Genomic DNA, 187566 nt, shown 5'->3' with positions numbered 1-187566 from the left:
TGACCCCTTGTTAATTTAACCAGGCTTCTATCAGTCTCAAAAATCCAAAAAGCCTATTTACAGCCAAATTGACTCGGGCCTTTTTAGTCAGCCCCACACTATTCGCAGGCCTCTGGCCGGTCTCGCATACCTGACCGGCCGGAGGCCTGCGAATAGGCGGCACGAAGCAGGAGCTCCGTGCCATTGTTATTTCGTGAGTGAAAAAGGAACCGCTTCCGGCTTCGTACCCCAGCTTTTGGACGGTTTGCCTGTCAGGTCAAACTGGACGCTTCCACCTTTTTGAATATCGGCATGTTCGAGGTAAGTCTTGTCGTACGCCTTACCATTCAACTTGGCGCTCTGGATGTACAGGTTGCTTTCGCTGCTGGCAGGAGCGTCGATCGTGAACTTCTTGCCATCTTCCATGGTCAGCGTAGCCTTTTTAAACAATGGCGAGCCAATCACATATTGCGTCGTGCCCGGCGTGACAGGGTAAAAGCCCAGGGAAGAAAATACGTACCACGCCGAGGTCTGACCGTTGTCCTCATCGCCGCAGTAACCATCCGGCGTCGCCTGGTAGAGTCGTTTCATGACCTGACGCGTCCAGTACTGTGCCTTGTTGGGTGCGCCCGCGTAGTTGTACAGGTAAATCATGTGCTGGATCGGCTGGTTGCCGTGTGCGTAGTTACCCATGTTCATGATCTGCATTTCGCGGATTTCGTGAATCGGGAAGCCGTAGTAGCTATCATCGAATACCGGCGGCAGTGTGAAAACCGTATCCAGTTTTTGGACAAATGCTTCGCGACCGCCCACGAGGTTGATCAACCCTTTCACGTCCTGGAATACCGACCATGTGTAGTGAATGCTGTTGCCTTCCGTAAATGCATCCCCCCATTTGAACGGATTGAATGGCGACTGGAACTTGCCATCTTTGTTCTTACCACGCATCCATTTCGTTTCCGGATCGAACAGGTTTTTGTAGTTCTGGCTCCTTTTTAGATACAAATCCACTTCCGATTGCGGCTTTTTAAGTTCTTTCGCCAATTGCGCGATACAGAAGTCGGCATAGGCATATTCCAGCGTACGGGCCGCATTTTCGTTGATTTTAACATCATAAGGCACATAGCCGAGCTCATGGTAATACTCATGACCGAAACGGCCTACCGAGCTTACCGGGCCTGCATTCTGCGTGTTTTTCAGAATAGCCTCATACAGTTTGTTGATGTCGTAGCCACGGATGCCTTTGATATACGAATCAGCAATAAGTGAAGCGGAGTTCGAGCCGATCATACAATCGCGGTGGCCGGGGCTGGCCCATTCGGGCAGGAAGCCGCTTTCGTCATATGCATTGGCAAGACCTTCCATAATGTGCGAGTTCAATGTCGGGTACATCAGCGTGAAGAATGGGAACACCGCGCGGAAAGTATCCCAAAAACCATTGTCCGTGAACATATAACCCGGACGCACCTCGCCATTGTAAGGGCTGTAATGCACCACTTTGTTGGCCTTGTCCATTTCATAGAACTTGCGTGGGAACAGCAATACGCGGTAGAGGCACGAATAGAAGGTGCGGATCTGATCGATATTGTCACCTTCCACTTTAATGCGTGAAAGTTCGGTATTCCATGCTTGTTCGCCTTTTGATTTGGTAGCATCGAAAGAATCGTTGCCCAACTCGCGTTGCAGGTTCAGTTCGGCTTGTTCAGGGCTGATAAACGACGAGGCAACCTTGATGCCCACCTGCTCGCCTCTTTTGGTTTTAAACCCAACCACGGCACCTACGTGCGCTGCGCTGATTTCCAGCGTGTCTTTCGCGAGTGTTTTGCCGTGGAATGCCGAAGAGAAAGTGAATGGTTTATCAAAAACCAACACAAAGTAGTTCTTGAAGTTGGCTGGCACGCCTCCGCTGTTTTTGGTAGTATAACCAATGATTTTGCGCTCCTTAGGCAGGACTTTTACATAAGAACCCCTGTCGAAGGCGTCAAGAAGCACGTAAGAAGTGTCGGCCTTCGGGAAGGTAATGCGGAACTGGGCAGCACGCTCGGTCGGCGCGATTTCCGTTGTAACGTCATAATCCGCCAGGTATACCTTATAGTAATGGGGCTTGACAGTTTCGGCTTTGTGCGAGAACCAGCTGGCGCGGCTTTCTTCGTCGATTTTCAGCTTACCGGTAATAGGCATGATCGCGAACTGGCCGTAATCGTTAATCCAGGGGCTGGGTTGGTGGGTCTGCTTGAAACCGCGGATCTTCTCGGCATCGTACATGTAAGCCCATCCATCGCCCATTTTGCCGGTTTGGGGCATCCAGAAGTTCATCCCCCAGGGCAGGGCAATCGCCGGATAGGTGTTACCGGCCGATAAACTGAACTTCGATTGCGTCCCCATCAGCGGGTTCACATAGTCGACCAGATTGGCAGTACCTTGCCCGTAGGATAATTGCAGCGAGGCAATAACGGTAAAAAGGCAGAACAGGAGTTTTTTCATGTTGGGGATAATTCTTTTTTATATTGGTTTCGGAATTATAAATGCAGGGACAAAAGTAATTGAAGGACAGAGAACAAAAAGTAAAGCCGTCAAAGATTTCCCAACGGCAGGTTTTCTGCCATTTTGTACCGGCATAATTCTTTTTAATGTTAGGTTTTGAATCCATCGTAATCAACATGACAGAACATCTTAACCGCCTTACACCGCGTCAGATCGTTTTCGAGCTCGACCAATATATCATCGGACAAAATGACGCAAAACGCAATGTGGCGATCGCACTGCGGAACCGGTGGAGGCGAATGAACAGTCCGGAGGACATTCAGCGGGAGATTATCCCGAACAATATATTAATGATAGGGGCCACGGGCGTGGGGAAAACCGAAATCGCCCGCAGGCTGGCCAAAATCGCCGATGCGCCATTTGTGAAAGTGGAGGCTTCCAAGTTTACGGAGGTTGGCTACGTGGGCCGCGATGTCGAAAGCATGGTCCGCGACCTTGTGGAGCAGGCGGTAGGCATGGTGCGGATGCAGAAGAAGGAAGAGGTGAAAATCAAGGCCGAACAGGCCGTGGAAGACATCATCCTCGATGCGTTGATCCCGCCGGTGCATGGTTCAGGGGCGGTGAAGCCGGTTCCCGAAAACGGTTCTGAGGAAATGCCCCAGAGCGATGCCGAACTCAACCAACGTACCCGCGAGCGTTTCCGCGAGAAAATCCGCAATGGGGAGCTCGATAGCCGGAAAATCGAAATTGAGGTCCAGCAAAATCAGGTGCCCAATGTGGGCATGATAGGCGGGGCCGTCGACGACGTATCAATGATGAATATCCAGGAAATGATCGGTAATATGATGCCGCGCCGGGGCAAAAAGCGTAAAGTAACCGTCGAGGAGGCGCGTAAACTGCTTTTGGACGAGGAAGCGTCAAAGCTGATCGATATGGACGAGGTGAAGCTCGAAGCCATTAAAAAGGCGGAGAACCTGGGCATTATATTTATCGATGAGATCGACAAAGTGGCATCCAGCCGTTCCGGAGGAAGCGGCCCCGACGTGAGCCGTGAGGGCGTGCAGCGCGATTTACTTCCGATCGTTGAGGGAAGTGCCGTAAATACCAAGCATGGCGTGATCCAGACGGACCATATTCTGTTCATCGCAGCCGGTGCTTTCCACGTTTCGAAGCCATCCGACCTTATTCCCGAGCTACAAGGCCGCTTTCCGATCCGTGTGGAGCTCAACAGCCTCACCGAAAGTGATTTTTACCAGATTCTGAAAGCGCCTAAAAACGCATTGACGAAGCAATACGCCGCCATGATGGAATCCGAGGGAGTAGAGCTGGAATTCGAAGACGGTGCATTACGGGAAATCGCCCGCATTGCATTTGAAGTAAACAGCGAAGTCGAAAACATCGGCGCCCGTCGTCTGCAAACCGTTATGAGCTCGCTTCTCAACGACTTTATGTTCGACATCCCTGACATTATCGGGGACGGCTCGCACATCGCGATTACTGCTGAAATGGTGCAGGAAAGGCTGTCAGCTCTCGTGAAGAACCGGGATCTTAGTCAGTATATTCTTTAAAAGGAGGAAAGGGAGGATGGAGGAAGGGGAGGATGGAGTTCAAGTGCTTCCATTGTCCCTTTCCTCCTTCCTCCCTTTCTTCCCTTTCCTCCCTTCTAATAAAACAACCACTCAAAAGCCTTTGGAAACTCCTGGCTCCATTGTTTTTCGGCGTGCTCGCCTTTGGCGTCTATGGAGGACTTAATTTTTACGCGGCTGTAACCGAAGCTTTGTGTTTCGAGCGTTTCTTGCAGCTTGGCTACGTTCGGGATCATTTGGGTGCCTTCCTTACCACCGGCATAAAGGTAAATGCGCGTCTCGAACGGCTCGAAGAAATGCACGGCGTCAAAATAGATCTTTTCGGAAATCCAAAGGGCCGGAGAAAAGACCATTACTTTCCCGAACGTTTGCGGAAACATCAGCGCTGCGTAAATGCTCAATAACCCGCCAACGGAACTGCCGCCAATGCCGGTGTTCAGCCGGTCGGATTTTGTGCGATATTTTTCGTCGATATGCGTTTTGAGCGGTCCGACTATGAATTGCATGAACTTGGCGCCGTGTCCTTTGCCGAGTTTGGCATTGTCGTATGGTGAAAGCTCCTGCACGCGATCCTCTTCACCATGGTCGACGGCAACGATGATCACGCCGGCTTTATGTTCTTTCGCGAGCTTTGCGAGGCTTTTGTCTATTTCCCAGTTACCATATTCCGAGCCGTCCCCAAACAGGTTCTGGCCGTCGGTCATATAAAGTACCGGATAACGCTGGTCGGGATTTTCGTAGTAATCGTGCGGGAGTAGCACACGTACACGACGCGTGCGGCTGAACTGCGTGATTTCAAATGCTTCCGAGACCGTTTCAACGAGGGGAGAAAGGTCTGTTTTAGCTGAAATGTCAGTCTGCCAGCGGATTACATTGTCCTTGACAAGTGTTTCGCCGGCTTTGATAACGCGGTTGCCATAAGGTCGGCCAGCCCGGTCGAGCTCCACCTGGTTCCAACCGCCGCGGGTGTATTTGTATTCGATCGGATCGGGCAGCTCTTCATCCTCCGCAAATTGGTAACGATAGTTCCCCGGGCTCACCATGGTCATTCGATAAGCTTCGAGGTCGGGGAGCCATTTGCAGAAATTGCCCGTGATAAAGACCGGACGGTTATCGAAAGGTACTGTGCTTAGTTCAATGGTAAGGGTGTCAACTTCTACTTGCATTCTACTCTTGTACTTTCATTGAGTCACTATGGGTTACGAGGGCACAAAAGTACTTATTTATCAGCTTTTTTAATATAATTAATGAATTCAAATGGAAAAAAATGACGCTCGTCAGGCTCGTGGAAGACTCTTTCGGTCTCTGCCCAGGCGTCGGGGTTTTCGATTTTGAAAAAAGTGTCGCCTTCAATTTCAGTATGTACCTTCGTCAGGTAAATATGGGTGGCTAAGTCTTGCGACTGTCTGTAAATCTCGCCGCCGCCTACGATGCAGGCTTCCTTGCCGTCGATTGCTTCCGCCTTTTTCAGCGCCTCATCCAGCGAATGCACAACTACCACACCTTCGAATGCGAAATCGGCATTCCTTGTGATTACAATAGAAGTACGTCCAGGCAGCGGCTTTCCGATCGACTCAAATGTTTTACGACCCATGATCATCGGGTGTCCTAACGTGAGTTGTTTGAATCGTTTCAGGTCGTCCGGCAACCGCCAGAGCAGCTGATTGTCCTTACCGATCGCGCCGTTTTCGGCGGCGGCTACTATGATTGAAATATGCATGCAGGTGGTAGATGTTTTTGCAAAGATGGTTGAAATGTGAACAACCAATGCCGCTAGGCATGTAATATTGGTAGCAAACCGGTGCTACACGGCGTTCGGGAAATGCCCTTGGGCATGTAACGTCAATGCATTGGCTTGGCTCTGTTGTTACATCCCTTACGGGATTTTCTAAACTCCGTTATGTCGATATTGCTACCAATGTTACGTCGCTAACGCGACTCAGCTTCTAAGATGATATTAATGTATTCGACTACCAATGCCGTTAGGCATATAACATTGGTAGTAAACCGGTGTTACACGGTGTTCAGGAAATGCCCCTGGGCATGTAACGTCAATGCATTGGCTTGGCCCTGTTGATACATCCCTTACGGGATTTTCTAAACTTTGTTATGTCGATATTGCTACCAATGTTACGTCGCTAACGCGACTTAGCTTCTATGATGATATTAATGTATTCGCCTACCAATACCGTTGGGCATATAACATTGGTAGTAAACCGGCGTCATACGGTGTTCAGAAAATGCCCTTGGGCATGTAACGGCAATGCATTGGCTCGTCACGGCTATTGCATCCCTGACGGGATTTTTGAGATTGACGCATTGCTAAGATGCTACCGATGTCACATCGCTGACGCGATTCGCGTTTTGTTGGCTGCTCGACGTGATTCGGCGTCTTTCAGGCTGCTGCGGCAACGATAAATTTTGCCGGTATCAAATGCCGTCAGGCATGTAACATAGGTAGCAAAAATGGTTGCCCTCCGTCTGGGAAATGCCCCTGGGCATGTAACGGCAATGCATGGGCCTGGCCCTGTTGATACATCCCTTAGGGGATTTTCTAAACTTCGTTATGTCGATATTGCTACCAATGTTACGTCGCTAACGCGACTTAGCCTCTATGATGATATTAATGTATTCGACTACCAATGCCGTTAGGCATATAACATTGGTAGTAAACCGGCGTCATACGGTGTTCAGAAAATGCCCTTGGGCATGTAACGTCAATGCATAGGCTTTTGGTTTGTTGTTGCATCCCTGACGGGATTTTGAAATTGACGCATTCTTGAGATCGCTACCGATACTATATCGCTGACGCGATTCGCGTTTTGTTGGCAGCTCGACGTGATTCTGTGTTTTCCAGGTTGCGGCAGCAACGATAAATTTTGCCGGTATCAAATGCCGTCAGGCATGTAATATAGGTAGCAAAAATGGTTGCCCACCGTTTGGGAAATGCCCCTGGGCATGTAACAACAATGCATTGCTTTGGCCGTGTTGTTGCATCCCTGACGGGATTTTTGAGGGCCGCACATTATTGTCCTGCTACCAATATTACATCGCTAACGCGATTTATTGCGGCGATTTAAAAATGTAGCGTTCATCATATACCACTTCAAACTCCTCCAAAAACGACCGGTACTCTTCCTGGAACGTCGATCTTCGATGATGCTCCTTTTGCGTTTGAATGTAACGAATCACATCCGGCACCTGCGATTTGGAATAAGAAAACACGCCATACCCAGCCTGCCATTCAAACCTACTGTCACAGAACCGGTTTGTATTGATCCATTGCGACGAATCGGCTTTCACATCCTGCATAAAGTCGCCAATTGACTGGGTAGTTCGAAACCCGACCAACATATGCACATGGTCATTCATACCGTTAATAGCAATCATCTTGTGTTGTCTGGCTTCGACGATTCCGGTAACGTACTTGTAAAGAGATGTTTCCCATGCAGCGCTAATCAGCGCTTGCCGGAACTTCGGGGCGAAAATAAAATGCAGGTGAACCTGCGAATAGGTGTTTGCCATGATATATAGTTGTGTGTAAAGTGTGCAAATGCAATACAGGCGTCTTAGAGCTTATGCCCCCTCAAAAAATCGCCAACGGTCATACGCTTCTTTCCCTCGATCTGCAATTCCTCAATGGCCAGCCAACCGTCGCCGGTTTTGAAATGCAGGTAGGACTTTCCGTCGGAACGGTATTCTCCCGGTTGCGCGTCGTGGCCTGATTCCGCCACTTTTGTTTTAAACACCTTGCACGAAAGCCCGTTCAGCGTCGTCCAGGCCGCTGGGTAAGGCGAAAGGCCTCGCACAAAGTTATGTATTTCAGCAGCTGGCCGGTTCCAGTCGATTTCGCAGGTTTCGCGGAAGATTTTCGGGGCGGCTTTGATGTCTTCGGGCTCCGATTGCGGCTCCTGTGGGTAATTGCCTTCCTCGATGGCGTGTACGGTTTTTACGACCAGGTTCGCGCCCTTGCGCATAAGGCGCTCGTACAAGGTGCCTGCGTTGTCTTCCGGAGAAATGGGCTCCTTGTCCTGGAAGATGATCTTGCCGGTGTCGATATCCTTTTCAATGAAGAATGTGGTAACGCCCGTTTCGGTTTCGCCATTTATAACTGCCCAATTGATGGGCGCTGCGCCGCGGTACTGAGGCAGGAGCGAGCTGTGCAGGTTGAATGTGCCTTTCGAAGGCATGCTCCACACGACTTCGGGGAGCATGCGGAACGCAACGACTACCTGTAAATCGGCGTTATAGGATTTGAGCTCTTCGAGAAATGCAGGGTTTTTCAATTTTTCAGGTTGTAAAACCGGGATTCCCTGCGATTCTGCGTATATTTTGACAGGTGATGCCGTTTGCTTTTGGCCCCTGCCCGCTGGCTTATCGGGAACCGTGATGACGGCCACAACATTAGAATTGCTTTCGACCAGACTTTGTAAACTTGGGACTGCAAATTCGGGCGTCCCCATAAAAATAATTCTCAGCGGATTTGACATATCGGATGGCGCTTTTGGATAAAAATGGTGCTACCATTCACAAATATTGTTAATTTTGTCGTTCTTAACAGAAAATTATGGTGAACACAAAATCATATATCAACCGAAAAGAAAAGGTCTTCTAGCCTTCTACGAGAGTTTTGTTAACTCTGTAGAGCGGTCTTTGAGCCGTTCTTTTTTTTTATGTAGAATTTCAAAAATTAAAAGACTTATAAACAAAATAAAGGTCATGGCTAAAATTTCATACTATACGGAAGAAGGACTTACCAAGCTGAGGAACGAGCTGAATGAGATGAAAACCAAAGGCCGCACGGAGATTGCACGACAAATTGCAGAAGCGCGGGACAAAGGTGATTTAAGTGAAAATGCAGAATACGACGCGGCGAAGGACGCGCAAGGTATGCACGAAATGAAAATCGCCAAACTGGAAGAAATCCTGTCGAATGCACGCGTGATCGACGAGTCGACGATGGATACCTCACAGGTTTCGGTGCTTTCCAAAGTGAAGATCAAAAACCGTAAGAATGGAATGGAAGTTACCTACACGTTGGTGTCGGAGGAAGAGGCGGACCTGAAGGCAGGCAAAATCTCCGTAGGCTCGCCGATCGGTAAGGGGCTTTTGGGTAAAAAAGTGGGAGAAACGACAGAAATCAAGGTTCCTGCCGGCATGATGGAGTTCGAAGTGCTCGATATCAGCCGTTTCAGCGGGGAGTAATCTTTGACAGATATAATAGGTTGGGTTGCGGAACAAGCTGTTTCGCAACCCAACTTTTTTGTGGAGATTTGTATTGACCGCCGACCGCTGACGACAGACGGCCGATCGCATATTATGAAGTATTCATGTGATCGGCCGTCGGCGGTCAGTGGTCGGCGGTCAGACATCAAAAACACCACAAACGCCCCTACACCACTATGCATATCAAAGGCTTTCTCCTCAATGTGCCGTCGCTCCGGGTCGACGGGATGGCGTTGTTTCCATTCATTTTGTCAAAGCGGAAGGCCCCTTCACAGGTCTTTCTCAATCACGAGCGCATTCATTTGAAGCAACAGCTTGAACTCGGGCTGGTTATCTTTTATGTGTGGTATGTGGTGGAATATTTAATCCGATATGTACAATTCAGAAAGCATTATTTAGCCTATCTTCATATTTCGTTTGAAAAGGAAGCTTACGCTCATGAGCACGATCTTGGCTATCTCAAAAAGCGCCGTTTCTGTGCCTGGTGGAAGTACCTTTGAGAATGCAGTTTTAGTCGTTATTTAAATTAAAAGTATGTCAGATCAGAGCATAGAGTTTCTTTATAAGTACCTGAACAATGCTTCGCCGACCGGCTTCGAATCGACTGGTCAGCAGATATGGCTCGACTATATCAAGCCATATATTGAAGAACAGATTATCGATGTGTACGGAACAGCCGTGGGCGTAATAGGCCCGGGCCAGGATTACAAGGTGGTGATCGAAGCGCATTCCGACGAGATTTCGTGGTTTGTGAACTACATTTCAGAGGATGGCTACATTCACGTGCGCCGCAATGGTGGCTCCGATGCGGCCATTGCTCCCTCGATGCGTGTGAACTTGCATACGGCCAAAGGAGTAGTGAAAGGTGTTTTCGGCTGGCCGGCGATCCATGTGCGTGACGTCGCCAAGGACCAGGTGCCCAAAGTGCACGAACTTTTCATCGATGTGGGCGCTGCCAAGAAGGACGAGGTGCTTGAAATGGGTATCCATGTTGGTACGGTAGTGACATTCGCCGACGGCCTCGATGAACTGAACGATAAATACTACCTCGGCCGCGCACTCGACAACCGCATGGGCGGGTACATGATCGCGGAGGTGGCGCGCATGCTGCACGAGAACAATGTGAAGCTGCCGTTTACATTATATGTGGTGAATGCAGTGCAGGAAGAAATCGGTTTGCGCGGTGCGGAAATGATCTCACGCCGGTTGAAGCCGGACCTGGCGATCTGTACCGACGTTACGCACGACACGCAGTCGCCGATGTACAACAAAAAAGAGCAGGGCGACCTGAAATGCGGCAGCGGACCGGTTATTTGCTACGGCCCGGCGGTACAGAACAATGTCCGCGACCTGCTGATCCGCGTTGCGGAGGAGAAAAAGATCCCCTTCCAGCGCCAGGCAGTAAGCCGCTCGACGGGCACCGATACGGATTCATTCGCCTATTCCACAGAAGGCATTGCTTCCGCATTGATCTCATTACCATTGAAATACATGCACACCACCGTGGAAATGGTTTCCAAAGAGGACGTGCAGAATGTAATACAACTGATGTACGACGTGCTGCTGTCACTGAAAGGCGACGAGGATTTCCGGTACATTAAGTAAGGCTTATGTCATCCTGAGCGGAGTCGAAGGATAAGTGCGATAACGTCATCGCATGGGGCTTCGACTTCGCTCAGCGTGACAAAAGCGCTCAGGATGACGTCTGCCACACACACCTTTCGTTAGCATACTTCATAACTTCATCAACTTACTGGAAAACAATGGATAACCGGGCACGCGGGCGCGGGGCTGCTATCAACACGCCCAACAAATTCTTCAAGCACGAAATCGAGTATACCTCCGAAGACTGGCAGCAGTGGGAAGATCCGGAGGTAAATCCCAAAACACAATTTATCGAAGAGGAGTCCAAGACGCTCATGAGCGTGTCGGATAGTCCTGACTTACCCAACTTTCACTCGATCAATCCTTACCGGGGCTGTGAGCATGGGTGCATTTACTGCTATGCCCGCAATTCGCACGAGTATTGGGGCTTTTCCGCAGGGCTGGATTTTGAAACCAAGATTGTGGTAAAAAAGAACGCACCTCAGTTGCTGGAAAAGCTCTTTAATTCCAAAAAATGGGTGCCGCACAATATTCACATTTCCGGCAATACGGATTGCTACCAGCCGGGGGAAAAAAAGTACCGCATTACCCGGCAGCTGCTGGAAATCTGTTTGCGGTACCGCAACCCGGTGAGCATTCTCACCAAGAATGCGCTGATACTGCGGGATATCGATGTGCTGGAAAAAATGGCCAAACTGAACCTCGTGCACGCGGCGCTCTCGATCACCTCACTGAATGAAGAGCTGCGAAGCGCATTGGAGCCAAGGACGGTTACAGGTAAGCGGCGTTTGCAAGTACTCAAAACATTAAGTGACGCCGGTATTCCGATGGGCGTCATGACCGCGCCGATTATCCCGGGACTGAATGACCAGGAAATACCTTCGCTCATACAGGCGATTGCCGAAAATGGAGCAATATGGTCGCATTACACGGTAGTGCGGCTGAATGGGGCGATTTCCACTTTATTTGACGAATGGATCCATCATCACTTTCCCGATCGGGCTGCCAAGGTTTTGAACCAGATCAAGGAATGCCACGGCGGAGCGGTGAACGATTCTCGTTTTGGGATCCGGATGGTAGGAGAGGGGAATTTCGCAGAGCATATCCGGCAATTGCATGATCATTCTTGCCGGAAATACCTTGCCGGTCGTGAACTACCGCCTTTGGATACTTCGCAGTTTATGCGGGCTGGGCAGATGAAGCTGTTTTAGGTTATTCTTTGCCACGAATACACGAATAAGCACGAATTCGTGTATTCATGGCAAAGAATAACCTATTTTAGTCCTCCTAATCCTAACCACATGAAAACATTAGCACTGGCCATAAGCCTCACCGCTGCATTAGCTGCGAACAGTAACTGCGTCAACTCAACATCTCAGAAAAGTCCGGCAATAGCGGATTCGCTCTCGGCAGCGCCCGAAGATCTCACAAAAGCCAAGGGCCCAGCCACCGGTGCAGACCAGGTTTCCAAATACCTTGACTATTTGAAAGGAAAGAAAATAGGCATTGTAGTTAACCAAACCACCATTATCGGCACAAAGCCGATTGTCGACAGCCTGGTGGCATTAGGCGTGAACATCGTCACCATCTTCGGTCCGGAGCACGGCTTTCGTGGAACGGCCAGCAATGGCGACAAAGTGAACGACAGCGTCGATCCGAAAACCGGTATCCCGGCCATTTCCCTTTACGGTAAGCTCAAAAAGCCCACCAAGGAGCAAATGGCGGCTATTGACCTGATGATTTTTGACATCCAGGACGTAGGCGCTCGCTTTTACACGTACATCAACACGCTCGGGCACGTGATGGAGGCATGCGCGGAGAATAACAAGGAAATGCTGATTCTCGACCGTCCCAACCCGAATGGCTTCCTCGTAGATGGCCCCGTGCTGGAAGATCACCTGCATTCAGGGATCGGGATGTACAAAATACCAGTTTCGCACGGCCTTACGATAGCTGAATTGGCTCAGATGATCAATGGCGAGGGCTGGCTTCCCAACAAAATGCAATGCAAATTGAAGATCATCAAAGTGGATAACTACACGCACGATACGCCTTACGTGCTGCCCGTAATGCCTTCACCCAACCTGAATACGCAGCAGTCGGTGATGCTTTATCCGCATATTTGTATGTTCGAAGGCACTATTCTGAGCCAGGGACGAGGAACCTATATGCCTTTCACCGTACTGGGTGCGCCGCTGCTGAAAGGTAAATACGACTTCACATTCACCCCTCACAGCATCAAAGGAATGAGCGAAACGCCGCTGCACCAGGATAAGGAATGCTACGGCCTCGATTTGCGAAAGTATGACCTGAAAGATGTTCGCAAAAGCGGCAAACTCCATCTGAAATGGCTCATCGAGCTCTATCAAGCATACCCCGAAAAGGAGAAGTTCTTCGACATGAGTCAAAGCAAGCAAATGGGGAACTTCGATAAGCTGGCCGGCACCGAAAACCTGAAAAAACAGATTATCGCAGGTACGTCCGAAGAAGAGATCCGTAAAAGCTGGGAGCCCGGCCTGGGCCAGTACAAGGACATGCGCAAGAAATACCTGATCTACCCCTGACGGCCACGGTCAATACCTGACCATTCCTGACAATACCTGACAATATCTGGCAATGCCTAACCGCAATGTAGTTATTTGATTATAAGCGGATTAAAACAAAACATCCCAGGGAAAATTCCCGGGGATGTTCAATTATTCTCAACGATATTTAATTAAAACTGATAGCGATTTAGTTTAGGTTTGGTATGGTAAATATGGTGTGCGTTTGAGAAACAAATGTGTGCATAATGCTCAGTATCATGCAAAGATGCTCAATCGACCGTAATTACGTTTTTTGGAGTGAAACAGATGCCTGGACCTCAGAAAAATTTTAAAATTTATTGAAGCCCAGGCCTTCCGTCGGGGTAAAGTATATATGTAATAATAGAAGAGGGTGTTTACGTGTTATAAAATTACTTCGCACGTAACTCCTCAGCAAATCAAAGTGGTGAAGTATAGCTTTTATGGGGTGTAGCCGGGGAAACCGTAAGTAACCGTTTTTCTAGTGGGTTGTACTAGTTATCAGGAGAAGGTCCTGATGCGGCTTAGCAGCTCCGTTCGGTTATCGTTCGTGATCGGGATCTCGATGTCGTTGATCATCACGTGTACGTAATCGATCGCTGTAATGGCGTTCAGGTTGATAATGAATGACTTATGTACCCTGAAAAAGTAGTTGCCGGGAAGCTGCTGAAGCATGTTTTTCAGCGTCTCACGGATAGTGTATTTCTTCTTGGTGGTATGTAGTTCAAGGTAGTTGTCATCGCTCCGGATGTATAGAATATCCGTCAGCATGATCTTGGTGAACATATGTTTTTCCTTGATGAACAGGGCGTCCTTGATCACCGTGGTATCCTCTTTCTCCTCCGAAGTAGTTTCACCTGCGAGTGCCGCCAGCCGGTAATTTTTCAGCGCCAGTTTCACAGCTGTGTAAACCGTGATCTTTTGAAAGGGTTTTTGCAAGAATGCATGAGGGGCGGCTTGCAATGCGGCATTCACCACAGCGATATCCTCATGAGCCGACAAAAAGAGAAAAGGAATCTTAAAATTCTCCCTGATGTAATGTGCCAGGTCTATTCCGGTTTGATAGCCGTTGAGGTTGATATCCAGTACAGCGAGGTGAAAAACCTTGCTGTGAAGCATTTCGGTGGCAGTCGTATAATCGGTAGCGATATCGTTTGCGTCGTAACCGAAACCATTCAGCAGAAATTGGAGATGTTTCGCAATGATAAAGTCGTCCTCAACGATTAGAATATTCATCTTTGGTATAAGTAGTCAGCCTTTGCCCGTCTTTAATGAGATTATAAAATGGGTTATGTTCGGAAGCCGCTGCGGTGAAGCCCACGGCGGGTATACAAATAATAGGATAATATACGAATTAATTGCAAAGAGAGATTGACCGGATTTGTCGAATTATCTTTCAGAAAAAACTTTCGAAGTAACCCCGCGTTAAAATAACGGCAAAATGTGCTATTGCACAAGCGGTTGCCATATTGTAGCAATAGTTTTACGTCGTTGCTTCCGATCCATCTGAATCTTTTTAATTTGATTTGTTTAAGTTAATATTTATATAATTATAATTCATTCATTTCCGGGTCTACAAGTTTTTTTGCCTTTCCTACATCCGCTTGGCACAGTCATGGCGTATATAAGCCCGAATGGTTGTTAACACCGCATTTGCCCTTCGTTAATAGTTGCTTGTAATCTGTCGGTTTTCTTCCGGCAGCGGCTCGCTTTTTTCCGGTATTTCGGTCCTGCTTTCCGGGCCGGGATTAACAAGGACGTCTTTACGCTTTCAGATCACATTCATTCCCGTTTCCGTATTTAAACTTTTACCTCATGCAAGTTTTTATGTTGGACTCTTGCAGGTTCAGGAGGATTCTTCTGTGCCTGTTGTTGCTGCCTTGTGCGCTGAGCAGCCTGGCTTCGAGCCACCGTGAAGCGCCGCTGATTTCCAATGATCCGCTCGCCGATAATACGGATTTGTACGCTTTCAAAAGCCCCGATGATCCCAATTCTATCACGATCATTGCCAATTACATCCCGTTCGAATCGCCTGAGGGTGGCCCAAACTATTTCAATTTCGGGCCGAATGTACGTTATGAGATCCATATCAAAAACCAGGCCGGAACGCCCGGAGACGACATCACGTATCGCTTCACGTTTTCAAGTACCAATGAAGACCCGACTACATTTTTCAATATCCGGTTGGGCAAGCAAAACCTCAAAACCACTTACAAATGTGAGAAAAGCACCGATGGCGGTATGACTTTCACCACCATTATTGCCAACGGCGTGGTGCCTCCGAACAACATCGGGCCGCGCTCCATCGAAGGAAAAACAGTCGGGCTCGAAGCGCCGGATTACAACTCGCTCGTGGAGAAAGCCATTGCAACGGCTTCGAGCGGGGAGAAGGTATTCTGTGGCCCGGTCGACGATCCGTTTTTCGTAGACCTTGCGGGTGCGTTCGATGCGGGCAATTTCCGGCCGGAAGGAAACACGACCAATGCCCCGAAAGATGGCCTGGCGCGCTTCAATGTGCACACCATCGCGTTGAAGATCCCGGTGAACCTGCTTCAAAAGGATGGTAAAAACGTGGCGCAGGCTGCGAATATCCTTGATCCCGACTACGTGATTGGTGTTTGGGCGTCGGCAAGCCGCCAGATGATCAAAACGCTTTACAATGGCGGTGACGTCGGTTATGACGGCAACTACGTGCAGGTTTCCCGCCTGGGCATGCCGCTGACAAACGAGGCGGTGATTCCGCTGGGTATGAAGGACAAATGGAACTCCGTAACGCCCTATGCAGGCCATGATCTCCAATTCGCGAAATACTTCACCAATCCCGAGCTGGCATTGTATATGGATGATTCGCAATTCGGAACGGCGGTACCTTCATTGAGTGCGCTGCGTATTCAGGCCAATGCGCTCGGTGCATTTGATTTTCGCAATGGTAAGCCAGGTTTGTATGGATTGAAAGGCGCCTCGGCATTGGCCGGTACCGCGCTGGACGATGCCGTGTTCGGTACCCTGCTGCTGCCGGACAATGCCAGCCCGAGGGCCGTGGACTTGCTGCCGATCTTTTACACCGGCGTGCCCAATCTGGCTCCGTACCAGCTCGCTACGGGTAAAAACAATAATCCGCTGGCCAAAGGGAAGCCGTTTATTCACAATTTCCTGCCTACGCTCGGGGATATGCTGCGCCTGAATATGGCAGTACCCGCTACGCCAAGGGACGATCCGAAGTTCAGCCACCTGGGCCTCGTGCAGGCAGCGGTGCTGGGTATTACCGATCCGGCCTACAATGCCAATTCCGATCTGCAATGGATTCCGAACATGGACGGCTTTCCGAACGGCCGCCGGCTGGAAGACGACGTGACGACGATCGAACTCCAAGCCGTATCCGGTGTGGTACTGGCTGCCGTGGGCTTGTTCTATGATGACGCTACGCCGCAGGCACCCGTTTCGCAGCAGCTGCTCAACGTTCTGACCTTCACTGCCGGACCAACGAAAAACGACGCTGCGCTGAAAGGTGCTTTCCCTTACCTGGCAAATCCTTGGAGAGGTTATGATTATCCCGAAAAAGCCCGTTTCTGATCCCACACTTTTAGCAAGAATGAACATGAAAAATCTTCTTAATCTGATCGGGCTACTGGCGATCATTTGCATGAGTGCCTCGGGGGCAATGGCCTCCTCGCACCGTGAAGCACCGCTGATTTCAACGGACCCTTTGGCCGATAACACCGATGTGTATGCATTCAAGAGTCCTGTTAACAAGGAAAATATAGTGCTCATCGCCAACTACATTCCTTTCGAACACCCCGCGGGTGGGCCCAACTGGTATTCGTTTGGCGAAAATATCCGATACGAAATCCACGTCGACAACAATGCGGCAACTCCCGGCGCGGACATCGTCTATCGCTTTACTTTCAAGAAAATGAATGAGGATCCGTCCACATTCTTTCTGATCCGGCTTGGCAAGGAAAACCTGAAAACGACTTACACTTGTGAAAGGAGCACCGACGGAGGACAAAGCTTCTCGACCATCGTTTCCAACGGCATTGTCCCTCCACCGAATATCGGCCCGCGCTCGATCAACAGCACGCCCGTAGGCCTTGGGTCGGAGTACAATGCGTTGGTGGATAAAGCCATTATGACAGCCAGCACAGGAGAGAAAATCTTTGCTGGTCCGGTGGACGACCCGTTTTTTGTAGATCTGGGCGGTATTTTCGATCTCGGTAACGTCCGGAAATCGGGCGCGCGGGATGGGGTGGCGAAGTTCAATTGCCATTCGATCGTGGTCGAGGTGCCGGTAGCTACACTGCAAAAGGGACACAAAACCGTGGCAGAAGCCAGCAATATCCTCGATCCTGACTATGTGATCGGTGTTTACGCTTCGTCGAGCCGTAAGAAAATCACAACACTTTACAACGGTGGAGACGTGGGTTACGACGGCGACTGGGTTCAGGTTTCGCGGCTAGGGATGCCGCTGACCAACGAAGCGGTGATTCCGGTTGGTATGAAAGACAAATGGAATGCGACATCACCTGCCAATGACTTGCAGTTTGCCAAATACTTCACCAATCCCGAACTGGCATTGTATATGGACGACTCCCAGTTTGGCGGAGCTGTGCCGGGCCTGGCCGCGTTGCGTATTCAAAGTAAATCGCTGGGTTCGTTCGATTTCCGCAACGGTAAAATGGGGCTTTATGGCCTGAAAGGCAATGCGGCACTCGACGGGACTGCCTTGTCGGAAGCGGCATTCGGAAGTGTGTTGCTACCTGACGCTACCAGTCCGCGTGCAGTGGATATCCTGCCTATTTTCTATACCGGTGTGCCTAATTTGCCCCCATACCAGCTGGCGACCGGAAAAGGAGGCAACCCGTTGGCCGCAGGGAAACCATTTATCCACAACTTCCTGCCCACGTTTGGCGACTGGCTCCGGCTGAACATGGCCGTGCCCGCAACGCCCCGCGACGATCCTAAATTCAGTTCGTTAGGGCTCGTTCAGGCTGCCGCGCTCGGTCTTACGGATCCGGCTTACAATGGGAACAAGGATCTGCAATGGATTCCGAATATGGACGGCTTCCCGAACGGCCGCCGCCTGGAAGACGACGTGACGACAATCGAATTGCAGGCAGTGGGCGGGGTAGTGCTGGCTGCCGTAGGCTTGTGGTACGACGATTTCGTGCCGGGAACATCCACAAGTCCCGTTACGCCGAACCTGGTCAATGTGCTGTCGTTTAATGCAGGTGTGACCAAAAACGACACGACGCTGAAATGGAACTTTCCGTACCTGCAAAATCCATGGCCCGGCTTCCGTGGCCCCGGTTACGAAGGACCGAAACCAGGCGGAACCGAGCCTCTGGCTGTGATGATCAAGAATTTCGATTGCCTTACCGGCGGGTTCCAGTTCGGGCATACTGGCGGCGTACCGGGCAATGAGGTCGAATACTCCTGTGCGGGTGTGGTCAATGGCGGATGGGGCCCTTCGGACAGCCGGGTAGTCGAATCGGAGCTTTTTAAGGATAATAACAGCAGCGGGGTGCTTTGGTTGAAAGCACGGTACGTCGGAGATCCGTCGTCGGAAGTTACCGCGAAGTTCGATTTCAGGGCTTACTGCGGCTCTAATTCCATGCGCCGGGCGGCGCCGGAAGCCGACGAATCTTCGGTTTCCCTGAGGGCGGTCGTAATGGGTAATCCAAGCAACAGCGAAGATGTTGTGATCGAAATCCGGGGAGCGGCGGGCAAAGCGGTACGGCTTGATTTGGCTAACAGCAAAGGCCAGGTGATCGGTCAGCAGCACATTGGTAAAGCAGTGGCGAACGAAAGGAGGGTGGTTAAACTCAATGGACAACCCGGTATTTACTACCTGCGCGTAATGACAGCTGACGACCGTTACACGGTAAAAATTCTCAGAAGATAATCCGGAATGCCGGGAGCGTCTGCTTCCGGCATTCAAATCCTTCCGCATTTAATTCGAAACTTTATGAAAACGGATCTTTTAATATTGGGTATAGCATTGGTGGTGATCACCGGGTGTGGCGAAAAAAAGCAAAATAATGATTACGCTGAAAAATCAGTCGCGTCAACACCGGTCGTTTCCACAGATATTCCCGCATTGTATGAACGCCAGGGTGAGCTCGCTTCCGCAGCCGAATGGCCGAAAACCAAAGAAAAGGTAAAAGAGCTGAAACAAAAGATCGCAGAGGATCCTGCCGACGTTAAGCCCCGGCTGCAAATAGCCGTCATTTATCTTTCCGAAGCCCGTATCACCGGCGAGCATCCTTATTACTATCCGGCGGTATTGAAAATACTCGACGATGTTTTGGCGATTGAGCCGCAAAATTTTGAAGCCACCACGTTCAAGGCTTCGGTGAAAATGTCGCAGCACCAGTTTGCGGAAGCGCGCGACCTCGCCGAACAAGCCCGGAAGATCAACCCGAGCAATGCATATGTGTACGGTGTGCTCGTGGATGCCAACGTGGAATTGGGCAATTATAGTGAAGCTGTGGCCATGTCGGATAAAATGCAGGAGCTGAAACCTTCGCTGGAAGCATATTCGCGGGCTTCATACCTCCGCGAAATTCATGGAAATTATCCCGGCGCCATTGCTGCTATGAAACTGGCGGTGGAGGCAGGATTGCCTGGTTCGGAGCCGCAATGCTGGGCAAAAAACACGCTCGGGCACCTTTATGAAACCACCGGCCAGTGGAAGCAGGCGGAAATCCAATACAGAGAAATCCTCGCCATGCGCCCGAGCTACGCATTTGCATTGCGCGGACTTGCGCAGGTACACAAGGCCGCTAAGCAATACGACGAGGCATTGGCCGATCTCGACAAAGCAGCCAAAGTAATGCCCGAATTTTCTTTTCATGAAGAAATGGCCGATATCTATGCATTGCAGGGTAATAAACAAGAGGCTGCCGATAAATACCGGGAAGTGGTGAAAATGTTGGATGAAGATGCCCGTTCGGGGCATTCTGTTGACCTGGAACTTTGTAAATTGTATACCAAAACCAATCAGTTGGATTCTGCTATTGCCTACGGTTTGAAGGAATATGCCCAAAGGCCGAACAACATCGACGTCAATCATGCATTGGCCGCAGCCTATTTCAAGCATCAGAATAATGACAAGGCTAAGCAGCATATAGAGGTGGCGTTACGTACTGGCAGCCGTGACCCCGAGTTGCTCCAAGTCGCCAGCGCCATTGCAGTTGCTACCGGAGATAAAGCGCAGGGAAACCGCTTGCTGGTGCAAGCCAGAAAAACTAATCCTAGATTTGTGCTCTGAAGCGCCAGTCAAGATCATTCGCAAACTTTGCTATGAAAAAATTTACACTCCTGTTTTCTTTTCTGATCGTCAGCCTGCGAGCGTTGGCCCACCTGGGAGGGATTTCGGGCGTGGTGTATGATCAGTCGACGCGACTGCCGCTCAAAGATGTGACAGTGCAGCTTTCGGGAACAGGAAAGGCTGCTATTACCAACGAATTGGGCCAATATCGGTTTGAAGACTTGGTGCCGGCGCGGTATAAGATTGAGCTATCGTACGTGAGCTTCCGTACGCAGATTATCGAAGTGACGGTGATTTCGGACGAGACGGCCTTTTTGAAAACGGAATTGACTTCTGCGAATGTAGAACTCAGCGAGGTGACGGTGTCCAGCCGGCGGGCCCACGACCAGCAGCTGATCAGCAACCTCGATATACGGCTACGCCCGATTACCAACTCGCAGGAAATCCTGCGCATCGTGCCGGGGCTGTTTATCGGGCAGCATGCCGGCGGAGGAAAAGCTGAACAGATATTCCTACGCGGTTTCGATATCGATCACGGCACCGACATCCGGCTGACGGTCGACGGCATGCCGGTGAATATGGTTTCGCATGCACACGGGCAGGGGTATGCGGACCTCCATTTTGTGATTCCTGAGTTGGTGAAGGGGGTTGACTTCAAAAAAGGGCCCTATACTACTGATAAAGGTAATTTCAGCACCGCAGGCTGGGCCGATTTCCGGACGAAAGATGCGCTCGAGAAATCGTTCGTAAAACTGGAAGCAGGGCAGTTCGATACGTATCGTGCCGTGGCCGGTATTGACCTGCTGGGACAAAAAGGCAGGGAGAAAAATCAGGCGGCCTATATAGCTTCGGAATACTCATTTACCAATTCCTATTTCGATAACCCGCAGAATTTCAACAGGCTGAATGTGACAGGTAAATACCACGGGCATATTACACCCAATACCAATCTGACATTGACAGGATCTACATTTTGGAGTAAATGGAACCACTCCGGGCAGATCCCGGACCGTGCGATCGAGTCGGGGCTGATCGGCTTTTACGGTTCCATCGATCCGACGGAGGGTGGAGAAACCAGCCGGACGAATTTCAATGCTCAGTTTGTGACGGTTACGCCGCGCAATTTTGTGATCAAAAACCAGGTGTTTTATAGCAACTATAATTTCGAGCTTTATTCCAATTTTACATTCTTCCTGGAAGATTCGCTGAATGGCGATCAGATCCGCCAGAAAGAGCGGCGCAATTTGTACGGGTACAATGGAAGCATTTCAAAAGAGTCCTTTGTTGGAAAAACAAACTGGGTAACCACGCTGGGCGTCCAGTACCGCCATGATCTGACGCGTGGAACAGAGCTTTCTCACACCAAAAACAGGACGGAAACACTCGAACAATACAAGCTCGGGAACATTAATGAGCTGAACGCGTCCATCTACCTGGACGAAGTAGTGCGTTTTACCGATCGTTTCTCTGTCAATGCAGGTGTTCGTTTGGATTATTTCCGGGATCAGTATCAAGACCTCCTTGCGCAGCCTCGTACGCGGCAACACGCCAGTGACGCCATCGTTTCGCCTAAACTCAACTTCTACTACACATTTAACCCAAACCTGCAACTCTACCTGAATACCGGAAAGGGCTTTCACTCGAACGACACCCGTGTGGTGGTACCGCAGGGCGGCAAGCAGATTTTACCCGGGGCATATGGCTCCGATTTGGGAGTGATTTTCAAACCACTCCCAAAAATGGTAGTCAATGCGGCCGCGTGGTATTTGTGGATGCAGCAGGAATTTGTGTACGTGGGCGATGCGGGCGTGGTGGAGCCTAGCGGAAAATCGCGCAGGCAGGGATTTGACCTGTCGGTGCGGTACCAGCTTACCAAGATGCTTTACGCCGATGCCGATTTTAATATCGCTAAGCCCAGAGCAGTGGGAGAAGTGGAAGGGGCGAGCTACCTGCCGTTGGCCCCTGTATTTACCTCAGCGGGCGGGCTATCCCTGCAAATGCCGAATGGCCTGAATGGCTCGCTCCGTTATCGCTACATCGCAAACCGTCCCGCCAACGAGGACAATTCGATTGTGGCGAAAGGCTATTTTGTGAGCGATATGCAGCTGAACTATACCAAAAGCCGGTATAGCGTAGGCCTTTCGGTGCAGAATTTGTTTAACACCAAATGGAAAGAGACCCAGTTCGCAACGGAAAGCCGCCTGAAAAATGAAGCCGAGCCCGTGGAAGAAATCCATTTCACACCGGGCACGCCGTTTTTCGCCAAGCTAGGCGTGACGCTCTTCTTCTGAGTGCTGCAACACTTCCAGTTTTTTGTGGCGACCCGTCAGACTGAAAATCACAGCCACAACCGCCAGCCCGCCGAAGAACCAGAGGCTGAGCTTCCAGTTGTAGTACACGATCGCAATCAGGCATAGTACGGAGATCACCAGTGCAATGGCCGGGAAATAGGGGAATGCGGGCACGAGGAAGGGTCTTTCAAGGTGCGGTTCTTTGTTTCTTAGTGCAAAAAGTGCCACCATGCTGATAATGTACATCACCACGGCGCCTAATGCGGCGAGGATGATGACCTGGTCGGTCGTGCCGAGCGACAATGCGACGCAACCCGCAATACCGCCCGCTACCAGCGCCCAATGCGGAGTCTGAAAACGCGCATTGACATTTCCCAGGAATGAAGGTAGGTAACCCTCCCGTGCGAGGGCGAAAATTTGCCGGGAATAGCCGATTACCGTGCCGTGAAAGGACGCGATGAGTCCAAAGAGGCCCAGGCTGGCAAACAATTGGGTGAGCCCGCTATCGCGCCCGAGTACAATGCCCAATGCTGCGGGCAGGGGATAGTCGATGTCGCTCAGCTGCTGCCACGGCGCGATACCACCGGTAAAAATCATCACCGCCAATGCCAGCACCACCAGTGTGAGGATGCCGTAAATGTAGCCCCGTGAAATGGTTCTTTTAGGGTCTTCTACTTCTTCGGCCACCATCGCCACGCCCTCAATGGCGAGGTAGAACCAGATGGCAAACGGCAGCGCGGCAAATACCCCCGCCCATCCGAAAGGCATCGGTTCTGAAACAAAGGTCTGGTAAGAGAAATGCGGGGCTACGATACCAATGTATATCAACAGCTCCACCACCGCTAGTAGCGTAACCACGAGCGAAAAAGTGGCTGATTCTTTGATTCCCAGTAGATTAATGACAATGAAAATGGCGTAGCACGCAAATGCCACTTCCAGCACTTGCAGGTTGGGGTAAAGGAAATGGGTATAACTCCCAAGTGCGAATGCAATGGCCGGGGGCGTTACGAGGAACTCGACAAGCGTGGCATAACCTGCTATAAGCCCACCCCACCAGCCAAATGCACGGTAGGCATAGGAAAACGGCCCGCCCGCTTGCGGAATGGAGGTCGTGAGTTCGGTAAAGCTGAAAATGAATGTCACGTACATGACCGTCACCACGAGCGTCGCGATCAGAAAGCCGATGGTACCCGATACGCCCCAGCCGTAATTCCAGCCAAAATATTCGCCGGAAATAACCAGGCCGACGGCAATGGCCCAGAGGTGGATCGGTTTGAGGACTTTTTTAAGCGCAGCGGTTTGTTCAGCAGACATGAAGGATAGGTTTGACTAATTGATGGCAGTACAATATAGTCTATAACTCTTCCAATGCCATTTGATACTACTGAAAAATTATCCCAGGCCGTATTTTGTTTTGTAAAACTACCTGGGTGCAGTACGAAGGTAGTCGCCGAGCTCGCGAACTTTGTCGGTATTGAGGTAATCGACGCCCAGGGCCATCATGGTTTTCCAGGAATTGATATTGTCGGGTGTTGCCCATATCCGGACTTTTTTGCCGAGATCGTGCACGTCGTTGATCATCTTCTGTATCTTCCTTTTGTCTTTTTCCAAAAGCGGCCCTTCGCCGTTCCATTTGGAATATTGCTGAAATGCCTGGCTGATGAGTCCCACGTGCGCCAGTTGCGCAGGCGTGTAGACTTTTTCCGGGCGACCATCGAAATAGATGAAGTTTGGATACTCCTCGAACCGGGAAGGGTCGGGTACATTACCGCTGACCACGACTTTGACACTGCCCGTCGGCGCAAAAATATGCTTGTGTGGTTCGAGTAATTTGATCAACGCCGCCAAGGTTGGTTCGCCTTCTGTTTTGAGGTCGATCAGCAGTTGCAGCGGTACATTATCCTGCGTATAAATGCGCCCGCTGTTTTGTTCCACTTTTTGAAGGATCGGAAGCAGGTATAAGGCGGTTAAAGTCCGGTTGGGACGAATATCTTTCAGGTTATGGGCTACGAAAAGTGAATCGTTGACGAGGAAAACATCTGCTTCCACCGAACCGAACTGCTGTTCATAGGCATCCTCAAACGGGCGCGCCCTTTCATAGTCATTGTGGGAATGTGCCTGCGCGGTGGAATAGGATTTAACGCTTTGGGCTGCAATGAATTGAATGGACAGGATGAGGCTGATGAAGTAAGTAGCGATTTTTTTCATGGGCAAATTGGTGGAACGGAGTAACGGGGATTAGTTCGATAACGCAATCATTCCCTGTTTGATTTCCCTGGCGAAGAATTTTCTACGGATTTTTTGGGATAAAAGGAACAAATTTTCAGCCGATGCCGGGATCGTTTTAGAATATCATTATTTTTAGCCCTGCTTATTACAAACTGATACCTGAAAAATAGCGCCTGCATGAGCCAGAATTCTCCTCTTTTCCGAAAAAAAACTGTCGACCAGATTCTGAAAGATGCCCATTCGGGAGGTGAGGGGGGCTTAGCCAAAGTGCTGGGCGTTCGCGACCTGGTGTCGCTCGGTATTGCGGCCATTGTAGGTGCAGGGATATTCAGTACCATCGGTCTGGCGAGCTACAACGGCGGCCCGGCGGTATCGTTGCTGTTTGTATTCACAGCTATTGCCTGCGTGTTTACGGCGCTTTCGTACGCGCAGTTTGCGAGTACGGTGCCGGTGTCCGGGAGCGCATACACGTATGCGTACGTGGCATTCGGCGAGCTGTTCGCGTGGATTATCGGCTGGGCGCTTATCCTCGAATATGCCGTTTCCAATATGGTAGTCGCCATTTCGTGGTCGGAGTACTTCGTGAGTATGCTCAAAGGCTTCGGTATTACGCTGCCCGGCTGGCTCACGATCAACGGCGAATCGGCGCGGGAGGCATTTCAAAAACTGCAAAGCGTAGGTGCAGCCCAACTGTCGGATTACGAGCGTTTTGCGGCATCGGCTTACGAGTCGGCCCCTACGATCGGCGACTTTCATATTCTGCTCAATCTGCCTGCCGGTTTGGTGACTTTGCTCATTACAGCATTGGTTTACATCGGGATACGTGAATCGAGAACGGCCAGCAATATCATGGTGGTGCTCAAAGTGGGCGTCGTGCTGCTGGTGATACTGGCAGGTGCATTTTATGTAAAACCTGAAAACTGGTCCCCATTTGCTCCCAATGGTGTGAAAGGCGTGCTTAGCGGGGTAGCGGCGGTATTCTTCGCGTTCATCGGTTTCGATTCTATTTCCACCACCGCCGAAGAGTGTCGCAACCCTCAGCAGGATATGCCGAAAGCGATGATTTACTGCCTGGTTATTTGTACCATTCTATATGTGCTCATTACGCTGGTACTCACCGGGATGGTGAACTATACTGAATTGAAAGTTAGCGATCCCCTGGCATTTGTATTTCAAAAGAATGGCCTGGATTTTATGGCGGGCGTTATTTCGGTAAGCTCTGTGATTGCGATCACGAGTGCGTTGCTCGTTTACCAACTGGGCCAGCCGAGGATCTGGATGACCATGAGCCGCGACGGTTTGCTTTGGAAACGTTTTGCTAAAATCCACCCGAAATACCAGACCCCGTCTTTCGCCACGATCGTAACCGGTTTTGTGGTAGGTATTCCCGCATTGTTCTTCAAAATGGATTTCTTCGTCGATCTGACGAGCGTAGGGACGTTCTTTGCATTCATACTCGTGTGCGGCGGCGTGCTTTACCTCGATCACAAAGGTATTTCGGCACGCTCCAAATTCCGCGTGCCTTATATCAATGGCAAATACCTGGTGGGAATCCTGTTTGCCGTTGCGATTGTGGGCCTGCTCACCTACGGAAAGAGTGTCATTGTTGAATGGCGGATGCTCAGCTTCGCTGAAATCATGGAGCACAAGCTGCTGACCATTATTTTCTGGATCACCTGGTGCACGCTTTCCATTTTGAGCTACCAGCATAACTTCTCGGCGCTTCCGGTGGCCGGAATCCTGACGAACCTATACCTGATGACCGAACTTGGTGCTTCCAACTGGCTGATTTTCGTCATCTGGCTGGCGATTGGGCTCGTTATTTATTTCAGCTACGGATATAAACAGAGCAAACTGGCACAAAAATAGGGAAGCTGTTTCCGGCCTCCCTTGATTGCATTGCCCTTAAACAGGTTATTTTTTCTCGATTTTCAGCTGTATCGAATACTTTTCCTTGGTTCGGGTGGAATCACCGAATTTCGGATAGGGATTCACCGCGGTGAGTACAAACTTGTATTTTTCGCCCGCAAATGTCTTCTCCAAAGAATCCGAACCCGTTTTCGCGTCGCAGGTACCAATACACATTTTGACGTGTTCTTTAACGCCTCCCTCGGTAGTCACTCCTGATAATAGCAGATCGACTACCGCCCGGCCTCCCCAAATACAAGTCAAACCCTCAGGGCAGCGGCTGTCTTCCACGTCAAAAAACGTCAGGGTAGCTGTCGGAACGCCATTTAATACGACGGTTTCTTTGTATTTGATGCCCTCATCTTTCTTGTCCACACCAGTGCTTTTACACGCCACCGCCATGGCGGCAAAAAGCACGAAAACATACTTTTTCATCGGGTTTTCATTTAGGTTTGTGAGAAGACGTCGGGTTGGGGGGAATGGTTGTAACGTTGGGGTTTTGACCGCTGACGATAGACCAATTAAGTCATGTGTAGTCAAGTGTAGTCAGGAATGGTCACTGAAATATAACACCGGACCACTACCGTCGCAAAAATGTAGTCGGCGGTCAGCGGTCGGCCGTCGGTCGTCAAGGGCCGCAGGCCCTAAAACACCAACGTAAACACCGTCCCTTTCCCCACCTGCGACTCAACGTTCAGTTGGCCGTTGTGTTGCTGCAAAATCTGGCGGGAAAGGCTTAGTCCGATGCCGGAGCCGGTTTTTTTGGTGGTGTAGAATGGAATGAAAATGTTCTCCAGTGCTTCGGGCTCGATACCGTCGCCATTGTCGGCGACTTCGATCATCACAGTGCCGTCGAGCTGGTAGGCCGAGAGCGTAATAAGCCGGTTGGTTTGGTGGGAGAATGCCTCGGATGCGTTTTTAATGAGGTTGATCAACACCTGCTGGATCTGGCTCGCGTCGGCTTTGACCGTGAGCGTTTCCGGTTTGACAGACAGTTTCCAAAGTACACCGGATTGCGTCAGATCGGTTTGAAGCAATTGTATTACCTCCTGCAAAAGCTCTGCCACTTCCAGGCTGGCGAATACCGGCTTAGGCAACGTCGTGAAATCGCGGTAGGCGTTTACGAACTGCATCATGCCTTTGCTGCGCTTTTCGAGCGTCGATAATGCTTCTTTCAAATCGTTTACGGCTTCCTGATCGTTCGTGGACTTCTCGATATCCTCGTTCACGATCAGTCGCATCGTGCCCACGAGCGACACGATGGGCGTCATGGAGTTCATGATCTCGTGCCGTAGCACACGCGTGAGGTTTTGCCAGGATTCGATTTCCTGCTGCTGCAACTCGGTCTGGATGTTTTGCAAAACCACAATCTTGACCCACATCCCGCGAAGCTGAATCGCGGCTGCCTGCAATGCGAGGGGCTGGTCGTTGGGCGTGCGGTAAAGGTCGCGGACGCCGGTGTCGAGGTCGGAGAGCAGTTCGTAAAGGCGCGGGTGCTTTTCTTTGAGTTCGATCAGCTGGTGCAGGCGGTAAATGCCCAGCATGCGCAGCGCCGCATTGTTGATCAGGTTCACCTGGCCGTTGGCGTCAAATGTAATGAGCCCCGTCCCGATATGCTGGACAATGGTATTGAGGTATTGCAAATTGGCCTCTTTCTCGGCCCGCGCCTGCCTGAATGCAAGCAATACTTCGTTGAATTGCTGGTTGAGCTCCTTGAACGTCCGGCCCATTTTATTGTCCGACCGGAAGTTGATCGTAAAATCCGAATACCGTACGGATTCGAGAAAATACGTCAGTTTACGGTTAACATTCGTGACGTACTGGTACAGCAGCGATCCCTGGATGAATATGAAAATGGTGCCGAGGATGTACACCAGCGTTTCGTTGGTATGCTTGGACGCCAGCCAGGCGAGGGCAATGACGCTCAGGACAATAATTATTATCCTGATCATAATCATAATACTGAAATGCCGGAGTCCGATCATGCGGGGTAAGCGGGATAGGGTCGAGGTTTAGTTTTCGATCACACTTTGCGGCACACCCGACATTTCGCGCAAAATGTATTTTTCGAGCGAAGGGATCTTGTAATGTGCCATATCAAATTTTTTATCTTCAAAAACTTCTGCGGCGGGTACCGAAATCGTGATCATACCCGCTGCGTGTGCAGCGCGCAAGCCCGCATGCGAATCTTCGAAGGCAATGCATTCTTCGGGCAAAACACCGAGTTTTTTAGCAGTGGTAAGGTACACCGCCGGGTGCGGTTTGGTGTGTTTTTCCAGCTCACCTGAATGCCAGGTGTCAAAATAGTCAATAATTTCCAGTCTTTTTAATACCCCTTCAATGAGCTCCATATGCGAGGCCGACGCGACAGCGAGTTTCAGGCCCTGTTTTTTTAATTCGCTGACGAGCGCAATGGCGCCGGGCATCGCCTCGGCATGGGCGAGAATATCGTGATGGGCCTTTTCCAGTATTTCAGTTTCAAGTTCTTCAAATGAAGGCGTGTTCCAGGGTTGGATCTGGTGACAGAAATCGAGGAAAAGCTTGATAGATAGTCCGGTAGTTTGCAGGCGAAGTGCTTCTGTAAGTTCAAAATTGACTTTTTGCATGACTGAACGCGCCGCTTCTGTCCACATCGGTTCGGAGTCGATGAGCAGGCCGTCCATGTCGAAAATTGCTGCTTTGATCATAATCAGGGAAGTGTGGGGATTTTTGATAACCACCCAAAACTACTACATTCGCTCGTGACCTGGAAGGAGTATCGGTTAAATGGGAGGAAAGGGAGAATGGAGGAAGGGGATAAAGGATTGTATTCTTTTCCCTACGCCGGTCGCCCTTTCCTCCTTTTCTCCCAAAAAACATAACGATGACTATTCAACTAGAAGGGAATCTGGAAAAACTGCGCGCCTCGGCGCCTTTGGTACATAATATTACCAATTTCGTTGTGATGAACTTCACCGCCAATGCATTGCTTGCGGTGGGCGCGTCGCCCGTGATGGCGCATGCGGTGGAAGAAGTCGAGGATATGGTTTCGATCGCCGGTGCACTGGTGATCAACATTGGTACGCTCTCGGCGCGCTGGGTGGAAGCGATGAAACTGGCGATGTGGAAAGCAGCCGAACTAGGCAAACCGATCATTCTCGACCCGGTAGGAGCCGGTGCGACGCCTTACCGCAACAGGGTGCTGACCGAGCTGCTCGAAACCGCCCCACCGACCATTATCCGGGGCAATGGGTCGGAGATACTCGCATTGGCAGGCGCCAGCATTCAAACGAAAGGCGTCGATAGCACTGCCGATTCGGTGGACAGCATTGGCGCCGCGCAGGCATTAAGTGCACGTTTCGGTTCGGTGGTGAGTGTCAGCGGGGCGGTGGATGTGATCGTGCATGGCAGCCGTACTGGTTGGGTTTCGAACGGCGTGCCGTTGATGACCAAAGTAACCGGGATGGGCTGCTCGGCGTCCGCTATCGCAGGTGCATTTGCGGCGATTTGCGGCGATCCGTTCGAAGCAGCGGTTTCGGCAGCGGCTACGATGGGCGTTTGCGGGGAACTGGCCTACCGTAATGCGAAGTTGCCCGGTTCGTTCCAGATTGCGTTTCTGGATAAATTAGCGGAAGTAAGCCCCGCGCATTTGGCAGAGTTGTGTAAAATCAAATTTGAATAATATTCAATCGCGTAGCGATGAAACATTGGTAGTGACATAATATGCTACCAATATTACATGCCTGACGGCATTTAAATGAATGTATGATGTTAAACCTCGAACTGTATTTAGTAACCGACGAAGCCGCGTGCCTGGGCCGCGACTTTTACTGGGTTGTGGAAGAGGCTGTGAAAGGAGGTGTCACCATGGTGCAGTTGCGGGAAAAATCGCTTTCTACCCGCGCATTTATCGATCGGGCGAAGCGTTTGAAAAGCCTTTTGGAAACTTATAATGTCCCTTTGATCATTAACGACCGGGTGGATGTAGCATTGGCTGTGGACGCGGACGGCGTGCATATCGGGCAGAGCGACATGCCTTTTCAAACAGCCTATCGACTGCTCGGCGAAGGTAAAATCATAGGATTATCGGCTGAAAAGCAATCCGATGTGCTCGAAGCAGCGCATTGGAACCTCTCGTACCTCGCCGTAAGCCCGCTTTTCGCGACGCCGACCAAAACCGACACCGAGCAGCCCTGGGAACTTAAAGGCTTGCAATGGGCGCGACAGGAAAGCAGGCATCCGCTGGTGGTAATCGGCGGGCTTCATACGGGCAACGCGCACGAGGCCGTACTGAACGGTGCGAACGGTATTGCCGTCGTATCGGCCATTTGCAGCGCCCCGTCGCCGAGAGAAGCGGCAAAGGAGCTCAAAAAGGCTATCCAGGATGCGATCCTGTGGCCAACCTCCAACAACACCTGACAAAACCTGACCAAACCTTTCAATAGCTGACCACCCCCGACCAACACCACCAACCACATTCCTATGAACCGTTATCCAACTGTATTGACCATCGCCGGATCCGATAGCGGAGGTGGCGCAGGCATCCAGGCCGACCTCAAAACGATCGCCGCGCTGGGAGCCTACGGAACATCCGCCATTACCGCGCTCACTGCTCAGAATACGCAGGGCGTGCGGGCGATTCATCCCGTGCCGCCGGCTTTTTTACAGGAACAGTTGGAAGCTGTTTTTGAGGATATTACCGTTGATGCTGTTAAAATCGGGATGGTGAATACTGCGGAGGTGGCGCACGTCATTGCGGACGCGCTGGATCGTTTTAAACCGTCGTTCGTGGTTTTCGACCCGGTAATGGTATCTACCAGTGGTTCGAAACTGATCCAGGACGAGACAGTTGCGGTGCTTTGGAAGGAGCTTTTTCCCCGGGCGGACCTCATTACGCCCAATCTGGATGAAGCAGAAATACTCATCGGCGGACAGATCCGCACAGCGGCAACGATGAAAGGTGCAGCGATTCAAATGGTTGAAAAAGGCTGCAAAGCGGTGCTGCTGAAAGGGGGTCACCTGGTGGCGCCGACGATTTATGATGTGCTGGCGCAAAGAGGGCAGGAGCCCTTGATCCTCGAATCGGATTACATCGAAAGCCGGAACGTCCATGGTACCGGCTGTACGTTGTCGTCGGCTATTGCTACTTACCTCGCCAAGGGCAATTCGCTGGCGGAGTCGATCATTTTCGCGAAGGAATACATCGCGGGCGCTATCAGGGAGGGTAAAGACGTCGTTACCGGTCACGGTCCGGGCCCGCTGAACCATTCATTTTCACCACTTTCCATGCAGATTTTATCATGAAATTCACCGACCTGCTCTGGGCCGAAGCGCTGCCGATATTTGAAGAAATACAGCAACATCCTTTCAACAAGGAACTGAAAGAGGGCACTTTACCGCTCGAAAAGTTTAAATTCTACATTTATCAGGATTCTCTTTACCTCGCCGATTTTGCCCGCGCACTGGCCGTAGCAGGTACCAAAGCCGGTAACAGCCACGAACTGCTCGATTTCCTCCAATTTGCGCAAAACGCCATTCTCGTAGAGCGCGCATTGCATTTGGGGTATTTCAAAGAATACGTCATCGACTACCAATCGGGTAAAGCGCCGGGCTGTTTTGCCTATACCAACTATTTGATGGCTACCAGCGCATTCGAATCCTACGAAGTTACAGTGGCCGCATTGCTTCCGTGCTTCTGGATTTACAAGCAAATCGGCGACTACATTTACGCTAATCAGGCCACTCCGAATCCCTATCAAAACTGGATTAATGCCTACGCAGGCAAAGATTTCGCGCATTCCGTACAGAAGGCGCTGGACATTTGTGACCAGTTGGCTGAGCGAGCGTCGGAAGCGACACGCAGGAAGATGATCGAGGCATATTTAACTGCTTCGAAACTGGAATATGTGTTTTGGGATAGTGCTTATCGGTTGGAGACCTGGGGCGTGTAGCGTAATTGACCGCCGACGGCTGACCGCTGACCGCCGACTGCTTGTCAGTGGAGATTCGTAAGAAAAAAATCAAGACGATATAATACATGCAATCGGCGGTCCATGGTCGGCCGTCGGCCGTCAAACCCCCAGGTTCAAAAATTTTCCCCATAACTTTTAGGGTACCCAACGGCTGAGTTGTCAGAATTACAAAACAACCAGCCATGAAAAAATTTATCTTGACCTTAATCGCCGGGGCCATGAGCGCCCTGGCCTTTGCCCAGCCTGCCCAGACGGTCAAAGGACGCGTCGTGGATGCGGAATCGCAACAACCGGTGATCGGCGCGAATGTGATCGTGACTTCCGTGACGCCTCTCATCGGCGGAGTGACAGATACCGAGGGAAATTTCCGGATTGAGAAAGTGCCTGTCGGTCGCCACTCGTTTAAAATTACCAGCATTGGCTATGATGATGCATTCGTGCAGGAAATCAATGTAGGCTCCGGGAAGGAAGTTGAATTTAATATCAAACTGACCGAATCGTTCCGTGCTCTGAATGAAGTGGTTGTGAAAGCGCAGAAAGAGAACGGTGCTCCTTTGAACGACATGGTGAGCGTAAGCGGCCGCTCATTTACCGTGGATCAGACGAAGCGTTTCGCTGCCTCCGTGAACGACCCGGCACGGATGGCCATGTCGTTTGCCGGTGTGGCAGCAACCGACGACGGTAGTAATCAGCTTATTATCAGAGGGAATAGTCCGAAAGGGATGCTGTGGCGCATGGAAGGCGTCGAGATTCCCAATCCGAACCACTTCGCACAGGAGGGCGCGAGCGGCGGCGGGATCAGCGCATTGAGCGCCAACGTACTCGGTAATTCCGATTTTCTCACCGGCGCATTTCCCGCCGAATATGGAAATGCAACATCGGGTGTTTTTGACCTTAAACTCAGAAAAGGTAACAATGAAAAACGCGAATACGCGATGCAGGCCGGTATTCTCGGGCTCGATTTCGCTGCCGAAGGGCCCATTGGCGCGAAGGGCGGCGCTTCTTATCTGGCCAATTACCGCTATTCTACTCTTTCCGTTCTTAATAAGATCGGCGTTAACCTTAACGGCGATGCTTCGATTGATTTTCAGGACGGCGCTTTTAAGATATATATTCCTTACGACGACAAGGTGGTGGTGAGTGTGTGGGGGCTAGGGGGCATGAGTACGTCAAAAGTTAACGACGACGATTGGAACGAAACCTTCAAGTCGAACCGCGGGATGGTAGGTGTGAATTACCTCCGCTATATCAATAGTAAATCCTATATGGAAAACATCGTTTCCTATTCAGCTACGAGCCAGACAGGGGATTTTTATGACAAAAACATCGATGCTACCTATCAACAGAAATTTGTAAACCAGGCACTTAGACTCTCCTCTTTATACAATTACAAACTCAACGCGCGCAACACGGTCCGGCTGGGTGTGATCATCAACCACCTGGATTTCAACCTGTATGACAAGGATAATGAAGACGGTCCTTATGAAATCAATGTGGATCGGAAAGGAAATACCCAGCTGTTTCAGGCCTATGCGCAATGGAAGTCGCGTTTAACACCTACCGTTACACTGAATGCAGGCTTGCACGGCATGTTGCTCGGGCTGAACAATCGATATTCGATCGAGCCGCGCGTGGGGGTAAGGTGGGCCGTCGCGCCACGCTCGACAGTTAGCTTGGGTGCCGGGTTACATAGCAAAACGGAGTCTATTTCTACTTACTTTGCCCAGGTAAAGGTGTCGGAAGATAAGACGGATCTGTTGAACAAGAACCTGAAACTGACCAAATCGGCGCATTGGGTGGCGGGATACGAGTTCAGGCCATCGGCGAGCTGGCGGGTACTTGCGGAAACGTATTACCAGCATCATTACAACATCCCGATCGGTCCGCCGAACACGACGACGCCCTATTTGCTCCATAACTCGCAGTTGAACGAAATCAGCGGTTTTGTAAGCGATTCCCTGACGAGCGATGGCAAGGGACGCAGTTATGGTTTGGAGCTCACGGTCGAAAAATCACTCACGGCCGGCATTTACCTCATGAGTACGACTTCTTTGTACCAATCCAAATACACCGGCCGCGACGGCATTGAACGCGACAGCCGCTTTAATGGCAAGTATGTACAGAACTTACTCGCGGGTAAGGAATGGCGGGTCGGTAAGAACAAAACCAACATTTTTGCTGCCAATATCAAGCTCCTCGCGGCCGGCGGCAACCGCACCACGCCAATTGACCTGGAAAAGTCAAGGGAAAAAGGCCGCACGGAACGCGATTGGTCACGAAGCTACTCGGAGCAGCTGCCCGCCTATTTTCGCTCCGACCTGCGGGTAAGTTATACCAAAAACAAAAGACGCACCACATCGACGATCTCGCTCGACATTCAGAATGTGACCAATCGCTTGAATGCATTGGATCGATACTACAATAAGAAAGAGGACCGGGTAAAGCTGATTACCCAGACAGGTATGCTGCCGATTCTGAATTATCGCCTGGAATTTTAATGCTGGGGCGGCGGGGACGCCTGGTGGTTGCGACCGCCGATTGCATTTTTGCTACGGTAGTGGTCAAGTATGGTCAGATGTTGTCATGCCTGGTCAAGTATTGTATTTCAATGACTATTCCTGACTACACATGACAACTTGGACTATGGTCAGTGGTCGGCGCTCGGAACCCTCCGCTTTATCAGTCTATCCTTGGAACGGTTGTTTTATATATCCGGATTCAAACCAAAATTTCAACAGATCTAAAAACAATCGTTATGGAAAAGGATTTTGAAGATAATCAGGCTATTAAGAAACTGAAATCGTTGGCGGAGGACATCCGGTTTTGCATGTACACGACTATTGAAGACGGCAAGATCGTGTCACGTCCGATGACAACGCTGGATATCGATGCGGAAGGGAATGTGTGGTTTTTTACCAGCCGCCATACCGAGCTGGTAAAAGATGCCCAGCATGGCGATGCCCGGCATGGGAATACGGTGACATTGATTTACGCAGATCCTAAAAGCAATACTTACTTAAGTGTGTCGGGTACGGCATCGATCGTGGAAAGCGAGCATCGTAAGGAGGAATTGTGGAACCTGATGTCGAAAGCCTGGTTTCCAGGCGGGAAAGACGATCCGGATCTCGCCGTGCTGAGGGTTACCACGCAAGAAGCCGCATATTGGGATAGTACTTCTTCCAAAATGGTCGTATTCTTCTCGATGCTGAAAGCGGTGATTACGGGTACCACACCTGACGGCGGCGATCATGGCAAATTGAATCTGGTGTAGATGTATATATTGAATGCAAAAGAGGCGGTCGGGAATCCCGATCGCCTCTCTGTTTTATAAAAGGCAAAAGCCTCTACTCTACACTTGCTTCCTCGTTCACATAGGCTTCTGCCAGTTCGGTGAGCTTATGGTCGGTTTCACCCTCCTGGTCAAGCGTTTGTTGCAGCATATCTGCGACGTCGTTATGGCCCAGTGTGCGGGCAATGTTGCGCAATGTGCCGTAGGACGCTATTTCGTAATGTTCCACTTTTTGTGCGGCCATAATAAGCCCGCAGTCGCGTACCATTGTGCCTTTATCGGTGCTCTCGAGGATTTCGTTCGCTTCTTCGATCAGTCCTTCCATCGCGGCACATTTCTTGGCTTGCGCTTTCTCGCCTATTCTTTCGAAAACCTGTTCCAGCCGGGCTGCATGTTCTTCCGTTTCGGTAGTATGCTGTTCAAACGCAGCTTTTAATTCTTCAGAGGTCGCATTTTTTGACATTTTAGTCAGCGCTTTCGCCAGGTTTTTCTCGGCCCAGTAAATGTCTTTCAGACCGTCTACAAACAATTCTTTCAGCTTTTCACTATCCTTTTCGGTGATTTGTTTGGCAGCAGTTTTACTTTTTGTCGCTTTCATGATTAAGTAGTTTTAATGGTCGTGGTATTGTTGAGATTCATGGCGGCTGTCGCCGATTTGTCGCACTCTTTTTAAAAATTCATACCAAAAGGGAAAACAGGCCGGCAGGAAAGCTTTGTATCCGGTTTGAAGAGTTTCCTACACATATACGTGTGGCGCGGGGGTGAAAGCGGCGGGAATACTTTTTGAGCACGTATTTTCATTAACCGACCGACACCTATGAACAGCAGAAGTGTATTTAAATGGATTTTGATCCTGGTATTGATCGCGGCAGCCGCATTTGCAGTCTGGTATTTTTTCAGAAAAAGTGATCCCGACCCGGTTTCAGGGTTGAAACCACGTGTGGAAATGAGTATAGCCCATATCAGTGAAATCACGGATAGTACCATTAAAATGGAACTTAAAACACTCGTCCACAATCCGCTTCCGGTGGGAATGCATTTGAAGGCGATGAATTATGTGGTCAAAATGAATGACCGGACGATCGTGGAGGACCATTACAGCAAACCTTTGGAAGTGAATGCGGCCGACAGCTCTTTGCTGACGTTACCAGCCAAAGTGAAAATCCGTAACCTGCGTTTGGAAGGTGACCAGGAGGCTGCCAAAGGTCAGGACAGTGCCGATTATCATTTCAAAACGATCCTGCATTTCGAAAAATCGTTTCTTGGAAAGGACTCGCTCGTGCTCGAAATGGACAAAAGACTGCCGCTGTATTGGCTGCCGATGGTCAAAATGGCGGGTTATGATTTTAAAAAGCTGGGTTTGAAAGAGTCGGATATCGTGGTGAAAGTGGAGGTGAGTAATATGAACCCCTTCTCGCTGGAATTTCAGGACCCGGTTTACGTAATGGATTTGGGTAAACAAAAACGCTTCGCGGAAGGGGCTGTGAAAGGCATTACGAAAGTGAAATCGAAAAGCAGGGATGTTTATGAAATCCCGTTGGAAGTGAGTTTAGGGAAAGTCATCAAAGCGGGTGCTCAGATAATCGGGAAAGGGAAGGAACTGCCTTTTTCGTTCTATTTCAAAAGTAAAATTAAATCGGAAAGTGAGGTGCTCGACGGCAGCGATATTAATCTGATCATGGATGGGGAATTGAAGGACTTGGAGGCGTTTCAGCGGAACCTGGAAAGGAAGGAGTAGTGTTTGGACCGCTGACCGCTATCGTCCCTCAATCCCTTCCAAACCATATCGCCATCTCATTCGCGCCGCGGTTGGCCCAGGCGTAGTAGGGGATTAAAGTAATGTTTTGTTCTTTGGATTTCAGTACATTAATGCCGCCCAGCATTTCTTTTTGGTAGGAGGGGGTGAATTCTTGCGTTCCCGATATTTTGATGCCAAGCGCCTTTCCGCCATTATCATGTCCTTCCGCACAGTAAAGTACAGGTCCGCGTTCGATAGCGACCTTGCCCTGGTTGCTTTTCAGCTTTTCGTTGGCGATTACTTTGCGTACGGGCATGTCCAGCACCAGTTCGATCATATCGCTTTTCTTCCAGTTTCTGTTCAGTTTCAAATATCCGTTTTCAATGGCGGCTTCCGTTTTTTTACCATTAATAGTCAGGATCACCGGTTTGGCCAGTTTGTCTTCATAAGTATACAAGTCGCCCGGGATAGCCTGGCCATTTGCCCAGCCCGGAATACGGATATGCAGCGGGAATGCGCTGTTTTTTTCGGGATCGACCTGAATGCGGATGTTCCCTTGCCATGGATACTGCGTCTGCTGGGTAATCTGAACCGCGGTGTTCGGAAGCGTGATATTCGCTTTGGTATCCCCGAAAAGGTTGATCACCAACGCATTGCCCTGGGTAGCGTACATGTACGCGGGCATGGAAGGAAGGAAACGCGAGACATTGGACGGGCAGCACGCGGTACCGAACCATTCGTGCCGCACCGCGCCGGAACCTTTATTGAAATCGTTTACACCGTTGGATGACATCGGGTTTACGTAAAAGAAGCTGTTGCCCTTCACGCCCATTCCGCCCAGAAAACCGTTGTAAAGCACACGTTCGAAAACGTCCATGTATTTTGCCTCGCCGGTGAGCAGGTACATTTTGTGGTTCCAGAGCATGTTGGCGATCGCGGCGCAGGTTTCCGCGTAGGCGTTGTCGTTAGGCAATATGTAGGGTTTGTCGAATGCTTCGCCATCCTCACGGGCGCCCATTCCGCCGGTAATGTATTGCTTTTTGAAAGTTGCGTCGTCCCAGATCGCGTGCACCGCGGCGTCATTTTTCGGGTCGGGTTGCAAGCTGAGCAGGTCGGCCACGCCCGTGTACAGGTATTGTGCGCGTACGGCGTGCCCTACGGCCTCCCGCTGGCGCACGAAGGGCACCTGATCCTGGAAATAGGCCGGGCCGAGCTTGTGTTCGTCAAGGAAAAGGGTGCGCTTGTCGGAGCGGCCGCGCATGTCGATGAAGAATTTGGAAAGATCGAGGTATTCTTTCTTGCCAGTGACGCGGTAAAGGCGTATCAACGCGAGTTCGGTTTCCTCATGGCCCGGTACCACCACCATTTGCCCGGGTTTAGGACCAATGGTTTTGACAAGATGATCCGCATTTTTGATCGCGATATTCAGCAAAGTCTTTTTACCGGTGGCTTCATAATGTGCTACGGCGGCTTCGTATAAATGGCCGACATTGTACAACTCATGGCTGCCATTCTCGAATGAATAGCGGTAAGGTCCCGCGATCCAGTCGTAGGAGCCGGTGGTATCCTTGTTAATGGTCCTGATGGTATACAGATAACCGTCGGGTTCCTGTGCGGCGGAGAAAAGTATGATCAGCGAGTCGAGGTAATGGTCCAGCTTCTGATCGTATTGGTTTTGAAGTACATAAGAAGCTCCCTCCACGATTTTGAAAACATCCGAATCATCGAAACGGGCGCCCTTGAACGTCCCCTTTTTCAAGCCGCCTGCCACTGCAAAATTGTCGAACCGGCCGCTTTCTTCGCATTGGTGCAGTGCGTGAGGCACAGTTACAGCCCGCGCGAGCTCGACGCGATCGTGCCAGAAACCATCGGTCGTTTTAACGTTTTTGAGCGATACCGGCTTGATGCCGCCGGTTTGGGCAAATGCGAAATGGGAGAAAAGAACGAGGATGAATATGGGAAGTGATTTGATCATCGGAAGTACAAAATTGGAACGTAGTTGAGCTTTGTATAGGATTTAACCCAAAAAACATGCCAAAATTGTCCTTCCGCGTGGTTTGCAGTGGCCTATAAACCGTATTTCTCCATCCTCCGGTAAAGCGCCGCGCGGCTGAGTCCCAGCTCACGGGCAGCGTCGGTGATGTTTCCGTTAAACCGTTTCAATGCTTTGATAATCATCGTTTTTTCCATGTCTTCCAGGTCGAAACCGGTGGCGGTAGCAGGCTGCCCGGCCGAACTTTTGAGGAAAAGATCATCAGGTTGCAAAGTTTTTTCCTGGGAAAGGATCACCGCGCGCTCTACGGCATGTTGCAGTTCGCGGATGTTGCCCGGCCAGTTGTACTGCTGCATTTTCTTCACCAACGCATTGCTGATGTCATTAACGGGACGGTTATACTTTTTGGCGTATTGTTTGAGGTAATAGTCGGCCAATGCGCTGATATCCTCGGGCCTGTCGCGCAACGGCGGCAGTTCGAGTTCGATGGTATTGATCCGGTAGAGCAAATCCTGGCGAAAGGTTTTGTCGGTTACCATCTTTTCGATGTTCATATTCGTCGCGCAAATGAGGCGGACGTCGAGCGCGATGGGCTTGTTGGAGCCCACGCGCGTTACTTTGCGTTCCTGAATGACGGTGAGCAGCTTGGCCTGCAAGGGTAATGTGAGGTTGCCGATCTCGTCGAGGAAAATGGTACCGCCTTTCGCTTCTTCGAATCGACCGGCCCGGTCTTCTTTTGCATCCGTAAATGCGCCTTTCACATGGCCGAATAGCTCGCTTTCAAAAAGTGTTTCGCTGATCGCGCCCAGATCCACGGCCACGAATGGCTTGTCGGCCCGTTTGGAATGCTGGTGAACATGCTTGGCCAGCTGCGTCTTACCAGTACCGTTCTCGCCCAGGATGATCACATTGGCGTCGGTCGAAGCTACACGTTCGGCAGTGACGAGTACTTGCCGCATACTATCACTGGTGGCGACAATGGTGTCGGCAGTGGCTTTATTATTTTTCTTATTGTCGTCTTTCTTTTCTTCGGGTACCGGCACCACTTTATCCTTACCACCTTCGAGCGCCGTACTGATGGTCGCCAGCAGCTTATCGTTTTCCCACGGTTTCAATACAAAATCAATGGCTCCCGACTTGATCGCACGGATCGCCATTTCAATATCGCCGTAAGCGGTGATCATGATCACTTTCGCGGCTGGATTGATGTCGAGGATGCGATCGAGCCAATGAAAACCTTCGCGCCCGCTGTTCACATCGCGGGTGAAGTTCATGTCGAGCAGGATCAGGTTATAATCTCCATTGGTAACGAGGAATGGCAGTTTTTGGGGGTTCTTCTCAATGTCGACTGCTTTGGCGTGCCGTTTCAGTAAAAGTTTGGCGGCACTGAGTACGTCAACATCGTCGTCGATAATCAGGATTTTGGCTTCTGATAGTAGCATGGCTGTTCTTTCTTGTGGTGCGCAGGCGGGTAAACACTGCCGGATAGGGACTTAACGCAATTGTTTGTCAAGATAAGGACGCAATTTGAAATATTATTTCCTAACAAGCTAAAATGTCACTATTTTACCTTTAAAAGGCAGCTCGAAAGGCTTGTCCGCGCCCGAACAAATTTGTCCGATAACGAACAATATTAGTGGTGTTCTGAATTTGAATACTATTGATTTTCAAACGATTAGATAGCGTTGCCTTCTTTGGCATAGTGATTGGATTAGTAAAGCCAAATACAAAAGCGAACTCAATCACTAGCATATAATGGAAGTTAAGACACCTAACTCGACAAGCACCAGTAACGGATTTTCCGGAGGATCAACAATGGACCGAGTCAAACCCAAGAAATTCTGGAATACCAAACGTATCAGCATCATCGGCGGTAGCGTATTACTGGCAGCATTCCTGATTTATCAGTTCTTTTTTGCGGATACCAGAAGCAAACTGAATGTGGAGCAAGATAAACTGACGATATCGACGGTCCAAAAAGGTAAATTCGACGAATTTATCGTAGTGACCGGGGTGGTTCAGCCACTGAAAACCATCCAGCTCGATGCGATCGTAGGTGGTTACGTTACTGAAAAGCTCATTGAAGGTGGTAACATGGTAAAACAAGGGGATGTGTTGCTCCGCCTGGAAAACCAGAACCTCAAACTGCAATTCCTGCAATCGGAAACGGAAGCCAGCCGATTGGTAAACGACCTTCAAAATACGCGTCAAAATTTGAAAGTGGCGCGCTTTACGCTCCAAAAGACATTAAGCGACCTCGATTTCCAACTCGATCAGGCAAAGGATGCGCACGATCGTAATGTGAAGCTTTATAAGGACAAAGTGATCCCGGAAGCCGATTATCTTAAAACGAAGCGTGACTACGAGAAACTGGTAAAACAGCGCGAAATCGAGATCGAATCGCAGAAATACCAGGAAGAAAACGCCAGAATGCAGATCTCGCAATTGGAAGGAACATTGGCCAGCACACAGAAAAACGTAGGACTGTGGCGTCAGACACTCGACAACCTCGTGGTGAAAGCACCGGTATCAGGTTTGCTATCGTCCATGAACATCGAGGTCGGTTCCAACATCAGTCAGGGACAAAATATCGGCCAGATCGACGATTTGAACGGTTTTAAAATGCGTGTCAGCGTGGATGAACACTATTTGTCACGGATTTTCGTAGGCCTGACGGGTTCCATGGAATTCAATGGAAAAGACTACGGCTTGAAGATCATCAAGATATATCCGGAGATATTGAGCGGACGTTTCGAAGTAGATATGAAGTTCGACAACGGCGCGCCGGAAATGGTTAAAAGAGGCCAGTCTGCCCCGATCCGTCTGCAACTCGGTCAGCCTTCGCAGGCCACATTGCTGCCGGTAGGCGGTTTCTTCTCCGAAACAGGTGGAAACTGGGTATATGTGGTTGCTGAAGGTGGCAAACGCGCCGCGAAACGCAAGATCACATTAGGCCGTAAAAACCCTGAATATTTCGAAGTTCTTGAAGGTTTGCAGCCCGGTGAGAAGGTCATTACCAGCTCATACGAGAACTTTGGAGATAACGAAGTACTGGAATTTTAATTAGGGAGGAAAGGGAGGATGGAGGAAAGGGAGGAAAGGGATGATGGAGGAAGGGGAGGAACGGTGAGTATGAGTGTGGTTAGAAGTTTGTTTCTCTTGTTTTGATCAGGTTTTGGATCATTGCAGATAGGAGGCGGCTTTTGGAGATTAGTTCTGTTCCTTTTTCCTCGGTTATCAGGCCTGTTCCCATGGCGATGTAAATTTGGGTTCTTAGTTCACCAGAAGATCCTTTTGCAATTCTTAAGAAACGTATAAACTCTTTGTTCGAATGACGCTCGAAACCCTCAGCAATATTAGATGGAACAGATACCGCGGCGCGGCACATCTGATCTTTGAAACTAAAATCACGGCAGGTGCCAAGCGTCTGATAAACATGGATGGATAAATTGATTCCATCCTGCCAAATTTTTAAATCTTCAAATTTTTCAACTTTTGACATAACTAACAGGATTGATGAAAGATAAGGGCAATAATAACCATTTTCCCCTTCCTCCTTCCTCCCTTTCCTCCAAGCCTTTAAAACAAAATGATCAAGATTAACAACATGCACAAGGTGTTTTCTACCGAAGAAGTAGAAACAACTGCCCTCAACGGCATCGACCTGGAAATTAAGGATGGCGAGTTTGTAGCCATCATGGGCCCATCCGGTTGCGGGAAATCGACCTTGCTGAACATTCTGGGATTGCTCGATAATCCGAGCGAGGGGTCGTATGAATTTTACGGCACGGAGGTAGCAAAAATGTCGGAGCGCCAGCGCGCACAGATCCGCAAGGGGAATATCGGTTTCGTGTTCCAGAGCTTTAACCTGATCGACGAGCTGACGGTGTATGAAAACGTGGAGCTGCCATTGCTGTACCTCAAAACACCTCCGGCAGAACGCAAGGAGAAAGTGGAGGCCGCGCTTACCCGCATGAACATGATGCACCGCCGCAACCACTTCCCGCAGCAGCTATCGGGTGGTCAGCAGCAGCGTACCGCCATTGCCCGCGCCGTGGTAGCTACTCCCAAGACAATACTGGCCGATGAGCCGACGGGTAACCTCGATTCCAAAAACGGAGAAGAGGTAATGAACCTGCTGAGCCAATTGAACGGAGCCGGAACGACAATCCTGATGGTAACGCACTCGCCTTACGATGCCGGCTTTGCACACCGGGTAGTGAACCTGTTCGACGGTAAAATCGTGACCGAGAAAATACATGTTTAGAAATCCTCCGGCTATTGACGACTAGCGCGGCTTCATAGCAGGAACATTTGATGAGGGGGTAAATGCCTCCTGGAATGCAGTGTGGGGCTCCTGTATGGTGCCAAAGCTAGTTTGAACAATATGCCAAATCTAACCATGAAAAAAATCCTAACCATCCTGTTGGCCGGCGTAAGTACGCTGGCCATTGCCCAGAAAAGGGCTCACCTGAGCAGAAGTATCGACGACGACGGCAAAAAGCTGTCGATTAAAGTATCCGGAACTTTGGACGGCAAAGAAGTTGATATCGACAAAACGTTCGATGTGGAGGGCATGAGCCAGGAGGATCGCGAGGCGTTGCGCGACAAGGTATTGTCTTCGATCGCCGAAGGAAATCTGGATTTGCCGGCTCCCAAAGGCGTTTGTAAGGAATCCGTGGCCGTAGCGACACGCCAGAAACACAAACCAAAGCCGCCGGTACCGCCCGCCGCACCTAAACCGTCGGCTGACGAATGGTCGGATGATGACGCCTCCGATGAAAGTCCGGAAAAAATGGTATTCTCTTCTAATGAAATGAATGCCGAAATGGTGTCGTCAGGGAAAGGGTTTATCAAAGAACCGGCTTCGAAACATCCGAAAGACTTCTCCAAGCATGTACGCTACAATTCCGAAACCGGCGAAATGTTTATCAAATACCGGTTCATGAAGGATGGCGACGAGTATATCTACGAAAAGACCGTGAATGCCGCCGAGAAATCGGAGAAAGAACGGCAGCGGATCATCGAAAATTTTGAAAGTGAAATGGGCCTGCCGGGAAACGGCATGGAAATGTAAAAGATTGAAGTAATGCTGAAAAACTATCTGAAAATTGCCTGGCGGAATCTGCGTAAACACAAGTTTTACACGTTTCTGAACATATTCGGTTTGTCGCTTGGGCTGGCAAGTTGCCTGCTCATTACGCTTTATGTGGTGGATGAGCTGAGTTATGACCGCTCGTTTGCGAACGCCGACCGTATTTACCGGATCAATGCAGATATCCGTTTCGGCGGTGCAGATATGGCGCTCGCTGTGGCGCCCGATCCTTTGGCATTCACATTAAAAAAGGATTACCCTCAGATCGAACAGGTGGTACGGCTGCGGGAGAATGGCAGTCAGCTGGTACGGCGTGCGGATGCGGCCGATAACTTGAAAGAGGATCATGTTTTCTACGCGGACTCGACATTCTTCAAGGTATTCTCGGTCCCCATGCTGCAAGGCGACCCGAATACCGCATTGAGCAACCCGCAAACCGTGGTGATTTCGGAAACGGACGCTAAAAAGTACTTCGGTGACGCCAACCCGATGGGCAAGGCTTTGAAGGTGGATAATAGTACGACGTATACAGTTACCGGTGTCATGCGCGACATTCCCGCACAGTCGCATATGCGTGACCTGAATATGCTGCTTTCCATGAGCTCGACTGACGAAAGTCGGCAAAATGCATGGGGTAGCCATAATTTCAATACCTATATCCTCTTTCGGGAGGGCGTAGATGCAAAACAGTTTGAGGCGAATTTTGAAACTGTTTTGCAGAAATACACTTCCAAGTGGATTAAGAGCTTCATGGGAGCGACGCTGGACGAAGTCCGGAAAACGGGCAATTACCTGGTTTATACGCTCATGCCGCTTACGGATATCCACTTGCATTCGGACCGCACGGCGGAGATTAATGCGAATGGCAATATCCAGTACGTGTATATTTTTGGAGTAGTAGCGATTTTCCTGCTTTCCATTGCCTGCGTCAACTTCATGAACCTCGCGACGGCACGCTCGGCCAATCGGGCGAAAGAAGTAGGGGTGCGCAAAGCATTAGGTTCGGAGCGATCGTCCCTGGTGAGTCAGTTTCTTACAGAATCGGTAATGCTGAGCTTCTTTTCGCTTGCACTCGCGATCCTCGTAGCCTATCTCGCACTGCCGTTGTTCAACAATCTGGCGAGCAAGCAAATCCAGTTTCCGATTACAAACGTGTGGTTTTGGTCGGTGTTGCTGCTTACGGGTGGCATAGTCGGCGTGATGGCCGGTAGCTATCCGGCATTCTTCCTGTCGGCATTTCAGCCGTTGAAAGTCCTGAAAAATACGATTGAGCTGGAAGGTAAAGGGAGTGGTTACCTGCGCAACGCATTGGTGGTATTCCAATTTGTGATTTCGGTGATGCTGATCGTCGGCACGGGTGTCATTTACCGGCAGCTCAACTACATTCAAACCAAGAAACTCGGCTTTAATAAGGATCAAATGCTGATCGTGAACGATGCCTATGCGCTGAACAATCAGGTAAAAGCATTCAAAGAGCAGGTTTTGGCACTTCCGAACGTGGAGAGCGCCACGGTTTCCAGCTTCCTGCCTACGCCTTCCTCTCGCACCGATCACACTTTTTTTCCGGTTGGGCAAATGCAGCAGGACAAGGGCCTTAATATGCAGAAGTGGTCGGTGGATTATGATTTTGTGAAAACAATGGGGCTGCAAATGGCCAGCGGACGTGCTTTCGACGAAGCATTTCCATCCGATTCTACGGGCATCGTCATCAACGAAGCCGCTGCGAAAGTGCTTGGCGAAGGAGATCCGATCGGTAAAAAGATATTCGGTTATGAAGATGCTGCATTGACGAAACGAGTTGACTATACGATTATCGGAGTGGTGAAAAACTTTCATTTTGAATCGCTGAGAAGAAATATCGGTGCATTGAGTCTGATTCTTTACAAGAGCTCAGGGTCGGTCGTGTTTCGCATGAAGGGTGGCGACGCCCCGCAAACCGTGGCGCAGGTGGAGGCATTGTGGAAGAAAATGGCGCCCGGTCAACCATTCAACTACCGGTTCATGGACCAGGATTTCGACAACGTTTACCGCAGCGAGCAGCGGGTAGGGCAGATATTCATCACCTTTGCCGCCATTTCGATTATCATTGGCTGCCTTGGGCTATTCGGGCTATCGGCATTCACCGCCGAGCGCCGCACGAAGGAAATCGGCGTCCGTAAAGTACTTGGCGCGAGTGTGGTCAACATCGTGGCCCTGCTATCCAAAGAATTTATTAAGTTGATCATTATCGCGATCGTCATTGGCAGCCCGATTGCCTGGTTTGGTATGAATCATTGGTTAAGTGATTTCGCCTACCACGTCGATCTCGCCTGGTGGATGTTTGCAGCTGCCGGGTTGCTGGCAATCGTGATTGCATTGCTTACGGTCAGTTTCCAAAGTGTCAAAGCTGCGTTGATGAACCCGGTGAGGTCGTTGAAGTCGGAGTAGGTTATTGAAGGTTGAGAAAGGGGTTGATGATGGTGAGTTTCCCTTCGACGAGTTGGTTGTGTTGCAAGTCCTCCGAGTACAGTGTGTTGCAACCGGCTGCTAGTGTAGAAGATATAATGATGCTGTCGAAAATCTGAAAATCATATTTTTTTAGAAGATAATACGAATGATCAAGGATTTCCTGATCAACTGAAATGATCTGACAGCGGTCGAAAACGAGGTTGCATTTGTACAGAATTTCCTGTTTTGGAAGTTTTAGCGCCCGTTTTGTAACATTAATGAATTCGGAGATAACCTGTGTGCTGATAATCGGATTGGAAGCGACAATACCTTCACTCACACGTCTTTTAGTATGATCATTTGCGTCGTACAGATATAGTAGAACATTGGTGTCAAGCGCAATATTAGTCGCCATAGTTATTCGCTTCGTCGCGGTCAAATTTGAAGTTCCTGAGGTCCACACGACTATCCTTGAAAATAGCCTCGATGGCTTCCATGCGTTGCTGCTTTTCAAGTTCGGATAGTATGCGGGGGGCTTTTACTTCGGAAGCAACAACTTCAATTTCCTTCCCGATCATCTCTTTGGGAAGCGTCAAAGTGAAGGTTGTACTCGTCGGGACAATTACTTTTTTCACTAGTTCCATTGCATTTGTATTTACAGACAATCAAATATATCCAATAACATATTGCACATCCTATTTATTCCACCACCAATGAACAAACGGTATGCTTAGAAATTATCTGAAAATCGCCTGGCGGAATTTGTTGAAAAACAAGATGTTCAGTTCGATTAACATCCTGGGGCTGGCGCTGGGGATGGCTTGCAGTTTGCTGATCATGCTGTGGGTGCAGGACGAGATTAAAATGGACCGCTTCCATGAAAACGATGCCCGGCTTTATTCGGTTATGGAAAACCAGCATTACTCTGGGGAGATCAACACTTTTGCGGCTACTCCCGGCATTCTGGCCGAGAATATCGTGAAGGATATTCCGGAGATCGAAAAAGCCAGCCAGGTGCTTTGGGAACAATCGCCTGTTTTGAAGGTCGGCAATGTGTATGACAATGAAAAGGGCCGCTATGTGCAGGGAGACTTCCTGACGATGTTTTCGTTTAAACTGAAACAAGGCGATGCCCGCACAGCCCTGAAGCGTCCCGACGGCATTGTAATTTCCCAAAAACTGGCCGACAAGTATTTCAAAGGACAAGACCCGATCGGAAAGGCTATGCGCGTCGATAACAAGGACGATGTGGTCGTTACCGGCGTACTGGAAGAGATCCCTCGCTATTCATCTATGAAATTTGATTTCATGATGAGCTACGACAGGTGGCAGAAAGGCGCGCCATGGTCGAAGGAATGGGGCAACAATGGCCCGCGCTGTGCGGTATTACTGGCTAAGAATGCGGATATCGACAAGGTAAATGCGAAGATCAAAGGTTATGTCAAAACCAAAAATAAGGACAGTAACGTCGACCTGTTCCTGATCAATTACGGGGAATCATACCTCTATTCGAACTGGGAAGCAGGCAAGCAGAATGGCGGACGTATCGACTACGTGCGGATGTTTACAATCGTGGCAATATTTATCCTGATTATCGCCTGTATCAACTTCATGAACCTCGCCACCGCCCGCTCGGTGAAACGCGCGAAAGAGGTTGGTTTGCGGAAGGTGGTGGGCGCTTACAAAACAAGCCTGATCGGGCAGTTTATGGGGGAATCGATCCTCATTACGCTGCTTGCGCTGGTGGTTGCGATAGCGATCGTGCTGGTATTGCTGCCGGGCTTCAACTCGCTGACCGAAAAGCAGCTTTCGCTCGATTTTCTGGATCCGGCTTTCCTGTTACTGCTTTTAGCGCTAACATTAATTACCGGTCTGGTCGCCGGCAGCTACCCCGCGTTGTTTATGTCGTCGCTGAACCCGGTTACGATTTTGAAGGGTGCATTGAAATTCAAGCCCAATGCTACCTACTTCCGGCAGGGACTGGTCGTGTTTCAGTTCGGATTGTCAATTCTGCTGATTCTCTCGATGATTGTCATTTACCGGCAAATTGATTTTATCCAGCATAAAAACCTTGGTTTCAGTCAGGAAAACCTGCTCTATATCCCCGATATTGAAAATACCATGAGTACTAACTTCGATGCATTCAAGCAGGCATTGGAGACTGAGCCGGGTATCAAGTCGGTAGCGCGGTCGCAGGCGAGTCCGCTCGCTTACGGAAGTTCTACGATGGGGGTGCGCTGGCCCGGAAAGGATACCACGAAGCAGCTGCTTTTCAATGTGAACCCGGTTGGTTTCAATTTTATAGAAACAATGGGGATCAAGCTCCTGGATGGCCGGGATTTCAGCCCTTCATTCGGGACCGATACTTCTAATTACCTGGTCAATGAAGCCGCCGCGAAGAAGATCGGCTATAAAGACCCGGTAGGTAAGGAACTGACGATGTGGGGTAAGAAAGGCAAGATTATCGGGTTGATGAAAGACTTTCACATCGGCTCGCTGCACGTGGCGATTGAGCCACTGATTATCAGTCTCCAACCTAAAAAAGAGGCATGGGGCTCAGGATTAGTGCGTGCGGAGGCAGGCAAGACGAAGCAAGCCATTGAAAGTCTGGAAAGGGTTTTCCGGCGCTATAATTCCGGTGTACCTTTCAAATACCATTTTGCGGACGAAGAATTCGGTAATCTCTACAAAGCCGAAATGGTTGTCGGCAAACTCTCTAATTACTTTGCATTCCTGGCCATTTTCATATCGTGCCTTGGCTTATTCGGTCTGGCTGCATTTACCGCCGAGCAGCGAACCAAGGAAATCGGGGTTCGGAAGGTTCTGGGCGCCAGTGTCTCCAACCTGGTAGGAATGCTGTCGGCCGACTTCCTGAAACTGGTGGGCATTGCGGCAATCATCGCATTCCCCGTTGCCTGGTATTTCCTGACGGGCTGGCTTGAAAAGTACGCCTTCCGGATCGAAATGGAGTGGTGGTATTTCGCCGTCGCGGGTGTGGCCGCCCTGTTGATCGCGCTATTCACGGTCAGCTTCCAGGCGATTAAAGCGGCACTGATGAACCCGGTGAAGTCGTTGAAATCTGAATAATAAGCGACCGCCGACGACCGACCACGGACCGCCGATAGCAGGTACGCATAAAACCGCAAAAGAAAAGATAGGCGGTCGGCCATCAATGGTCGGCGGTCGTTTAATCCGAAACAGCCATGCTAAAAAACTATTTCAAAATCGCCATCCGAAATCTCACGAGGAACAAGGTTTTCTCGGTGATCAATATTGCCGGCCTGTCGCTGGGGCTTACCTGCTGCATGCTGATTGTCCTGTACACGAAAGACGAAGTGAGTTTTGACCGCTTCCAGGCGAACAGGGACCAGCTGTACCGGGTGATGGTTACCAGCAAGGACGAGCATGAAACCCGAACTTTCGGGAGTACTAATGCCATTCACGGGCCGACTTTCAAGCAGGACATCCCCGATGTTAAAGAGATTATCCGTGCACAGACCAATTCCTTTGTGATTAAAAAGGGTAATGAGGTATTGAAGGAGGACGTGTTGTTTGCTGACGCCCCGTTTTTCTCGGTTTTCTCGATGCCGTTGCTCTCCGGCGATCCCAAAACGGTTCTGTCGGACATTCATTCGATCGTTCTGAGCGAAGATCTGGCCGAGAAATATTTTGGTACAAAAAATGCGGTAGGGCAGACAATGCAACTGAAAGTTGGAGATGAATTTGAACCCTTCATCGTATCCGGTGTGGCAAAGCGTTGTCCTCAGAACTCATCGATCCAGTTTGACGCCGTGTTGCCTTTTGCATATCAGGAAGCAAAGGGCTGGACGGATAGCGAGTGGATGGGTTTTTACATGAATACCTTCGTGCTGCTGCATGAAAAGGCTGATTATCATGCGGTAGTGAGTAAAATGAACCTGGTTTCGAAGAGCAAGGTAACGGCGGAAGCTAGTAATGGCAGGGAAATCAGGAGCGAGGTGGTGTTCAATTTGATGCCTTTCCTTGATATGCATTTGCAGAGCAACAATGGCGACCTGCGCAATGGCCTCGACCACGGTAGCAGCCCGATTTATTCCTACATTTTGTCGGGCATCGCCATTTTTATTTTGCTCATCGCCTGCATCAATTTTGTAAACCTCACGGTGGCGCGCTCGCTTAACCGCGCGAAGGAGATCGGGGTACGGAAAGTGGTGGGTGGTTTGCGAAAACAGCTGGTATACCAGTTTCTGGGCGAATCGTTTTTGCTTTCTTTTCTGGCATTTGCATTGGCTATTGCACTTACACAAATCGTGTTGCCGGTTTTTAATGAGTTGGCTAATAAGCAGCTCGCACTTTCATATCTGCTCGATACCGGGCTGGTATCGGGATATGTGGCATTGTTTTTCATGACTGGCTTTGTTGCGGGGGTGTATCCTGCGCTGGTATTGTCTGGTTTTAGCCCGGTGCAAACACTTTACAATCGCACGAAGCTTACGCAGAAGAATTACCTGACTAAGGGGCTCGTGGTTTTCCAGTTCGCATTGTCGGTTTGCCTGGTTATCGGGACTATCGTGATTTACGCTCAATTCAAATACCTGACTAACAAAGATCTGGGCTATAACGACGAGAATGTGGTAAGTTTCAGTCTGGGCCGCGGCGGGCCGGGCAAGGAAGTGATGGAGGTCGTTCAGAATGAACTGAAGGGAACTTCGGGCATTGCATCGGTAGCTGCTTTTAATGGGAATTATAATGGAACAATTGCGAAAATAGATAATCGGGAAATCGGGTTCGGCTACATTGGTGTAAGCGATGATTTCCTGAGCACATTGCAGATCCCTGTACTCAAAGGCCGGAATTTCTCTAAAAGCTTTTCCACTGATCCGGAGGAAGCCATTGTGGTCAATCAGGCATTTGTGAAGCGGGCGGGGCTTAAAAACCCGATCGGGCAGGAGGTGAACTTCGAGTGGAAGAACAAAAAGATGAAGATCATCGGTGTGATCCGAGATTACCATTATGCATCGTTGAAAGACACTATCGCCCCACTGGTATTGACTCAGGACCCCAATTATCGCATCGGTACCATTATCGCGAAATTGGATAGTAAGGACACCCCGGCGACGATCAAGGCCATTGAGAAAATTTTCAGGAGTCATATCAAAAACCTGCCTTTTGAATACAAATTCGAAGATGAGGCAAACCTGAAACGCTATGAATCGGAGGCTAAATGGAAGCAGATGATCACGCTCGCGGCGGTGTTGTCGATTTTTGTTTCCTGCATCGGTCTGTTCGGATTGGCGACATTCAATGCGGAGACCCGCGTGAAGGAAATCGGGATACGTAAAGTGCTGGGGGCATCGGTAGCGAGCATTACGGCGTTGCTTTCAATGGATTTTGTCAAACTCGTCATTATCTCCATCATCATCGCATTGCCGATTTCCTATTACGGCGCGAATTTGTGGTTGCAGGATTTCCCTTACCGAATCCCGATGTCGTGGACCTATTTTACCTGGGCGGCATTGCTGGCAGTCGCCGTCGCAGTTTTGACGGTGAGTTATCAAAGCATCCGGGCTGCTATGCTGAATCCGGTTAAGTCACTTAGAACGGAGTAAAGGAGGAGAGGGAAGAAAGGGCTCCCTCCATCCTCCCTCTAATTCCTTTTACTATGCTAAAAAACTACTTCAAAATCGCCTTCCGTTCGCTGTGGAAGAACCGGCTATTTACGGCGATCAATGTGCTGGGGCTTTCGCTGGGGTTGGCGAGCGCGGGCGTGCTGCTTCTTTTTATTCAGCGGGGCATCACTTTCGATGCTTTCCATAAGGATAATGACCAGATCTACTTTGTACAAACGGCCGATGTTTCGGGAAGGTACAATCAGACGGTCTACCCGATTCTGGAACAGATGGTCAAGTCATTCCCGGAAATCGAGACGGGCACGCATGTGCAGGGCTGGAATGACGTGTGGCTGAATCACAAAGGGAAGGATCTGCAAAGGCAGACGAAGTATGTCGATAGTACCTTTTTTGATGTTTTTTCTTTCAAACTGAAATATGGCAATGCAGCGACCGCATTGAAACGGAAACAATCCATCGTGTTGGGCAATCAGGCTGCGGAAGCATTATTTGGGGATGTTAACCCGGTAGGCGAAACCGTGACCGTGGAGGACAGCATGACTTTTACGATAACGGGTGTGCTCGAACCGGTTCCGGCGAATTCGTCTATTCAGTTCGAGGTGTTGCTTCCCGTTTCAAATCTCGAAGACAATAAGGGTTTTGCGTCGAATGCCGACTGGTACAACACCTTCGCTACGGTCTACCTCAAATTGCGTAAAGGCACAGACATGGGTAGGCTGGAGGCGAAATTTCCAGCCTTTGCAAAAACGCATTTTCATACGGACGGGCAGAAGCGGAATATCCATATAGCGCCGCTGGAAGAATACATTCATTATGAAAACCCCAACTTCCGCTGGATGATTTATGGTGCCATTACCATTGCTGTTTTCATTGTGTTGATTATCAGTATTAATATGGTTAACCTGAATGCCGCGATGTCGTTCACGCGCGCGAAGGAGGTGGCTGTGCGAAAGGTGACCGGCTCGACGCTTGGGCAGGTGCTGGCGCAGTTCTGGACTGAATCGGCGTTGGTACTGGCGGGTTCGCTGCTGATTGCCATGTTGTTTGGGGTGTTGTATCTCGTGCCTCAGTTCAATGAGTTCAGACAGGGCAGAATGCAGCTGGTCGTAAACTGGCAACAGGACTCAGCGACCTTCCTCATGCTGGTCGGGATTATCGGTATCATCGCGTTCGTAGCGGGGACGATCCCCGCAGCTTATCTTAACAAGCTCGATTTGCGGGACACATTGAAAGGAAAACTATCGGGCAGACCCGGATCGAGGAACTGGATGCAAGGAACGCTGATTGTCGTGCAATTGGTGATTGCCATTATTCTGGTGGTCGGAGCCATTGCGGTCCGTTGGCAGATCAACTTTATGCGGCAGGCCGATACGGGTTTCCAGGGAGACAAAGTGGTTGTGGTGTCGTCGGACCTGCAATACAAGGATGAGAATGCGGCTGTACAGCAATTTGTGCCTATTCTCAATGGATTGAAACAAAACGCGAAGGTCGAAAGTATCGCGATCTCAGGCATTGTCCCAACGCGCTATTGGAATAACTATAATGTGTATACGCCCGAAGGCGAGGATAGGAAAAACATCCGGCTTCGCCACGTTGGCACGAGTACCAACTACACCGGCACCTATGATATCCGGATGGTGGAAGGAAGGGATTTTTCGGAAGAACTCGACAGGAACGGCGAACAACACCCCGTGGTGATCAACGAGGCTGCCCGTAAGGCTTTCGGCTGGACCACGGCCGTTGGGAAGCGACTCCGCCAGGGTAACAATGCGGAGGTTTACACGGTGGTAGGTGTGATGAAAGACTTTAATTACGGTCCCTTGAAAGAGCGGATCGAGCCATTGCTGCACTGGTACGATGGTCCGCCAAGCCTGAACAGCTACCTTTCATTGAAGTTTACAGACATTTCGCAGGCAAAAAGCGTTTTGGCAGGACTCGAAACGGAAATGAAGAAAATACCGTCCAAACGTCCGTTCAAGTTTTTCTATATGCAGGAGGAGCTCGCCAGGCAGTACAACGACCTCGACGGGATTTGGAAAATGGTCAACTTTGTGACGCTCCTGGCGATTGTCATAGCCCTGGCCGGTATTTTTGGCCTTATATCGCTCGCAGCGAGCAAGCGTACCAAAGAGATCGGCATCCGTAAGGTGCTCGGCGCCAGCGTTCAGGGCATAGCTATGCTGCTTTCGCGTGATTTCATCATTTTGCTGGTGATTGCAACGCTGGTAGGATTGCCCCTGGCGTACACTTTTGTGGTCAAATACCTGGCTAGTTTTGAATATCATGTGCATCTGCCCTGGTATATATTCGTGCTCGTTGCAATGGCTGCATTGCTTCTCACGGTTCTGACGGTTGGGTTCCAGGGTATCAAAGCCGCATTGGCCGATCCGGTGAAGAGTTTAAGGAGTGAGTAAGGAATTGGAGCTATCTGGTTTGAGGATATTCGTTAACTTTAAGAAAAAATGGCTTATGGAACTGAATAGAATCACTTTTGATCCTAATGTCATGGGAGGGAAGCCTTGCATCAGAGGAATGAGGGTAACGGTTGGAACGATTGTGGGACTTATCGCGTCAGGCAGAAGTTTCGATGAAGTACTGGCTTTCTATCCATATCTTGAGACAGAAGATATCCGTGAAGCGCTGGCCTATGCAGCTTGGCGTGCGGATGAAATCGAAATTCCTTTCCAGGCTGCATGAGGATATTGATCGACATGAATCTGTCGCCCGTTTGGGTGCAGTACTTTACTGAAAATGCATTTGTGTCAAAGCATTGGTCTGAAATTGGCAAAGCTACTGATCCTGACAGGGTAATTTTCGAATATGCTAATCAAAATGGTTTTGTGGTGTTCACCCACGACCTTGATTTTGGTGCTATTCTTGCTGCGACGAATGCAAAGGCGCCCAGTGTTTTTCAGATTCGCAGCCAAAATTTGCTCCCCGAGGCCATCGGCCCAACCGTGTTGAAATGTTTACGCGACTACGCAGGCTTTTTGAATTCGGGATGTTTGATAACCCTATTTGACCAGAAATCGAAGATCAGGCTGTTACCACTGAATTAGTTTTATTTGACAATTTCGAACAAGAGTGTCCAGTTTCGGACACTCTTGTTGGTTTTTGATTAATGTAATTAATTGATTTTTAGATAATTAATTGCGTGTCGAGTGGTTGGCATAATTCTTCATTCCAAAAGAACCGGAATGCAATCCAACGACCTAGCCATGATCAAAAACTATCTGAAAATTGCTTGGAGGAACGTCTTGAAAAACAAGATGTTCTCCATTATCAATGTCTTCGGCCTGTCGGTCGGGATGACCTGTTGCATGCTCCTGCTGCTGTATATTCTGAGCGAGGTTTCGTTCGATAAGCATCAGGAGCATGTCAACGATTTGTACCTGGTCCGTTCTGAGAATGTGCAGCCGAATGGGGAGAAAATGGATAACCCCCGCGCACCCGCGCCTTATGCGCACGCGCTCAAAGCCGAGTATCCGGAAGTGATGCAGGTAACGCGCCTCTGGCAGAATTTTCTGGAAGATAAGGCATTGCTGACGGTGGAGCAGCCAGGGAAAGGCCCGCTCTCATTCTATGAAACCAAAGGTACACACGTCGATTCGACGTTTTTTGATGTTTTTACCTACCAATTCCTCGAAGGAGATCAGCGGACGGCGTTGGTTGATCCGCATTCGATTGTACTTTCCGACGCCCTCGCTCAAAAGCTTTTCGGTAACGAGCCTGCATTGAACCGTACGGTGAAAGTGGGCGGCAAGACGGGGCATAACGAGAATTTCAAGGTAACCGGCGTGTTTCGTGACGAAAGCGCCCGTTCTCATATCGATGCGCATTATTTTGTGTCATTCAAAGTGGGCTGGATAGGCGATTACCTGCGGCAGCCCGACCTCAATTTTACCAACAACAATATGTTTTATCATTACCTGCGCCTCCGGCCGGGTACCGATGGAGCGGCATTCGAGGCGAAATTGCCTGCATTCATCAACAAATATGCACGGAAAGACCTTAAAATCGCGGGATATGATAAAAAACTGGCCTTGCTCCCGGTCCGGGATATACACCTTTTCAACCAGATCGACCGCATTGTATCATCCACGACGAGTTCAACTTATCTGTACGTTCTGGCGAGCATAGCTATATTTACTTTGCTGATTGCCTGTATCAACTTCATGAACCTCGCCACCGCACGCTCCGCGAAACGAGCAGCCGAGGTGGGTATGCGTAAAGTGATGGGCGCGAACAAGGGGAGTCTGGTCGGCCAGTTCCTGGGCGAATCGATGGTGTTGACGTTCCTCGGTCTGGTGGTTGCTATGGCCCTTGTGGTATTGCTACTGCCATTCTTCAACCAGCTTGCCGACAAATCATTGGATGTGCATGAACTCCTGCAACCGAAAATTGTCGGTGGATTTGTGCTGCTCGCATTGATGACGGGTCTGTTGGCGGGAAGTTATCCGGCATTCTACTTGTCGGTGTTTAACCCGCTGGATGTGATTAAGGGGCGCTTTGTGAACTCGGTATCGGCTACCGCGCTGCGCCGGGGGCTGGTGGTTTTCCAGTTTGTGATTTCAATCGGACTGGTAGTTGCTACTATCGTTATTCAGGGACAGATCCGGTTTATGAAAGATCAGCCGCTGGGTTTCAACAAGGATCAGCAGATTGTGATCCCGTTCCGGAGCGAGGAGGCGCGACAAGCCTACACGGCATTAAAAAATGAACTTTTACAGGACAGCAGGATCACAGCCGCTTCCGGAACCGCCTATTATCCGGGTATTCTCAATCCCAGTGATATGTCGGTTTATTTGCCCGGGCAAACGGTGAATGACGACAACCTGATCAAAACGAACTGGGTAGCGCCGGATTTCATGGAAACAATGGGTTTCAAACCGGTAGTCGGTCGGATGTTTTCGAAAGAATTTCCGGCAGATACGAACTATAAAATTGTGGTCAACGAGGCGACGCTTCGTAAATTCAATGTACCGTTGAACAAAGCAGTAGGGCAGAAGTTCCTGTTCAATAACGGCGGAGATACGCCGGGCTCAGTCGAGGTGGTTGGTGTGGTAAAAGATTTCCATTTTCAGGATTTACACAAGGTTATCGAGCCCTATGCCTTTTTTCTGAATATGGATCCGAGCTATAATTATCTCATTGCCCATATCGCCGGAAAAGATGCCGCCGCCGCACTTCCATTTATCGAAAGCAAATGGAAGTCCCTCGTGCCCGACGAGCCCTTTGCATACACATTCCTGGACGAGGATTTTCAGAAAAACTACGCGGCCGATGCCCGTACTTCCAGGCTGGTTAATGCCTTCACGATCATTTCTATCCTGATTTCCTGCCTCGGGTTGTTCGGTTTAGCGGCGTTTGCTGCCCAGCAGCGTATCAAGGAAATAGGCGTACGAAAAGTGCTGGGAGCTTCGGTAGCAAACATCGTAGGACTGTTGTCCGGCGATTTCGTGAAGCTGGTAATCATCTCCATTGTCATAGCCACTCCGCTTACATGGTACCTTATGAACCGCTGGCTGGCTGATTTTGCCTATAAGATCAGCCTCCAATGGTGGATGTTTGCCGGAGCTGGTGCGTTGGCGGTGATTATCGCACTGCTTACCGTGAGTACCCAGGCCATCAAAGCCGCTGTAACGAATCCGGTGAAATCGTTGAAATCGGAATAAGGGGATGAATGGAGGAAAGGGAGAAAGGAGTTTTTCCATCCTCCCTTTCCTCCGTCCTCCCTTTCCTCCCTTAAAAACACCTTCTTATGTTCAAAAACTACATCAAAATCGCGCTGCGTAACCTTTGGAAGAGCAAGGGATATGCATTTATCAATATCGTGGGCCTGTCGGTGGCTTTTTGTGTGAGCGTTTTTTTGTTTCTGACGGCCTATTTCGCGCTGTCTTATGATGACTTTCACGCTGACAGGGACAGGATTTTCGAACCGTATTTTTTCTCTAATGATCCCGAGCGCGTGGATCGCACGGCGTCGATGCCCTTTCCGATCACGCCCGCATTGAAGGCCGAGTACCCCGAGATCGAAGCCGTGGCGAGGATCGTGAACGGTTCGGATGTGGTGGAATATAATGGCAAGTTCCTGGATAAGAATATCAAGTTCACAGAGCCCGATTTTTTCAAGATATTTTCCTTTCCTTTTAAGCAAGGCAGTGGGGAAACGGCTTTGAGCGACCTGAGCAGCATCGTGATCACCGAGCATATGGCTAAGGCTGTCTTCGGTGCAGAAAACCCGATGGGCAAGCGCATTCAACTGGGGTTGGAGGCAAACAAGAAGGAATATGTGGTGAGTGGAGTACTTGCGGATTTTCCTGATAATTCTTCCCTCCAATTCGATGCGTTTATACGCAGCGAGAATGTAGGCGGCTACCAGCACCAGAAGGACCAATGGGACGCATTTTCTCACAATATTTTCCTGAAACTAAAACCAGGCGTCGATAAGCTGGCATTTGAAAAGAAGCTGCAACCATTTACGGCTAAATACTTCGCCGAGACAATTACCAAACTCAAAAAGAAAGGAGCTAAACCGGACGAGCGGGGTGATCTCTATGCGTTACGCCTTCAAAAATTGGAGGATGTGCATTTCAACCGGGAGATTTCAGGTGGCAAGGAAGGGTCGCTGATTTATGCATTGATGGGTATCGGCATCTTCATTCTGTTGATCGCCTGCATTAACTTCATCAATCTGAACGTCGCGCGCTCGTTTATCCGCGCACGGGAGGTGGGCGTGCGCAAATCGCTGGGTGCATTGAAACAGCAGCTTTTCTTCCAAATCTGGGGTGAAGCAGGGGTTGTATGTTTCCTCGGCTTCCTGGCGGGCGTAGTACTCTCGATACTGCTGCTACCTGCATTTAATGCAACATTCAGGTCCAAACTGACCCTGGGATACATCTTCGAGCCCGACAAAATCGCCATGCTCGTCGGGCTGTTTTTGTTTGTTACCCTCGTCGCAGGCGGCTATCCTGCGTTGCAAATGTCGAAATTCAATGCAGTCGAGGTTTTAAAAGGAAAGGTATCGCTCAAAAAGCCGGGTATATTGCGCAATTCGCTGATCGTTGCACAGTTTGCACTTTCGAGTCTGCTGATCTGCTGTACCGTTATCGCGATGCAGCAGGTCGACCACCTTCGGAAGCAACCGTTGGGCTTTCAAAAGGAGGAGGTGATCAGTATTCCGGTGGGGAGCAAGGTTAATGGCCAGACTGCGCTGCGCAGGATGCGTAACCGCCTCGCCAATGATCCCAATATCGTAGGTATAACCGGTTCCGGTGTAAACCTGGGCGTGGGACATGACAGAAGTACCTCCCGCAGCTCCATTGGTTTTACTTTCAAAGAGCGTGAAGTACAGACCGACTGGCTGCACATTAGTTATGATTATCTCAAAACGCTCAATATCAAACTGATCGACGGACGGGAGTTTAATCCCGCCTATCCGACGGATTCGATGGGCAGGGTTATTATTACGGAAAGTATGGCGAAGGCTATCGGTGAAAAGGATCCGGTTGGCAAGTTCTTCCAGACCGATACTGCCGGAATCAAGCATCAGATTATCGGCGTCGTTCCTGACTTCAATTTGTATTCATCCAAGACAGACAAAAGGCCTATTACGATGTACCTGTCCCATACCGACGGCATCGGGTATATTTTGGTGCGTGTGACGCCGCAGGGCCTGGCATCGTCGATGGAGAAGCTCAAAAACATTTGGAAAGAAATTACGCCGGAGTCGGAATTTATCGGCTCGTTTCTGGATGAAAATACCAACAACTGGTACAAGGAAGAGGAACGGCTTTCGCAGATTTTCAGTCTGGCGTCCGCGGTTGCGGTGATATTGTCGTGCCTTGGGCTGTTCGCTGTCGCGTTGATTGTCATGGAGCAGCGCACGAAGGAAATCGGCGTGCGCAAGGTGCTTGGTGCGAGCGTCGCGAGCCTCGTGTTTGTGTTATCCAGGGATTTTGTAAAACTGGTGCTCATCGCGATCCTGATCGCTACACCTGCTGCCTGGTATTTCATGCAGCTCTGGCTGGACAACTATCCCTACCGCATCGAAATCAGCCCGCTCGTATTTGTAGCCGTCGGGTGCGCCGCAGTGCTTGTTGCCGTTGCGACCGTCAGTTTCCAAAGCATCAAAGCCGCGCTGATGAACCCGGTAAAGTCGCTGCGGAGCGAATAAATGCAGATTGATCGAATAAGTAAGGTGTTGGGACTAAGGTCTCAACACCTTATCTTTGTATTGATCACACCTGAATTTATGAAAGACTACGTGGCAAGCAAAACCGGATTGATGGAAAAGCGTCCGGCGAAAATGAATGTGGAAGAGTTACGTCAATGGAAGCGAGATTCCTATGAGCGGGCCAGAGCATATTTGTTTTCTATTGGGCAGCCTCTGGTCTATTACAACGCAGAAGGAAAGGCTGTCGCAGAGTACGAAGACGGCACGGTGATGCTCATTCAATGAATATTTACTTCATAGCCGGTCCCCCAGGTATTGGAAAGAGTACCTATGGGCGCGAACTTGTCCCCCGCCACATTCCAATTGTAGATCACGATCTTGCAGCTTATCAGTATAAGAAGAAAGGATTTGCGGATTACTCGGAGCTCGCTTCGCTTAAAGCCAACGAATTCATAGATTCTTGTATGAGTGACGGCCGGGACTTTGCCTTGGAGTTGAATCTTGGCTACGAATCACACTACGATTATGTCAAAAGCCTGGCTACATCTAGTAAGCGTATCAGGATTCACCTCATTCTGTTTTTTACCGACAATGTAGAGCTGTGTCTGTTGCGTGCCAAGGTCCGGCATCAAAACGGGGGACATTTGGTGGAGCCTCATGTAATCCGTACGATGTACCGAGATACTATCCCATCGTTTAAGAAACACAGCAAGCTGTTTACGGATGTGTCATTCATCTCGGTTACCGACCTGGATATCGAGGAAGTTACTCATAGGGATTTACCCAATTGGGTTTCTGCTAACAATCTAGTCCATTACGTTCGTAACTGAGGCAGCTTAATGCGAAATGCCTGATGTTCAATCGCGTACAGAAACTGTCCGAAAGTGGACGACTACGAAATTCTTTGGGTGGTTTAACCGATTGAAAATGAGTGGTTATTTTGAATGGTATAGGATTTAGTATGTTAATAACTCGCCTGAAACCAATCAACCTAGCCATGATCAAAAACTATCTAACGACCTCATTCAGAAACCTTCGCCGCAACTGGAATTTCACGCTGATCAACATTACGGGGCTTACATTGAGCCTGGCTTGCTGCCTGCTCATTTTCTTTACGGTGCGGTACGAACTGAGCTTTGACGGCCATCACAAGAATGCCGACAGGCTCTACCGATTGCTTAACCATAGTTTGGAGGACGGGGAAAAGGGTTTCAATGCGGGGATCCAGCTTCCGGCATTGGCGGCGCTGCGCAACGATTTTCCCGAAATCAGGAATCAGGTTACCTGTACATACGGATTGCGCGAGACGTTGATTACCGTTACCCAGGGATCGGAGAAAAAGAAGTTTTCGGATCCAGGCTACAATATTGCGTTCATTGGCCCGGAGTATTTCGGGATGTTCGATTACAAGTGGTTGAAAGGCTCGCCTTCGCAGGCGCTCAAAAACCCGGGCTCGGTGGTGTTGACGGAGGGGCAGGCTTTGCGATATTTCGGTAAAGCGGATCCGATTGGAAAGAGTATCCGTGTAAGGAACCAGATGGATTTCGTGGTGACAGGCATCGTGGCAGACCCGCCAGCCACCACTAATCTGCCGTTTACCACCATGCTTTCCTTTGCATCGTTGAAGGAGTTTGGAGCATTTACAAACTGGGACGATTGGGTTTCGACCTATGGCGGTGGTCAGGTGTACCTGATGTTACCCCAAAATGTGAGCGAAGCGCAGTTCGAGCAGCAGTTGTTGACATTCAACAAAAAATACAGGGAGCCGAAGGAGGATAAGCGGGTGAAATTCGTGCTACAACCGGTTAAGGATATTCATTTCGCAACAAAAACGGGCAATTATGCCAGCCGATCGATCAGCAAGGGGATGATTTGGGCCATGTCGCTGGTAGGCGTTTTTATCCTGATTACCGCCTGTGTGAACTTCGTCAACCTCGCTACCGCGCAGGCGTTGCGCCGCTCGCGCGAGGTAGGTGTGCGGAAGGTACTGGGGAGTACGCGAGGACAATTGTTGCGCCAGTACTTCTCTGAAACAGGGATTATAACTGTGTTTTCGGTGCTATTGGCATTGGTTTCGGCGCAGTTGCTGTTGCCTTACATTGCCAATATTCTCAATATTCAGACCCGCGACGTGGTGTTTTTTCAGGACCCGTCGATTTTGCTTTGCTGTGTCGTATTGACGGTTGCCACCACTTTCCTCGCCGGCTTTTATCCTGCGTTGGTGGTGTCGGGGTACCAGCCTATTTTAGCATTGAAGGGGAAAATGCGTACGGCTGGCGGTGGTCAATCCAATCTGCGTAAAGGTCTTATTGTACTTCAATTTTCGATTTCGCAGGTGATCCTGATCGGGACGCTGATCGCTTACAGCCAGATGCGGTATTTCAGTACGCTCGACCTGGGCTTTGAAAAGGACGAGATCGTAACCATCGCCATTCCCGATCAGGCGGAAGGCAAGCTGGAAGCATTGCGGGAGGAAGTCCGGGCGATACCGGGCGTCAAATCTGTCGCTTACAGTGCATTTACACCGATGTCGAGAAGCAACTGGCAAACCGGATTCAGATACGAAAACGATGCGGAGGACCTGGATTTTACCGTCGTAATGCGTCCGGCCGATACGGCCTATTTCAATACTTACGGACTGAAATTGGCGGCGGGAAGAATGTATTTGTCAGCGGATACAATTCGCGAGTATGTCGTGAACGAGGCCTTTGCCAAAAAGATGGGCTTTAAGAATCCGGAGGGCATTATCGGTAAGCGGTTGACGATCGGTGGGGGAGGTTCCAAACTTCCGGTTGTAGGCGTTGTGAAAAATTTCAATACCTACACGCTTCACCAGGAGATCATCCCGTGCGTGATGACCACCATGCGCAACAATTATCAAACATTAAGTGTAAAACTGGATAAAAATGCAGGTCTGGAACAGATCAACCGCATTGAAAAGCTTTGGGCGGCCGCTTTCCCGGATTATTTGTTTAAATACACATTCTACGATCAAACGCTCGATAGCTTCTACGAGAAAGAGGCCAAGTTCTTCTCACTCTTCAAAATTCTGAGTTTCATCGCGATTTTCATCGGGTGTCTCGGTTTGTACGGCGTGGTAGCATTCATGGCCGAGTCGCGTACGAAGGAGATGGGCATCCGGAAGGCCATTGGAGCATCGGCAATGAACATTTTCGGGTTGTTTTCAATCGATTTTATCAAGCTCGTCGTCATTGCCCTGGTGATTGCCTCGCCTATTGCCTGGTATTTTATGAATGAATGGTTGCAGGATTTCAGCTATAAGGTGAGCATCAGCTGGTGGCTTTTTATAGTGGCGGGGATTGCTGCGGTAGCGATCGCACTGGTAACGATCAGTTTCCAGAGTGTGAAGGCTGCAATGACAAACCCGGTGAAGGCATTAAGGAGTGAATAGTCAGGAGTTTGTACGTGCAACTAGCGGACAGGTTTTTACATCTTTCGCGAAATGCGTTCTAAACTCTCATTATATCTGACCCGGCCATGATCAAGAATTATCTGCTAATCGCGCTCCGTAACCTGCTCAAAAACAAAGTTTATTCCCTGATCAATATTGTCGGACTGGCGGTAGGTATCGCCGTCACGATGCTGATAGGGCTGTGGGTCTGGGACGAATTGTCCTTCAACAAGTACCACAAAAACTACGACCGTGTCGTGCAGGCATGGATTAGTCAGACTTTTAATGGCCAAACCGGGACCGGTACAGCGGTTTCGATCCCTTCGGTCACCGAAATGGCAACCAAATATCCGGCAGATTTCAAGCATACCGCACTGGCTTCCTGGAATTTCGGGCATTTGCTGGCGAATGGGGATAAGAAGATCAATAAAACGGGAATGTGGGCCCAGCCTTCGTTTCCCGAAATGCTGGGTCTGAAAATGGTCCGTGGCGACTATGACGCCTTGAAAAGTCCGGGTTCGGTAGTGATTTGCGAATCGCTGGCGAAAGCACTTTTCGGCAATGCGGACCCGCTGAACAAAGCGCTCAAACTCGATATTAAAAAGGATGTAAAAGTAACAGGCGTTTATGAGGACATTCCTTTCAATTCGAGCTTCAACGAGCTGTACCTGATCCTGCCGTGGAACGACTACCTGCAAGCCGAAGGCTGGGTAAAGGGTGCGCAGACGGAATGGGGTAACCATTCTTTCCAATGGTTTGCACAGGTGGCGGATCATGCCGAGATCGCAACGGTTTCGCGCAAAATCCGGGATGTGGAAATGCCGCACGCATTCTCCAAAACCGACAAGCCGCAATACATGCTCCACCCGATGAGCCGTTGGCACCTGTATTCCGATTTCAAAGATGGTCAGAATGTCGGCGGGCGCATTCAATTCGTGTGGCTGTTTGGTATTATCGGTGCATTTGTATTGCTTCTGGCTTGTATCAACTTCATGAACCTGAGTACGGCTAGGTCGGAGAAACGAGCCAAGGAAGTTGGCATCCGCAAATCGATCGGTTCGCTGAAAAGTCAGTTGGTATTCCAGTTTTTGAGCGAGTCGTTCCTGGTTGTCATGTTTGCGCTGGTACTCGCGATTCTCATTGTACTTATTTCGCTGCCGGCCTTCAACGATCTCGCCGGCAAGCATGTGAAGTTCCCGTTCTTGTACTGGCAGTTCTGGCTGTTGGTGATCTGCTTTGCGTTGTTTACCGGGCTGGTGGCAGGAAGTTACCCGGCATTCTACCTGTCTTCATTCAACCCGCTGTCGGTGTTGAAGGGCACATTCAAGGTCGGGAAATACTCGGCTGTACCTCGCAAAGTGATGGTCGTGTTGCAATTCACGGTGTCGATCACGCTCATTATCGGGACGATCATCGTGTTCCAGCAGATTCAGCATGCGAAAGACCGGCCGGTTGGTTATGATCGTCAAGGGCTATTGCAGATCAATATCTCTCCCAATTTGTGGGGCAAATACGACCCAATGCGTAATGACTTGCTGAAAACCGGCAGCGTATATGAAATGAGCGAATCGTCGAGCCCGACCACCGGCATTTATTCCAACCAGATCGGCTTCGAATGGGAGGGATTGGAGCCAGGCTCCGTTCCATTGTTCGGGACAATTGCCTGTACCCATGATTTTGGTAAAACGATTGGTTGGAAGATCATCGACGGCCGCGATTTTTCGAGGGATTTCTCAACGGATAGCGTCGGTTTTGTTCTCAACGAATCGGCCGTCAAGCTTACCGGGCTCAAAAACATCGTAGGCAAAACAATCCGTTACAATGGTAAGCCGCATCACGTGGTAGGGGTGATCAAGGATATGGTGATGCAGTCGCCGTACGAGCCGGCAGTGCCCACCATTTTTATGCTCAATTACGAATGGGCTAACCTGATTAATGTGAAGCTTACCCCGGGGGCGCCGGTTGACAAGGCTTTGAAGAAGGTCGAGGCTGTTTTTCGCAAGCACGATCCCGACTCACCATTTGAATTCAAGTTTGCCGACGAGGAGTACGACGCGAAATTCAGGGCTGAGGAACGGATAGGGAAGCTCGCGCGTGTATTTGCAGTGCTGGCGGTGTTTATTTCCTGCCTCGGGTTATTTGGACTGGCAGCCTACACAGCAGAGCAGCGTACCAAGGAAATCGGGATTCGTAAAGCGTTAGGGGCGAGCGTTGCACAGATGTGGGCAATGCTATCCAAGGAATTTGTATATCTGGTGGTGATCTCCTGCGTTATCGCCTCGCCTATCGCGCTTTACTTTCTGCACGATTGGCTGGATAAATATGAGTACCACATCCAGCTAAGCTGGGTCGTATTCGTCGTAGCGGCGCTGCTGGCCGTTGCGATCACGTTACTCACAGTGAGTTTCCAGGCGATCAAAGCAGCGCTGATGAATCCGGTTAAGTCGTTGCGGAGTGAATAAGTGAGTTTCTTTACCAGAGGACTTGCGCCGCCGGATACAGTGCAAATTTCGGGTCGTTTGATACAATGCTAAGGCGTTCTTGAATCGCTGTTGCAATTATCAAACGGTCGAAAGGATCGCGGTGTTCTTGGATGAATGGTAGACTTTGGTAGGCTTTCAGTTGGGGTGCATTTATGTCTATGGTCAATATACCGTTTTTCGAAGCTTGTGTAAAGGCTATATCGATCGGGTCCGCCAGCGAAAGTTTTCCAATTTTCGCCTTGATTGACATTTCAAACCAACTGATGGCATGTACATAGACGTCATTGCCTAAGTCCTCCATGAGAGATTTGGCCTTCCGTGAGAGTCTGGGGCTATCTTCGAGAAACCAAATCAGAGTGTGTGTGTCCAGTAATACTTTCATCTACATATATTCTTTCAAATCGTCCAGGGGTTCGTTGAAATCATCTGACATGTGAATTCTCCCCCTTAATGCTCCCGCCTGACGTTTTTTAAGCGGGCTTGCCACTTTTTCCGGGAATGTAACTGTGACTTCCGTACGCGAATGCACAGGTGGCGTCCCTATGAGCGTTACCTTTCCGTTTTCATAAATTCCTTTGATTATCGTTTCCATATTTTTTGAATTTGACCTTATCCAAATTTAAAAACAAAGGAAAGTTTTAGCAATTCTATCCAGCAGGCGGCGCCCCATTCGTCGATCGAAAACCAGCTATCATCTACCAGCAGTGACATTTCGCAGATTGTGTTTCCGGTGCGTTAAACTTAGGAGAGGAATGTGCCTCTAAAAGACATAAACAAACAATTTAACCACTGGAAACCATGAAAAAGATCATTTTCGCCATCGCTGCAATAGTTACTTTCACTGCTGGGAATTCTTTCGCTCAGCGATATAACAGACCCAATCCCGTCGTGATCGACGCCCGCGCCGACAATGCTGCTGAGGAGTTCAAGATCAATAAACTGGACGAGATCGTGAAGCTGAGCCGCAAGCAGGAAAACCAGATCAAAAAGATCGAAAACAAATACGATCGTTTGACCGGCAGAAGCCAGAGATACCATACCTACCAGAGCATGAAGAGACTGGAAGAAGAGAAGCAGAAAGAAATCCTGGCCGTGCTCACACCCGCACAACGCCAACGTTTGTTCGCTTATCAGCACCGTTTCGATAGCCGCTACAACCGCAGAGGATAGTCAATTGAAAATATAGCCATGAACGAGCGGCCGGATCTCAGGATCTGGCCGTTTTATTGATGAGCAACCACTTGTTTCGAAGGAAATAATCCAACATGATGAGGCTGGATAACCCGATAATCGTGAGTAAAACGGGTTGTGGAATGGCGGAGAATTTTTGAATGAAAACCTGATTCGACACCATCATGCCATTCACTCTGGCCCAAACCTCGGACTGCTCGTTGCCCGGCACAAAGAAGGAGGCGACAATCAGTGCTGCCCATGCTGCGGCGATCCAATACCATGCATACCGCGCAATTATCGGTTTCGGTTTAACGGCTGTTTGAGTGGCTTGAATTTGCGCGATAATGCTATTACTGAAAGCCTGGGATGGGGCTTCTATGGCATCGTGCTGTACCAGAGTACGGAATGCGGCTTCTTCGTGTACACGCTGCATGACCGCCCGCGTGAATCCGTCCGAAGGTGCGTCGGTACCTGCTTCGCCGATCAGTTTTTTGAAATGCGCTTCCTGTTTGTCGTCTTGCTGCTCCATAATTCCTGCATTATAACAAAAACTGCAATTCTTTGCCCAATACTTTCCGTGCCCGGAACAGTTTGATTTTCACGTTGCTGGTCGTGAGTCCGGTTATCTGTTCGATCTCTTCAATCGTGCTTTCATTCAGATAATACAAAGTGATCACCAATGCTTCGAGCTTCGGCAACCGGTTGATCGCGTCTTTCACAAACTGCTCACGCTCGCGCGCCTGCAAGACTTCGAAAGGCGGCGGGCTGTATGAATAATGGTAATTTTCTTCCAGATCGTCGTCAATACTTTGCAGCGCGAGCTTTGGTTGCTGCAATTTCGAGACGGCCGTTCGATATACGATTGTGTATAGCCAGGTGGAGAATTTAGATTTCCCTTCAAAACTGCTGATTTGCATGTAGGCTTTCACGAAGCTTTCCTGCGCCGCATCCTCGGCGTCCTGGGTATTGGACAGGATTTTTTTCGCAATGGTAAAAGCCATGTTTTGATACTTCTCGACCAGATAAGTATACGAAGCCAGGTTCCCCTGCTTTACGTTTTCAATATAAATCCGGTCGTCCTGGTTTTTCATGCATTTCATGGCTCGCGTGCCCATATGACCGCGTGGAAAGCATGCCGGTTACAATTTTTCGGTAAAATTCTTTTGTGTAAATTTTTTTCGCCCAAAACTGTAACCGGACATGCAGGACGGCTGTCCAATGGGTAACATTCGAAATTTAACCATCTTTTAGTCATGAATGCCGTACTTGTTTCTGTTGCAGCTTTTCTGGGCATCTTTGGAATTGTTTACGTGTTCCTGATGACGCGCCATCGCGAACGTATAGCGCTGATCGAGAAGGGCGCCGATGCTTCCATTTTTACGGATAAGAACCAGGCGTATTATCCTACGCTGAAATTCGGGATGCTTTTTGTGGGTATTGCACTCGGTATTTTGCTGGGTAACTGGCTGGACAAAACGTACGATTTCAGCAAAGGGGTAGCCTATCTTGCCATGATATTTCTCTTCGGGGGGCTTAGCCTGATCCTCAATTTTTTAATCGAAAGAAGTTTGAACAAAACCAGAATTAGCGAGTAGAGTCCAACGCTCGCCAATCAACCATGCTATTCCGCCGCTCATCACTTAATCCGAAAAATCAGGCCTAGTACCTTGCATCACAAAGTACCTTCCAATACATTTGTAATGTCAAATTTAGGTTAGTCTGTATGGGTGTGTCAATTGAGTATTGAAATGTAATTGATTGATACACTGATCACTGTCTGAAAGAGCCGAAAATCTCTTATCGGAATTCCTATGCCCGTTCCAAAATTTATTAGCCATGAAATTTTTCTCCATGAAAACATTATTCCAACTACTCATGTCGATCCTCATCCCGGGATTGATCTGCTGCCAGGACTCATTGGCACAAGTTGCCCCCACGCCAGGAACGCCTGCCGCAGGGGCGCCTGCCGCAGGGAGTATCAAAGGCGTTGTAGCTGACTCGGCAACCGGTAAGGTGCTGGATTTTATCACCGTTAACCTGATGAAAGATAAAACGACCGCGGTGAAGGCCGATTTTTCAAAGGCCGACGGTTCATTTGCATTTCAAAACCTGAAACCGATGAAGTATACGCTGGTGCTGGTTGGGGTAGGGTACAAAAACAGGACGATCGACGTGGATCTGACTGACAGCACGCGCCGGAGCGTCGATTTGGGGAATATCACGATCAGCCAGCAGGCCGTTGGGCTCAAAGAAGTGACGGTTACCGCGTTGAAACCGATTGTGAAACAGGAGGTCGACAGGATCAGTTACGACCTCGAAGCCGACCCCGAAAGCAAAGTATACAGTGTGCTCGAAATGATACGCAAGGTGCCGTACCTGTCGCTGGACGCCGAGGATAACATTTCCCTCAAAGGCAATACCGATTTCAAGATCCTGATCAACGGCAAGCCGTCGAGCATGGTCGAGCGGAGTTATAAGGATGTGCTGCGGAGTATGCCGGCATCGTCCATCGTGCGGATCGAGGTGATCACCACGCCGCCTGCGAAATATGATGCGGAAGGTCTGGCGGGAATTATCAACATCATTACCAACAAAAAAATCGATAACGGCTATAATGGAACGCTCAATATCAGTGAACGCTTCCCGACGGGCGGACCGGGAGTCGGTGGCTCGCTCTCGGCCCAGCTCGGGAAGATCGGAATGTCGCTGAACGCGGGGTTGAACCAATACAAAAACCCGGCTACCCAATCGATCACGAACCGCACGACCACGGGGGCCAATCCTACGGAGCTCGATCAGCGCGGCTGGACAGAGATAAATAACAAGAATGGCTACATCGGTTACGAGATCACGTATGAAGTGGACACGCTTAACTTGCTGAGTGCTCAGCTGAATGTAAATGGCGGCCGGAATCGTCAGAATGGCTATCAGGCGTCGCTGCTGAATGCGGGTGAGGAAATCCTTGAACGCTACAATGTCGGCAGCAATGCTTCTGATCGCGGGAATGGCCGGGATGCGGCAGTGAACTACCAGAAGGGTTTCAAATCTAATAAAAATCGCATGCTGACCTTTTCTTATCGCTATTATGGCTACGATAACAAGCAAAATGGCAATATCAGCATCTCCGATCGCATCAATTATACCCGCCCCGACTACCGGCAAGTCAACGACCAAAGCTTTTCGGAGCAGACATTCCAGGTCGATCTGGTTTACCCGGTCAAAAAGCTGAATATCGAAGCGGGTTTGAAAGGTATCATGCGTGACAACAAGAGTGATTTCCGGTATTTAGTTTTCGATCCGGAAACGCATTCCTATGACCTGGACGCGGCTATGAGCAACAAATACAACAACACGCAAAAGGTATTTGGCGCTTACAATACGTATCAGTATAATTTCAAAAACTGGGGCCTGAAGGCGGGCGCACGTGTAGAGCAGACGATCATCGACGCGGATTTTATCTCCACGGATTCGAAAGTGAAGCAGAATTACTTCAACTTCATCCCCTCGGTTTCGGTTAACCGAAAACTGAAAAATAATGCGGGAATCAACTTCGGATTCACCCAGCGCATTCAGCGGCCGGGCATCTGGCAACTCAATCCGTTCGTTGACCGGTCCAACCCGAGCTTCGAACGCACCGGTAACCCCGACCTGCGCCCAGCTTATGTGAACGATTTGCAACTGAGCTATAATAAGGCAAAGAAGGGTAATATCAATTTCGGTGTGGGTTACACGCATTTCAAGGACCTGATTTTCCAGATCGCCGTTTACAACCCTGAAACACAGATTACACGCACTTCTTATGGCAATACGGGCCGTGCACGGCTTATCAGCGGTAACCTGAATGCCAATTATCCAATTACGAAAAAGTGGAATTTCAGTACCAATCTCCGGATCGCGCATGGCAAAGTAACCGGCATGGTGAATGGAGTCGAGACGACCAACAGCGGGGTAATGTACCAGTTTTCTCTTTCAACAGGCTACAAGCTGCCGAAAGACTGGCGCGTGAATGCCAACCTGAACGCCAATGGGCCGGGCGTGAACCTGCAAGGCACTACCAATTCGATTCAAAGCACCTCATTCAGCGTGAGCAAGGACGTGGTGAAGGATAAACTGTCGCTTTCGGCAGCGGTGAGTAATCCTTTTACGAAATTCAGGAGATTCCACAACTCGACTTTCGGTCCCGATTTCGATCAGTTTACCGATCGTTGGAGTTATTTCCGATCATTCAATTTTAGCCTGAATTACAAGTTTGGGAAACTGAAAGATATTAAAAAGAACAAAAGAGGCATTCGCAACGACGACGTGCAGAATGGTGGTAACTGATAACAAACGCCGGGCCCGAAAAGCCCGGCGTTTGTCAATCTGCGAGGTATTGATGAGCGGGAACGACACGGGCTTTCATACCGTCTCGCTCAAATTCGTCGGCCTGGTTGAACGTTACCAGCGTCCCTTCCTTTAATCCGAAGTGGGCGATCGCTTCGAAAAGGCCTTTTAGTTCCCGATCTATATTGTCGTGATTGAGATCATAGCAAACCTGGATCACTTGCCGTACAGTGCCTTTCTCCGATACCACGAAGTCGCACTCGCTTTTTTCAGAGAAGTAATAGATTTCCTTATAGTTTCTTCTTAAATGCAGGAAAATCAGGTTTTCGAATACAGCTCCGAAATCATCGGTAAATGAACCTGAATTGGCATTCACCACGCCTGTATCGATCGCGTAGACCTTGCGCGGGTTGATGAGTTGCTTGCGCAGGGAGTAGCTGAATTTCGGTACGAAATGGAACAGGTAGGTGTATTCAAAATACGAAAGATAATCCATCATCGTGCTCGTAGAGCCCGCTTCAAACAACGTTTTCAGTCGGTTACCGGTAATCAGCCTGCCTACATTTGAAACGAGGTACAATGCAAGCCGTTGCAATGTCCGCACATCGCGCACGCCATAACGCACGGCAATATCGCGTATCAGAATGTCTTCGAACAAATGGTGCATGATCTCTTCCAGCCCTGATTTGACATATTCAGGGAAACCGCCCGCTGCCATATAGTCCCGCGTCCCATCGGCGGAAGGTGCAATGTTTCTGTAAGCGCAAAACTCGGTATACGAAAACGGGAAGAGTTCCTTCGTGATCTGGCGCCCGGTGAGTTTGGTGCCGAGTTCCCGGCTCAGCAGCGAGGCGTTGGAGCCTGTGATGATGATTTGGCAACCCTCGTCCAGCTTTTGCCGCACGTACGTTTCCCACCGTTCGACGATCTGGATTTCGTCAAAGAACAAAGCGGTTTGCCCCATGTCCTTCACGAGACTATCGAGGCGCACGAAATCGGAAGGTTCGAAATCGTATAGCCTTGTGTCTTCAAAGTTCAGGTAAAACGCATCCGGATGTTTTTCGCGTAGCAATTGATGCAGCAGGGTGCTTTTGCCGCAGCGCCTTACACCCGAAACGATGAGTGCGTGTGAGGTGATATCCGGCAGCTTGTTCAATGCGGTTCTGGTCAGCCCTAATTCAAGGACTGAGAGGTTAGCCTTTTGTGCTTCCGCAACACTCGCTATGGTGCTTTTTAATATCATCTCCTTCAAATATACAGTATTGTATCTTAATATCAAACAAAAGTGTTCATTACTAACGAACACTTTTGTTTGATAGTGATGGAATATAAGACTGGTGTCCGGTTTTGGACATTGATTTTATAGTAAATATCTGGAATTGAGTGTTTTATGTTTCTGGTACGGATTTGTTGACGTATTGATTTAGATAGCAAACAAACCTCGATTCATCGTTTCTATGCTCAAAAATTATCTCAAAATCGCCGCCCGAAACCTTTTTCGGCACAAAACGTACTCTCTGATCAACATCCTTGGGCTGGCTGCCGGGATATGCGTTTCTACCCTCATACTAATGTTTGTAGTTCATGAGCACAGTTATGACCGGTTTCATAGCAGGCATCAGGATATTTACCGCGTGTTGGGGGAGGTAAAAATGGCGGATAATGAATTCAAAATGAATAGTTTTGCGGCCAGTTTTGCCCCGGCACTGCTGGAAGGAATACCGAAGGTGGCGGATTACGTCAGGGTTTTACCGACGTATAGGAATGCCGCCATGGCAGACCCGGCGCGGAAAGACGAAGCGATCCTGGAAAAGAACATCATGTTTGCCGATCCGTCTTTTTTCAGTGTTTTTAGCTTCCCGCTGGAAAAAGGCAATGCCCGAGATGCATTGCAAAAGCCCTTTTCGATGGTAATTTCGGAGCGTGCGGCGGTGAAGTACTTTGGAAACACCAATGTGATCGGAAAGGCGCTGTTGTATGAAGGCAAGCACCTCATACAGATTACAGCCGTTGCTCAGGACCCGCCGTCCAATTCTTCGCTGGATTTTGATTTCGTCATTTCAAGCGGCACATATCCGAAGCTGGGCGAATCCAACCGTAAAAATTGGGAAAATGGCGGCGGGATATTTAACGTATACCTGCTTCTGAACGCCGGAGAATCAAAGGAGTTGGTAGCGCAAGGTATCAATCGCCTTGACGCATTGAAGGAAGGCCAAGTTGGACTGAAACCTCAATACACGCTCGAAAACCTCGCCGAAATGCATCTTGGCGGTGCATTCAATGACGGCGGTAACAGCAAGCTCATCCCGATTTTCGCGGTCGCTGCGATGGCGATTCTCATGCTGGCGCTTTTCAACTACATGAGCCTCACTACTGCCCGGGCTACGCAGCGTGCACGTGAGGTGGGCGTACGCAAGGTGGTTGGCGCTACGCGTGCCGGCCTGGGCCGTCAGTTTTACATGGAATCGGCCATGGTGTGTGCAGTAGCTTTTGTGCTGGGGCTCCTGATGGTCTTTTACCTGAGCCAGCCATTTTATGCGCTGCTGGGGCTTACCATCGATACTTCCTTTGTCGTATCTCCCTCCTTTTTGTCGTTCCTGATCGGTTTGCTTGCGCTGACAGCATTGGTGGCAGGAAGTTATCCGGCATTTGTGTTATCGGGTTTTGCACCGCTGGAGGTAATCAAAGGGCGGTTTTCGGGCAGTATCGGCGGGGTAGGAGTGCGGCGCGTTTTCATCGTTTTTCAATTTGCAGTTTCTATGGCGCTGATCGTTGCCAGCCTGATCGTGCGGGAGCAGCTGTCTTTTATGCAACGGAAAGAACTGGGACTCAATAAGGAACAAGTGCTGAGCATTCCCGTGGGACCATCCATGGCCGCGAACTACATTCCGTTCCGCAATGCGGTGCGGCAGCAGGCCGGTGTATCCAACGCCACATTTGCGAACGCCGGCCTTTTCAAAGGGTACAATATGTTTTTTATCCCTAACAAAATCACCAAAAAGGACATTTCGGTAGTGCAAATGGTGGTGGATGACCAGTTTGTGGAGACCTTAGGCCTTCAATGGAAAACATCGCCCACGGTAACCACGGGCCGTAATCAGACCTTGCTGAACGAGATGGCTATCACCGAACTGGGTATCAAAGGCGATCCGCTGGGGCAGGAGATAAGAGAAGGGCTGACTTTGGATGGGATTGTAAAGAATTTCGACTTTTCGAATGTGCAGCACGGCGGTAAGGCGATGATGCTGTCGGTGGCGGGCGATACCACCAATATGCTTCGCATGCAGGGCGCAACGCGCGGGATTATGTATGTACGAATGGACGGGCAAGCCGATATGATGGCCAATGTGAAAGCAATAGGACGTATTTTCAAAAAGTACGATCTGGAAAAGCCCTTCGAATATTACTTCCTCGACGATGCTTTCAATGAGACATTCAAAAACGAGATGCGGCTCTCGGGAATGTTTTCGGTGTTTACGGTGCTGGCCATTTTCATTGCCTGTATGGGGCTATTCGGGCTCATCACGTTTACTACCGAAACGCGAACGAAGGAAATTGGCATACGTAAAATATTGGGTGCTTCGGCTGCGGGTATTGTCGGAATGCTTTCGAAGGAATTTGTCGTGCTGGTGCTCGTTTCAGGGGTAATAGCGATGCCGGTCGCCTGGTACTTCATGTCGCATTGGTTGGAGGATTTTGCCTACCGGATCAGTATTCCATTATGGGTACATTTCCTGACGATCACGATGATGTTGTTCATCACGCTTCTGACAGTAGGACTTAAAGCCATCCATGCAGCGATGGCTAACCCCGCGGCGTCATTAAGGAATGACTAGGTAGTCACGCTAGATAGAATTGTTTTACAAAACGAAGAATATTTTGTAAAATTTGTAGTGTTTAGCTTTCCCTCATCCTTAGCCACCCATCACTATGAAAAAACGTCTGTCAGTTTTAGGTGCAGTCTTGTTGTCGCTGTTTTTGTTCAGCTATTCTTGTCAGGATCACCAGGTTCCCGGCGAGCCGCCCTTGCTGAGTACACACGAGTTGTTCTATGATTCTATCAATGGCAAATGCTCATTTACCACAGAATTGGAGGTGCTTAATATCGGCACCATTCCTGTAACCGAATATGGCGTGGTGTTCAGCGCGGTTGGAGGCGGCGACGGGCCTTTTACCGATACGCCGATGGTCGAAACCCATTCGAAAGTTATCTTTGACATGCCGTTCTCAACAGGGGTAAAAACCAAGGTGGGACCTCAGATTTGTACAAACAATAATTACTACCGAGCCTATGCCATTCTGAGCAATGGAACGGTGGTATATGCGCAGACGTTGCATTTTACCAATCTTTGATCTGTCGTACAGGTATCACGCCCGGCTGTTCGTTTTCGGACAGCCGGGTTTTTGTTTTATTGTATTATGTAGTTGATTATCAATTGATTTAATTTCTGGTATGCATTTAATGGATGTGGACATTGAAAGCCATATCTCACCTGACAGCCATGTTAAAAAACTATTTCAAAATCGCCTTCCGGAACTTGTGGAAGCATAAGGTATTTTCCTTTATCAACATTATGGGCCTGACCGTCGGGATGTCGGCCTGTTTGCTGATTTCGATGTATGTGAATTTCGAGCTGACTTATGATGCTTTCCACTCCAAATCGGACCGCATTTACCGGCTGGTGACGGACGTGATTACACCTTCCGAAACCATCAATGCAGGGATTACTTCATGGGCTTTCGGACCGACGATCAAACAGGACTTTCCCGAGGTGGAGGCCTATGCGCGCGTCAGCGGCGGAAGTTTCCTTGTCCGGAAAGGAGATATCAAATTTCAGGAAGAGTCCACCGTGTTTGCTGACTCATCTCTTTTCCGCGTCTTTGATTTTCCATTGCTCCAGGGTGATCCCGGGACGGCGCTCAAAGAGCCGCTGAGTATCGTATTCACGGAGAAGGCAGCTAAAAAATACTTCGGCGACGCCGATCCGGTCGGGCAGACGTTGCTGCTGTCGGGAGAGGGGCTTCCGGCCAAAGTAACCGGCGTGATGAAAGACCTGCCGGAGAATTCCCAGATCAAGGGCGATATGTTCGTCTCGATGACCACCATGACGCAGCGTTTCAACCGGGAGATCGACGAACAGTGGGGTAATTTCGGTGCGAAGACCTATCTGCTCCTGAAACCGGATGCCAATAGTAAGACACTGGAAAAGAAGCTCCCCGCATACCTCGAACGTCGAGCGGGCAAGCTCATGCGCGAGTCGAAAATGTCCTATAAACTTTTCCTTGAACCGCTGCTGGACGTGCATTTGAAGTCGGAGCGGGATGTAGATGAGAAAGGCAGCATGAGCAATGTCTATGTGTTTTCGGTAATAGCGGCATTTATCCTGCTGATCGCCTGCATCAACTTCGTGAACCTCACCACGGCGCGTTCGGCAGAGCGGGCCAAGGAAGTGGGCATTCGCAAGGTGGTGGGTGCCGGCAAAGGGCTGCTGGCAAGGCAGTTTGTGAGTGAATCGGTTTTGCTTTGTATGATCGCATTCGTGTTTTCGCTCGTTCTTTCCGCTGCATTGGTGCCGTTGTTTAATAACCTCGCCGGCAAGGTGATCGTCTCCGACATATTTGCCGATCCTTCGTTTCTGATTTATATGCTATTGGCGGCGGTTCTGATCGGTATTCTGGCTGGCATTTATCCGGCATTGGTATTATCGTCATTTGAGCCAGTCACGGTTTTGAAAGGACGTTTTTCAACGAGTTTCAAAGGTATTTTGTTGAGAAAAGGGCTTGTTACCGTTCAGTTTGCGATCTCGATTGCCCTCATCATCGCTACGATGATCGTGTATATTCAGATGAACTTCATGCGTAACCGCGATCTGGGTTTCAGCAAGGATCAAATGCTCGTGATTAACACCGAGGGTGATCCCAAACGCGAGGCTTTTAAAGAATCGCTGCGCGGGCTCACCGGTGTGAAATCCACGGCGGCATCGTCGAGTGTTCCGGGAAGCCCGAACCCAGGCGCATATTCTGAAATCGAGAACCGAAGTGGTGAGTTGCAGGTTGCCAACCTGGACCTCTATTTCGTGGATTTCGATTACATACGGCAATTTGGTCTGAAAATGGCGGCTGGCAGGCCATTTTCAAGGGAGTTCGGTACGGATACCACCCAGGCCATGGTTATCAACGAAGCGGCTGTGAAATTGCTGGGATATGCCAAACCCGACGATGCATTAGGTCGCCGGTTCAAGCAGTGGGGGCGTGAGGGTAAGATCGTGGGAGTGGTCAAAGACTTTCATTTCCGCTCTTTGCAAGAAAATATCAGGCCGCTCACCATGCGCATCGAACCAGGTGGGGCGAGTCTTATTTCGGTTCAAATTGAGGGGAACCGCTTGAAGGAAACGGTTGCGGCGGTAGAGCAGAAGTGGAAAGAAGCGATTCCCGGCAGGCCTTTCTCTTACTATTTTATGGACGAATTCTTCGACCGGCAATACCGCAGCGAGGAGCGTTTTGAGAAACTGTTTTTCAACTTTGCGATCCTGGCGATATTCATTTCCTGTCTCGGTTTGTTGGGGCTGGCATCATACAGCACGATGCAGCGCACCAAGGAAATAGGCGTGAGGAAGGTAATGGGTGCGTCCATCGCCAGCATTGTAGGCCTCCTTTCCATGGATTTCCTTAAACTGGTTATTATCGCATTTGTGGTGGCGTCGCCGATTGCCTATTTCGGAATGGACCGTTGGTTGGAAAACTTTGCCTACCGCACCAATATTTACTGGTGGGTGTTCGTGATAGCAGCGGCATTATCTACGGCCATTGCTTTCGTAACGGTCAGTTTCCAGAGCATCAGGGCCGCTGTTATGAACCCGGTGAAGAGCTTGCGCAGTGAATAGGCGATGTGATTAAGCCCGTTCCAAATCGAACGGGGCGTGTCCGATAGTGAACACCGCTGATTTGTTTTGTTTAAATATAAAAAATTGATTTTCAGGCAATTGTGATATTATTGGTGCCTGGTGCATAATTTGACTGTCGGAAAGGGAAATTCATCCGCAACCCTCGTAACCGGCGCAGTTATGATATCCAATTATCTGAAAATCGGCTTAAGGAGCCTTTGGAATAAAAAAGCTTTTTCCTCCATTAATATTTGCGGACTGGCTATTGGGTTAGCGACTTGCATGCTGATCCTCCTCTTCGTGCAGCACGAACTGAGCTACGACCGCTTCAACCAGAATGCAGGCCGTATTTTCAGGGTCACACTGCACGGCCGGATCGGCGGTAATGATATCAATATCGCTGGTGCGTCCGCTCCCGCCGGGCCCGCCCTCCTGCGCGACTATCCGGGCGTGGAGGCCTACACAAGGCTTAGCAGCAACGGTACTTTTCTGGTAAAAAACGGGGAAAAGCGATTCCTTGAAGAACGTGTCATTTTTACCGACTCCAACTTCTTCAATTTCTTTTCCATACCACTCTTGAAGGGCGATGCCAACAATGTACTGAAAGAGCCGAAGACACTGGTCCTGACCCGGTCCATGGCATTGAAATACTTTGGTAACCAGGATCCGATCGGGAAGAGCCTCGACATGGGCAATAGCGGTGCGTTCCGCGTGACGGGCGTCTGCGAGGATGTGCCTTCCAATTCGCATTTCCACTACAACTTTTTCGGATCGATGAAATCGGTCACGCTGGGGGACAAATGGTTGTCGAGCGGCGCGCATACCTATATTCTGCTGCATAAGGGCTATCCGGTGGAAAAGCTTTCGGCTCAGATGCCGCAAATGGTGCGGAAGTACATCGGCCCCGAAATCCAGGAATTCCTGGGCATGAGTTACGACGAATACCTGCGCAAAGGCGATAAGTTTGGTTTGGGTTTGCAGGCATTGACTGACATTCACCTCACTTCCAATCTCGAAAATGAGCTGGAAGGCAACAGTAACATTAAATACATCTACATATTCACGGCCATCGCGGCATTCATTCTCCTGATCGCCTGCATTAATTTTATGAACTTGTCGACCGCGGGCTCAGCCGGGCGGGCGAAGGAAGTGGGCGTCCGGAAAGTAATGGGCTCCGTGCGCCAGCAACTCATGGCGCAATTCCTGACCGAATCGGTTTTGGTGACATTTTTTGCGCTGCTGGTAGCATTGGTGCTCGTGGTGTTGCTGTTGCCGGGTTTCAACGACCTTGCCGGCAAGCGGTTCGATTTGCAATCTATTCTGAATGCAAGGATGATCGGATATGCCGTGGCAGGGTGTCTGATCGTGGGTTTTCTCGCCGGCAGTTATCCGGCATTTTTCCTGTCCGCATTCAGGCCCGTCGCGGTGCTGAAAGGGAGTATTCAGGCCGGTGTAAAGAGCGGCTGGCTACGGAATACCCTCGTAACCATTCAGTTTGTCGTTTCCATCGTGATGATCATCGGCACGATGATCGTTTACCAGCAGCTGCGTTTTATTCAGAACAAGAATGTAGGTTTTGACAAGGAACAGGTGCTGATCCTGCACGATACCCATTTGCTGGGAGATAAAGCCAGGACTTTCAAGGAGCAGGTGGGTAATCTCTCCGCCGTGAGCAGCGTGACTTTGGCAGGCTATCTGCCTGCGGGAAATTCCAACAATGGTACCGATGGTTTCCTTCCGGAAAATGCCGAGAATAACATTACTCCTTACCGTTTCACAACTTATCAGGTGGATCAGGACTACCTAAGAACCCTGGGTATCGGCCTCGTGAATGGCCGTAATTTTTCAAAATCCTTTGGCGGCGATAGTGCTTCCATACTGATCAACGAAGCGGCAGTGAAGCAATTTGGCTGGAAAGACCCGATCGGAAAGCGTATCAGAACCATTGGCAACGGCACGCCGGAAAGCAAGCGGTTTTACACGGTGGTGGGTGTTACCAAAGACTTTCACTTCCGCTCCATGCACGAGCGGATTGCTCCGCTGGTTATGTTCTATGGCGGCGACCAGTACCAAATGGCTGTCAAGATCAAAACGAACGACATTCCGGGCGTGCTCAAAGCACTGGAAAAGACCTGGAAGGCGACAACGGATAATCCGTTCGGCTATTCATTCCTCAACGAACGCTTTGATAACATGTACGAATCGGAGCAGCGGGTAGGAAAGCTGTTCGGGATATTTGCCGGGCTCGCCGTGGTGATTGCCTGCCTGGGGCTGTTCGGGCTGGCGGCTTTCACGACGATCCAGCGGACAAAGGAAATAGGCGTGCGTAAAGTGCTCGGGGCTTCGGTATTGAGCATCGTTTCACTGCTTTCCAGAGATTTTGTAAAACTGGTGGGCATTGCCATCCTCATAGCTTCGCCGCTGGCGTGGTACGGCATGAACGAGTGGCTATCGGACTTTGCCTACAAAGTCAGCATCGAATGGTGGGTATTCCTCGTTGCGGGTGTGCTGGCGGTAAGCGTCGCATTGCTGACGGTCAGTTTCCAGAGTATCAAAGCAGCGTTGGTGAATCCGGTAAAGAGTTTGAAAAGGGAGTAATGGAGGAAGGGGAGAATGGAGGAAAGGGAAGAATGGAGAATGTATGAGAATTCCCTTTCATCCCTTTCCTCCTTCCTCCCTCTCCTCCCCAAATAAATACATCATGCTCAAAAACTATCTCAAAATCATATTCCGCAACCTTTGGAAAAATAAGGGGTATTCGGCGATCAATATTGGCGGGCTGGCGATTGGTATGGGAGTGGCTATGCTGATCGGCTTGTGGATTTATGATGAACTTTCGTACAACCGCTATTTCAAAAATTATGACCGGATAGGGCAAATCCTGCAAAACAGGGTAGAGAATGGTGAAAAGAAAACCTGGTTTTCGTTGCCGGTACCCTTCATTGAGGAGTTGAAAACGCATTATGGCGGTCATTTCAAACGCATTATCGCTTCCACTCAAACGGGCGAAAACATCCTCACGGCCGGGGATACGAAACTGTCGCGCAATGGCCAGTTTGTCGATGCGGAAGCGCCCGAAATGTTTTCGCTCTGCATGCTCCGCGGCTCATGGTCGGCGTTGGAAGACCGCCAGGGTATTATCCTCTCGCAATCGACGGCCAGGGCGTTGTTCGGCGATGCCGATCCGATGAGCAGGATCGTGAAAGTTGATACCGATTTAAACCTGAAAGTGACGGGTATTTATGAGGATTTTCCGCAAAACACGAAGTTTAGCGACGTCCAGTTTATGGGCTCGTGGGACTATTTCCTCGAAAAAAACCGCTACATGCGCGACAAGAAGTGGGATAACCATGCCATTTGGGTATATACCGAACTGGCCGACAATACCGATTTCAAAACAGCCAGCGAGGCGATCCGCCTTTCCGAACTGAATGCGATCCGCAAAATGGATGATATGCGGGACGAAATTGCCACCCGGCCCGAAATGTGGGTGCATCCGATGAAAGACTGGCATCTCTACTCCGATTTCAGGAATGGCGCAGTGGGAGACGGACCCGTCAAATACGTTTGGATGGTCGGTCTGATTGGTTTTTTTGTGTTGCTGCTGGCCTGCATCAATTTCGTAAACCTGAGCACCGCGCGGTCGGAAAAGCGTGCACGGGAAGTGGGCGTGCGCAAAGCGATCGGTTCAATGCGCATGCAGCTGGTCGGGCAGTTTTTCAGTGAATCGCTTCTGGTGGTGCTGTTATCGTTCGTGGTGGCGTTTGTGGGCGTGGTAGTGTCGCTCCCGTGGTTCAATAACCTGGCTGCGAAGCAGATGGTTATTCCCTGGACGAATGCCTATTTCTGGGTTTGCAGCCTGGGCTTTGTGCTTCTTACATCGGTATTGGCGGGTGGCTATCCAGCCATTTACCTTACATCTGTCCAGCCGGTGAAGGTGCTCAAAGGCTCCACAGGCTCGTTGCGTACGCATTTTGGAGGCTTTGCCTACACGCCGCGGCAGCTGCTGGTGGTGTTGCAATTCACTATTTCCGTCACATTGATCATCTGCACCAGCATGGTTTACCGGCAAATCAAATTCGCCAGGGAACGGCCGGTAGGCTACTCGCGTGACGGGTTGCTGATGGTACCGATGAAAACGAATGATTTTTATGGGAAAACCGACATTATACGCGCCGAACTAATAAATACCGGTATGGTGGAGGAAGTAGCCGAATCGCAAAGCCCCATTACCGGTGTGTGGTCGTCCAACGATGGTTTCAGCTGGAAAGGAATGCCGGAGGGTTTTGTAGAAACATTTGCCACGCTGACCGTGTCGCCGGAATATGCCAAAACCGCCGGCTGGCAGTTCGTCGGTGGCCGCAACTTTTCGAAGGATTTCGCTTCCGATTCGTCGGGCTTCGTCATCAATGAATCGGCGGCGCGTTTGCTGGGCGTTTCCGACCCGGTCGGAATGGTGATTTCCTGGAAAAGCCCATGGATGACCGACAACATCCGCAAGCAGTTCACCGTCCTCGGAGTCGTGAAGGATATGGTCATGGAATCGCCGTTCGCACTCGTGAAACCGACCGTTTTCTTCCTGTTCGGTTCTCCTAACTGGATCAATATCAAACTGAGCGCGAAGGTAAGCCCGGCAGCGGCTTTGCCCGCTATTGAAAACGTGTTCAGGAAACTGGTACCGGCGGCGCCGTTCGAATACAAGTTTGCCAGCCAGGAGTACGACGCCAAATTCAGGACCGAAGAGCGGATCGGCAAGCTCGGCGGATTTTTCGCTGCGCTGGCAGTCCTGATCAGCTGCCTCGGATTGTTCGGGCTGGCCTCATTCACGGCCGAGCAGCGTACCAAGGAAATAGGCATCCGCAAAGTGCTGGGTGCGTCGGTAGCGGCATTGTGGGGCATGCTTTCCAAAGATTTTGTTTCGCTGGTGGCCGTTGCGAGCCTTATCGCCGTTCCGCTGGCCTGGTATTCCATGAGCGCGTGGCTGCAAAACTACCAATACCGTACCGAAATCAGCTGGGGGATATTTGCCCTCGCAGGCGCAGGGGCGCTCGTGCTCACGCTCGCGACGGTCAGTTATCATGCGATTAAAGCGGCGTTGACAAATCCTGTAACGAGTTTGAAAAGGGAGTAAGGGAGGAAGGGGAGGAAGGAGGAAAGGGAGAAAGGGGAAATCCATCCTCCCTTTCCTCCTTCCTCCCTCTCCTCCCGAAAAAATAGAAGTATGATCAACACATTTGCAAAATTCACATTTCGAAGCCTGGCAAAACATAAGGTTTATGCCGGTATCAACCTCGTTGGCCTGGCCGTGGGGATGGCCGGGGCGATTGTGCTGTTCCAGCTGGTGAAGTACCATCTCAGCGTGGACAGCTACCATGCCCATGCCGACAGGACCTATCGTGTGGTGGTGGATCTGCACCTGGAAGATGGCTCGGTGGAGCAGGAGCGGGGCTCGGCTTATGTTTTGCATGAAACGTTGAAAAAGGAATTCAGCTACGTCCGGGACGCCGCTTATCTCGCGCGCAAGGAGCTGACCATCCGGGTCGATCACCAGGGAACTTCGCGCAAGTTTCTGAAAAAGGAACATCTGGCTTTTACAAATCCCGATTTCTTCAAAATATTTGATTACAAATGGATTAGCGGAAGCGCTTCGGCCATGGGTGCTCCCAATCAGGTGGTCGTAACGGAACGGTATGCCCGGAAGTATTTCGGAAACGACAATGCCATGGGTAAGGTGATCCGTGCCAACAGCCGTGAAAACCTGGTAATTGCGGGCATTGTAGCCGATTACCCCGATCAAACCGATTTTAAGCAGGATATTTTCGTTTCACTCCCCACATTAAAAAAGATCGTTCCGGAGTATGGTTATGAAGACTGGGGTTGGATCGACGGCGGTCGCGAAACTTTTGTAACACTTCGTTCACCGGAGGATAAGGCTGCATTTGAAGCGCAGATGCCGGCATTCGCCAAGAAATATTATGGTGCCGACGGAAAGGTTTTTCACTACCATTTGCAGGATTTGCCGGACGTGCATTTCAATATCGCCTATGGCGGAAAAATCAAGTACAACACGATCATCGTGCTGGCGACAGTGGGCATATTGCTCATTCTCATCGCTTGTTTTAATTTCATTAATCTTTCGACGGCGCAGGCATTCAAGCGGAGCAAGGAAGTGGGGGTAAGAAAAGTACTGGGTGTTTCGCAAGCGCAGGTTTTCTGGCTTTTTATACAGGAAACGGCAGTGTTAACCTTCACCGCAGGCGCTATTTCCCTCGTACTCGCCTGGCTTTTTGCGCCGATGCTCAGCCAATGGCTGGGCTTGAATGTGCGCATCGATATCCTTAGAGATCCTCAGTTGCTGGACTTCTGCGCGGCATTGCTGCTGTTCGTGGTCACGCTGGCAGGCGTTTATCCCGCATTCGTAATTTCCAGGTTCAACCCGGTGAAGGCTATGAAGGGGTTGTTGAAGGAAAATAACCGGAGTTTTTTTTCGGTCAGAAAAGGGCTCGTTGTGACACAATTCAGCATTTCATTCGTCTTGATCGCAGTATCGACGCTGATCATCCTGCAATCCGAATTCCTGAAAAACAAGGACCTCGGAATGGATAAGGATTTGATCCTGCATCTCAATTTGCCCGAAACTGAAACCAGCAAGCTGACGGCCCTGCGTAACGAGCTGTCGGCATTGCCCGAAGTGACCGACCTGTCGTTTTTCAGAAGTGCCCCATCGGTTCAGACCAGCGGAGGCGGAACGATCAAATTCGAGAACCGCGACTGGGAGAAATTTGTAGCGCGGTCGAGAGCCGCGGATGATCATTTTGTAAAAACATACGGACTAAAACTCGTCGCGGGCCGGGTTCCGGTGCATTCGGATACACTCAGTGAGTTGCTGATCAACCGAAAAATGGTGCGGGCATTAGGATTGAAGTCACCCGAAGCCGCATTGGACCGTCGCCTGCATGTAGGCGACGCGGGCAAAACCGGGACCATTGTGGGGGTATTATCCGATTTCAATAATGGTGACCTATATACCGGCATCGAACCGACGATTGTATTTGCGGATCAGTCGCGCTATCGCTGGGCGGGGGTAAAGCTGAACCACGTGAATGCGTCGACCATCAACCGGATCGGTGCTGTCTGGCAGAAACAGTTTCCCGAAAACGTATTTGAATACAGTTTCTATGACGAAGAGATCGCGAAGTTTTACCAGCGTGAAGAACTCGCGACCAGGCTGACGACCACTTTTGCATTGCTGTCGGTGTGCCTGTCGTGCCTCGGGTTGTTCGGCCTGGCCATTTTCGCCATCGAGCAGCGGACCAAGGAGATAGGCGTGCGGAAAGTGCTCGGCGCATCCGTAGCGGGTATTACGGCTATGCTTTCGATGGATTTTCTGAAACTGGTGCTCGTCGCGATTGTGATCGCCAGCCCTGTCGCTTGGTATTTCATGCACCGCTGGTTGCAGGATTTCGCCTACCGGATCGATATCCACTGGGGAATTTTCGCCTGGGCAGGTTTTCTCGCAGCCGGTATTGCCTTGCTGACGGTTGGTTTTCAGAGTGTGAGGGCAGCGTTGGTGAATCCGGTGAAGAGTTTGAAAAGTGAGTGAGGGTCGGTGAATGACCGCCGACGGCCGACCACTGACGGCTGATCAAATAACCGGTGGAACTTGGAATGCTGACTATTTCGAATGTGCAGGACGCAAGATCAACAAGTAATAACAACATGACAGCAATCGGCGGGCGGCGGTCGGCCGTCCGCGGTCAAAATAAGCACCGATGCTCAAAAACTATCTAAAAATCGCATGGCGTAGCCTGGTCAAGGATCGGCAATTTACGCTGCTCAATCTGCTGGGCCTTTCCACCGGGCTGGCTTGTACATTGCTAATCTACCTCTGGGTAGTCGACGAGCTCCGCGTAGACAAGCACAATGCCAAGGACGCGCATTTGTATCAGGTCATGGTGAACCAGCCGCAGGAGGATGGTATCAAGACGGGCGAACATACACCGGGCTTGCTGGCTGATGCATTGAAAGCGGAAATGCCGGAGGTGGAGCTGGCAACGACGGTGGTGCCCGCGGAATGGTTTTCGAACAAGGGCGTGGTTTCGATTGGAGAAACCCAATTGAAGGCCGGTGGTCAGTTTGTCAGCCGCGATTATTTTGATGTATTCACCTGCCCGTTCACGCAGGGGGATGCCGGCGCACTGACGGGCGACAAGAATACGCTTGCGCTGTCGGAGGAAATGGCTGAAAAGCTTTTTGGTACTCGGCAGAATGTGGTTGGAAAGACTGTCAAATGGGACGATGGGCAGTTCAGCGGGCTTTACCGGGTAGGTGGTGTGTTCAAAAGCAATCCACGTAATGCGAGTAATCAATTCGATATTCTTTTCAATTTCGAGCAGTTTAAAGCGCGGCGGCCGGGAATGGAAAACTGGGGCAACAGCGATCCGAATACATTTGTGATCCTCAAAAGCGGCACAGACGTGGCGTCGTTCAACGAGAAGATCCGTCATTTTCTCAAAACCAAAAACAAGGACATCGATTTTCAGCTTTTCGCGATCCGCTATTCCGACAAGTACCTCCACGGCCAATTCGAAAATGGGGTGCAGACGGGCGGACGTATTACGTACGTGAGGCTGTTTTCAGTGATAGCGGTATTCATTCTGGTGATCGCCTGCATTAATTTCATGAATCTCTCCACAGCCAAGGCTTCGGGCCGGATGAAGGAAGTGGGGATTAAGAAAGTGGTGGGGGCATTGCGGAGCTCGCTGGTGATGCAGCATTTGAGCGAATCGCTGATGCTCACTTTCGTATCCTTGGTCGTCGCGGTGGGTGTGGTGATGCTCCTGTTGCCGGAATTCAATAACATTACCGGTAAGCAGATTACCCTTTCGCCCGACCCGACGCTGATTTCAGCGGCATTGCTCATTACGCTTATTACCGGCCTATTGGCGGGCAGCTATCCCGCATTATATCTGTCGGGTTTCGATCCCGTTTCCGTTTTGAAAGGAAAATTGAAGAATACCGCCGGGGAATTACTGGTTCGACGGGGGCTGGTCGTGTTCCAGTTTGCGGTGTCGGTGATTTTCATCGTTTCGGTGATCGTCGTGTATCGGCAAATCCAGTTTATCCAGAACCGTAACCTGGGCTACAATCGCGACCACATTATTCATTTTGAAATACCACTCGAAATGGATTCGCTGAAATTGAAAGCGGCGGAGGGATTTTTGGGTGAGGTGAAAAATATTCCCGGCGTCGTGAATGCTTCGAGCTATTACCACAACCTCACCGGCAAGCACGGTGCAATCTCCGGTTTCGAATGGCCGGGTAAGCCCGCAGGGACGGATATTGAGTTCTCGAACCTGGAAGTGGGTTATAATTTCATGGAAACAGTGGGTATGACGCTCCGCGAAGGCCGGTTTTTCTCCCAAAATCAGAATGCGCGCAATGAAATCATATTCAATGAGTCGGCGATTAAAAGCATGGGACTCAAAGATCCCGTCGGCACGACGGTGAAATTCTGGGGGATGGAGCGGCAGATCGTCGGCGTAGTGAAGGATTTCAATTTCGAATCATTGTATGAGCCCGTGAAACCCTGTTTTTTCCAGATGTACCCCATTATGCCGAATGTAATGGTGAAAATTCAAAGCGGCGCCGAGGAGCAAACGATTGCCCGCCTGCGCAAGCTTTTCCAGGATCATCACAAGGGGCTGGTGTTCGATTACCAGTTTCTGGATGAAAACTACAAGGCATTGTACGCCTCAGAGCGGCGGGTAGGGGTGCTATCACGCTATTTTGCCGGGCTGGCAATTGTGATTTCGTGCCTCGGGCTTTTCGGATTGGCGGCATTCACGGCCCAGCGCAGGCAGAAGGAAATCGGTATACGCAAAGTAGTGGGGGCGTCGGTAAGCAATGTGGTGCTGATGCTTTCAATGGATTTTGTCAAACTCCTGGCGATCGCATTACTCATTGCTTTCCCGGTGGTAGGCTGGGTAATGTACAAATGGCTGGCCAATTTCGCTTTCCGTATTGACCTCGATGCCGGAATTTTCCTATTCGCTGCCGCCGGCCTCGCGCTCGTGACGCTCGCTACGGTAGGTTTCCAGGCAGTAAGGGCGGCTTTGGTGAATCCTGTGACAAGTTTGAAAAGGGAGTAAAGGAGGAAGGGGAGGAAGGAGGAAAGGGAAATTGGGGTACTTCCTCCCCTTTCTCCTTCCTCCTATTCCTCCCATAAATAAGAAACGATCATGTTCAGAAACTATCTCAAAATCGCATTCCGTAACCTCGTCAAAAGCAAGGGTTATTCTGCTATCAATATCGGGGGGCTGGCTGTGGGAATGGCCGTGGCTATACTGATCGGCCTTTGGGTTTACGACGAGTTCGCATTTAACCGCTATCACGCTAATTACGATCGCATTGCGAAGGTGGTGGAGCGGGGCGTTTTCGAAGGAAAGACTTACGACGGCGGTGAGCATACCTCGTATCCGCTTGGGCAATATCTTCAGGAACATCACAAAGACGATTTCGAATATGTGGTCCAGTCGTCCTGGACAGACCAACATATTTTGGCCTATAAGGACAATAAGTTTACCAAAAGCGGCGCGTATATGAGCGCCGGGGCACCGCACTTGTTCACGCTGCAAATGCGAAGAGGCTCGCGCGACGGCCTCAAAGAACGCAATTCAATCCTGATCTCGGAATCGGTCGCGGAGGCATTGTTTGGGAAGGAAAACCCGATGGACAAGCTTATCAAGCTGGACAACCAGTTCGATATGAAGGTGACGGGCGTTTACGAGAACCTGCCGTACAATACGGAATTTCGTGAATTGACTTTCGTCGCGCCCTGGGACCTGTATGTAGTGACACAGAATTGGGTGCGCGATGCGCGGGATAAGGAGCAATGGAATAACAACTCTTGGCAACTGCTGACCCTGATCCGCCCCAATTCGACTTTCGAAGGGGTTACCGAGCGAATCAGGAACATCAAAATGGAACACACACCAGAAGCCCGATTCCTGAAACCACAAAATTACCTGCTGCCGATGTCGAAATGGCATTTGTACGGCACATGGGACGATGCCGGGCAGGCCGACGGGCGTATTCGCTACGTATGGCTTTTTGCGATCATCGGGGCGTTTGTATTGCTGCTGGCGTCCATCAATTTTATGAATCTCAGCACGGCGCGTTCCGAAAAACGTGCGAAAGAGGTTGGTATACGGAAGGCGATCGGGTCGATCAGAGGGCAGCTGATCAACCAGTTTTTCAGCGAATCGTTCATGGTGGTCTTTCTGGCATTTGTGCTCGCGATCCTGATCGTGGTGTTCGTATTGCCGTCGTTCAACGAAATTGCCGACAAACGGATCGCGTTCCCGTGGAGCAACGGCTACTTCTGGGCGGCTGGATTTGCATTCTGTTTCCTGACGGGACTCTTGTCGGGCAGTTATCCGGCATTGTACCTGTCGTCGTTTCAGCCGGTGAAGGTCTTGAAAGGGACATTCAACGCGGGCCGGTTTGCCGCAATGCCCCGTAAAGTGTTGGTGGTATTGCAGTTTACGGTATCCGTAACGCTGATCATCGGCACCGCTATTGTTTACAAACAGATCCAATACGCGAAGGACCGGCCGGTTGGCTACGATCGGAACGGACTCATCACCGTCGAAATGAATACGCCCGAACTGTACAGCCAGTACAACCGGCTTCGAGCGGCATTGCAGGAAACCGGTGCGGTAGAGGAAATGGCAACCTCCTCGTCGCCATCCACATTCCTGGGCTCCAACAATGGCGGTTTCAGCTGGCCGGGTAAGGATCCCAACTTGCATGATAACTTTGGTACGATTGGAGTCTCTCATGATTTTGGAAAAGCCGTCGGCTGGCAATTTATCGGCGGCCGCGATTTCTCCCGCCAGTTCTCTACCGATTCTTTGGGGATGGTCATGAATGAATCTGCGATGAAATACATGGGTTTCCAGCAACCATCGGATATTGTAGGCCAAATGGTGAAATGGGGCAATAACCCTTACAAAGTAGTTGGGGTGATCCGTGATATGGTGATGGGCTCACCGTTCAGCCCGGTACGTCCGACGTTATTTATGGTGAACTACGGATGGGCGAATTTCATCAGCGTTAAACTCAAACCGGGGCTTCCGTTAAGGCAATCGCTGGCGAAGGTAGCAGCGGTTTTTAGGGAAGTAAATCCCGGCGCGCCCTTCGATTACAAATTCACCGATCAGGAATATGCATTGAAATTCGCGGCCGAAGAACGCATTGCCACACTGGCCACGATGTTTGCCGGGCTGGCGATATTTATCAGTTGTCTCGGATTGTTCGGCCTTGCATCATTCACCGCCGAGCAGCGGACGAAAGAAATTGGTGTGCGAAAAGTGCTGGGTGCTTCGGTATCCAACCTTTGGGCATTGCTGTCCCGCGAATTTGTGCTGCTGGTTATCATTTCCTTCCTGATTTCGGCGCCCACGGCATGGTATTTCCTGAACGACTGGCTCAAAAAATATGATTACCGTACCGAAATCCCATGGTGGATTTTCGCCGCGGCCGGTGGCGGTGCCCTGCTGGTCACGCTCGCTACGGTAAGTTACCAGGCAATCAGGGCGGCACTGCTGGATCCTGTGAAATCGTTACGGTCGGAGTGAGAAGGAAGGAGGAAAGGGAGGATGGAGGAAAGGGAGGAGGTTTTCTTTTTCTTTCCTCCATCCTCCCCTTCCTCCCTTCTCCCTTTCCTCCCAATTTTAAAAGCCAATGTTAAAAAACTACCTGAAAATCGCCTTTCGTAATCTCTTGAACAACAAGGGATATACTGCTATTAATGTATTCGGACTGGGGCTGGGGCTGGCGACCTGCCTGCTGATTGTGCTGTATGTTTCCGATGAGTTGAGTTTTGATCAACACCATCGGTCGGCCGACCGGCTTTTCCGCATTGCGATGGAATCCCGGAATGAAAAATGGGCGGGAACACCCGGGCCGGTGGCGGCGGGGCTTCACTCGGATTTTCCGGAAGTGGAATCGGTAGCGCGCGTGCTGAAATTTTCGGGTATCGACCGTATGCTGCTCGAAAACCGCAATGGCGGGCAAACCACGCGGTTCTATGAAAACAATGGCTACTACGCCGATTCGACGCTGTTCGATGTATTGACTTACGATTTTAAATATGGGAATGCCCGACAGGCACTCAGTAAGCCTAATACGCTGATACTTTCCGAGCAGGTGGCCGAGAAGTTGTTCGGGGATGTCGATCCGGTGGGTAAGGTGATCCGCGTCGGGCTGACTTTCGGTGATTTTGACTATACCGTCACGGGTGTTTACCGGAACAACCAGAAGTCGCACATCGATGCCCGTTTCATTTTATCCATGCAGAATGGCGATATGGGTAGCTGGGTTGCGGGGCAGAACAACTGGGCGATGAACAACATTTTTCATACCTATGTGAAACTCCGTGAAGGTACCGACCCGGCGGCATTTGAATCCAAACTGACCCCGTTCCTGAACCGGCATGGCGCTGCGGACCTGAAAGCAGTGGGCATTTCCAAGGAGTTGTTCATTCAGCCGGTAACCGATATTTATCTGAAATCCGATATCGGGAACGAGATTGCCCCGAACGGAAGCATGACTTACCTGTATATTTTCGGCTCCATCGCCGTATTCCTGCTGCTCATTGCCTGCATCAATTTCATGAACCTCAGCACCGCGCGCTCCGAAAAGCGTGCGAAGGAGGTGGGCGTGCGGAAAGTAATGGGGGCAGTCAGGAATTCGCTGGTGTATCAATTCCTCGGTGAATCGATGATGCTGGCCGTCATGGGCCTTGCCGTTGCGGTGCTGGTGGTGCAGCTGCTTTTGCCGTATTTCAACAATCTGACCGGTAAAACCCTCGACATGTTTGTTCATCCGGCATTTTTGTACTGGATGGCGGGGATTACCCTGTTCACAGGGCTTGTTGCCGGGCTTTATCCGGCCTTTTATTTGTCGTCGTTCAGGCCGGTGAGCGTGCTCAAAGGCCGGCTCGCAAATGTCGCTTCGGCCGTGCTGCTGCGGAAAGGACTCGTCGTATTTCAGTTTACGGTATCCATTATCCTCATTCTGGGAGCAATCGTAATCGGGCAGCAATTGTCTTTTCTTCAAAACCAGAACCTGGGTTTTGACAAGGAGCAGAAACTCGTAGTGCCGTTCAGAAATGAGAAAGCGACGGCCCATTACAACGCATTCAGGGAGGAAGTGCTGCGCATTCCTGGTGTGGAGACTGCAACCAGCGGATCGGTGTATCCTGGTATTGAGAACATTGAAGACCTGCTTTTTTATGCGGAAAATAAAACTGTGCATGACGCCGTCGACATTCATTTCGCAACCGTAGGCGACGATTATGTCGAAACGCTGGGTCTGAAAATGGCTGCCGGGCGTTCCTTCACGAAAGCATTCAGCGGCGATTCCAGCAGCATAATCCTGAACGAAACAGCCGTCCGGGAAATGGGTTACGACCAGGCTTCGGCGATCGGTAAAAATGTGTTTTTCGAGCTGGGAGGTAAACGCCGGAGTTTGCAGGTAGTGGGTGTGGTGAAGGATTTCAACTTCCGCAGCCTGCACGAAGGAATCAAGCCGTATGCGCTTACTACCAGCATTACCGACAAGTACCAGTATTTTATTGCCAATGTAAAAACCCGGGACTACGCCGGTGTGCTGGCATCGGTGGGAGCGGCGTGGAGGAAGCTGAACCCAGACATTCCTTTTGCTTACTCCTTCCTCGACCAGGATTTTCAGAAAAATTACGAGAAAGAGCGTCGTACGGGAAGCATTGTGCTGTATTTCACCTGCATTGCCGTGGTAATCGCCTGTCTGGGCTTGTTTGGGCTCGCGGCATTCTCCGCGGAGCGGCGAACGAAGGAAATAGGGGTGAGGAAAGTGTTGGGCGCGTCGGTGGGCAGCATTGTCCGAATGCTTTCGGGTGAGTTTCTCTCGCTTGTATGCGTCGCGCTCGTGATCGCTACGCCCGTTGCGTGGATCGGCATGCGGGCGTGGTTGCAGGGGTTTGCCTACCAGGTGGGCATTCAATGGTGGATTTTCCCGGTTACCGGGCTCCTGGCGATACTCGTAGCATTGTTGACGGTCGGTTTTCAGAGTGTGAAAGCCGCTTTGATGGACCCGGTGAAATCGTTGAAAGGGGAATGAGATATATCCTGGCGCTTCTTACTCTCCTTCTTCCTTTCCTCTCAAAAACAAACAAGCCATGTTAAAAAACTACCTGAAAATCGCATTACGGACACTTGCGCAGAGCAAGGTCTATTCGGTGATCAACATTACCGGGCTGAGCATCGGACTGGCGGCGGCGATGCTGATCATGCTGTACACCAAGGATGAGGTTAGTTATGACGGCTTTCACGCCAACAACCCGAATATTTATCGGATCACTTTTAAATCGGTAACGCCGGGCGGCGTGCTGGAAAACACCAGCGCGATTACCGGTTACCTGCCCGGACCGAAATTTTCGGCGGGCACCCCCGAGATTGAGGCATTTACCCGCTACCGGCAGCACCGGAACGACGTGAAGCTGGGTGATCAGGTGCTGAGCCAGGATGTATACCAGGCCGATCGCGACTTTTTCAGGATATTCTCTTTTCCGCTGCTCAGCGGTAACCCGCTCACGGCGCTCGTGCAGCCGCGATCGGTGGTTATTTCGGAAGAGATGGCTGAGAAACATTTCGGTACCGTGAATGCGCTGGGCAAGACAATGCTTTTCAAGGATTCGTTTGATGAGCATGCTGCTTTCGAACCTTTCGTGGTGACCGGTGTTGCGGCCAAATGCCCCCAGAACTCATCGATCCAGTTCGACTTTTTACAGCCGTTACCCGTTCCGGAATCACAAATGCAAGGTGAAGCGTGGTTCAACAGTTCGCTCAACACATTCGTGAAACTGACTCCCGGGGCGAATAGTCAAGCGGTAAGCGCAACGATGAACCGCATTTACCAGTCCGACGCCCGCGACGCCGCGAAGGCCGTTGCGGAAAAGTATGGCCTTGTCAACAAGCGATATTATGGCTTGCAGCCATTTACGGCCATTCACCTCGATTCGCAATTGAATGCCGAAAATGGCCTTATGAATGGCAGCAAGCCCTTGTTCTCCTACGTTCTTTCGGGCATTGCACTGTTTATTCTGCTGATCGCATGCATCAATTTCGTAAACCTGACTGTGGCGCGTTCTTTGAAACGTGCCAAGGAAATAGGGGTGCGGAAAGTGGTTGGCGGCGGCCGGTACCAGCTTGCGGCGCAGTTCCTGGGCGAGTCATTTGTGTTGTGCTTTGCGGCATTTGTATTGGCGGTACTGCTGGTGGAATCGGTTTTGCCAACTTTTAATCAACTCGCTAACAAGGCTCTTGCGATTTCTTACCTGTTCGACTGGCAACTGATCGCGGGCTACATTGCGCTGTTTGTGCTCACCGCGTTGCTGGCGGGCTTCTATCCGGCCGTGGTGCTATCGGGTTACGATCCGGTGAAAACGCTTTATAGCAGGTTCAACTTTTCAGGCAGGAATTATCTTCAAAAAACACTGGTAGTTGTCCAGTTCGCACTCGCCTCATTCCTGATCATCGTCACGCTCACCATGCGTTCGCAATTCAATTTCCTTACGAACATGGAACTCGGTTATGACGATCAGAACCTGGTCAGCATTGAAAAACAAAACCTGACGCGGGCCGAAGCCCGGTTGCTGACGGACGAGCTTCTGAAAAGCCAGTCGATTACGGCCGTTACGCCCAAAAACGGAGGACAATGGGGCACAATGGCAAGGGTCAATGCGGGCACCGATATGGAATTTTCCTATGAAACGGTGGGTTACAATTACCTCTCGGTGCTGCAAATACCTCTGCTGCAAGGCAGAACATTCTCGGAAACGCTGGCTTCGGATTCCACGAAGGCCGTGCTGGTGAATGAGGCGTTTGTTAAAAAAGCAGGCTGGAAGAATCCGGTGGGGCAGGAGGTGGATTTTTGGTACAATCCCGGCGAGAAGTATACCGTAGTGGGAGTCGTGAAAGATTACCATTTCCAGTCGCTGACATCGAATATCCGGCCGCAGCTTTTTACCATGAAACCGGGCAATCCATTCGGGAAAGTATTCATCCGCATCCAGCCTGGTATGGAATCGGCCAGTCTTGCACACATTGGAAAAACATTCCGTAAGCTGTTCCCGCTGGTGCCTTACAGCTATCAGTTTGTCGACGAAGCAAATCTCAAAAGCTACGAATCGGAGGCGAAATGGAAGCAAATCATGCTTTTCGGAGCGATACTGACGATTTTTATTTCCAGCATCGGGCTGTTTGGCCTTGCCACACTCGCCGCAGAACGACGTATGAAGGAAATCGGGATCCGTAAAGTACTGGGCGCATCCATTGCGGGCATTGTAGCATTGTTGTCCACGGATTTTGTCAGACTCGTAGCCCTGTCCTTCGTGCTTTCTTTCCCGGCCGCCTATTATGCGATGCAAAAATGGCTCGAAAACTATCCTTATAAAGTTGAAATAAGCGTCTGGATATTCCTGTCGGCGTCGGGATTGTCGCTGCTGATTGCATTGTGCACAGTGAGTTTCCAGTCGGTGCGGACGGCATTGATGAATCCTGTTAAATCTTTAAGAAGGGAGTAAGGTGGAAGGGGAGGAAGGAGGAAAGGGACCACAACTCCTTCCTCCCCTTCCTCCCCTTCTTCCCTTTCTTCCTGTCTTCCTAAAACCTAAAAGTCATGCTGAAAAACTATCTCAAAATCGCCTTCCGCAACCTTGTAAAAAACAAGGGGTATGCTTTGATCAACATCCTGGGACTGGCCATGGGAATGGCGGTGGCGATGCTCATCGGCCTTTGGGTGCGGTATGAATGGAGCTTTGATAATTTTCATGAAAACCGGGCGAGTATCGTCAAAGTCAAGAAAAAGATGCATTTCAACGGCCAGAAGCGTACAGGTGACGGTCTTATGCTTCCGCTGGCAACCGAGCTGCGAAACAATTTCTCCGAGGCAAAGTACGTCACCCGGCTCGATTGGGGCGATAAGCACAGTCTGGTGGCGGGCGATCGAAAACTGAGCCGGCAGGGCCACTATGCCGATCCCGACTTCCTGAAAATGTTCACATTCCCGCTCGTTAAAGGCAATGCGGATCAGGTTTTGAAGAACCCTTATTCCATCGTACTCACGGAGTCGCTTGCGCATGCGATGTTTGGGAATGCGGAACCGGTCGGCAAGGTGATCCGGGTTGATAATCAGTTTGAGGTGATGGTAACGGGTGTGTTAAAGGATATTCCGAAGAATTCGTCTTTGGGGTTCGACTATCTCATGCCGTATGAACTGAATATCGCTACTTCCGATTTCGTGCGCGGAGCACAGGATCAGTGGGGTAATAATTTTCTGCAAACCTTTGTACAATTGAACGACGGCGTTACGCCGGAGGCATTTTCGGCCCGTATTGCCAACCTGGTGCAGACCAAGATGAATGATAAAGAGGAAAACCTGCTCTTTGTGCACCCAATGCCCAAATGGCATTTGTTCGGGGAGTTCAAGGATTGGGTGAATACCGGCGGCGCCATCGAGTATGTGCGGCTTTTTGCCGTGATTGGCATACTCGTGCTGCTCACTGCCTGCATTAATTTTATGAATCTCAGCACCGCACGTTCGGAGAAGCGGGCGCGGGAAGTGGGTATTCGCAAGGCAGTCGGTTCGCAACGGCAGCAGCTCATCGTGCAGTTCTTCACGGAGTCGATGCTCACGGCATTCCTGGGCTTTGTAATGGCGCTGCTGATTGTTGAGTTTACATTACCTTATTTGAAAGGTGTTGGTTTTGAAAATATTACATTCAGTTTGAGTGATATTCCCTCGATGGCGGTCGCACTTGGGGGATGCATTGTCACAGGCTTGCTGGCGGGAAGCTACCCGGCACTATATCTGTCGGGGTTTGTGCCGGTGAAAGTGTTGAAAGGTACCTTCCAGGTTGGCAACGCAGCCAATTTGCCACGAAAGATATTGGTCGTTACCCAGTTCACGTTCTCGATTGCCCTCATTATCGGTACGGTGATTGTTTTTCAGCAAATCCAGCATGCGAAGAGCCGGCCGATGGGTTACAATCCCGAAAAGCTGATCTGGCTTAGCCTTTCCAGTGACCTGCAAAAGAATTTTTTGCCAATGAAAACCGAGCTGTTGGGAAGCGGATATGTAGAGGCCGTGAGTAAAACGTCGAGTCCGATGACGGGCGTTTACAATCAATGGGAAGGCTTTTCCTGGCCCGGGAAGGACCCGCAGAGCCAGCTTTTGTTTTCAACATTGATGGTTGATCCTGCCTATTTCAAAGCGACTGGTCTCAAACTCAAAGAAGGCAGGTTTTTTGCTGAAAAGATGCTTTCCGATAGCAATGCGATCGTCTTGAATGAAGCATCGGTAAAACTGATGGGTTTCAAAAAACCGGTGGGTAGTCATGTGAAGTTCGGCGATGAGGATTTAACGGTCATAGGGGTGACGAAAAACGTGATCCAGCAAAATCCGTATGATGAAGTGCAGCCGGCAGTCATGCTCATGCGTCCCTATTTTACATTTCAGAGCCTCATACGTTTCAAAAGCGGGGCCGATGTAAAGCAAGCGCTCGCCGCCATTCAGCCGGTAATCGAGAAGTATAACCCGTCGTACCCGTTCGAATACCGTTTTGTCGACGATGAATACGATCAGAAGTTCCGCAGCGAGGATCAGATCGGCCAATTAGCAGGGATTTTCGCCGCGCTGGCCATCCTGATCAGCTGTCTGGGGCTTTTTGGACTGGCTTCGTTTATGGCTGAACGGCGGACGAAGGAAATCGGCGTCCGTAAGGTGCTCGGGGCGTCGATATCGCAGCTATGGCTCCTCCTTTCGCGCGACTTTGTGTTCCTCGTACTGATCAGCTGCGCCATCGCGTCGCCTTTGGCCTATTATTTTCTTCAAAACTGGCTTGCCAAATACAATTACCATATCAGCATCAGCCCGTTCGTGTTCCTGGGTGCGGGCGTGGCCGCAGTGCTTGTTACGCTCGCTACGATCAGCTACCAGAGTGTCAGGGCGGCATTGATGAACCCGGTGAAGAGTTTGAGGACGGAATGACCGCCGACGGCTGACCGCGGACCGCCGATGGGTAGGGGCTGTCGCTGACCATGGACGATGGACCATCGACCATGTGCCTCGTGGATTATGGATTTAACAAAAAAAGAAATCGGCGGTCGGCGGTCAATGGTCGGCGGTCAAAAAAAGCAACGAACATGATACGCAACTACTTCAAAATCGCATTAAGGAACTTGCTTAAAAGCAAGGGGTATTCTGCCATTAATATTGGCGGGCTTTCGGTGGGGATGGCTGTGGCGGTGCTGATCGGGCTCTGGATCTATGATGAAGTGTCCTTCGACCATTATCATAAGAAACATGAACGGATTGGGCAGGTTTGGCAGTTTGTGCAGTTCGGACCGGAGAAGTCGTCGTATAATGTGGTGCCGTTACCGCTGGCGGCCGATATGCGGGAGAAGTATCCGGACTTTGAGGAAATCAGCAAATCGGTTTACCGCGACATCGTTGTTTCCAACGGGGATAAGATGTTTTCGAAGTCGGGGCAATATGTGGAGCCTTCGTTCACGAAAATGATGTCGATCCGTATTATTGCCGGCAGCGATAACCTGGCGGATGTGAATTCCATCCTGCTTTCGGAATCCTTTGCGCGATCACTTTTCGGCAATACCAATCCGGTTAACCGCATTGTAAAACTCAATAGCAACCGGGATGTGAAGGTAGCAGGGATATTTGAAGAAATCCCCAATAATAGCACTTTCAGGGATACGCAAATACTCGCGCCGTGGGACCTTTACATTGCCACCGATCCATCGGTGCGGGGAGCGGAAAGGAATTGGGATGAGAACTCCTACCAGATATTCGTCCAGCTTCGCGAAGGAGCTGATTTTGCCGCGGTATCAGCCAAAATCAAGGATTCGCGTATGAAAAGGGATAACCCGCCAGGCTATAAGCCGGAATTTTTCCTGCACCCGATGGATAAATGGCACCTGTACTCCGATTTCCAGAATGGCGTGAATACCGGCGGGCTGGTCACATTTGTGTGGCTGTTCGGGACCATCGGCGTTTTTGTGCTCCTGCTGGCCTGTATTAATTTTATGAACCTGAGCACAGCGCGGTCCGAGAAACGGGCCAAAGAAGTGGGTATCCGCAAAGCGATCGGCTCGGTGCGGATGCAGCTGGTGAGCCAGTTTTTTAGTGAATCGGTGTTGGTGGTCGGGGTCGCATTTGTCTTATCACTGCTTTGGGCCGGACTGGCACTGCCTGCTTTTAATGAGGTGGCAGAGAAAAAGATCACATTACCGCTGGCTAATCCGCTGTTTTGGGTTGCCGGAGTTATTTTTTGTTTATTGACCGCATTCACCGCCGGAAGCTATCCTGCATTGTATCTGTCATCTTTTCAACCGCTAAAAGTGCTGAAAGGGACATTCAAAGCAGGCAGGTTTGCCGCATTGCCCCGGAAAGTGCTGGTGGTCATGCAGTTTACTGTGTCGGTGACGCTGATTATCGGCACTGTGGTTGTTTTCAGGCAAATACAGCACGCTAAAAACCGTCCGGTTGGCTACGACCGGCAGGGGTTGATAGAAGTGGCGATGACCACCCCGGCGCTCTACGGGCATTATAATGCGCTCAAAAACGACCTGTTGAATACCGGTGTCGTGAGCGGCTATTCGCAATCATCGGGTTCCATGACGACGCAGGCCGGCGGAGTAACCAATCTGACCTGGCCGGGTAAAGCGCCTGATGCGGTGCCGTTGCTGATGTCCAATAACATTTCGCATGATTATGGCAAAACAGCCGGATGGAAGCTGATTCAGGGCAGGGATTTCTCCCGCGCTTACCCAACGGATTCAGCTGCGATGATCATCAATGAATCGGCATTGAAACTGATGGGCCTCAAAAAGCCACTCGAGTCGATCCTGAACTGGGGTGGAAAGGAGTTCAGGGTGATCGGCGTTGTGAAGGACATGGTGCGCGAATCGCCATTTAGCCAGAATAGCCCGGCATTTTTTGTGGTTAATTACCGAAACACAAACGTGATCAATATCCGGCTCTCACCTTCGGCCGGGGTAAGCGACGCGTTGGAGAAAGTAGGTGCTGTTTTCCGCAAATACGACCCCAGCAGCCCATTCACCTACCAGTTCGTCGACGAGCGGTTTTCGAAAAAGTTTGCCGACGAGGAGCGGATCGGCAAGCTGGCTTCCTTTTTTACGGCACTGGCCATATTTATTTCCTGCCTGGGGCTATTCGGGCTGGCATCTTTCGTGGCGGAGCAGCGTACCAAGGAAATCGGGATCAGAAAGGTACTGGGCGCATCCATTGCGAATTTGTGGCAGCTGCTTTCTACGGATTTTATCCTGTTGGTCATGCTGGCGTGCGTCATTTCAGGGCCGATCGCCTGGTATTTTATGAGCGGTTGGCTGCAAAACTACTATTACCGCACCGAGATATCCTGGTGGATTTTCGCAGGTACAGGCCTGGGAGCGCTGTTGATCACTTTATTGACCGTGAGTTTCCAGGCTATCCGGGCTGCGTTGATTAACCCGGTCAGGAGTTTGCGGGCGGAGTGAGGGGAAGGGAAGGAAGGGGAGGAAGGGCCCCTAATAGAATGTCATTTCTCCATCCTCCCTTTCCTCCATCCTCCCTCCTCCCTTTTCTCACGATTAACGTTAAGTTAAAACGCGGCCATCGGTAACAAATATTCCTCTGCGCGTCCCTATCTTGCAGAGGGAAACTTTTATCGATCCGAATCACTTGCGCAGAACCTTTACTTTCAGTTTCGTTGCGGTTTTTGCAATTATTTCAGGGCAGCTTTTTGCCCAGAAAAGTATGGTTGTGTCCAACCTCGAAGCGAGTGTGGAGGCAGGGGCGTACCTGTCTTCCAACGGCGAAACGCCGTTCTGGCTTCGGACCAACCAGTTCGGGGCGGTTCCCGACCGCGCTACGGCAGGCGTGTTACAGGCGAGTGCGCGAAGGAATTATGTTTTCTACGATAGCCTTACTAACAGACCGCGAAAATTCGATTGGAGTGCCGGTGTGAGCCCGGTAGGGGTGTATAACAAAGCAAACAAGTTCGAGTTCGTACTGCCCGAGGCGCATGCGAGCGTGCGCTTCAAGCGCGTGGAGCTGTGGGTAGGGCGCAGGCGCGAGGTAATGGGGCTGGGCGATACCACTATGTCGTCGGGCTTTTATGCAGTTTCGGGGAATTCGTTACCGATACCCAAAGTGCAGATCGGTACCGTGGGCTTTTCCCCGCTGAAATTCACCGGGAACTTCGTGGCTGTCCATGCGGGATTCGCGCATGGGTGGTTCAATACGGACTACATCCAGGGGGTGCGGTTGCATCAGAAGTTTTTGTATCTGAGGTTGGGCAAACACAAAAACAAGTTTTTCCTTGGCCTGAATCACAATGTGATGTGGGCGGGGCATTCGGATTACCTGAAACTTCATCCCGAACTGGCCGTGAATGGTGAGCTGCCATCGTCGTGGTCTATTTACCCGAATGTGGTGCTGGCATTCACTTCCAAAAACTGGTTCGAGAGGAATGGGTACGGGGCGTTTGACAGCTATCGGGTTGGGAATCACCTGGGCAGTTATGATATCGCTTTCGAGACAAAACTCGATCATTACCGGCTTTTTGTATACCACCAGCATCCTTTCGAGGATGTTTCGAGTATGCTTTTCAAAAATATTCCTGATGGGCTCTACGGCGTAAACCTGAAACTGTTGCCGGGGCCGGAAAATGGAGCGGCACTTACGCATCTGACATTGGAATTCCTCACGACCAAAGATCAATCCGGCTCAGAATTTTACATCCCCGGAAGTAAATACCAGGGGGCCGACAACTATTTCAACCACACCCAGTATTCCGAAGGCTGGTCGTATCAGGGCCGGACGGTGGGCACGCCGTTTATTATTCCCGGCAAGGATATGGACCAGTCGAAACTCGGGAATTACAGGTATTTTCCCAATAACCGGGTGAATGTATGTTACCTGGGTGCACAGGGGAGAATCGGCCGTTCGCTGGCGCTTACATTGAAACTCTCTTACAGCAAAAACTTCGGAACACCAGGTGCCGATTTCGATCCGCCGAGAGGCCAGTTTTCATCGGTTTTAGGAGCACAATATGCAGTTCCGGGTTTGAAACGCACCAGCGTTGTCGCCCGCGTGGCTACCGATCAGGGCGATATTTTTACGAGAAGGACCGGTGGCTACATCGGTATCCGCAAGAACTGGTAAAGGTTTCCGCAAAGTATTTTCCGCATTGTCCATCGGCGAACAAGGCTGTCCGAATTCGGACAGTGTTTCTCCTTTTTTAAGTATTAAAATATTGAATACCAGTCTGTTGTTTGAGTTGGCATAAATTTGTTGCCACGTGTTTTTAACTCTATTCAGAACAGCAGCATGCTCAAAAACTACCTCAAAATCGCCCTCCGGAACATCTGGAAGAACAAGGTTTTTTCGGCTATTAATATCGTGGGACTGGCCGTCGGAATGGCAGCCTGTATCGTGATCATGCTGTTCGTGTTTTACGAACGTAGTTTTGACCGGATGCATTCCGGAAATATCTACCGGCTGAATGAAGTACAGACATTCGATGGCATGACAGCGCAGAATGTGGCGCTTTCCATGTATCCCATGGGGCCGACGTTAAAGCAAGAATTTTCCGAGGTCAAAAGCTTTGTAAGGATCAACGGAACAGGCAAGATTCCAATATTCTATAAAGGCAAAAGGGTGGAGCTGGCGCAGTCTTTCCTGACCGACCCGGATTTTTTCAGGATGTTCGATTTTCCACTTGAACAAGGTGACCGTAACCAAGCGCTCACCGACCCTAACTCTGTGGTGCTAACGCATAAGGCCGCCTCGAATCTTTTTGGCAGCGAGGCTCCGATGGGGCGAACTATCCAGGTATATGGCAACGACACACTGACTCTCAAAGTTACCGGAATTATGGCCGACGTGCCGGGTAATTCGCATTTGCAATTTGATGCATTGGTGTCGTTCAATACGATCTCCAAGCCGGATTTTATGGATAATTGGGGGAGTAACTGGCTCAATACCTATCTCCAACTGGCCGACCAGACCGACGTGGCTGCTTTGGAGAAGAAATTTCCGGCTTACCTGAAAAGACATATGAAAGACGAGCATTGGAAGCATTTCCAGCTCTTCTTGCAGCCGTTAACGGATATCCATGCGGGTTCGACGAATATCACTCATGACTACGTCAATTTTCAGAAGTTCGATATCAGGTATACTTATGTGTTTTCAATCATAGCCGCGGTGGTGCTGATCATCGCGTGTGTGAATTTTATGAACCTCTCTACCGCCCGTTCGGCATCGCGCGCAAAAGAGGTAGGAATCCGTAAATCGATCGGGGCTAGGCGTGCAGAACTCGCCAGGCAGTTTATCGGAGAGTCGGTGCTGCTGGCGCTGCTGGCATTGGTGCTTGCGCTCGGAATGGTGTGGCTGATGATGCCGGCAGTGGCGAATTTCAGCCAGCGATCCCTCAATTTTTCTTTTCTCGAAACCCCTGGATTGTTGCCGTTACTACTGGCCGGTACCATTTTGATCGGCGTAATCTCCGGCATTTATCCTGCCTTTTTCCTTTCAGCATTCGAACCTGTCAAAGTGCTCAAAGGCGTTGTGCGTTCGGGCAAAAGCCGTTTCAGGAATGCATTGGTTGTAGCGCAATTTTCCAGTGCCGTTTTCCTGATCGTTGCTACCGCTTTCGCTGCGCGACAATTGAATTATATGATTAACAAGGATCCGGGTTTTGACAAGGAGCAGGTGGTAATTATCCCGCTGGATTCGCGATCGGACACCAAATACGAAGCTTTGAAAGGAGAAATGCTCCGCAGTGCGTTCATTAGTGGCGTCACGGGTTCGCAGCAGCGATTGGGTAACAACCTCCATCAAACGGCTATCCATTTTCAGGGAACGGGCCCCAAAAGAGAGCTTACGTCGTCTCAAATCATTGTCGATCCCGACTTTTTGAGTTTGTATAAAATTAAACTGATCGCAGGTCGTGATTTTACCGATAGCCGGGCCGATAATGCAAAAACCTACATTATCAACAAAGCGCTGGCGCAGGAGCTCCTGAAAAATGAACCGGGTCTTACCCTTCAATCTTTGATCGGTAAGCAGTTTGGTTTCTACGGGATGGATTCACTGTCGCGTATTGTAGGTGTCGTGGAGGATTTTAATTTCAATTCACTTCATCACAAGATCGAGCCGTTGTGCATTTTCAATCAGAAGGACTGGAATTACTCCGAAATATCGGTACGTGTAAAGGGTAAGAATGCACAGCAGGCCGTGGCGGCGATGCAGGCGGCATGGAACAAAATACTCCCCGAAGAGCCATTTACCTACTCATTTCTCGACGAGCATTTCAACGAAATGTACCGCGCCGACAGCCAGGTAAGCGAAATCGTGGGCATACTGGCCGGGCTGGCGATTTTTATATCCTGCCTGGGCCTCTTCGGATTGGCTTCGTATTCGGCAGAAAGGCGCATCAAGGAAATAGGGGTCAGGAAAGTAATGGGTGCATCCGTAGCGGGGATTGTGGCATTACTGTCCCGGGATTTTCTCAAACTCGTGCTTGTAGCCATCCTCATCGCCACGCCGGTGGCCTGGTGGGCCGTACGCAGCTGGCTGAACGACTTTGCCTACCGCATTGATGTCGAATGGTGGATGTTCCTCCTGGCGGGCACACTGGCAGTGCTCGTAGCATTGTTCACGATCAGTTTTCAGAGTATCAAAGCAGCACTGATGAACCCTGTTAAGAGTCTTCGGGCGGAATAGGGCCTGCGGCCCTGACCGCCGACAGCCGACCACTGACGGCCGAGGGTGTAAAGGCAAGATCCGATAACATCCGGAAATAATGAGATCGGCCGTCGGTGGTCAGCCGTCGGTGGTCAAAAACAACAACGACCCAGCACCAATGATTTGAATTTTAACCAGATAATCCCATGAGCCACATTGCAATCCCTATCCCGCCGCTTCAAGGTAAGCAGGAGATCAAAGTTGAGGTAACGATCAACGGAATCAAGCAGAACCTGTTTTACAGGGTCGAGCTGTTCTACTGGGAAGATTGTACCAATCCGGTTGCGCATCGTGCCGACTGTATCAGTGAAATGCTGGCGCATCACGATCCCGAATGGACGGTCTATTATATCGGGGCACCGAACGACGAGTTTGTGCCCATCACATTTGTGAAAAAGGAAAGCAGGAACCTGTTGCGGGAAGCAATAGCCTGATACTGGTCTCAGGGGACTGTTTTAATTCTTTTTTAATCTTTATATGCAACATTGTTGCATTTGTGGTTTTCCTGAAACTACATTTGCATCATTGTTGCATGTAAAGATTTTTTTATGAAAAAGCATTTATTCAAAGTAGTACTATCGATGGCATTCGGCGCATTGCTGCTGGCCTGCGACGACAAGGAGAAAGACGATGTAACACCGGTGGAGGAGACCGAGTACAAGTTCATCCGCGTGATGGTGAATGACGAAGTTTCGAAGGAACTCTCATTGGTGGATCCGGTGAAACTCACAGCAGAGAAGTTTGAGGCACAGTTTGCCAAATCGACATTGTACGGCACGCAAGGTGGGCGCTTTGGGGCTATTTTGAATGGGGCCAATAACTTCGTACAACTTTTTGATACCGGTTTTGAGGGCCACGGCGATCATGTGGATGTAAAAGGAACGCCGAAGTTCGGTGCGTTGACGGGCGACGGTAATAAGCCGACGCATTTCAAAAGCAAGGGCGACGAGATCATCACTTTCAACGACGGCGACGGTACCCTGAGCATTGCCAAAGAGGCGGATTTTCACACCGCCGGCAAGAAAATGACGCATATCAATGCCGGGAACGTGGCGCACCACGGCGCAATGACGAAATTCGATAACGGCACCTATGCGATTACCGAAAAAGACGGATCAGCGGCCGGAACATTGCCGGAACGCGTGAAGATCATCGACGCCTCCGGTAAGACACTTTTCGCTTCGACGATTCAAACCAAAGGCATTCACGGCAATGCAACCAACGGCAGCATTTCGCTCTTCGGATCATCGAGCGGCATTCTGGCTGTGGAGCCTACCGGCAAGCAGCAGCTTATTCCGCATCCTGCCGACTTCGGTGAAGCATGGTTTGGATCAATCCTGGAAGCGAAGGGTGCAGGTAAGTTCCTGGGTTACACAGCTGCAAAAGGTGTTTATATCATTGATGTTGCCTCGAAATCCGTGACGCCGGTGCTCGCCAGTACCGATATTATGCAGGCGAAGGTGGATTACGCGGGGAACAATGTCGTGATACTGCTGCACAGCGGAGAAGTGAGGATTTACGATTTGAAAGCTAATGCGCTGAAAACAAGCGGGTCGGTGATCGGTGCGACGGCCAAGGATGAGACACAGAAGCCGCAACTGGAAGCGACTTCCCGATACATTTACATCACCCAACCCAAGACGGGCGAATTGCTGGTGGTAAATGCGGCCAATTTGTCCAAAAGCAATAAGGTAAAAGTGTCTGCTACGCCTTACCGCCTGGCTATCCTGGGCTTCGAATCCAGCGAAGGGCATTAATGCTAAAAATCCCGGCAGGCGCCCGACTTGCCGGGATTTTTCAGAACCAGAATTTTTCGGAGCCCTGTACCGGTTTCCATTCACTTTTCGGTTCAAAATGTTTCCAGATGATGGCCGATACCTTGCGGATCAATGCATAGCCCTCATTGTCTTTCTGCCAACGCTGATCCTCCTGGTTTTTGGTTGCAATGCAAAACACGTAATCGCCGTGCGGCGCGTGTACGACCAGTACCTCCGATTTCGCCTGATTTACCGCTCCGCTTTTGGCAGCGATTTTTACATTAGATGGTAACTGGGAAATGGCCTCGTCGTCCCAGAACTGCATTCCGAGGTAGCGGTACATCCTGTCGCTGGCCGCAGGGCTAACGGCCTTCCCGTTTCGGATCATCGCTACCAGCTCGGCCATTTCGCGCGGTGTAGTGACACCCCACCCGTAACGCGCCTGAAATTCCTTACGCCCGGGTGTACGGGAGTTTACACGCGTGTTTGCAAACCCGTTTCCATCCAGCCATTGGTTAATCGCCGTGCCGCCACCGGCCATGGCCTGCAACCACAAGCTGCCGGTGTTGTCGCTTTGGGAGATCATCAGATGAACGACTTTGGGCAGGGCAATTTTCGTGCTGTCCCGGAAAGAGCCGACGATGCCGTTGTCGTATTTCAGCGAATCACGGTAAACGAGTTCCTGATTGAATGTGATTTCTCCTTTTTCGATTTTGTCAAAAATGCCGCACATGATCGGTACCTTCACCATGCTGGCAGTGGGGTAGAGGGAATCGGCATTGACGGCTGCAATGCGGTTGGTTTTCAGGTTGCGCACATACACACCCACCTGCCCGTGGAAGCCCGCGAGCGCGGCTTCGAGCTGGGCTGTCAGTTTTTTATCAACCACCGTTTTGCCGGTTGTCTGAGGTTGGGCGGATATGCCCACTGTAAGCAGTGTGAGGAAAAGTAAAATAGCGGACCTGATCATGTTTTATCAGTTTTGAGCGGTGGTTACTTCCTTGATCTTCCCGGCCTTCGCTTTGCTGAAAACCAGTTTCCCCCAGTACTCGGGGTAATGCATATTGATAATGCCCTGCGGCGACCATACCCAGTTGTATTCAGGAATGATCTTGCCGGTTTCCGCATTACGCTTGCGTTTATAGCGACCATCCTCGCCGATTTCGTGCTGCCAGTTCACGCGTGAGAAGTTGATCCGCCACTCGGAGCCGTCTGCGGGCATGACCGGTTTTACATTTTCGGTAGATAATGACTCGAAAGGGATGGCGATTTCCAGCGTCCAGCGCTTGTCCTTGTCCTTCGCATTGTTGACGGTACCATTCACCGACACTGCCGATTTCAGGCCCTTGATGTCCCATTTGAGTTGCGCCTTGCCGCCTTTGCGGTAAGGTTTCGGCAAAAAGAGGTCGAATGTGTTGTTGATGGCATTGATTTCGAGCTCATAGTAATTCTCTGTATCGCCATCCGGGTCGAGAAATACCTCGAAATCGTTTTCCAGGTATACAATCTGATCCTTTTTGTCCTGATACGCCCATATATGCTCCTCCTCGATTTGCGCGGCAATGTAAAGGTATTGGTCGTTCCAAAGCATTTTCACGCGGGTCTCTTGCAGCGGTAGCGGCTTTTTGTCCCCTTCAATGTCCACGAACGAGGAGGTCCAGGCGGCTTTCTTCCACGAATGCTCGTTCATACGGCCGTCGATCGTAATGCTTTTTTCAGCGCGGTAGCAAGTGTAGGTTTGGGGGGAAGGAGGCGTTTGTGCTTGTGCGCCGGCGGTGATCAGGGCAGCCAGTGTCAGCGCGGCGCCGGTTTGGAAAATGTCAGGGCTGTTCTTTTTAGTGAGTAAATTAAAATTTTTCAAGATTGGTAAAAGGGAGTAGTTCAAAATGCTGAATATAGGTCATTTTTCCCGCATTTTGAAGCGAAATAGCCAGTTTTGGCAAGATTCATCCCGTCGTTCGTTTGCGCTTTACCTGTTGTTTTTTTACGGTTTGAGCAGGTCGCTGGCTTTGTTTTCGTTGCTCAGTAATGTTTCAAAAAGCGTCCATCGTTTATCTGTGGCATCGGGCGTGCCTCCTTGTGCTTCGATGTATTTCCGGATAATGTCCTGCCCGTAATTGTAGTTGATAACGTAGCTCCGGTATTTGCGAATGAACCGCAGGTAATCCGATGCGCCTTTCTCGGGCAGCAGGCTATAATCGGTAAGCCAGCGCTTGGCTTCCTGGTCGCTCATGCCGTGGTCGAGCAGGCCGCGGGCGACTTCGTTGCGGGCGTAGTTTAATGCCGAGCGGATCGCCAGGGCTTCGAAGTAGACGTTGGCCATGGTGGTATCGAGGCCCGCGAGCGGGATCAGCACATTTTTGCAAAACTCCCGCTGCTCATTACCGGGGAAGGCCATGGAAATACCATAGTTGGCGCTCCCCTCGGCGATCAGCGACTGCGGGCTGAATAACGGGTAAAGCGAAATCTCAGGCCAGCCTTTGTCGCGGTAAAGGTTCTTTTCCAGCAATGCATTGTACACGTGATGCCCCGGGTATCCTTCGTGGCAAGCCAGATCGATGGCCCGCTCGATATAAATCGGCTGACTTACGTTGATCTGGATCACACTTTTGTAATTGCCTTTATACCAGTTGTACCCCGACCACGGCTTGTCGCGCACATATTCGAGCTTGAAATCTTCGCCCGCAGGTAGTGCATAATGCGCCAGCGTACGCTTGCGAGCCTCTGCGATGGCAGTCCGGAAAACGGTATCGATCTTGCCCTGGGGTATCAGAAAGCGGCTCGCCAGTTGCTGGTAGCGGTTGGGAATAGGTCCCTTTCCGGGTAAAAGGCGGTCGAGCTTTGCAATGAGGTCCTGGAAATGCTTCTCGTCGTACACCGGCGCCACAGCGTCGAAGAGTTCTTTGGATTCGCTATCAAAGGGCACGAGTGTGCCTGAAAACAAGTGTATGCGCCTCTCAAATGCCGTCAGCTGGGCGGTTAGCCAGGCGGCACGGCGTGTGAGGGTGTCGTTTTGGTTACCCGTTGCCAATGCAGCCAGCGCCTTTTTCAGAGAGCTGGTTTTTTGCAGGAATGCGTCTTTCGGAAATTGCGAAGTGTCCGTTTTTGCCGGTCGCAGCGAATCAGGGCCATAATAGGCGTCGACAAAATCGCCGTCGTACTGGCCTATCGAGAGCCCGAGCGTGACGTATTCTCTGGCAATACTGTCGAGGTTGCTATTATGATTGGTAGCCGTTTCGCGTGTACTGCACGACCCGGCAAGGACTGCGAGCGTCAGTATTTTAAGGTATCGTTTAAGCATAATGTTGTAGTCTGAGGCCTTAACAGCTAAAATACACAGGTTACTCAGAAAATCTTGGGAACTAGCGGAAAATGGTATGCTCTAAGAACCTTCCCGGCCTTTTTTCGCACGTTTTGAGCCTAAAATGCAATGAAAAATGACCTGGAATCCTATTTCAGGTTCGATTCTCTTTGTAAAAATAACTCGAGAGTTATTTGGTTTACAGGCTGGTTCCCGCGCTGTTTGTTTTGTGAACTTGCCTACTGAGCAGTATTTTCTATCGTAATACTGAAATTTGGTCTAGGTTTATTTGGAGGCTATTGTCGATAAATCCGAATAGAATGTAGCTAAATTGCTGTAAGACAGCCATAAAATGGTTGTATTTTATTCGCAGTCAATAGAAATCTTGTAGAACCCGCGGTTTAGGCAAAAAAAAGTTTTGTCGAAATTCTTCAGTGAAAACTCATCGATATCCACATCTCCGATCATTTTTCATGAATGCCGTTAGTTGGTCAAAATGGGCATTTGGTACCCAAAATCGACTCATACATCATTTACAGGTGTAGAAGTTTTACTTGTACGGCCGTCACCATTGTGACTATGCGATGATTTCGGGGTGAACGAAGATGGTATTGGGGTGTCTGGATAAAAAGCCTTTGTGACCCGGGAGTGGACAAAATTTTCTTCTGTTTTGATGTAACCAACCGGTGTTGTAAATAGGTGGGTGATAGTTTGGGTTTATTGAAAAAGTACTATTACTAATTTTAAGCGCATGTGCAACCAGTTAGCAGGAATGTTAGAATTGTTTTTATTGGATAAGTGCTTAGAAATGAAAATAAATGCGCATTTTTTTGTAGAAATATTTCTTAAAAATAGATTAGAAATAATTGAAAATTCGATATAAACATAATTTTTACGCACTTGTCATATAAAAAAAGTGCTATTTTGAGAGAATCTAATCTATACCTTTGTGACGTACATTTTGTTGACAAGCCAGTGCAGCTAATCAATTACAAATCAAATACGTTATGAAAAATTTTACGTTTCTCTTAAGCCTTTTACTCTTAAGCCTGGGCTTCGCCTTCCAGGCCCATGCCACAACCAGTTGTGGTTGTGAGAACAACGTGCTGACCAACGCCAGTTTCGAAAACGGAACTACGGGCTGGTCGAAATCAACCAACACCAACTTCGGTACGGACGACGCATACAACATGTGCGGCGACAAGAATGGGTTGATCACCGGTTCAGGATCTGTGTGGCAAGACATTAACAACGTGGCTGCCGGAAGTACAATCAACCTGAGCGTATATGGTGGTACGCACGATAATAGCAAAACGCACGAGTTCAAACTGATTTTCTTTACATCAGGCGGAAACCAGATCGGTGATGCGATTGTGAAGTCAATGAACTACGAAGTAGGCAGTGGAAATCAGTTGCAACTTTACACGATGTCGGCAACTGCGCCTGCGAATACTGCAAAAGTTCGTTTCCTGCTGTATTCAAGTGGTAACTATTTCAAAGTGGATGCGGCATGTATGAAGATCACACCTCCTGCAACCCCGGTGGACTGCGACTGCGTGAACTCCAACCAATATATTAAAAATGCAAGTTTCGAAAACGGTACAAACGATTGGTCTAAATCCAGCGGAACAAACTTTGGTACTGACGATTCATACGAAATGTGCGGCAGCAAAAATGGATTGATCACTGGCACAGGTTCGATATGGCAGGATATTAATGTGGTGGCCGGTGCGAAAGTGGATGTGACTGCCTACGGTGGCACACATAATACGGGCGCGACACACCAGTTCAAGCTTACTTTCTATGATGGTGCTGGAAACAAGATTAATTCCGGTGAAGCGGTTGTGGAAATGGATTATAAAGTGGTCGACAGTAAACTGAAACAATTCTCGATTTCTGCTACTGCACCGGCGGGAGCTACAAAAGTTCGCTTCTCGCTCTATTCGTCGGGAGATTATTTCAAGGTAGATGCAATCTGTACGACTGTCACTCAGCCGGCTACCTGCCAGGAGTGTAATGGCAACACATTACAGAACCCTAGCTTCGAAAACGGTACGAACAATTGGAACGTAACAGGTACATTGACAGTTGAGCCGACCTACGCAGTATGCGGTGTAAACGGAGCAAAATTGAGCGGTGCCGGCAAATTCTGGCAGGATGTAGAATTGCAGACCACCACCGGAAACCAGGTTACTTTGAATATCTATGCTGCATTCAGCACCTCCAATAGTCAGAAGATCCAACTGGTGTTCCTTAGCGAAGCTCAGACAGAACTTGGCCAGATCACCAAGGAGATAACAAAGCAGCTTAACAGCGGAACGTGGGGCCTCGAAAAATATACATTGGCAGGAACAGTTCCTTCGGGTAGCAAATTTGTGCGCGTGTTGCTCTCATCGAATGGGAATGACCTGCTTGCAGACAACGCATGTCTTACTTTCTCAGGTCCTCCATTGCCTGTAACGCTGTCCGCATTCTCTGCGAAAAAAGAAGGGTCGGTTGCGCAACTGGCTTGGGCTACTACCGCTGAAACCAACTCGGCTTACTTCGAGGTGCAGCACAGCCAGGACGGTAAAAATTGGACAGCACTTGCACAGGTTGAGGCAAAAGGTGAAAGCAAGGAACTCGAAACATACACCTATACCCACACTAATCCATTTGCCGTGAATCTTTACCGGTTGAAAATGGTGGATCTGGACGAAACATTCGCTTACAGCGCGATCAAGAGCCTCAATTTCGACGGCCAGGAGCAGCTGAATGTTTATCCAAACCCGACAGTGGACCGCATCAAAGTGAGCAGCAACCAGCAGGTCACGAATGTGAAGGTTTACGCTCAGACAGGTGCATTGGTGCTGAATGCGACGCCGGATTCGGCCAACGAAGTAGACCTGACGAAACTGACGCAGGGAACCTACTACGTGAAAATCAACAATGGTCCGCTGATGCGTAAAATCCTGGTCGTAAGATAAGCTCCCAAAGCCCCTGGATCGGCATTCGTGAAAGCCCTTCGTCCGCAGTTTCCGGGCGAAGGGCTTTTGTTTACATATTAGTTTTAACTTTCGTATCTGAAAGTAACCGGTACACAGACTTGACAACAGTTATTAATCAACATATAAAACAATCGGGGTACCGGCCTTCGTCGGCGGCCCCTTTGTCGCGGGAGGATTTTGGGAGTGATTTCAAATGGGGGGTAGCAACGGCAGCATACCAGATCGAGGGGGCCGTGCATCATGATGGCCGGAGCGATTGCGTATGGGATGTTTTTGCAAGAAAGAAAGGCAAGATCCGGAATGGCGATCATGCGCGGCATGCCTGTGATTTCTACCACCGTTACGAGCAGGACCTCGGACTGGTGAAGGAGCTGGGGTTTGAGCAGTTCCGGTTTTCAATTTCGTGGTCGCGCATATTGCCTGATGGGCACGGGCGTGTGAACCAGGCAGGCATCGATTATTATAACCGGCTGATTGATCAATGCATTGCGTTGGGTATAGAACCGTGGATTACGCTGTACCATTGGGATTTACCGCAGGTATTGGAGAAGTCCGGCGGCTGGAAGAACAGGCGCATTGTGGAGTGGTTTGCGGAATACACCGCCGTATGCGCCCATGCATTTGGGGATCGCGTAAGGCACTGGATTGTGCTCAATGAGCCCATGGCGGTGGCCGGGCTTGGCTATACTACCGGCGAGCATGCTCCGGGAAACAAGGGTATACACAATTTCCTGCCGGTGGTGCACCACCTGGCTCTCAGCCAGGCAGAAGGCGGCCGGGTACTGCGGCGACTATTGCCCGAAGCACGCATTGGTAATGCGATTTCCTGCTCCTACGTGGTTCCTAATAGCCAGAGTGCGGCGGATATTCGTGCGGCGCGCCGGGCGGATGCACTTATGAACCGGCTTTTTATCGAGCCGGCATTAGGGCTGGGTTATCCCAAAGACGCATTTCCGTTTCTATCGAATATCAAACGGTTCATGCGCGAGGGCGACCGTGAGAGGCTGAAATTCGATTTTGACTTCTGGGGACTGCAAAACTATTTCAGTGTGGTGGTACAGCATTCGTACCTCGCGCCGGTAATGTGGCTGAAAGAAGTGCCGGCCACGCTCAGGAATGTTCCCACGACTGGCCTGGGATGGGAGATCAGCCCTAACGGAATGTACGAGATATTAAAGCAGTTTCAGCGGTACAAGGGCGTTCGTGAGTTGGTGATTACTGAAAACGGGGCGGCATTCAAAGACAAGCCGCAGGATGGGAAAGTGGATGACCAGGGGCGGAAGGCATATTACAAGGATTACCTCGATGCCGTTCTAAGGGCGAAGAACGATGGCGTCAATGTTACCGGTTATTTCGCATGGACGTTACTGGATAACTTCGAATGGGCGCATGGTTACTCCGCCCGTTTTGGTCTGGTATTTGTGGACTTTAAAACCCAGGAGCGCACGGTGAAGGAGTCGGGGAAGTGGTTTGCCGGATTCCTTAAAAAGCAGAAAAGTGATTTTGCTTCCAACTAATTCGGAAACGGGTGTGTCTAACCTCAGATTAAACCCCTTTAACCATGAAAGTACTGATTGTTTTATTCGGTTTGCTGGCCTGGATAGGCTGCCATGATGAAAGTGGCGACGTGAATGAACAGGTTTACGAAACAGACGCAACCTGGACAAACATGCTCGCTACCGACGGTTGTTCATGGCATTTCTCGATCGCTTCGAAGGATTCGACCTATTCGGTGCTGCCCAACGAAGCGTCCCGTGCTAAAATAGAGAAGGAACTGGGGAAAATTGAAGATTATTACAGCTTCACACCGGTCCATTTGAAATATAGCCTGACAGGGTCAAAAAGTACCGTACAGTGTGGTTGGGGCCGCACCGCAACGTATGACGAAATCAAGGTCGTCGAAATCCGCAAAAAATAATCCTTACAAATGGAGGATTTTTTTCGCCTCCTGTTCGGAATAATAAGGTATTAACTCCGCTTCATCAATAATCTCCTGCACCTGCTCCTCTGTGGCAGGTGTAGCTGCTTTAGGGCGTTTTGAGTCCGGCAGCGTTGCATTCGGATCGGCTTGCTCTTCTTCAAATACGATGGTTCCTTTTCTCTGGAGGTTTTGAAGGATTTCGAACACCAATTGTTCCTCGGATTCCCGGACGGCTTTTACGCGATATGTCTTCATGGTTTTAGCTGGTTTTGAATCTAAAATAGCAAAAATTGTACCGGGTTGTAACTTTTAAGGAGACTGCATGCAACCTGGGTGCCGGCTTTTACATCATTGGGCAAACAAATCACAGATCCCATGAAAATTAAACAACTACTAACTTTCGTCCTGTCCGCGCTGTGTTTCGTAAGTGCGTGTGCACAAGGCGATGATGACAAACCTTACGTTACAAAAAACTTCAACGGTTCATCTCTGAAAGAATTACAGGTAGAAACTTCCGGGGGCTCGATTTCTGTTCTGGGCGGCCAATCCGACGGTTTCAAGGTGGAAATGTACATACGTAGCAATGGCTGGAACGGGAACAAGGAATTGAGTAAAGAGGAAATTGAAGATCGCCTCGAAGATTACGATATCCTGATCGGCACCGAAGGCAACAAGGTGATCGCCACCGCAAAAAGAAAGAGCAATCTGCAATGGAATGAGAAAAAGAGCATTTCCATCGCATTCAAAGTGACGGCCCCGCGTAACGTAGCCACTAACCTTAAAACCAGCGGCGGAAGCATTAAAATCGCTGCATTGACCGGATCGCAAAACTTCCAGACAAGTGGAGGAAGCTTGAAAATCGACGACCTCGACGGCATAATCCATGGCAGAACTTCCGGCGGTAGCATCGATGTGGCGCATTGCAGCAAGGAAATTAACCTGCATACCAGCGGCGGTAGCATTAAAGCCAATGAATTGAAAGGAAAAATCGAGCTCAAAACCTCCGGCGGCAGCATTGAACTGAACAAATTGAATGGAGACATTTTGGCACACACCAGTGGCGGAAGCATCCGTGGCGAGGGTGTAGACGGTTCACTCGACGCCGGTACTTCGGGTGGTTCGGTGCGGTTGGCCGATGTTTCGGGCAGCGTGCGTGCTAGTACCAGCGCCGGCAGCATTGAGCTGGAACTGAAATCACTGGGTAAATATGTAGATCTTTCCACTTCCGCAGGCAGCGTGCGCGTGACCATGCCGCTGGATAAAGGTGTCGACTTGAACCTGAGAGGTAACAAAGTGGCTATTCCGCTTAAAAACTTTGATGGTTCGGCGGAAAAAGACCGTGTTCAGGGCAAAATGAATGGCGGAGGTGTTCCGGTAACATTGTCGGCCAACGCGGGTGGTGTTTACGTAAATCAGTAATTACATATATAATTAAGGTTCAAAATGGGCAGGCGGCTTACCGTCTGCTCATTTGTGTTTTAAAACCTGTTACCAAAATGCAGGTGCAGCGTCAAAAGGAGAAAACAATCCCGACGTATGTATCAGAAAATTTTAAATGGATTACAGGACTTTTTCGGAATATCCCGAAAAGAGGCGCGCGGTGCTTTGGTGATGATGCTTGGCTGCGCGGTGATCATGTGGATGCCCTTCGTTTTCCGGCGCTGGATACTGCCCTTCGTGCCTGTTGGTAGCCCGCGGCCTGAGCGTAGGGTGCTGGATAGCATTGCATTGCTTTTGGAAAAACAGCAGGCAGCCTCATACAAGCCTCGCAAGCGAAACGCTGCCTCCAATGAGCCGGCTGCATTGAGGCCTGAACAAATAAAACTCGTCAGATTTGACCCCAATACTGCCTCGGAGCGTGAGCTGATGGGGGTTGGTATTTCAGGGTTCCTGGCCGGGCGCATTGAAAGATTCAGGAGCAAGGGCGGGCGCTTCAATCGGAAGGAAGATCTGATGAAGATTTACGATTTCCCGCCTGATCTGTATGCACGTTTGGAAAAGTATATTATGATTCGGGATCAGAAACCGGGTTTTGAGGCAGCACAGCAGAGTTTTTCCAAGCCTTATTCAAGCACAACCCGCAGATACGAGGTAAAAAACACCATTCAGGCATTCGACATTAATCAATGCGACACGACGGCGCTGATTCGCCTGAACGGGATTGGGAGCAAGCTCGCGTTGCGTATTTTGAAGTTTCGTGACGGGCTGGGCGGATTTCATTCCGTCGACCAGTTTAATGAAGTTTACGGACTCGATTCCGTTGCGTTATCCGAGTTGAAGCGTTTTGCGAGGGTAGGTAATGGGGTTAAAAAGATCAATATCAATACGGCAACCATCGAGGAGCTTGGCAGGCATCCTTACCTGCGAAACCGGAAGCAGTTGCAAATCCTGGTCAACTACCGCACACAGCACGGGCCGTTCCGTTCCCTGGAAGAATTGCGGAATGTAAAAGTGCTGGATGAGGCGATGATACAAAAAGCCGGGCCATACCTGTCGTTCTGATGGTCTGGCCCGGCTTGGAGAATATCGGTTGTTAGAAGTTGGGTTTCAGGAGGTATTTCGAATAGAACGTGTCGATCACTTTCACCGCCTCGTCGGGGGTATCCACCAGGCTGATCAATTTCAGGTCTTCCGGATTGATATTGTGCTCGGTCAGCATGGTTCCTTTGATCCAGTCGATCAGCCCCGACCAGTAGGCGGTACCCACGAGTACAATCGGGAAACGGCCGATTTTTTTGGTCTGGATCAATGTCATCGCTTCGAAAAGTTCATCGAGCGTACCAAACCCGCCGGGCATTACGATGAAGCCTTGCGAGTATTTCACGAACATCACTTTCCGCACGAAGAAGAAATCGAAGTTAATGCTCTTGTCGTGGTCGATGTACGGGTTGCTATGCTGCTCGAACGGCAGTTTGATATTTAACCCGACGGATTTCCCGCCCTGCTGGAACGCACCTTTGTTACCGGCTTCCATAATACCGGGACCGCCACCGGTGATCACGCCATAGCCGTGACGTACCAGCTTTGCCGCAATTTCTTCCGCGGTTTTATAGTGAGGATTGTCGGGCAAAGTACGGGCAGAACCGAAAATCGAAACGCACGGGCCGATTTTGGCCAGTTTGTCAAAACCTTCTACGAATTCGGCCATTACTTTGAATACAACCCATGAATCAGCACTCTTGATTTCGTTCCAGTTGCGGTCTTCAAACGCCTCCTTGATCCTTTTCTCATCTTCCGGGACCGCCGGATTGAGGAGAGAAACATCCACTAATTCTCCATTGGTAGGTTTTACTTCTTCTTCACTCATATTTAGCATTCAATTGAGTTGTTGATCAGTATAATGGTAACTTTGTACCATTAACACCAATAATAAAAAACTTTTCACTCTGTCCGCTTTCGTTAACGAACGGTGGACTGTAATTAACAAAAAAGTAATGAGAAAAATTGCTATCGGCTCCGATCACGCAGGTTTCCCCTACAAGCAGCCGGTTATCGACTGGCTTACCACCAATGGTTTCGAAGTAAAGGATTTTGGAACATATAGTGCTGACTCGGCGGATTACGCGGATTTCGCACACCCGGTGGCCAGTGGTGTGGAAAGCAAGGAATTTGAAAAGGGTGTACTGCTTTGTGGAAGCGGACAGGGCGTGTGCATTACCGCGAACAAGCACCAGGGCGTGCGTGCTGCGCTCGTGTGGGATTTGCCGCTCGCGCCTTTGGCCCGCCAGCATAACGATGCGAACGTGATTTGTTTTCCTGTGCGGTTTATTGAGCTGGAAACGGCGTTGGCCAGCCTGGAAGCTTTTTTAAGTACCGAGTTCGAAGGAGGCCGTCACCAGACGCGCGTCGACAAGATTTCCTGCTAATAAGCTCTTTGGTAAATACCTTTCCAGGGGCTTAAAATATATTGCTTTTTCAATGCCGGAACCCGGTTCAGGAGTTTCGGCATGATATTCACCTTGTCGATCACATATTCGGGCGGATCCTTGCGGAAGTTGTCATAGACGTGGATCACACTGTCAAAATTGTCGAGATTCTGCAAATCGTAGCTCGCCAGTTCCCAGTTGAGATAGGGGGTGGCCGTGAAATTATTGATATACTCTCCTGAATTTTGCCCTAAAACCAGAATGCGTTTGTTCTGGATCTGCTCGGGTAAACTGGCGGGTTTGGCCCGCAGGTTTTCCAGCTTGCCCATGGAAACGCCGGGTAATACGCCCCTTAATCCCTGATACTGTATCAAAACGATCATCGCGCCCATGAGGGTAAACTGCAACTCGTCCGCCCAGCTGTTCTTTTTGAAACTCTGGAAGTAATGCGTGGCGAAGAATGCAGCAGGCGGAATGAATATTACGAATTGCATCGGAGCGAGGAACTGCATCAATGGGATCGTAAATACCGCGGCGATAAACCATAGCGCCATTACCTGCTGAATGCGCGTCTGGTAGTTCACAAAGCGGAGCGTCGTGAAAATCCGCATAAAACCCATGATCCCGAAGCCTAGCGGCAGCAATAGCGACGCAAGTAGGGAAGAAAAGTCGTTGAGGTTGTATTGTTTTACCTGGAATACCGACGTGAGCAGGTTTCGGTTCAGGCTCTCCATGCCGTTGTTAAGATAGAAAAACAACACGACCATCAGTAACGGGAATATCGAACCGAACAGGCCAAGCAGATGGTGGCGGAAAGTGGAACCCGTATAGAACAGCAATGCGAGAAACGCCCATACCATGAAAAGCGACGCCGGCAGGTAGAAAAGGGTGGCGATACCGATGTAAAGCCCCAGCTCAAAAACCTGCGTGGTTACCTCTCTTCTGACCAGCATTTTAACAATCGAGCCGAATGCGAAAAGCAGGAAGGTATTGGCCAGCAGCATAGGCGACAATGTGCCCATATCAAAAGAAATATTCAGGAACAGCGCGTATAATGCACCGGGTAGGAATGTGCGCTCGGGGAACACATCGCGGGAGTGGATAACGTAGTTGAAATACAATATCTGTACCAGTGAAACGCCCATGGCCGCCAGCTGGTACACCCATTGCGTACGGCCAAAGAGGCTGTCGATAAGCCAGTAGGTAAGGCCAGAGAACGGACTGACGTTGTCCCACACATCGCGGTAGAGCATAAACCCACGACCCATTTGCTCGCCTACGAGCATCCAGCTCAGCTCGGGTATCAGCAACGGTGCGCCGCCCAGGAAAAAAGGGAGACGGAGCAGCAGGAAGAATACTACTAAACTGATGGTCTGGTACCGTGCATTTACGCGAAAAAAACTAAGCAAGCGGCTGGTGGATTAGGTATCTTACGGGAATAAGTTTCACGAAATTACAATGCCGGGTTCTACAAAAACAAAATAAGTATGGATATTTGTACTTATTGAAAGGAGAGAGGGAATGATTTAGGAGATGTTAGTTTACATCAGCCTAACTGGTGAACCAGGATGTGCGGTCAGGACCGGCAAAACCCCTCCGTTTAACATTCAAGACATGGAATCGAAAAGACAACAAAAAGTAGGCAGGCAAATACAGAAAGACCTGGGAGAAATTTTTCAGAAAGATGCGCAGCACCTTACCCACGGGTCGTTTGTGACGATCACCGCCGTGCGCGTAACGCCCGACCTCAGCATTGCGCGTGCGTACCTGAGCTTCCTGCCCGATAAAAACAAAACCATGCTGCTGGAAACGATCCGGGAAAATACCCGTTTTATCCGCCAGAAGCTCGCCGAACGCGTCCGTCACCAGTTGAGGATCGTTCCGCACCTGCAATTCTATATCGACGACACTGCGGAGTACGCAGCCAAAATGGATCAGTTGTTTGCGGATCTGGTGATCCCGCCTGCACAGCCCGACGAGGAGGAAGATAGCTACTGATTTCAAGTTCGAGCCCATGGACATTTCCTACCGGATTGCCGTTCGCTACTTTTTTTCGCGTAACAAAAGGAGTTTCATCAGTCTGATCGCACGCATTGCTATGGCCGGCGTGGCGGTCGGGACGATGGCAATGGTGGTGGTATTGTCGGTGTTCAACGGGATGGAGGATCTCAACCGCAAGATCTTCCAAACTTTCGATTCGGATGTACGCATCGTTCCCGCGGAAGGTAAGCGGTTCAAGATGACGCCTGCATTGATGGCTGAACTGAAAGCCGTAAAGGGCGTAAAGCTGGTCACGAAGGTGATTGAAGACAATGCATTGGCCCGTTATGGAAGTCAGCAAACCATTATTCGTCTGAAAGGCGTCGACAGTACCTTCGAACAACAGAAACAGCTCGATACAGCCATTATTGAAGGCTCGGTGAAACTCGTCGGGGAGAATGGCACGCCTTACGCGATTATTGCGGAAGGTATCCGGAATGCATTATCTATTTCTCTCGAAGACATATTCACGCCACTTGAACTCCTTTACCCGCGTACCGGCACGAAGACGCTCAACCTGACGTCCCCCGAGGCATTCAATCAGTTGAACCTGCGCCCGGGTGGTGTGTTTTCCATCGAATCGCGCTACGACGACTACATTATTGCCCCGTTGAAGCAGGTCGAAAGCCTGATGGGGTACAACGGGGAGCTTACTGCGTTGGAAGTTTACATTGCGCCGGGTTATACAGAGAAGGACGTGAGTGAGGAGATCGGTGGGAAGCTGGGCAAGACTTTTGTAGTGAAAGACCGGGATTCGCTGAATGCGGATTTGCTCCGGGCAATAAAATTGGAAAAGCTTTTTGTGGCAGTCACCCTTTCGCTGATTATTTTAGTAGCTGCAATCAATATCTTTTTCTCGCTCAGCATGTTAGCGATAGAGAAAAAGAAGGATGTTTCGATGCTGTTCGCGATGGGGGCAACGCAGTCGCTGGTGAGGCGGATCTTTTTGGCCGAAGGGGCGATCGTGGCATTTTCGGGCGCCATTGCGGGGCTTTTGGGCGGTATTATCATCTGTTGGCTGCAAATGCGGTACGGCTTTGTTTCGATGGGTATGACCACCTCGCTGGTAGACGCTTATCCTGTTAAATTAATTTGGGAAGACATACTCTACACAGGCGTAATTGTCGTTATGATAACTATGGTTGTTTCGTACATCCCGGCCAGAAGGGCCGCAGAGGCGGGTGCGCTGCTGCGGGTGTAGCATGGCCCGAAAACGCCAGAAAATCGTTTATTAACTTATTTACATTGACTTACTTCCTAGCAATCAATCAGAAAGCGGATATGACCGGTGATATTAAAAGGCCTTCTTTGAACCGATTGATCTTTACAATTTTTGGCATACTTTCTCTTTCATTCAGCGCTCCGGCATTGGCCGGCGTCGATGCTGACACACTCTACCGAAGAAATCCAGGCACGGTCACCAAGCAGGGACCTTACCGGCCCGAAAGAGTTCGCAAGAGCGATATTTTGTATACCCGGCTGGATGTGCAGCTGGATTGGGTCAAACAGCAGGTGCCCGCGTCCGCGATTTTGAAGTTCAAGCCCCATTTTTATCCGCAGAATACGCTCGAACTCGATGCAAAAGGGTTTGAAATAAAAGGTATTTCAATGCTGGATGCTGCCGGCGAATATGGCGACCTGACTGGTGAGGAAATTGCCGGGAAGGTTAAAAAGAAGCTGGAATTCACTTACGACAAGCGCAAGCTCACCATTAAACTCGGTCAGGAATACACCCGTAAGGACACGCTGTTTGTAAAAATCGACTACATCGCGAAACCAAACGACGTGCCGAGAGGCAAGGAGGACGACAGCGCTTCCGATAAAGGCTTGTACTTTATTAATGCCGACGGCCTCGACGAAGGCAAACCGCGGCAGGTATGGACGCAGGGCGAGACCGAGGGCAGTTCTTGCTGGTTCCCGACGATCGACGCACCGAACCAGAAGTTTACCCAGGACATCTACATTACGGTTGACAGCACTTATAAAACCCTTTCCAATGGCTTGCTCGTCGGGCAGGAGGAAGGCAAAAAGGGCCTGCGCACCGATCACTGGAAACAAACCCGGCCGCACGCTCCGTACCTTGCTATGATTGCGGTAGGCGATTTTGCGGTGGCTAAGGATATGATGCCAAACGGACTGGAACTGAGCTATTACGTTGAGCCGAAATACGGTGCCGATGCGCACGCGATCTTCGGGCGGACACCGGAAATGATGGGTTTCTTTACCAATATCTTCGGCGTGGAATATCCGTGGGAGAAATATGCACAGATTGCCGTACGCGATTTTGTGGCCGGCGCTATGGAAAATACCACGGCGACGGTTCATGAGGAAGGCGTGCAGAACGATGCCCGCTCGCTCGTTGACGGGAATTCCGACGCTGTGATCGCGCATGAACTGGCGCACCACTGGTTCGGTGATTATGTAACGGCGGAAGAATGGGGGCAACTCCCATTGAACGAGTCGTTTGCCAATTATGCCGAATACCTTTGGAGTGAGTATAACGATGGTCGCTTTGAGGCTGACTGGGGTAATTTGCAGGAAACGAAAGAATACCTGGCGGAATCGGAAACCAAGCAGGTGCCGATGATCCGTTACTTTTATAAGGATCGCGAGAATATGTTCGACGCGCATTCCTATGCCAAGGGAGGCCGCATTTTGCATATGCTTCGGTCGTTGGTGGGGGATGATGCATTCTTCGCGGCATTGCAGCTGTATCTCAAATCGCACGCGTTTGGAACGGCCGAAATCGATGAATTGCGTATTGCTTTCGAAAAAGTGACCGGGCAGGATTTGAACTGGTTCTTTGATCAGTGGTTCCTCCGCCCCGGACACCCGTCGTTGAAGATCGACCAGCAGTTTGTGCCGGCGCAGTCAAAAGTGGTTTTGAAAATAAAACAAACGCAGGACACGCTGGCCACAACGGTTTATCGCCTGCCCACAAAAGTCGATGTGTGGGTTTCCGGTAAAAAGAGCCGTTACGATGTGGTGGTGGATAAAGTAAACCAGACCCTTGAATTCCCGGCCGCGAAAAAACCTGATCTGGTGATATTTGATGCCGATGCGAACCTGCTGGCGGTTGTCGAGCACGATAAAAACAGACCGGAAATGGAGTTTCAGTATGTCAATTCCGACCGGTTCCTGCACAAGTATGAGGCATTATCTTCTCTCGAAGGTGCGTTGGCTGACACCACGGCCCGCAAAATCCTCGTGAAGGCGATGGACGATCCGTTCTGGAAGCTGCGTCAAATGGCGATCAGTAATTTCGCGGAATATGCGGGAGAAGGGTTTGCAGATATTGAGAAGGTAATCCAGAATCGCGCGCAGAAGGACCCGCATCCGCAGGTGCGCTCCGAAGCGATCATCACGCTGGCTTCATTCGGCGACAATAACAGCGATCCGATTTTCAAAGCGGCGCTGACGGACAGCTCTTACCTCGTAGCGTCGGTAGCGATTGAGAAATACCTGATGAGCCAGCCCAACGACGCGGCGGAAGTAGCGGCGCAATTCGAAAATTCGCCTAATGATGCCATTATTACATCGGTAGGCAATTATTACGCAGGCTTAGCGCAGCCCGAGCGGTTCGAATGGTTCCTAGCGAAAATGAAGGCCATGAAGCCGACGGAGAAATACAACTTCCTGCAAGTTTTTGGTAAATACCTGATCAAATCGAAGCAGGATATCCAACGCAAAAGCATTCCGATCCTGGAAGGCCTCGCGCGCGACAACTCTTCCTATTTCGTCCGTTTCGGTGCTTTTCAGGCGCTGGGACTGCTTACTGACATCCAGGGTGTGACAGCACTCCGGAAAGACATCCGCGCGAAAGAAACCGAACCGAAGCTGAAAGAAATGTATAGTCAGTTTGGGGATTTGTAACGATATGGTATTTCGCACCGTGAGGAGAGAGGTCAGGTATTGTCAATTGTTGTAGATAGGAAGTCAGAGATTGTACATTTGTATAACGTAAGATAATGCAGAGGATAAATCGCGTAGCGATGAAACATAGGTAGCAATCGAAGCGAATGATGTATTTTGAGAAATGCCGTCAGGCATGTAACAACAATGAGCTGTTGTTGCATGCCTGACGGCATTTCTGACATAATCCATCGGGTTACGTTTCCTACCGGTGTTACATGCCTGACGGCATTTGCCTCCCGATCAATTTAATAACTGAATGCACCTCACAACCTTTGATCTGGCCCGTCAATACATGACAATACCTGACCACATCTGACAATCCAGCACGTCGTCGCATTACTGCGGATCGAGATAGTAATCCAGATTCTCCTTGGTAATAATATCGAGCGGCAGGAATTTGATCGCCGGGATCTCCTTTTTGAAAATCAAATGGTTGGCCAGCTGGTGAATGCCCCAGTAACCTTGTCCTAATGGATTCTGGTTAATCAGGAAATCGATAATGCCTTTGTTGAGGTATTGCTGGTTACGGCCGATGAGGTCATAACCGATCAGTTTGATATCCTTCAATGCATTCTTTTCAAGATAAGCCGCTACTTCAAATGCTTTTGAGTTGGTGACGTATATCGCACTTAGGTCGGGATATTGCTTACGGAGTTCATCCAGCTGCTTATCGGGCCCTTCCTCGTCCGGGAAGTTGATTTCGTTACTGATCACCTTGAACGTATCTTCAAGTTGCTCACTTTTGAAAAAATCGCGGAAGCCTTCTTCCTTGGTAATCAAATGCGCCGAGTTGGAGATGTCCTCATTCACGTGCGCCACCAGTACAGTACCCGGTGAATGCAGCCCGAAACGCAGGATTTTCGCAGCCAGCGAGCCACTCCGGTACGAATCCTGACCAATATAGCAGAGCGGGTTCACATGCTCGATCTGCGTGTTGAAAAGCACGTAAGGAATGCCCATTTCCGCCCACTCTTTGAAGAACGGTAGTGCTTCTTTGTAAAATATCGGTGCGATAAGCAGGCCGTCGGGATGTTCGCGGCCAACTTCCTTCGCTTTGGCGATAAAAGAAGTGTCGGAATGGGAATTGAAAATAAACTTGGTAATACGTACCCCGTATTGCCGGAGTTCCTTTTCGGCCTTTTCAAGACCGTTGTGTGGTGCTTCCCAGTAGGAGTCGAGGTTGGGGTCGGGGATAAGGGCTGCCAGGTTGAAAGCCCGCTGCGATTTCAGCGATTGGGCAATCAGGTTCGGCTCGTAATTCAATTCTTTGATGATGGCCAGGATGCGCTCCCGGACATCGTCGGCCACTCTGCCGCGGTTGTGCAACACGCGGTCCACGGTGCCTTTGGAGGTTTGTGCCCTTTCCGCAATATCTTTGATTCTGACAATTTTCTTTTTCACACTCGACTATTATTCAGGGATTTTTCGGTTCCGTTCAGCAAATCTAACAAGTAATTATGAAGATGGGTTAAATAGCGTGTTTCTAGTGAAAGGCAACTATGCTGAACAAAATTTTTCAAATTTTTTTTATAATAAATTTGAGATTATTGGCGCTGCACATTAGTTTTACCTGACTAAAAACCACTATTGGTGACCCCATGCGTGCACGAGCCCAATGTACTTTTTTTAATGCGTGCTCGAACACTTTTTTAAATTTTGCTAGGAAAAACCAATTTGGCAAGTAATTTTGTAAATAAGATAAGAAAGAAAATTTTATTCTTTAATATTCCTAACACTTAACCTTTTCAGGAATTCATTCATTGAAATTCCTCTAATCCTAAACCTAAATGAAGCGTACGGCATCGTCTGTACGCTTCTTTGTTTTTATTCCTGCCTGAATTCGATCGCCACATCGTCGCTGTCGACATAGGACGAACAGGTTAATATCCAGCCTTCTGCGAGATCCCGATCCGTGAGGACTTCATTCACGCTCATATGTACCTTCCCGCTCGTACAAACGGCCGCGCATGAGGCGCAGCGCCCGCCTTTGCAGCTGTATGGAAGCGATATTCCTTCGGCTAATGCAGCATCCAGCACGGTCGAGTGCGCAGGAACGAGCAAGTCGTACATCGAACCGCGGAAATCGAGCATAATGCGATGCGGATACGAAACGGGTGGCGGAGGAGGCGGGGAGGGGATCACGAAGTTCTCCTTGCGGATCTGCTCGCTCCGGAAACCCATGAAATGCAGCGTAATGCCCGCAGAACGCATCAGTTCAAACGGCCCGCAAATAAAAAAGCGGGCGTCTTCTCGCTGAAAGCGAATGGATTTATTTACAAGCTGTTCGAGCCGGGTGTTGTTAATGCGCCCCTGGATGCCGGTCCAGTCCTCGGTGGGCTGGCTGTGAATGTGAATCACATTCATTCGTTCGGGAAAGCGTTGCTGCCATTCGATAATGTTATTCCAAAAAAGCGTATTGCGCACATTCCTGCTCGCGTAAATCAGCGTTACCTGGCTCTCGGGATCCTGAGTAAGTGTTTGTTTTAAAAGGGAGAAAAGCGGGGTAATGCCGCTTCCTGCGCCGATCAGTATGATGTCGCGGGCACCTGTGTCTTCTTTTTCCAGTACAAACCTTCCAGACGGCGCCAGCACGTTGAATGTATCACCGGTTTTGACCGTATCGATCCAGAACCGTGAAATCTCGCCGTTGGGCACTCTTTTGACGGTTATGGCAGGAAATGCGTCCACGCCCGGCGCCGAACTCATCGAATAGGAGCGACGTACCTCGTGGCCGTGCATATCAATGAGAAAGGTCAGGAATTGACCTGCCTTGTAGTTTAGCGGGCTACCGTCGGATGTTTCGAAAACGAAGGTTTTGGCGTCGTCGGTTTCGCGGATAACCTCGCGTAGCTTCAATGATATGGTGTGGTCTGCCATTTGCCTAAGTGGGGTTGGATAACGGTAAAGCGCCATTGGGCTGCTGCTGGTTCCAAAGCGCCTGGTATTCTGCCAGTAGCGTCCAGCAATGGGCCTCGCACGTCCAATGCATGTGCACTAGCGGGTTAACCGACAGCCTGTAAAGCACCGGGTTTTCATAGGCAGTCAGCAGGCCGGCTATAAAAAAGTAAAAGCCTTTGAAATCCGTGGCAGAAAAATCCTCGACAGGGATGCGCTCTGTGGCGCGGCCGAGCCGGATAAGTGACGTAGCAAGCAGAACCCGATCCATGCGGTTGCGGGTGTTTTTCAGAAGGTTTTCGGTGTCGTTCGCCAACTGTTCCCAAACGGGAACCAATGCAGCCGGTTTGAATGCTACCATGAGCCTTGAAACGTGGTAAATGATCAGTGGGGTGCGCGGGTACTGGTGGGCGCATCGAAATGATGCATCGATATACCGGCGTGTTTCAATGACCGAGCGGATGTATTCAAAGCTTGCTTCGTCGTGTGCATTCAGCGGGAGTTGGTAATGCAAAATGCAGTAAAGCATATTGCTCAACACACTCACATCGAATTCCACATACATATTCTTGCCAAACCAGGTGGAATAGGCCCTCAATGACTTGTATTCAGGATAAGTATTTCTGATCCAGAGTTTAGTACCATTGGCGTGGAGCGTCAGTTTTTCTTTTAACCAAAGCAATTCCTCTTGTGAAGGATCTGTGGTTAAATAGGCGAATGCGGTGTCATCAATATCGTCGGGAATGCGGAAATGCTCGAAACGGCGAAACCAGCGGCCATTCGGGAAATGACGCGAGGGCTTTGTTTTCCAAAAATTATAGGTTTTTAAACCGTCTTTGTTCTGAAAATCGGGGTAATTGGCGATGACCTGCCTGCGGATCCCATCGATTTGTGCCTGACTTTCGGTACTGCAATATCTGCGAATGGATTGCAGCGTGAAGGTGATGATCGCCGAGAAGAACATCGTCGTGTCGGGCCGCCGGTAGCCTATCATGGAGTTGGACCGCTGTGCCGGGAAAATGCCCTTGGGGAACAATGCATTACCGGTCGATTGTAATGCCTCAATGCGGTCGATAAACTTTTCCAGCGGTGGCTTCATGCGCCGAAACTAACAAAACACATTATAAAAAGAAACCCTGCCGGGGCGCGACAGGGTTTCCAATATATATGTATGAGGCATTAAACGCCTTCCGCTACTACTTCTTTCACGTCGGGGACCATGCGGGTGAGCAGGTTTTCAATACCGGCCTTCAAAGTCAATGTTGACGACGGGCAGCCGCTGCAAGAACCTTGCAAAAGTACTTTCACCACTCCCGAGCCTTCGTCGAAGGAGTGGAAGTTGATCGCGCCGCCGTCCGATTCAACTGCCGGACGTACATATTGATCCAATGCAGCCTTAATTTTCTGTACCGTGTCGGAATCCCGCGCATCGACGATCAGCGTGTTGCTATCGATCGTTTTTTGCTCGAATACCGGATGGTTTTCTTCGAAATAGATCTTGATGAACTGCTTCGTATCGCGCAGCACTTCTTCCCAGGCAATGTCGTCGCCCTTGGTAATGGTAATGAAGTTGCTCGCGATGAACACACGCTTCACGTGCGGGAACTGGAACAGGTCGGCAGCAAGCGGTGACGATTTCCCCTCTTCAAGCGCTGCTTCCAGCGAAGGGTAATCAAACGAAAGCCCGTCGGGTACCAGCTCGAAATTCAGGACGAACTTCATCGAGTTGGGGTTAGGGCTCAATTCGGTATATACAAAAATAGGTCGTGACAACATTGGGATGGTCGATATTGATAGGGTAAAACAACTTTCCGGTTTAGAGAACACCGAATGCAGCCTTTTGGTTTGGCGGCGGGTGTATTAGCCAATAAAAAACCCGTCAAACTAGTGCCTGACGGGTTCTTTTAGCTTCTTGGGGAAGTACTAACGGTGCCTTGATTACGCTTCCGCAGCAGCTTCAACAGCGATCGGCTCGATGTGAACGTAAGATCTGTTTTCACGGGTCTTACGGAACACTACGTTACCATCAACCAATGCGAACAATGTGTGGTCGCGGCCGATGCCTACGTTCTTACCTGGGTTGTGCTTGGTTCCACGCTGACGAACCAGGATGTTACCTGCTTTTGCCAACTGGCCACCGAATAATTTTACGCCAAGACGTTTACTTTCCGATTCACGTCCGTTTTTCGAGCTACCTACACCTTTCTTATGTGCCATGATATCTTATACTTAAATTGTAGTTTCCTGTTTTGAACTGTTTCAGGCTTCCGCCCAATGATTAGGCAACGATTTCGTCGATGCTGATTTTGGTCAGATACTGACGGTGACCGTTTTTCACACGGTATCCTTTGCGGCGTTTCTTTTTGAAAACGATCACTTTCTCACCTTTCAGGTGTTCGAGAACAGTTGCTTTTACAGAAGCACCTGCTACTGTCGGAAGACCTACCTGTACTGTGCCTCCGTTATCAACGAGAAGGACTTTGTCAAATACAAGTGCAGCGTTCACGTCACCTTCAAGCCTATGCGTGAAGATTTCGCGACCCTTTTCAACTTTAAATTGCTGACCTGCGATTTCTACGATTGCGTACATGTTAATAATTATATTAAACTGGATTCAAAATTTGAGGTGCAAAGATAAAAAGAGAGTGACAGAATTACAACGTATTAAGCGGAATATTCCAGTTTTTTTAATATCTCGCAGGAACCGGGCCGGTATTCAGGGTAAGGCGCTATTCGGTTGTCATCAGTAGGCTTGCCTGTGTTTGAATTATAAATGGCCGATGTAGTTAAAAATGTGCAAAAAGTTACCTTTATATGTTTCGGAACAACTCCCGCGTTTAGACATGGAGCATGGAAGATTGCCTTAACAAAATTTAACAGGTCGCGCTTTTACTTTTACCTATTATTGGGGTCTTAGAGACAGTAGATTTAGAAAACATGAAGATAAAAGTTAGTCGGTGGGTTTTGATGGTCCTGTTTCTTGCATCGTTCGGGCACTTCGCTCGCGCGCAAGGCCAGGGTGGGTACCAGGTGGGTGATGCCGTATCGAATTTCCGTTTGAAGAATACCGATGGAAGTATGGTGTCGCTTTCGGATTTTGCCAACTCCAAAGGCGTGATCGTGGTCTTTACCAGCAACCATTGTCCGTTTGCGAAGGCTTATGAGGACCGCATTATTGCTCTTAATAACAAATTCGCGGGGCAGGGGTATCCGGTTATCGCCATTAACCCCAGCGATCCCGGCACGCATCAGGACGATACTTTCGAAAAAATGAAGGAGCGTTCTACGGCCAAGCATTACGGTTATCCTTATCTTGTCGATGATATGCAGCAGGTGGCCCGCAAATTCGGGGCGGGTCGTACGCCACAGGCATTTGTGCTGCAAAAAAGCGGTGCACAGTTTTCGGTGCGGTATATGGGTATGATCGACGATAACCCGCAGGATGCCGCCGGCGTAACGAAACTCTACGTGGACGAGGCAGTGACGAACCTCGTGGGCGGGAAACCCGTGGTAACCACCATTACAAAGCCGGTGGGCTGCGCCATCAAGTGGAAAAATCAGTGATTAAGATATTACCCCATGACCAGAATTTTAGCAATCCTCCTCACCGTGGCGCTGTTGTCGCCGGGAATCAGTCTGGCTCAGACTAAAAGTAAAAAATTCTCCAACGAAGGGGAGTTTACTGCCAACTGCGAAGGTCCTGCGGTGGATGAGGACGGCAACGTCTACGCCGTGAACTTTGCGCGGGACGGCACGATCGCGCAGCTCAGCAAGAAAGGTAATGCGAGCTTTTTCGTGACTTTGCCGAAAGGCAGCACCGGTAACGGAATTCGGTTTGTGAATAAAAATACGTTCTACGTAGCCGATTTCACGGGGCACAATATCCTGAAAGTGGATATGATCACCAAGGATGTATCCGTATTCGCGAACGAGCCGAAAATGAACCAGCCGAATGATCTCGCCGTAACCGCTTCCGGCCACGTTTTCGCCTCCGACCCCAACTGGAAAGACGGAACGGGGCAAATCTGGCACATAACACCCGAAGGAAAAGTGAATCTTGCCTTTGGTAATATGGGAACCACCAACGGCATCGACGTAAGCCCCGACGAGAAGAAACTGTACGTCAATGAAAGCGTGCAGCGGAATGTGTGGGTGTTCGACCTGGCGGCAGATGGTACATTATCCAACAAAAAACTGTTACATCATTTCGAAGACGGCGGCATGGACGGGATGCGCTGCGATGTGCACGGCAACCTCTACATCACCCGTCATGGTAAAGGAGAAGTAGCAGTGGTCTCCCCCGAAGGAAAAGTAATTCATACCATTCACACAATCGGAAAGAAGGTTTCGAACATCTGTTTCGGGGGCAAGAATGGCAAAACCTGCTACATTACCTTGCAGGACCGCGGCTGCCTGGAAACCTTTAAAGCCAAAACTGCTGGCCGTGAATGGGCGATGATGAAAGCTTTCGCTGCCAACAACAAAAAGTAACCGTTTAATCAAAGTAACCTTTCCTGGATTTAATCAGACTCTTTTGCTTGGAGTTATAAACTGTTTTACATTAACTTTGTATTTCAAAGTACTTTAAAAAAAACTTGAACGATGCTGAGAAACCTGGTCAACTATCTGGAGGGCAATTTGAAAGTAGCGCTCCTTGCATTTGTTTCCGCCGCTGCGATGGCGTTATTGACTGTCAGGATTACCCTGCAAAACTGGGATTTTGTGTTCCTTGCCTGGAACCTCTTTCTGGCGTGGATACCACTGCTTTTCATTAAATGGGTGTGGGAAATGGAGAAGCGCAAGTCGGCGCCGTTTGGTATTCTGATGATCTATCTGGCGGTTTGGCTGCTGTTTTTTCCTAATGCACCTTACATTATTACGGATTTGAAGCATCTCCGTTTTGTGCCTGAAAACATGCTGTGGTACGATGCGCTGATGATCTTCACATTCTCGCTGGCGGGTTTTATGACCGGCCTTTACAGCATCCGCATCGTTCACCGCATTATCGCACACCGCTGGAATGAGCGCCTGGCATGGTTTGCAATTTTCAATTCAATGATTTTGAGCGGCTTCGGGATCTTTCTGGGGCGTTATGGCCGCTGGAACAGCTGGGATATCGTCACGCAGCCGGGCGCGCTCGCGAAGGGGATCTACCATAGTTTAAAGGATCCGCTGGCGATCAAACATACTATTACGTTTTCGTTCGTGCTCATGTTGTTGTACTTTGCGTTCCATATTTTTGCCGAACTGAAACAACATGAACGGACCCATCGATATTCTTAAAGCCGTCCGAAGCTTCCGTTACGCAGGCGCTGGGATTTACAGCCTGTTCCGCTACGAAAACAATGCCCGCATTCATTTGATCGCCTGCGTGGTGGTAGCCATTGCAGGCGTGTTTTTTAACATATCAGCCACCGAATGGTGCATTATAGTGATCCAGATCGCGCTCGTGTGGGCGGCGGAAGCATTCAATACGGCAATCGAAAAACTGGCCGATCTCGTGTCGGCCGACTACCATCCGGTCATTAAAGTGGTGAAAGATACGGCGGCCGCCGGCGTGTTGCTGCTGGCGATTTCGGCGGTCATTGTCGGAGGAATTGTATTTATTCCAAAAATCCTGCTGCTATTTCAATACCACGCCTGACCAAACTTGACTATTTCTGACAATCACTGACCGTTATTTTTACATTTTGATACGCTTATGAACCCGAATCAGGATTCTTTGCATACTTTGAACGAGATCCGCGACCTGATGGAGCGCTCGTCCAAGTTTCTATCCCTCAGTGGTTTGAGCGGGGTTTTTGCCGGTATCTTCGCGCTCATCGGCGCCGGAGCAGCCTATATTCGCTTTAAAACCGACTGGCTGACCGATATTTTGGCCCCGTTGGGTACATACCAGGGGCATTCGCGCCAGGATGTGATCGATTTTTTGTTTATCGACGGCCTTTGCGTGCTTGTATCGTCGCTTGCGGTGGGGATCATTCTTACAGTACGGAGAGGGCGTAAAAAGGGTCTCACCGTTTGGAACGGCAGTTCAAAGCGGTTGCTGATCGCAATGCTGATCCCGCTGGCAACAGGTGGTATATTCTCTCTGGCGATGCTGCATTACGGGTTCATCTGGCTGGTCTTTCCGGTAACACTGCTATTTTACGGTCTGGCACTCGTAAATGCCAGCCGGTTTACTTACCCGGAAGTATTTTACATGGGTGTTTCCGAAATCGGCATAGGTTGCATCGCATTATTCCTGACGGGCTATTCGCTGATATTCTGGGCAATAGGCTTTGGTGTTTTACACATTGTTTATGGCCTTACTATGTATAACCGGTACGAAAGGGAAAAGTTGCCAGGTGGCCAGGTACCCGGAGGGAAATCGGGCCTTGCAGTGGTGCTGTTAATACTGGCCTCGGGCTCGTTTTGTTCGGCGCAAGTACGGATGCCTTCGGACAGCACTGCTTCAAAAGCGCGAAAATGGTATGACAAGGAGACTATTTATTTGAGAAATGGGAATAGTTTTGTCAAAAACAATGTCGTTTATGCCGGACAAAAGGCTTTGCGGAATGAATTTATGGTTTCGCCGGAAGGCCTCGGCCTCTATTTGAAATCGAGAAGAACGCGTAGCATCGGGCTGGTTATTTCGCTGGCCGGGTCGGCGGGTTCGGTGATATCGCTGCTCTCGGGCAACCGCGATAATTTAAAGACCTTTTTCTGGATATCGGTCGGAACGGGCCTCGTGGGCTCCGGATTTACGATGGCCGCCAACAATCAACGTGACCAGGCAGTTTGGATCCGTAACAGGGATGCCATGCTGTTTTTGGAAGCCAATCAATAAATGCCGGTCCGGCGACCCGGCGGTCCGGCGACCCGGAAACCGTTAGAGAACAATCGGCCGTCAGCGGTCGACGGTCAGCCGTCGTACCCAGTAACAGGAACTTGTAATGGAGTGGTTAGAAAAGTTTAACAAGGTATTTGAAAGCAAGATCAGGCTTGGGCTTATGTCCGTGCTCGTGGTCAACGATTCCCTGAGTTTTAATGAACTGAAAGAACTGTTACAGCTCACCGACGGTAACCTCGCCTCGCATTTAAAGGCATTGGAAGAAATCAAATACATCGAATTCCAGAAGCAATTCAACGGCCGTAAACCGCTTACTACCTACAAAGCTACCGAGGACGGGCATCGGGCATTTACCGAGCATTTGCAGGTGTTGGAGAATATGATCAAGCAGAATTTATAATTTAGGAGGAAAGGGAGCAGGGAGGAAGGAAAAAAGGAACGGGGTGCCACCAAAAGTGACACCCCGTTCCTTTTATTACAATCTGATTTTAAAACTTCACAGGCACCGAGAAACCCACCTTATCCCATTGGAAATCCAAAGCAGTGTCTTTCACATGGAAAGTCAGCTTTTCTTCGGAAGCAGGATAGTTTTTGTTAGGAACTTTTACTTCGAGTACGTTTTTAGATTTGTGCTTTTCGTAGTCGTAAGCGCCCCATTGGCCGAGCTGGCTATTCAGGATCAGCGTCCATTCTTTTTCGTTAGGAACGGCTACCAATGTATAAGTTCCGGCTTTAACGGCCTTGCCGGCGAAGGTAGCGTCTTTTTTGAAAGTGATCTCGGTCGCCTCGTCAGCTCCGATGCGCCATGGCTTGCCATACGGTTCGAGACTGCCGCTTCCGGCTTTGCCGAATAATACACGGCCCTTTTTGGATGGCTGGCCGTATTTGATGCTCATATTGGTTCCGTCTGTGGTAACGTGCGGGCTTGCCTTCTTTTCTTGCGCGGAGGCCCAGGTGAATGCGATCAGGGTGAGGAAAAGCGACAACAAAGTGGTTTTCATAAGTCGTGTAAATTTTGGTAAATGATTGGTGGTCTAAGAAATACGAAGCAGCAAGTAAGGCATTCGGAAGTTGCGAATCAAGCGGCTTGTAGCCAAAACCGGTAGATTAGCTACTCCATTAACAGAGATTAACAATTGCAGCGCCTAAACCGTGTTTTTTATGATTTCGGTTTATATTTGAATAATGACTTCTGAAACAAACCCATCTGTTAGAACCCGTTTTTTCGACACCAAGATCGAATTCCTGAAAGGCGTTGGGCCGCAAAAGGCCGCATTGCTGAACCAGGAGCTGAATATCTTTACCTTCGGAGACCTTATTCAGCATTACCCATTCCGGCACGAGGACCGTAGTGTCTTTCATAAACTCAGTGAATTGAACGAGCAAATGCCGGCGGCTCAGGTAAAAGGGCGGCTGCGTGACTTTACGGTTATCGGAGAGGGAAGTAAGAAGCGATTGGTGGGTACATTTCAGGACGGGACTGGATATATGGAACTCGTCTGGTTTCAGAGTATTTCATGGTATGAAAAGTGGCTGAGGCCTGGCGGGGAATATATAGTCTATGGTAACCCTGTGCTTTTCGGAGGAAAATGGAGCATTACCCATCCTGAAATAGAGGTATTGACACAGGAAAACGCGACGGCCGGCTACTGGCAACCCATCTATCCGCTCACCGAAAAGCTCCGCAAGAAATTTCTCGATAGCAAGGCGCTCAGTAAGATGATGCGGAGCCTGCTCGAAATCGCGCATACACATATACGCGAGACGCTGCCGGCGCCACTCGTCGATAAATACAGGCTGGTTTCCAAGGCGCAGGCACTCTGGCATTTCCATTTGCCGCAGGACGCCCGGACGCTGCACCAGGCACAGCGGCGGTTGAAATTCGAAGAGTTGTTCTACAATCAGTTCAGGCTGATCAAGAATAAGCTCCTGCATAAGACGCAGTACCCGGGATTGATTTTTGATAAAACAATGCTGGTAAAGGAGTTTTACGAACAGCATTTGCCTTTCAAGCTTACGGGCGCGCAGATACGCGTGCTGCATGAGATCCACGAAGACCTTAAAACCGGCAAGCAGATGAACCGCCTGCTGCAAGGCGATGTGGGTTCGGGGAAGACGATCGTGGCATTTATCACGATGCTTTTTGCATTGGATAACGACGCGCAGGCCTGCCTCATGGCGCCTACCGAAATCCTCACTGACCAGCATTACCAGGGCCTGAAAAAGTTTGCGGACCTCCTTGGCGTCAACATTGCCAAATTGACGGGCTCCACCAAGAAAAAGGAGCGGGACGTGATCCACCGCGAATTGCTGAATGGTACCCTGCATATTATTGTCGGTACGCACGCATTGATCGAAGATGCGGTACAGTTCAAAAACCTTGGCCTTTGCATTATCGATGAGCAGCATCGCTTCGGCGTTGCCCAGCGTGCCAAACTTTGGGCCAAAAACTCGCGCATTAACCCGCATATGCTCGTGATGACGGCCACGCCCATCCCGCGCACACTTGCGATGACGTTGTACGGCGATTTGGATATTTCGGCCATTAACGAACTACCGGCCGGTAGGAAGCCCATCAAAACGGTGCACAGGTTCGATAAGCACCGCTTGTCGGTGTTCGGGTTTTTGAAAGAAGAAATTGCCAAGGGGCGGCAGGTATATATGGTGTATCCGCTGATTGAAGAATCCGAAAAAATGGATTTGAAAGATCTGATGGATGGCTACGAAAGCGTTGCGCGGGCTTTTCCCGGTGTGCCGCTGAGCATCGTGCATGGTAAAATGCGCTCGCAGGATAAGGATTTTGAAATGGGCCGCTTCGTGCGCGGCGAGACGAAGATCATGGTCGCGACGACGGTGATCGAAGTCGGCGTGAATGTGCCGAATGCATCCGTAATGGTGATCGAGAATGCGGAGCGGTTTGGGCTGTCGCAGTTGCATCAGCTGCGGGGCAGGGTAGGACGCGGCGCGGAGCAGTCTTATTGTATTCTAATGACGGATTACAAGCTCAGCAAGGACACGAAGCTGCGCATTGATACTATGTGCAATACCAACGACGGTTTCGAAATAGCCGAAGTGGATTTGCAGCTGCGCGGGCCCGGCGACATTTCCGGTACGCAACAAAGTGGTCTGGTGGATTTACTGGTGGCCAATCTGGCCCAGGACGGGGAGATATTGAAGGCAGCGCGGGCGTCCGCGGAAGAAATTCTTACTGCCGATCCCGATCTGCTCCAGCCGGTTCACCACCCCATACGCAACCATCTTGAAAATCTGCGCAAGGAAGAAACCAACTGGAGCCGGATCAGCTGATCAAGGTTTTATTTCACGGATTTCGTTGGCAAACTCATACGTCTGCGGGCGCGTCACGTGCAATGCAGCACCGAGCGAAGTCGCGTATGGCAGATCCGATACGTACACTTTGTGGTTAGGATAGCGCCGCGCGAGTAGCCTTGTAAATATTTCGTTCCGGGCAAATCCGCCGTCGACATAAATGGCGTGTACATCATTGATATTTACGAGATCCAGCGATACGTAAAGCAGTTCGCAAAGACCTTTGATCAAATGATGATATGCGGCTTCTGCCGAAGCAAATGCGCTGACCTGCCATTCCTGGGTGTTGGGTTCAGGGAACGGGCCGTTGCCGGTCATACAAGCCGAGTAAAACTTCGGCGTGTCCTGTTGCAGGATGGCTTCATCAAATGCAACTTTTTTGTAAAAATCAGGCGCCACCTTAAAGTACTCTACAATGCGCGCCACCTGGTAATCGTGCTCACGACCCATAAACAATCGCGAAGCCGTAACGCCGCTACCCTCGGGCGTGAGGTAGTTCATGCAGTCGCGTTCGAGCTGGTAGGAAGTCAGCGGCTTTGACGCGAATGAGTTGAAGTTGATACACCAGGTGCCCGTCGAAAGCAGTACAAATGGCTTTTTAACGGCCATTCGGTAAGGTATCAGCGCCGACGAACTGTCGTGCAAGCCGAAACCCGATTGAATGCCTTTGTCGCCATGGCGGTAAATGAACGAAGACGAAGCGAGTACCGGCGCAAGTTTCTTGTGAATAGCCTCCTGCTTCACCCATTCATGATAGTCCCACATTTCGAAGCTCCACAACGCGGTATGGCAGCCCAGCGAGGTGTAATCGCTCACTTTGCGGCCTGTCAGCAGATACAGGATATATTGCGGCAAATGTAACGTCGTAGCGATCTGACTGTAAATCTCCGGTTTGGTATGTTTGAGCCAATACAGCTGCATCCCCGAGTTGAGCATACCCATCGCCGGCGAGCCGGTTTGAAGCGAAATGCGGGTAGGGTCGCCGTAGGTGCTGTAAAACTGCTTTAATAGATCTTCCGGGAATGGTTTTAGGTAAGAATACAACGGTGTAAGCGGGCGGTTGGCAGCGTCGAGGTGCACGAGGCTGGCCCCATAGCCGGCCACATTCACGGCCTTGATGTCAAATTCCGGATTGGCCAAAAGCTCGGCCCAGCGGTCCTGCACCCATTTGGTCAACAATTCACAATCTTCGGTAGGGAAGCCGTCTTCGTCAACTGTTTCTGGGAGGGATTCTGAAAACTCATGAACGATATCATACTTCTCGTTGAAAAGTACATACTTCTTATTGGTCCTGCCAATATCAAAAACCGCTGTTACTTTCATTACTGGAATATCACTTTTTTACCCGGAAATGTATTTTTTCGGTCAATATAGTGACTTTACGTTAAAACCAATACCCTTATCTGTTCTTTTAAAATCTTTGTAAAAAACCGTAAAGTGCAGGATACTTTCAGACTGATTTTTCCAGTATCGGGCGGAACACTTTCGTCCATCTTTTGTAACCTTCCTCATTCATATGCAGGCTGTCGCTCACGAAGATAGCGCCATCCGGCCGTCCGTTTTTGAGCATGACCGGCCACACATCAATGTAGTGGTGATTCCTGTCTTTTTTAATGTAATCCTGAATAAGCTTATTCGCTTTGATCACATCCTCACGCTTCGCCCAGCGGGATGGGGATGGTTTCAGAGATACGCCATACAATTGCACATCGGGCTGCTTCTCACGAATCTTTTTCACGAGCGTCACATACGCATCGCGCACCTGCTCGGGCGACTTCGGTTTTTTGCCGAACATATCATTCTCGCAATAGATCACGACGGTCTTCGGCTTGTATTTGGTGATCGTGCGATCGGTGTAATAGATCACCTCCGGCAAAGTCGAGCCTCCGAAGCCGCGGTTAATGATCGGCAGCGGTGCCAAATCCTTGTAGGCATTCGGCCATTTGGTAAATGAAGAGCTGCCTGTGAAAACTATCCCGCCGGGCGCAGGCATATTTTCAGCATCCTTTTTCTCGAATTCCTTGATGGCATTCTCCGAACGGGTTATCTCGTAGTCGGGTTCCCACGGGCCGGCAAGGTTGGAAGTTTGTGGTTTATGGCAAGCGCTGAATGCAGCGAAGAGGACTAGCAGAAAGTGTTTTTTCATTATAAATAAAAAATGGATATGGCCTTAAAAGCCATATCCACGGGGATTTTAATGATAAACGTAAGGATATTTGGAATATTAGTCCTTAAAAAAATAGCGAAGACCGATGCCCACCGACGGGAAATTGAACGACGGCGAGAGCTGATATCTCAATCCGGAATTGTCATAACTGGTCGCAGTTGTCCGGCCTTTGGACTTACCGAATGAGTAAGTAGCATAGACAGGATTGGAAAATGCCAGCGAGGCCGTCAACCACCACCGGTCGTTCAGCGCATAATAGGCCCCTGCACTCAGGTCCAGAGATGCGGATATTTCATTGGACTTTTGTTCGAAAAGTTCTTGGCCGTCGCTCTGAAACTGTTTGATATAGTTGTACCTCACGGATATGCCGGGCCCGCCGAACACCCCGAATTTGTCGCTGAAATGTTTGTAGAAACTCCACCGGTAACCCGTTCCGATACCAAAACCGTCGATCCCCTTAAGCGTAGTAGTATCCGTGCCGAGATTGAAGTTCTTTTTGGATCCATTCATATTGCTGAATATCGACCATTCTCCTGCGCGGGTAGCTGTTTTGAACTTGCCCAGCCCGATACTTACGCCATAGGCATAGCCATTTGTACTTTTGCCCGTTTCTGGTTTATAGGTGTCGAAGTTGGTTGAAACGGCGCCGGAAATGAACCGTTTGCCTTCGAGTTGAGCGAATGCGATTGTTGCCGAGCAAAAAATCAGAAGGAATGTATAGTAAATGATTTTCATGGCTTTTAGTTTGATTTTTGAAGATACCAGGCTGCGCGTACTCCGAAATAATTACCGATGCCGGATGTAATGCCAGCCTTGAAATTGAAATTTTTAGAACTGTTGAAGTCGGTGTAGGCCAGGCGCAGCGAAAGCAATTGCAGATCCGACTCGATCGCAAACCGGGGAGAAACCCAATATACGATTCCCGGGTGAGCGCTGACACCTGCGGCGAAACCGTTGTCCTTTTTTGTGATACCAGAATCTTCTTTTTTCGTCCACATATATGCGCCGTCGACACCGCTTTGGAGGAAGAGTGCCCACTTGCTATTGATCGGCTTGTAGTGCCGGATGAATGGCGACAGGCCGACGGACGAATAGTTATCGATGTATTTGTAATCTGAGGTCGATTTGGAAGTGATCTTCCTCCATGCGAAATAAGAGTTCACCTCAAAGCCGAACATCCGGTTGTCCCTGATCATCCATCCGGTTTGAACGGACGGCGAAATGTTGTGCATGTTGTTGCTCCCTTTGGTTTGGTGGGCGCTTGAAAGCCCTTTGCTTTTCATCGCGCTGCCGTCTGCACTGATCGTCGCTCCGAAGTGCGCCGTCCCTTTCTGCAATTGCGCCTCCGCTCTTCCTGCCAGAAACAGCATCCCCGGCAGTAACAATAGAAAAAGTTTTTTCATGGTCCATAAAATTAGTTTGCACCTAATTTACAAACCATAATGTAACCACCTAATCATTTAGGTTTATTTAACAAAAAGAGGCAGCCAATGCGCCTGGCTGCCTCTAAGAATTACCGATACCAAATTTAACCTAACAGTCTTTCATATTTTAAAATACCCCCTGCCAGTCGCCCTGACGGTAGTATTGTAATAGTCTTTGTTGCATCAGGTAATCATATTTTGCCTGAATAGCGATGCCCTGGGCCTGTGCGAGCTTCGCTTTGGAAAGGGTGTATTCGAAAATGCTCGATACCCCCGCATTGAACTTGCTTTCCACCACCGCGAATGCCGCTCCGAGTGATTCTACCTGACCTTCGGCCGCAGCATGTTTGTCGGCCATGGCGTTCAGGTTCAGCACCGCAGTTTCGATGGCCTGACGGAGCTGCTGGTTGGTAATGTCCAGTGTATTTTGAGCCTGACGCTCCTGCACTTTGGCCAACTCTACACGCGGCCGGGTTACCCAGCGGCCCATGATCGGGATGTTCAGGCCAAGGGTGATGGAGCCATTTCGCGTTGCATTCAGCTGATTGAAATAGTCGAGGTTCCTGTTGGTCGAAGCGTAGAACGCCCTGACATTGGTGTTAAGGTCGAGCGAAGGATAGTTGGATGCCTGGATCGACTTGACAAGATATTTATAGCTCTGCCGGTTCAGCTCCGCGCTGCGGATCTCCGGGAAAGATTTCGTGGCATTGTCAAACAGCTCTGTTGCGTTGGCGGCAGAGGGCGTGACGTTTTCTTTGGGCAGTAGTGGCTCGAAATCGACATTGTCATCGGGCGTGATATTCATCCGCTGAAATAACGCAAGGCGTGCCGTACGATAATTGCTAAGTGCATTTACCTGCAAGTACTTATCGTTCGAGAGTTGCGCCTTGATTTCCGCAAGCAGGTTGTTTCCGGCGGTTCCGGCGTCTACCTGTTTCTGCACCTTATCCACCTGCTGCTGCGACGACGCCACCTGTTGGTCGGCCGCTTCGAGCAATGCTTTGGTCGCAAGCACATTCACATATCCCTGCATGAGCAGAATGGTTTGTGCATTCAATACGGCGGTCCGGTTCTCCATGGCCGACTCTTTGAGCAACGTTCCCTGGCGCGCCTGGTTTTGCAGCTTGCCGAATTGAAAAACGGGCATTTGAAAACCGGTGCTCACCGAGTTATAGGTATAAAGCTGATCTATATACGTATTGGTGTACTGGTCGATACTCCGCCCAAGGTTAAGGCTTTGATTGGCCGAAATGTAAATCTGAGGGAGGATCTGAGACTTTGTCTGCCGCAGCTGCGCCTGCGCCGCTTCCGCCTGCAATGTGCCTTGCTGGTAAATGAGGTTGTTTTTGGCCAGCAGTTCCACGCAATCGGCGAGGCTCAGCTTCGATTGTGCCTGCCCGAGCAATGGCAGGAGGCAGAAAAGAAAAATAAAACGTTTCATGGCTAATAGATTGAGTTAGGTCACGCCAGCCATCCGTCCTTCAACCGTACGATCCGGTTGCCGTAACCCGCATTTAATTCCGAGTGGGTTACCTGAACGATGGTGACTTTGTCTTCCTGGTTAAGTTTTTGAAATAATTCCATGATCTCGATCGCCTGTTCCGAGTGCAGGTTGCCGGTCGGCTCATCGGCGAAAATCACTTTCGGGTTGTGTACGATCGCGCGGGCAACACCCACGAGCTGCTGCTGGCCGCCCGAAAGCTGGTGCGGGAACAGGTCTTTCTTTGCTACCATATTGAAGCGGTCGAGCAATTCCGCCACGCGGCTCTTGCGCTCCGACGACGACGTGCCTTTGTACAAAAGCGGCGTCTCGATGTTTTCATAAACCGTCAGTTCGTCGATCAGGTGATAGGCCTGGAACACAAAACCGATGTGGTGGCGGTGCAATTCGGTACGCTTCTTTTCGGAGAGCTTCTGAACCGGCTCGTCGAGGAAGAGGTATTCCCCTTCGGACGGCTCTTCAAGCAAGGCCAATATATGTAACAGGGTGGATTTGCCGGAACCGGAAGGTCCCATAATTGACACAAACTCACCTTCTTTAATGTTCAAATCAATGTGGCGCAACACGTATGTTTTGCCAAAACCTGCAGGGTAATATTTGGATATCTTTTCTAACTGGATCATAAAAATTGGGAGTTTGAGATTTGGTATGTAATTACGGACAACCTGTTTTAAAAACAAATGCTTACATCCGCGTCTCTTATGCCAGTCCTATTTTAAAAAGCCTTGCCAGAAGTGTAAGTAATTGATTTTCATATTGTTTTAAAATAAACGTCATAGGTGTGCGTCCGATACCGTACAAAATGTGTACGCAATCGGACGCGTTCCGGACACGGGGATTCGGGTGCTAAATGCAGGCTATTCGGCCCTTAAAACCTTCACCGGATTCACCGCGGCGGCTCTTAAAGCCTGGGTGAATACCGTAAACAATGCCAATGCGAGTGCCACAGCTCCGGGGCAGGCGTATACCCACCACGGCAGGCCGGCATGGTACGCAAACTGACCGAGCCACGATAGCATCAGGTAGTGGCCGGCGAGGGATGCAATAAGTATGGCGATGAAAATGATGCGGATAAAGTTTCCGGAAAAGGCCAGGGCAATATCATAATCCGTCGCGCCCAGCACTATGCGTATGCCCGTCTCGCGCCGGCGTTGTGCGATAGCGAGATGCGCGAGGCCAAATAGCCCCAGGCTGCAAATAATGATAGCCACAATCGTAGCGACCGTGATGATCTGTTGCCAGCGAAGCTCCGTCGCGTAGGCGCGGGCGTTGGCGTCGTGCAGGAAGTTATATTCAAAAACGGCGTCGGGCAAAACCTTTTTAAACGTCGTTTCAAGCTTGCTAATAGCATATTGTTCGCGGTTTTGGGCAATTTTGATCCACAACTCCCCACCTCCGTAATGGGTACTCATGGGCATGATCATGGGCCCGATGCGTTCTTTGAGGGAATTGAAATGGAAGTCGCCGACGACGCCTAGAATGGTCAGGCCCTGCTTGCCAAAATGGTCGTCGGGAATCAATGTTTTACCGATCGGGTTAGCGAGCCCCGCTTTTTTGACGAATGCTTCATTTACCAAAACACCGAATTTCTCGTCCGAGGAAAAGGCGCGGGAGAAGTTACGGCCTTGACGCAGTTTCATTTCCAGCATCGGGAGATAATCAGTATCTACCGTACGCACATTTGCAAGGAATTTTTGCCCCTTCACCACTACATCACCGTTACCAAATTCGCCCGCAAGCGAAATCGCCCCGAACGCGGGATCGCCCGAGAGCTCGTTCTGAAAGCGGGTATGCACCTGATGAACATCCCGCACACCCTGAATGGTGATTGTGACGATCTGATCCGGGTTATAACCCAGGCTTTTGGACCTGATAAAATGCATTTGCCTGTAAAATACCACGCTACCGATACCCAGCAACACAGCCATCGCAAACTGGAAGACCATCAGCACATTTCCGGCCGGATTCCTGCCTGCAAGCCGGACTTTGGAATAGAGCGTTTCAACCGGGGTTAGCCTGGAAATCAGCCACGCCGGGTAGAGCGCGGCGCATGCGATGTTTGCCACGAAAATAAATGCCAGCCAGCCCATCAGTTCCGGGCTCCATAGCTGATTCAGTAAGATTTGCTTTTGAGACAGGTAATTGAATGCCGGTAACAGCAATGCCACAAGCAAGCATGCAAAAAACATCGAAATAGCTACCAGAATCGCCGATTCGCCGAGAAACTGCATGACGATCGCCCCGCTGCCGCTGCCCGTGGCCTTCCGTATCCCGACTTCCTTCGCACGCTTCATTGAGGAAGCAATGTGAATATTGATAAAGTTAATGCTGGCCATCAATAGAATAAACCCGGCCATACCAATGAAAATGTATGAGTAGATGGGTCTGCTCGTGTTCACAATGCCGGATTCGCCGTTTTGGTTGGGAATGGCCTGCGTATTCAGATGAATGTCGGTCATTTTTTGCAGACCATAAGTGATGGGGGAGGCTTCGGGATGATCTTTCCGCTGGGTTTGGGATAATACGGTAGCAATGCGGTTAAATTTCCGGATTACCTGGCCTGGCTGAGCATCCGGGCGGAGCACGACAAACGTTCCCAGATAGGCATTCAACCAGCTGTTGTCGTCGAACGACACCTTCATAAACTCGAAAGGAAAAAGGATGTCGAACTGAACGGAGGAATTGGCAGGTGGGTCCTCTGCTACACCGGTAATGACCAGCGGTTTCCCGATCCGCATCGCCGAAGGGTCGGCGTCCATTTGCAGCAATTCCCCCAGTACATCGGTGCGGTTAAAGAGTTTCATCGCCGTACGCCTGGTAATCACCACCGAATTGACCTCTTGCAATGCATTACTACCGTTTCCACGTAATAGCGGGAAGGTGAATACATCGAAAAACGATGTGTCCGCAAATAGTAGCTGCAATTTGAATGCATTGTGCCCGTGCCGCACGTCGCCGTAAATGTCCCCGCCCATTACACGTACATAATGCATGATCTCGGGCATGCGTGCCTGAAATGCCGGCCCCTGTACCTGACCGGTACCGCCGGACGAAATGAGTTCACCGCGCTCGCGGTAGGAGCTGGTAATGCGGTAGAGATGGGCATTCTGTTGATGAAAGCCGTCGAAACTGCGTTCGTCGCTCATGTAGATCACAGCAAAAAGCATACATGCGGTGCCAACTGTCAGACCGATGACGTTGATCACCGCATACAGCCGTCCCTGCCAGAGCTGACGCGCTGCTATTTTCAGAAATGTTTTGAACATGGATTTTTCAGCAATGGACTTCCATTTTGTAGCCTACGCCGTGAATGGCGGTGATTTTAACTTGGGGGTCGGCGACCAGCATTTTACGAAGCCGCGAAACGAATACATCGACGCTTCTTCCCACGGTGACGCCTTCATCCTCCCAAACCGATTTCAAGATCGCGTCGCGTTCGAGAACCTGGTTGGCATTTCGGACAAATAGGGTGAGTAACTTAGCCTCGCGGAATGTCAGTTTCTGCGTGGATTGGCCGTTGTAGAGTGCCTGGTTGGTAGTATCCAGCCAGGAGTTGCCGAATGCAATGCGCGAATGCGGGGCCGCCGCTTCCTGCGGTTCGGCGTCCGGCCTTTTTTTATGGCGTGACCGCGTCCAGGTAATGAATCCCAGGCCTGCCAGCGTACCTCCCACGGTAATCAACAACCAGGTGTTACCCGTAGCCTGGGGTTTGGCGGCTTCCGGTGTGAAGCGGACTTGGAGCATATAGCAACCCTCCTCGCGCGAGCGGCCCCTGCACGGCACGCCGCCGGGCTGGTTCAGGTCGAAGAACTGGTACCCTAGGCTTACTTCGCCGGTTTCGCAATTGAGCACGGCGACGCTGTATGGCCGGTCGATATGATAGGAATCGAATGAGCGCTGTAACGTTTCGGGCAGTTTATCGTAGTCGAACATATGCTCCATTTGCACCGAGAACGTGTTGGCATCCACCTGCTTCACCGGGGGGATCTGTGAGAGCGAATCGCCATTGGCCCGTAACAGCAGGTCGACCGTCCGCCGGAGCGACAGGTTGACATTTTCGGAGAAGCGCACCGCGTCGCTGTTGGCCATGACTGGACACGCCGCGCATATGTATGTCGCGAGGAGGAATCCTTTGAAAATCGCTTTGAAATACTCCGCCATAAAGTCTCGAACCAATGATCAAATTTAGCGAATTTCAGCAATTGTCCTTTTTTGGCTTTAAAATATAAAACCACTGGAATCGCGGAACAATTTGCGTCTTTTTGATGGTGATAACTTTCCTCGCGGAAGTATTATGAGGTTTGACAGGATCGATGATAAGCTGGTCACCGGCCTCTGCGTATTCCAGAATATCGTGAACATCGGAGCTCCATACTGCAAAATTATGTCCATGGGATTCCGGGTTCACGATCATACTACCGCGTTTCAGGTAAATCAGGAAAGGGAGTGCCGTTTTTTGATTTGAACCAGAATTACTTTTCGCGATTGTAAGAATGCCGTTGGTAACATATGCAAACTGTTCCGTTGTGACCACGCGGCCGTTGATGAGCAAAGAATTCTCGTCGGGCGCATTGGCCGATTTTGGCAATGCTACTGACGCTTGCAGGGCGAACAACAGGAGTATCGCCGGGATGATTTTGACTGCTTTGAAGTTCATGTCCGAATGTGTTTTGGATGAATGCGACTGCTTGATCCAAAAGTACCGAGCCCGCCCCTCTCCGGGAATAATTGGCTGTAAAACATTGTAAACAAAATGTAAAACATTGGTTTTGGGACTTTAACAGTATTTTATAGTATTGGGGTAGTAAATGGCATTAATTTTCAGTTAAAGCAGAACATTCTCCACGGGCGCCGGTGTTGTTTTTTTGTAACACCAAAACACTCACTTGAAAACAGTAGCAACCAACGATCCGTACGCAGCGCTCTGCTATTCTGATTTCCGGTTTTTTGTATCCAACTCCTTTCTTTTTTCCGCCACTATCCGCATTCAGGAAGTGATTGTGGGGTATGAACTGTACAAAACCACCCACGACCCGCTTGCATTGGGTCTGGTCGGGTTGGCGGAGGCGATTCCGTTTATTATTACGTCGTTGTTTGGGGGTTATGTGGCCGATCAGAAGAACAAGATCACGATCATGCACGTCAGTCTGGTGGTGATTTTGCTGGGTTCGGGGATATTATACACCGCCTTCCAGCCCGGGGTTTACAACAGGCTGGCTGAGTGGCAGCATCTGGCTGTCATTTATGCGGTATTTGGGTTGATAGGTTTTGCAAAAGGGTTCTATTCCCCGGCGGCAAGTTCGCTCAAACCCTTTCTCGTACCGCGGGCGATTTACCATAACTCGTCTACTTGGAGCAGTTCCTTTTCGCAGGCAGGAGCGATTATCGGTCCGGCGGCTGCGGGTTTCCTGTACGCCTACATGGGGCTTACGCATACCTTGCTGATCGTGATTGTCAACTTTCTGGTATGCTGGGTGCTGTTGGGGATGATCAAAACGCGCCCTGAGTTTCCGAAGCTCGTGACGCCGATCATGGAAAGCCTGAAAGAGGGTTTCAAATTCGTATTTAAAACGCGCATTGTCCTGTACGCCATGACACTGGATTTGTTCTCGGTGCTTTTCGGCGGGGTAATCGCATTGCTTCCAATTTTTGCGGAGGATATCCTGAAAGTCGGGCCGGAGGGATTGGGTTTGCTACGTGCGGCGCCTTCGATCGGTTCCATGCTGACCATGTTTGCGATGGCCTATTTCCCGCCTACGCATAATGCGTGGCGCAATATGCTCGTAGCGGTGGCCGGTTTCGGCATATTCACGCTGGTGTTTGCGGCTTCCACCAACTTCATGCTCTCCTGCGGTGCCCTCTTCGCGACCGGCGTGTTCGATAGCGTGAGCGTCATCATCCGTCAGACGATCCTGCAAATCTACCCGCCCGACGAAATGCGCGGCCGGGTAGCAGCCGTCAACGGCATATTCGTCAGCTCTTCCAACGAACTAGGCGCATTCGAATCGGGCGTAATGGCCAAAGCATTCGGCACGGTACCCTCCGTCATGATGGGAGGCGTGCTGACGCTCGTAGTCGTGTCATGGGTGTATTTGCGTTCGAAGGATTTGTTTTCGGTCAGGTTGAGTTAGGGAGCACTTTGGTTAATGCGGCGGTAAATCGTTATTTTCGTTAAGCACCAGACAGGCTACTCAGTATGTATATCTACAAAAATATTATAACGCTGGAACCTGGGAAAAGAAGTGGTAAGCCCTGTATCAGAGGCATGCGTATCACAGTCGAAGATATTTTGCGATGGCTGGCTTCGGGGATGTCATTTGATGATATATTAAAGGATTTTTCCGAGTTGACCAGAGAAGATATTATCGTCGCGCTGGAATTCTCCGCGGATCAACTGAAAAGAACACTCAACAATCAAGGACTTCATCCAAAATACGGATTTCGATATTTATGAAGTCTTTAAATTCTGACTAGTCACTTTTCAAACTCTCAACTGGATTGGTGATAGCGGCCTTGTACGTTTGTGCACCGACTAGTGTGGTAATCATCATTCCAAAGATTATCGCAATTCCAACAAATACGTCCCACCCGATGGCAACGCGGTAAGCGTAGGTTTTCAACCATTGATCTCCCAATAGCATCGCCAGTGGAAATGCGATGAGAATGGCTCCGGCCAGAATTACCAGGAATTCCTTCAAAAATAGCATTACCACATGCACACTGGTAGCGCCCAGTACTTTGCGGATCCCTACTTCGCGGGTACGGCGGGCCACGTTGAGCGAAACCATTCCCAGAATCCCCAGCATTACAATCACAACCGAAAGGAATGTCGCGATCCGGGATGCCTTTTTGAGCTGGATTTCAGACTGATACAGTTTTTGCAGGGTTTCGTCCATGAATACGTATTCGAAGGGGGCATCGGGCATAAGCTCGCGCCACTTTTGCTCGACGGCCGCCATCGCGCTCCCGATATTGCCCGGGTTTAGCCGAATGCTCAGGTATCGGTAGGTGTTGGTGCCCCGGACGTCAGCAAATACCAGCGGTTTGATAGTCTCATGCATCGATTCGAAATGAAAGTCTTGCGCCACGCCGACGATGGTCAGTGGTTTGGGATAAAAATGCACTCGCACTTGCTGACCCAAAGCTTCCTGCGCGCTTGCGTACCCGAGCGATCTGATCGCCGTTTCGTTCATGACGATACGGTCGGGCTGGTAGGCGGTGTTGGAGCGTTGAAGATATTCGCCTGCCATGAGCTTGACGCCGTAGGTTTCTGCATAGGATACGTCGGTGCGCAGCAGGGTGGCCAAAACGGCTTCGGTAGAATCCTGGCCGGGTTTGTAGAAGCCAAAATAGCCGCCATTCCCATTCGGGATTTCGTAAGAAAGCGAAATGCTTTTGATCTCGCTAAGTCGGCCGAGGCCGTCGCGTAACTGTTCCATTTTGGTTAGTCCGTCGGGTGTCCAATCGCGCGGGACGCCCAGCGTAACCAGTGATTCTTTGTTGTACCCGAGATTTTTGTTGAAAAAATAATCGACCTGCCGGGCTACAATACCAGCTCCGGCAAAGACGAACAATGCAATGACAAACTGCACCGCGATGAGCGATCGCCTGAATGCGATATTGCCTCCGACCGATTTGAATTTGCCCTTCATCGATTCCACCGAAGGTACCCGCGAAAGTACCAGCGCGGGATACAGTCCTGCCAGCAGTCCTACGAGCACGGTAATCCATATCGGAGCGAGGAGTGCGTAGGGTGTCAACGACCAGAGGGACGCCACTTCTTTACCCAGTATATCACTGAAAAACGGTCGCATTAACTGATACAATCCGAGGGAAATGAGCATTGCCAGAAGCGCCAGGAGAATGGATTCCGCCAGAAACTGCCCGATAAGCTGTCGTTTCTGGCTGCCCAGCACTTTTCGTACACCTATTTCCTTCAAACGTGACGAGGAGCTGCCGATGGAGATGTTGACGAAATTGACAATTGCCATCAGCAAAATGAACAGCGTAATGCTCGAAAGCGTCAGGATCATTTTATTGACAATCCCATTGTTAGCTTCGCGGTAATATTCACTGAGTGGGGTCAGGTACACTTGGAGGTTGGCTTTGATAGCTTCCGGCGCATTCGTTGCAACTTCCCGGGCAATGGGCTTGGCGAGGTCGGCAGGGGTAACACCGTCTTTCAGTTCGATGTAGTTCACCATGAAGGCAAAGCCCCAGTTATCTTCCGAACCTTTACGGCCTTCGAGACTGCTGAACGGGAAGAATATCTCCGCCTCGCTGGCCAGCAAATGCGTTACGGAATTGAAGGGCGGCTTTTTCATGACCGCGGTGATCTGGTACTCCTGCTTGCCTCCCACGAAATTGTGCAGCGTAAGCGATTCGCCTACGACATCCGTCCGGCCGAAGTACTTCATTGCCTTATTTTCTGTGATAACAATTGAGTTGGGGGCGTTTAATGCGGTTTCCGTATGCCCGTGCAGGAGTGGGAAGCCGTACATGCCCAGCAGGGTGGAGTCGCCCGTCTGCACGTCCTCCCTGAAATGCTTATCGCCATGTGAAACCGCCACGGTAATAGCGTCGTACCGGTAGTAGTTGGCAACCAGATTGGGATAATCTGCTTTCAATGCTTTTCCGAGCGGTCCGAGGGTAGTCAGGTCGAGGCCCATGCCTGGGTCGGTCCATTTGCTGCGGATGATGTACTGATTGCGGGCATTGGCCAAATGACGATTGACCTGCCATTCACCCCAAACGTAGCTCATTATCAGAAACGAGAAGGTCATTCCGACGGCCAAACCGAGGATTGTAACCAGGGAGTAAAACCGGCGTTTCCAAAGATTCCGCCAGGCAGTTTTGAAGTAGTTTTTCAGCATGCTTCAAAACTAACAGTTTCTCAAAGTGCTGATTATCAGTATTGGGTTGTTTAACTATTTTTAACAGAAAGGAATGAGGGGAGGAGGGAGGAAAGGGAGGAGGGAGGAAGGGGAGGATGGAGGGGGATTTCCCTTTCCTCCTTCCTCCTCCCCTTCCTCCCTTTTTCCCCTTCCTCCCTTTTTCCTAATTAATCATTCCGCAATGTCTCGGCCGGATTGGTGCTTGCGGCTTTGTAAGTCTGTATGCCGATGGTAAGCAGGCCGATAAGCCCGAGGCTGCCGATGCAAGTGAGGAATACACCGGGGCCAAGGCTGGGATGGTAGGTGAAAATATTGAGAAACAACGCGCCAAGCCCATAGCCGATCGGCATCGCGATGATGGCCGCAATCAGGATCAGTTTTACAAATGACCCGGACAGCAGCCGCATGATCTGGGCAGTACTGGCGCCCATTACTTTTCGCACACCTACCTCCTTTACACGCTTGGCGGTGGAATAGGTAACCATTCCCAGCAAGCCCATCGCCGCGATCGTAAACACGACGAATACTAGCAAATCGGTGATTTTTTGATCCTCATTTTCCAAATAATCCTCGTAAAGCTGGTCTTCATACCAGGAATACACAAATGACTCATGCGGATGATATTGTTTCCAGGTTTTGCCCAACGCCGCAGCCAGGTGTTCACGGTCGGTTCCTGCGGCTACTTCCAGCGAAAGTACCTTGATTTCCCGCGGATCGAATGCAAGTACCAGCGGGGCCACCGGCAGTTCGTAACGCATAAAGCAAAAGTTTTTCACAATCCCCGATACGATCACCTGCGTTTCATTCAGCAGGATGGTTTGTCCTACGGCCTCTTTGGGGTTTTTCCAACCCAACGACTGCGCCGCTTTCTGGTTCAGGACCACGAAATGGACGGTGGTGTCGGTGGTAGCGGGTACATTTTCACCCGCTACGAATTGCAATCGCATATTCTCGATAAAATTCCGGTCAGCGGCGTAAATGAAGGTTTCCAACGGATTGGCCGTACTTTGGCCTGATAATGGCGCGAGTTTTGCTTTTCCTGCACCTTCATTCAAGGTGGCGGAGGTGAGGCCTACGCGTTTGACGCCCGCTTCCCGGCTCATTTCATTGGCAAGCAGTTTGAAATCGCTATCGGGTGCCAGCGGGACATTCAGGATGTTTTTCCGGTTGAAATTCTGGTTATCGTTCGCCATGAACTCAAACTGGCTGTTCATAATACCCGTGCCGGTCATAAACACCAGCGCGACCACGAACTGGATAATAGTGAGCGTCTTCCGAAAACCGAATTTGCCTAGCCCGGTAGGTGCCATTTCACCTTTCAGGATCTGCACAGGCTGATAGGACGATAGTATCCGTGCGGGCAGAATACCCGCCAGAAAGCCCGTAAACAGTGTAAACCCGATGAAAATAGCCCAAAGCATGCGCGTATCGCTCACCTCCCACGTGAGCCAGCCCACATGGATGTATTCCTGCAAAAACACCAGGCCGAGATACCCGAGCCCGAATGCTAGCAATGCGATCACGATCGTTTCGACCAAAAACTGGCTGATCAACTGGAATTTTTTCGCGCCCGCGACCTTGCGTACACCCACTTCACGTGCGCGGCTGAGCGATCGCGTAAGTGTGAGGTTAATGTAGTTAAAACCCGCCAATATGATAATTACCAGTGGAATAAGCAGGCTGACGCCCATTTTCCAGATCGGCTCCACGTTCGGATTATCCAGCAGTCCTTCCCAGTCCGGCGAAATCTCCGACAACGCCTGGCTGCGGAATGAATGTGTTTTAATGTCTTTGAAACGGACAGTCTTTTGGTTTTCGGCGGAAACACGGGCGAGCGCCTGGTCTAGATCGGCACGGGAAGAACCTTTGGTGAGAAATGCAAAAGTGTAGGTGTTGTAGCTGAGCCAGTCGTCGGTTTTAATGTCCTTGTTCACCAACGGGAGGGTAGCCATCGATATCACGATGTCGGCATCCAAATGCGTCCGGAATTTTTTAAGGGGTTTGAAAACGCCGGTGATGGTAAATGTGCCTATTTCGCTATTGGTGAGTGTCTTTCCTATCGGGTTGGCGTCGCCGAAATACCGCTCCGCCATATCATGCGTGAGCACGGCGGTCCATGGCTCGGTGGCCGGTTTCCCTTTTTCGAGGGGGAATCCGAAAACCTCAAAGTAGGCCGGTTCTACGTAAAGTCCGTAGGTGCGGAGCGTCTTAATGCCATTGCTCAGATTCGCACCGAAGGAACGGTTAATGCGCACGGTCTTTTCGATGACACTTTGCCCGTCTGCCAGCTTCTGGCCCAAAGGAAACGGGGTAGAAGCGAGTGAATGCTTTTCGCCGACATTGTCCGTCGCGTCGGTAAGGATCCGGAATGTTCGCTCCGGATAGGGGTGGAAGGAGTCCTTTTCAAAACTGCTTTGCACCTGGACGAGTTGCATGAAGCAAAACGACATCGCCAGGCCCAAACCGGTAATGTTGATGAAAGAGAACAATTTGTGCTTCCAGAGGTTGCGGATGGCGATTTTGATATAACTTTTGAGCATGGTTTTGGGGGTTTGGGAGGAAGGAGGAAAGGGAGGAAAGGGAGGAAGGAGGAAGGGGAGGATGTAGAATACGAAAATCCCTTTCTTCCCTTCTCCCTTTCCTCCTTCCTCCCCCCTTTTCATTCCGCTTTTAAAGCCTTCACCGGATTCGTCAGCGCCGATTTCAAAGCCTGCGAGCTCACAGTTGCGAGCGCGATGACGATCGCTATGATGCCTGCCAGGGCGAACACCCACCAGGATAGTGTTTCGCGGTATTCGAAATTTTGCAGCCATTTGTTCATCGCGTAAATAGCGACGGGCGTACCGATGACAATGGCAACGAGTACGAGTTTGACAAAATCTTTGGAAAGCATCAGTACCACATCCTGCACACTGGCACCAAGCACTTTGCGGACGCCGATTTCTTTTGTACGCGCCTCGGCAGCAAATGCGGCAAGCCCAAACAAACCCAGGCAGGCGATCAGGATAGCGAGTATCGCGAATGCCAGCAGCACATTACCCTGGCGCTGCTCTGCCTGGTATTGTTTGGCAAAATTCTCGTCGAGGAACTGGAATTCCGGGCGGGCTTCGGCGTCGAAAGTCTTGTAAACCTCGCGGATGTAAGCGAGTGCCTCGGTTGTTTTGGCTGCATTAATGCGCACATACATATTGTCCTGCTCCTGCGGCGGGGCAAGCTGAATCAGCAGCGGCTCAATTTTGTGTTGCAACGAATAGATATGGAAGTTTTTGGTAACGCCCACAACCGTCAGCTCTTTCATATTACCATCTTTATCCGCCGGGTAGCGCAGCCTTTTGCCGATCGGGTTTGCCCAGCCTTGTTTTTGGGCAAGCGCTTCATTGACGAGGACAGAACCGGACAGGTCGGCTGCGGAATTTTTGTCGAAGTCGCGGCCTTGGAGCAATTTGATCTCCATCGTGCGCAGGTAATCTGCATCAGCCATGAAGCGCTGCGTCATCTGTGTGGTGGAAGGGATTTCGCCCTGATTGGTTTCTACAAACAATGCGGCCGATCCGATGTTGTTGTTGCCGATCGGGTTGCTGGCAGCTGCGGCGCTTTCGATAACGGGGTTTTGTTCGAGCTTCCCTTTCAATGCGCCTACTTGCGTGCGTACCTCGTTTTTATCGACGTGGAAAGTAAGGACCTGGTCTTTATTAAAACCCAAATCTTTATGATTCACATAGCGGATCTGCCGGTACACAATGCCCGAACAGGCGATCATCACCACTGTGGCAGCGAATTGGAATACTACCAATGATTGCCGGAAACCCGTTCCGCCCGTTTGGCTGCCGAGCTGACCTTTCAATGCGACAACCGGCCGGTAACCCGAGAGCATTAATGCAGGGTACAACCCGCTTAACAAGCCGATCAGCAGCAGGAATGCGGCACCGATAGCGACTGTCGCAATGCTGTTATCATGGAAATCCAGGCTCAGTGATTTTTCGGCAAGCTGGTTGAAAAAAGGTAATGCGGCTTTTGCCAAAAGAAAACCCACGAAACCAGCGAGGATTGTCATCATGAACGACTCTGTCAGAAACTGTCCGATCAGCTGGAAACGCTGCGATCCGATGGCCTTGCGTACGCCTACCTCACGTACCCGTTTGAGCGAGCGGGCGGTGTAGAGGTTCATATAATTAATGCAGGCGATAACGAGGATCAGCAAGGCAATGGCCGAGAAAATGTAGACTGTTTTGATATTTCCTTTGGCGCCGATCTCGAATTCCAGGTCCGAATGCAGGTGAATGGACGTCAGCGGTTGCAGGTTCATGTGGTAATCTGTATCCGCGATGTATTTTTGGAGGTATTTGGTATAAAAAGTGGGGAATTTCGCTTCCAGTTTCTTCGCGTCGGTGCCTTCTTTCAAAAGGAGGTAGGTGTACATGTCACCTTCCTGCCAGCCGCCGGTAAAATCCGGGGGGAGCGACCGCAATGCGCTGAAAACCAGGTGTGAGTTGGTAGGGATGTCGTCGATTACGCCGCTTACGACATTGGGGAAGTTGTTGGAGAAAAAGACGGTCTGTCCCATCGCCTTCGAAGCATTCCCGAATATGGTGGTGGCAAGGGTTTTGGTCAACACGATTTTCTGAGGCTCGCGGAGCGCCGTTGCGGGATTACCGTATAGAAATGGGTAAGAGAATATGTCGAAAACGGTAGCGTCGGTGAAAAAGATGTCGTGCGCGTCGACCTGCTTTTCGCCAAACCGGATCTTGCCGCCACCCTCCGCACTAATGCGCACAGTCTTTTCGATTTCAGGATATTCATTTTGTAATGCCGGCGCGAATGGTGGCGAAGTAGGCGCGAGTTTGAAACTGCCGGTTGCCCATTCGGCTTCCTGCGTCACGCGGTAAATGCGGTCGGCTTTGGCGTGGAAGCGGTCGTAGCTCAGTTCGTCGGCTACATAAAGCACCATGAGCCACACGGCGGCGATGCCGATCCCGAGTCCAAGTATATTCAGCCCGCTGAACAATCGCTGCTTGCGGAAGTTCCTGATCGATATTTTGAGGTAGTTGAATAGCATAAGTCCAGGTTTGTTAGTCAGTGATCCTAAACAAATAAATTATATGCCAATGGTGTTTTTGGTTGATTATTAGTGATTTATGTTAATTAATGTGTGTCCGGATGTTCGCTAACGGACATTCCTGTTCAGCGGCGCACGCACGGCAGCGAAAAATTAACGCGGGATTTCCATCAGGCGAAGAATGCGCAATGCCGTCAAAATCCCTAATTTTGCCAAATTCATGATTTTGATGGATTTAATAGTCTTTTTTCTTATTGATTTTAAACGAATAGAATGAGCCAGGCACCTGCTACCTCTCTGCAAGACATTGTTGGGCACGCGAAGGAATACGGTTTTGTATTCCCGTCTTCCGAAATATATGATGGATTACAAGCCGTTTACGATTATGGTCAGAACGGTGTTGAATTGAAAAACAACCTGAAAGCGGCGTGGTGGAAGGCTATGACGCAGCTGCACGACAATATCGTGGGTATCGACGCGGCGATTTTCATGCATCCGCTTACCTGGAAAGCATCCGGCCACGTCGACGGGTTCAACGATCCGATGATCGACAATAAGGATTCGAAAAAACGTTACCGCGCCGACCAGTTGCTGGAAGGCAAGGCTGAACAATATGAAAAAGATGGCGAACCCGAAAAAGCCAAAGCATTGCTGGCTGAAATGGGCCGCTTGCTCAGCGCCGAAGACCTGAATGGCGTTCGCGAGCTGATCATCGCGGAAGGTATTAAATGTCAGGTGTCGGGTACCAGCAACTGGACAGAAGTTCGTCAGTTCAACCTGATGTTCAGCACGCAGGTAGGTTCCGTGGCTGAGGACGCCAATATGATTTACCTCCGTCCGGAAACCGCGCAGGGTATTTTCGTGAACTTCCTGAATGTGCAGAAAAGCGGCCGGATGAAGGTGCCTTTCGGTATCGCACAGATCGGTAAGGCATTCCGTAACGAAATTGTCGCGCGCCAGTTCATCTTCCGTATGCGCGAGTTCGAACAAATGGAAATGCAATTCTTCGTGCGCCCTGGTACGGAAGAAGAATGGTATAACAAATGGAAAGAAGCGCGGCTGAAATTCCACAAGGCGATTGGTCTTCCTGCTGAAAAATTGAAATACCACGACCACGAAAAGCTGGCGCATTATGCGAAAGCCGCTGTGGATATCGAATTTGAATTCCCATTCGGTTTCCGCGAAATCGAGGGTATCCACTCCCGTTCCGATTTCGATTTGCGCAACCACCAGGAGCTTTCGAAGAAAAAGCAACAGTATTTCGATGCCGACCTGGATGAAAATGGCAAGCCGTTCGGTAACTACATCCCTTACGTGGTGGAGACGTCTGTGGGCGCCGACCGTCTTTTCCTCGCAACCTTCTGCAACGCTTACACCGTGGAATCGGTAGGGGAGGGTGATAGCGCTAAAGAACGTACGTTCCTTAAACTGCACCCGGCATTGGCGCCATTCAAAGCAGCGGTGTTGCCATTAGTGAAGAAGGATGGTCTGGCAGAAAAAGCCCAGGCTCTGGCTAACTCATTGAAATCGTCATTCCGCACGGTTTACGACGACAATGCAGCGATCGGTAAGCGGTATACCCGCCAGGACCTGATCGGAACGCCATTCTGTATCGTGGTAGATTACCAGACCATGGAGGACGAAACCGTTACCATTCGTCACCGCGATTCGATGGAGCAGGAGCGCGTGCATATCAGCGAATTGAAAGAAAAGATCGGTTATCAGGTAGCGATCGAGCGCATTCTCGAAGCAATCTGATCAGCTTAAATAGCAGTATGAGCGGGGTTGCTACATGGCAGCCCCGCTTTTTTATTTTACCAGCGGGCCCATTTGCCATTCGGTCAATGATCGGGCAGGTAAATCAGTTTTGGTAGCTATAATGCCTATAATTTAGTAACTAGGCGGTTTTTAGACACCAATCCGAAGTGAAATGATCAACCAGCTATACGATACTTCGATGAGTCTTCTGACCGACCTGTACCAACTCACCATGGCTTATGGCTACTGGAAGTCGGGTAAGGCGGAGCAGGAGGCCGTTTTTAATCTCTATTTCAGGAAACATCCATTTCAGGGAGGATTTACCGTCGCCTGCGGGCTCAGCAGCGTGATCGAGTATTTGCAGGAATACCGTTTCAATGAAGAAGATCTGGCTTACATTGCTTCGCTTACCGGCGGTGACGGCAACCGGCTTTTTGACGACGGATTTATCGATTACCTCCGTAAAATGGAGCTTCAATGCAGTATCGATGCCATCCCCGAAGGTACAGTCGTATTTCCCAATGAGCCGTTACTCCGCATTCAGGGACCGATTCTGCAATGTCAGCTGCTCGAAACGCCGCTTTTGAACCTGATCAATTTTCAGTCGCTGATTGCTACCAAGGCGGCCCGGATGCGGTTGGTAGCCAAAGACGACGCACTGCTCGAATTCGGCTTACGCCGCGCACAGGGACCCGACGGGGGCGTGACGGCCAGCCGGGCTGCTTATATTGGCGGGTTCGATGCAACCTCCAATGTGCTTGCCGGAAAATTGTACGATATTCCCGTGAAAGGAACCCACGCGCATAGCTGGGTAATGTCGTTCGACAGCGAACTGGAAGCCTTTGAAACCTATGCGAAGCACATGCCCAACAATGTGACCTTGCTGGTGGATACTTACGACTCGCTGAATGGGGTCCGGCACGCGGTCGAAGTGGGGAAGCGTTTGCGCGCACAGGGGCACGATCTCGCAGGGATTCGCCTCGATTCGGGCGACCTTGCCTACCTGAGTATCGAAGCGCGGAAAATCCTGGATGAAGCCGGCTTTGAAAAGACCAGCATTGTAGCCAGCAACGACCTCGACGAGTACATTATGGACAGCTTGAAAATCCAGGGAGCGAAAATCAATGTGTGGGGGATTGGTACCAAACTGGTTACAGCATTCGATCAGCCTGCACTAGGCGGTGTCTTCAAGCTGGCCGCGATCAGGACCGATTCGGGTGAATGGGATTATAAACTGAAATTATCAGAGCAGGCGATCAAGGTATCGACGCCAGGGATTCAGCAGGTAAGGCGGTTCAGAGATGCCAGCGGCTTTGTTTCGGATATGATATTCGACATTGAAACCCCGCTGATCGGCAAGGCTACGATGGTGGACCCGTATGATTTTACAAAAAATAGGTCATTCGATGAGTCAGTGCATTACGAGGATTTGCTCGTCCCCGTTTTCGCAAAAGGTCAGCTGATCTACAAATTGCCGTCCGTACATGACACGCGGAAGCGTTTGCAACAGCAGCTGGCACATTTTTATAAGGGAATTAAACGCTTTGTAAACCCGCACACCTACCCGGTAGGGCTTGAAGAGGAATTATTTGATTTAAAAACGAACCTGATTTTTAAACTTCGCGCAGGTAATCAGGCGTGAAAACACGAGTATGCAAGAGTTAACACATCCGAACAGTGAGATCCTCAAAGATCTGATCAGCTACAAAATGCCATTTGGGAAATACAAGGATCAAGTGATCGCCGATCTCCCGGTATCCTACCTCGAATGGTTTTATCGTGAGGGTTTTCCATCCGGCAAGCTCGGCATGTTGCTGGGGACCATGCTGGAAATCAAGATGAATGGGTTGGAGTCCCTGATTCAGGGTTTGCGAAAAGTCGCATAAACAAAAGGCCCGGTTCCGAATGTGGAACCGGGCCTTTTGTTTACACTAATCAGTTACTTCTTCTCCGGCATGAGCACCACTTTGATGAAATTGTCATCATTGAAGTACTTCTGCGCGGCAGCTTTGGTACTGGCCACGGTTACTGATTTCAGCAGCCGGTCTTGCTCGAAAATTTCATTCAGGTCATCGCCCAGGAATGTGTTATCGTCGAGGTAATCGAGCCAGAAGCCGTTGGTTTTAAGAGCGGTTTCTGTTTTGCGCTGGGTTTCTGCGACGAATTTTTCGATATCCTTCTGATCTGCGCCATTGGTTTTGATCTTGTTGATCTCTTCTTGTGCTCTTTTTACCAGTTTGTCCACATTCTCGGGCGCGCAGCCGAAGCCGATGGAGAATCGGTAATGGCCGGTCGGGAATTTGTCGGTTCCTTCTGAAACACTTACTCCGTACACACCGCTTTCTTCCTCGCGCAGCGATTCGATGAGTTTGATCTGCAAAATTTCCTGCAATGCCTCGATTTGAATATTGTTTTCCGGGTTATAGTCATACTCCCCGCTCGAAACGAGGGTTACCCGGCTTTTAGGCTCCAAACCTTTGTAAATCACCTTTTCGATATGTCCTTTCGGTGGGAAAATATTCGGATGGCTGAATGTATCGTCGCGGTCGCTGGACGGCAGGCTGCCCAGGTATTTTTCGATCAATGGTTTGATTGTCTCCGGCTTGAATGCGCCTACAATCGTAAATACAAAGTCCGACGCGTCGGCGAAGCGGTTTTTGTAAATTTCAAATGCCCGGTCCAGGTTCACTTTGTCGATGCTCTCGGGTTTCAGCGGCTGCCGTTTCGGATTGTGGCTCGTCAGTACAGCATTCAAGGAATCAGAATAGACTTTTTCCGGAGTCAAAGTCTTTTGCATGTTTTCCAGGTAGGCTTTCTGATTAGCCAATATGCCTGTTACCACGTCCGCATCTTTGCGAGGCTCCGTGAAATAGGCGTAGATCAGCTGCAAGGTCGTTTCCAGGTCCTTCGGATTGGTATTACCTCCCACGCCTTCGGTGAGTTCGCTGAGATACGGGCCTGCGCTGGCAGTTTTACCTGCGAGGAACTTTTGCAGCTGCGTCTGATTGTAAGGCCCCACACCGCCCGATTGAACAAGGTAACTTGTGAAAATGCCTGTCTCGCGCTCACCCGGGAAGAGCGAATATCCGCCCTTCGCAGTTGCCTTGATCAGGATTTCGTCGTTTTTGAAATCGGTAGGCTTTAAGAGCACCTTCACGCCATTCGAAAGCGTCAGCTCGGTCACCCCCAATTTGTCGAGTGTCTTTTCGGCCGTGATTTTACCGGCGACCGGTTCGGATTTCAATAACGGTGCGTCTACTACGTCGTCCACGTAAGCCGTCACATCTTTACCCGCCTCGTTCAGCAATGTGCGTATGTCCGCTTCGGTGGGGAGCGCATCCTTACTTTTTTCAGGGCCCATGATTACCACCGCCCTGTTTTTGTCGGTAATGTATTTTTTGGCCAGGCCATTGATTTCCGCCAGCGTCACGCCATCGAGGTGTTTTTTGACAAACTCAAAGTAGGCATCTGCACCCATGAATGCTTTGTCATGCAGGAAATGGTCAAGGTATTCCTGCACGTGGTTGGCGGATTTGGTCTTGTCCCGCTCTTTGTAATCCTCCTCAACGGCGTTGTAAAAGTCTTTCTTGGCGCGATCGAGCTCAGGTTGCGTAAAACCGAACTTTTGCACCCGCGCGTTTTCTTCCAGAAGCGTCGTCAATGCGGTTTTCATTGAAGCGGCATCCTTCGCAAGGGCAATGGAGGTGTAGGAGTCGAGGTTACCGAGGAAATCGCCGTACTGGCTGGCGCCGTAGAGGAATGGCGGATTGGCCTTCTGGGTAAGCTCCTGCATGCGTTGGCCCATCATGGCATTATACAGTTCCTGCGCGAAGTTGTTCCGCACATCCTGTAACGACTTCTCTTTGATATTGGGCTGTTTGTAAATCAGCTGGATAAGGTTCTGCGGATATTCCGGGTCGGTTACGATGGCCACTTTGGTAGAACCATCCAGCGGGATATCATAGCGAATGCGTTTTTTTGGATTCACCGGCGGCTTAATGGAACCGAATTTCTGGGAAATCATAGCTTCCACTTTGGCTACATCAAAATCACCGACGGCAATTACGGCCATCAGGTCGGGGCGATACCAGTCCTGATAAAATGCCTTGATGGTCTCGGGTTTGAAGCTTTTCAGAATGCTGTCTTTACCGATCGGCAACCGCTCGGCGTAACGCGAATTGTTGAGGATTACTTTCAAAAACTTATCACGCATACGCTGCTGCGCGCCACGCCCCATGCGCGACTCTTCGAGTACCACACCGCGTTCTTTTTCAATTTCGGAAGGATCGAGCAATGCGCCATGAGCCCAGTCTTCCAGCACTTGAATGCCTTTTTCGAGCAACCCGGCAGAATCTGTCGGGATGGGGAGCATATAAACGGTTTCATCAAAACCAGTATAGGCATTCAGGTCGGCACCGAAGCGCACTCCCGTTTTTTGCAGGAAATTGACCAGCTCATTTTTAGGGAAATGCGTAGTACCATTGAAATTCATGTGCTCCATGAAGTGTGCCAAACCCTGCTGCGCATCGGTTTCGAGCACGGAACCTGCTTTTACCGCCAGCCGGAGTTCTGCCCGGTTCTTAGGTTCCGTGTTCTTTTTGATGTAGTAGGTGATTCCGTTTTTCAGTTTACCGGTCTTTACACTGGGATCAAGAGGGATTTTTTGAGTGCTCATGTTTTGCGCGTGCACTGTCGCGACAGAAACCACACCCCATCCGGCCAAGCATAATGCTATGAACGCCTTTTTCATTTTTCTAATTTTAATTTTGATGAAATTCAGGAGGGGCGAAAGATATTGAAATAATCTATTTAACCGGCTCGCGTAGAATGGTTTTTAATTTGTCGGATGGCGTCTTGCGGAAATCAGACAGATATATCTCGTGGTGGAGCCCGTTGCGCCCAAATGCATTGGCCGAAATGAAATCGTTCAGCTTCGCCAGCGTTTCGGGTTCGGTGTCGAACGGCCCGGTATGCAGCATTTGCACCACTTTTCCTTCTTCCATTTCAAAATAGGCGACCTCCCGGATCGCCGCCTGACCTTTTGAAACGTAACTGGCTTCTACGGCGGCTTGCACGTCGTTTTTCTCCACGTAGTCAGGAATGCGGATGAGGAGCCGGTATTCCCATTCGCTGCGGGGAATGGCCTTGGGAGAATCGGCTATTGAAATACCTGCATAACGCTCTTCGTCATACCACCACAAGCCTTCCAGTTTGGCCACGACAAAATTCTTGCCCTGGGCTTTAAATGCAAATTTCAATGCGTATGCCACCGGGTAAATGGCCTGAATTTTCTGAGCGAAATCCTTCCCGGAAGGATCTCCTTTACCGGTAATAGACAGGTATCGCGCCCTGCCAATAGTCAGCACTTCGGGTTTGGTTTTCGCGGTGTAATAACTTTTGAAATGCTTGATAAGATCCAGTTTTTCCATGGCTCTGTTGGTTTCAGGTTGATAATAACCGCAATTAATGGCCACCTATTGACAACAGTATGACAGTAACCCCGGAAAATTTATGGCTCCATCGGGCATTCGACCGGTTCGAAGTAAAGGCCTTTTTCGAAATCCAGTTTCGAACGGTCCTTAAAAATCAGGATACCGGCGGAATCTTTTACTTCTCCAAATCCCTCTACCCAGCCTTCACCCTTTTTCAGAAAAGCCACTTCCCGTGTAGATTTTGTACCCTCAGAATTGAATGTGTAGTGTGCGAAAATTTTGTCGCCCTCCATTACTCCTGTTAATTGCCCGTCATTCCGGTCCTTCTCAAAAAACGCATATGAAAGTTTACCGACAAGCATATCGTCTTCGAGGATGTCGACGCGCAGCAATGCGGAATCCTTTTTTGTTTTATATATGTAGCAATGAGATAACTTTCCCCCGGGAGCTAATGCAACCTTGGTAGTAGTGTCGATGGTTCGGTTTTTTTCCGAATCCGATTTTCCTGTGCAAGAAAGCATGCAGGCGGTCATAAAGAATGCAAAAACGTTACGTGCTGTCATAATAGTTGGCGGTCAATAGTTTGGAAGACAGGGAGAAATAGCTAGTTTTATAAAATTTCTTCAAAAACAGACTAACAACGGAAATGTAACCGGAGAATTATCCGGAGCGTATGATTACTGCCGTATACCCACACCAGTTAAGGATGTAACCCCCGTAAAACGTCCGATTATGTCTGAATTCAGAATTCCCGGCATGCAGCTTGTCCACGACAATGCTGTACTAAGAAAATACCTTACAAAAAATCCGCGCCATGGTCTGGTGTTGGCATTGATCCTGGTTTACCTGGCGCTGGAAAGTTATTATCTGTTTTTCCGATTCCACGGCCACATCCAGGACCTTAAACTTTACCACGGTATTGCATTGAAAATGTTGGATGGGCAAATGCCGTTTCGCGATTTCCGCATCGAGTACCCCGTTTTTGCACTGATACCCATTCTGCTGCCGGGTGTTTTGAGCCAGTTGGCGGAAGGTTCGTTCGAAAGTTATGTTTGCTGGTTTGTAGTACAAAATCTGGGACTGGCAGTGTGCATTGCATGGATTATTGCCAAATCGGATACCACCGGCAAGGCACTTCCGCGCTTTTTTGTCGCGACGTTGTTCTTTCTTCCGCTCTTCCTTTTTCGCTTTGATCCTTTTCCGGCAATGCTTACCGCGCTTGCCGTTGCGAACGTTTCATGCAGACCGTTCATTTCGGGTATGTCGCTGATGGCCTCTGTTGCTGCGAAATTGTACAGCATTGTGCTGATGCCGGTCTTTGGGCTATATTGTCTTTTTAACAGGGATATTACGAAGTGGATTTGGCTGGTAGCGGGGTGCGGTTGCATCGGCGGAGCAATCGCGGGGGGTATTGCCTGGGCCGGAATGGACGCTGCCTGGGACTTTATGCATTACCATCTGTTGCGCGGCATTCAAATTGAAAGCCTGGCCGGGGGAATTTTATTGCTTTTAGAACAAACCGGGCTGGTAAAGCTGGATGTTGCTCACAGCTTTGGCGCCATGCACCTCGTAACGCCGCTTTCAGGCCCTGTTTTGCAATGCATTAATATCATGACGCCGCTTTGCTTTGTCCTGATGGCGAGTTTCCTTGCCTGGGCATTTTATAAAACTGCTTCGACTTCGGGAAGAATCACATTCCGGCAATTGAATGCGGGGGCGGCGGCGCAGATACTTTTGTTCATCCTTCTCAACAAAGTGCTTTCCCCGCAATACCTGATCTGGCTGCTGCCACTGATCCCTTTTTGCAGGTTCAGGGCTTCGGTGATTTTCACCGTCGCGTTGATGCTCACCGTATTCATATTTCCCGGGCACTACTATAACCTGATTTCAAAGCAACTGCTGATGGTTGTCATTCTGAATGTGCGTAATGGCCTATTGATCGGGCTTTTCATGGAACTTATTTCGGAAGTAGCTCCCGCGCGTGCCACGGGCGGCATCAGCGCGCCGCCGATTCCATCCGTGTAATTTCCGCCACTTCCACGGTGAGGAAGCCGAATTCTTCAGTCACAACACCGCGGATCTTGTAAACGCCTTTGACTGATCCATTTACTTTGGCCGTGGCCGTAGGGAAATGGACGGTATCGATAAATTGCCCCTCGTAATCCAGGAATGTGCCGAACTGCATTGATTCGCCCCGGTTCGTACGGGTGTTTTTGAGAGCTACCAGGTAGCCGTATTGTACCACTTCCTGGTTGATATAATTGTGCAGATCGCGCGACATAACACTCTTGGGCAACGGGTTTTTCAGCAAATTGAAAGGGCTGCAAAGAGGAAAGCCGAGCAATTCGATCTGGTCATAGGCATCATCGAGAATGGAAGAATGAAACTCCGGTAAGTTAAAGTCCCTGATTTCAGTATGAAATAGTTGCTTTTGAGGCACTTTCACGGGTGTTGTACTCAGCCGGAAGTGCGCCTTCCAAAGCAGCGTTTTCTTACCAATACCAGTAAACCGGAAGGCGTCGATCCGGATCAGGATCGTCAACTGTTCGATTGAAATAGGCACGCGGTCGAGGAAATCGTTGAGTGAAGTGAACGGGCCGTCCTGCTTGCGCGCGTTGAGAATCCTTTCGATTGTTTTTTCTTCCAATGCATTCAGGAACTGCATGCCCAGGTAAATATCATGTCCTTCGATGGTCGCCTGGGCTTCGCTGTGGTTCACGCATGGCGCATGTACGAGCGCCCCCAGCATGCGAGCCTCGTGTATGTACAGCTCGGGCGCGTAAAAGCCGCCGCCATTGTTGAGGACGGCTACCATAAATTCCAACGGGAAATAGGCTTTCAGGAATAATGTCTGGTAGCTTTCGACGGCATAGGACGCGGAATGCCCTTTGGCAAAGGCAAATCCGGCGAAACTGGCGATCTGGTTCCAGATCTCCATGGTCATTTCTTCGTCGTAGCCTTTGCTCCGGCAGTTTTTGAAATATTTCTTTTTAACGCGCTCAAACTCCTCGCGCCCGCGAAACTTGCCGCTCATGCCGCGTCGGATCACATCCGCCTCGCCGAGGGTCAGCCCGGCAAAGTAGTGCGCGACCTTGATCACGTCTTCCTGGTACACCATAATGCCGTATGTTTCTTCCATCAGTTCGAGCAGGCGCGGGTGGGCTTCGTTCCGCTTTTCCGGATGGCGGTGGCGCAGGATGTACTCACGCATCATGCCGCTTTTTGCTACGCCGGGCCGGATAATAGAGCTAGCCGCCACGAGTCCAAGGTAGTTGTCGACTTCCAGCTTTTTCAGCAGCATCCGCATGGCCGGTGATTCCACATAAAAACAGCCGATACACTGCGCCTGCCTGATCAGATCGTTGATCTTCGGATCGGTTTTGAATTTCCGGACGTCGTTAATGTCGAAATCTGCCGCGTCAGGGCGGTTGTAGTGGATGATTTCAAGCGTCTCCTTGATCTTCGCAAGTCCGCGCTGGCCCAGGATATCATATTTATTCAGTCCGACATCCTCGGCAATCACCATGTCGAATTGCGTGGTGGGGAAGCCCTTCGGCGGTACATCGGTGGCGGTAAAATAATGCATGGGGCGCTCCGAAATGAGGATGCCGCCGGCGTGGATGCTCAAATGGTTCGGCTGGTTGTTGGTTTGGAAATAGTCGGCATACCTGATCACCAGACCCGAGAATTGATCGAGCTTTTTCGGGTCATATTTACCATTGCTTAATGCGTCGATTTCATACGCGGGTAAACCGAATACTTTCCCCAGTTCGCGAACGGCCGAGCTGTGCTGAAAAGTGCTGTATGTCGCGAGCAGTGCTGCCTGGCCATTTTTGCCGTAAGTATCAAAAATGTAGCGCGTCACATCCTCGCGGTCGCGCCAGGAGAAATCGATATCGAAATCGGGCGGGTTTTTGCGGTGGAGGTTGATAAAGCGCTCGAAATAGAGATCCAGTTCGATGGGATCGACATTGGTAATGTTAAGCAAATAGGCAATGATGCTGTTAGCCCCGCTGCCCCGACCGACATAGTAATAGCCCTTCCGCCGGGCGTAATGCACAATATCGTGGTTGACGAGAAAGAACGGCACGAAATTCTGCTGCCGGATCATGTCCAGTTCCTTGGCAATGCGGTCGAAAATTTCATCGGTAATATTATCGCCATACCGGTAACCAAGCGCCTGGTAGCTCATGGATCTCAGCCTTTTGAAATCTTCTTCCTCATTTTTGCTGAAAACTTTCAGGTTCTGGTGCTCACGCTCGTTTCCGAAGCTGAACTGAATGTTGCATTCGTCCATCAGCTTGCGGGTATTTTCGAGGATAGTCCGGAAGTCTTTTTGTTTGAAATGATATTTCAAAACTCTCGCTTGTACGATCTGCTCGTTCTCTTTGCCAGTTTCGTCAGTAGTGAGCTTGCTCAACAGCGTATTGCCATCGATTGCCCGCAGCAGCCGATGTGCATTGAAATCCTTTTTGTTCCGGAAAGTCAATGGCTGCTGAATGATCAGCCTGTCCATGAACCGGTGTAAAGGCGAGTAATGCAGTTTATCCAGGTCCTGTATGGAAATACCGACGTACTCGTTGGGGCGGAATTGCTCACGGCGCTCTTTGTTCAGTTTTTCAAAAGGATAAATAAATGCCACCTGTTCCATTTCCGGTGCGCGGTCGGGAAACGGGGCGTCCGTCAGTTTCTGAGCAGACAGATAGCTATTCAAAGCCTGAAAACCGCTATTGCTCTTCGCCAATGCCACAAACTGCTGCGTCACGCCATTGCGGAAATCGATCCCGACGATGGGTTTAATATCGAACCTCGGCGCCATGCGAATGAAATTCAGGCAACCCGAGGTGTTGTTAATGTCCGTCAGCGCGACGCAGTCGTATCCATTCTCCCGGCAAAGCGCAAGAAGTTCATCCTCGGGAATCGTCCCGAATCGAAGGCTGAAATAAGAGTGACAGTTGAGTAACATGAGTATTTGAAAAGCGGAACTGAGTACTTACTTTTGGCGTTACTAACGCGTGCCGGCAGCCCGATATGATCACAAGCTTTTCTTCGAAGGAAACCGAAAAAATATGGCTCGGCGAGCGGGTCGGGAAGCTGCCGTTGGAAATTCAGCAAGTAGGGAGACGGAAGCTAAGAATGCTCCATAACTCACAAAACCTTGCGGATTTACGTATCCCTCCGTCGAACAGGCTGGAAAAGCTCCCCGGAAGCCTGAAAGAGTTTTATAGCATACGTATCAATGATCAATGGCGGATCGTGTTCAAATGGTTGGATGGTAATGCTGCTGAGGTTAGAATTATCGATTATCATTAAACAGCAATGGAAACACTAAACAATATTCATCCAGGAGAAGTCTTAATGGAAGAGTTTCTGGAACCAATGGGCATCTCTGCTTATCGATTGGCGAAAGAGACGGGCATTCCCCAAACACGGATCAGTGAGATTATCAAGGGGAGGAGACGGGTCACTGCCGATACCGCACTGCGTTTTAGCAAATATTTCGGCACGACACCCAAGTTTTGGCTCGGTCTGCAGGACGACTACGATATTGAAGAAGGACAGCATTTGATTTCTGAGGAATTGAATGAAATAAAAACGTTGCAGCCAAAGGCTGCCTGATCACAATCAGGCATTTCGATGCGCCGGAATAATGGGCGGTTCGCCGTTGAATGGGTTTCCCATGGCGCCGATATCCGAAATTCCCATTGTACTGGCCCAGGTCAGTATCTGGTCCCCGTCTTTGTTGTATGCGTATTTGGTCTTAATGTAATCCATTGCCTGATAGAGATTCAGCCGCTCTTCGGTGTCGTCGAAGAGGTTAATCTGATAATTTCCGGTTACCAGGTCGCTGAAACTCACCCCGACCAATCTCACCATCATCCGCCGGTTGTAAAGCTGATCGAAGAGCCGTTCGATATGCGGGATCAGCACATGGTCCGCGGAGGTGTATGCAATTTTCAACTGCCTGGAAAACGTATTGAAATCGGAATAGCGGATTTTGACTGAAACACAGGACGTCAGCTTTTCACCGGTCCGCAACTGGTAAGCCAGTGTTTCGGCCATTGCGCGCACCATTTCCCGCATTTTCCTCACATCACCGGTATCTTTTCCGAATGTCCGCTCGCTGGAAATGGATTTACGCTCGTGGAATGGGACAATAGGGGAGTTGTCGAGCCCGTTAGCGCGGTTCCAGAGCGAGACCCCGTTTTTTCCTAAAACCTGCCCCATTATCTCCATCGGCATTTCCTGGATTGTTTTCACATACCGGATGCCGAGGTTGTTGAGTGTCTGATTCATTTTTTCACCGACCATCGGAATTTTTTGTACTTCCATTGGGGCCAAAAACGGCTTTTCCTGCCCGGCATCTACTTTGAGCTGGTTGTTCGGCTTGGCTTCCCCGGTGGCGACTTTCGAAACCAGCTTATTGGTAGCCAGTCCAAATGAAATCGGCAGGCCGGTTTCACGGATAATCCGCTGCCGGAGCTCGCTGGCCATTCCGTAGCAACTGTGGTATTTGTCCATTCCCGACAGGTCCGCGTAAAATTCGTCGATACTTGCTTTCTCAAATACCGGGACATTTTGGCTGATGATCTCGCTCACTTCCTTCGACTGTTTGGAATATGCTTCCCCGTTTCCACGGATAACGGTCGCTTCGGGGCATAGCATCCTGGCCATTTTCATGGGCATACCGGAATGCACGCCAAATTGCCTCGTCTCGTAGCTGCAAGCCGCTACCACTCCGCGGTCGCCGGTACCGCCCACGAGTATGGGCTTGTTTTCAAGCCGGCTGTCCTGCTTGCGCTCTACAGATACGAAAAAGGTATCCAGGTCAAAATGTAATATGGCACGGTCCACTGGTGGTTGGAGTTTTTACAAATTTATGGATTTATTCCAAATATATGGATCATGTCCATTTGATGAAAGGAAATATTCCAAAATATTTGTATGTTTGAGGAGTCAAGACATTGTAAACCGGTAATCATCACACATGCTTATGGCTATTGATGAAGAATTCAGGCGATTCAAACAAATTAGGGAGGAACTTAATCTGACCCAGGCAGCATTCGCGGAGGAACTGGGCATCAGCGCAACGACCGCAGACATCGAGCGGGGGCGTACGCGCATACCCGGGCAGGTAGTGAAGGAATTGCTCAGAAAGTACCACATCAATCCGCTTTGGCTGTTCGGCGACAGCCCGCAGAAATACCTGTATGCGGATAAAGTATTCGTCAACCCGAAGGTGGTGACGGTCGATAATGCAGGTAAGGACAATATCGTGCTTGTTAGCGCGAAAGCTGCGGCCGGTTATCCCAATAATATCGGTGATGCCCAGTGGTTCGAAGCATTGCCGGCCTTTACAATACCGTTACCGGAATACCGTAATGCGACATTCAGAGGATTTCAGGTCGATGGCGATAGTATGACACCGGCGTTGCAGTCGGGTGAATGGATCTGGGCCCGGGCGGTGGACGATTGGAATGCGATGAATGATAAGGATATGTATGTGATTATCACCATTGACAGCGTCCTGGTCAAAAAAGTCCGCAAGGAAAAGGATTCGTCTTTCGTGAACCTGATATCGCTCAACCCTGATTATGTGCCGATCCGTGTTGATCGTAATGAGATCCGCGAAATATGGCAGGTGAATAGTAAATTGTCTTTCAACCTGGAAGAGGACAAGACGGAAATAAGTTTGCAAGGCCTGTACCAGGAAATGCGGGAGCTGAGGCAGGAGGTGAAGAAGCTGGTTAAATAGGGACGGCAGCTATTGTGGATCGAACGGGTTAAGCAAGCTTAGGTTTTCGATTCCGGCGAAATCTCTTGTATTATCTGTAATCAGAGTAAGCCCGTGAACTATGGCAGTAGCTGCGACAATCGCATCAGATAGTTCCAAATCATATTGCCTGCGCAACTCAGATGCCTTTTTTCTGATATCTTTTTTGAGCTCAAACAGAAGCGACATGTCTACAAACATATTGACTAAGTCAAAGTCAAATTGAGCGGCTGTTTTCCAGCTGAATAGTTCTATTTCGGTGATTACTGAAAAGCAGATTCGGGAATTTCCGGCGATATCATCCATTATGTTCCCTGCATAGTGGAGGGAGCTGCTGTTGAAGATAGTAGACGGCAATGTTAGTGTCCCAAAGATAGGCTTGATTCATTTGCCGCGTAATCGTCTAAATTCCCGCTCAATTTCCTCAACGGGCTGCTTGGTCATTTTGCCTTTCAGAAAACGTATGCCGCTTGTATCCTTCATTTGCAGCGTGCTCTCATGCAGACGAATCAGACCGAGATTTTCGAGGTTTCTTAAAAGGTCGAGCGCATTGTCGTTAAGGACATCGATTGTGACTGTGTAATGCATAGCGTGATTGGTTAACTTTTTTGTGAGTATTCAAAGTTAATCAACCACTATTGCATTTCAAGCGTAGGTTGTATTTTACACCTCCTCTGAAATTAACTGCTTCTCATACAGCTCCTTATAAGCGCCATTCAGCGCCATAAGCTCCGCGTGAGTGCCTTGCTCGACAATGCGGCCTTCGTCGAGGACCACGATTTTATCGGCCAGTTTTGCGGAGGAAACACGATGGGAAATGATCACGGAGGTGCGCTGGTCCATGATCCTTTTCATATTGTTGAGGATGATGTTCTCTGTGTTGGTATCGACGGCAGAAAGGCAGTCGTCGAGGACAAGGATTTTCGGGTCGCGGGCGATGGCGCGGGCGATGGAAAGGCGTTGTTTCTGGCCGCCGGAAAGCGTAATACCTCTTTCACCGAGCATGGTTTCATAGCCTTGCGGGAAATCTTTGATATTATTGTAAAGGTCGGCGTCTTTCACGGCTTGCTCAATTCGCTCAAAAGGCATGTCTTCGGTGCCGAACCGCACATTGTTTTCAATGCTATCCGAGAAAAGGAACACATCCTGCGGCACGTAGCCGATCTGGCGGCGGTATCCGCGAACGTCATAATCCTTCATCGGAATGTCGTCGATCAATATTTGTCCCTCGGTGGGGTCGTAGAGGCGACATAGTAAATGGGCTAGCGTGCTTTTGCCCGAGCCGGTCGTGCCGAGGATCGCTACGCTTTCGCCGGCTTCGACTGTCAGATCAAAATCGTGTAAAGCCTTAATGCCGGAATCAGGGTAGACGAAGCCCACGTGGCGAAACGATATTTTCCCGTCCAGCGATCTGCTCACGTTTTTCTCGGATACCAATGTCGTTTTTTTATTCAAAAACTCATTGATCCGCAGCTGCGACGATGCGGCGCGCTGGATCTGGCTCGTAGTCCACCCCAATGCCATTACAGGCCACGTAAGCATGTTGACATACAATATGAATTCGGTGATATTACCTGGTGTGAGACGACCATTGATAATTTCCTGACCACCAACATAAATGACCAGGATGTTGCTCAGGCCGATCAAAAGGACAATCATGGGGTAAAAGAATGCATCGACTTTCGTCAGCCCAAGGGATTTGGTCTTAAAAACTTCGGCCTCCTTTTGAAAATTAGCATAAGACCGGTCTTCCTGAACAAACGATTTGATCACCCGTATTCCTGAAAATGCCTCCTGCACATAAGTTGAAAGTGCTGAAAGCTGCTTCTGGATTTCCTGTGAGCGTTTCATGATCATGCTGTTGACCACATATACGCTTACCGAAAGCACTGGCAGCGGCAACAGCACATACAGCGTCAGTTTCGGGCTGACGGAAATCATGTAGGAGATGACCAGGAAAAACAGCACGATGAGGTTAATGCCGTACATGAGTGCTGGGCCGACGTAAATGCGAACGTTGCTCACATCTTCCGAGATGCGCGCCATGAGATCGCCGGTGCTGTGGCGACGGAAGAAAGCCGCGGGGAGCGTTTGGTAATGCTGGTAAATGTCGTTTTTAAGCTCGAATTCGATATGACGCGACATGACGATGATCGTTTGACGCACCAGAAAGAGGAATATCCCTTTGAGTAGCGCCATGAGCAGGATCAGGAAGCCGTAGAGCAGAATACTGAACGCAAAAATGTCATACATATCACTTTGCAGCGATACGCCATTGTAGAGATAATAAATATCGAGTGTTTCGATCACCAGGTCGAGCGCGTAGCGTACGAGCTGGGCGGGGATAATGCCGAAAAGATTGGATACGATCGTAAAAATGATACCCAGGATGAGGTACCATTTATATTTCCACAAATACTTGTTAAGGGATTTTAGTGCTTTCACCTGTTCAGATTTTTGTCGACGGCGCAGGACGCTTTCTGAGCAACATCCTATTTTACCAAAACGTTGCAAAATTAAAACGACGCATCCCAATTTTCCGATTGTGAACAAAATAGTCTAATTTTGCGGTCGATTTTAAAAACAACTAGTGCAGGGTACAATGCAAAATGGCCCTGTAAGACACGCAGACACGTTCTTTGATTTACTGTACCTTTTATCCAAATAGTATTCCGGCATATGCTGAATAGAAGATTACTAAGAACCAAAGCGGTTCAGGCACTTTATGCGCGGCAGCTCACAGCCGATGCGAACCGTTTACTGGCACTCGATCAAATTGAAGAGGCATTTGCTCCTGACCTTAACTCGATGGAGTTTCAGGACAAGAAAAAGCTTTCGGGCATGAAGCGGCTCGCGAACATGACGCTCGACGAGTTTATTAAAAATGGTAAGCCCAACGGTGATGAAGAGCTTCCCGATCGCGTGCTGAGAGTGGCCCAGACAGCCTATGAAGCATACAACCGGCAGACTAATACGGATGGAGAAAAACTCGTTAGAAGGGTTTTGAATGAAACGGAAACGATTTACGCCGATTTCATTCGGATCCTGTCGATGCTGATCGAACTTTCACACCAGGCAAAAATCGACCGCGAGCGCAGGTACGACGACCCGGAGGCGCCATTCCCCAAAGATTCGGGACTGGATACCAACCGGGTGATCAAGGTTTTGCAGGAAGATAAGGCGCTGGAAGAGGAGATTATCCGCAGCGGTATCAATTGGACCAACGAAATGAATCTGATCCGGAAGATTTACCGGGAAGGTTTGCGGAAGGACGAAACCTACGAAACATATTGTAAATCGGCGACTCATACGCCGGAGGAAGACCAGGAAATTATTCAGCACGTACTGCGTCAGATTATCCTCAAACACGAGGTATCGCTCGAATACCTCGAACAACGCGATCTTTATTGGGCAGACCATAGCGAGTTGATCCGCAGCCTTGCGATCAAAACTTTGCGTACTGCCGATTTGGCACATACCTTCCAGCTCGCACCGCTTACCAAGGACTGGGAAGAAGACCGGGCGTTTGTTGAGGAACTTTGCAAGATCGTAGTGAAAGAAAGCGATCAGTACGATGTTTATCTGGAAGACCAGTTGAAAAACTGGGAGCTGGAAAGGATCGCGCTGGTGGACCTTATTATCCTCAAAACAGCTCTTGCTGAACTCATTCATTTCCCTGGTATCCCGGTGAAAGTCACCATTAATGAGTTTATTGAGATCGCGAAAAGGTACAGTACCCCAAAAAGTGGTAAGTTTGTGAATGGCGTCCTGGACGTGCTTTCAGTGAAACTGGCCAAAGAAGGCGTGATCAGAAAAAGCGGGCGCGGATTGATTGATAATAAGTAAAAGCTGCCGAAATTGGGGCCGGGTATAATGGAACAATTTTTGGAGGCCATTATAAATACATGAGCTGACACCCGTTTGCAGCAAAAAAACAGCAGAAACCATGAGTAAAACCAGTAATACTTTAATCGCATTTCTGACAGGCGCTGCCACCGGTGCAGCATTGGGTATCCTTTATGCTCCCGACAAAGGAGAGGTGCTACGTACCCAATTGACGTACAGACTGTCCAAGTACCGTGAGAAATTGCAAGAAGTGATTCAGGACCTGGTCGATAAGAAGGACTTGCCTGACAATTTTTCCAGGACTGAAGGCGAGCGTGTTGTGAATGATGCGCGTGAAAAAGCCGAAAAGCTTCTGGAAGACGTAGACCGCCTGATGGCGCAGATCAAGGGCCAGGCCAGCGAATGACCTATGAAAAAAATAGCCCTTTTCGCGTTTCTGGGAATAGCGCTGGCTTTTTCCGGTTGCTCCAAAAATGAAAAGAATGGTGAAGAAAAACAGGCAAATTCAAAGCTGCCTGTTTTTGCTTTGATCGACAGCACGGAATATGATTTCGGTACGATCCAGGAAGGCGCCATTGTGGAACACGAATTCAAATTCCGTAACGATGGCGAATATCCGTTGATCCTCAATAACATCAGCTCTTCGTGCGGGTGTACCACGCCCGAGTGGCCGAAGGATCCGATCGGGCCGAAACAGACTTCGAGTATCAAGGTCCGTTTCGATAGCAAGCACAAAGCTGGCCCGCAGGTCAAAACGATCACTGTTTACGCCAATACGGAACCGGCTAATACGGAATTAAGGCTGAAAGGTATTGTAAATGCAGCACCTCAGCCGGCCGTCGCAGATTCGACGACGGCGAAGAAGTAATATTTATACAACCCATCTACTACAATGAATTATTCTATTTTAGCACAAGCAGCCGGCGGCTCCCAGGGCATGATTTACCAGGTCGTGATGTGGGTCGGTATTATCGGGGTATTTTACTTTTTCATGATCCGTCCGCAGCAGAAAAAGCAGAAGGAACAGAAAGAATTGCTCAATAACCTGAAAAAAGGCGACGAGGTGGTAACGATCGGCGGTATCCACGCCAGAATTTATACAGTGGAAGAATCGACGGTTACGCTTGAGTTGGACAAAGGAGTGAAACTGACGGTCGAAAAATCGGCCATTTCGCGTACCATTGCCGGGTAAAACTAATCATGAACGGCATGCATTCCTGCTAATGCATGCATTTTCAAAATTGTTGTGAGTCAAGTCCCACCCAACCAGAACAGGATCAAAACGTTTATAGGATGCTTGCTTGCAGCATCCTTTTTTTGGTTAATGAATGTCCTCAATAAGGACAATTATTCCCTTAAACTGAATTATCCGCTGTCGATCGAGTATGATAACTCAGCCTATGTGCCGATGCAGCCGCTTCCCAAACGGATTTCGGTGAATGTAACGGGAGATGGCTGGACTTTGCTTCAAAAATCCTGGCTGAATTTTAATGCCAATCCGGTAGTTTACCGCGTTCAGAATCCGACGGTGTCCAGTTTTATCAACTCGACCACGCTCACCGACCAGATCACGGAAATGTTCCCTAATCTGCATGTCAACTATGTGGTAGCAGATACTTTTGAACTGAATTTTGAGCCTAAAATCAGGAAAATTATTCCTATTCGCGTCGATAGTGCGGGCATTGATGTACGTGAAGGCTATGTGATTTCCAGCTTCATTAATGTCTCACCGTCACTTATTTCAGTGGACGGACCGGTTTCACTGATTAAAACTTTCCCGGATACGATCAAGGTACGCGTGCCTACGCCTAAAATTCAGAACAATTACGATGAGAGTTTGCCTATCCCGCTGCCGGTTTCCCCATTGGTGGAAGTGAGCCATCGTGATGTTTACGTGAGCTTCGAAGTTGCGCAATTCCTCATCGCACCGCCACAGCAATAGCTTATTCCCTCATTTGACTGATAATCATATGGATCTTCCGCTTCTGATAGGTGTTACCGGGGGTATTGGTTCTGGTAAAAGTATGGTTTGCCGGTTATTCGAATGTCTGGATATTCCCGTTTACTATGCCGACAGTCGTGCCAAATGGCTTACCAACAACGATCCGGAGATTCGGGAGAAGGTAATAGCATTGCTTGGTGATGAGGCTTATGATAGCGGGGGAATGTATAACACACGCTACGTCGCTTCCAGGGTTTTCAGGAATGAGCCGTTATTGAAAGAACTGAATGCGATCATTCATCCTGTTGTACTCAGTGACACGAAAGCATGGGTTATGCAAAATGCGGGAGCGCCATATGTGTTGAAGGAGGCGGCTATTATGGCCAAGGCAGGGCATGCAAATGCCGTAGACGTCGTCGTGGTAGTGGAAGCACCGGTCGAGTTACGAGTTCAGAGGATATTGCAAAGGGACAAACGCCCGGAGCAGGAAATCAGGGCGATTATCGAGCGGCAGGTTTCTGATGAATCCAGGCGGGAAATAGCCGATTATATTGTGAATAATGACGATGCTTCCGAGCTGATCCCGCAAGTACTTCATTTGCACAAACTGTTTCTGAAAAGGAAGCTCTCCCAACATTAGAAATCCACATCCAACCCCAGCGCTTGCTTCAATTCGAGTAAATAAGGGTTTTTTTCTGCTAAAAAGTTGAATTTCTCGGCAGGCGTGTAAGGCAGCCTGTTTACCTCTTGTGGTGCTACGCGGGGATTAATATCCAGTTTGGGCGCATCCAGCCGTAATTTTAGGAAACCCAGCAACTCATACCGCATATTCATTACTGCATCCTGCTGGTGATCATTGTCGAGCGCGATTTCGATAACGGTACCATTCAGCTGAATTTCACGGTTCAATGTGATTTGCTCCGTCGTTGAATTCCCGGCTTGCAGGCGTTTTTGGGAGAATTCGTACCAGAAACGCTGCAAGTTTGCCAGTGTTAATTCTTCTCTTTTCGCACCATTTGGAGCAGCGGCATATTCAACAGAAGCCTCGACATTGCTTTGCTTTGCAGGTTGCTGTGCCGGTGGAGTGAGCGATTGCGTCAGCGAAACGGTGCTTTTCAGGCGTGAGGGAGCAGCTTGCTGTGGAGTTACTTGTTGTGATGCAGCTGCCGGTTGTGCGGGTACATTCGCGTAAGCACTTCCGTTCGACTGGGTATTGGCAGACGCCGCAGGTTGAGGTGCTGCCGGTGATGGAGCTGCCGAACTGTTCAGGGATTGTTGAGGCTCAACTTTTTTTTTTGCCGTTTCATCAACGGCAGCAAGAGAATGAAGTTGAAGAACCTGGGGCAAATTGGCGAGTTTCATGAGACAGAGCTCCACATGCAACCGCTGGTTTTTCGCCGATTTATAATTGATATCGCATTGTCCCGTAATGCTCAGCGCCGAGAGCAGGAAGCTGAGATCGGCCATTAAGGACTGTTCAAGGTATTTCCGCTCGGCAGATTCAGAAACCTGTAACAGGGTTACCGTCGCCGGGTCTTTGCACACGAGCAGGTTCCGGAAGTGTTCCAGAAGGCCTATGACAAACAGGTGGCCGTCGAACCCTTTTCTTAAAATTTCATCAAACAACACCAGCGAGCGTGCAATGCTGCCCGCTGTGAGCGCGTCCGTGATTTTGAAATAATAATCGTAGTCGAGAATGTGCAGGTTTTCCAGCACCGCCGCGTAAGTGAGGTGGTTGTTGGTGGAAAACGTGACGTTAAGGTCGAACATCGAAAGCGCGTCGCGCAAACCGCCATCGGCTTTCTGACCGATCAGTTCAAGGGCTTCATGTTCCGCATTGATACCTTCCTTTTGGGCAATATCGGCAAGGTGATGCGCGATGTCCTTCGATTGAATGCGGTTGAAGTCGAAGATCTGGCAGCGCGAAAGGATCGTCGGCAGGATCTTGTGTTTCTCCGTCGTGGCAAGGATGAAAATGGCATACGACGGCGGCTCTTCCAATGTTTTCAGGAATGCATTGAAAGCAGCCTGCGAAAGCATGTGAACCTCATCAATAATATAGATCTTGTACTTTCCGGTCTGGGGCGGGTAGCGCACCTGGTCGATCAGGTTACGAATGTCCTCCACGGAGTTGTTGGAAGCCGCATCGAGCTCGTGGATATTAAAGGAAGCGTTGTTCTGGAAGCTCACGCAAGACTCGCATTCGCCGCAGGCCTCTACATCATCTCCCAGGTTCTGGCAGTTGATGGTTTTGGCCAAAATACGCGCGCACGTAGTTTTTCCCACCCCGCGCGGACCGCAGAAAAGGAAAGCTTGTGCGAGGTGATTGGTGCGAATGGCATTCTTTAATGTGGTAGTGATGTGTGATTGACCCACCACCGAATCAAAGGTGACGGGACGATACTTCCTGGCCGAAACAACGAAATGATCCATGGTGCAAGATACTTCCGTGCACTGGATTTTCAAAGCTGCTACTTCGTCACGAGCGGGTACACGCGCACGTAATCGACCTCCATTTTTTGCGGGAAAATGCTGTCATCCACGCCCTTTTGCCCACCCCAGTTGCCACCTACTGCGACATTTAAAATTAAATGAAACGGCTTGTCGAATGGCCATTCCGGCCATTGGTAGGTCGCTTCCTTTTGGAATGTGAAATAGGCATTTCCATCGACAAGTATCTTAACCGTCTCGGGCGTCCATTCGCACGTGTACACATGAAAATCTTCCGAAAGTCCTTTCACGATCACATTGTTACCTTTGTTGGTCTTAATCGCGTGGTTGAATGCTTTCGTATGGATATTCCCATGCAGCCGGTCCTGGTCAAAGCCCACGTGCTCCATAATGTCGATCTCGCCATTATCCGGCCAGCCTTTATTGCCGTAACTGTTGCCGCTTGCGAGCATCCAGATTGCCGGCCAGGTCCCGCGCCCCTTTGGCAGCTTCGCCCTGATCTCGAATTTTCCATACGTAAAATCCGCTTTCCCTTTCGACACCAGCCGCGCCGAACTGTACTGCTGCTTGCCTGAGGGTTCCTTAATGGCCGTGATTACCAGGTTGCCATTTTCGACTTTAGCGTTCTCGATTTTTTCGGTATAGTTTTCCAGCTCATTATTTCCCCAGCCATGGTCGCCGAGATCGTAGCTCCATTTGGCAGGGTCGGGCTTGCCGGGTGTGTTGAACTCGTCCTGCCAGGATGGGGTGGGGGCGAATTCGTATTGTTGCGCGGTTGTTTTTGGTTTTTCCGAGGGTTGGGCGCAGCCAGCTACTGTGGAAATCGCGGTGATAAACATCGCCAACGTAAGTCGGCGAAGAGGTATGATGGTTTCTAGCATGGTAATGAGTCTGCCTTTATGCTTTTCCGGTATGTTTTGAACCATTTGCCGACTTGGAAATATCCGGATGGCTTTCGCGTTTTGGTAAATTATTGAAGTCAACGTTTTTTACGGCCTCCGTAAGCACCCTTACTTTTTCGTCAACTATTTTCTGTTGTTCCGGAGTTAGTTTGAAATCTTGTCGCTTGTTCATAGCTATAATTTTTTGATAAAATAATGTTCGTAATCTACATTCGGCGCAAAGAAAACCACTTCTTGTATGGCTGTGATGCCATATACTTCATATTTCCCAGCTACGTTAGCCAGTTCGCGTGAAATGGCAATCCTGTACAACCTGTGTCTGCGCGCGTCACTCCCACGAAAACTGACAATGGAGTCGGGAAACCGGTTTAAGAAATCACAGACTATTTGAAAAACGGTGGCTAGTACTAGCTGTAGATCGCCGTTTCTACTTTCTATCTGGTCGCTCAATTCACCATTTTCTACGGGATCGAGCAACGCAAGGTTGAATATATTGGTGTCGGCAATCCGCTCAAAAGAAACAGTTTTTAGAATTGTTTTATTCTCACTGACACTTTCAAATTTATAAATCAGCCGATCAACGCCGATTTCGAACGGGTAGCCCCTTTCATCCATAGATTTGACAGTTTATAGTGTGTTCTGAAATGCAGCCAAACATATAAAATTTTCCTATAACCCAAATTATAAATTGCTAAACCCCAGCATTTAGTGAAATCCTGTGGTTTTCATGCTTAATTTTGTAGCCCGCTTGTCGTTTTTATGTAATGAAGGAAATAAAGTTGAGTACGGAAGTTGCCCTGGATGCCCCGGATTGGAAGATTGATCACCACACTAAAATACTGACCATCGGCTCCTGCTTTGCCGAGGTGCTCGGCAGCCAGTTGGGGAGTTATAAGTTCGATGTGCTCAATAATCCGGTGGGTACGGTGTTCAACCCGTTGACGATATGCAAAATACTCGACAATGCGATGGAAGGGAAGAGGCCTAATCCGGCATTGTTCCTGCAAAATCCTGATCAGATCTGGCTGCATCACGATTTCCATTCGTCGCAATGGGCCGCGGGACAGGGTGCATTAGATGCACAGCTTTCCGACCAGTTGGATGAGATCCGTGAATTTCTGGCCGAGGCCGATGTGTTGGTGATTACGCTTGGTACCGCCTATGCGTACCGCCACCGGAAGACCAACCTGATCGTCGGCAACTGCCACAAAGTGCCAGCCGACCGTTTTATCAAAGAGCTCCTTCATTTCGATCAGATTTCGATTGCATTCGAGCAATTGATCCAGAAACTGATCCCCTATAACCGCAAGCTGCGCATACTGCTGACGGTAAGCCCCGTGCGTCACACGCGTGATACGCTTCCGCTCAATCAGGTGAGCAAATCGACATTGCGCCTGGTAGCCCACCGCCTTTCAGAGAAATACAAGCATGTTGAGTACTTCCCGTCTTATGAGATCATGATCGACGAATTGCGCGATTACCGCTTTTATAAGGAAGATATGATCCACCCCAGCAGCTTGGCGGAGGAATACGTTTTCAATGCATTTGCACAAAATTATATCGATGCCGCCTCTTTGAAGTTCATGAACGAATGGGCGTCTGTTCGGGATACCCTGGCCCATCGGCCGCAGCATGGCCTTACGCCGGGGCATTTAAAAATGCTGAAATCGCTGTGGAGTAAGCTGAATGCTATTTCACGCACCGTGGATGTTTCCGCTGAAATGGAGGAAGTGGAACGTAGGATCGGAGAATTTCCGGGAATGTAACAAACTCATTGGCGGCATTTCGTGTTGCATAATATCAAGTCAAAGTACCAACCATAATAATGGGAGAATTTACAATCAATAAAGAAAAAGTATTGCAGGCGTTGAGTACTGTGGAAGAGCCCGATCTGAAAAAGGATCTGGTGACGCTCGGTATGATCCAGGATATAGAAATCGGTGTAAACCAGGTTCGGTTTACCGTAGTGCTGACTACCCCCGCTTGTCCCCTCAAAGAACTGATCAGGAAGAATTGCGAGAATGCGATCCACGAGCATCTGAGTCCGGAGGTGGAGGTGATCATCAAACTCACTGCCAATGTGACGACTACCCGCCACACGGGCCCGTTGATCCCCGGCGTGAAAAACGTGATTGCGATCTCGTCCGGCAAGGGTGGGGTAGGTAAATCGACAGTTACCGCCAACCTCGCGATGGCATTGCACCGCTCGGGCGCGAAAGTGGGTATTATCGATGCGGATATTTCAGGCCCTTCGATCCCGGTGATGTTCGGTGCGGAGAATATGCAGCCCACGATTACACCGAAGGACGGAAAAAACTATATTAACCCAATCCGCCAATATGGTATCAAAATGATGTCAATAGGCTTCCTGACGCCGCCGGACAGTGCGGTGGTTTGGCGCGGACCAATGGCTAGCCAGGCATTGCGTCAGTTCTTCGGCGATACCGACTGGGGCGATCTGGATTACCTGTTGATCGATTTGCCGCCCGGCACGAGCGATATTCACCTTACGTTAGTCCAAACTGTTCCGGTAACCGGTGCGGTGGTGGTAACTACCCCTCAGAAAGTGGCGTTGGCCGACGCTGTGAAAGGTCTGTCGATGTTCAAGCAGCCGCAGATTAATGTGCCTGTTCTAGGTGTAATTGAAAATATGGCCTGGTTTACGCCGGAAGAATTGCCGAACCACAAATACCATATTTTTGGCAAAGGAGGCGGTCAGTCGCTGGCAGATAAGTTCGATGTGCCTCTGATTGGGCAAATCCCGTTGGTACAGGGCATTCGTGAGGCGGGTGACGACGGCCGTCCGGCTGTAATGGATACGAACGAGATCGTGAACGAGGCATTTATGGATGCCGCTGAGGCATTGGCGCAGCAGATAGCGATCCGGAATGCATCGCGCGAGAAAACCAAAGCGGTCGAAATCCAGGTTTAGTAGTTAGTAACTGAATGATTTGATTTTTTGGATATAATCTTGCATCTTAGCAGACAGACTTTTTAACAATGGATTCAAAAGAAAAAACCATAGAATTGATCGAGCAGGCGCTCGAAACGGTGCGTCCTTACCTGCATGCTGACGGAGGCGATGTGAAATTGGTGGAGCTGACGGACGACATGACTGTGAAACTGGAACTGCAAGGCTCCTGCCAAAGCTGCCCGATGAGCGCGATGACTTTCCGTGCAGGCTTGGAAGAATCGATCCGCAAAGCGGTGCCTTACATTAATAAGGTTGTTTCCTCGAACGTGCCTGAGCTGGCATAACAGCGGAAAATTCCTATCAAATATTGATCAAAAGCAGTTTCCTTAACGGGAAGCTGCTTTTTGCTTTTTAATCCGCGCGGTAAATAGGCAGAAATTGATTCCTCCCGATTAGTCACTTATATTGCGGGCATCATTGGAATGCATTAATCAGGAATATCAAACATGCGTATCGGAATTTTTTTTGGAGGTCCTTCCCGCGAGCGGGAGATATCATTTGCAGGTGGTAAAACAGCATTTGAATACCTCGATAAGTCACTTTTTGAGCCGGTACCGGTTTTTGTGGACAGCTTTGGCAGGTTCATTCTGCTGCAAAAGGAATTGATGTATTCGTCCGAAATCCGGGAGTTTTATCCCGCGCCGGGCATTCAAAAAGATGGTTTCAAAACGTACATCGAATCTTTTCCCGAACTGGCCGCGGCCGGTATTCCCGCCGAAATCGGGAAACTGATTTCGCCGGCTGAATTTAAAGAACATTTCGATTTCGTATTCCTGGCCATGCACGGGCCCGATTGCGAAGACGGTGCAATCCAGGGCTTGCTGGAATGGTACAAAATCCCTTACAGCGGTCCGGGTTTGATGGGGTCGGCTGTGGGAATTGATAAGATATTACAAAACGAAATGATTGCCCTCGTAAACGGGCAGGAGAAAAAGAGTTGGACGCTCAAATACAGCCAATGGGTTCCTAAGGATTACCCATTGCTTTTTCAGGTTTTGAAAAAGCATCTCGGACTGCCATTGGTCATTAAGGCTCCTCACCAGGGGTCGTCGATCGGCGTGGCGATTGTGAAGGAGGATTCTCTGGAGGAATTTGTGTCGGCCGTAAACCAATGCTTTTTTCAGATTGAGCTCGATGCGGAGACCTGGAAGGAGTTGGATGAAGCCGAAAAGCTGGCCTGGGGCCAAAAAATAGCTAATCTGGATGAAGGTATCGGTTTCCCGGTGATCCTGGACGGGAAAACAATCTACCATCCTACGACGCTGATCAGCGAGCTCGAAATCTATTTCTCGGAAGGCAATAACCACGCACTGCTGAGCAGCTCGAATGCAGAAGACCAGGTGCTGGTCGAGGAGTTTGTAAACGGTCAGGAGTTTTCCTGCGGCTGTATTCAATTCGACGACGGTTCACCGCTCGCATTGCCGCCGAGCGAGGTGATCAAAATGGTGAAGGTATTTGACTTTAATGCAAAATATAAGCCTGGTGCCAGCCGCAAGCGTATTCCGGTAGATACTTCGCTCGAAAAGAACCAGGAAATTCAGCAGATGATCGCCGCGACGTTCCAGCAGCTGGGTATTACAGCTTGCGTGCGGATCGATGGCTTCCTCACGGAAAACGGCACTATCCTGCTCCACGACCCGAACACGATCCCGGGAATGTCGCCGACCTCTTTCATTTTCAAACAAATGGCGGAAATTGGCTTGAACGTAACCCAGGCATTGACCTATCTCGTGCGCCAGTCGCTGCGTGAGCGTATACGCTCGGGTAAGCACACATGGGCGTTCCGGGCATTGCTCGAAACGCTCGATAAGCGTATAGCCGCAAACATAGCCGTCGAAAAGCCGGTTGAACACATCGTTTTTGACGCGACCGACGAAGCCTATGTCGAAGCGAGGCGTCGTTATGGCCTGTTGAATGCGGGTGGAAAAGTAACGCCTGTTCCGGTATTGAAAGCCGCCGACGGGCAGTTCTATCAATTGCCCAATCCGTTGATGTTCAAGGAATATGTATCGGATGTGGAGGAATTGCTACACGCCGA

Annotated in this window: 145 protein-coding genes (1 of these 145 running past the window's edge); 87 read left to right on the top strand and 58 right to left on the bottom strand. The window is 49.8% G+C overall.

All coding sequences use genetic code 11. The annotated features are described in order from the left end of the window. Nucleotides 1-186: 186 nt before the first annotated feature. Nucleotides 187-2463, bottom strand: coding sequence for a GH92 family glycosyl hydrolase (locus CLV60_RS15225; RefSeq protein WP_106596212.1), 2277 nt, complete (start codon nucleotides 2461-2463; stop codon nucleotides 187-189). Between the two features lie 176 nt (nucleotides 2464-2639). On the opposite strand from CLV60_RS15225, the gene hslU reads away from it, so the two are divergent. Next, nucleotides 2640-4031: an ATP-dependent protease ATPase subunit HslU gene (gene hslU, locus CLV60_RS15220; protein ID WP_106596211.1), complete on the top strand. Its 1392-nt coding sequence runs from the start codon at nucleotides 2640-2642 to the stop codon at nucleotides 4029-4031. A gap of 95 nt (nucleotides 4032-4126) precedes the next feature. On the opposite strand, the gene CLV60_RS15215 is transcribed toward hslU, so the two are convergent. The 4 genes from CLV60_RS15215 to fmt all read right to left on the bottom strand — a co-directional run bounded on the left by CLV60_RS15215 (nucleotide 4127) and on the right by fmt (nucleotide 8539). Beyond that, a complete protein-coding gene (locus tag CLV60_RS15215) occupies nucleotides 4127-5215 on the bottom strand; it encodes an alpha/beta hydrolase-fold protein (protein WP_106596210.1) in 1089 nt (362 codons plus the stop codon). A gap of 53 nt (nucleotides 5216-5268) precedes the next feature. Continuing rightward, entirely contained in the window at nucleotides 5269-5769 is a 501-nt protein-coding gene (locus CLV60_RS15210; protein ID WP_106596209.1) for a dihydrofolate reductase, read from the bottom strand. Between the two features lie 1343 nt (nucleotides 5770-7112). After that, nucleotides 7113-7574 carry an IS200/IS605 family transposase gene (gene tnpA / locus CLV60_RS15205; protein WP_106596208.1) on the bottom strand — a complete coding sequence of 154 codons (462 nt, stop codon included), beginning with the start codon at nucleotides 7572-7574 and terminating at the stop codon, nucleotides 7113-7115. Between the two features lie 44 nt (nucleotides 7575-7618). Beyond that, a complete protein-coding gene (fmt, locus tag CLV60_RS15200; RefSeq protein ID WP_229210980.1) occupies nucleotides 7619-8539 on the bottom strand; it encodes a methionyl-tRNA formyltransferase in 921 nt (306 codons plus the stop codon). 229 nt (nucleotides 8540-8768) lie between these two features. Here fmt and greA point away from each other — a divergent pair, with 229 nt between their 5' ends. The 5 genes from greA to CLV60_RS15175 all read left to right on the top strand — a co-directional run bounded on the left by greA (nucleotide 8769) and on the right by CLV60_RS15175 (nucleotide 13444). Next, complete coding sequence (gene greA / locus CLV60_RS15195; protein WP_106596207.1) at nucleotides 8769-9254, top strand: transcription elongation factor GreA; 486 nt, start codon at nucleotides 8769-8771, stop codon at nucleotides 9252-9254. Nucleotides 9255-9451: 197 nt separating this feature from the next. Further along, nucleotides 9452-9775: a hypothetical protein gene (locus CLV60_RS15190; RefSeq protein ID WP_106596206.1), complete on the top strand. Its 324-nt coding sequence runs from the start codon at nucleotides 9452-9454 to the stop codon at nucleotides 9773-9775. Between the two features lie 34 nt (nucleotides 9776-9809). Further along, complete coding sequence (locus CLV60_RS15185; protein WP_106596205.1) at nucleotides 9810-10880, top strand: M42 family metallopeptidase; 1071 nt, start codon at nucleotides 9810-9812, stop codon at nucleotides 10878-10880. A 158-nt stretch (nucleotides 10881-11038) separates the two neighbouring features. Further along, on the top strand, nucleotides 11039-12091 hold the full coding sequence (locus tag CLV60_RS15180; RefSeq protein ID WP_106596204.1) for a PA0069 family radical SAM protein: 1053 nt from the start codon (nucleotides 11039-11041) through the stop codon (nucleotides 12089-12091). Nucleotides 12092-12181: 90 nt separating this feature from the next. Beyond that, nucleotides 12182-13444, top strand: coding sequence for an exo-beta-N-acetylmuramidase NamZ family protein (locus tag CLV60_RS15175; protein WP_106596203.1), 1263 nt, complete (start codon nucleotides 12182-12184; stop codon nucleotides 13442-13444). Between the two features lie 501 nt (nucleotides 13445-13945). Here the strand turns inward: CLV60_RS15175 and CLV60_RS15170 are convergent. Beyond that, nucleotides 13946-14680: a LytR/AlgR family response regulator transcription factor gene (locus CLV60_RS15170; protein WP_106596202.1), complete on the bottom strand. Its 735-nt coding sequence runs from the start codon at nucleotides 14678-14680 to the stop codon at nucleotides 13946-13948. Nucleotides 14681-15259: 579 nt separating this feature from the next. Between CLV60_RS15170 and CLV60_RS15165 the strand changes: the two genes are divergently transcribed. The 4 genes from CLV60_RS15165 (at nucleotide 15260) to CLV60_RS15150 (ending at nucleotide 23005) form a co-directional block, all read left to right on the top strand. Then, nucleotides 15260-17017, top strand: a complete 1758-nt coding sequence (locus CLV60_RS15165; RefSeq protein ID WP_229210979.1) for a DUF4331 domain-containing protein — start codon at nucleotides 15260-15262, stop codon at nucleotides 17015-17017. 25 nt (nucleotides 17018-17042) lie between these two features. Further along, nucleotides 17043-19346, top strand: a complete 2304-nt coding sequence (locus CLV60_RS15160) for a DUF4331 family protein (RefSeq protein WP_106596240.1) — start codon at nucleotides 17043-17045, stop codon at nucleotides 19344-19346. A gap of 63 nt (nucleotides 19347-19409) precedes the next feature. Beyond that, nucleotides 19410-20714 carry a tetratricopeptide repeat protein gene (locus tag CLV60_RS15155; RefSeq protein WP_229210978.1) on the top strand — a complete coding sequence of 435 codons (1305 nt, stop codon included), beginning with the start codon at nucleotides 19410-19412 and terminating at the stop codon, nucleotides 20712-20714. A gap of 32 nt (nucleotides 20715-20746) precedes the next feature. Further along, on the top strand, nucleotides 20747-23005 hold the full coding sequence (locus CLV60_RS15150) for a TonB-dependent receptor (RefSeq protein ID WP_106596201.1): 2259 nt from the start codon (nucleotides 20747-20749) through the stop codon (nucleotides 23003-23005). On the opposite strand, the gene eat is transcribed toward CLV60_RS15150, so the two are convergent. Beyond that, nucleotides 22982-24319, bottom strand: coding sequence for an ethanolamine permease (eat, locus tag CLV60_RS15145; RefSeq protein ID WP_106596200.1), 1338 nt, complete (start codon nucleotides 24317-24319; stop codon nucleotides 22982-22984). The genes CLV60_RS15150 and eat overlap by 24 nt on opposite strands. Before the next feature lie 108 nt (nucleotides 24320-24427). After that, nucleotides 24428-25213, bottom strand: a complete 786-nt coding sequence (locus CLV60_RS15140) for a phosphatidylinositol-specific phospholipase C/glycerophosphodiester phosphodiesterase family protein (RefSeq protein WP_106596199.1) — start codon at nucleotides 25211-25213, stop codon at nucleotides 24428-24430. 198 nt (nucleotides 25214-25411) lie between these two features. Between CLV60_RS15140 and CLV60_RS15135 the strand changes: the two genes are divergently transcribed. Beyond that, the gene (locus CLV60_RS15135; RefSeq protein WP_106596198.1) at nucleotides 25412-27103 is read left to right on the top strand and encodes an amino acid permease; all 1692 of its coding nucleotides are present in this window, start codon (nucleotides 25412-25414) and stop codon (nucleotides 27101-27103) included. A gap of 45 nt (nucleotides 27104-27148) precedes the next feature. On the opposite strand, the gene CLV60_RS15130 is transcribed toward CLV60_RS15135, so the two are convergent. The 3 genes from CLV60_RS15130 to hxpB all read right to left on the bottom strand — a co-directional run bounded on the left by CLV60_RS15130 (nucleotide 27149) and on the right by hxpB (nucleotide 29829). Continuing rightward, nucleotides 27149-27577 (bottom strand): hypothetical protein, encoded by a 429-nt coding sequence (locus CLV60_RS15130; protein ID WP_106596197.1) that lies wholly within the window; start codon nucleotides 27575-27577, stop codon nucleotides 27149-27151. A gap of 209 nt (nucleotides 27578-27786) precedes the next feature. Further along, nucleotides 27787-29100 (bottom strand): sensor histidine kinase, encoded by a 1314-nt coding sequence (locus tag CLV60_RS15125; RefSeq protein ID WP_229210981.1) that lies wholly within the window; start codon nucleotides 29098-29100, stop codon nucleotides 27787-27789. A gap of 54 nt (nucleotides 29101-29154) precedes the next feature. Then, nucleotides 29155-29829, bottom strand: a complete 675-nt coding sequence (gene hxpB / locus CLV60_RS15120; RefSeq protein ID WP_106596195.1) for a hexitol phosphatase HxpB — start codon at nucleotides 29827-29829, stop codon at nucleotides 29155-29157. Nucleotides 29830-30005: 176 nt separating this feature from the next. On the opposite strand from hxpB, the gene thiM reads away from it, so the two are divergent. The 6 genes from thiM (at nucleotide 30006) to CLV60_RS15090 (ending at nucleotide 36364) form a co-directional block, all read left to right on the top strand. Then, the gene (gene thiM / locus CLV60_RS15115; protein WP_106596194.1) at nucleotides 30006-30803 is read left to right on the top strand and encodes a hydroxyethylthiazole kinase; all 798 of its coding nucleotides are present in this window, start codon (nucleotides 30006-30008) and stop codon (nucleotides 30801-30803) included. A gap of 83 nt (nucleotides 30804-30886) precedes the next feature. Further along, nucleotides 30887-31540 carry a thiamine phosphate synthase gene (gene thiE / locus CLV60_RS15110; RefSeq protein WP_106596193.1) on the top strand — a complete coding sequence of 218 codons (654 nt, stop codon included), beginning with the start codon at nucleotides 30887-30889 and terminating at the stop codon, nucleotides 31538-31540. A 63-nt stretch (nucleotides 31541-31603) separates the two neighbouring features. Next, a complete protein-coding gene (gene thiD / locus CLV60_RS15105) occupies nucleotides 31604-32425 on the top strand; it encodes a bifunctional hydroxymethylpyrimidine kinase/phosphomethylpyrimidine kinase (RefSeq protein WP_106596192.1) in 822 nt (273 codons plus the stop codon). After that, the gene (gene tenA / locus CLV60_RS15100; protein ID WP_106596191.1) at nucleotides 32422-33072 is read left to right on the top strand and encodes a thiaminase II; all 651 of its coding nucleotides are present in this window, start codon (nucleotides 32422-32424) and stop codon (nucleotides 33070-33072) included. The genes thiD and tenA overlap by 4 nt, the downstream gene beginning before the upstream one ends. Nucleotides 33073-33275: 203 nt before the next feature. Further along, entirely contained in the window at nucleotides 33276-35591 is a 2316-nt protein-coding gene (locus CLV60_RS15095; RefSeq protein WP_106596190.1) for a TonB-dependent receptor, read from the top strand. Nucleotides 35592-35848: 257 nt separating this feature from the next. Continuing rightward, nucleotides 35849-36364: a pyridoxamine 5'-phosphate oxidase family protein gene (locus CLV60_RS15090; protein WP_106596189.1), complete on the top strand. Its 516-nt coding sequence runs from the start codon at nucleotides 35849-35851 to the stop codon at nucleotides 36362-36364. A gap of 73 nt (nucleotides 36365-36437) precedes the next feature. Here the strand turns inward: CLV60_RS15090 and CLV60_RS15085 are convergent, their stop codons facing one another. Beyond that, entirely contained in the window at nucleotides 36438-36980 is a 543-nt protein-coding gene (locus tag CLV60_RS15085) for a YciE/YciF ferroxidase family protein (protein ID WP_106596188.1), read from the bottom strand. 219 nt (nucleotides 36981-37199) lie between these two features. Between CLV60_RS15085 and CLV60_RS15080 the strand changes: the two genes are divergently transcribed. Then, nucleotides 37200-38120, top strand: coding sequence for an LEA type 2 family protein (locus tag CLV60_RS15080; protein WP_106596187.1), 921 nt, complete (start codon nucleotides 37200-37202; stop codon nucleotides 38118-38120). A gap of 28 nt (nucleotides 38121-38148) precedes the next feature. Here the strand turns inward: CLV60_RS15080 and CLV60_RS15075 are convergent, their stop codons facing one another. Further along, entirely contained in the window at nucleotides 38149-40095 is a 1947-nt protein-coding gene (locus CLV60_RS15075) for a glycoside hydrolase family 127 protein (protein ID WP_106596186.1), read from the bottom strand. 92 nt (nucleotides 40096-40187) lie between these two features. Continuing rightward, nucleotides 40188-41555, bottom strand: coding sequence for a sigma-54-dependent transcriptional regulator (locus tag CLV60_RS15070; protein WP_106596185.1), 1368 nt, complete (start codon nucleotides 41553-41555; stop codon nucleotides 40188-40190). A 373-nt stretch (nucleotides 41556-41928) separates the two neighbouring features. On the opposite strand from CLV60_RS15070, the gene CLV60_RS15065 reads away from it, so the two are divergent. Next, the gene (locus CLV60_RS15065; RefSeq protein ID WP_106596184.1) at nucleotides 41929-43176 is read left to right on the top strand and encodes an efflux RND transporter periplasmic adaptor subunit; all 1248 of its coding nucleotides are present in this window, start codon (nucleotides 41929-41931) and stop codon (nucleotides 43174-43176) included. Between the two features lie 79 nt (nucleotides 43177-43255). Here CLV60_RS15065 and CLV60_RS15060 read toward each other — a convergent pair whose 3' ends face one another. Next, a complete protein-coding gene (locus CLV60_RS15060; protein WP_106596183.1) occupies nucleotides 43256-43615 on the bottom strand; it encodes a four helix bundle protein in 360 nt (119 codons plus the stop codon). A gap of 87 nt (nucleotides 43616-43702) precedes the next feature. Here CLV60_RS15060 and CLV60_RS15055 point away from each other — a divergent pair, with 87 nt between their 5' ends. From CLV60_RS15055 to CLV60_RS15045, 3 genes are all read left to right on the top strand, one after another. Next, nucleotides 43703-44380: an ABC transporter ATP-binding protein gene (locus CLV60_RS15055; protein WP_106596182.1), complete on the top strand. Its 678-nt coding sequence runs from the start codon at nucleotides 43703-43705 to the stop codon at nucleotides 44378-44380. Nucleotides 44381-44515: 135 nt separating this feature from the next. Continuing rightward, nucleotides 44516-45190 (top strand): hypothetical protein, encoded by a 675-nt coding sequence (locus CLV60_RS15050; protein WP_106596181.1) that lies wholly within the window; start codon nucleotides 44516-44518, stop codon nucleotides 45188-45190. A 12-nt stretch (nucleotides 45191-45202) separates the two neighbouring features. Then, complete coding sequence (locus tag CLV60_RS15045) at nucleotides 45203-47635, top strand: ABC transporter permease (protein WP_106596180.1); 2433 nt, start codon at nucleotides 45203-45205, stop codon at nucleotides 47633-47635. 1 nt (nucleotide 47636) lies between these two features. Here CLV60_RS15045 and CLV60_RS15040 read toward each other — a convergent pair whose 3' ends face one another. Then, entirely contained in the window at nucleotides 47637-48050 is a 414-nt protein-coding gene (locus CLV60_RS15040; protein WP_106596179.1) for a PIN domain-containing protein, read from the bottom strand. Further along, a complete protein-coding gene (locus CLV60_RS15035) occupies nucleotides 48040-48279 on the bottom strand; it encodes a hypothetical protein (protein ID WP_106596178.1) in 240 nt (79 codons plus the stop codon). The genes CLV60_RS15040 and CLV60_RS15035 overlap by 11 nt, the downstream gene beginning before the upstream one ends. A gap of 82 nt (nucleotides 48280-48361) precedes the next feature. On the opposite strand from CLV60_RS15035, the gene CLV60_RS15030 reads away from it, so the two are divergent. The 11 genes from CLV60_RS15030 (at nucleotide 48362) to CLV60_RS14980 (ending at nucleotide 67294) form a co-directional block, all read left to right on the top strand. Then, nucleotides 48362-50722: an ABC transporter permease gene (locus CLV60_RS15030; RefSeq protein ID WP_106596177.1), complete on the top strand. Its 2361-nt coding sequence runs from the start codon at nucleotides 48362-48364 to the stop codon at nucleotides 50720-50722. Between the two features lie 116 nt (nucleotides 50723-50838). Then, on the top strand, nucleotides 50839-53223 hold the full coding sequence (locus CLV60_RS15025; RefSeq protein ID WP_106596176.1) for an ABC transporter permease: 2385 nt from the start codon (nucleotides 50839-50841) through the stop codon (nucleotides 53221-53223). 53 nt (nucleotides 53224-53276) lie between these two features. Then, nucleotides 53277-55658: an ABC transporter permease gene (locus CLV60_RS15020; protein ID WP_106596175.1), complete on the top strand. Its 2382-nt coding sequence runs from the start codon at nucleotides 53277-53279 to the stop codon at nucleotides 55656-55658. A 55-nt stretch (nucleotides 55659-55713) separates the two neighbouring features. Beyond that, nucleotides 55714-55941, top strand: a complete 228-nt coding sequence (locus CLV60_RS15015) for a DUF433 domain-containing protein (RefSeq protein ID WP_106596238.1) — start codon at nucleotides 55714-55716, stop codon at nucleotides 55939-55941. Beyond that, nucleotides 55938-56303 (top strand): DUF5615 family PIN-like protein, encoded by a 366-nt coding sequence (locus CLV60_RS15010; RefSeq protein WP_106596174.1) that lies wholly within the window; start codon nucleotides 55938-55940, stop codon nucleotides 56301-56303. The genes CLV60_RS15015 and CLV60_RS15010 overlap by 4 nt, the downstream gene beginning before the upstream one ends. A gap of 159 nt (nucleotides 56304-56462) precedes the next feature. Next, nucleotides 56463-58919: an ABC transporter permease gene (locus tag CLV60_RS15005; protein ID WP_106596237.1), complete on the top strand. Its 2457-nt coding sequence runs from the start codon at nucleotides 56463-56465 to the stop codon at nucleotides 58917-58919. An 86-nt stretch (nucleotides 58920-59005) separates the two neighbouring features. After that, a complete protein-coding gene (locus CLV60_RS15000) occupies nucleotides 59006-61420 on the top strand; it encodes an ABC transporter permease (protein ID WP_106596173.1) in 2415 nt (804 codons plus the stop codon). A gap of 78 nt (nucleotides 61421-61498) precedes the next feature. Continuing rightward, nucleotides 61499-61705 carry a hypothetical protein gene (locus CLV60_RS14995; protein ID WP_146151553.1) on the top strand — a complete coding sequence of 69 codons (207 nt, stop codon included), beginning with the start codon at nucleotides 61499-61501 and terminating at the stop codon, nucleotides 61703-61705. A gap of 179 nt (nucleotides 61706-61884) precedes the next feature. Next, the gene (locus CLV60_RS14990) at nucleotides 61885-62250 is read left to right on the top strand and encodes a hypothetical protein (RefSeq protein ID WP_146151552.1); all 366 of its coding nucleotides are present in this window, start codon (nucleotides 61885-61887) and stop codon (nucleotides 62248-62250) included. A gap of 167 nt (nucleotides 62251-62417) precedes the next feature. After that, nucleotides 62418-64832 (top strand): ABC transporter permease, encoded by a 2415-nt coding sequence (locus tag CLV60_RS14985; RefSeq protein WP_106596170.1) that lies wholly within the window; start codon nucleotides 62418-62420, stop codon nucleotides 64830-64832. Between the two features lie 86 nt (nucleotides 64833-64918). After that, nucleotides 64919-67294, top strand: coding sequence for an ABC transporter permease (locus CLV60_RS14980; RefSeq protein WP_106596169.1), 2376 nt, complete (start codon nucleotides 64919-64921; stop codon nucleotides 67292-67294). Nucleotides 67295-67304: 10 nt separating this feature from the next. On the opposite strand, the gene CLV60_RS14975 is transcribed toward CLV60_RS14980, so the two are convergent. Then, nucleotides 67305-67697 carry a type II toxin-antitoxin system VapC family toxin gene (locus CLV60_RS14975; RefSeq protein ID WP_106596168.1) on the bottom strand — a complete coding sequence of 131 codons (393 nt, stop codon included), beginning with the start codon at nucleotides 67695-67697 and terminating at the stop codon, nucleotides 67305-67307. Beyond that, on the bottom strand, nucleotides 67698-67907 hold the full coding sequence (locus tag CLV60_RS14970) for a DUF2281 domain-containing protein (protein ID WP_106596167.1): 210 nt from the start codon (nucleotides 67905-67907) through the stop codon (nucleotides 67698-67700). Between the two features lie 206 nt (nucleotides 67908-68113). On the opposite strand from CLV60_RS14970, the gene CLV60_RS14965 reads away from it, so the two are divergent. Beyond that, nucleotides 68114-68485 carry a hypothetical protein gene (locus CLV60_RS14965; RefSeq protein WP_106596166.1) on the top strand — a complete coding sequence of 124 codons (372 nt, stop codon included), beginning with the start codon at nucleotides 68114-68116 and terminating at the stop codon, nucleotides 68483-68485. Between the two features lie 37 nt (nucleotides 68486-68522). Here CLV60_RS14965 and CLV60_RS14960 read toward each other — a convergent pair whose 3' ends face one another. Together CLV60_RS14960 and CLV60_RS14955 are read right to left on the bottom strand one after the other, a co-directional pair. Beyond that, entirely contained in the window at nucleotides 68523-69017 is a 495-nt protein-coding gene (locus tag CLV60_RS14960; protein ID WP_106596165.1) for a hypothetical protein, read from the bottom strand. A 10-nt stretch (nucleotides 69018-69027) separates the two neighbouring features. Continuing rightward, nucleotides 69028-69579 (bottom strand): RNA polymerase sigma factor, encoded by a 552-nt coding sequence (locus tag CLV60_RS14955; protein WP_106596164.1) that lies wholly within the window; start codon nucleotides 69577-69579, stop codon nucleotides 69028-69030. Nucleotides 69580-69741: 162 nt separating this feature from the next. Here CLV60_RS14955 and CLV60_RS14950 point away from each other — a divergent pair, with 162 nt between their 5' ends. Further along, nucleotides 69742-70083 (top strand): DUF6249 domain-containing protein, encoded by a 342-nt coding sequence (locus CLV60_RS14950; protein ID WP_106596163.1) that lies wholly within the window; start codon nucleotides 69742-69744, stop codon nucleotides 70081-70083. Between the two features lie 256 nt (nucleotides 70084-70339). After that, nucleotides 70340-72811 (top strand): outer membrane beta-barrel family protein, encoded by a 2472-nt coding sequence (locus tag CLV60_RS14945; protein WP_229210977.1) that lies wholly within the window; start codon nucleotides 70340-70342, stop codon nucleotides 72809-72811. A gap of 34 nt (nucleotides 72812-72845) precedes the next feature. Here the strand turns inward: CLV60_RS14945 and CLV60_RS14940 are convergent, their stop codons facing one another. Continuing rightward, a complete protein-coding gene (locus CLV60_RS14940; RefSeq protein ID WP_106596236.1) occupies nucleotides 72846-74054 on the bottom strand; it encodes an ATP-binding protein in 1209 nt (402 codons plus the stop codon). A 214-nt stretch (nucleotides 74055-74268) separates the two neighbouring features. Here CLV60_RS14940 and CLV60_RS14935 point away from each other — a divergent pair, with 214 nt between their 5' ends. From CLV60_RS14935 to CLV60_RS14860, 16 genes are all read left to right on the top strand, one after another. Continuing rightward, the gene (locus CLV60_RS14935) at nucleotides 74269-76647 is read left to right on the top strand and encodes an ABC transporter permease (RefSeq protein WP_106596161.1); all 2379 of its coding nucleotides are present in this window, start codon (nucleotides 74269-74271) and stop codon (nucleotides 76645-76647) included. A gap of 94 nt (nucleotides 76648-76741) precedes the next feature. After that, complete coding sequence (locus CLV60_RS14930) at nucleotides 76742-77164, top strand: hypothetical protein (protein ID WP_146151551.1); 423 nt, start codon at nucleotides 76742-76744, stop codon at nucleotides 77162-77164. A gap of 149 nt (nucleotides 77165-77313) precedes the next feature. Continuing rightward, nucleotides 77314-79695, top strand: coding sequence for an ABC transporter permease (locus CLV60_RS14925; protein WP_106596159.1), 2382 nt, complete (start codon nucleotides 77314-77316; stop codon nucleotides 79693-79695). 180 nt (nucleotides 79696-79875) lie between these two features. After that, complete coding sequence (locus CLV60_RS14920; RefSeq protein ID WP_106596158.1) at nucleotides 79876-82293, top strand: ABC transporter permease; 2418 nt, start codon at nucleotides 79876-79878, stop codon at nucleotides 82291-82293. 103 nt (nucleotides 82294-82396) lie between these two features. Continuing rightward, entirely contained in the window at nucleotides 82397-84826 is a 2430-nt protein-coding gene (locus CLV60_RS14915; RefSeq protein ID WP_106596157.1) for an ABC transporter permease, read from the top strand. Nucleotides 84827-84916: 90 nt separating this feature from the next. Then, entirely contained in the window at nucleotides 84917-87298 is a 2382-nt protein-coding gene (locus CLV60_RS14910) for an ABC transporter permease (protein WP_106596156.1), read from the top strand. A gap of 169 nt (nucleotides 87299-87467) precedes the next feature. Further along, complete coding sequence (locus CLV60_RS14905) at nucleotides 87468-89846, top strand: ABC transporter permease (protein WP_106596155.1); 2379 nt, start codon at nucleotides 87468-87470, stop codon at nucleotides 89844-89846. A gap of 90 nt (nucleotides 89847-89936) precedes the next feature. Then, nucleotides 89937-92336, top strand: coding sequence for an ABC transporter permease (locus CLV60_RS14900; protein ID WP_106596154.1), 2400 nt, complete (start codon nucleotides 89937-89939; stop codon nucleotides 92334-92336). Nucleotides 92337-92442: 106 nt separating this feature from the next. After that, a complete protein-coding gene (locus CLV60_RS14895; protein WP_106596153.1) occupies nucleotides 92443-94860 on the top strand; it encodes an ABC transporter permease in 2418 nt (805 codons plus the stop codon). Between the two features lie 58 nt (nucleotides 94861-94918). Next, nucleotides 94919-97324: an ABC transporter permease gene (locus tag CLV60_RS14890; protein WP_106596152.1), complete on the top strand. Its 2406-nt coding sequence runs from the start codon at nucleotides 94919-94921 to the stop codon at nucleotides 97322-97324. A gap of 95 nt (nucleotides 97325-97419) precedes the next feature. After that, nucleotides 97420-99789 carry an ABC transporter permease gene (locus CLV60_RS14885; protein ID WP_106596151.1) on the top strand — a complete coding sequence of 790 codons (2370 nt, stop codon included), beginning with the start codon at nucleotides 97420-97422 and terminating at the stop codon, nucleotides 99787-99789. A 155-nt stretch (nucleotides 99790-99944) separates the two neighbouring features. Next, nucleotides 99945-102314 carry an ABC transporter permease gene (locus tag CLV60_RS14880; RefSeq protein WP_106596150.1) on the top strand — a complete coding sequence of 790 codons (2370 nt, stop codon included), beginning with the start codon at nucleotides 99945-99947 and terminating at the stop codon, nucleotides 102312-102314. 184 nt (nucleotides 102315-102498) lie between these two features. Then, the gene (locus CLV60_RS14875; RefSeq protein ID WP_229210976.1) at nucleotides 102499-103983 is read left to right on the top strand and encodes a capsule assembly Wzi family protein; all 1485 of its coding nucleotides are present in this window, start codon (nucleotides 102499-102501) and stop codon (nucleotides 103981-103983) included. Nucleotides 103984-104148: 165 nt separating this feature from the next. Further along, on the top strand, nucleotides 104149-106545 hold the full coding sequence (locus CLV60_RS14870) for an ABC transporter permease (RefSeq protein ID WP_106596149.1): 2397 nt from the start codon (nucleotides 104149-104151) through the stop codon (nucleotides 106543-106545). Nucleotides 106546-106712: 167 nt separating this feature from the next. Further along, nucleotides 106713-107000 (top strand): hypothetical protein, encoded by a 288-nt coding sequence (locus tag CLV60_RS14865; protein WP_106596148.1) that lies wholly within the window; start codon nucleotides 106713-106715, stop codon nucleotides 106998-107000. A 114-nt stretch (nucleotides 107001-107114) separates the two neighbouring features. Continuing rightward, on the top strand, nucleotides 107115-108323 hold the full coding sequence (locus CLV60_RS14860; RefSeq protein ID WP_106596147.1) for a hypothetical protein: 1209 nt from the start codon (nucleotides 107115-107117) through the stop codon (nucleotides 108321-108323). 40 nt (nucleotides 108324-108363) lie between these two features. Here CLV60_RS14860 and CLV60_RS14855 read toward each other — a convergent pair whose 3' ends face one another. The 3 genes from CLV60_RS14855 to CLV60_RS14845 form a co-directional block, all read right to left on the bottom strand. Then, nucleotides 108364-109293, bottom strand: coding sequence for a serine hydrolase (locus CLV60_RS14855; RefSeq protein WP_106596146.1), 930 nt, complete (start codon nucleotides 109291-109293; stop codon nucleotides 108364-108366). A gap of 6 nt (nucleotides 109294-109299) precedes the next feature. Beyond that, a complete protein-coding gene (locus tag CLV60_RS14850) occupies nucleotides 109300-110184 on the bottom strand; it encodes a carbohydrate-binding family 9-like protein (protein WP_229210975.1) in 885 nt (294 codons plus the stop codon). A 123-nt stretch (nucleotides 110185-110307) separates the two neighbouring features. Beyond that, a complete protein-coding gene (locus CLV60_RS14845; RefSeq protein WP_106596145.1) occupies nucleotides 110308-111624 on the bottom strand; it encodes a hypothetical protein in 1317 nt (438 codons plus the stop codon). Between the two features lie 1007 nt (nucleotides 111625-112631). On the opposite strand from CLV60_RS14845, the gene CLV60_RS14840 reads away from it, so the two are divergent. From CLV60_RS14840 to CLV60_RS14830, 3 genes are all read left to right on the top strand, one after another. Then, complete coding sequence (locus CLV60_RS14840) at nucleotides 112632-114590, top strand: T9SS type A sorting domain-containing protein (RefSeq protein WP_106596144.1); 1959 nt, start codon at nucleotides 112632-112634, stop codon at nucleotides 114588-114590. A 119-nt stretch (nucleotides 114591-114709) separates the two neighbouring features. After that, a complete protein-coding gene (locus tag CLV60_RS14835; protein WP_106596143.1) occupies nucleotides 114710-116128 on the top strand; it encodes a GH1 family beta-glucosidase in 1419 nt (472 codons plus the stop codon). A gap of 44 nt (nucleotides 116129-116172) precedes the next feature. Beyond that, the gene (locus CLV60_RS14830; RefSeq protein WP_106596142.1) at nucleotides 116173-116529 is read left to right on the top strand and encodes a hypothetical protein; all 357 of its coding nucleotides are present in this window, start codon (nucleotides 116173-116175) and stop codon (nucleotides 116527-116529) included. 3 nt (nucleotides 116530-116532) lie between these two features. On the opposite strand, the gene CLV60_RS14825 is transcribed toward CLV60_RS14830, so the two are convergent. Further along, complete coding sequence (locus CLV60_RS14825) at nucleotides 116533-116787, bottom strand: hypothetical protein (RefSeq protein WP_106596141.1); 255 nt, start codon at nucleotides 116785-116787, stop codon at nucleotides 116533-116535. A 120-nt stretch (nucleotides 116788-116907) separates the two neighbouring features. Here CLV60_RS14825 and CLV60_RS14820 point away from each other — a divergent pair, with 120 nt between their 5' ends. Beyond that, nucleotides 116908-117951, top strand: coding sequence for a DUF4097 family beta strand repeat-containing protein (locus CLV60_RS14820; RefSeq protein WP_106596140.1), 1044 nt, complete (start codon nucleotides 116908-116910; stop codon nucleotides 117949-117951). Nucleotides 117952-118068: 117 nt separating this feature from the next. Then, nucleotides 118069-119034 carry a ComEA family DNA-binding protein gene (locus CLV60_RS14815; RefSeq protein ID WP_106596139.1) on the top strand — a complete coding sequence of 322 codons (966 nt, stop codon included), beginning with the start codon at nucleotides 118069-118071 and terminating at the stop codon, nucleotides 119032-119034. A gap of 31 nt (nucleotides 119035-119065) precedes the next feature. On the opposite strand, the gene CLV60_RS14810 is transcribed toward CLV60_RS14815, so the two are convergent. Further along, a complete protein-coding gene (locus CLV60_RS14810) occupies nucleotides 119066-119839 on the bottom strand; it encodes an LOG family protein (protein ID WP_229210974.1) in 774 nt (257 codons plus the stop codon). 127 nt (nucleotides 119840-119966) lie between these two features. On the opposite strand from CLV60_RS14810, the gene rpiB reads away from it, so the two are divergent. After that, nucleotides 119967-120398: a ribose 5-phosphate isomerase B gene (gene rpiB, locus CLV60_RS14805; RefSeq protein ID WP_015814316.1), complete on the top strand. Its 432-nt coding sequence runs from the start codon at nucleotides 119967-119969 to the stop codon at nucleotides 120396-120398. On the opposite strand, the gene CLV60_RS14800 is transcribed toward rpiB, so the two are convergent. Then, nucleotides 120395-121807 carry a hypothetical protein gene (locus tag CLV60_RS14800; RefSeq protein WP_106596138.1) on the bottom strand — a complete coding sequence of 471 codons (1413 nt, stop codon included), beginning with the start codon at nucleotides 121805-121807 and terminating at the stop codon, nucleotides 120395-120397. The genes rpiB and CLV60_RS14800 overlap by 4 nt on opposite strands. Before the next feature lie 205 nt (nucleotides 121808-122012). On the opposite strand from CLV60_RS14800, the gene rbfA reads away from it, so the two are divergent. The 3 genes from rbfA (at nucleotide 122013) to CLV60_RS14785 (ending at nucleotide 126311) form a co-directional block, all read left to right on the top strand. Beyond that, nucleotides 122013-122396 carry a 30S ribosome-binding factor RbfA gene (gene rbfA / locus CLV60_RS14795; RefSeq protein ID WP_106596137.1) on the top strand — a complete coding sequence of 128 codons (384 nt, stop codon included), beginning with the start codon at nucleotides 122013-122015 and terminating at the stop codon, nucleotides 122394-122396. 16 nt (nucleotides 122397-122412) lie between these two features. Next, a complete protein-coding gene (locus CLV60_RS14790; protein ID WP_106596136.1) occupies nucleotides 122413-123639 on the top strand; it encodes an FtsX-like permease family protein in 1227 nt (408 codons plus the stop codon). Nucleotides 123640-123755: 116 nt separating this feature from the next. Continuing rightward, a complete protein-coding gene (locus CLV60_RS14785; RefSeq protein WP_229210973.1) occupies nucleotides 123756-126311 on the top strand; it encodes a M1 family aminopeptidase in 2556 nt (851 codons plus the stop codon). Nucleotides 126312-126689: 378 nt separating this feature from the next. Here CLV60_RS14785 and CLV60_RS14780 read toward each other — a convergent pair whose 3' ends face one another. The 6 genes from CLV60_RS14780 to rplU all read right to left on the bottom strand — a co-directional run bounded on the left by CLV60_RS14780 (nucleotide 126690) and on the right by rplU (nucleotide 131838). Further along, nucleotides 126690-127754, bottom strand: a complete 1065-nt coding sequence (locus CLV60_RS14780) for a LacI family DNA-binding transcriptional regulator (RefSeq protein ID WP_106596135.1) — start codon at nucleotides 127752-127754, stop codon at nucleotides 126690-126692. A gap of 423 nt (nucleotides 127755-128177) precedes the next feature. Next, a complete protein-coding gene (locus CLV60_RS14775; protein WP_106596134.1) occupies nucleotides 128178-129230 on the bottom strand; it encodes a ferredoxin--NADP reductase in 1053 nt (350 codons plus the stop codon). Nucleotides 129231-129234: 4 nt separating this feature from the next. After that, on the bottom strand, nucleotides 129235-130347 hold the full coding sequence (locus tag CLV60_RS14770; protein WP_106596133.1) for a hypothetical protein: 1113 nt from the start codon (nucleotides 130345-130347) through the stop codon (nucleotides 129235-129237). Nucleotides 130348-130427: 80 nt separating this feature from the next. Next, entirely contained in the window at nucleotides 130428-131024 is a 597-nt protein-coding gene (locus CLV60_RS14765) for a NifU family protein (protein ID WP_106596132.1), read from the bottom strand. A 162-nt stretch (nucleotides 131025-131186) separates the two neighbouring features. Then, entirely contained in the window at nucleotides 131187-131465 is a 279-nt protein-coding gene (rpmA, locus tag CLV60_RS14760) for a 50S ribosomal protein L27 (protein ID WP_015814325.1), read from the bottom strand. 61 nt (nucleotides 131466-131526) lie between these two features. After that, nucleotides 131527-131838 carry a 50S ribosomal protein L21 gene (gene rplU / locus CLV60_RS14755; RefSeq protein WP_015814326.1) on the bottom strand — a complete coding sequence of 104 codons (312 nt, stop codon included), beginning with the start codon at nucleotides 131836-131838 and terminating at the stop codon, nucleotides 131527-131529. A gap of 347 nt (nucleotides 131839-132185) precedes the next feature. Between rplU and CLV60_RS14750 the strand changes: the two genes are divergently transcribed. From CLV60_RS14750 to CLV60_RS14725, 6 genes are all read left to right on the top strand, one after another. Beyond that, nucleotides 132186-132812 (top strand): thioredoxin family protein, encoded by a 627-nt coding sequence (locus CLV60_RS14750; RefSeq protein WP_106596131.1) that lies wholly within the window; start codon nucleotides 132186-132188, stop codon nucleotides 132810-132812. A 15-nt stretch (nucleotides 132813-132827) separates the two neighbouring features. Next, nucleotides 132828-133739 carry an SMP-30/gluconolactonase/LRE family protein gene (locus CLV60_RS14745; RefSeq protein WP_106596130.1) on the top strand — a complete coding sequence of 304 codons (912 nt, stop codon included), beginning with the start codon at nucleotides 132828-132830 and terminating at the stop codon, nucleotides 133737-133739. 111 nt (nucleotides 133740-133850) lie between these two features. Then, nucleotides 133851-134531, top strand: coding sequence for a DUF1361 domain-containing protein (locus CLV60_RS14740; RefSeq protein ID WP_106596129.1), 681 nt, complete (start codon nucleotides 133851-133853; stop codon nucleotides 134529-134531). Further along, on the top strand, nucleotides 134506-134892 hold the full coding sequence (locus CLV60_RS14735) for a diacylglycerol kinase family protein (protein WP_106596128.1): 387 nt from the start codon (nucleotides 134506-134508) through the stop codon (nucleotides 134890-134892). Before CLV60_RS14740 ends, CLV60_RS14735 begins: the two co-directional genes overlap by 26 nt. A gap of 57 nt (nucleotides 134893-134949) precedes the next feature. Further along, entirely contained in the window at nucleotides 134950-136077 is a 1128-nt protein-coding gene (locus tag CLV60_RS34910; RefSeq protein WP_106596127.1) for a hypothetical protein, read from the top strand. A 106-nt stretch (nucleotides 136078-136183) separates the two neighbouring features. After that, nucleotides 136184-136480, top strand: coding sequence for a winged helix-turn-helix domain-containing protein (locus tag CLV60_RS14725; protein ID WP_106596126.1), 297 nt, complete (start codon nucleotides 136184-136186; stop codon nucleotides 136478-136480). A gap of 88 nt (nucleotides 136481-136568) precedes the next feature. On the opposite strand, the gene CLV60_RS14720 is transcribed toward CLV60_RS14725, so the two are convergent. Further along, entirely contained in the window at nucleotides 136569-137081 is a 513-nt protein-coding gene (locus CLV60_RS14720) for a DUF2911 domain-containing protein (RefSeq protein ID WP_106596125.1), read from the bottom strand. Nucleotides 137082-137265: 184 nt separating this feature from the next. On the opposite strand from CLV60_RS14720, the gene recG reads away from it, so the two are divergent. Continuing rightward, nucleotides 137266-139386 (top strand): ATP-dependent DNA helicase RecG, encoded by a 2121-nt coding sequence (recG, locus tag CLV60_RS14715; protein WP_106596124.1) that lies wholly within the window; start codon nucleotides 137266-137268, stop codon nucleotides 139384-139386. Here recG and CLV60_RS14710 read toward each other — a convergent pair whose 3' ends face one another. The 9 genes from CLV60_RS14710 to CLV60_RS14670 all read right to left on the bottom strand — a co-directional run bounded on the left by CLV60_RS14710 (nucleotide 139387) and on the right by CLV60_RS14670 (nucleotide 149156). Further along, the gene (locus CLV60_RS14710) at nucleotides 139387-140730 is read right to left on the bottom strand and encodes an FGGY-family carbohydrate kinase (protein WP_106596123.1); all 1344 of its coding nucleotides are present in this window, start codon (nucleotides 140728-140730) and stop codon (nucleotides 139387-139389) included. 127 nt (nucleotides 140731-140857) lie between these two features. After that, nucleotides 140858-141553: a GDSL-type esterase/lipase family protein gene (locus CLV60_RS14705; protein ID WP_106596122.1), complete on the bottom strand. Its 696-nt coding sequence runs from the start codon at nucleotides 141551-141553 to the stop codon at nucleotides 140858-140860. Nucleotides 141554-141631: 78 nt separating this feature from the next. Then, entirely contained in the window at nucleotides 141632-142309 is a 678-nt protein-coding gene (locus tag CLV60_RS14700; RefSeq protein WP_106596121.1) for an outer membrane beta-barrel protein, read from the bottom strand. A 5-nt stretch (nucleotides 142310-142314) separates the two neighbouring features. After that, nucleotides 142315-142977, bottom strand: a complete 663-nt coding sequence (locus tag CLV60_RS14695) for a hypothetical protein (RefSeq protein WP_106596120.1) — start codon at nucleotides 142975-142977, stop codon at nucleotides 142315-142317. Nucleotides 142978-143125: 148 nt separating this feature from the next. Next, nucleotides 143126-144439 carry a TolC family protein gene (locus tag CLV60_RS14690; protein ID WP_106596119.1) on the bottom strand — a complete coding sequence of 438 codons (1314 nt, stop codon included), beginning with the start codon at nucleotides 144437-144439 and terminating at the stop codon, nucleotides 143126-143128. A gap of 20 nt (nucleotides 144440-144459) precedes the next feature. Then, nucleotides 144460-145122: an ABC transporter ATP-binding protein gene (locus CLV60_RS14685; RefSeq protein ID WP_106596118.1), complete on the bottom strand. Its 663-nt coding sequence runs from the start codon at nucleotides 145120-145122 to the stop codon at nucleotides 144460-144462. 234 nt (nucleotides 145123-145356) lie between these two features. Next, nucleotides 145357-147765 (bottom strand): ABC transporter permease, encoded by a 2409-nt coding sequence (locus CLV60_RS14680; RefSeq protein ID WP_106596117.1) that lies wholly within the window; start codon nucleotides 147763-147765, stop codon nucleotides 145357-145359. Nucleotides 147766-147772: 7 nt separating this feature from the next. Beyond that, entirely contained in the window at nucleotides 147773-148660 is an 888-nt protein-coding gene (locus CLV60_RS14675; protein WP_106596116.1) for a winged helix-turn-helix domain-containing protein, read from the bottom strand. A gap of 34 nt (nucleotides 148661-148694) precedes the next feature. Next, on the bottom strand, nucleotides 148695-149156 hold the full coding sequence (locus tag CLV60_RS14670) for a hypothetical protein (RefSeq protein WP_106596115.1): 462 nt from the start codon (nucleotides 149154-149156) through the stop codon (nucleotides 148695-148697). A 229-nt stretch (nucleotides 149157-149385) separates the two neighbouring features. Here CLV60_RS14670 and CLV60_RS14665 point away from each other — a divergent pair, with 229 nt between their 5' ends. Both CLV60_RS14665 and CLV60_RS14660 read left to right on the top strand, forming a co-directional pair. Further along, nucleotides 149386-150630: an MFS transporter gene (locus tag CLV60_RS14665; protein WP_106596114.1), complete on the top strand. Its 1245-nt coding sequence runs from the start codon at nucleotides 149386-149388 to the stop codon at nucleotides 150628-150630. Nucleotides 150631-150695: 65 nt separating this feature from the next. After that, complete coding sequence (locus CLV60_RS14660) at nucleotides 150696-150953, top strand: DUF433 domain-containing protein (protein WP_106596113.1); 258 nt, start codon at nucleotides 150696-150698, stop codon at nucleotides 150951-150953. Between the two features lie 16 nt (nucleotides 150954-150969). Here CLV60_RS14660 and CLV60_RS14655 read toward each other — a convergent pair whose 3' ends face one another. The 3 genes from CLV60_RS14655 to CLV60_RS14645 all read right to left on the bottom strand — a co-directional run bounded on the left by CLV60_RS14655 (nucleotide 150970) and on the right by CLV60_RS14645 (nucleotide 158449). Beyond that, complete coding sequence (locus CLV60_RS14655; RefSeq protein WP_106596112.1) at nucleotides 150970-153372, bottom strand: ABC transporter permease; 2403 nt, start codon at nucleotides 153370-153372, stop codon at nucleotides 150970-150972. A gap of 188 nt (nucleotides 153373-153560) precedes the next feature. Continuing rightward, nucleotides 153561-156056 carry an ABC transporter permease gene (locus CLV60_RS14650; protein ID WP_106596111.1) on the bottom strand — a complete coding sequence of 832 codons (2496 nt, stop codon included), beginning with the start codon at nucleotides 156054-156056 and terminating at the stop codon, nucleotides 153561-153563. Further along, nucleotides 156053-158449, bottom strand: coding sequence for an ABC transporter permease (locus CLV60_RS14645; RefSeq protein ID WP_106596110.1), 2397 nt, complete (start codon nucleotides 158447-158449; stop codon nucleotides 156053-156055). The genes CLV60_RS14650 and CLV60_RS14645 overlap by 4 nt, the downstream gene beginning before the upstream one ends. Nucleotides 158450-158722: 273 nt before the next feature. On the opposite strand from CLV60_RS14645, the gene CLV60_RS14640 reads away from it, so the two are divergent. From CLV60_RS14640 to CLV60_RS14630, 3 genes are all read left to right on the top strand, one after another. Continuing rightward, nucleotides 158723-160207: a glycine--tRNA ligase gene (locus tag CLV60_RS14640; protein ID WP_106596109.1), complete on the top strand. Its 1485-nt coding sequence runs from the start codon at nucleotides 158723-158725 to the stop codon at nucleotides 160205-160207. Between the two features lie 172 nt (nucleotides 160208-160379). Continuing rightward, nucleotides 160380-161849, top strand: coding sequence for a nicotinate phosphoribosyltransferase (locus CLV60_RS14635; protein ID WP_106596108.1), 1470 nt, complete (start codon nucleotides 160380-160382; stop codon nucleotides 161847-161849). Between the two features lie 10 nt (nucleotides 161850-161859). Further along, nucleotides 161860-162093 (top strand): DUF3820 family protein, encoded by a 234-nt coding sequence (locus tag CLV60_RS14630; protein WP_106596107.1) that lies wholly within the window; start codon nucleotides 161860-161862, stop codon nucleotides 162091-162093. A gap of 53 nt (nucleotides 162094-162146) precedes the next feature. On the opposite strand, the gene CLV60_RS14625 is transcribed toward CLV60_RS14630, so the two are convergent. The 3 genes from CLV60_RS14625 to CLV60_RS14615 all read right to left on the bottom strand — a co-directional run bounded on the left by CLV60_RS14625 (nucleotide 162147) and on the right by CLV60_RS14615 (nucleotide 166202). After that, nucleotides 162147-164957 (bottom strand): M16 family metallopeptidase, encoded by a 2811-nt coding sequence (locus tag CLV60_RS14625; RefSeq protein ID WP_106596106.1) that lies wholly within the window; start codon nucleotides 164955-164957, stop codon nucleotides 162147-162149. Nucleotides 164958-165012: 55 nt separating this feature from the next. After that, nucleotides 165013-165636: a GyrI-like domain-containing protein gene (locus tag CLV60_RS14620; protein WP_106596105.1), complete on the bottom strand. Its 624-nt coding sequence runs from the start codon at nucleotides 165634-165636 to the stop codon at nucleotides 165013-165015. An 80-nt stretch (nucleotides 165637-165716) separates the two neighbouring features. Further along, nucleotides 165717-166202 (bottom strand): hypothetical protein, encoded by a 486-nt coding sequence (locus CLV60_RS14615; protein ID WP_106596104.1) that lies wholly within the window; start codon nucleotides 166200-166202, stop codon nucleotides 165717-165719. 169 nt (nucleotides 166203-166371) lie between these two features. Between CLV60_RS14615 and CLV60_RS14610 the strand changes: the two genes are divergently transcribed. Continuing rightward, nucleotides 166372-167664 carry a glycosyltransferase family protein gene (locus CLV60_RS14610; RefSeq protein WP_106596103.1) on the top strand — a complete coding sequence of 431 codons (1293 nt, stop codon included), beginning with the start codon at nucleotides 166372-166374 and terminating at the stop codon, nucleotides 167662-167664. Here the strand turns inward: CLV60_RS14610 and CLV60_RS14605 are convergent. Continuing rightward, the gene (locus tag CLV60_RS14605) at nucleotides 167636-170605 is read right to left on the bottom strand and encodes a DNA polymerase III subunit alpha (protein WP_106596102.1); all 2970 of its coding nucleotides are present in this window, start codon (nucleotides 170603-170605) and stop codon (nucleotides 167636-167638) included. The two genes, CLV60_RS14610 and CLV60_RS14605, sit on opposite strands and share 29 nt — an antisense overlap. A 65-nt stretch (nucleotides 170606-170670) precedes the next feature. On the opposite strand from CLV60_RS14605, the gene CLV60_RS14600 reads away from it, so the two are divergent. Together CLV60_RS14600 and CLV60_RS14595 are read left to right on the top strand one after the other, a co-directional pair. Next, on the top strand, nucleotides 170671-170952 hold the full coding sequence (locus tag CLV60_RS14600) for a type II toxin-antitoxin system RelE/ParE family toxin (protein WP_106596101.1): 282 nt from the start codon (nucleotides 170671-170673) through the stop codon (nucleotides 170950-170952). Between the two features lie 6 nt (nucleotides 170953-170958). Next, entirely contained in the window at nucleotides 170959-171258 is a 300-nt protein-coding gene (locus tag CLV60_RS14595; protein ID WP_106596100.1) for a HigA family addiction module antitoxin, read from the top strand. Nucleotides 171259-171264: 6 nt separating this feature from the next. On the opposite strand, the gene dinB is transcribed toward CLV60_RS14595, so the two are convergent. Further along, nucleotides 171265-172494 carry a DNA polymerase IV gene (gene dinB / locus CLV60_RS14590; protein WP_106596099.1) on the bottom strand — a complete coding sequence of 410 codons (1230 nt, stop codon included), beginning with the start codon at nucleotides 172492-172494 and terminating at the stop codon, nucleotides 171265-171267. 133 nt (nucleotides 172495-172627) lie between these two features. Between dinB and CLV60_RS14585 the strand changes: the two genes are divergently transcribed. Beyond that, nucleotides 172628-173395 carry an XRE family transcriptional regulator gene (locus CLV60_RS14585; RefSeq protein ID WP_106596098.1) on the top strand — a complete coding sequence of 256 codons (768 nt, stop codon included), beginning with the start codon at nucleotides 172628-172630 and terminating at the stop codon, nucleotides 173393-173395. A 9-nt stretch (nucleotides 173396-173404) separates the two neighbouring features. Here the strand turns inward: CLV60_RS14585 and CLV60_RS14580 are convergent, their stop codons facing one another. The 3 genes from CLV60_RS14580 to CLV60_RS14570 all read right to left on the bottom strand — a co-directional run bounded on the left by CLV60_RS14580 (nucleotide 173405) and on the right by CLV60_RS14570 (nucleotide 175858). Continuing rightward, nucleotides 173405-173719: a type II toxin-antitoxin system VapC family toxin gene (locus CLV60_RS14580; protein WP_106596097.1), complete on the bottom strand. Its 315-nt coding sequence runs from the start codon at nucleotides 173717-173719 to the stop codon at nucleotides 173405-173407. A gap of 78 nt (nucleotides 173720-173797) precedes the next feature. Then, nucleotides 173798-174001 (bottom strand): hypothetical protein, encoded by a 204-nt coding sequence (locus CLV60_RS14575; protein ID WP_106596096.1) that lies wholly within the window; start codon nucleotides 173999-174001, stop codon nucleotides 173798-173800. Between the two features lie 75 nt (nucleotides 174002-174076). Continuing rightward, a complete protein-coding gene (locus CLV60_RS14570) occupies nucleotides 174077-175858 on the bottom strand; it encodes an ABC transporter ATP-binding protein (RefSeq protein WP_106596095.1) in 1782 nt (593 codons plus the stop codon). Between the two features lie 234 nt (nucleotides 175859-176092). Between CLV60_RS14570 and nusB the strand changes: the two genes are divergently transcribed. The 6 genes from nusB (at nucleotide 176093) to coaE (ending at nucleotide 179841) form a co-directional block, all read left to right on the top strand. Then, on the top strand, nucleotides 176093-177259 hold the full coding sequence (gene nusB / locus CLV60_RS14565; RefSeq protein WP_106596094.1) for a transcription antitermination factor NusB: 1167 nt from the start codon (nucleotides 176093-176095) through the stop codon (nucleotides 177257-177259). A 100-nt stretch (nucleotides 177260-177359) separates the two neighbouring features. Then, on the top strand, nucleotides 177360-177665 hold the full coding sequence (locus tag CLV60_RS14560; RefSeq protein ID WP_106596093.1) for a YtxH domain-containing protein: 306 nt from the start codon (nucleotides 177360-177362) through the stop codon (nucleotides 177663-177665). A 3-nt stretch (nucleotides 177666-177668) separates the two neighbouring features. Continuing rightward, a complete protein-coding gene (locus tag CLV60_RS14555) occupies nucleotides 177669-178127 on the top strand; it encodes a DUF1573 domain-containing protein (RefSeq protein ID WP_106596092.1) in 459 nt (152 codons plus the stop codon). A gap of 24 nt (nucleotides 178128-178151) precedes the next feature. Further along, nucleotides 178152-178451 carry a preprotein translocase subunit YajC gene (yajC, locus tag CLV60_RS14550; RefSeq protein ID WP_106596091.1) on the top strand — a complete coding sequence of 100 codons (300 nt, stop codon included), beginning with the start codon at nucleotides 178152-178154 and terminating at the stop codon, nucleotides 178449-178451. A gap of 132 nt (nucleotides 178452-178583) precedes the next feature. Further along, nucleotides 178584-179201 (top strand): YbbR-like domain-containing protein, encoded by a 618-nt coding sequence (locus CLV60_RS14545; RefSeq protein ID WP_106596231.1) that lies wholly within the window; start codon nucleotides 178584-178586, stop codon nucleotides 179199-179201. Between the two features lie 28 nt (nucleotides 179202-179229). Beyond that, nucleotides 179230-179841: a dephospho-CoA kinase gene (gene coaE / locus CLV60_RS14540; protein WP_106596090.1), complete on the top strand. Its 612-nt coding sequence runs from the start codon at nucleotides 179230-179232 to the stop codon at nucleotides 179839-179841. Here the strand turns inward: coaE and CLV60_RS14535 are convergent. From CLV60_RS14535 to CLV60_RS14525, 3 genes are all read right to left on the bottom strand, one after another. After that, nucleotides 179838-181634, bottom strand: a complete 1797-nt coding sequence (locus CLV60_RS14535; protein ID WP_106596089.1) for a DNA polymerase III subunit gamma/tau — start codon at nucleotides 181632-181634, stop codon at nucleotides 179838-179840. The two genes, coaE and CLV60_RS14535, sit on opposite strands and share 4 nt — an antisense overlap. 38 nt (nucleotides 181635-181672) lie before the next feature. After that, nucleotides 181673-182491 (bottom strand): glycoside hydrolase family 16 protein, encoded by an 819-nt coding sequence (locus tag CLV60_RS14530; protein ID WP_106596088.1) that lies wholly within the window; start codon nucleotides 182489-182491, stop codon nucleotides 181673-181675. A gap of 237 nt (nucleotides 182492-182728) precedes the next feature. After that, nucleotides 182729-183169, bottom strand: coding sequence for a DUF6934 family protein (locus CLV60_RS14525; RefSeq protein ID WP_106596087.1), 441 nt, complete (start codon nucleotides 183167-183169; stop codon nucleotides 182729-182731). Nucleotides 183170-183318: 149 nt separating this feature from the next. On the opposite strand from CLV60_RS14525, the gene CLV60_RS14520 reads away from it, so the two are divergent. The 4 genes from CLV60_RS14520 to CLV60_RS14505 all read left to right on the top strand — a co-directional run. After that, nucleotides 183319-184320 (top strand): GSCFA domain-containing protein, encoded by a 1002-nt coding sequence (locus tag CLV60_RS14520; protein ID WP_106596086.1) that lies wholly within the window; start codon nucleotides 183319-183321, stop codon nucleotides 184318-184320. 59 nt (nucleotides 184321-184379) lie between these two features. Next, nucleotides 184380-185486, top strand: a complete 1107-nt coding sequence (locus CLV60_RS14515; RefSeq protein ID WP_106596085.1) for an Mrp/NBP35 family ATP-binding protein — start codon at nucleotides 184380-184382, stop codon at nucleotides 185484-185486. Between the two features lie 68 nt (nucleotides 185487-185554). Next, nucleotides 185555-185812, top strand: a complete 258-nt coding sequence (locus CLV60_RS14510; RefSeq protein WP_106596084.1) for a NifU family protein — start codon at nucleotides 185555-185557, stop codon at nucleotides 185810-185812. Nucleotides 185813-185974: 162 nt separating this feature from the next. Then, on the top strand, nucleotides 185975-187566 hold the 5' portion of the coding sequence (locus tag CLV60_RS14505) for a D-alanine--D-alanine ligase family protein (protein ID WP_106596083.1). It continues 109 nt past the right edge of the window; 1592 of the gene's 1701 nt are visible here — the first part of the coding sequence; it begins with the start codon at nucleotides 185975-185977; its stop codon lies beyond the right edge, outside the window.

This window comes from Dyadobacter jiangsuensis, from assembly GCF_003014695.1.
GTDB lineage: Bacteria > Bacteroidota > Bacteroidia > Cytophagales > Spirosomataceae > Dyadobacter > Dyadobacter jiangsuensis.
The sequence above is the reverse complement of the archived record's forward strand: the minus strand, read 5'-3'. Positions and strand labels throughout refer to the sequence as shown.

Excerpts from the sequence above, each read along its gene's own strand:
- CLV60_RS14775 (WP_106596134.1), bottom strand. The coding sequence starts at position 129,230 with ATGGCAGACCACACCATATCATTGAAGCTACGCGAGGTTATCCGCGAA.
- CLV60_RS14790 (WP_106596136.1), top strand. The coding sequence starts at position 122,413 with ATGGACATTTCCTACCGGATTGCCGTTCGCTACTTTTTTTCGCGTAAC.
- CLV60_RS14720 (WP_106596125.1), bottom strand. The coding sequence starts at position 137,081 with ATGAAAACCACTTTGTTGTCGCTTTTCCTCACCCTGATCGCATTCACC.
- CLV60_RS15050 (WP_106596181.1), top strand. The coding sequence starts at position 44,516 with ATGAAAAAAATCCTAACCATCCTGTTGGCCGGCGTAAGTACGCTGGCC.
- rpiB (WP_015814316.1), top strand. The coding sequence starts at position 119,967 with ATGAGAAAAATTGCTATCGGCTCCGATCACGCAGGTTTCCCCTACAAG.
- CLV60_RS14710 (WP_106596123.1), bottom strand. The coding sequence starts at position 140,730 with ATGAAAGTAACAGCGGTTTTTGATATTGGCAGGACCAATAAGAAGTAT.
- CLV60_RS15160 (WP_106596240.1), top strand. The coding sequence starts at position 17,043 with ATGAAAAATCTTCTTAATCTGATCGGGCTACTGGCGATCATTTGCATG.
- eat (WP_106596200.1), bottom strand. The coding sequence starts at position 24,319 with ATGTCTGCTGAACAAACCGCTGCGCTTAAAAAAGTCCTCAAACCGATC.
- CLV60_RS14575 (WP_106596096.1), bottom strand. The coding sequence starts at position 174,001 with ATGCATTACACAGTCACAATCGATGTCCTTAACGACAATGCGCTCGAC.
- CLV60_RS15010 (WP_106596174.1), top strand. The coding sequence starts at position 55,938 with ATGAGGATATTGATCGACATGAATCTGTCGCCCGTTTGGGTGCAGTAC.
- CLV60_RS15150 (WP_106596201.1), top strand. The coding sequence starts at position 20,747 with ATGAAAAAATTTACACTCCTGTTTTCTTTTCTGATCGTCAGCCTGCGA.
- thiE (WP_106596193.1), top strand. The coding sequence starts at position 30,887 with ATGATGTTAAACCTCGAACTGTATTTAGTAACCGACGAAGCCGCGTGC.
- thiD (WP_106596192.1), top strand. The coding sequence starts at position 31,604 with ATGAACCGTTATCCAACTGTATTGACCATCGCCGGATCCGATAGCGGA.
- CLV60_RS14655 (WP_106596112.1), bottom strand. The coding sequence starts at position 153,372 with ATGCTGAAAAACTACTTCAAAACTGCCTGGCGGAATCTTTGGAAACGC.
- coaE (WP_106596090.1), top strand. The coding sequence starts at position 179,230 with ATGGATCTTCCGCTTCTGATAGGTGTTACCGGGGGTATTGGTTCTGGT.
- CLV60_RS14640 (WP_106596109.1), top strand. The coding sequence starts at position 158,723 with ATGAGCCAGGCACCTGCTACCTCTCTGCAAGACATTGTTGGGCACGCG.
- CLV60_RS14900 (WP_106596154.1), top strand. The coding sequence starts at position 89,937 with ATGTTCAGAAACTATCTCAAAATCGCATTCCGTAACCTCGTCAAAAGC.
- tenA (WP_106596191.1), top strand. The coding sequence starts at position 32,422 with ATGAAATTCACCGACCTGCTCTGGGCCGAAGCGCTGCCGATATTTGAA.
- CLV60_RS14955 (WP_106596164.1), bottom strand. The coding sequence starts at position 69,579 with ATGAAAAACCAGGACGACCGGATTTATATTGAAAACGTAAAGCAGGGG.
- CLV60_RS14660 (WP_106596113.1), top strand. The coding sequence starts at position 150,696 with ATGTATATCTACAAAAATATTATAACGCTGGAACCTGGGAAAAGAAGT.
- CLV60_RS14905 (WP_106596155.1), top strand. The coding sequence starts at position 87,468 with ATGCTCAAAAACTATCTAAAAATCGCATGGCGTAGCCTGGTCAAGGAT.
- CLV60_RS15130 (WP_106596197.1), bottom strand. The coding sequence starts at position 27,577 with ATGAAAAAGTATGTTTTCGTGCTTTTTGCCGCCATGGCGGTGGCGTGT.
- CLV60_RS14690 (WP_106596119.1), bottom strand. The coding sequence starts at position 144,439 with ATGAAACGTTTTATTTTTCTTTTCTGCCTCCTGCCATTGCTCGGGCAG.
- CLV60_RS15225 (WP_106596212.1), bottom strand. The coding sequence starts at position 2,463 with ATGAAAAAACTCCTGTTCTGCCTTTTTACCGTTATTGCCTCGCTGCAA.
- CLV60_RS14920 (WP_106596158.1), top strand. The coding sequence starts at position 79,876 with ATGATATCCAATTATCTGAAAATCGGCTTAAGGAGCCTTTGGAATAAA.
- CLV60_RS14950 (WP_106596163.1), top strand. The coding sequence starts at position 69,742 with ATGAATGCCGTACTTGTTTCTGTTGCAGCTTTTCTGGGCATCTTTGGA.
- CLV60_RS14910 (WP_106596156.1), top strand. The coding sequence starts at position 84,917 with ATGATCAACACATTTGCAAAATTCACATTTCGAAGCCTGGCAAAACAT.
- CLV60_RS15035 (WP_106596178.1), bottom strand. The coding sequence starts at position 48,279 with ATGGAACTAGTGAAAAAAGTAATTGTCCCGACGAGTACAACCTTCACT.
- CLV60_RS15005 (WP_106596237.1), top strand. The coding sequence starts at position 56,463 with ATGATCAAAAACTATCTGAAAATTGCTTGGAGGAACGTCTTGAAAAAC.
- CLV60_RS14885 (WP_106596151.1), top strand. The coding sequence starts at position 97,420 with ATGCTGAAAAACTATCTCAAAATCGCCTTCCGCAACCTTGTAAAAAAC.
- CLV60_RS15040 (WP_106596179.1), bottom strand. The coding sequence starts at position 48,050 with ATGGCGACTAATATTGCGCTTGACACCAATGTTCTACTATATCTGTAC.
- CLV60_RS14935 (WP_106596161.1), top strand. The coding sequence starts at position 74,269 with ATGCTCAAAAATTATCTCAAAATCGCCGCCCGAAACCTTTTTCGGCAC.
- CLV60_RS14645 (WP_106596110.1), bottom strand. The coding sequence starts at position 158,449 with ATGCTATTCAACTACCTCAAAATATCGATCAGGAACTTCCGCAAGCAG.
- CLV60_RS14880 (WP_106596150.1), top strand. The coding sequence starts at position 99,945 with ATGATACGCAACTACTTCAAAATCGCATTAAGGAACTTGCTTAAAAGC.
- CLV60_RS15075 (WP_106596186.1), bottom strand. The coding sequence starts at position 40,095 with ATGATCAAATCACTTCCCATATTCATCCTCGTTCTTTTCTCCCATTTC.
- CLV60_RS14830 (WP_106596142.1), top strand. The coding sequence starts at position 116,173 with ATGAAAGTACTGATTGTTTTATTCGGTTTGCTGGCCTGGATAGGCTGC.
- CLV60_RS14960 (WP_106596165.1), bottom strand. The coding sequence starts at position 69,017 with ATGGAGCAGCAAGACGACAAACAGGAAGCGCATTTCAAAAAACTGATC.
- CLV60_RS14620 (WP_106596105.1), bottom strand. The coding sequence starts at position 165,636 with ATGGAAAAACTGGATCTTATCAAGCATTTCAAAAGTTATTACACCGCG.
- CLV60_RS14995 (WP_146151553.1), top strand. The coding sequence starts at position 61,499 with ATGAAAGACTACGTGGCAAGCAAAACCGGATTGATGGAAAAGCGTCCG.
- CLV60_RS15095 (WP_106596190.1), top strand. The coding sequence starts at position 33,276 with ATGAAAAAATTTATCTTGACCTTAATCGCCGGGGCCATGAGCGCCCTG.
- CLV60_RS34910 (WP_106596127.1), top strand. The coding sequence starts at position 134,950 with ATGAACCCGAATCAGGATTCTTTGCATACTTTGAACGAGATCCGCGAC.
- CLV60_RS14605 (WP_106596102.1), bottom strand. The coding sequence starts at position 170,605 with ATGTTACTCAACTGTCACTCTTATTTCAGCCTTCGATTCGGGACGATT.
- CLV60_RS14685 (WP_106596118.1), bottom strand. The coding sequence starts at position 145,122 with ATGATCCAGTTAGAAAAGATATCCAAATATTACCCTGCAGGTTTTGGC.
- CLV60_RS14975 (WP_106596168.1), bottom strand. The coding sequence starts at position 67,697 with ATGAAAGTATTACTGGACACACACACTCTGATTTGGTTTCTCGAAGAT.
- CLV60_RS14725 (WP_106596126.1), top strand. The coding sequence starts at position 136,184 with ATGGAGTGGTTAGAAAAGTTTAACAAGGTATTTGAAAGCAAGATCAGG.
- CLV60_RS14510 (WP_106596084.1), top strand. The coding sequence starts at position 185,555 with ATGGATTCAAAAGAAAAAACCATAGAATTGATCGAGCAGGCGCTCGAA.
- CLV60_RS14820 (WP_106596140.1), top strand. The coding sequence starts at position 116,908 with ATGAAAATTAAACAACTACTAACTTTCGTCCTGTCCGCGCTGTGTTTC.
- CLV60_RS15175 (WP_106596203.1), top strand. The coding sequence starts at position 12,182 with ATGAAAACATTAGCACTGGCCATAAGCCTCACCGCTGCATTAGCTGCG.
- CLV60_RS14595 (WP_106596100.1), top strand. The coding sequence starts at position 170,959 with ATGGAAACACTAAACAATATTCATCCAGGAGAAGTCTTAATGGAAGAG.
- CLV60_RS14585 (WP_106596098.1), top strand. The coding sequence starts at position 172,628 with ATGCTTATGGCTATTGATGAAGAATTCAGGCGATTCAAACAAATTAGG.
- CLV60_RS14895 (WP_106596153.1), top strand. The coding sequence starts at position 92,443 with ATGTTAAAAAACTACCTGAAAATCGCCTTTCGTAATCTCTTGAACAAC.
- CLV60_RS14825 (WP_106596141.1), bottom strand. The coding sequence starts at position 116,787 with ATGAAGACATATCGCGTAAAAGCCGTCCGGGAATCCGAGGAACAATTG.
- CLV60_RS14865 (WP_106596148.1), top strand. The coding sequence starts at position 106,713 with ATGAGCCACATTGCAATCCCTATCCCGCCGCTTCAAGGTAAGCAGGAG.
- CLV60_RS14670 (WP_106596115.1), bottom strand. The coding sequence starts at position 149,156 with ATGAACTTCAAAGCAGTCAAAATCATCCCGGCGATACTCCTGTTGTTC.
- CLV60_RS14705 (WP_106596122.1), bottom strand. The coding sequence starts at position 141,553 with ATGAAAAAACACTTTCTGCTAGTCCTCTTCGCTGCATTCAGCGCTTGC.
- CLV60_RS14630 (WP_106596107.1), top strand. The coding sequence starts at position 161,860 with ATGCAAGAGTTAACACATCCGAACAGTGAGATCCTCAAAGATCTGATC.
- nusB (WP_106596094.1), top strand. The coding sequence starts at position 176,093 with ATGCTGAATAGAAGATTACTAAGAACCAAAGCGGTTCAGGCACTTTAT.
- hxpB (WP_106596195.1), bottom strand. The coding sequence starts at position 29,829 with ATGATCAAAGCAGCAATTTTCGACATGGACGGCCTGCTCATCGACTCC.
- CLV60_RS15090 (WP_106596189.1), top strand. The coding sequence starts at position 35,849 with ATGGAAAAGGATTTTGAAGATAATCAGGCTATTAAGAAACTGAAATCG.
- CLV60_RS14970 (WP_106596167.1), bottom strand. The coding sequence starts at position 67,907 with ATGGAAACGATAATCAAAGGAATTTATGAAAACGGAAAGGTAACGCTC.
- CLV60_RS15045 (WP_106596180.1), top strand. The coding sequence starts at position 45,203 with ATGCTGAAAAACTATCTGAAAATTGCCTGGCGGAATCTGCGTAAACAC.
- CLV60_RS15190 (WP_106596206.1), top strand. The coding sequence starts at position 9,452 with ATGCATATCAAAGGCTTTCTCCTCAATGTGCCGTCGCTCCGGGTCGAC.
- CLV60_RS14610 (WP_106596103.1), top strand. The coding sequence starts at position 166,372 with ATGTCTGAATTCAGAATTCCCGGCATGCAGCTTGTCCACGACAATGCT.
- CLV60_RS14815 (WP_106596139.1), top strand. The coding sequence starts at position 118,069 with ATGTATCAGAAAATTTTAAATGGATTACAGGACTTTTTCGGAATATCC.
- CLV60_RS15080 (WP_106596187.1), top strand. The coding sequence starts at position 37,200 with ATGAACAGCAGAAGTGTATTTAAATGGATTTTGATCCTGGTATTGATC.
- CLV60_RS14870 (WP_106596149.1), top strand. The coding sequence starts at position 104,149 with ATGCTCAAAAACTACCTCAAAATCGCCCTCCGGAACATCTGGAAGAAC.
- hslU (WP_106596211.1), top strand. The coding sequence starts at position 2,640 with ATGACAGAACATCTTAACCGCCTTACACCGCGTCAGATCGTTTTCGAG.
- CLV60_RS14985 (WP_106596170.1), top strand. The coding sequence starts at position 62,418 with ATGATCAAAAACTATCTAACGACCTCATTCAGAAACCTTCGCCGCAAC.
- CLV60_RS14560 (WP_106596093.1), top strand. The coding sequence starts at position 177,360 with ATGAGTAAAACCAGTAATACTTTAATCGCATTTCTGACAGGCGCTGCC.
- rplU (WP_015814326.1), bottom strand. The coding sequence starts at position 131,838 with ATGTACGCAATCGTAGAAATCGCAGGTCAGCAATTTAAAGTTGAAAAG.
- fmt (WP_229210980.1), bottom strand. The coding sequence starts at position 8,539 with ATGTCAAATCCGCTGAGAATTATTTTTATGGGGACGCCCGAATTTGCA.
- CLV60_RS14650 (WP_106596111.1), bottom strand. The coding sequence starts at position 156,056 with ATGAAAAGGGGGGAGGAAGGAGGAAAGGGAGAAGGGAAGAAAGGGATT.
- CLV60_RS15185 (WP_106596205.1), top strand. The coding sequence starts at position 9,810 with ATGTCAGATCAGAGCATAGAGTTTCTTTATAAGTACCTGAACAATGCT.
- CLV60_RS14525 (WP_106596087.1), bottom strand. The coding sequence starts at position 183,169 with ATGGATGAAAGGGGCTACCCGTTCGAAATCGGCGTTGATCGGCTGATT.
- CLV60_RS15070 (WP_106596185.1), bottom strand. The coding sequence starts at position 41,555 with ATGCTACTATCAGAAGCCAAAATCCTGATTATCGACGACGATGTTGAC.
- tnpA (WP_106596208.1), bottom strand. The coding sequence starts at position 7,574 with ATGGCAAACACCTATTCGCAGGTTCACCTGCATTTTATTTTCGCCCCG.
- CLV60_RS14940 (WP_106596236.1), bottom strand. The coding sequence starts at position 74,054 with ATGATATTAAAAAGCACCATAGCGAGTGTTGCGGAAGCACAAAAGGCT.
- recG (WP_106596124.1), top strand. The coding sequence starts at position 137,266 with ATGACTTCTGAAACAAACCCATCTGTTAGAACCCGTTTTTTCGACACC.
- CLV60_RS14990 (WP_146151552.1), top strand. The coding sequence starts at position 61,885 with ATGAGTGACGGCCGGGACTTTGCCTTGGAGTTGAATCTTGGCTACGAA.
- CLV60_RS15170 (WP_106596202.1), bottom strand. The coding sequence starts at position 14,680 with ATGAATATTCTAATCGTTGAGGACGACTTTATCATTGCGAAACATCTC.
- CLV60_RS14860 (WP_106596147.1), top strand. The coding sequence starts at position 107,115 with ATGAAAAAGCATTTATTCAAAGTAGTACTATCGATGGCATTCGGCGCA.
- CLV60_RS15065 (WP_106596184.1), top strand. The coding sequence starts at position 41,929 with ATGGACCGAGTCAAACCCAAGAAATTCTGGAATACCAAACGTATCAGC.
- CLV60_RS15215 (WP_106596210.1), bottom strand. The coding sequence starts at position 5,215 with ATGCAAGTAGAAGTTGACACCCTTACCATTGAACTAAGCACAGTACCT.
- CLV60_RS15015 (WP_106596238.1), top strand. The coding sequence starts at position 55,714 with ATGGAACTGAATAGAATCACTTTTGATCCTAATGTCATGGGAGGGAAG.
- CLV60_RS14915 (WP_106596157.1), top strand. The coding sequence starts at position 82,397 with ATGCTCAAAAACTATCTCAAAATCATATTCCGCAACCTTTGGAAAAAT.
- rbfA (WP_106596137.1), top strand. The coding sequence starts at position 122,013 with ATGGAATCGAAAAGACAACAAAAAGTAGGCAGGCAAATACAGAAAGAC.
- rpmA (WP_015814325.1), bottom strand. The coding sequence starts at position 131,465 with ATGGCACATAAGAAAGGTGTAGGTAGCTCGAAAAACGGACGTGAATCG.
- CLV60_RS14530 (WP_106596088.1), bottom strand. The coding sequence starts at position 182,491 with ATGTTTATCACCGCGATTTCCACAGTAGCTGGCTGCGCCCAACCCTCG.
- CLV60_RS15055 (WP_106596182.1), top strand. The coding sequence starts at position 43,703 with ATGATCAAGATTAACAACATGCACAAGGTGTTTTCTACCGAAGAAGTA.
- CLV60_RS15165 (WP_229210979.1), top strand. The coding sequence starts at position 15,260 with ATGCAAGTTTTTATGTTGGACTCTTGCAGGTTCAGGAGGATTCTTCTG.
- CLV60_RS14980 (WP_106596169.1), top strand. The coding sequence starts at position 64,919 with ATGATCAAGAATTATCTGCTAATCGCGCTCCGTAACCTGCTCAAAAAC.
- CLV60_RS14625 (WP_106596106.1), bottom strand. The coding sequence starts at position 164,957 with ATGAAAAAGGCGTTCATAGCATTATGCTTGGCCGGATGGGGTGTGGTT.
- CLV60_RS15140 (WP_106596199.1), bottom strand. The coding sequence starts at position 25,213 with ATGAAAAAAATCGCTACTTACTTCATCAGCCTCATCCTGTCCATTCAA.
- CLV60_RS14580 (WP_106596097.1), bottom strand. The coding sequence starts at position 173,719 with ATGGATGATATCGCCGGAAATTCCCGAATCTGCTTTTCAGTAATCACC.
- CLV60_RS14945 (WP_229210977.1), top strand. The coding sequence starts at position 70,340 with ATGAAAACATTATTCCAACTACTCATGTCGATCCTCATCCCGGGATTG.
- CLV60_RS15125 (WP_229210981.1), bottom strand. The coding sequence starts at position 29,100 with ATGATTATGATCAGGATAATAATTATTGTCCTGAGCGTCATTGCCCTC.
- CLV60_RS14695 (WP_106596120.1), bottom strand. The coding sequence starts at position 142,977 with ATGAAAAAACTTTTTCTATTGTTACTGCCGGGGATGCTGTTTCTGGCA.
- CLV60_RS14635 (WP_106596108.1), top strand. The coding sequence starts at position 160,380 with ATGATCAACCAGCTATACGATACTTCGATGAGTCTTCTGACCGACCTG.
- CLV60_RS15180 (WP_106596204.1), top strand. The coding sequence starts at position 11,039 with ATGGATAACCGGGCACGCGGGCGCGGGGCTGCTATCAACACGCCCAAC.
- CLV60_RS14925 (WP_106596159.1), top strand. The coding sequence starts at position 77,314 with ATGTTAAAAAACTATTTCAAAATCGCCTTCCGGAACTTGTGGAAGCAT.
- CLV60_RS14770 (WP_106596133.1), bottom strand. The coding sequence starts at position 130,347 with ATGAAGCCACCGCTGGAAAAGTTTATCGACCGCATTGAGGCATTACAA.
- CLV60_RS14890 (WP_106596152.1), top strand. The coding sequence starts at position 94,919 with ATGTTAAAAAACTACCTGAAAATCGCATTACGGACACTTGCGCAGAGC.
- yajC (WP_106596091.1), top strand. The coding sequence starts at position 178,152 with ATGAATTATTCTATTTTAGCACAAGCAGCCGGCGGCTCCCAGGGCATG.
- CLV60_RS15030 (WP_106596177.1), top strand. The coding sequence starts at position 48,362 with ATGCTTAGAAATTATCTGAAAATCGCCTGGCGGAATTTGTTGAAAAAC.
- CLV60_RS14680 (WP_106596117.1), bottom strand. The coding sequence starts at position 147,765 with ATGTTCAAAACATTTCTGAAAATAGCAGCGCGTCAGCTCTGGCAGGGA.
- CLV60_RS14520 (WP_106596086.1), top strand. The coding sequence starts at position 183,319 with ATGAAGGAAATAAAGTTGAGTACGGAAGTTGCCCTGGATGCCCCGGAT.
- CLV60_RS14700 (WP_106596121.1), bottom strand. The coding sequence starts at position 142,309 with ATGAAAATCATTTACTATACATTCCTTCTGATTTTTTGCTCGGCAACA.
- CLV60_RS15210 (WP_106596209.1), bottom strand. The coding sequence starts at position 5,769 with ATGCATATTTCAATCATAGTAGCCGCCGCCGAAAACGGCGCGATCGGT.
- CLV60_RS14750 (WP_106596131.1), top strand. The coding sequence starts at position 132,186 with ATGAAGATAAAAGTTAGTCGGTGGGTTTTGATGGTCCTGTTTCTTGCA.
- CLV60_RS14675 (WP_106596116.1), bottom strand. The coding sequence starts at position 148,660 with ATGGCGGAGTATTTCAAAGCGATTTTCAAAGGATTCCTCCTCGCGACA.
- CLV60_RS14930 (WP_146151551.1), top strand. The coding sequence starts at position 76,742 with ATGAAAAAACGTCTGTCAGTTTTAGGTGCAGTCTTGTTGTCGCTGTTT.
- CLV60_RS14555 (WP_106596092.1), top strand. The coding sequence starts at position 177,669 with ATGAAAAAAATAGCCCTTTTCGCGTTTCTGGGAATAGCGCTGGCTTTT.
- CLV60_RS14735 (WP_106596128.1), top strand. The coding sequence starts at position 134,506 with ATGAACGGACCCATCGATATTCTTAAAGCCGTCCGAAGCTTCCGTTAC.
- thiM (WP_106596194.1), top strand. The coding sequence starts at position 30,006 with ATGACTATTCAACTAGAAGGGAATCTGGAAAAACTGCGCGCCTCGGCG.
- CLV60_RS14840 (WP_106596144.1), top strand. The coding sequence starts at position 112,632 with ATGAAAAATTTTACGTTTCTCTTAAGCCTTTTACTCTTAAGCCTGGGC.
- CLV60_RS15135 (WP_106596198.1), top strand. The coding sequence starts at position 25,412 with ATGAGCCAGAATTCTCCTCTTTTCCGAAAAAAAACTGTCGACCAGATT.
- CLV60_RS14615 (WP_106596104.1), bottom strand. The coding sequence starts at position 166,202 with ATGACAGCACGTAACGTTTTTGCATTCTTTATGACCGCCTGCATGCTT.
- CLV60_RS15025 (WP_106596176.1), top strand. The coding sequence starts at position 50,839 with ATGCTAAAAAACTATTTCAAAATCGCCATCCGAAATCTCACGAGGAAC.
- CLV60_RS15060 (WP_106596183.1), bottom strand. The coding sequence starts at position 43,615 with ATGTCAAAAGTTGAAAAATTTGAAGATTTAAAAATTTGGCAGGATGGA.
- CLV60_RS14965 (WP_106596166.1), top strand. The coding sequence starts at position 68,114 with ATGAAAAAGATCATTTTCGCCATCGCTGCAATAGTTACTTTCACTGCT.
- CLV60_RS14535 (WP_106596089.1), bottom strand. The coding sequence starts at position 181,634 with ATGGATCATTTCGTTGTTTCGGCCAGGAAGTATCGTCCCGTCACCTTT.
- CLV60_RS14515 (WP_106596085.1), top strand. The coding sequence starts at position 184,380 with ATGGGAGAATTTACAATCAATAAAGAAAAAGTATTGCAGGCGTTGAGT.
- CLV60_RS14855 (WP_106596146.1), bottom strand. The coding sequence starts at position 109,293 with ATGATCAGGTCCGCTATTTTACTTTTCCTCACACTGCTTACAGTGGGC.
- CLV60_RS14765 (WP_106596132.1), bottom strand. The coding sequence starts at position 131,024 with ATGTTGTCACGACCTATTTTTGTATATACCGAATTGAGCCCTAACCCC.
- CLV60_RS14845 (WP_106596145.1), bottom strand. The coding sequence starts at position 111,624 with ATGCTTAAACGATACCTTAAAATACTGACGCTCGCAGTCCTTGCCGGG.
- CLV60_RS14810 (WP_229210974.1), bottom strand. The coding sequence starts at position 119,839 with ATGAGTGAAGAAGAAGTAAAACCTACCAATGGAGAATTAGTGGATGTT.
- CLV60_RS15155 (WP_229210978.1), top strand. The coding sequence starts at position 19,410 with ATGAAAACGGATCTTTTAATATTGGGTATAGCATTGGTGGTGATCACC.
- CLV60_RS15085 (WP_106596188.1), bottom strand. The coding sequence starts at position 36,980 with ATGAAAGCGACAAAAAGTAAAACTGCTGCCAAACAAATCACCGAAAAG.
- CLV60_RS14745 (WP_106596130.1), top strand. The coding sequence starts at position 132,828 with ATGACCAGAATTTTAGCAATCCTCCTCACCGTGGCGCTGTTGTCGCCG.
- CLV60_RS15020 (WP_106596175.1), top strand. The coding sequence starts at position 53,277 with ATGCTAAAAAACTACTTCAAAATCGCCTTCCGTTCGCTGTGGAAGAAC.
- CLV60_RS14740 (WP_106596129.1), top strand. The coding sequence starts at position 133,851 with ATGCTGAGAAACCTGGTCAACTATCTGGAGGGCAATTTGAAAGTAGCG.
- CLV60_RS14545 (WP_106596231.1), top strand. The coding sequence starts at position 178,584 with ATGAATGTCCTCAATAAGGACAATTATTCCCTTAAACTGAATTATCCG.
- CLV60_RS14600 (WP_106596101.1), top strand. The coding sequence starts at position 170,671 with ATGATCACAAGCTTTTCTTCGAAGGAAACCGAAAAAATATGGCTCGGC.
- CLV60_RS15000 (WP_106596173.1), top strand. The coding sequence starts at position 59,006 with ATGTTCAAAAACTACATCAAAATCGCGCTGCGTAACCTTTGGAAGAGC.
- greA (WP_106596207.1), top strand. The coding sequence starts at position 8,769 with ATGGCTAAAATTTCATACTATACGGAAGAAGGACTTACCAAGCTGAGG.